General features: G+C 52.5%; 221 protein-coding genes, 2 tRNA genes, 4 pseudogenes and 1 riboswitch (2 of these 228 running past the window's edge). Of the genes and pseudogenes, 206 read left to right on the top strand and 21 right to left on the bottom strand.

Going from position 1 to position 230,686, the window contains the following annotated elements; translation table 11 throughout:
• From TPH_RS15145 to TPH_RS08655, 9 genes are all read right to left on the bottom strand, one after another.
• Positions 1 to 77, bottom strand: partial view of a hypothetical protein gene (locus TPH_RS15145; protein ID WP_015050826.1) — the 5' portion only. It extends 667 nt beyond the left edge of the window; only the first 77 of its 744 coding nucleotides appear in the window; its start codon is at positions 75 to 77; its stop codon lies off the left edge, out of view.
• Complete coding sequence (locus TPH_RS08685) at positions 71 to 469, bottom strand: hypothetical protein (protein WP_015050825.1); 399 nt, start codon at positions 467 to 469, stop codon at positions 71 to 73. The genes TPH_RS15145 and TPH_RS08685 overlap by 7 nt, the downstream gene beginning before the upstream one ends.
• Positions 462 to 869, bottom strand: a complete 408-nt coding sequence (locus TPH_RS08680; RefSeq protein ID WP_201764437.1) for a hypothetical protein — start codon at positions 867 to 869, stop codon at positions 462 to 464. Before TPH_RS08680 ends, TPH_RS08685 begins: the two co-directional genes overlap by 8 nt.
• A gap of 229 nt (positions 870 to 1,098) precedes the next feature.
• On the bottom strand, positions 1,099 to 1,227 hold the full coding sequence (locus TPH_RS14790; RefSeq protein ID WP_015050823.1) for a cyclic lactone autoinducer peptide: 129 nt from the start codon (positions 1,225 to 1,227) through the stop codon (positions 1,099 to 1,101).
• Positions 1,228 to 1,432: 205 nt separating this feature from the next.
• Complete coding sequence (locus TPH_RS08675; protein ID WP_148275875.1) at positions 1,433 to 2,143, bottom strand: LytR/AlgR family response regulator transcription factor; 711 nt, start codon at positions 2,141 to 2,143, stop codon at positions 1,433 to 1,435.
• The gene (locus TPH_RS08670) at positions 2,115 to 2,783 is read right to left on the bottom strand and encodes an accessory gene regulator ArgB-like protein (RefSeq protein ID WP_015050822.1); all 669 of its coding nucleotides are present in this window, start codon (positions 2,781 to 2,783) and stop codon (positions 2,115 to 2,117) included. Before TPH_RS08670 ends, TPH_RS08675 begins: the two co-directional genes overlap by 29 nt.
• A gap of 4 nt (positions 2,784 to 2,787) precedes the next feature.
• On the bottom strand, positions 2,788 to 3,642 hold the full coding sequence (locus TPH_RS08665; RefSeq protein ID WP_148275991.1) for a sensor histidine kinase: 855 nt from the start codon (positions 3,640 to 3,642) through the stop codon (positions 2,788 to 2,790).
• Entirely contained in the window at positions 3,626 to 4,132 is a 507-nt protein-coding gene (locus TPH_RS08660; protein WP_015050820.1) for a hypothetical protein, read from the bottom strand. Before TPH_RS08660 ends, TPH_RS08665 begins: the two co-directional genes overlap by 17 nt.
• A 234-nt stretch (positions 4,133 to 4,366) precedes the next feature.
• Positions 4,367 to 5,041, bottom strand: coding sequence for a rhomboid family intramembrane serine protease (locus TPH_RS08655; protein WP_015050819.1), 675 nt, complete (start codon positions 5,039 to 5,041; stop codon positions 4,367 to 4,369).
• A 347-nt stretch (positions 5,042 to 5,388) separates the two neighbouring features.
• Between TPH_RS08655 and mnmG the strand changes: the two genes are divergently transcribed.
• Positions 5,389 to 7,281 carry a tRNA uridine-5-carboxymethylaminomethyl(34) synthesis enzyme MnmG gene (gene mnmG / locus TPH_RS08650; RefSeq protein ID WP_015050818.1) on the top strand — a complete coding sequence of 631 codons (1,893 nt, stop codon included), beginning with the start codon at positions 5,389 to 5,391 and terminating at the stop codon, positions 7,279 to 7,281.
• Here mnmG and TPH_RS08645 read toward each other — a convergent pair.
• Positions 7,278 to 9,017, bottom strand: a complete 1,740-nt coding sequence (locus TPH_RS08645) for a vWA domain-containing protein (RefSeq protein ID WP_015050817.1) — start codon at positions 9,015 to 9,017, stop codon at positions 7,278 to 7,280. The genes mnmG and TPH_RS08645 overlap by 4 nt on opposite strands.
• A gap of 24 nt (positions 9,018 to 9,041) precedes the next feature.
• Positions 9,042 to 10,265, bottom strand: a complete 1,224-nt coding sequence (locus TPH_RS08640) for an ATP-binding protein (protein WP_015050816.1) — start codon at positions 10,263 to 10,265, stop codon at positions 9,042 to 9,044.
• Positions 10,266 to 10,477: 212 nt separating this feature from the next.
• Here TPH_RS08640 and TPH_RS08635 point away from each other — a divergent pair, with 212 nt between their 5' ends.
• The 46 genes from TPH_RS08635 to mltG all read left to right on the top strand — a co-directional run bounded on the left by TPH_RS08635 (position 10,478) and on the right by mltG (position 71,589).
• Positions 10,478 to 10,702 carry a helix-turn-helix domain-containing protein gene (locus tag TPH_RS08635; protein ID WP_015050815.1) on the top strand — a complete coding sequence of 75 codons (225 nt, stop codon included), beginning with the start codon at positions 10,478 to 10,480 and terminating at the stop codon, positions 10,700 to 10,702.
• Between the two features lie 86 nt (positions 10,703 to 10,788).
• The gene (locus TPH_RS15455; protein WP_155990775.1) at positions 10,789 to 10,932 is read left to right on the top strand and encodes a hypothetical protein; all 144 of its coding nucleotides are present in this window, start codon (positions 10,789 to 10,791) and stop codon (positions 10,930 to 10,932) included.
• A 94-nt stretch (positions 10,933 to 11,026) separates the two neighbouring features.
• Positions 11,027 to 11,356, top strand: a complete 330-nt coding sequence (gene trxA, locus TPH_RS08625) for a thioredoxin (RefSeq protein WP_015050814.1) — start codon at positions 11,027 to 11,029, stop codon at positions 11,354 to 11,356.
• Between the two features lie 67 nt (positions 11,357 to 11,423).
• A complete protein-coding gene (locus tag TPH_RS08620; RefSeq protein WP_015050813.1) occupies positions 11,424 to 12,758 on the top strand; it encodes a replication-associated recombination protein A in 1,335 nt (444 codons plus the stop codon).
• A 52-nt stretch (positions 12,759 to 12,810) separates the two neighbouring features.
• A complete protein-coding gene (locus tag TPH_RS08615; RefSeq protein WP_015050812.1) occupies positions 12,811 to 13,974 on the top strand; it encodes a cysteine desulfurase family protein in 1,164 nt (387 codons plus the stop codon).
• A 15-nt stretch (positions 13,975 to 13,989) separates the two neighbouring features.
• Entirely contained in the window at positions 13,990 to 15,072 is a 1,083-nt protein-coding gene (gene mnmA, locus TPH_RS08610; protein WP_015050811.1) for a tRNA 2-thiouridine(34) synthase MnmA, read from the top strand.
• 142 nt (positions 15,073 to 15,214) lie between these two features.
• Entirely contained in the window at positions 15,215 to 15,751 is a 537-nt protein-coding gene (locus TPH_RS08605; protein ID WP_028990934.1) for a PRC-barrel domain-containing protein, read from the top strand.
• 147 nt (positions 15,752 to 15,898) lie between these two features.
• Positions 15,899 to 16,087, top strand: coding sequence for a YtxH domain-containing protein (locus tag TPH_RS08595; RefSeq protein WP_015050808.1), 189 nt, complete (start codon positions 15,899 to 15,901; stop codon positions 16,085 to 16,087).
• 32 nt (positions 16,088 to 16,119) lie between these two features.
• Positions 16,120 to 17,145, top strand: a complete 1,026-nt coding sequence (locus TPH_RS08590; protein ID WP_015050807.1) for an AI-2E family transporter — start codon at positions 16,120 to 16,122, stop codon at positions 17,143 to 17,145.
• Between the two features lie 470 nt (positions 17,146 to 17,615).
• Positions 17,616 to 18,470, top strand: coding sequence for a Druantia anti-phage system protein DruA (locus TPH_RS08585; RefSeq protein ID WP_201764435.1), 855 nt, complete (start codon positions 17,616 to 17,618; stop codon positions 18,468 to 18,470).
• The gene (locus tag TPH_RS08580) at positions 18,454 to 19,848 is read left to right on the top strand and encodes a transposase family protein (protein ID WP_015050806.1); all 1,395 of its coding nucleotides are present in this window, start codon (positions 18,454 to 18,456) and stop codon (positions 19,846 to 19,848) included. The genes TPH_RS08585 and TPH_RS08580 overlap by 17 nt, the downstream gene beginning before the upstream one ends.
• Before the next feature lie 288 nt (positions 19,849 to 20,136).
• Positions 20,137 to 20,242: riboswitch (glycine riboswitch) on the top strand.
• 304 nt (positions 20,243 to 20,546) lie between these two features.
• Positions 20,547 to 21,644, top strand: coding sequence for a glycine cleavage system aminomethyltransferase GcvT (gcvT, locus tag TPH_RS08575; protein WP_015050805.1), 1,098 nt, complete (start codon positions 20,547 to 20,549; stop codon positions 21,642 to 21,644).
• A gap of 37 nt (positions 21,645 to 21,681) precedes the next feature.
• Positions 21,682 to 22,068, top strand: coding sequence for a glycine cleavage system protein GcvH (gene gcvH / locus TPH_RS08570; protein WP_015050804.1), 387 nt, complete (start codon positions 21,682 to 21,684; stop codon positions 22,066 to 22,068).
• A 24-nt stretch (positions 22,069 to 22,092) separates the two neighbouring features.
• Positions 22,093 to 23,412 carry an aminomethyl-transferring glycine dehydrogenase subunit GcvPA gene (gcvPA, locus tag TPH_RS08565; protein ID WP_015050803.1) on the top strand — a complete coding sequence of 440 codons (1,320 nt, stop codon included), beginning with the start codon at positions 22,093 to 22,095 and terminating at the stop codon, positions 23,410 to 23,412.
• Positions 23,409 to 24,860 (top strand): aminomethyl-transferring glycine dehydrogenase subunit GcvPB, encoded by a 1,452-nt coding sequence (gcvPB, locus tag TPH_RS08560; protein WP_015050802.1) that lies wholly within the window; start codon positions 23,409 to 23,411, stop codon positions 24,858 to 24,860. Before gcvPA ends, gcvPB begins: the two co-directional genes overlap by 4 nt.
• Positions 24,861 to 24,966: 106 nt before the next feature.
• The gene (lpdA, locus tag TPH_RS08555; protein ID WP_015050801.1) at positions 24,967 to 26,349 is read left to right on the top strand and encodes a dihydrolipoyl dehydrogenase; all 1,383 of its coding nucleotides are present in this window, start codon (positions 24,967 to 24,969) and stop codon (positions 26,347 to 26,349) included.
• Between the two features lie 23 nt (positions 26,350 to 26,372).
• Complete coding sequence (locus TPH_RS08550; protein ID WP_015050800.1) at positions 26,373 to 27,377, top strand: lipoate--protein ligase; 1,005 nt, start codon at positions 26,373 to 26,375, stop codon at positions 27,375 to 27,377.
• 216 nt (positions 27,378 to 27,593) lie between these two features.
• Positions 27,594 to 28,184 carry a TIGR01440 family protein gene (locus tag TPH_RS08545; RefSeq protein WP_015050799.1) on the top strand — a complete coding sequence of 197 codons (591 nt, stop codon included), beginning with the start codon at positions 27,594 to 27,596 and terminating at the stop codon, positions 28,182 to 28,184.
• Positions 28,185 to 28,211: 27 nt separating this feature from the next.
• Positions 28,212 to 28,865, top strand: coding sequence for an L-serine ammonia-lyase, iron-sulfur-dependent subunit beta (sdaAB, locus tag TPH_RS08540; RefSeq protein WP_028990936.1), 654 nt, complete (start codon positions 28,212 to 28,214; stop codon positions 28,863 to 28,865).
• 18 nt (positions 28,866 to 28,883) lie between these two features.
• Positions 28,884 to 29,798 (top strand): L-serine ammonia-lyase, iron-sulfur-dependent, subunit alpha, encoded by a 915-nt coding sequence (sdaAA, locus tag TPH_RS08535; protein ID WP_015050797.1) that lies wholly within the window; start codon positions 28,884 to 28,886, stop codon positions 29,796 to 29,798.
• A gap of 48 nt (positions 29,799 to 29,846) precedes the next feature.
• Complete coding sequence (locus tag TPH_RS08530) at positions 29,847 to 31,526, top strand: PucR family transcriptional regulator (protein WP_015050796.1); 1,680 nt, start codon at positions 29,847 to 29,849, stop codon at positions 31,524 to 31,526.
• Between the two features lie 186 nt (positions 31,527 to 31,712).
• The gene (locus tag TPH_RS08525) at positions 31,713 to 32,843 is read left to right on the top strand and encodes a DUF917 domain-containing protein (protein WP_015050795.1); all 1,131 of its coding nucleotides are present in this window, start codon (positions 31,713 to 31,715) and stop codon (positions 32,841 to 32,843) included.
• A 25-nt stretch (positions 32,844 to 32,868) separates the two neighbouring features.
• Entirely contained in the window at positions 32,869 to 34,545 is a 1,677-nt protein-coding gene (locus TPH_RS08520; RefSeq protein WP_028990937.1) for an ABC transporter substrate-binding protein, read from the top strand.
• A gap of 109 nt (positions 34,546 to 34,654) precedes the next feature.
• Positions 34,655 to 35,668: an ABC transporter permease gene (locus TPH_RS08515; protein WP_015050793.1), complete on the top strand. Its 1,014-nt coding sequence runs from the start codon at positions 34,655 to 34,657 to the stop codon at positions 35,666 to 35,668.
• 9 nt (positions 35,669 to 35,677) lie between these two features.
• Entirely contained in the window at positions 35,678 to 36,568 is an 891-nt protein-coding gene (locus TPH_RS08510) for an ABC transporter permease (RefSeq protein WP_015050792.1), read from the top strand.
• 6 nt (positions 36,569 to 36,574) lie between these two features.
• Entirely contained in the window at positions 36,575 to 37,540 is a 966-nt protein-coding gene (locus TPH_RS08505; protein WP_015050791.1) for an ABC transporter ATP-binding protein, read from the top strand.
• Positions 37,541 to 37,568: 28 nt separating this feature from the next.
• The gene (locus TPH_RS08500) at positions 37,569 to 38,543 is read left to right on the top strand and encodes an ABC transporter ATP-binding protein (protein WP_015050790.1); all 975 of its coding nucleotides are present in this window, start codon (positions 37,569 to 37,571) and stop codon (positions 38,541 to 38,543) included.
• A 37-nt stretch (positions 38,544 to 38,580) separates the two neighbouring features.
• Positions 38,581 to 39,099, top strand: coding sequence for a nitroreductase family protein (locus TPH_RS08495; RefSeq protein WP_015050789.1), 519 nt, complete (start codon positions 38,581 to 38,583; stop codon positions 39,097 to 39,099).
• On the top strand, positions 39,100 to 39,390 hold the full coding sequence (locus TPH_RS08490) for a DUF6092 family protein (RefSeq protein ID WP_015050788.1): 291 nt from the start codon (positions 39,100 to 39,102) through the stop codon (positions 39,388 to 39,390).
• A gap of 14 nt (positions 39,391 to 39,404) precedes the next feature.
• The gene (locus TPH_RS08485) at positions 39,405 to 40,451 is read left to right on the top strand and encodes a M29 family metallopeptidase (protein WP_201764434.1); all 1,047 of its coding nucleotides are present in this window, start codon (positions 39,405 to 39,407) and stop codon (positions 40,449 to 40,451) included.
• Between the two features lie 40 nt (positions 40,452 to 40,491).
• Positions 40,492 to 41,724 (top strand): M20 family metallo-hydrolase, encoded by a 1,233-nt coding sequence (locus tag TPH_RS08480; protein ID WP_037998982.1) that lies wholly within the window; start codon positions 40,492 to 40,494, stop codon positions 41,722 to 41,724.
• A gap of 471 nt (positions 41,725 to 42,195) precedes the next feature.
• Entirely contained in the window at positions 42,196 to 43,122 is a 927-nt protein-coding gene (locus TPH_RS08475) for a DUF4007 family protein (RefSeq protein ID WP_201764433.1), read from the top strand.
• 2 nt (positions 43,123 to 43,124) lie between these two features.
• A complete protein-coding gene (locus TPH_RS08470) occupies positions 43,125 to 46,529 on the top strand; it encodes a hypothetical protein (RefSeq protein WP_015050784.1) in 3,405 nt (1,134 codons plus the stop codon).
• Positions 46,519 to 47,340: a phosphoadenosine phosphosulfate reductase family protein gene (locus tag TPH_RS08465; RefSeq protein ID WP_015050783.1), complete on the top strand. Its 822-nt coding sequence runs from the start codon at positions 46,519 to 46,521 to the stop codon at positions 47,338 to 47,340. Before TPH_RS08470 ends, TPH_RS08465 begins: the two co-directional genes overlap by 11 nt.
• A gap of 9 nt (positions 47,341 to 47,349) precedes the next feature.
• Positions 47,350 to 51,858 carry a protein kinase domain-containing protein gene (locus TPH_RS08460; protein ID WP_015050782.1) on the top strand — a complete coding sequence of 1,503 codons (4,509 nt, stop codon included), beginning with the start codon at positions 47,350 to 47,352 and terminating at the stop codon, positions 51,856 to 51,858.
• Complete coding sequence (locus TPH_RS08455) at positions 51,855 to 53,471, top strand: hypothetical protein (protein ID WP_015050781.1); 1,617 nt, start codon at positions 51,855 to 51,857, stop codon at positions 53,469 to 53,471. The genes TPH_RS08460 and TPH_RS08455 overlap by 4 nt, the downstream gene beginning before the upstream one ends.
• Positions 53,472 to 53,487: 16 nt before the next feature.
• Positions 53,488 to 58,776, top strand: a complete 5,289-nt coding sequence (locus TPH_RS08450; protein ID WP_015050780.1) for an ATP-binding protein — start codon at positions 53,488 to 53,490, stop codon at positions 58,774 to 58,776.
• 15 nt (positions 58,777 to 58,791) lie between these two features.
• A complete protein-coding gene (locus TPH_RS08445) occupies positions 58,792 to 59,613 on the top strand; it encodes a DUF4007 family protein (RefSeq protein ID WP_015050779.1) in 822 nt (273 codons plus the stop codon).
• Positions 59,614 to 59,625: 12 nt separating this feature from the next.
• On the top strand, positions 59,626 to 63,951 hold the full coding sequence (locus TPH_RS08440) for a hypothetical protein (protein WP_015050778.1): 4,326 nt from the start codon (positions 59,626 to 59,628) through the stop codon (positions 63,949 to 63,951).
• 215 nt (positions 63,952 to 64,166) lie between these two features.
• Complete coding sequence (alaS, locus tag TPH_RS08435) at positions 64,167 to 66,803, top strand: alanine--tRNA ligase (protein WP_015050777.1); 2,637 nt, start codon at positions 64,167 to 64,169, stop codon at positions 66,801 to 66,803.
• A 113-nt stretch (positions 66,804 to 66,916) separates the two neighbouring features.
• Entirely contained in the window at positions 66,917 to 67,153 is a 237-nt protein-coding gene (locus tag TPH_RS08430) for an IreB family regulatory phosphoprotein (RefSeq protein ID WP_236608869.1), read from the top strand.
• Positions 67,154 to 68,104 (top strand): aldo/keto reductase, encoded by a 951-nt coding sequence (locus TPH_RS08425; protein ID WP_015050775.1) that lies wholly within the window; start codon positions 67,154 to 67,156, stop codon positions 68,102 to 68,104.
• Positions 68,105 to 68,115: 11 nt separating this feature from the next.
• The gene (gene ruvX / locus TPH_RS08420; RefSeq protein WP_015050774.1) at positions 68,116 to 68,544 is read left to right on the top strand and encodes a Holliday junction resolvase RuvX; all 429 of its coding nucleotides are present in this window, start codon (positions 68,116 to 68,118) and stop codon (positions 68,542 to 68,544) included.
• Positions 68,545 to 68,618: 74 nt separating this feature from the next.
• Positions 68,619 to 68,888: a DUF1292 domain-containing protein gene (locus TPH_RS08415; protein ID WP_015050773.1), complete on the top strand. Its 270-nt coding sequence runs from the start codon at positions 68,619 to 68,621 to the stop codon at positions 68,886 to 68,888.
• A gap of 87 nt (positions 68,889 to 68,975) precedes the next feature.
• Entirely contained in the window at positions 68,976 to 70,442 is a 1,467-nt protein-coding gene (locus TPH_RS08410; RefSeq protein ID WP_015050772.1) for a VanW family protein, read from the top strand.
• A gap of 88 nt (positions 70,443 to 70,530) precedes the next feature.
• Positions 70,531 to 71,589, top strand: a complete 1,059-nt coding sequence (gene mltG / locus TPH_RS08405) for an endolytic transglycosylase MltG (protein WP_015050771.1) — start codon at positions 70,531 to 70,533, stop codon at positions 71,587 to 71,589.
• 48 nt (positions 71,590 to 71,637) lie between these two features.
• Here the strand turns inward: mltG and TPH_RS15560 are convergent, their stop codons facing one another.
• Positions 71,638 to 71,805 (bottom strand): hypothetical protein, encoded by a 168-nt coding sequence (locus TPH_RS15560; RefSeq protein WP_015050770.1) that lies wholly within the window; start codon positions 71,803 to 71,805, stop codon positions 71,638 to 71,640.
• A gap of 173 nt (positions 71,806 to 71,978) precedes the next feature.
• Here TPH_RS15560 and TPH_RS08400 point away from each other — a divergent pair, with 173 nt between their 5' ends.
• The gene (locus tag TPH_RS08400) at positions 71,979 to 73,700 is read left to right on the top strand and encodes a peptidoglycan D,D-transpeptidase FtsI family protein (protein WP_049886109.1); all 1,722 of its coding nucleotides are present in this window, start codon (positions 71,979 to 71,981) and stop codon (positions 73,698 to 73,700) included.
• 38 nt (positions 73,701 to 73,738) lie between these two features.
• Here the strand turns inward: TPH_RS08400 and TPH_RS15450 are convergent, their stop codons facing one another.
• The 3 genes and pseudogenes from TPH_RS15450 to TPH_RS08390 all read right to left on the bottom strand — a co-directional run.
• On the bottom strand, positions 73,739 to 73,885 hold the full coding sequence (locus TPH_RS15450) for a hypothetical protein (RefSeq protein WP_015050768.1): 147 nt from the start codon (positions 73,883 to 73,885) through the stop codon (positions 73,739 to 73,741).
• A gap of 14 nt (positions 73,886 to 73,899) precedes the next feature.
• Positions 73,900 to 74,151: a DUF1540 domain-containing protein gene (locus TPH_RS08395; RefSeq protein ID WP_015050767.1), complete on the bottom strand. Its 252-nt coding sequence runs from the start codon at positions 74,149 to 74,151 to the stop codon at positions 73,900 to 73,902.
• 77 nt (positions 74,152 to 74,228) lie between these two features.
• A pseudogene (locus tag TPH_RS08390) lies at positions 74,229 to 74,591 on the bottom strand (sigma-70 family RNA polymerase sigma factor); the annotation flags it as partial.
• Between the two features lie 208 nt (positions 74,592 to 74,799).
• Between TPH_RS08390 and TPH_RS08385 the strand changes: the two are divergent.
• Positions 74,800 to 75,177: a hypothetical protein gene (locus TPH_RS08385; protein ID WP_015050765.1), complete on the top strand. Its 378-nt coding sequence runs from the start codon at positions 74,800 to 74,802 to the stop codon at positions 75,175 to 75,177.
• Between the two features lie 16 nt (positions 75,178 to 75,193).
• Here TPH_RS08385 and TPH_RS08380 read toward each other — a convergent pair whose 3' ends face one another.
• Entirely contained in the window at positions 75,194 to 76,165 is a 972-nt protein-coding gene (locus TPH_RS08380; RefSeq protein ID WP_015050764.1) for a DUF2225 domain-containing protein, read from the bottom strand.
• Between the two features lie 442 nt (positions 76,166 to 76,607).
• Between TPH_RS08380 and TPH_RS15445 the strand changes: the two genes are divergently transcribed.
• Together TPH_RS15445 and TPH_RS08375 are read left to right on the top strand one after the other, a co-directional pair.
• Complete coding sequence (locus TPH_RS15445; RefSeq protein WP_015050763.1) at positions 76,608 to 76,778, top strand: hypothetical protein; 171 nt, start codon at positions 76,608 to 76,610, stop codon at positions 76,776 to 76,778.
• Complete coding sequence (locus TPH_RS08375) at positions 76,751 to 78,304, top strand: recombinase family protein (protein WP_015050762.1); 1,554 nt, start codon at positions 76,751 to 76,753, stop codon at positions 78,302 to 78,304. Before TPH_RS15445 ends, TPH_RS08375 begins: the two co-directional genes overlap by 28 nt.
• Here TPH_RS08375 and TPH_RS15985 read toward each other — a convergent pair.
• Positions 78,300 to 78,644, bottom strand: a pseudogene (locus TPH_RS15985) (sigma-70 family RNA polymerase sigma factor); the annotation flags it as partial. The gene TPH_RS08375 and the pseudogene TPH_RS15985 sit on opposite strands and share 5 nt — an antisense overlap.
• A 668-nt stretch (positions 78,645 to 79,312) precedes the next feature.
• Here TPH_RS15985 and TPH_RS08365 point away from each other — a divergent pair.
• Both TPH_RS08365 and TPH_RS15685 read left to right on the top strand, forming a co-directional pair.
• Complete coding sequence (locus TPH_RS08365) at positions 79,313 to 80,269, top strand: copper amine oxidase N-terminal domain-containing protein (protein ID WP_049886108.1); 957 nt, start codon at positions 79,313 to 79,315, stop codon at positions 80,267 to 80,269.
• Complete coding sequence (locus TPH_RS15685) at positions 80,250 to 80,648, top strand: transglutaminase domain-containing protein (protein WP_201764550.1); 399 nt, start codon at positions 80,250 to 80,252, stop codon at positions 80,646 to 80,648. Before TPH_RS08365 ends, TPH_RS15685 begins: the two co-directional genes overlap by 20 nt.
• A gap of 113 nt (positions 80,649 to 80,761) precedes the next feature.
• On the opposite strand, the gene TPH_RS15980 is transcribed toward TPH_RS15685, so the two are convergent.
• A complete protein-coding gene (locus tag TPH_RS15980) occupies positions 80,762 to 81,667 on the bottom strand; it encodes a YfcE family phosphodiesterase (RefSeq protein WP_015050760.1) in 906 nt (301 codons plus the stop codon).
• A 334-nt stretch (positions 81,668 to 82,001) separates the two neighbouring features.
• Here TPH_RS15980 and TPH_RS08345 point away from each other — a divergent pair, with 334 nt between their 5' ends.
• A complete protein-coding gene (locus tag TPH_RS08345) occupies positions 82,002 to 82,496 on the top strand; it encodes a YqeG family HAD IIIA-type phosphatase (RefSeq protein WP_015050758.1) in 495 nt (164 codons plus the stop codon).
• Positions 82,497 to 82,589: 93 nt separating this feature from the next.
• Entirely contained in the window at positions 82,590 to 82,958 is a 369-nt protein-coding gene (locus tag TPH_RS08340) for a response regulator transcription factor (RefSeq protein ID WP_015050757.1), read from the top strand.
• A gap of 28 nt (positions 82,959 to 82,986) precedes the next feature.
• On the opposite strand, the gene TPH_RS15440 is transcribed toward TPH_RS08340, so the two are convergent.
• The gene (locus TPH_RS15440) at positions 82,987 to 83,139 is read right to left on the bottom strand and encodes a hypothetical protein (RefSeq protein WP_015050756.1); all 153 of its coding nucleotides are present in this window, start codon (positions 83,137 to 83,139) and stop codon (positions 82,987 to 82,989) included.
• A gap of 93 nt (positions 83,140 to 83,232) precedes the next feature.
• Here TPH_RS15440 and TPH_RS08335 point away from each other — a divergent pair, with 93 nt between their 5' ends.
• From TPH_RS08335 to TPH_RS08295, 9 genes are all read left to right on the top strand, one after another.
• Positions 83,233 to 84,138 (top strand): shikimate dehydrogenase, encoded by a 906-nt coding sequence (locus TPH_RS08335; protein WP_015050755.1) that lies wholly within the window; start codon positions 83,233 to 83,235, stop codon positions 84,136 to 84,138.
• A gap of 20 nt (positions 84,139 to 84,158) precedes the next feature.
• A complete protein-coding gene (aroC, locus tag TPH_RS08330; protein WP_015050754.1) occupies positions 84,159 to 85,337 on the top strand; it encodes a chorismate synthase in 1,179 nt (392 codons plus the stop codon).
• A gap of 45 nt (positions 85,338 to 85,382) precedes the next feature.
• Entirely contained in the window at positions 85,383 to 85,943 is a 561-nt protein-coding gene (locus tag TPH_RS08325) for a shikimate kinase (RefSeq protein WP_015050753.1), read from the top strand.
• Positions 85,924 to 87,006: a 3-dehydroquinate synthase gene (gene aroB / locus TPH_RS08320; protein WP_015050752.1), complete on the top strand. Its 1,083-nt coding sequence runs from the start codon at positions 85,924 to 85,926 to the stop codon at positions 87,004 to 87,006. Before TPH_RS08325 ends, aroB begins: the two co-directional genes overlap by 20 nt.
• A gap of 15 nt (positions 87,007 to 87,021) precedes the next feature.
• A complete protein-coding gene (locus tag TPH_RS08315) occupies positions 87,022 to 88,053 on the top strand; it encodes a type IV pilus twitching motility protein PilT (protein WP_015050751.1) in 1,032 nt (343 codons plus the stop codon).
• A 312-nt stretch (positions 88,054 to 88,365) separates the two neighbouring features.
• The gene (locus TPH_RS08310) at positions 88,366 to 90,027 is read left to right on the top strand and encodes a GspE/PulE family protein (protein WP_015050750.1); all 1,662 of its coding nucleotides are present in this window, start codon (positions 88,366 to 88,368) and stop codon (positions 90,025 to 90,027) included.
• Between the two features lie 2 nt (positions 90,028 to 90,029).
• Positions 90,030 to 91,133, top strand: coding sequence for a type IV pilus twitching motility protein PilT (locus tag TPH_RS08305; RefSeq protein WP_015050749.1), 1,104 nt, complete (start codon positions 90,030 to 90,032; stop codon positions 91,131 to 91,133).
• Between the two features lies 1 nt (position 91,134).
• The gene (locus tag TPH_RS08300) at positions 91,135 to 92,358 is read left to right on the top strand and encodes a type II secretion system F family protein (RefSeq protein ID WP_015050748.1); all 1,224 of its coding nucleotides are present in this window, start codon (positions 91,135 to 91,137) and stop codon (positions 92,356 to 92,358) included.
• Between the two features lie 358 nt (positions 92,359 to 92,716).
• Entirely contained in the window at positions 92,717 to 93,148 is a 432-nt protein-coding gene (locus TPH_RS08295; protein WP_015050747.1) for a type IV pilin protein, read from the top strand.
• Between the two features lie 72 nt (positions 93,149 to 93,220).
• On the opposite strand, the gene TPH_RS08290 is transcribed toward TPH_RS08295, so the two are convergent.
• Complete coding sequence (locus tag TPH_RS08290; protein WP_015050746.1) at positions 93,221 to 94,465, bottom strand: O-antigen ligase family protein; 1,245 nt, start codon at positions 94,463 to 94,465, stop codon at positions 93,221 to 93,223.
• A gap of 343 nt (positions 94,466 to 94,808) precedes the next feature.
• Between TPH_RS08290 and TPH_RS08285 the strand changes: the two genes are divergently transcribed.
• The 134 genes and pseudogenes from TPH_RS08285 to TPH_RS07620 all read left to right on the top strand — a co-directional run bounded on the left by TPH_RS08285 (position 94,809) and on the right by TPH_RS07620 (position 220,027).
• Positions 94,809 to 95,366 carry a prepilin-type N-terminal cleavage/methylation domain-containing protein gene (locus TPH_RS08285; RefSeq protein ID WP_015050745.1) on the top strand — a complete coding sequence of 186 codons (558 nt, stop codon included), beginning with the start codon at positions 94,809 to 94,811 and terminating at the stop codon, positions 95,364 to 95,366.
• Positions 95,367 to 95,373: 7 nt separating this feature from the next.
• Positions 95,374 to 95,877, top strand: coding sequence for a prepilin-type N-terminal cleavage/methylation domain-containing protein (locus TPH_RS08280; RefSeq protein ID WP_015050744.1), 504 nt, complete (start codon positions 95,374 to 95,376; stop codon positions 95,875 to 95,877).
• Between the two features lie 23 nt (positions 95,878 to 95,900).
• Positions 95,901 to 97,232, top strand: coding sequence for a pilus assembly PilX N-terminal domain-containing protein (locus TPH_RS08275; RefSeq protein WP_028990946.1), 1,332 nt, complete (start codon positions 95,901 to 95,903; stop codon positions 97,230 to 97,232).
• 136 nt (positions 97,233 to 97,368) lie between these two features.
• Positions 97,369 to 98,472 (top strand): type IV pilus assembly protein PilM, encoded by a 1,104-nt coding sequence (gene pilM / locus TPH_RS08270; RefSeq protein WP_015050742.1) that lies wholly within the window; start codon positions 97,369 to 97,371, stop codon positions 98,470 to 98,472.
• Positions 98,472 to 99,095: a PilN domain-containing protein gene (locus TPH_RS08265; RefSeq protein ID WP_015050741.1), complete on the top strand. Its 624-nt coding sequence runs from the start codon at positions 98,472 to 98,474 to the stop codon at positions 99,093 to 99,095. The genes pilM and TPH_RS08265 overlap by 1 nt, the downstream gene beginning before the upstream one ends.
• Before the next feature lie 5 nt (positions 99,096 to 99,100).
• The gene (locus TPH_RS08260) at positions 99,101 to 99,913 is read left to right on the top strand and encodes a type IV pilus inner membrane component PilO (RefSeq protein WP_015050740.1); all 813 of its coding nucleotides are present in this window, start codon (positions 99,101 to 99,103) and stop codon (positions 99,911 to 99,913) included.
• Positions 99,914 to 99,945: 32 nt separating this feature from the next.
• Positions 99,946 to 100,701, top strand: a complete 756-nt coding sequence (locus tag TPH_RS08255; protein ID WP_015050739.1) for a prepilin peptidase — start codon at positions 99,946 to 99,948, stop codon at positions 100,699 to 100,701.
• 7 nt (positions 100,702 to 100,708) lie between these two features.
• Positions 100,709 to 101,200 (top strand): GspH/FimT family pseudopilin, encoded by a 492-nt coding sequence (locus TPH_RS08250; RefSeq protein ID WP_015050738.1) that lies wholly within the window; start codon positions 100,709 to 100,711, stop codon positions 101,198 to 101,200.
• Positions 101,201 to 101,485: 285 nt separating this feature from the next.
• The gene (locus TPH_RS08245; protein WP_015050737.1) at positions 101,486 to 102,886 is read left to right on the top strand and encodes a TldD/PmbA family protein; all 1,401 of its coding nucleotides are present in this window, start codon (positions 101,486 to 101,488) and stop codon (positions 102,884 to 102,886) included.
• On the top strand, positions 102,883 to 104,238 hold the full coding sequence (locus TPH_RS08240; protein ID WP_015050736.1) for a TldD/PmbA family protein: 1,356 nt from the start codon (positions 102,883 to 102,885) through the stop codon (positions 104,236 to 104,238). The genes TPH_RS08245 and TPH_RS08240 overlap by 4 nt, the downstream gene beginning before the upstream one ends.
• A gap of 53 nt (positions 104,239 to 104,291) precedes the next feature.
• Positions 104,292 to 104,744, top strand: coding sequence for a type II 3-dehydroquinate dehydratase (gene aroQ, locus TPH_RS08235; protein ID WP_015050735.1), 453 nt, complete (start codon positions 104,292 to 104,294; stop codon positions 104,742 to 104,744).
• A complete protein-coding gene (locus TPH_RS08230) occupies positions 104,741 to 105,814 on the top strand; it encodes a M24 family metallopeptidase (protein ID WP_015050734.1) in 1,074 nt (357 codons plus the stop codon). The genes aroQ and TPH_RS08230 overlap by 4 nt, the downstream gene beginning before the upstream one ends.
• A gap of 86 nt (positions 105,815 to 105,900) precedes the next feature.
• Positions 105,901 to 106,458, top strand: coding sequence for an elongation factor P (gene efp, locus TPH_RS08225; protein ID WP_015050733.1), 558 nt, complete (start codon positions 105,901 to 105,903; stop codon positions 106,456 to 106,458).
• 31 nt (positions 106,459 to 106,489) lie between these two features.
• Entirely contained in the window at positions 106,490 to 106,960 is a 471-nt protein-coding gene (locus TPH_RS08220; protein WP_015050732.1) for a CD1247 N-terminal domain-containing protein, read from the top strand.
• Between the two features lie 127 nt (positions 106,961 to 107,087).
• Positions 107,088 to 108,080: a stage III sporulation protein AA gene (spoIIIAA, locus tag TPH_RS08215; protein ID WP_015050731.1), complete on the top strand. Its 993-nt coding sequence runs from the start codon at positions 107,088 to 107,090 to the stop codon at positions 108,078 to 108,080.
• A complete protein-coding gene (gene spoIIIAB / locus TPH_RS08210) occupies positions 108,037 to 108,609 on the top strand; it encodes a stage III sporulation protein SpoIIIAB (protein WP_015050730.1) in 573 nt (190 codons plus the stop codon). Before spoIIIAA ends, spoIIIAB begins: the two co-directional genes overlap by 44 nt.
• A gap of 19 nt (positions 108,610 to 108,628) precedes the next feature.
• Positions 108,629 to 108,826 carry a stage III sporulation protein AC gene (gene spoIIIAC, locus TPH_RS08205; protein WP_015050729.1) on the top strand — a complete coding sequence of 66 codons (198 nt, stop codon included), beginning with the start codon at positions 108,629 to 108,631 and terminating at the stop codon, positions 108,824 to 108,826.
• A 14-nt stretch (positions 108,827 to 108,840) separates the two neighbouring features.
• Positions 108,841 to 109,227: a stage III sporulation protein AD gene (gene spoIIIAD / locus TPH_RS08200; RefSeq protein ID WP_015050728.1), complete on the top strand. Its 387-nt coding sequence runs from the start codon at positions 108,841 to 108,843 to the stop codon at positions 109,225 to 109,227.
• 131 nt (positions 109,228 to 109,358) lie between these two features.
• Positions 109,359 to 110,573, top strand: a complete 1,215-nt coding sequence (gene spoIIIAE, locus TPH_RS08195; RefSeq protein WP_015050727.1) for a stage III sporulation protein AE — start codon at positions 109,359 to 109,361, stop codon at positions 110,571 to 110,573.
• An 18-nt stretch (positions 110,574 to 110,591) separates the two neighbouring features.
• The gene (locus TPH_RS08190) at positions 110,592 to 111,224 is read left to right on the top strand and encodes a stage III sporulation protein AF (protein ID WP_015050726.1); all 633 of its coding nucleotides are present in this window, start codon (positions 110,592 to 110,594) and stop codon (positions 111,222 to 111,224) included.
• Positions 111,225 to 111,229: 5 nt separating this feature from the next.
• The gene (locus TPH_RS08185) at positions 111,230 to 111,859 is read left to right on the top strand and encodes a hypothetical protein (RefSeq protein ID WP_148275883.1); all 630 of its coding nucleotides are present in this window, start codon (positions 111,230 to 111,232) and stop codon (positions 111,857 to 111,859) included.
• A gap of 6 nt (positions 111,860 to 111,865) precedes the next feature.
• Positions 111,866 to 112,393, top strand: a complete 528-nt coding sequence (locus tag TPH_RS08180) for a SpoIIIAH-like family protein (RefSeq protein ID WP_015050724.1) — start codon at positions 111,866 to 111,868, stop codon at positions 112,391 to 112,393.
• Positions 112,394 to 112,726: 333 nt separating this feature from the next.
• Positions 112,727 to 114,652 (top strand): acetyl-CoA carboxylase biotin carboxyl carrier protein, encoded by a 1,926-nt coding sequence (gene accB / locus TPH_RS08175; protein ID WP_015050723.1) that lies wholly within the window; start codon positions 112,727 to 112,729, stop codon positions 114,650 to 114,652.
• Positions 114,653 to 114,754: 102 nt separating this feature from the next.
• On the top strand, positions 114,755 to 116,101 hold the full coding sequence (gene accC / locus TPH_RS08170; RefSeq protein WP_015050722.1) for an acetyl-CoA carboxylase biotin carboxylase subunit: 1,347 nt from the start codon (positions 114,755 to 114,757) through the stop codon (positions 116,099 to 116,101).
• A gap of 95 nt (positions 116,102 to 116,196) precedes the next feature.
• Positions 116,197 to 116,589: an Asp23/Gls24 family envelope stress response protein gene (locus TPH_RS08165; protein ID WP_015050721.1), complete on the top strand. Its 393-nt coding sequence runs from the start codon at positions 116,197 to 116,199 to the stop codon at positions 116,587 to 116,589.
• A gap of 25 nt (positions 116,590 to 116,614) precedes the next feature.
• Positions 116,615 to 117,151: an alkaline shock response membrane anchor protein AmaP gene (gene amaP, locus TPH_RS08160; protein ID WP_015050720.1), complete on the top strand. Its 537-nt coding sequence runs from the start codon at positions 116,615 to 116,617 to the stop codon at positions 117,149 to 117,151.
• Positions 117,152 to 117,190: 39 nt separating this feature from the next.
• Positions 117,191 to 117,418, top strand: coding sequence for a DUF2273 domain-containing protein (locus tag TPH_RS08155; protein ID WP_015050719.1), 228 nt, complete (start codon positions 117,191 to 117,193; stop codon positions 117,416 to 117,418).
• A 51-nt stretch (positions 117,419 to 117,469) separates the two neighbouring features.
• Positions 117,470 to 117,886, top strand: a complete 417-nt coding sequence (gene nusB, locus TPH_RS08150; RefSeq protein WP_015050718.1) for a transcription antitermination factor NusB — start codon at positions 117,470 to 117,472, stop codon at positions 117,884 to 117,886.
• 297 nt (positions 117,887 to 118,183) lie between these two features.
• A complete protein-coding gene (locus tag TPH_RS08145) occupies positions 118,184 to 119,053 on the top strand; it encodes a bifunctional 5,10-methylenetetrahydrofolate dehydrogenase/5,10-methenyltetrahydrofolate cyclohydrolase (RefSeq protein WP_015050717.1) in 870 nt (289 codons plus the stop codon).
• Positions 119,054 to 119,144: 91 nt separating this feature from the next.
• Positions 119,145 to 120,002, top strand: a complete 858-nt coding sequence (locus TPH_RS08140) for a bifunctional 5,10-methylenetetrahydrofolate dehydrogenase/5,10-methenyltetrahydrofolate cyclohydrolase (RefSeq protein ID WP_028990951.1) — start codon at positions 119,145 to 119,147, stop codon at positions 120,000 to 120,002.
• The gene (gene xseA / locus TPH_RS08135; protein WP_015050715.1) at positions 120,002 to 121,249 is read left to right on the top strand and encodes an exodeoxyribonuclease VII large subunit; all 1,248 of its coding nucleotides are present in this window, start codon (positions 120,002 to 120,004) and stop codon (positions 121,247 to 121,249) included. The genes TPH_RS08140 and xseA overlap by 1 nt, the downstream gene beginning before the upstream one ends.
• Positions 121,216 to 121,494 (top strand): exodeoxyribonuclease VII small subunit, encoded by a 279-nt coding sequence (xseB, locus tag TPH_RS08130; RefSeq protein WP_015050714.1) that lies wholly within the window; start codon positions 121,216 to 121,218, stop codon positions 121,492 to 121,494. The genes xseA and xseB overlap by 34 nt, the downstream gene beginning before the upstream one ends.
• Entirely contained in the window at positions 121,491 to 122,378 is an 888-nt protein-coding gene (locus TPH_RS08125) for a polyprenyl synthetase family protein (RefSeq protein ID WP_015050713.1), read from the top strand. The genes xseB and TPH_RS08125 overlap by 4 nt, the downstream gene beginning before the upstream one ends.
• An 837-nt stretch (positions 122,379 to 123,215) precedes the next feature.
• Positions 123,216 to 123,806 carry a hypothetical protein gene (locus TPH_RS08120; protein WP_015050712.1) on the top strand — a complete coding sequence of 197 codons (591 nt, stop codon included), beginning with the start codon at positions 123,216 to 123,218 and terminating at the stop codon, positions 123,804 to 123,806.
• On the top strand, positions 123,799 to 125,658 hold the full coding sequence (gene dxs / locus TPH_RS08115) for a 1-deoxy-D-xylulose-5-phosphate synthase (RefSeq protein WP_428837356.1): 1,860 nt from the start codon (positions 123,799 to 123,801) through the stop codon (positions 125,656 to 125,658). Before TPH_RS08120 ends, dxs begins: the two co-directional genes overlap by 8 nt.
• 3 nt (positions 125,659 to 125,661) lie before the next feature.
• The gene (locus TPH_RS08110) at positions 125,662 to 126,513 is read left to right on the top strand and encodes a TlyA family RNA methyltransferase (protein ID WP_028990952.1); all 852 of its coding nucleotides are present in this window, start codon (positions 125,662 to 125,664) and stop codon (positions 126,511 to 126,513) included.
• A 13-nt stretch (positions 126,514 to 126,526) separates the two neighbouring features.
• Positions 126,527 to 127,378 carry an NAD(+)/NADH kinase gene (locus tag TPH_RS08105; RefSeq protein ID WP_015050709.1) on the top strand — a complete coding sequence of 284 codons (852 nt, stop codon included), beginning with the start codon at positions 126,527 to 126,529 and terminating at the stop codon, positions 127,376 to 127,378.
• 36 nt (positions 127,379 to 127,414) lie between these two features.
• Positions 127,415 to 127,867 carry an arginine repressor gene (gene argR / locus TPH_RS08100; protein ID WP_015050708.1) on the top strand — a complete coding sequence of 151 codons (453 nt, stop codon included), beginning with the start codon at positions 127,415 to 127,417 and terminating at the stop codon, positions 127,865 to 127,867.
• A gap of 8 nt (positions 127,868 to 127,875) precedes the next feature.
• A complete protein-coding gene (gene recN / locus TPH_RS08095; RefSeq protein WP_015050707.1) occupies positions 127,876 to 129,576 on the top strand; it encodes a DNA repair protein RecN in 1,701 nt (566 codons plus the stop codon).
• Between the two features lie 190 nt (positions 129,577 to 129,766).
• Positions 129,767 to 131,053, top strand: a complete 1,287-nt coding sequence (gene spoIVB / locus TPH_RS08090; protein ID WP_148275882.1) for a SpoIVB peptidase — start codon at positions 129,767 to 129,769, stop codon at positions 131,051 to 131,053.
• A gap of 168 nt (positions 131,054 to 131,221) precedes the next feature.
• Complete coding sequence (spo0A, locus tag TPH_RS08085) at positions 131,222 to 131,992, top strand: sporulation transcription factor Spo0A (protein WP_015050705.1); 771 nt, start codon at positions 131,222 to 131,224, stop codon at positions 131,990 to 131,992.
• Positions 131,993 to 132,069: 77 nt separating this feature from the next.
• A complete protein-coding gene (steA, locus tag TPH_RS08080; RefSeq protein WP_015050704.1) occupies positions 132,070 to 133,191 on the top strand; it encodes a putative cytokinetic ring protein SteA in 1,122 nt (373 codons plus the stop codon).
• A 14-nt stretch (positions 133,192 to 133,205) separates the two neighbouring features.
• Positions 133,206 to 134,087, top strand: a complete 882-nt coding sequence (locus TPH_RS08075) for a copper transporter (protein ID WP_158502677.1) — start codon at positions 133,206 to 133,208, stop codon at positions 134,085 to 134,087.
• A gap of 23 nt (positions 134,088 to 134,110) precedes the next feature.
• Positions 134,111 to 134,785 carry a glycosyltransferase family 2 protein gene (locus TPH_RS08070; RefSeq protein ID WP_236608867.1) on the top strand — a complete coding sequence of 225 codons (675 nt, stop codon included), beginning with the start codon at positions 134,111 to 134,113 and terminating at the stop codon, positions 134,783 to 134,785.
• Between the two features lie 3 nt (positions 134,786 to 134,788).
• Entirely contained in the window at positions 134,789 to 135,634 is an 846-nt protein-coding gene (locus TPH_RS08065) for a glycosyl transferase family protein (RefSeq protein WP_015050701.1), read from the top strand.
• Positions 135,621 to 136,796 (top strand): M20/M25/M40 family metallo-hydrolase, encoded by a 1,176-nt coding sequence (locus tag TPH_RS08060; RefSeq protein ID WP_201764432.1) that lies wholly within the window; start codon positions 135,621 to 135,623, stop codon positions 136,794 to 136,796. The genes TPH_RS08065 and TPH_RS08060 overlap by 14 nt, the downstream gene beginning before the upstream one ends.
• Positions 136,774 to 137,847 carry a DUF3866 family protein gene (locus tag TPH_RS08055; RefSeq protein WP_015050699.1) on the top strand — a complete coding sequence of 358 codons (1,074 nt, stop codon included), beginning with the start codon at positions 136,774 to 136,776 and terminating at the stop codon, positions 137,845 to 137,847. The genes TPH_RS08060 and TPH_RS08055 overlap by 23 nt, the downstream gene beginning before the upstream one ends.
• A gap of 78 nt (positions 137,848 to 137,925) precedes the next feature.
• On the top strand, positions 137,926 to 138,480 hold the full coding sequence (locus TPH_RS08050) for an NUDIX domain-containing protein (RefSeq protein ID WP_015050698.1): 555 nt from the start codon (positions 137,926 to 137,928) through the stop codon (positions 138,478 to 138,480).
• Positions 138,481 to 139,695: an endonuclease Q family protein gene (locus TPH_RS08045; protein WP_015050697.1), complete on the top strand. Its 1,215-nt coding sequence runs from the start codon at positions 138,481 to 138,483 to the stop codon at positions 139,693 to 139,695.
• On the top strand, positions 139,679 to 140,368 hold the full coding sequence (locus TPH_RS08040; RefSeq protein WP_015050696.1) for a hypothetical protein: 690 nt from the start codon (positions 139,679 to 139,681) through the stop codon (positions 140,366 to 140,368). Before TPH_RS08045 ends, TPH_RS08040 begins: the two co-directional genes overlap by 17 nt.
• Positions 140,369 to 140,442: 74 nt before the next feature.
• Positions 140,443 to 141,075 carry a stage II sporulation protein M gene (gene spoIIM / locus TPH_RS08035; protein WP_015050695.1) on the top strand — a complete coding sequence of 211 codons (633 nt, stop codon included), beginning with the start codon at positions 140,443 to 140,445 and terminating at the stop codon, positions 141,073 to 141,075.
• A gap of 174 nt (positions 141,076 to 141,249) precedes the next feature.
• Positions 141,250 to 141,534 (top strand): hypothetical protein, encoded by a 285-nt coding sequence (locus tag TPH_RS08030; RefSeq protein WP_015050694.1) that lies wholly within the window; start codon positions 141,250 to 141,252, stop codon positions 141,532 to 141,534.
• Between the two features lie 279 nt (positions 141,535 to 141,813).
• On the top strand, positions 141,814 to 142,710 hold the full coding sequence (xerD, locus tag TPH_RS08025; protein WP_236608774.1) for a site-specific tyrosine recombinase XerD: 897 nt from the start codon (positions 141,814 to 141,816) through the stop codon (positions 142,708 to 142,710).
• Entirely contained in the window at positions 142,685 to 143,884 is a 1,200-nt protein-coding gene (locus tag TPH_RS08020; RefSeq protein ID WP_015050692.1) for a phosphopentomutase, read from the top strand. Before xerD ends, TPH_RS08020 begins: the two co-directional genes overlap by 26 nt.
• A 1-nt stretch (position 143,885) precedes the next feature.
• On the top strand, positions 143,886 to 145,190 hold the full coding sequence (locus TPH_RS08015) for a thymidine phosphorylase (RefSeq protein ID WP_015050691.1): 1,305 nt from the start codon (positions 143,886 to 143,888) through the stop codon (positions 145,188 to 145,190).
• Between the two features lie 101 nt (positions 145,191 to 145,291).
• Positions 145,292 to 146,437, top strand: a complete 1,146-nt coding sequence (locus tag TPH_RS08010; RefSeq protein WP_015050690.1) for a D-alanyl-D-alanine carboxypeptidase family protein — start codon at positions 145,292 to 145,294, stop codon at positions 146,435 to 146,437.
• Positions 146,438 to 146,566: 129 nt separating this feature from the next.
• Entirely contained in the window at positions 146,567 to 146,920 is a 354-nt protein-coding gene (locus tag TPH_RS08005) for an STAS domain-containing protein (protein WP_015050689.1), read from the top strand.
• On the top strand, positions 146,917 to 147,357 hold the full coding sequence (gene spoIIAB, locus TPH_RS08000) for an anti-sigma F factor (protein ID WP_015050688.1): 441 nt from the start codon (positions 146,917 to 146,919) through the stop codon (positions 147,355 to 147,357). The genes TPH_RS08005 and spoIIAB overlap by 4 nt, the downstream gene beginning before the upstream one ends.
• 12 nt (positions 147,358 to 147,369) lie before the next feature.
• Entirely contained in the window at positions 147,370 to 148,134 is a 765-nt protein-coding gene (locus TPH_RS07995; protein ID WP_015050687.1) for a SigF/SigG family RNA polymerase sporulation sigma factor, read from the top strand.
• A 93-nt stretch (positions 148,135 to 148,227) separates the two neighbouring features.
• On the top strand, positions 148,228 to 148,422 hold the full coding sequence (locus tag TPH_RS07990; RefSeq protein ID WP_015050686.1) for a dodecin family protein: 195 nt from the start codon (positions 148,228 to 148,230) through the stop codon (positions 148,420 to 148,422).
• Positions 148,423 to 148,534: 112 nt separating this feature from the next.
• Positions 148,535 to 149,005 carry a stage V sporulation protein AC gene (gene spoVAC, locus TPH_RS07985; RefSeq protein WP_015050685.1) on the top strand — a complete coding sequence of 157 codons (471 nt, stop codon included), beginning with the start codon at positions 148,535 to 148,537 and terminating at the stop codon, positions 149,003 to 149,005.
• Positions 149,006 to 149,099: 94 nt separating this feature from the next.
• Positions 149,100 to 150,110: a stage V sporulation protein AD gene (spoVAD, locus tag TPH_RS07980; RefSeq protein ID WP_015050684.1), complete on the top strand. Its 1,011-nt coding sequence runs from the start codon at positions 149,100 to 149,102 to the stop codon at positions 150,108 to 150,110.
• An 11-nt stretch (positions 150,111 to 150,121) separates the two neighbouring features.
• The gene (gene spoVAE, locus TPH_RS07975; protein ID WP_015050683.1) at positions 150,122 to 150,478 is read left to right on the top strand and encodes a stage V sporulation protein AE; all 357 of its coding nucleotides are present in this window, start codon (positions 150,122 to 150,124) and stop codon (positions 150,476 to 150,478) included.
• 91 nt (positions 150,479 to 150,569) lie between these two features.
• Complete coding sequence (locus tag TPH_RS07970; protein WP_015050682.1) at positions 150,570 to 151,559, top strand: acyl-CoA dehydratase activase-related protein; 990 nt, start codon at positions 150,570 to 150,572, stop codon at positions 151,557 to 151,559.
• Complete coding sequence (locus TPH_RS07965) at positions 151,556 to 152,674, top strand: CoA enzyme activase (RefSeq protein ID WP_015050681.1); 1,119 nt, start codon at positions 151,556 to 151,558, stop codon at positions 152,672 to 152,674. Before TPH_RS07970 ends, TPH_RS07965 begins: the two co-directional genes overlap by 4 nt.
• Entirely contained in the window at positions 152,652 to 153,659 is a 1,008-nt protein-coding gene (locus tag TPH_RS07960; protein WP_015050680.1) for an acyl-CoA dehydratase activase, read from the top strand. Before TPH_RS07965 ends, TPH_RS07960 begins: the two co-directional genes overlap by 23 nt.
• A 577-nt stretch (positions 153,660 to 154,236) precedes the next feature.
• Positions 154,237 to 155,562: a diaminopimelate decarboxylase gene (gene lysA / locus TPH_RS07955; RefSeq protein ID WP_015050679.1), complete on the top strand. Its 1,326-nt coding sequence runs from the start codon at positions 154,237 to 154,239 to the stop codon at positions 155,560 to 155,562.
• Positions 155,563 to 155,628: 66 nt separating this feature from the next.
• Positions 155,629 to 156,279 carry a site-2 protease family protein gene (locus TPH_RS07950; protein ID WP_015050678.1) on the top strand — a complete coding sequence of 217 codons (651 nt, stop codon included), beginning with the start codon at positions 155,629 to 155,631 and terminating at the stop codon, positions 156,277 to 156,279.
• A 20-nt stretch (positions 156,280 to 156,299) separates the two neighbouring features.
• Positions 156,300 to 157,319, top strand: coding sequence for a tryptophan--tRNA ligase (gene trpS, locus TPH_RS07945; protein WP_148275881.1), 1,020 nt, complete (start codon positions 156,300 to 156,302; stop codon positions 157,317 to 157,319).
• Positions 157,288 to 157,998: a segregation and condensation protein A gene (locus TPH_RS07940; RefSeq protein ID WP_015050676.1), complete on the top strand. Its 711-nt coding sequence runs from the start codon at positions 157,288 to 157,290 to the stop codon at positions 157,996 to 157,998. The genes trpS and TPH_RS07940 overlap by 32 nt, the downstream gene beginning before the upstream one ends.
• A gap of 26 nt (positions 157,999 to 158,024) precedes the next feature.
• Positions 158,025 to 158,564, top strand: a complete 540-nt coding sequence (scpB, locus tag TPH_RS07935; protein WP_015050675.1) for an SMC-Scp complex subunit ScpB — start codon at positions 158,025 to 158,027, stop codon at positions 158,562 to 158,564.
• A gap of 101 nt (positions 158,565 to 158,665) precedes the next feature.
• Positions 158,666 to 159,361 (top strand): DUF2953 domain-containing protein, encoded by a 696-nt coding sequence (locus tag TPH_RS07930; protein ID WP_015050674.1) that lies wholly within the window; start codon positions 158,666 to 158,668, stop codon positions 159,359 to 159,361.
• Positions 159,348 to 159,725: a GerW family sporulation protein gene (gene ytfJ, locus TPH_RS07925; RefSeq protein WP_236608773.1), complete on the top strand. Its 378-nt coding sequence runs from the start codon at positions 159,348 to 159,350 to the stop codon at positions 159,723 to 159,725. Before TPH_RS07930 ends, ytfJ begins: the two co-directional genes overlap by 14 nt.
• Positions 159,726 to 160,066: 341 nt before the next feature.
• The gene (locus TPH_RS07920) at positions 160,067 to 161,245 is read left to right on the top strand and encodes a D-alanyl-D-alanine carboxypeptidase family protein (RefSeq protein WP_158502676.1); all 1,179 of its coding nucleotides are present in this window, start codon (positions 160,067 to 160,069) and stop codon (positions 161,243 to 161,245) included.
• A 92-nt stretch (positions 161,246 to 161,337) separates the two neighbouring features.
• Positions 161,338 to 161,934: a nucleoside recognition domain-containing protein gene (locus TPH_RS07915; protein WP_015050671.1), complete on the top strand. Its 597-nt coding sequence runs from the start codon at positions 161,338 to 161,340 to the stop codon at positions 161,932 to 161,934.
• Positions 161,935 to 162,471: a spore maturation protein gene (locus TPH_RS07910; protein WP_015050670.1), complete on the top strand. Its 537-nt coding sequence runs from the start codon at positions 161,935 to 161,937 to the stop codon at positions 162,469 to 162,471.
• A gap of 157 nt (positions 162,472 to 162,628) precedes the next feature.
• Positions 162,629 to 162,823 (top strand): annotated as a pseudogene (locus TPH_RS16530) (Gfo/Idh/MocA family oxidoreductase); the annotation flags it as partial.
• Between the two features lie 336 nt (positions 162,824 to 163,159).
• Positions 163,160 to 163,483 (top strand): annotated as a pseudogene (locus TPH_RS16525) (methyl-accepting chemotaxis protein); the annotation flags it as partial.
• Positions 163,484 to 164,251 carry a pseudouridine synthase gene (locus TPH_RS07900; RefSeq protein ID WP_330216590.1) on the top strand — a complete coding sequence of 256 codons (768 nt, stop codon included), beginning with the start codon at positions 163,484 to 163,486 and terminating at the stop codon, positions 164,249 to 164,251.
• Positions 164,252 to 164,331: 80 nt separating this feature from the next.
• Positions 164,332 to 165,279: an ABC transporter substrate-binding protein gene (locus tag TPH_RS07895; protein WP_015050667.1), complete on the top strand. Its 948-nt coding sequence runs from the start codon at positions 164,332 to 164,334 to the stop codon at positions 165,277 to 165,279.
• Positions 165,245 to 166,363, top strand: coding sequence for a FecCD family ABC transporter permease (locus TPH_RS07890; protein ID WP_201764431.1), 1,119 nt, complete (start codon positions 165,245 to 165,247; stop codon positions 166,361 to 166,363). Before TPH_RS07895 ends, TPH_RS07890 begins: the two co-directional genes overlap by 35 nt.
• An 83-nt stretch (positions 166,364 to 166,446) precedes the next feature.
• On the top strand, positions 166,447 to 167,742 hold the full coding sequence (locus tag TPH_RS07885; RefSeq protein ID WP_015050665.1) for a heme ABC transporter ATP-binding protein: 1,296 nt from the start codon (positions 166,447 to 166,449) through the stop codon (positions 167,740 to 167,742).
• The gene (locus tag TPH_RS07880) at positions 167,708 to 168,316 is read left to right on the top strand and encodes a cob(I)yrinic acid a,c-diamide adenosyltransferase (RefSeq protein WP_330216576.1); all 609 of its coding nucleotides are present in this window, start codon (positions 167,708 to 167,710) and stop codon (positions 168,314 to 168,316) included. Before TPH_RS07885 ends, TPH_RS07880 begins: the two co-directional genes overlap by 35 nt.
• 77 nt (positions 168,317 to 168,393) lie before the next feature.
• Positions 168,394 to 168,840: a hypothetical protein gene (locus TPH_RS07875; RefSeq protein ID WP_015050663.1), complete on the top strand. Its 447-nt coding sequence runs from the start codon at positions 168,394 to 168,396 to the stop codon at positions 168,838 to 168,840.
• Between the two features lie 182 nt (positions 168,841 to 169,022).
• The gene (locus TPH_RS07870) at positions 169,023 to 169,502 is read left to right on the top strand and encodes a hypothetical protein (RefSeq protein WP_015050662.1); all 480 of its coding nucleotides are present in this window, start codon (positions 169,023 to 169,025) and stop codon (positions 169,500 to 169,502) included.
• 15 nt (positions 169,503 to 169,517) lie between these two features.
• On the top strand, positions 169,518 to 169,934 hold the full coding sequence (locus TPH_RS07865) for a HutP family protein (RefSeq protein ID WP_015050661.1): 417 nt from the start codon (positions 169,518 to 169,520) through the stop codon (positions 169,932 to 169,934).
• A gap of 21 nt (positions 169,935 to 169,955) precedes the next feature.
• A complete protein-coding gene (gene aroH, locus TPH_RS07860; RefSeq protein ID WP_037999324.1) occupies positions 169,956 to 170,324 on the top strand; it encodes a chorismate mutase in 369 nt (122 codons plus the stop codon).
• Positions 170,325 to 170,413: 89 nt separating this feature from the next.
• Positions 170,414 to 170,590 carry a 4Fe-4S dicluster domain-containing protein gene (locus TPH_RS07855; protein ID WP_015050659.1) on the top strand — a complete coding sequence of 59 codons (177 nt, stop codon included), beginning with the start codon at positions 170,414 to 170,416 and terminating at the stop codon, positions 170,588 to 170,590.
• Positions 170,591 to 170,845: 255 nt separating this feature from the next.
• Complete coding sequence (aroF, locus tag TPH_RS07850) at positions 170,846 to 171,883, top strand: 3-deoxy-7-phosphoheptulonate synthase (RefSeq protein ID WP_015050658.1); 1,038 nt, start codon at positions 170,846 to 170,848, stop codon at positions 171,881 to 171,883.
• A gap of 14 nt (positions 171,884 to 171,897) precedes the next feature.
• Entirely contained in the window at positions 171,898 to 173,202 is a 1,305-nt protein-coding gene (gene aroA, locus TPH_RS07845; RefSeq protein WP_015050657.1) for a 3-phosphoshikimate 1-carboxyvinyltransferase, read from the top strand.
• 44 nt (positions 173,203 to 173,246) lie between these two features.
• Positions 173,247 to 173,921: a (d)CMP kinase gene (gene cmk / locus TPH_RS07840; protein ID WP_015050656.1), complete on the top strand. Its 675-nt coding sequence runs from the start codon at positions 173,247 to 173,249 to the stop codon at positions 173,919 to 173,921.
• A gap of 4 nt (positions 173,922 to 173,925) precedes the next feature.
• Entirely contained in the window at positions 173,926 to 174,576 is a 651-nt protein-coding gene (locus TPH_RS07835; RefSeq protein WP_015050655.1) for a lysophospholipid acyltransferase family protein, read from the top strand.
• The gene (locus tag TPH_RS07830; RefSeq protein WP_015050654.1) at positions 174,573 to 176,699 is read left to right on the top strand and encodes a bifunctional 4-hydroxy-3-methylbut-2-enyl diphosphate reductase/30S ribosomal protein S1; all 2,127 of its coding nucleotides are present in this window, start codon (positions 174,573 to 174,575) and stop codon (positions 176,697 to 176,699) included. The genes TPH_RS07835 and TPH_RS07830 overlap by 4 nt, the downstream gene beginning before the upstream one ends.
• 27 nt (positions 176,700 to 176,726) lie before the next feature.
• Positions 176,727 to 176,981, top strand: a complete 255-nt coding sequence (locus tag TPH_RS07825) for an FmdB family zinc ribbon protein (protein ID WP_015050653.1) — start codon at positions 176,727 to 176,729, stop codon at positions 176,979 to 176,981.
• 11 nt (positions 176,982 to 176,992) lie between these two features.
• On the top strand, positions 176,993 to 177,583 hold the full coding sequence (gene mobA / locus TPH_RS07820; RefSeq protein ID WP_015050652.1) for a molybdenum cofactor guanylyltransferase: 591 nt from the start codon (positions 176,993 to 176,995) through the stop codon (positions 177,581 to 177,583).
• A gap of 204 nt (positions 177,584 to 177,787) precedes the next feature.
• A complete protein-coding gene (locus TPH_RS07815; protein WP_236608772.1) occupies positions 177,788 to 178,510 on the top strand; it encodes a DUF1614 domain-containing protein in 723 nt (240 codons plus the stop codon).
• A complete protein-coding gene (gene spoIIP / locus TPH_RS07810) occupies positions 178,488 to 179,645 on the top strand; it encodes a stage II sporulation protein P (protein ID WP_015050650.1) in 1,158 nt (385 codons plus the stop codon). The genes TPH_RS07815 and spoIIP overlap by 23 nt, the downstream gene beginning before the upstream one ends.
• Positions 179,646 to 179,658: 13 nt before the next feature.
• The gene (locus TPH_RS07805; protein WP_015050649.1) at positions 179,659 to 180,546 is read left to right on the top strand and encodes a YIEGIA family protein; all 888 of its coding nucleotides are present in this window, start codon (positions 179,659 to 179,661) and stop codon (positions 180,544 to 180,546) included.
• A gap of 24 nt (positions 180,547 to 180,570) precedes the next feature.
• A complete protein-coding gene (locus TPH_RS07800; protein WP_015050648.1) occupies positions 180,571 to 180,750 on the top strand; it encodes a capping complex subunit for YIEGIA in 180 nt (59 codons plus the stop codon).
• A gap of 9 nt (positions 180,751 to 180,759) precedes the next feature.
• Positions 180,760 to 181,716 carry a DUF3189 family protein gene (locus TPH_RS07795; protein ID WP_158502675.1) on the top strand — a complete coding sequence of 319 codons (957 nt, stop codon included), beginning with the start codon at positions 180,760 to 180,762 and terminating at the stop codon, positions 181,714 to 181,716.
• 46 nt (positions 181,717 to 181,762) lie between these two features.
• Positions 181,763 to 183,091, top strand: a complete 1,329-nt coding sequence (locus TPH_RS07790; protein WP_015050646.1) for a DUF512 domain-containing protein — start codon at positions 181,763 to 181,765, stop codon at positions 183,089 to 183,091.
• A gap of 3 nt (positions 183,092 to 183,094) precedes the next feature.
• Entirely contained in the window at positions 183,095 to 184,414 is a 1,320-nt protein-coding gene (gene der, locus TPH_RS07785) for a ribosome biogenesis GTPase Der (RefSeq protein WP_015050645.1), read from the top strand.
• A gap of 16 nt (positions 184,415 to 184,430) precedes the next feature.
• Positions 184,431 to 185,009 (top strand): glycerol-3-phosphate 1-O-acyltransferase PlsY, encoded by a 579-nt coding sequence (gene plsY, locus TPH_RS07780; RefSeq protein ID WP_015050644.1) that lies wholly within the window; start codon positions 184,431 to 184,433, stop codon positions 185,007 to 185,009.
• Between the two features lie 38 nt (positions 185,010 to 185,047).
• Positions 185,048 to 186,079, top strand: coding sequence for an NAD(P)H-dependent glycerol-3-phosphate dehydrogenase (locus TPH_RS07775; RefSeq protein WP_015050643.1), 1,032 nt, complete (start codon positions 185,048 to 185,050; stop codon positions 186,077 to 186,079).
• 381 nt (positions 186,080 to 186,460) lie between these two features.
• Entirely contained in the window at positions 186,461 to 187,942 is a 1,482-nt protein-coding gene (spoIVA, locus tag TPH_RS07770) for a stage IV sporulation protein A (protein WP_028990961.1), read from the top strand.
• Between the two features lie 133 nt (positions 187,943 to 188,075).
• Positions 188,076 to 189,386: a homoserine dehydrogenase gene (locus TPH_RS07765; protein ID WP_015050641.1), complete on the top strand. Its 1,311-nt coding sequence runs from the start codon at positions 188,076 to 188,078 to the stop codon at positions 189,384 to 189,386.
• Entirely contained in the window at positions 189,383 to 190,447 is a 1,065-nt protein-coding gene (thrC, locus tag TPH_RS07760) for a threonine synthase (RefSeq protein ID WP_015050640.1), read from the top strand. Before TPH_RS07765 ends, thrC begins: the two co-directional genes overlap by 4 nt.
• 30 nt (positions 190,448 to 190,477) lie before the next feature.
• Positions 190,478 to 191,386 (top strand): homoserine kinase, encoded by a 909-nt coding sequence (thrB, locus tag TPH_RS07755; protein ID WP_015050639.1) that lies wholly within the window; start codon positions 190,478 to 190,480, stop codon positions 191,384 to 191,386.
• A gap of 32 nt (positions 191,387 to 191,418) precedes the next feature.
• The gene (locus tag TPH_RS07750) at positions 191,419 to 192,627 is read left to right on the top strand and encodes an aspartate kinase (protein WP_015050638.1); all 1,209 of its coding nucleotides are present in this window, start codon (positions 191,419 to 191,421) and stop codon (positions 192,625 to 192,627) included.
• 246 nt (positions 192,628 to 192,873) lie between these two features.
• A tRNA-Pro gene (locus TPH_RS07745) sits at positions 192,874 to 192,950 on the top strand.
• A 67-nt stretch (positions 192,951 to 193,017) separates the two neighbouring features.
• The gene (locus tag TPH_RS07740) at positions 193,018 to 194,148 is read left to right on the top strand and encodes a glycosyltransferase family 4 protein (RefSeq protein WP_049886103.1); all 1,131 of its coding nucleotides are present in this window, start codon (positions 193,018 to 193,020) and stop codon (positions 194,146 to 194,148) included.
• Positions 194,149 to 196,371 carry a hypothetical protein gene (locus TPH_RS07735; protein WP_015050636.1) on the top strand — a complete coding sequence of 741 codons (2,223 nt, stop codon included), beginning with the start codon at positions 194,149 to 194,151 and terminating at the stop codon, positions 196,369 to 196,371.
• A 222-nt stretch (positions 196,372 to 196,593) separates the two neighbouring features.
• Positions 196,594 to 196,980, top strand: coding sequence for an adenosylmethionine decarboxylase (speD, locus tag TPH_RS07730; protein ID WP_015050635.1), 387 nt, complete (start codon positions 196,594 to 196,596; stop codon positions 196,978 to 196,980).
• Positions 196,981 to 197,167: 187 nt separating this feature from the next.
• A complete protein-coding gene (locus tag TPH_RS07725; RefSeq protein ID WP_015050634.1) occupies positions 197,168 to 197,734 on the top strand; it encodes a 4Fe-4S dicluster domain-containing protein in 567 nt (188 codons plus the stop codon).
• Positions 197,735 to 198,613, top strand: coding sequence for a CoB--CoM heterodisulfide reductase iron-sulfur subunit B family protein (locus TPH_RS07720; protein WP_015050633.1), 879 nt, complete (start codon positions 197,735 to 197,737; stop codon positions 198,611 to 198,613).
• Between the two features lie 337 nt (positions 198,614 to 198,950).
• Positions 198,951 to 199,466: a polyprenyl synthetase family protein gene (locus tag TPH_RS15135; protein ID WP_148275879.1), complete on the top strand. Its 516-nt coding sequence runs from the start codon at positions 198,951 to 198,953 to the stop codon at positions 199,464 to 199,466.
• Between the two features lie 80 nt (positions 199,467 to 199,546).
• Positions 199,547 to 200,989 (top strand): menaquinone biosynthesis decarboxylase, encoded by a 1,443-nt coding sequence (locus TPH_RS07710; protein WP_015050631.1) that lies wholly within the window; start codon positions 199,547 to 199,549, stop codon positions 200,987 to 200,989.
• Between the two features lie 15 nt (positions 200,990 to 201,004).
• A complete protein-coding gene (locus tag TPH_RS07705) occupies positions 201,005 to 201,598 on the top strand; it encodes a UbiX family flavin prenyltransferase (protein ID WP_015050630.1) in 594 nt (197 codons plus the stop codon).
• A 240-nt stretch (positions 201,599 to 201,838) separates the two neighbouring features.
• The gene (locus TPH_RS07700; protein ID WP_028990963.1) at positions 201,839 to 202,807 is read left to right on the top strand and encodes a polyprenyl synthetase family protein; all 969 of its coding nucleotides are present in this window, start codon (positions 201,839 to 201,841) and stop codon (positions 202,805 to 202,807) included.
• 27 nt (positions 202,808 to 202,834) lie between these two features.
• Positions 202,835 to 203,602, top strand: coding sequence for a twin-arginine translocase subunit TatC (gene tatC, locus TPH_RS07695; RefSeq protein ID WP_015050628.1), 768 nt, complete (start codon positions 202,835 to 202,837; stop codon positions 203,600 to 203,602).
• A gap of 196 nt (positions 203,603 to 203,798) precedes the next feature.
• Positions 203,799 to 206,822, top strand: coding sequence for a formate dehydrogenase-N subunit alpha (fdnG, locus tag TPH_RS07685; protein ID WP_081578634.1), 3,024 nt, complete (start codon positions 203,799 to 203,801; stop codon positions 206,820 to 206,822).
• Complete coding sequence (locus tag TPH_RS07680; protein ID WP_015050625.1) at positions 206,823 to 207,623, top strand: 4Fe-4S dicluster domain-containing protein; 801 nt, start codon at positions 206,823 to 206,825, stop codon at positions 207,621 to 207,623.
• Positions 207,616 to 208,269 (top strand): formate dehydrogenase subunit gamma, encoded by a 654-nt coding sequence (locus tag TPH_RS07675; RefSeq protein ID WP_015050624.1) that lies wholly within the window; start codon positions 207,616 to 207,618, stop codon positions 208,267 to 208,269. The genes TPH_RS07680 and TPH_RS07675 overlap by 8 nt, the downstream gene beginning before the upstream one ends.
• Before the next feature lie 83 nt (positions 208,270 to 208,352).
• On the top strand, positions 208,353 to 209,171 hold the full coding sequence (locus TPH_RS07670; protein WP_015050623.1) for a formate dehydrogenase accessory protein FdhE: 819 nt from the start codon (positions 208,353 to 208,355) through the stop codon (positions 209,169 to 209,171).
• A gap of 217 nt (positions 209,172 to 209,388) precedes the next feature.
• Entirely contained in the window at positions 209,389 to 210,036 is a 648-nt protein-coding gene (locus TPH_RS07665) for a precorrin-2 dehydrogenase/sirohydrochlorin ferrochelatase family protein (RefSeq protein ID WP_015050621.1), read from the top strand.
• Positions 210,012 to 211,328, top strand: a complete 1,317-nt coding sequence (gene hemA / locus TPH_RS07660; RefSeq protein WP_015050620.1) for a glutamyl-tRNA reductase — start codon at positions 210,012 to 210,014, stop codon at positions 211,326 to 211,328. Before TPH_RS07665 ends, hemA begins: the two co-directional genes overlap by 25 nt.
• A complete protein-coding gene (gene hemC, locus TPH_RS07655) occupies positions 211,325 to 212,251 on the top strand; it encodes a hydroxymethylbilane synthase (RefSeq protein ID WP_015050619.1) in 927 nt (308 codons plus the stop codon). The genes hemA and hemC overlap by 4 nt, the downstream gene beginning before the upstream one ends.
• Complete coding sequence (gene cobA / locus TPH_RS07650) at positions 212,244 to 213,764, top strand: uroporphyrinogen-III C-methyltransferase (protein WP_015050618.1); 1,521 nt, start codon at positions 212,244 to 212,246, stop codon at positions 213,762 to 213,764. Before hemC ends, cobA begins: the two co-directional genes overlap by 8 nt.
• A complete protein-coding gene (locus tag TPH_RS07645) occupies positions 213,761 to 214,936 on the top strand; it encodes a radical SAM/SPASM domain-containing protein (protein WP_015050617.1) in 1,176 nt (391 codons plus the stop codon). Before cobA ends, TPH_RS07645 begins: the two co-directional genes overlap by 4 nt.
• 66 nt (positions 214,937 to 215,002) lie before the next feature.
• Complete coding sequence (hemB, locus tag TPH_RS07640; protein ID WP_015050616.1) at positions 215,003 to 215,980, top strand: porphobilinogen synthase; 978 nt, start codon at positions 215,003 to 215,005, stop codon at positions 215,978 to 215,980.
• Positions 215,981 to 215,984: 4 nt separating this feature from the next.
• On the top strand, positions 215,985 to 217,481 hold the full coding sequence (gene nirJ2 / locus TPH_RS15675; protein ID WP_015050615.1) for a putative heme d1 biosynthesis radical SAM protein NirJ2: 1,497 nt from the start codon (positions 215,985 to 215,987) through the stop codon (positions 217,479 to 217,481).
• Positions 217,435 to 217,902 (top strand): siroheme decarboxylase subunit beta, encoded by a 468-nt coding sequence (gene ahbB, locus TPH_RS07630; protein ID WP_015050614.1) that lies wholly within the window; start codon positions 217,435 to 217,437, stop codon positions 217,900 to 217,902. The genes nirJ2 and ahbB overlap by 47 nt, the downstream gene beginning before the upstream one ends.
• A gap of 37 nt (positions 217,903 to 217,939) precedes the next feature.
• A complete protein-coding gene (gene hemL, locus TPH_RS07625; protein WP_015050613.1) occupies positions 217,940 to 219,253 on the top strand; it encodes a glutamate-1-semialdehyde 2,1-aminomutase in 1,314 nt (437 codons plus the stop codon).
• The gene (locus TPH_RS07620; RefSeq protein WP_015050612.1) at positions 219,254 to 220,027 is read left to right on the top strand and encodes a CheR family methyltransferase; all 774 of its coding nucleotides are present in this window, start codon (positions 219,254 to 219,256) and stop codon (positions 220,025 to 220,027) included. It abuts the gene before it with no gap.
• Here TPH_RS07620 and TPH_RS15970 read toward each other — a convergent pair.
• Complete coding sequence (locus TPH_RS15970; RefSeq protein WP_330216575.1) at positions 220,009 to 220,320, bottom strand: 3D domain-containing protein; 312 nt, start codon at positions 220,318 to 220,320, stop codon at positions 220,009 to 220,011. The two genes, TPH_RS07620 and TPH_RS15970, sit on opposite strands and share 19 nt — an antisense overlap.
• A gap of 277 nt (positions 220,321 to 220,597) precedes the next feature.
• Here TPH_RS15970 and TPH_RS07615 point away from each other — a divergent pair, with 277 nt between their 5' ends.
• From TPH_RS07615 to acsB, 8 genes are all read left to right on the top strand, one after another.
• Positions 220,598 to 222,805 carry a cell division protein FtsA gene (locus TPH_RS07615; RefSeq protein ID WP_015050610.1) on the top strand — a complete coding sequence of 736 codons (2,208 nt, stop codon included), beginning with the start codon at positions 220,598 to 220,600 and terminating at the stop codon, positions 222,803 to 222,805.
• A gap of 65 nt (positions 222,806 to 222,870) precedes the next feature.
• Positions 222,871 to 222,958, top strand: a tRNA-Leu gene (locus TPH_RS07610).
• A 543-nt stretch (positions 222,959 to 223,501) separates the two neighbouring features.
• Complete coding sequence (locus tag TPH_RS07605; protein WP_015050609.1) at positions 223,502 to 224,104, top strand: hypothetical protein; 603 nt, start codon at positions 223,502 to 223,504, stop codon at positions 224,102 to 224,104.
• Positions 224,105 to 224,608: 504 nt separating this feature from the next.
• Positions 224,609 to 225,508, top strand: coding sequence for a DegV family protein (locus TPH_RS07600; RefSeq protein WP_015050608.1), 900 nt, complete (start codon positions 224,609 to 224,611; stop codon positions 225,506 to 225,508).
• A 15-nt stretch (positions 225,509 to 225,523) separates the two neighbouring features.
• Positions 225,524 to 227,200, top strand: coding sequence for an ABC1 kinase family protein (locus TPH_RS07595; RefSeq protein WP_015050607.1), 1,677 nt, complete (start codon positions 225,524 to 225,526; stop codon positions 227,198 to 227,200).
• A gap of 320 nt (positions 227,201 to 227,520) precedes the next feature.
• The gene (locus TPH_RS07590; protein ID WP_015050606.1) at positions 227,521 to 228,306 is read left to right on the top strand and encodes an ATP-binding protein; all 786 of its coding nucleotides are present in this window, start codon (positions 227,521 to 227,523) and stop codon (positions 228,304 to 228,306) included.
• A gap of 85 nt (positions 228,307 to 228,391) precedes the next feature.
• The gene (gene cooS / locus TPH_RS07585) at positions 228,392 to 230,428 is read left to right on the top strand and encodes an anaerobic carbon-monoxide dehydrogenase catalytic subunit (RefSeq protein ID WP_015050605.1); all 2,037 of its coding nucleotides are present in this window, start codon (positions 228,392 to 228,394) and stop codon (positions 230,426 to 230,428) included.
• 27 nt (positions 230,429 to 230,455) lie between these two features.
• Positions 230,456 to 230,686, top strand: partial view of an acetyl-CoA decarbonylase/synthase complex subunit alpha/beta gene (gene acsB, locus TPH_RS07580; protein ID WP_015050604.1) — the 5' end (the start) only. Its footprint extends 1,989 nt past the window's final position; only the first 231 of its 2,220 coding nucleotides appear in the window; the start codon lies at positions 230,456 to 230,458; its stop codon lies beyond the right edge, outside the window.

Here is a 230,686-nt window from a genome sequence, read left to right as displayed (position 1 = left end):
ATGATACCTTTCTCCGATGAACCCTCTGTTTGGTCTTGAACAGCTAGAGCAAGGTCTCGTTTCACTTGCTCTAACAATGCAGCTCCTTCCGTAGTACATAATTTTTCGTTAAGCATACGCGCTCACAGGACTTCAAGTGAAAATTTATTAAGGTCTTACGATTATCTAGAAATTTTTTTGTTATGGTACTTGTATTATCGCTGCTTTGCACTTTTTGAAAATCGGTGAACGGAGGTTGACTGCCAATAACATAGGTGCTGTAAAGACCAACTACTTGTAAGCCAGAAGCTCTAGCTTCTGACAAAACTTTATCAATTGCTACCCCCTGACGAAAAGAAACTTCTGCTACAATATCTTTCTCAGTTGTAATGGCAACAGCAACACCGGCAATTGCTGGTATTGCCAGCACAACCACAGCCAGTGTGACTGCGACAACCCGTTGCCAGGACTTCCTGAGGATCTTAATCATTTTCAATCCCTCCAAATTTTATTTTTCCTTTAAGATGGTAAAAAGTATCCAAGCACACTAAAACAAAAATTAAATAAAACAAAATATCTGTGGTGAGACACGGCCAACAGATGATGCGCTTTATTTGGACTGCCATCAGAAAAGACGCAACGGCGGCTGAAATGCCTGAAATGCCCAGGCTCACGTATTGAAATCCCCGCACTTTTTGAGAAAGGTAGTAACTGATGGCGATAACCAATGACCCACCTAATGCGAGAATTGCCAATGTAAGCTCGTTAACCGGTAAACCGAGGGTGGCAAAGCCACAGGATGAGCAAGTGGTTTTCCTTTTGAGCCAGATAACATAGAGCGAGAAAATGACGGTTACAGCTATTACAAAGGTCAATAGTTTTTTCATCATAATACCCCCAATACCCGGGCTATTTGCCAGCTACAGAAGCCACTCTTTAGAGAAGAATTACCTTTCCTCTTTTTGACCTTTCTTTACAAAGGTGGAGTAACAGGCTAAGATAAATATGCCTGCGCCTTTGCTCTGCAAAGGGAATGTATTCGCCCCTTCTGAATGATGGTCAACGATCTGCCGGTTCACCGGGGGCTGTTCATTGAATAACCCCTAAATAGAATATCGGTTATCCCTTTTCCGGCACTTTCGGCTGATACCAGTGAAACCAGCAAGTGGTGCTTGCTCCCGTTGCGGCTACGAGCAGGAACAAGGCTGATGCGAACCGCAGGAGATTTGTCTTGACTGTTTTGAACATGTTCTCACCTCCCGGAAAATTGGTATTGCAAAACACTTTAGACTTTGCTAACTGTTTTCCTGCCTGGTTTTCCCAAACGGAGCATATCGCTACACAACCGGATGATTTTGTTGCATGAACGGATTTTAAACAAAAATAACCGTTGAACTAATGGTTATGATCTGCAAAATAACTTGTCGCGGGTTTTTTTGTTTTAGTACTGGCACTACTCCATTCCAAGTCTCTTGAGCAAATCCTTCTCTCGCTCCCGGCTTAATAAAACCCTGTCACCTGAGTGCAGAATAATCACATATGTTTGACCTGAAGGAATAATTTCCCTGATCTTTTCTAAATTAACGAGATATCCCTTGTGGCACCGGAAGAAAAGCAGGGGATCGAGCTGCCGTTCCAGTTCGCCCAATCTGCCAGGTACAAGGTGTTCTCCTCTCTCTGTTTTAATGAGAATTTTGTGCCGGCGGCTTTCAATAAAAAGAATTTCTTCCGGGTGAATCACCAGTTTGTGCTTATCCGATTTGATTAAGATAACTTCTTTATGCTGGGTTTGGTTTTTACGAACTTTATCTCTCAAGCGCCGGATCGTCTTCCTGATCCTTTTTTCATCAAAGGGCTTTAATATGTAATCAAACGAATAGAGTTCAAATGCCTCCAGTGTGTAGTCGGGATAGGCAGTGGCGAAAACAAAGTACAGCCCCGGCCGCATTTCCGCCAGCTCCCTGGCTGCTTCCACTCCATTCATTCCCGGCATATCAATATCCAGAAACACCACATCAGGCCGGTAGATCTCCACCTGCCTGATGGTCTCCTTACCGTCCCCGGCGATGGAAACCACTTCGACCCCGGGCACCTCTTCGATGACCTTCTTTAAGTACGCTGCGGTTGCCGGGTCGTCATCGGCTATCAGGACCTTCAAGCCCACCACTGTCACCACCTTGATCCCTAAAACTCAACATGCCGTCAACCCACCTGATGAACCGGTATCCCCAGGGGGTGAGGGTAAAGGCCTGGCAGAGCATACCGGCAAGCACTGGCAGCCCATACTTCTGCTCGTCTTTGAGAATTGCCAGCAGAATCACCACGCCCGCGAAAATCTCTGTAACCATGAAAGACAGCTTCTTGCCTCTGACTTTTTCCTTTTCTGTCAGCGGCTTGTTTTCCGTTTCCCCGGGGGCGTACTTCCAGATGACCCCGGGAACCGCTATAAAAGTAATTATCGTTAACAAAATAAACCCTCGCCAGGCGATAACGTAATTCAGCCATTTTACCAGCCAGCCCATCAGTAAAAAGAAGACCGTCCCTCCGATCAGGCAGCGGTAATAGGCTTGGCAGTGCTCACCCCCGGATACCAGGCGCAGGATCCCTGCGGTTAAAACCAGGATCAGGGTCTCCCGGAATATCCCGAAGAGGGAGGCCAACGCCATGATCAGGGCAAACTCCAGCGCCGAACCCAGCAGCAGCTCCAGGCCGAAGGTCAACATTTTCTCTTTTTGCCTCTCGAGGCCCAACTCGCGGGCGATGTATCCTGCAGCCCTTTCCGCCAGTCTGTGGATGGTCGGCATGCTATCACCTCCTCTGTTGTTTAGGGAAAAGCACTGTGAACTTCGTCCCCCGGTCCTTGAAGCTGCTCACCAGGATTTTCCCTCTGTTTTTCTCGACCACTGATCTGACAGAAGTAAGGCCGAATCCTCTATCGCCGGACCTGGTGGAAAAGCCCGGCTCGAATATCTTGTCCCTGAGTTCCTTTTCAATAAAACCCGGATTGGCGGTCTGAAAGACAAAAAATTTGCCGGTCTCGAATATTCTCAGAGCAACCGTCCTTTTATCCGCATTTAAAGACTCGACGGCCTCGAAGGCATTATCCACCAGATTTCCGACTACCGTGTTCAAATCGGTGGCTTTAACCCGGAGCATGTTCAGGTTTGCATCAACTTCGATCGTGAAGGAGATGTTCTTTAATGAGGCGACGCCCATTTTTACCAGCAACAGAGCCGCCAGTTCCGGGATATTCACCCGCAGGATCTCCCCGGATATCCGCACATCATGATAAAGGTTCTCGATATAACTCTGCGCTTTCTCGATTTTGCCGGTCTTCAACAAAGCGTAAACGACCTGCAGGTGATTGACGAAATCATGCCTCTGGGCCCTTGTCACCCGGACGAGTTCCTGCAAATGCCCGATATAAAGCTCCTGAACCTTTACGATTTTCTCCTGTCTTTCCAGCAAAAACAGCTTCCTTAACATAACAAGCAAAACCGGAACCATGCTAAAAATAACAACATTGATGACGACCACCGCCAGTTCCGGAGAAACCACACGACCGCTTTCCACCAGGCGTTGGAAGTAAAAACCCAGAGTTACCAGGACTACGGCTGAAAGCAAAATTACAAAGATGGTAAATAAGTTATTCCTGTTTTTCATCACCCTTCAACCGCTCCAGATTCTTCAGCTCCCGAATATCGAAAAGCGCCAGGTTATAATGCCTTAAAATAAAAATCACAACTGTCAAAAAAGCGAACTCGGGAAGCGGGAACAACAGCCGCAGCAGGGGATCCTCAAGGGCCTGTCGGACGGCGATCCCGCTAACGGCGGAGATCAGCAAATTAAACACCGTTTCCGTCAGCGCCAACACGACCAGACTCAAAAGAGAGGCCAGTGCCGCATCCAGCAGATTCAGGCTGCAGCAGCAGGCCGTTAAGACGATCAGCACAGGCAGCTGGAGGAAAACATTGATTCCGGGGGGCAGTGGCAGGCCGCGGACCAGGAAGGATACCAGCGATTCAAGGGAAGCAATGACCAGGACGCTTTTCAGCTTTGGCTTGAATCCGAGCAAGGTCAAACCTAAAGAAATAAGGATGGCGGTTTCCGGAATAGACTGAAAAATTATCAGATATAAAGGCATCCTGTCCATCAGCAACGCCTCTTCCCTACCGGTAAGCCTTCTATCTAGTGGAGCCGAATTGGGACTAAATTGTGACTAATGGTTAATTTCGGCATTGTCTGGCATTTTCCTGTAGTGAAGAAACAATATTTACAACTTATATAAATTTTTACATTTGGACAAGGGAAATGATGGATATGAGAGATTAGGCCGCATGAGACGGGAAATGATTAACAGATTGTGGAGTTTTTATTATTGGGATCTTTAAACGTACCGGCGCGGCCGAGAGAAGAAGGGGAGTAGAACTGCCCCGCCGAGAAAGCCCCCCACATGAGCCCACCAGGCCGTTGTGTTGGCTGCCATTCCGGCTGTGCTGAGCCCGTTGAGAAGCTGAATGATGAACCATACGGGAAGAAAAACCAGGGCCGGTACCTGGATAACCGTGATGAAAAAGAACAGCGGGACGAGGGTTAGGATCCGAGAGCGGGGGAAGGACAGGAAGTAGGCTCCCAGGACACCGGCAATGGCTCCGCTGGCACCGATGATCGGCACCTGGGAACCGGGATTGGCAATAATGTGGGCGATGCTTCCGATGACCCCTGCGCTTAGGTAGAAGAAAAGATAGGGGATGTGCCCCATGCGGTCCTCGACATTATCGCCGAAGATCCAGAGATAAAGCATGTTCCCCAGAAGGTGCATCCAGCCGCCGTGGATGAACATGGCCGTTATAAAGGGAACGGCTGCTATAGCAAGAGGGGCACCTGTGGCTGCCTGCTCGACGGCCCGGGCCGGGACGACCCCGTAGGTGTAAAAAAAATAGTTCAGGTGCTGCATAGGAAGTCCCAGCTCTTTCAAAAAAACCAGAATGTTCAGAACTATCAGGACGACGTTCACATAAGGGAAGCTGCGGGAACGGGTACTGTCTCGCAGAGGGATCATGTTCTACCTCCTCAAAGGGATATTATTGCTCCGGTGATGCTCACTTAACGACTTCGAAGAATCTTATTAACATTTTACCAAACAATTCGGACAGAGAACCATGATATACATTTTTATGAAAATTTCTGACCGGTATTCCTCTCCTCGAGTTGTTTTTAAGAGAATCGCTGTTTATCTCAGCAAATGTTACCTGTGCCTTGGTGTTGATGCGGTCACAGGATAGGGAACGGCCTGCCACTTGTTTATGGGAAGCGGTACCGGAGTTTATGTTTTGTTATCTCTCGGTGTGATAAAATATGCCCGGAAAGGCTTTCTTTTAGTATGTGATTTTTGGTGGGGGATATTAGATGGCTGAAGAATACCGGGCCGGGGATTATGAGGTGATAGTGATCGGTGCCGGCCATGCCGGCTGTGAAGCTGCCCTGGCAGCCTCCAGGATGGGCTGCCGCACCCTTTTGCTGACCTTAAATCTCGATTATGTTGCCCTGATGCCCTGCAACCCTGCGGTGGGCGGGCCGGGGAAGGCCCATTTAGTGCGGGAGATCGATGCTCTGGGTGGGGAAATCGGCCTGAACACGGATAAGACATTTATCCAGATGCGTATGCTCAATACCGGCAAGGGGCCGGCGGTGCGGGCCTTGCGCGCCCAGGTAGACAAAAAGATGTACCAGCTGGAGATGCTGAAAACCCTCCAGAAGGAGCCGAACCTCGATCTGAAGCAGGGGATCGTGGAAAGGATAGTTGCCCGGGGCGGCCGGGTATCGGGTGTCGTCACCCAGACCGGTGCCAGGTTTACGGCGCGGGCGGTTATCCTGACGACCGGAACCTATCTGCGGGGGAGGATTATCATCGGAGATGTTGCTTATCCGGGGGGTCCCAACGGGCAGCTGGCACCGGGAAAGCTGGCCGAATCCTTATCCGATCTGGGCTTTGAGCTGATCCGCTTTAAAACGGGGACGCCCCCCAGGGTCGACCGCAAGAGTATCGATTTCTCAAAATTAATCGAACAACCCGGTGATGAAGAGCCGCTCTATTTCTCCTACTTATCCAAAAGGGTGAAACGGCGGCAGTTGTCCTGCTGGCTTACCCACAGCAATGAAAAAACCCATGAAATAGTCCGGGAAAACCTGCACAGGTCTCCCCTGTATTCCGGGATTATTGAAGGGATTGGGCCGCGCTACTGCCCTTCCTTTGAAGATAAGGTGGTGCGTTTTCCTGACCGGCGCAGCCACCAGATATTCCTGGAGCCGGAGGGGTGGACGACGGACGAGTATTACGTCCAGGGAATGAACACCAGCCTCCCTGAGGATGTGCAGCTAGCCGTCCTGCATTCCCTCCCCGGCCTGGAAAATGCCCGGATGGTGCGCACCGGATATGCCATCGAATATGATGCCGTGACCCCGGTGCAGCTCGAGCCCACCCTCCAGACCAGGGATGTTCAGGGCTTCTTTACGGCGGGGCAGATCAACGGGACCTCCGGTTACGAGGAGGCTGCTGCTCAGGGTATTCTCGCCGGCATCAATGCCGTTCTCTACATCCGGGAAGAGGAGCCTCTGATTTTGAAGCGCTCCCAGGCTTACATCGGTGTGCTGGTAGACGATCTGATCACCAAGGGGATCCGGGAACCCTACCGCATTTTGACTTCCCGGGCGGAGTACCGGCTGCTCTTGCGGCACGATAATGCCGACCTGCGTCTGACGGAAATCGGCCGACGCGTCGGTCTGGTCTCCGATGAGCGCTACCGGTTGTTTTCCCAAAAGGTTGAGATGCTGGAGAAGGAGCGATCCTGGCTGAAGGAAACGAGAGTCACCCCGACGGCCAGGGTGCAGGAGTTTCTTGCCGGCAAGGGGAGCGCCCCTTTAAAGGGAGGGGTTACCCTGGAGGAGCTTTTAAGGCGGCCTGAGATAACCATTGCCGATCTCATGATTTTGACGGGGAGGGATGACGATGTGCCGCCTGATGTAGCCGGGGAGATTGAGGTCGAGACGAAATTTGCCGGGTACCTGTCGAAGCAGGAGGCTCATGTTGCCCGGATGGAAAGGCTGGAGAGCAGACATCTCCCTGTCGATTTCGATTACGACGCCATGCGTGGTCTTTCCAGGGAAGGCCGGGAACGGTTGAAGCAGGTGAGGCCGCGGACCCTCGGCCAGGCGGCGCGCGTACCCGGAGTCACGCCAGCGGATGTATCGGTATTGTTGATTTACCTTGAGCAACACCGCCGCGCCCAGCTGGGAAGCTAACGGGAGTAGGGCTTCCTTTCTCTGTGGACGATCTCGATCAGAGTGGCATGCTCCTCCAGGCTGTCCAGGATGTAAACATTCCCTTCAGAGCGCTGCGCCAGTTCTTCAAGAAATTCCTGGTTGGAAGCAACTCCGATGCAGATCAGCTTGGCTCTTGTTCCTTTGAGCATCTCGGCGGCCTTGAGGGCGTCATCCCGGGCGTTGTTCGACCACTTGCCGCAGGTGGGGATGCCGTCCGTTATCAAAACCAGCAGCGGATTGCGCACGTGGCGATTTTTGATAATACTCAAGGCCGTCGTCAAGCCGTCGGCGAGCGGGGTCAGTCCCTGCGGCTGCATCGACTTCAGACCGGCTTTGAGGCGCGTATAGTTCCTGGTAAAGGGTACCGCCACCCTCGCCTGCCGCCCCTGGAAAAGGACGATGGCGATCTTGTCCCTCGTTGCCAGGAGCAGGTGCTCCGCCAGCCGCCTTACCGCCTTCATTTTAGGGCCGGCCATACTGGCGCTTCCGTCAATGAGCAGGCAAATATCAACGGGTTGAGTGATCTCTCGCTCGTGTACCTTGATGTCCTCTCTGGTAATGCGGAGATGGGGGCGCTGTTTAAGTATTTTATTCTTCGCTGCCTGTATCATTGTCTCCGGAACGGCAATACTCCCCAGCCAGGTATCTTTCATCAGTGAGGTTGTCTTGCTGATGTAGCTGTAATGCTTCTGCTTGCTCTTCAGGTGGGTGTTTCTTACAGAACGGTACCGCCCTTGGGGAACCGGGACAGTTCTGAGCATTCTGCGCAGCTGAGACTCCAGCTCATGTTGGTGCCGGATGACAAAGTCCAGGAGTTCCCTTCCCTCTCTGGTCAGGGTATCGGCGAACCAGCCCCTTTTGATTAGTCCCGCTTCGGCCATGCTGAGGATCAGTGTGCGCAAGTTCCCATTCCTGTTGCGAATTAAGGAGAGGGACTTCTTGCGCTTGAAAGGGCCCGAGAAGACCTGCAGGAAATCGATAACATCGTCGGGGCCGTTGAGAATGTCGGAGAGGGCCATGGCCAGGTTCCAGAGCCTGTGCTCTTCCGGATGCAGCCCCAGGAAGCTCCCCGGGAGTGGCTGCTGCCCCATTTTCTCCACGTGGACTATACCTTCGACCCTTCTTATTTCAATGCCCTGCCGGGCGATCTCCGTTTCCACAGCATCCACCAGACAGGGGATCAGGGCGCAGTCCTTTGGCGGCAGGCCGGTCAGCAAAATGTGAACATGGTTCCTTTTTTGTCCATTAGAATCGCTTTCCTGCTTTTGAGAATGCTCTTCCCCGCTTTTCAGGAGGTCCAGCAGGTTTCCCTTCCCGGTGCCGGTTTGTATGAACAACGACTCATACAGCAGGCGCAGGTGCGGCTCGATATTTCCGGGTCTTACCTGGAGCAAGAGCAGATAGGACCGCATCGTTGGGGCCAGGGCGGCGATCAGCGGTTTAATTTTAACAGGGGCGGGTTCGTGAAAAACATCGAGGTGGATCACCTGCCCCGGTGTTTCCAGCTGCGCCAGCGACTGGCCGGCGTCCCGGTTGATGCAAATGCGTATTTCACCGGGACGGAGCGGGTTGACATTGTGCACAAAGTGGCTGGCGACGGCCGATTCACCGATCCGGCACCCCTGTTTTTGCGCCAGAGTGGCCGCAATTTGACTGCCCAGGTCAAACAGTTGCTCTCTTGTCAGTTTTTCCAGCAAAGACCTTTGTGGAGACATGTGATCACTTCTAAATTTTCGTTATTAGAAGCGTTCCGATTCCTTTCTTATGATTCCGTTCTCCGGCAGGTCGCGCAAAAGGCGCGCTTTCTCCGGAGGAGAATCTTCGCTCATCTGCCGCTTATCTCCCTTTTTGTTGTGAAAAATAGGGGGCAGCTGGCGTCCCTGTGCGCTTCTTTTGCCGTTCTCCTTCTCCTTCTCATTGCCGACCATGCGGTTGTTGACGGTATTCATGATTTCCGTAAGTGTGGCCGGGCTGACCCGGTGGTAAAGGGCAAGGGGAAGTACCGCCATGATGTCGCTGATCATGACCTGGCTGCGCTTCCTCAAAGCGCAGTGCAACAGAGCGGCCTGCCGGATCGCTTCCAGCGCCCGGAGGCTTTCGATGTTGAAGTTGATGTAGAGGTTGGCCAGAAACGTCGTAAGGTAATCGGGCATCGTCAAATCGCTGTGCAGGGCTATGTTCTCCAGGTTTTTTCGCAGCTGTTCCAGCTGGCTGCGCTCCTGTTCGGAAAGCTCTCTGTCGTTCTTGGCTTCCTCCGTCGTCAGAATATCCACCACTTCCTCAGGGGTGGTTGGCCTGCCCATGGGGATGACCAGATCGAAGCGGTCGGACAGCTGCCGGCGGATCTCCGCCAAAGGCCCCGGCTCTTCATCGGGGTTTGATGCCGCCCAAACCGAAACCGCAACGGGAACCTCGACGACGGGAAGGCCCGTTTCCTCTATCTGGACGCGCCCTGGCTTGGTGCCCATGGCATCGAGGAGAACGTCCGTTATTTCCGGCGAGGTGTCTGCCAGGCGGTTTATTTCGTCGACGAAGACTATCCCCCTGTGCGCCTGAGGGATGATGCCGGGCAGGAGGGCCGCCTCCGGTCGGGAGGGATTGGTGAGCTTGGCCAGGTCGATAGTCCCGGCGACCGTACCGATCTTGGCGGAATGGGAGATTTCCAAAAAGGGAACGGGAATCTGTTCTGTGCCCAGGGCGGCGATCTCTTCCGGCGTCATGTTTTTGTGCTGCGGGCAGTGGGGTCGCTCTGGCTCGCAGTTGTAGAGACACCCCTTGATGCGGGTGATCTTCGGGAGGATCTGTGTAACCGAGCGCATGATAGTGGTCTTTCCCGTGCCGCGCAGCCCTTCTGCGTGAATGTGCAGGGGTCTTCCCTGCAGGGTGGAGACAAGGGACATTTCTACGGCCAGGAAGAGAGCATTGTTCCCTGTGTGACGGGTCAACTGGAGGTAGTTTTTCATTTCGCTTTTGTTTCTCCTTTCCCAAGTTCAGTTCAAGAACAAACATTTGGAGATTCGACATCTGGGGATGGTGTTCCTTCTGTCAGGCTTCAGGTGTTGAGGAGACGTCAGGAGTGCTTTTGTGTTTATTGTATAAGATCAATGCCATTCCCCAATATTATATAGTGAACTGCAGGTAAAGCAATATCAAAAGAAAGGGAGGCAAAAAAAATATGGCGGCAGCATTCGGATTAGGACCTCCCTGGGGGCTACAGCCGAGTCTGAAAGCGCTTGTTGAGGATGTAGGTATCGACTTTGATTCCTTTATTGCTGCTCTGGAAGAGGGCTTGACCGATGAAGAGATGGCCCGTCGGTTCGGCGTAACCGAAAATACCGTTGAGTATCTTAGGGAGCACTTCGAAAAGTATGGCCTTGATTCCGTTATGGGACAGGATTGACGGGTTGTGGCTGTTTCGGTTTTTATTTTCCCAGCCGGCACATAACCGGACTCATCCGGGGGCATATTAGAGATGAGGTGATGGTAGTGAGAAGTTTCCGTATTCCCCACCCGGATATGAGCCCTTTGGAGATCCCGCAACCGGAGCCGGCTCCTTTTCACCCGGGAAGTGAACGTCCGGAGATCACCCCTCCCGATTCCTCTCCGGAGAGCGAACAGTCGGAAAAATAGCTATTGGGTTCTTGCGGAAGTTTTGTCCACTTGACAGCAGTTCTGTTTTAATTATATCCTTTAGGAAAACCTGGCATAAAAGGAGAGCGGTATTGTGAGCGGAGACATCAGAACTTTGGCTGATGATAATTTTGCAGCAGAATTGCAGAAGGCAGAGCTGCCTGTTATAGTGGATTTTTGGGCAAGCTGGTGCGGCCCCTGCCAGATGTTGGCACCTGTGCTGGAGGAGCTGGCTGCTGATTATTCCGGCAGGGTGTTGGTAGGTAAGCTGAATGTCGATGAAAATCGCCGGACGGCAGAAGAATTCCGTGTTCTGAGCATTCCTACCCTCATTATGTTCCGCAACGGCAGGGAAGTTGCAAGGATTAGCGGATTTCGCCCCAAGGAGGAGCTGGCGCGGTTTATTGACCAGCACCTTGAATAAGGCTCGTTCTGCTCGAATGCCGTGCGGGTATTCCTTTTTCTGGGCTGAATAAAAGAGGGTGTCTCATGTGGATCTGTTCGACTGTGCCCAGAGGAAAGCGCTGGAAAGGGAGGGGCCTCTCGCTTTCAGGCTGCGGCCGCAGAGCCTTGAGGAGTTCGCCGGCCAGGAGCATCTGGTGGCTCCCGGCCGACTCCTTTATAATGCATTGCAGACGGACAAACCCTTTTCGGCGATCTTTTACGGCCCGCCGGGAACCGGAAAGACCACCCTGGCCGGGATCATTGCCAGGGCTACGCAGGGGTTTTTTATTCAGATCGACGCCACCAGCACCGGTGTCGGCGAGCTGCGCAAAGTGCTTCAGGAGGCCCGTGACCGTCTGAAGTACCACAATCAGAGGACGATCCTTTTTATCGATGAAATCCACCGCTTCAACAAGGCTCAACAGGATGTGCTTCTCCCGGCCGTTGAGCAGGGGGTTGTTATCTTAATCGGAGCCACCACGGAAAATCCCTATTTCACCGTTAATTCCCCTCTTCTTTCCCGGGTGCGTGTTCTCCCCTTTTATCCTTTAAAGGATGAGGATCTGCAGAAGATATTAAGGCGCGCCCTTTCCGACGGGGAGCGCGGCCTCGGTAAGCTGAAGATTGAGGTTGCCCCGGAGGCCGAGGAGCACTGGCTGCGTGTCGCCGGAGGGGATGCCCGGGTTCTCCTCAACGCCCTGGAGACTGCGGTGCATTTGAGCAAACCCGGAGCGGACGGTGTTTACAGGATCGGTGTTGAAGAAGCTGCGGCTGCTGTCCAGCAGCCACCCGTCCGCTACGACCGGGAGGGGGATATGCATTACGACGTTACTTCTGCTTTTATCAAGTCCATGCGGGGCTCTGACCCGGACGCTGCTCTGCACTGGCTGGCCCGGATGCTGAAAGCGGGGGAGGATCCCCGCTTCATCGCCAGGAGGATCGTTATCTGCGCTGCGGAGGATGTCGGCCTTGCCGATCCCCTTGCTCTGGTTGTGGCCGAAGCGGCGGCACGCGGGTTGGAACAGGTTGGGATGCCGGAGGGTAGGCTGCTGTTGGCGGAAGCGGTGCTCTACATAGCCTGTGCTCCCAAGAGCAACAGCGTCTACAGGGCGCTCGAGGAGGCTATGCAGGATATAGAAGATCGGGATACCGGAGATGTCCCCCCACACCTGCGGGATTCTCATTACAGCGGGGCTAAAAAGCTGGGCCACGGGAAGGGGTACCTCTATCCTCACAACTATCCCCGCCACTATGTCGACCAGCAGTATCTCCCTGACCCTCTGCAGGGGCGCGTTTATTACAGGCCCTCGGAAAATGGTCGGGAAAAACAGATCAGAGCCTGGTTATCCTCTTTGAAAGCCTCTCGTAATGAAGAATCATAATATAGTGAAGAATATATTTTAATGATTCTTCATGACTGGAGGTAGTTTGGTGATGGCAGTGAGACGAGAAGTTTACCTGGATCACGCAGCCACGACGCCGCTTCATCCTGAAGTACAGAAAGAGATGTGCCATATCCTGGAAAACACCTTCGGCAACCCCTCCAGCCTTCACTTCTACGGGAGAGCAGCGAAGCAGCAGTTGGAGCTGGCAAGGACAAGGGTTGCTGCTTTGATCGGAGCCCGGCCGGAAGAGATCATCTTCACCAGCGGGGGAACGGAGTCTGACAACCTGGCGGTTATCGGGGCGGCGTTTGCCGGCAGATCGAAAGGCAGGCATATCATTACCTCCGCCATCGAACACCACGCCGTGCTCGACACCTGTGTGATGCTGGCCCGAAACGGATTTGATGTTACCTACCTTCCTGTGGACAAGGATGGTTTTGTCGATCCTTTGGATGTTCGAAAGGCTATTCGCCGGGATACCGTCCTGATCACGATCATGCATGCCAATAACGAAATCGGTACAATCGAGCCCATTCCCGAGATCGGAAGAATAGCCCGGGAGCACGAAATAACTTTTCACACCGATGCCGTCCAAACGGTAGGTTACATACCTGTGCATGTTGATGCTCTAAATGTCGATCTGCTTTCACTTTCGGCGCACAAAATTTACGGGCCCAAGGGTGTAGGGGCCTTATATATTAGAAAGGGAACCAGGATTCAGCCGCTCCTGCACGGGGGCGGTCAGGAAAGGGAGTACAGGCCGGGGACGGAGAATCTGCCCGGAATTGTCGGCCTGGGAAAGGCGGCCGAGGTTGCGGCAAGGGATCTTCCCGGCGAGAGTGCCCGCTATAGGATGCTGTGCGACCGTTTGATACGGGGCATCAAAGAGCGGATTCCGGATGCCAAGTTAAACGGGCACCCAGAGCAGCGCTTGCCGCATAATGTAAACTTCAGCTTTTGCGGGACGAAAGGGGAGTGCCTGCTGGTGGGCCTCGACCAGCAGGGAATCGCCGTTTCGACCGGTTCCGCCTGCAGTTCCGGCGCTTCGCAGTTATCCCATGTACTCAAAGAGATCGGCCTGACGCCAGAACTCGGCGCGGGGACGATCAGAATGACCGTCGGCAGGTCGAATAAAGAAGAGGATATCGATTATGTCCTGGATGCCCTGGTAGAACTCGTTGAAAGGCAGCGTGCCTTTGATGAAAAGGTTTGAGACGGGGGTTTATCTGTGCAGGAGACAGTTTTCGTAGCCATGAGCGGCGGGGTGGACAGCTCGGTTACCGCCTATCTGCTGAAAGAGCAGGGATACCGCGTGATCGGCATCACCATGCAGGTCTGGCCCTCCGGTGTAACCGATCCGGATTACGGCGGGTGCTGTTCGCTCGCCGCAGTCGAGGACGCCCGCAGGGTTTGCGAAGTTATCGGAATTCCTCACTATGTATGGAACTTTCAGGATGTCTTTGAGCAAGGGGTGATCGATTACTTCTGTCGGGAATATCTGGGCGGTCGAACCCCCAACCCGTGTATTGCCTGCAACAGAGAGATCAAGTTTCACGTTCTTTTGAATCGCGTGCGCGCTCTAGGAGCGGATTTCCTGGCCACGGGGCATTACGTCCGGACGATGTATGATGAGCGGTTGGGACGCTGGCTTTTAAAAAAGGGGCGCGATGAAAAAAAGGACCAGAGCTATGTGTTATACATGCTGCGACAGGATCAGCTGCCGTATCTTAAGTTTCCCCTGGGAGATTATCTGAAGAGTGAGGTGCGCCAGCTGGCCTCCCGGGCCGGACTACCGGTTGCGGAAAAGCAAGAGAGCCAGGAGATATGTTTTATCCCGGATAATGATTACAGGAGCTTTTTGGAGCAGCGCCTGCCGCAGGCGGCGGTGCCGGGCCCGATTTATGACGTGCACGGAAACCTGGTCGGCAAGCACCAGGGGCTTGCTTTTTATACAATCGGCCAGAGACACGGTCTTGGTTTGGCCCTGGGGTACCCTGCCTATGTGGTGGAGATCGATCCCTCTCGCAATGCACTCGTAGTAGGGGAAAAGAGTCATCTGGAAGCAAATGGACTGGTTGCCGAAAAGGTGAACTTTATTCCTTTTGACACCCTGCAGGAGGAACGAACCGCCGAAGTAAAGATCCGTTATACTTCGGCACCTGCACCTGCCGTTATTCTACCGGGAAGAGCCCCTAATGAGGTGACTGTACGCTTTAGCGTTCCTCAAAGGGCTGTTACGCCGGGCCAGTCGGCGGTTTTCTACAAGGACGACCTGGTGCTGGGAGGGGGAATAATTTCCAGGAAATTGTAATTATTCTGCTGCGTGCCGGTAATTTTCTGCCGGTACGGGCGGCGTTATCGCTATCGATTCACCCGCTGGATGCGCCCGGCGGGTGAATTATTTCTCATAAGAGGGTAATAATAAAGATTACACAGGATTATTTCTCAGGGAGATGGGGTATGAATTGCGCAAGGGCCGGGATGTTATAGGTCTGCCGGTAATCAGCCTTGCTACGGGTAAAGAGTTGGGAGTTGTGGAAGACCTGATCTGGAGCCACGAGGAGCTTAAGATCACTCATCTGGTTGTTAACGCTAAGGGGGTTTTGAATCGAACCCGGTACATCCCGTTGGAGGAAGTTAAGGGCATTGGGGATGATGCCGTTACCGTAGACGGGGAGGAGATTCTTGAAAAGGGGGAATGCCAACCGGAAGGAAAGAGGGTTAATGAAATAGCCGGGGGGGTAGTGGTAACTGAGGGGGGGCGGAATCTGGGCACGCTGGAAGATGTGTTCTTCGATGGTCCGGGGAGGCTTTTGGGATATGAGGTTTCGACTGGGCTGGTCGGAGACCTCCTTTCCGGGAGGATGATAATGCCTCCGGAAATGGTTGTGACGTGGGGAAAAGAGGCCGTTATAGCCAGTTATACGGGTTTGGACGGGAGTGAAGAAGATCGTGCAGTGTCCGATTTGTCGGAGCAAACAAACAGGTAAGGTTGGAGCCGATCAGTACTTCTGCTGGTCGTGTTTTGTGGAGTTCAATACTCGCGGGCAGGGCGAGGTCTACGAAATCAGTGAAGACGGCAGTCTCCTGGCGCTCAATGATTATGCAGAAGACCTTGATAAGGCAGGGAGGTGAGGATGTTGACGAAAAGGAATTATTTTAGCGGACTGCTTACCGGAGGGATTGTGGGTGCCATCCTGGGGATCTTCTTTTCCTCTCGTAATGGTGCGCCCAGAAAAACGCTGATTTTTCCCCAGGTGGGAGAAAGGGCGAGAAGGGTCTTGCATGGGGTATCCCGGGGAATGCTGGAGATGATGCGCCGCTAGTAAATGGATTTTAAAGCTGGAGAGAACGGTTTATGCAGCGGCGTTTCCTGCGGATAACCGCCCTCTTATTGATAGGGCTGGGCGGTGTAGCATTTTTTTATTATATACGATCTTTATTAATTCCTTTTGTTATCGCCGCCTTGATCGCCTATGTCATCTACCCCCTGGTGAGAAGCCTGGAGATGAGGGGGATCAAACGGAGGACGGCAATCTTTACCGTCTATGCCGCAGGAGTGGTTCTTGTGGCCATCTTCTTCACCGTTTTTATCCCGGCGCTTCTTCAAGAGACCAGGTCCTTCAGCAGGATTCTTCCCGAATATACAAGGGCGTGGGAAGAAGCGCAGGCTCATCTCTACAGGCTCTCCGAGCGCGTTTACCTGCCTCCGGAGGGCCGGCAGGTTTTAAGAGAGATGACCGGCCAGATCCGGAGCGGGGTGTTAGAAAGCCTGCGGGGTTTTGCGCGGGCAGTCCTGGGAATCATTTCCTTCTTGCCCAGCCTGATTCTGGCCCCCTTCCTGGCTTATTATCTGATCAGGGATTTCGATCACATTAAGAAGAGATTTCTGGCTGCCCTTCCCCCCGGCTGCCGCAGTGACCTGCTTTCCCTGATCCGGGAAGGCGATCTGATCTTCAGTCAGTTCCTGCGGGGGCACCTTCTGATCTCAGCAATCGTCGGTTTGTTGACGGGAGTTGGAGCTGCCCTGATCGGCATGCCCTTTGCCGTTCTCATCGGTTTGTTTACCGCAGTTGCCGACCTTGTTCCCGTTTTTGGCCCTGTGCTGGCTGCCGTTCCGGTTGTTGGTCTGGCACTCTCCATCAGCCAATGGAAGGCGGTTCTGATGCTGGGCATTTTTCTTGCCGTTCAGCAGCTGGAAGGGAGCGTTCTGGCTCCCCGCTTGCTCGGAGACCGGGTGGGGCTGCATCCCTTGATGGTGGTGTTTGTTTTATTGGTTGGAGGCTACCTGGCGGGGCCCCTCGGACTGATCTTTGCCGTTCCTGCAGCCGGGCTCTTAAGGGTCGTTCTCAGCTACCTTTGGGAGAAGATGGTCCGAACTTGACATCCTCTGCATGCCTCTGCGGAAAAAAGGATGTCTTATTTGCAGAACGAAGCTGCTGCCTTTAGTGTACAAAGAGCTAGCCTGGTGACCAGAATACTTAAGTTGAGTGTATAATGTCATTGGGTAGGTATCTCTCCTTTCAGGTATTGGTTTTACACCACAACTATAATACCTTGGTGATACCCACCTTTTGCAATACCATTTTAACCGACTAAAGTGCTGTGAACGAAACTCTGGTTGTTCTGCATCAAAAGAGCCCAAAATGACAGTGCTGACGCATGAAAAAAAGATCCCACACCAATCCAACGATAGGGGGGAGGGGAGAGAAAATTTCGTTGCAAATGGGGGTGGACAGTGCACAGGGCGATATGTAATAATAGGGTGGGATAAAATAAGAGAGGACGGCGATACCTTTGCGCTCATGGAACCCACCCTTTTGGATTGGGGATCGTCTTTTTACAGCGGATGATTTGGCGCTGATCAAAGAAACTGTCCGGCAGTTCAAGCGCCTCAGTCGCCGGGAACTGTTCGCCACAATTTGCGAAAACCTGCCCTGGAAAGCACCGAACGGCAAACTGAAAATAGAGGCCTGCCGCCTGTTCCTGGAACAGCTCGAGGCTTCCGGTTTAATTGAACTGCCCCCCAAGAAAAATCCGCCCAAAAGAAATGTAAAGAAGGTTGCACCTTTACCCTGCATCTCCAGGGAAGGTCCGTTGAAACAGTATCTTCCGGTGACAGTTGATCCGGTCCCGCTAAAAGAACAACCCCTTTGGAACGCAACGATGGCGGCTTATCACCCGCTCGGTTACCGCCAGCCCTTTGGCGCCCACCAGCGGTATTGGATCCACAGCCGGGCTGAAGGGAGGGTCGAGATCCTGGGCGCCCTCTTATTTGCCGCAGCGGCCAGGAAGGTGGCCGTCCGGGAATCCTGGATTGGGTGGACGGCGGTGGAGTGCAAGCGATTCCGTTACCGCATCATCAACAACAGCCGTTTTTTAATTCTGCCGGGGGTGCAAATACCCCACCTGGCCAGCCATGCCCTGGCGCTGGTCGCCCGGCGCATCCGGGCGGACTGGCAAAAACGGTACGGGTATGCCCCGGTGCTTTTAGAGACCTTTGTCACCCCACCGCACCAGGGGACCTGCTACCGGGCGGCCAACTGGCAGTGCATCGGCGAAACAGCCGGCCTGGGCAGAGAACCCCGGAGGCAAAAAGGCAGTCCGGTAGTCAGGCTGATGTTCGTTTACCCCTTGGTCCGGGAATGGCGGGAGGAGCTTTGCGCACCAGCGCCGGTGGCGGGCAAGTGCGATGAGTTTGATGCGTAATCCGGAGGCAATCAATTCGGCCACCTTACCCAACCGCAAAAGCCCCTGGAAAACGGTGGAGGAAGAGCAAGAGGCCCGGCAGTCGGCCGTGGAGGCCCAGCTCAATGCCTGGCGGGCGATTTTACCCGGCCTTTTAGAAAAGTTCGGCCGCTTAAAGGATCCCCGCCGGCCCGGGAGCATCAGGCACAAACTTACCGTTCTCATGGTTTTTGGCTTATGTTTGTTTATCTTTCAGTATAATTCCCGGCGCGAGGCCAACCGGGAGCTCAGCTGTCCAGCTATCTTAGATGCGCTGCGGTCTGTCTTTCCCGATGTAGACAGCATTCCCCACCTGGACACCCTGGCCCGGCTCCTGGAAAGGATCCCGGCCGAGCAAATCGAAAACATTTTGGGGACCACCGTCCGCAAGCTCTTACGCAACAAGAAGTTACAGGCGCTTTTGGTCGAGAAGCGCTATGTGGTCGCCATCGACGGCACCCAGAAGTTCACCCGGACCGTTCCCTTCGCCCCGGAGGCGCTCCGCCGCAAGGGCGAAAACTATGTCTACCTCCTGGAGGCTGCTCTGGTGGGTCCGCAAGGGATCGTTATTCCCCTGCTGGCCGAATTCTGCGAAAATCGGGATCAGGATAAACAAGACTGCGAATTAAAGGCTTTTTATCGTCTGGCTCCGCGTCTCAAAGAACTGATGGGCAAACTCCCTCTTCTGATCGTGGCCGACGGTCTTTACGCAGGTGGCCCGGTGATGCAGATTTGCCGGAAGAACAACTGGGACTTCATGATCGTCCTGCCTTCAAACTGTCTTAAATCGGTCTGGGAGGACGCTTTAGGAATCCATCAACTGGAACCGGAGCAAACCCGGACCCATCAGTGGGGCAACCGGACTCAGAACTTCTGGTGGGCTAACGACATTGTCTACGTTTGGCGGGATGCCCAAAACCAGCATCATCGCCTGGTGATCCACGTGGTGGTTTGCAAAGAAACCTGGGAAGAAAACGGACTAACCTGTCAGACTACCTGGGCGTGGGTGTCGGGCACCCCAATTACCAAAAAAAACGTAATCGACCGCTGCAACCGGGCGGCCCGTCACCGGTGGGGTATTAAAGAGAACTTCCTGATTGAAAAACGCCGCGGATACAACTATGAACATCCCTTTTCATACGACTGGAACGCTTTGAAAGGGTGGCACGCCCTGATGCGTCTGGCCCACCTGATCAACATTCTTACCCTGCACACCGTGGCCTTATGGGAAACGGTGCAAACGTTGGGCATGCGCGGCACTCTGCGGTTTTTATGGCAGACATTCACGGGCAACTGGCTTGACCTCTCCAGGTTGAAGAGGCTCCGCGATAAACCGGCTCAACTTCGTCTGGTGATTTAATCACGCAAGTTATCTAACCAAACTAAGAAATCACTTCGGGCGAGGGTCACCTCGCCTAATCCTGCTTGGATCAATCCTGTCCGGGTAATCCTGTAAATACTCAGGCTACTGCCAAATTTACAGTAAAAAACATACCTTTGCCTAAGGACGATACCGCCGGGGGTCGAAAAAGGACTCAAAGAACTTTGTAAAATATTTCGTGCGTCAGCACTGCAAAATGACTCTTGACATTACCAGAACTGTATAATAATATTAAATTAGGTTATTGCAAAAAATAAATATTGGTGGATGAAGAATACGGGAGAAACGGGGCTATGCCCCGTACCGAAGATGCAAGCTAATATCTTCCCCGGGTATTAGCGAATCTTTCAGGTGCAAAGACCGTATTCTGACAACCTCTGGAAAGTTCTAGGAACGCCGAAGGGGCAAGCCCGACAAAGGGCGAAACTCTCAGGTACAAAACAGAGGGCAGGGGAGGTATACCTCCTTGCCCTCTGTTTACTTGTTGATGCCACTGAAAACGGATTCAGCTTTTTAGGTTAAACAGAGCAGCATGGGAGGATCCCTCTGCTCTGTTTTTAGTTTCAAGCTTGTAAAAGAGGCGCAAAATAAGAAGGGGGTGAGCGGTGGAGAGCATTCGGGTAACTGGTAACGTACCATAAAGAAACTGACGGCAATACAGGAATGGAGGGTAAGAAATGTCCTTAAAGAGAACACCGCTGTACCCGATGCACCAAAAACACGGCGGCAACATGATCGATTTTGGAGGCTGGGAGCTCCCGGTGGAGTACAAGGCTACGGGCATCATAGCCGAACATCACCAGGTGCGTCAAAAGGCCGGACTGTTCGACGTTTCCCACATGGGAGAGGTCGACATCCGGGGTGAAAAGGCCGAAGAATTTGTGCAGGAACTGATAACCAACGACATCAGCGCACTCAAAGAAAACCAGGTCTGCTACTCACCGATGTGCTATCCGGACGGCGGCTGCGTAGACGACCTCCTGATCTACAAATACGACCGCAACCACTACTTCCTGGTCATCAACGCCGCCAACACCGACAAAGACTTTGCCTGGATGCAGGAACACAAGCTCCCCGGGGTCACCCTGGAGAACGTCTCCGAAACTTATGCAGAACTTGCCCTGCAGGGTCCGCTGGCGGAAGAAGTCTTACAGAGCATCTGCGACACCGACCTCAAAGAAATCAACTACTACTGGTTCCGGCCTGCGGTCAAAGTAGCGGGGATAGAGTGTATCGTCTCGCGCACCGGCTACACCGGAGAAGACGGATTCGAACTCTACACCTCCCCTGACAAAGCCTGCGAACTGTGGGAAGCAATACTGGAAGCCGGCAAAGGGGAAGTACTCCCCATAGGATTGGGGGCGCGCGACACCTTACGCTTTGAAGCCAAAATGCCCCTATACGGCCACGAACTGAGCCGGGAGATCACCCCCCTGGAGGCTCGCCTGGACCGCTTTGTCAAACTCGACAAACCATCCTTTATCGGAAAAGAGGCACTGGCCAAACAAAAGGAAAAGGGCCCTGACCGGCTGCTGGTCGAACTGGAAATGACGGGGCGGGGCATTCCCCGTGCCGGTTACGAAATCCAAAAGAACGGCCAAAAAATCGGATGGGTGACCAGCGGCGGCTACGCCCCGACCTTAGGTAAAAACCTCGGCCTTGCCCTGGTAGAGAAAGAATACGCCGTACCCGGCGAAGAGATCGACATCATCATCCGCAACAAACCCGTAAAAGCGCGCACCGGCGAAGGCCTCTTTTACAAAAGAACAAAATAAACAACCGAAAAAACAAAAACAAAAGGAGCGATCGCCAATGGAAATCAAAGAAAACTACTATTACAGCGAAGACCACGAATGGGTGCGGGTAGAAGGTGACCTCGCCTACATCGGCATCACCGACTATGCCCAGCACCACCTTGGTGACATCGTATTCGTAGAACTGCCCGAAATCGACAGCGAATTTGCGGCGGGGGACACCATCGGCGTCATCGAATCCGTGAAAGCGGTAGCCGACATGCACACCCCTGTCTCCGGCACCATCACCGGTGTCAACGAAGCCTTAGAAGACGAACCGGAAACACTCAACAAAGACCCCTACGGTCAACACATCGCCGTCTTAAAAATGAGCAACCCGGATGAACTCAACAACCTCATGAACGCCGAACAGTACGCCGAATTTTGCGAAAAGGCAGAAGAATAAAGGCAAAGCGGAGGAGGAGCTCAGATGAACTACGTACCCAACCCCCCCTGGGTAGTCCGGCAGATGCTGGACGCCATAGGGGTAAAAGACATCGACGACCTGTTTGCGGACATCCCGGACGACCTAAAACTCGACAGAGAACTCAACCTGCCCGGGCCGCTGTCGGAGATGGAACTGCGCAGGGAACTGGCGGCCCTGGCTGCCAAAAACCTGAGCGCCGCCGACCGCCCCTGCTTTCTTGGAGCCGGGGCCTACGACCACTACATCCCGGCGGTAGTCGAACAAATGCTCCTGCGCTCCGAATTCTACACCGCCTACACACCCTACCAGCCGGAACTGAGTCAGGGAGTACTGCAGTCCATCTTCGAATACCAGACCATGATCTGCAACCTCACCGGCATGGACCTGGCCAACGCCTCCATGTACGACGGAGGGAGCGCCCTGGCCGAGGCCTGCGCCCTGGCCTGCGACGCCACGCGCCGCAAAAAAATCCTCATACCGGACACAATTAACCCGCGCTACCTGGACGTAGTTAAAACCTACGCCATGGGCGACAAAATGGAGATCATCACCGTACCCGGAAAAGACGGCGGTGCCGACCCTGACGCCATTGCCGCCCTCATCGACAAAAACACCGCCGCAGTAGCGATCCAGCACCCCAACTTCTACGGCAACCTGGAAACAGGACTACAAGAGATCGAAAAAGCCGTCCACCGTGCCAGGGGCCTCCTGATCATGGTCGTTGACCCCATATCCCTCGGCCTGCTGAAACCGCCCGGCTCCTGGGGTGCCGACATCGCCGTCGGCGAAGGGCAGCCCCTGGGCAACCCCTTAAGCTTCGGCGGCCCCTACCTGGGCTTCTTTGCGGCAACCGAGAAACTGATGCGCCGGGTTCCCGGGAGACTGGTAGGAGAAACCGTTGACCGGGAAGGCAACCGCGCCTTCGTCCTCACCCTCCAGGCCCGGGAACAGCACATCCGCAGAGAAAAGGCCGGCTCCAACATCTGCTCCAACGAGGCCCTCTGCGCCCTGGCCGCAACCATCTACCTCACCGTAGTGGGCAAAGAAGGCCTCAAAGAGATCGCCAGGCGCTGTCACCAACTGGCCTGCTACGCCAAACGACGACTGGAACAGGCCGGCCTCCAACTGAAATACCGGAAACCCTTCTTCAAAGAATTCGCAGTAGCCGTTCCCGATCCCCGGGCGGCCAACGCTGCCCTTCTCCAAGAAGGGATCATCGGCGGCTACGAACTCGACGGAGCGCTCCTGCTTGCCTTCACCGAAAAGCGCACCTGCGCCGAAATCGACAGGCTCGTATCAGTACTCGGGAGGGATGGCCGATGAAACTCATCTTTGAAAAGAGCGTCAAAGGAGCCCGGGCGTTCACACTGCCCGCAAGCGACCTGCCAGAAGAAAAACTGGCGGAAGAAATCCCTGAAGAACACCTGCGGGAAGAAGACCCGCTGCTTCCGGAAGTCAGCGAAGTGGAGGCCGTGCGCCACTTCACCGAACTTTCCCGGAGAAGCTACGGAGTCGACAGCGGCTTCTACCCCCTCGGCTCCTGCACCATGAAATACAACCCCAAGATCAACGAATGGGCGGCGCGCCTTCCCGGCTTCGCCGGCCTCCACCCCTACCAGCCGGAGGAGACCGTCCAGGGAGCCCTGGAACTGATGTACGAACTGGAACAGATGCTCTGCGAAATCACCGGCATGGACGCCTTCACCCTCCAGCCGGCGGCCGGAGCGCACGGGGAAATGACCGGAGCGATGATCATCAAAGCCTACCACAACAGCCGCGGGGACACCAAACGCACCAAAATGATCGTACCCGACTCCGCCCACGGCACCAACCCGGCCACCGCCAACATGCTGGGCTACAAAGTAATCGAAGTCAAATCGGATGAGCGCGGCCTGGTTGACGTCGACGACCTGCGCGCCCTGATGAGCGACGAAATCGCCGGCCTGATGCTGACCAATCCCAACACCCTCGGCCTTTTCGAAGAAAACATCCGGGAGATCGCCGCGGTCGTCCATGAAGCCGGCGGACTCCTCTACTACGACGGAGCCAACGCCAACGCCATCATCGGCATTGCCCGTCCGGGGGACATGGGATTCGACATCTGCCACCTCAACCTGCACAAAACCTTCGGCACCCCCCACGGCGGAGGTGGCCCCGGCTCCGGACCGATCGGCGTCAAAGACTTCCTGGCAAAATTCCTGCCGGTGCCTGTAATCGAAAAACGGGAGGGGAAATACCGGCTCAACTACGACAGGCCGGACACCATCGGCAAGATCCAGACATTCTACGGCAACTTCGGAGTAATGGTTAAAGCCTACACCTACATCAAGGCCCTCGGCAGCGCTGGGATGAAGGAAGTCAGCCGGAACGCCGTACTCAACGCCAACTACCTCCGCACCAAACTGGCGGGCAGCTACGACATACCCTACAACCGCCTCTGCAAACACGAATTCGTAGCCTCCGCCAGGAAGCAGAAAAAGGAGAACGGCGTCGCCGCTCTCGACGTAGCCAAAGGCCTGATCGACCGCGGCTTCCATCCGCCGACGATCTACTTCCCCCTGATCGTCGAAGAAGCCCTGATGATCGAACCGACCGAAACCGAAACCAAAGAGCGGCTGGATGCCTTCATCGAAGCCATGCTGGAAATCGACCGGGAAGCCCGGGAAAACCCGGAGCGGCTGCAAGAAGCGCCGCACAATGCGGTTATTCGCAGACCGGACGAAACAAAAGCAGCAAGACAACCCATTCTCAAGTGGAAACCTCAACAATAAATAACCCATGCCGCCGGCAGCCGGCCGCTGCCCCCCCTCTAAAACAGCCGGCTGCCGCCGGCGGCCTGTTTAAAAAGCACCCGGAGAGAAGAAGGAGGAACTAACGATGAAGGACCTGATAATAATCGGAGCGGGCCCGGGCGGTTACGTAGCGGCAATCCGGGCATGCCAGCTGGGAATGGACGTTGCCCTGATAGAAAAGGACGCCCTGGGCGGCACCTGCCTCAACCGGGGGTGCATTCCCACCAAAGCCTACTTCCAGAACGCCGCCGTACTGAAGACCCTGACCAGGCTCTCCGAATACAACGTGCGGGCGGAAAACATCGGCTTCGACATGAAAGGCGCCAGAGAAAGAAAGGACCGGATAGTGGCCAGGCTGACCTCCGGAATTAAAGACCTCCTCAAGGGATACGGCGTAGAGGTAATCCCAGGGGAAGCCGGCATTGCCGCACCCGGCCGTGTCCGGGTCGGGGGAGAAGAAATCACCGCCAGGAACATCCTCATCGCCACCGGCTCCGAGCCGGCGGTGCCCCCCATCCCCGGAGTCGACCTGCCGGGTGTCGTCACCAGCGACCAACTGCTGGAACTGGATACCGTGCCCGAGCGCCTGGTCGTCATCGGCGGTGGAGTCATCGGCATCGAATTCGCCTGCATCTTCAACGCCTTCGGCAGCCAGGTCACCGTCATCGAATACCTGCCCGACATCCTGGGTGCCCTGGATCGGGAGATCACCAGGAGAATGGGCGTCTACCTGAAAAAACAAAAGATCGCAGTGCACACCCAAACCGGAGTCGAAAGAATCGAGCGCCGGGGTGCCGGCCTCCGAGTAGTGGCCCGAGGCCAAAAGGGAACCATCAAATGCGCTGCCGACATCGTCCTGCTGGCAACAGGCCGCAAGCCCTACACCCGCGGCCTGGGGCTGGAGCAACTGGGCGTCACCTGTGACCAAGGCTTCATCGAAATCAATGAGAACTACGAAACCTCCGTACCCGGGATCTATGCCATCGGAGACGTCATCAAAGGGCCGATGCTGGCCCACGTGGCCTCCGAAGAGGGGATCGCCGCCGTGGAAAGAATGGCCGGCCTCGACCACAGAGTTGACTACGACGCAGTTCCCTCTTGCGTTTTCTCCTTCCCGGAGATCGCCTCGGTAGGCTTAAGCCAGGAAGAAGCCGAATCCCGAGGCATCGACATCAAAGTAGGAAAGTTCCCCTTTGCCGCCAACGGCAAAGCCCTGGCCATGGGCGAAACCGACGGTCTGGTCAAAGTGATCGCCGACGCCGACGAAATAATCATCGGCGTGCACATCATCGGCCCCCATGCCAGCGACCTCATCCAGGAGGCGGGAGTTGTGGTCAGAAACAAACTCAAGGCGGCGGATGTGAGCGGCACCATCCATCCCCATCCCACCCTCGGTGAAGCCTTCCTGGAAGCGGTACTGGACGTCCAGGGCAGATCCCTTCACTCCCTGCCGAAGAAAGGCCGCTGAACTCCTAAAGGAGGAGGGTATCCGTGATTCGCATCATCAACGAATCCGTCAACCCCTATTTCAACCTAGCTTTGGAAGAATATCTGATGAAAGAGTTTGACCCCGGAGAGGACCTCTTCATGCTCTGGCAGAACAGGCCAGCCGTAATTGTGGGCAGGAACCAGAACACCTGGGAGGAAATCAACCACCAGTTCGTGAAAGAAAATGAAATTGCAGTGGTCAGGAGGCTGACAGGGGGCGGGGCGGTCTACCACGATCTGGGCAATCTGAACTTCACCTTCATCGCCAGGAGGCAAAAGGCCGGCCAATACGACTTTGAGAGCTTTGCCAGACCGGTAGTCGCTGCCTTGAGGAACCTTGGCGTACCGGCGGAATTCTCGGGCAGGAACGACATCCTGGTGGCGGGGAAAAAGGTCTCCGGGAATGCCCAGTACCGCTACGGCAGCTCCGTCCTGCACCACGGCACCCTTCTTTTCGATACCGACATGCACAACCTGGTGCGCGCCCTCCACGTCGGCCGGGAAAAACTGGTGGCCAAAGGGGTTGCCTCGGTGAGGAGCAGAGTGACCAACATCAAAGAGCACCTGCCGCAGCCCCTGAACGTAGAAGACTTCCGAAATGCCCTGGTGAAAGCCCTTTTTCAGGCGGAGGGTGGGCAAAGTGTGGAGTACCGCCTCTCCGAGGGCGAACTCGCCCGGGTTGAGGAACTGGTGAGAACGAAGTACGGCACCTGGGAGTGGAACTATGGAGCCTCACCGGGATACGGTTTGCGGAAATCGGCTCGCTTCGACTGGGGCAAACTGGAGGTGCTGCTGGACGTCAAAGACGGCATGATTGCCGGCTGCAAGATCTACGGTGATTTTTTCGGCAGAGAGGACATCTCCGGCCTGGAGGAATACCTAACAGGTCTCCCCTACCGGGAGAGGGAGTTAAGGCAGGCTCTGGGGAAAATAGATCTTGCTTCTTATGTCAACGGATTGGGTGTTGAATCCCTGCTGAGGTGTTTATTGGACGAAAATGAGGGTTAGCTGATGCAGGCACCATTATCTATCGAACGTTCCTCTCTTGAGCAGTTGAGATGGAGACAGAGGTTAGGGTTTCAGAATTCCTGTTACTGCGAACGGATAAGCAGGTTAAGATAGAAGCAGATAGGAGTGGCCGTACGTTTTACCGGGAAACGGGGTCGATTGCCTCGTTCGCACCGATACTTCTGTTTGGCTCCATAAAATGGAGGGGGAGAAAAGATGGGTGAAAGTGGCACAGTAAGGAGCGGTAATCTCAACCTGCAGGAGGTCACCAAACAGGTGGAGGCGGCTTTGTGTGATTTATTGCAGTGTGCCAACCTGAAACCCGGTCAGATCCTGGTCGTGGGTGGGAGCACCAGTGAGGTTCTCGGCAGGCCCATCGGTTCGGCAACCAGTCTGGAGGTAGCCCATGCCATCCTCGACGGTATTTTGCCACAGGTGAAAGAGCGGCGGATCTTTTTGGCCGTTCAGTGCTGCGAACACTTAAACCGGGCCCTCGTAGTGGAGGAAGAATGTGCCGCTAGATACGGTCTGGAAATCGTATCCGTTTATCCTTATACTAAGGGCGGCGGCGGTCTTGCGGCAGCGGCGATGCAGAGGTTGGAGAATCCCGTGGTTGTAGAAAGCATCAAGGCTGATGCCGGAATGGATATCGGCGATGTTTTTATCGGGATGCATATCAAAAGCGTCGGGGTTGTGGTCAGGAGCAGGGTGAAAAGCATCGGTTTCGCCCATCTGAGCATGATCCGCACGAGGCCTAAGCTGATCGGCGGTGCCCGAGCCCGGTACTCTAAGGAAGAGTGCGAATAGGCTAAGGGGAGGATACAGAAATTGTCGGTGAGAAGTGTTTTTGAAATCATCGGCCCTGTGATGGTTGGGCCCTCCAGCTCCCATACCGCAGGTGCGGTGAGGATCGGAAACGTTGCCAGAGCGGTTTTGGGAGAGGAAATCCGGCGGGCGGAAATCACCCTCTACGGCTCCTTTGCAAAAACTTATAAGGGTCACGGAACCGATCGCGCCCTGGTTGCCGGCCTGCTCGGCATGTCCGGTGATGATCCCGGGATTAAAGATTCCCTGAACAGAGCCGCTGCACTGGGACTGGAGGTGCAAATCGGCCTGGCCCGAGGTGAGGAATTTCATCCTAACACGGCCGATATCGAATTAACCGGGGTGTCGGGCAAACGGATCTTTCTGCGGGGGAGTTCGGTTGGCGGGGGTAACATTTTGATAACCAGAATCAATCAATATGATCTATCCCTGACAGCTCACGAGCCAACTCTGATTGTGGAACATCTTGACAGGCCCGGCGTGGTCGGCCGTGTCGCCGGGATATTAGGGGACAACGGGATCAACATTGCAGAGATGAGGGTGACCAGGGGTAACCTGACAGAGGATAAAATAATGGTTCTGGAGACGGATAACCAGGTTTCTGATGAGATACTGGTAGCTATTGCCCGTTTACCAAACGTAACAGCTGTTATTAGAATCTAACCGGGAGTGTTGCTCGTGATGAGACGGAAAAACACCATCAGCGAACTGGTTGCAGTAGCAGAAACAAGAGGCTGCTCCCTCTGGCAGGTGATTTTGGAGAAGGAGGAGCGGTTGCAGGGGAGAGACCGGAAGGATATCTGGCGAACGATGGAGAAGTACTGGGCGGTTATGAAGGAATCTCTTGATGCCGGCCTCCAACCCGGTAACAGGTCGTTGAGCGGACTTGTGGGAGAAGAAGGCTTCCTCTTGACCCGTTACCTGGAGAAAGCCAAACCCTTATCGGGATCCGGTTCGGTTTTGGCCGCAGCCAGGGCTATGGGAGTGGCGGTAGTTAATGCTTCGCAGGGGAGAATCGTCGCCGCACCGACGGCGGGATCCTGCGGTATTCTGCCTGCGGTCCTGGCCACGGTGGCGGAGAGAACTGGGGCTTCGGAAGAGGCGGTGATCGGAGCCCTCTTCACCGCTGCGGGGGTGGGTATGGTCATCGATGAGCAGGCGAGTACTGCCGGTGCAAAGGGCGGTTGTCAGGCCGAGTGCGGTTCGGCCTCCTGCATGGCTGCAGTGGCGGCGGCGGAAATGGCCGGAGGTACGCCCCGTCAGGCGGTCAATGCCGGCGCACTGGCTCTCAAGAACTTCCTGGGACTGGTTTGCGATCCGGTTGCCGGTTTGGTGGAGGTTCCTTGTGTGAAAAGAAATGCCATTGGGGCGGCAGTCGCCCTGCTGGCGGCCGACATGGCCCTGGCGGGGATCGAGAGTAAAATCCCTCTTGATGAGGTAATCCAGGCCATGAAGGAGGTAGGGGATGCCCTGCCGGATTCTCTCAAAGAGACATCCCTGGCGGGCCTTGCTGCTACACCTACCGCCAGGGAGATCGAAAAGAGGATCGGGGCAGGTGATCGAGGAAATAATCATCCTGGTCTCTTGAAGGTCTAAAGGCGCCTGTGGGGTACCAGCAGGTATAGGAGGGAGCGTGGGGGTGGTTTGGCAGAGGGAATAACTGTTAAAGAAGCTCTTGATCTCATCGTCTTGAACGGTATTAAAGTTGGAAGAGTAATTGCCGGCTTCGGTGGTTTGGATAACATTATCACCAGCGTTAGTGTGATTGAAGTTCCCGACGCGACGCGTTGGTACCGAGGCAATGAGCTGCAGATCACCGCTTTTTATTCTATTAAGGATGACGTTAAAGCCCAGGTTCGGGTAATTGAAAGGATTGCCCAGTGTAACTGTTCGGCACTGGTTTTGTGCCATACAGGGATCTTTCTTAAAGAAGTCTCTCAGGAATTGATTGATGCGGCGAACTACTATAAGCTTCCCTTAATACTGGTGCCTGCCGAACTGGCTTATATTGATATCATTACCCCGGTGCTTGAGGCAATCATCGATAAGCAAAAAAGAGAAATTGAATACGCATTTAATGTGCAGAGGAAGATGAATCAGATTATCTTGCAAGGAAACAACATCCAGGTACTGGCCGGCAGCATAGCGAAGATACTCAAGTGTCCCTTACTGGTAATTGACGGCAACAATGCTGTTTTGGCAAGTGGCTGCTATAACAGTCAAGGGGATGTGCTGCTCAAAAAAGTACTGGGGGATCAGGAGTTATGCAAACTGTTGTTTGCTGCAGATGAGGCAATGAAAACCCTCCCTGGAACAGCTCGTTACAGCGTGGATATTCGAAAACTGACGTCGGCCGGAAAATATCTGGGTAAATTGGTGCTTTTTTTAGATCATGCTCTGTCTACCATGGAGAATGTGGCAGTGAATGAAGCATGTCAGGCGCTGAAGCTTGTACTGATGCAGGAAATGGCAAAAGAAGAAGAGAAGGAAAAAGCCAGGAGGGAATTTATTGATGAGCTGTTGTACGGCAGCACCCCCAAGAGGGAAGATTTGGTTTTATCACGTGCAGAGAATCTAAATATCAAAGTTCCGGCACCTCCGGTTGTAATGATTATCGAATTTGAAAGCTATGAGTCTTTATGTATAAAAGATAACAGGGATAAAGGGGCATGGGATAATGCGGTCAACTCCTTTCGGGATAAGAGCATCAATATCGTAAAAGCTGTTATGGTCGATGAGAAAAGTGACTGTATTGTTGTTCCCAGAGGGAATCACGTAATTGCTATCTTTTCAGTTGATAAAGAGCAGAGCGACTATGTTAAAAGTGTCAAAAAGATCGGCAGGCGAATAGAAGAAATATTGCGCAAGGATGGAATTGTTGATTTCGTTATTGCGTTCGGAAATCAGTATCCGCTGATAACGGATATCCACAAAAGTTATGTTGAGGCATTGAAAACAATCAATATCGCCAGAGTTGTGTTTAACCAGACGAGGTGTGTTCACGTCACCGACCTCGGCATTTATTATTACCTACCCGAACTGCTAACAGATAATGGTATCAATGAATATATAGATAGTGTGCTGAGCGTCATTGAGAAGTATGATCGTGAAAAAGAGGCTGACCTGTTGGAGACCTTTAAACTGCTTCTTTTCGAAGATAACGTTGTTAATATCGCCGATAAACTTTACGTTCACCGCAATACTTTGCTTAACAGAAAGAAAAAGATCCGACAGCTGCTGGGGGAAGATCCCTTTTCCCATCCGCTTAAACTCAATTACCAGCTGGTGATGCTGTTCGCTCAGCTCAGAAAAAACTGGACATAAATCATCTGCCAAAGAGCAAGTGCCCGAAAGGGCACTTTATTATTGTGCATTTGCACAGGCACCCCTGCTTTTTAATAGAAAGAAGCACATAGGATAAAAAAAGCAGAATTCAGAATTTTTTTAGCAATAATCGACATTAGTCGGTGTCGAAATGATTCTATCTTTTAGGGAAGGAGGATCTGGTTAATGCGGCGCATTTTAAAAACCAAACAAGATGCTGAGGATTTTGTAAGAGGCTGTACTTTTTATGGCACCGGTGGGGGTGGGCTTCCTGAAAGAGGATTAGAATCTCTGCTCAGCGAGATGGAGCAAGGCAAAGAGGTCGGATGGATTGATGTCAATGAGTTGCCTGATGATGCCTTAACTGTTTGTCCTTTTTTGATGGGCTCAATTGCCCCTCATACACCGGAAGTATTAGAGGAAATGAAGAGCTTTGGATTGACAACACCTCTGTACGATCACAAGAACACGCTTGCCAAGGCAATCATGGAGCTCTCTCTCTACACCGGGAAGAAAATCGATGCAGTTGTGCCTATCGAGTTGGGAGGAGCGAATACCCCCAGCGCGCTGGCTGCAGGGGTGGTTAACGGCATTCCAACTGTTGATGGGGATTACACCGGTCGTGCTATTCCAGAGATTCCGCAGACAACGCCGTATTTATTCGATAAGACCCTTTGGCCGATTTCCAGTGTGGACGCCTGGGGAAATGTGTCGATTATTAAGGATGTAATCAACTATGCCATGGCCGAACGAATTGGAAAGCTGATCAGTACTGCTGCCTACGGCCTGACCGGTGACGCCGGATTCCTGATGCCTGCCTGCGAGATGAAAAAGGTCGTTATCCCCGGTACGTTGACAGAATGTTATAACGTCGGCAAGCTGATCCGGGAAGCTCGCGAGCAAGGTGAGGATCCGGTTAGGGTAGTCGTCGACGATCTTAAGGGATGGATTCTGGTAAGAGGAAAAGTAACAGGCAAGGAATGGGAGGACAGAGTCGGTTATTACTGGGGAACGCATACGATTACCGGTGAGGGCGAGTATGCCGGCGACGTGGTAAAGATCTGGTTTAAGAATGAAAACCATATCTGCTGGAAAAATGATGAAGTCATTGTGACCAGCCCTGATATCATCATCGTAGTAAATGCCGATAACGGCGAACCGATAGCCAATCCGTCGCTTTCGATAGGGGATCATGTGGCGGTCATCGGTTTGCAGGCCCGCCCGGTCTTCCGGTCCGAGAAAGGGATCAACATCCTCGGCCCAAGAGCATTCGGTTTCGATTGCGACTATGTTCCTATCGAGAACCGCATGAAGTAGAGGGCATTAACGATAAGGGGGGTTTATGATGCCCAGATTAAAAAAATTAAAAAAAGCCGTTGCTTTGTTGCTGGTTGTCGGTCTGCTGGCAACGCTGGTGGGTTGCGGTGGCAGTAACCAAAATCAAGCGAAAGAGGTCAAACCTGAGGACAGCATTATCAGGATAACGGAGGATTGGCCGGTATTCATCGATCCCGGAGTAGGAAGCAAGTTCAGCGATTCGATTGCTCTGGTCAATACCTACGATACCCTGGTGTTTCCCAAACCGGATGGCACGGTTGTGCCGCATTTGGCCACCAAGTGGGACATCCTCGATAACGGTTTAACCTATAGGTTTTATTTGAGGGAGGGCGTTAAGTTCCACAACGGTGATGAACTAACTGCAGAAGACGTGGAGTTTAGCATGAAGCGCCTTCTGGATATCGGGGAAGGGTTTGCCTACCTGTTTACGAGGAATGTAGCGGAAGTCAAGGCCGTGGATAAGTATACGGTGGAATTCAAGTTAAGCCAGCCGTTCGGCCCCTTCCTGCAGTCCCTGGTGCGCCTCTATATCCTTAACAAGGATGAGGTGCTTGCCCATATACAAAAGAACGGTCAGTACGGAGAGATGGGCGATTACGGTAAGAACTGGCTTTTAACCAATGATGCCGGGAGCGGCCCCTATAAGGTTAAAGAAGTGAAAATGGAAGAGTACGTGCTCTGGGAGAAGTTCGACGATTACTGGGGTGGATGGGATGCCGATGCTCCCAAGTACTTTAAGCTCTCAGGGTCGGTGGAACCGATTACTGTAAGAACGGCAGTAGGTCGCCGGGAGCTGGAAATCACCGACGAACTGCAGCCATTAGAAAACTACAACATGATGGATAAGATTGAGGGAGTGGATGTGGCGACCTTCCTCAACGGACATAACCTCAACATGATGTTGAATACCAAGAAGGCACCGACCGACGACGTCCACTTTAGAAGGGCGCTGGCTTATTGCATTGACTACGACGCCATTATAACCAGCATCTATCCCGGTTCATCACTCAGCAAGGGTCCGGTGCCGGCCGTATTACCCGGGCATGACCCGACCATTCCTTCTTTTAAGAGGGATCTCGAGAAAGCAAAAGAAGAGTTGAAAAAATCGAAGTATTACGGAAAGCTCGACCAATATCCGGTATCTCTTAGCTGGTGCGCTGAAGCTCCCGAAGAAGAGAAATTAGCCTTGTTAATTCAGGCGAATGCTGCCGAATTGGGGATCAAGATCGAAATAACCAAGAAGCCGTTCGGTTCGATGATGGCAGATGCTCAAAAGATGGAAACGACGCCCAATGCCTCTCTGGTTTTTGTCGCACCGCACTATAATGAAGCAGGATCCATGCTGATGTCCAGATATCATTCCAGTTCCTGCGGTACCTGGGAGCAGATGGAATGGCTGCAAGATGAAAATATCGATAGATTAATCGAAGATGCTTTGGCGACAGTAGACATTAATGAGCGCTTTGAAAAATATGCGAAGGCGCAGAAGGCCATATTCGACCTCTGCCCGACCATCTGGCTCTTTGACCAGGCCGAGAAACGGGCCTACCAGAGCGCTTACATCTATTGGCCGACCGCAGAGAGGGCATTGAAGAAGGAAACAGGTTGTCTGCCAATGGGCTACGATCAGTACGTCCACGATATGAAGGTTTACCCCGAGAAACGGTTAGCTCTACTGTAAAATCCTGTTTTTAAGGAGGGGGCCACGAGGGATGGTCCCCTCCTCCATCCATTCAGTGAATCGTTTCTGCTATCAAGCCGCTGGTATTTCCTTAAAAAGGGTGAGGTAAATGGGGATCAATCTGCTCAAGCGTATCGGATTATCGATCTTTGTTTTATTCGGATTATCGATATTAATCTTTTTTATCAGCAGGGTTGTTCCGGGCGATCCGGCGCGACTGGCATTGGGCCCCCGGGCTCCGGAGTGGGCTGTTGAGAATCTGCGGCAGGAGATGCACCTTGATAAACCGTTATATGTCCAGTATGCTCTCTGGCTCAACGGGTTTGTCCATGGAGACTTGGGCAAGTCCCTGGTCACACGGCGTCCGGTGACTACTGACATCAAAGAATTTCTACCAGCGACTCTGGAAATTGTTATTCTGTCGGCAATAGTCCTGCTTGTTGGAGGAGTCTTTCTCGGAATCATATCGGCTAAATTTACCAATACGTGGTTGGACGGGTTGATACGCATTATTTCGTATTTAGGCATCGTATCTCCGGCTTTTGTCTGGGCGATTATTTTTGTATTGATCTTCGGCTACGCCCTGCCGATATTTCCGACCATGGAACGGCTAAGCCCGGGTGTAACGGCACCGCCGACGGTTACGGGAATGTATACAGTCGATAGTTTGCTGGCCGGGGATATGAGCACGTTCGTCGACGCCTTTAAGCATCTGGTGTTACCGGCCATTGCTCTGGCGATGGGCGGTATGGCACAGGCCGCGCGCATAACCCGCTCCAGCATGCTGGATAACATGGGGAAAGACTACATTGCGGCTGAGAAAGCCTACGGCATTCCGGAGGGCCTTGTCTTTGTGAAGTATTTACTAAAACCGTCTTTAATTCCAACTGTATCGGTGGCCTCGCTGGATATTGCTGCGCTGTTTGGGAATGCATTCCTGGTAGAGCTGATTTTCAACTATCCGGGCTTTTCTCGCTACGGCATAACTGCCATGTTGAACAAAGACCTGAATGCCATCGCCGGTGTCATTATGATCCTCGGTATTATTTTCGTTACGATCAATATCATCATCGATTTCATCGTTGCTTATCTCGACCCAAGAATCGGTCTGGCAGGGAGGTAATTATGGGTAATGATTGCTCAAAAGGCCTCAGATAATAGTGCGGTAAACAGGTATCTGGAGAATTTCAAAAAGGCCTGGTATAAATTTTCCCGCAATAAGATGTCGGTAGTAGGTCTTGTGATTGTGGTACTTATCATTTTAAGCGCAGTTTTTGCGCATTTTGTGGCACCTTACCCCCATCATGCAGGGGCATTTGTCAATTACGCGGAAGCGAATCTTGCTCCCTCATGGGATCATTTGCTTGGCACCGATGTCTTCGGTCGAGACATACTCAGCAGAATTATCTATGCCTTTCGTGGGGCATTGACTATGGGGATTGGGGTTTTGGTGGTAGTGGTTCCCATCGGAACGATTATTGGGCTCATCGCCGGATATATGAAGGGCACGCTGATAGAAACTGTTTTGATGAGAATCACCGATGTTTTTCTGGCCCTTCCACCGTTGATCCTGGCCCTGGCAGTGTGTGCGGTTATGCGCCCGACCCTCTTTAATTCCATGATGGCAGTTTGCATTTCCTGGTGGCCGTGGTATGCGCGTCTTGTCTATGGAATGGCTACTTCTCTGCGCAATGAGGTTTATGTCCGGGCAGCAGAATTGATAGGAGCGAGCAGATTCCACATTATCTTCAGGGAAATACTGCCGAACTGTCTCGCACCTATATTTACCAAAATGATGCTGGATATGGGATGGGTGATCTTGACTGGCGCCTCGTTGAGTTTCGTCGGTTTGGGAGAGCAGCCGCCGACTCCTGCTTTAGGAACGATGGTTTCCGACGGAGCAAAATATCTGCCAGATTACTGGTGGATTTCTATATTTCCGGCCATTGCTATTATGATTATCGTATTGGCATTCAACTTACTTGGTGATGGTGTAAAAGATATGTTATCAACCGAGGAGTGAAATCTTTTGGATGATTTGGTTAAGATACAGGACCTGTATGTATGGTTTAAGGTATACGGCGGATACATGAAGGTGCTGAACGGTGTCAATTTTTCTCTAGGAAAAGGAGAAAAAGTCAGCATTGTAGGGGAAACGGGCTGCGGCAAAACCACTACCATGAAGACGATCTTATGGATACTCTCCAGTCAGGCGTACATACCGAAGGGCGAGGTATTGTTTGAGGGAAAAGATGTTTTAAAAATGAAGGAGAGTGAAATCAAAAGGCTGCGGGGTAGGGGGGCGGCCATGATTTTTCAGGATCCAATGGCATCGCTGAACCCTGTATTCACTATTGGCGATCAGTTGGCAGCGGTAATATCTAATTCGGGAATTCGCGACCTTGACAAAGAGAAGATCAGGCAGCTGTCAATAAACGCCTTGAAAGAAGTCAAACTACCGGATCCGGACCGCATCCTGGGCAGTTACCCTTTTCAGATGAGCGGGGGTATGAGGCAGAGGATTTGTATCGCTATGGCTCTGGCAACTGAGAGAGCGCTGATCATAGCCGATGAACCTACCACCAATCTGGATGTGACGATCCAGGATCAGATTCTCGCCCTGTTAAGGGAGATGGTTGCAAAAAGGGGCAACTCTTTAATACTGATTACCCATTCAATGGGAATAGCCAGGGAGAATGCCGATCGCATTTACGTTATGTATGCGGGCAACATGGTGGAAGTCTCGGACAATGAAGAATTGTTTTCCAATCCGCTGCACCCCTACACCGAGATGCTGCTCAGCTGTGTTCCGAAGCTTTCCGGTGGGGGTATTGCCGAAGGCATACCCGGCAGGATTCCGGATTATTTGAACCCGCCGCCGGGATGTCGTTTTGAGCCGCGTTGCCCCTATGCGTTTAAGCGCTGCCGGGAGGAGAAACCGGATTTCTTCGATATGGGAAACGGACATAAGGTCGCCTGTTTTAAATACGATTAAATACAATTCAGAAGAAGAGGGTGCCGCTGTGTCTGAAAGTAGAGTAATACTGGAAGTCAAGGGTCTGAAAAAGTATTTCCCCGTCCATAGAGGGGATAAGACCCTGTTTGTTAAAGCAATAGACGGTATTGACTTTGAGGTACGCGAAGGGGAAACGGTTGGGTTGGTGGGTGAATCCGGATCGGGGAAAAGCACTACCGCCTACTGTGTAATCGGGATGTACAGTGTGACCGACGGGACCATTGTTTTTAAGGGTAAGGATATTAGTTGCGCTTCTGCCCAGAGGCCGCTGGAGCTGAAGCGAGATATGCAGATCGTTTTCCAGGATCCGGGGACATCGTTAAACCCGCAACACACTATTTACAAGATTCTCGAACTGCCGCTGAAGGTTCACGGCCTGGCGAAAGGGCATGAGCTGCACGATCGGATCGTCCAGCTGTTGGAGTCGGTGGAGCTTCCCGAAAGTTATCTCTATAAATACCCCCGCATGATCGGTGGGGGAGAAAGACAGATGGTGGCCATAGCCAGAGCACTGGCAACAAACCCTTCTTTTATGATTCTTGACGAGCCGACTTCATCACTCGATGTTTCTGTGCAGGCGAAAATAATCAACATGCTGTTGCGGTTGCAAAAGGAGTATAACCTTTCCTATCTGTTCATAACGCATGACTTAAGCCTGATGCGAAATGTGGCAACACGGGTGGTGATCATGTACCTGGGGAAGATAGCCGAGATGGCTCCTACGGAAATCTTCTTCCGGTCTCCGCAACACCCTTACACTCAAATGCTTCTGTCGTCAATACCTGTAGTCACCCAGCAGGAAGAGGATCTCAAACCGAAAAAGATCAAATCCCAGGGTGAAATACCCAGTCCTGTTAATGTTCCCCCGGGATGCAGTTTCAACACCCGCTGCCCGTTCGTAAAACCGGAATGTTATGAAAGGGATCCGGTTATGGTTCAGGTTGGGCCTGATCACTTTGTGCGCTGTAACCTTTTCACTTAATTTAACCCATTACACCTGTAAAGGAAGGATCGGATAGATGGATGTGCGGCGGGCCATTTTTGAGAGACGCAGTATCAGATCTTTTCATGACAGGCCGGTTGATAAGGAGCTGCTGATCAAACTGGTTGAGGCGGCGATCTGGGCACCGAGCGGGAGCAATATTCAACCATGGCATTTTATCGCCGTCAGCTGTGAGGAGCAGAAGGCCAGAGTCAAAGCTTTTGCGCCGGGATTGACCGTGCTTCCTCCGGCAATGCTGGTTATCTGTACCGACATGGATTTGTGTGAGCGGAAAGGCGGCCGCTTGGGACGGGATGTTTTAAGTTTAATGGATGCAGCCTTTGCTGCTGAGAACATTAACTTAATGGCAGTCGAACTCGGCCTGGGCACCTGTGTCATCAGATCCTTCAATCAAGCGGCCGTTCAGGAGGTTTTAAGGTTACCGCGGCATCTTGTTCCCCAGTTGATCATCTCTGTTGGTTATCCGAAGAAAATACCTGTTAGGCCCAGGCGAAGGGACGTTGCGGAGGTCTTGAGCTGGGAGGGGTATGGATAAATGGATAAGGCAATCGTCAGTAAAAATAAGTTGCTGGATCTTTTGTGTTTTATGGTAACGAGTGCCCGGGGGTGTTTGGACGAACCTCCGGGCTATGGGCCGCTGCGGCTTCTGGAAGCATACGCAATGCTGATCGATGCTTTGAATGAAGGTAACATCCCTGCCGTTTTTCTGGAGGAAAGGAAAAATATCGAAGGATATCTTATGCTGTGCATGTACGACGAAAAGAGCTTTCAAGAAGAACTCGACCGGACTGTAGCCCGTATTGCCAGAGCGCTCACCGAGAAATAATATTAGGAGGTATAATGATGCCGGATATTTATGATCTGGAACTGGCGCGAGCAGGACGTGTCATTATTGACGACCTATGCCGTGTCTGGGAGGGGGAATCAGTACTCATTACAATCGACTCCTGCACCGATTGCAAGCCGGCGGAGGAGACGGCAAAGGCCGCAGAAGCGGCGGGAGCCAGGGTGATAATGGCATGGCATTCCACTCCTATGGGATATGGAAAGGTCACCGACTCCATGCTGCCTGAGCCACTTAAAGAAGCCATTCCCGCTGCTGATGTCTGGATTGAATTCAATACCCAATGGCTTCTCTATTCGACCCCCTGGACGAAGGCCGTGTCCAACGGCAGAACCAGGTATCTTTTCTTAGGAGGCCTTGACAGGGAGCGTATCGTCCGCTGTATCGGCAGGATTAATATTAATAAGCAGGAGGCTTTTCAGAACAAAGTTGTTGAACTGACAAGAAAGGCGAAAAAAATGCGGATAACGACGCCGAAAGGAACGGATATTTCCTTTGAAAACAGCCCCGACCGCCCTGTTTTCAGCGAGCTGCGCGCCGATACTCCTGGGGCACACTTTTTGTTGGGGCAGATTGCCTGGGCTCCTGTAGAGGACAGTATTAACGGAAAAATAGTCTTTGACGGTTCCTTCTCGGGAGGGGGAGAAGCGGAACTGGGTATCCTGGCTCACCCCATTGAACTGATTATCAAACAAGGCCGGATCGTCGCCATTAACGGGGATGAAGAGGCCAGGAAGCTGGAGCGCTGGCTGGAGAAGCTGGATGATCCGAAGATGTTCAACCTTGCTCATGTTTGCTACGGGTTCAACCCGGGAGCTCAACTGACCGGGCTTTGTACCGAGGACGAGCGGGTATGGGGGGCAACGGAGTGGGGGATCGGTTTTCAAGGTGCTTATTTCAAGGGGACCCAGGGAGAGGCTGCTTCTCATGCCGACGGCGTCTGCCTGAATTCGTCGGTATGGCTGGACCAGGAGATGCTGCTGGATGAAGGGGTCGTGGTGCACCATGAACTGCTCCCGTTGGCCAGAGAATTGGGAAAATAACGGTATTGGGAGAAGTACCGTTTCGCAGGGAGAGTTGACCATGAATCTACAGGAAATAATGAGGACGGCGGAAAGTTTTCAAAGTGAAATAGTTAATTTCCTTCTGGAATTCTGTGCGATACCTGCAGTTAACCCCTCTTTCGGGGGGACAGGGGAGTTCAAAAGAGCGGTCTGGCTGGCGGATTATCTCAATAACCAGGGAATACCTGTGGAAATCAAAGAGGTGCCCGATGAAGCGGTCCCCGAGGGAAGGCGCCTCAATCTCATCGCGTACATTTCCGGCCGGGAAGCTTCAGCGCCAACCTTATGGTTGGTGGCGCACCTGGATACGGTTGCCCCCGGAGATAAAAGCAGCTGGGCAAGCGACCCTTTTACACCCGTTGTCAAGGGAGAGCGGATATACGGACGTGGTGTAGAAGACAACGGGCAGGCGGTTGCCTGTATCACCTTTGCAGTCAAAATGCTTAAACAGCTCGGCTTGGTGCCGGAAAGAAAGGTAGGGCTTCTGTTCGTCAGCGATGAGGAGGCCGGCAGTGATAAGGGATTAAAGCACCTGGTTCGGGAAGGCCTTTTCAAGCCCGGGGATGAAGCCCTGGTCCCGGATTCCGGCACCCCCGATGGAGGGTTTTTGGAAATAGCGGAAAAGTCGATCCTGTGGTGCAAGTTTAATGTCCAAGGGAAAGAGTGCCATGCTTCCAACCCACTGGCGGGAATCAATGCCGGGTGGATCGGCTCTTTACTGGCGGTTGATATGATCAAGTTCCTTCGAGGTAAATACTGTCACCGGGATGCTCTTTTTAATCCTCCTTTTTCGACTTTTGAACTCACCCAAAAGTTCGGTAATGTGGGAAGCCCGAATGTTATTCCCGGCGAGGACGTCTTTGTAGTGGATTTCAGGGTCTTGCCATCCATCGGCCTTGCCGAAATAATCGAGGATATCGAAAGACTTTTGAGTAAATATGAATACGAGTATGGTGTGAGGATCAAATACGAAACTCTCCAAAGGCTGGATGCGCCAAAACCCACACCGGTTGCTGCACCTATAGTCAAGAAGCTGTCCGGCATCTTAAAGGAGTTTGGGGTGTCTTCCAGGATAGGAGGAATCGGGGGTGGCACCTGTGCCGCCTTCCTGCGAGAGGCAGGTATCCCCGCCGTGGTGTGGTCTACTATTGAAGAAACTGCGCATCAACCGAACGAATATGTGGTCATAGATAACCTGGTTAAGGATACGGCGATCATGCTGGCGTTGATGATGGCACAGAATGGTGCATAAGCCCTCTCCAGGATGCCATCAGATAAAAGCGGGGAAATTTATGCCGGCCGGAAACGGCCGGATTTTTATGTCTTCGCCCAGCATGTCTGCTCGCTTGGCATGTCTGCTGAGTTGCTGGGTGGGAAACTCATGCCCTCTAGCGGCAGGAAATTGCGATAAAAATATCGAAATATGGAAATAGGGTTAGCTTTTGCCTGTAGACCACCAATCCTTGCCAGCGCAGCGACCTGACGGAGGTTGTTACTCGCCCTTGACGAAGGAGCAGCAAACGGCAGCCGAATCGAGACAGGATGTCGAGATAGGCGACTCTGCAACAGGGATGCCGTCATAGGAGCCGGTCGGCTACCTGATGCGATGAGTCTTAGGGCGAGTTAAACCGGAGTCCGGGAGCAAGCTCAAGGATAAACCGGAACGTATTTTTATAGCAGTTTCTTGGAAAAGAAGGGAACCAGGGGAATGCAAACGGGGACATTGAAGCAGGACGACTATATTGCTCAAGCGTGCATGGGAAGGCATGAAACATTCACCCCGCGGTATGGATGGTTGAAAAAAGGTTATGATGCTGTGCTCCAAAATGGTGATGTTTTCAAAGCACGCGACTCAATAGAGCGTCTTGGCGTTGGAAAAAATATGGTCAGTTCTATACGGTTCTGGTGTCAAGCATTCAAGCTCATTGAACCCGACTCTCATGGTTATATAAGGCCGACAAAGTTAGGCCACAGTCTTCTAGATGATGAAGGATGGGATCCTTACCTAGAGGATGTGGCATCTTTATGGTTGCTGCATTGGCAACTCTTTATACCGCCTTTCCAGGCAGTTAGTTGGCCGCTGGCCTTTAACAAATGCAACCTTTGGAGTTTTGATATAAAACAGCTTGCCGGTGTGATAAAAAGTGTTGCCCAAAAGTACCCGCGTTTTGCCTCACTATCGGAGAAATCTTTTGAAAGGGATGCTTCTTGCATAATCAGGATGTATAGCGATGTATCGTCAACGAAAGAGTATGAAATCGAATGCCCTTTTGCTCAGCTGGGGATCATTCGCAGAGCAGAAGAAAAAAACCATTATAGTTTTGATACTGCTGAAAAACCTAACCTGCCACCTTTGATATTTGCTGCTGCTTGTTTTTCGTACATTCACTCATATGCATCAGGAAAACAAAAAACCATGTCTTTGCAGCGGTTAACCTATGATTTTAATTCTCCTGGCGTAGTTTTCAAGGTGCCGGAGAGTGCGGTTGGTTCCTGTCTATATGCTGCCGGAAAGGAATTTGAGAGCTTTTCCCTGGTAGATACGATGGGCAGTATTCAACTTCACTATAGTGGTGCCCCCGAAGAGCTATACTGGGAAGCTCTGCAGAGGTATTACAACTCGAAAAGAACTATACTGGGAGCTAAATGAAAATGAAACTAGTAGACTTTATCACCGTAGACATGAACATCGTTCGCTCAATAAATATAGAAAGAGATTGTAAGGATACCGTTTTAATGGAAGATTACCAGGTAACTACGAAGACTCTCGAGATTCTTGACCGTTTTAGATGTGCTTTAGAAGGAGAGAGGGTTTCCGCCTGGTCTTTGACAGGGCCGTACGGGATGGGCAAATCGGCTTTCGCTAATTACCTTCTCGCTCTTACCGGTCCGACAAGCAGCAAAAGAGCGCAAATTGCTCTTGAGAAACTGAGATCTGCCAATTTTCAGCTGTATGAAAGGCTGTTAGATAGCATAAATAAAGCGGTTGGGAATGCAGGTTTTTTTCAGATTTTTGTAACAGCTGCTTACGAACCCGTGAACAACACCCTGGCTCGAGGGCTGGAGCAGGCGCTAATGGCTTTTGGAATATCTGATACTGCCGAACATCTTTCTAAATTGAAAGCGTTTCAAAGTGAGAGATTTATAGATTCTCATAAGCTTTTTACCGCCTTCATGGATATCCAACAATCTGTTAAAAGGCCCTTACTTATAGTGATAGACGAATTTGGCAAAAATTTGGATTATATGTCGCATTATCATGATCAAGGTGATATTTTCATCTTGCAGCAGTTAGCAGAAGCGGATTCGGTTTACATCTGGGTCTGCCTGCATCAGGCCTTTGACGAATATGTTTTTGGATTATCTACAGCTCAGAGGCAGGAATGGAGCAAGGTCCAGGGGCGTTTTGAGGATATCTCCTTCGTGGAACCGGCACCCCAGATGCTTTACTTGATGCGCAAGGCATTAAAACAAAATAATGACAAGATAGTCAAGGATCGCATAAAGCAATGGGCAAGAGAAGCGTCTCAGCTTATTAATAAAATTAATATACCCTATAAGAATAATTTTGATGAAGATACCATTGCAAGCCTGTATCCTCTTCATCCTTTAACTGCCGTTGCCTTGATTGAACTATGCCGTCGCTTTGCCCAAAATGATCGGACGCTCCTTTCATTCATGTGTAGCGGACAAACGAATGCGTTGCCTGCATACCTGGAAAAGACTGAATTCACCGCTCAGGAAAGATTGCCTGCTTTAGGACTTGACTATCTTTATGACTACTTTTTCAGTATTAGCACTACCGTTTATAGCAACCGCGCTGAATCCCAAAGGTGGATAGAGATTTATGACATAATTGAAAACGCCGGCTACCTTTCATTACAGGATCATGCCATTTTAAAAACCGTCGGAGTGCTTAACCTTTTGTCGGGAACCCTTGGCATCAAAGCTGATCTACATATTATCTATACTGTTATGAGATACTCACAAGGCACAGATAGAGATGCTGTTACGTTGTCGATTAAAAATTTGGTTAAAAGAGGCATTCTTCTGTACAGAGAATACGCTGGGGAGTACCGACTTTGGGAAGGCTCTGATTTTGATGTATACGGAGCGATTCGGGAAAAGAAGGCAAGGCTTTCTATTGGGTCGCTTGAGGCGCTTCTGCAGGAATATTTACCACTTTCTCCGGTTGTTGCTTCTCGCCATGCTTACAAAACTGGAACCGTCAGGCGCTTCGAACGGCGCTGGTTGGATGTGGAATCGCTGTCGGATGATCTAACTCCTCAAAATGGTTATGATGGGCTCTTTCTCTATTGTTTCGGAACCCTTAAAGAGCCGGCTGTTGTCCCGAAAACATGCCGGGATGGTCGGCCGCTTATAATGGCATATGTTTCTTCCAGGACGACTCTTCATGAGCTTGCTTTGGAAGTAATCGCTGCCCGCTTAGTGCTGGAGGAAAGCCATGAACTCGCTCACGATGGTGTGGCGAGAAAAGAGGTTAAGTTTCGCATCAAGGCTGCAGAGCAGCAGTTTCGCGAGCACCTAGCCAGGCTTTATCTCCCCGGCTCTGAGAATGTGCTCTGGTATTCAGAGGGAAAGCGGGTGGAGGTGCGGGACGCTAGAGAACTCTCTTCCAAGCTTTCTGACCTATGCGACCGATTTTATTGGAAATGCCCATATATAGGTAATGAGATGATCAGTTATGAAAAATTATCAAGCGCTGCTGCAAGGGCCCGGCGGGAACTTGTTGAGGCAATGGTAACAAGTGCCGAGGAAGAGCAGCTTGGATTAGAAGGGTATGGCCCTGAGGTAGCTGTATACAGATCTCTGCTTTTGGCAAAAGGGTTGCATGTTATGGATGAAGAGACAGGTTGTTGGCGTTGTTCTTTAGAAGGTAACGATCCCTCGTTGAAATATTTATGGGATAAGCTGGATGAATGTATAGCCGCTGCTGGTGACGAAGGGATAAGCGTTGCCGAAATTCTCGATATTCTGCACGAACCGCCCTTCGGTATGAGGCAGGGACCGGCTCCTATTTATATCTGCTTATATCTTATTGTCAAATCCGAGGAGATCGCCGTTTTTCAAGAAAATTCTTATCGGCCCTATATGACCGCTTCTGAAATGGCTCTGATGGTCAAACGCCCGGATTTATTTACTCTGAAGCGATTTGTTTCCAAAAACGTAGAGCGGGAAGTCTTTGATATTTATAGACACATCTTGAAGGATGCTCAGGTCGGGGGGAATCGCGGACTGCGCAATACTACAATGCTGGGTGTGGTCGGTCCCATAATAAAATTCATAAACAGCCTAACGGCGTATGCTAGAAACACCAGGCAAGTATCCCGTGAAGCCCAACAAGTCCGTTTGGCAATTCAAAGGTCAGTAGATCCGATGCAGCTCTTGTTCGAAGAATTGCCTAGGGCCGTTGGAATTGATTTTAAAGAAAAGTCCGAAAATAACAGCAATTGGCGGGATGAATTGCGAAGAAGACTGAGAGCAGCACTTTTGGAATTGGGCAAAGCATATCCGGCCCTTAATGAACGTGTTCAGAAAATGATGCTGAAAGTTTTTGGGGGCAAAAACTTACAAGATCTGTATGAAAACGAGCGAAAACGAGCCATGCAACTTGTTGACATCTGCGATGAGCCTGAACTTAAGGCTGTCCTCCAAGTCCTGGCGAGAGACTATCAAGATCCTGCCGAATGGGCAAGAGGTGTTGCTGGGATCGTAGTAAAAAAGCATATGGACTCCTGGAACGATGAGGATTTCATGCTATTTGCTGCAAAACTACGAGACTATGCCCACCGCATCTGTCAGCTGGAAACATTGGCTTCTCTTAATGGTTACTTTGTAAAAGAGAATACCAGGCTGATCAGCATTATGAGGCCTGGCGGTAAAATCAGAAGGGAGGTCATTAATATTGGGCAGAGCCAGGATCCAGAGCTTCGGAAGACATTGAGTGCCATTCTGGCACTTCCTGTAGAAAAGGCTAGGGTGATTCTCGCTGCTTTGGCAGAGAAAATTATTGAGAGTGATTCAAATGACAAATAACTGCATCCAGAATAAAGGTAAAAAGGAACGGCATATCCTTGCCCTATCGGGAGGCAAGGATAGCGCGGCATTAGCTGTCTATATGCGCGACAAATATCCGGATTTAGATATTGAATATGTTTTTACAGATAGTGGGTGTGAACTCCCGGAGACTTACGAGTATATAGAAAGAATTCGGGCTGTTCTGAATATTGAAATAACTGTTTTGAGATCCGAGCGAGATTTTGATTACTGGTTAAAGTATTATAAGGGTGTTTTACCATCACCACAGAATAGATGGTGTACCCGCCAACTTAAGCTTAAACCATACGAAGATTATATTGGTAATGATTGGACTTATAGTTATGTAGCTCTCAGGGCAGACGAAAATCGACTAGGGTATAGTAACAAAAAAGGAAACATTCAACCTAGATTTCCCTTTGTTGAGGACAGTATTACTTTGGAAGATGTACTAAACATATTACAAACTTCCGGTCTAGGATTACCAGATTATAGTAAATGGAGAAAGAGATCTGGATGCTATTTCTGCTTTTATCAAACTGATGCTGAATGGAGAGCCTTAAAAAAATATCATCCAGATAAATTTGAAAAGGCTTGTCAATATGAGGAAAACCACTCTGACGGTAGGATTTACACTTGGAGAGGAATTAAAGGGGGTAAACCTCTATTCCTTCGTGATATTGATGAGGATGTTTTAGAGGATGTTTTAAAAGAAAAACCTCAATATGAAAAGAATGCTGTTAAGAAACTATCCCAACTAATAGAAGAGATACCTCTTACCGGTTTAAATGCGTGTGATGTTTTTAAATGAGGTGAAAGAATGTTAGAGGTAGAAGATCTATTGAATCGATTAAGAGTTTACAAACGGGGGGCAGAGGTGAATCCGCATAAATATCTGTTCCTCTTAACTATCGCTGTTATTTTCGAAAAAAAACCTAATCACAAAAATAAGTTCACCTACGATGAAATAGAACCAATTTATTTATCTTACTTTGATATTTTTTTCCCAGATATGGAACAGTACAAAAAGAAATTAGAATATCCCTTTTATCATCTGCAAAGTGATGGCATTTGGCACCTACAAATTAAAGAAGGAAAAGAGTCAATATATAAAATATACGAAAATACCAGACTGACAAAAAAGAGATTAATAGAAACTGTGGATTATGGGTATCTAGATGAAAAGTTATATCAGCTGATGCTAATTGCACAGGAACGAACAAATTTTAAAGAAAAATTAATTGATTTAATTTGTAAAATGAGTAGCCATCAATACCACATTAGTTCAGCTAATACCACGGATGGCAAAGGAATAATAGTAAAAGAACAAAGTAGCTTATTTAAGCATGAGCAATCTGCAATTAGCATTATAAACAGCATAATTACTAACCAAAATATTGGTAAACTTCTAAATAATATCTGGATATATGACAACCAAACAAATAATTATTACGAATATGACATAGTTTTGGTCTCTCGTTCAGGTATATACGTTGTCGAGCTCAAACACTGGTCTGGTCATATCCGAATCGCCCCGTATAATTGGGAAATCAACGGTACCCATTACAGAACCGATCCACATAAAAACAACAGCTTCAAATGCAAAGTGTTGAAAGGGATTTACCAGCATCGCTTTAAGACTTACCCTGATCTATGGATAGAATCCGTTGTAGTCTTTACAAACCCCGAGAGCACTGTTGAAGGTGCTAACTCTCCAGGACTTGCTGCTGAACAAAACACACATAATCTTACCTTTGCTTCCATTTCCGACTTTATCTCTTATTTGAAGAGAAGGGAATCATTACAGGGTCACTTACTTGAAGACCAACAAATAGAAGCCATTATTAATTATATTCATAAACTTAATACTCCCAGACAAAGCATAAAGTATACCGTTCCCGGCTATGAAACCGTAGAATATATATCCCAGAGCCCCGAATGCATTGAACTTGTTGCAAGGCCGATTAACGCACCTGCAAGGGGTTTGCATCGTTTTCGCATCTTTCGTACACCCGCATACGCGAATGCTGAGGGGAAAGAACGTTTTCTTAGAAAGGCTTATAACACTTTAAATGCTGTTTCTCAAATTGGAGATCATCCCCACATCCTTAAAGTTTCTGTGATTAAAAACGAGGACGGGGATATCATCGAAATATCTGATTGGTCGAACACAGGGACGCTGCGGGATCTTATTCGTAGGCACAGAGGTCCTTTTCCTATCGATGAGGCGTTGGGGATATGCCGCAGCATAGCTCATGCTCTCAGTGAGGCGCACCGGCTTGATCTAATTCACCGCGCGGTAAAACCGGAAAACATTCTGATGATGAACGACATTCCTAAATTGATGAATTTTGATCTTGTATATCAAATTGAGGACAACCGTATTACTGTTATTCCAGATGTTTCAAAGCTAAAGGATGATGGTTACATTGCACCGGAGGTACTTGCAGGCGAAGACATTGATGAAGGCACTGACTACTTCAGCTTAGGAGTTATTGCTTATGAAATGCTGACAGGTGTTAAGCCTTTTGCCAGTGTGAGGGAGTTCGCGGCACAAGGTGGAGTTTTAAGTAAACAGTTGCTCCAGAAGCTAGCAGATTCTGGAGTTTCGGCTAGGACCATTGAGACTATCGAAGGTATGATAGTTGCCGACAGGGTAGGGCGCTTGAAAGACGCCGACAAGATTATTGCCGCATTCAGTTTAGATAAAGAAGAAGGCCTGAAAAGTGCTGAACCGGGAAACGTTAATCCTGAGTTGCAAAGCGGTGACCAGTATGATGTTTATGAAATCATTGAACGAATTGGTATAGGAGCAGAAGCACAGATTTACAAAGCGAGGACTCTTCGCGGTCAGCTTGTTGTGCTGAAGCTTTTTAACAAGGAAATTCCCCTGGAAAGGATTCTTAAGGAAGCTGAGATCTCCAGTGCGATCAATTCGGCTTATGTTATTCATTGTTACGACAGAATCGGGCATTGGAAGAACGATCGTTACTTTATCGTATTGGAGTACATTGAAGGGGAATCCCTGCGGAACAAAATCGACCGGCATGAAGGGCCGGATATTGAGACCTTCCGGACCGTTGCACTTTGCCTGATGGATGCTCTGGAGGATTTCCATGAACATAGAGATGAAGAAGGAAATCCTCAGCCACTGCTTCACAGTGACGTCAAGCCGGATAACATATTAATTACGAAGGACAGGAAAGCAGTTCTGATAGATTGTGGGATTGCCGGTGAGCCCAGGGTTGATGTTTTCCAGGGCACTGTGGGGTATGTACCGCCTGACAGCATAAGAGGGACGGATATGGAGTTCTCAGTAGGCGGTGACCTTTTTGCACTGGGAGTTACATTATGGGAGTGGCTTTTTGGTACAAAGCCTTATAATAATCCGGTAATCGGTGATAAACCGCAGATACCTGAGGCTCTAGAAGATGACATACAAAGATATATACCATGGCTGTTGAAGGCTGTAGCAACGCAAGCCAGCGAGCGATTTGCCACAATAAAAGAAATGAGAGAAGCATTCATTGAATGCAGTAAATTGCAGGAAGAAATAAAGCCGGAAGTTGAAAAAACTGAAGAAGTCGGAGCACAATTGCTGCCCGTGAGTATAAACCCCTTTGTCGCTTACCTTAATTCACTTTCTAATGCGTCCGCTTATAACGAAAATGCTACTGCAGAATCCCAATTCGGGAATACTTACTTTGAGAGAATATTTGTTAATAATCCGCTGATTGATTATATTTACGAACAACTGGTTTGCGAGCGTAACAATGTTATCCTTACCGGCAATGCTGGTGATGGCAAAACAACTACTGCTGGGGCGATCATCTGGAAGCTAACGGGGAAGTTTCAACAGCTGAAATCGAAAGAAAAAATCGACGAGCTTAACCTGATGATAGTTAAAGATATGAGCGAGTTACCAGAAGAGGAGCGCTCTCGGGTTTTGGCAGAGGCCCTGGAAAACAAGACGGACAGTTATCTCATCGTTTCTAATACCGGCACTTTGCTGGAAAGCTACAAGAAACTGAAAATAGAGGGAATGGTTATCGATGAAAGCGAGCTTCTAGAGGCTCTAGAAGCAGATGTTCCACAACATATACTCAACGGATGTTTTTTAGTGGTAAACATCGGTAGGATGGACAGTATAGATACTGCGTGCGATGTTTTTAGGCGCATGTTGGACCCCGGGAACTGGCTTCCGAATAAAACATGTCAATATAGAGATTATTGCCCTATCTACAGAAATGTGAAACTTCTCCAGGAAAATCTTGATGTGGTTTCCAAACGGATCATGCTTCTCTACAGGCGCCTATATGAATATAATGTCCGTCTTACCATGCGGCAGATGACCGGACATCTGGCATACGCCATTACTACCGGAATAGACTGCCCTCGGATTGCCGAAATGTCTTACACCGCTCTCCAGGATCTATTGTTAGGTTCTCTTTTCTTTAACAGGTTTTTTGGGGATGATGGCATTGATACAGTCCCTGAAGCTATGCAGCTGTTGCCGGTGCGGCGGATCCGGGAGGCGGAGTTTGGAGTTGTTCTTGACCCCTCATTTGAAAGAAAGGTCTGGGTAGAAGGGGGACCCCCTCTACCCCTCACGGGGGAAGCTAAAAATATATATCAAAAATTGGCAGATGAAGTTGCTAAAGATGGTCCTGCTGCGCGCCGACAGATGCGCCGTCTTGTCTATTTCTTTGCCAAACTTGATGAAATTGGGGAGAAGAAATATGTGTCCAACTTTCTGCGTTCACCGATGTTGATGAGATTTCTGGAATTTACGGCGGGAAATGAGATATCGCCGCTATTGGAACGGAGCTATCGCTACCGGATCCTCCAAGTATTGCAAGAATATTTTATAGGAGCGCGTCTGCCGGAGGAGAGTTGGCAGGAAAAGGATATTTACATAACTTTAAAACGGCGCGAAGGATCTTCTAAAACACAGCTGATACTGGCAGTTTTGCGAGCAGAAGATTTTGCGCTGGCTGTAAAACAAAGATACCAGATAGGGAAAGACCGCAGCGGAATATTTTGCCTGCGTTACCGGCAAGGTGATAGGCTCGCAGAAATGAACCTTGACTTGCCTTTCCTTGATTATGTGGCACGTAGATATGAAGGTGATGTAGTGGAAGAACTCTCTGCTAATTACACTGATCGTCTAGAGCGGTTTAAGGGGGACCTGATGAATATTTATCATACCGGCCAACGGCCGGAGCAAGATGAGGATCGGTATTTGAGATTGTTACGGATTGGCCCCGACCGTACGTTTCGGGTGATGAAGATTATTGTTTCTGACAGTTCGCTGGAGGTGTTCATGTGAGTTTACCGGTGCCTTTTCCTCACATCAAAGATGTTGCTGGTGATTACAATCCTGCTATCAGGTTATTTGGTAAGCGATTTTCCAATGAACAAACAATTGTGGAATACTTGGCCGAATTTCTGGCCGTTGTCTTTTCGGATAAACGGATCGGTAACGGCGAAACAATCGAGTCTCCTCTTCCTTCGCTTGAAGAACTTCGGAAATGGTACGACACCCCTGATGCTAAACTGTTCTATAAACCCCCTATAAAGCTGAACCTGAAACTTCTGGCATTTCTTGGCATTTCCCGGGTTGACTCCAGACACTATATTCACAAGAAACACTATGAAAACTTAATAAATGAGCTGGGAAAAAATATAAAAGTAAGCGGTTGCACTATTGAAGAGGTGAAGGATTGGATAGAGGATTTGTTGCGTGGTTTTCAGGGGGCAGGATTTAACAGGACCTGGTGTGCCCAGACTTTTTACCCTGTATCAGCCCATCTTCTTACGCAGGAAACAATATGGAATGAAACTGTTGCAAAAAAACAATCTGTTCTTAGTTGGCATGATACTATAAAAGATTTTAACAAATTTTACAGTACTAAAAAACGAGACTTCCTCTCAAGAGGTGGCGAACTACTATACTTGCAGCTGTGCAATGTTTTTGCAAACAGGCAAGCGGCAATAGAAGATATTGCAAAATCATTGGGGTTTTGTTCTGATGAATCCAACCTATCTAAGCTGCACCGGTCGCTGCAGGAAGGGCTGAAGGAGCTGAGCGGTCGGTACACGGCTGCTTTTGAGCGCCTGGTTGATTATCTAGAGCTGCTCGACAGAGAAACGCATGAACTGACCGACGAGAAGACTGAAGCTCTGGTTTGTGAGTGGTGTCCTGAGGAGAGTTGGCTAGAGGGTTATCTGTTTGCTGTAGAAATCAATCGACTTTTAGCGGCAGTATTAGACCCAGTGGAGCGCCTGGAGCTTTTGATGACTGGTTTTGCCCTTCATGTTCTGCGTAGTTTGTGCGCCCAGAGCTTGCGATATGCAAGAGGCTTTACCGGTGCAACGAATGATACTGCTCTTGGCTATGCCTGGATCTTTTCACCTCCGGCTTCATCTTCGCGACAATTGCGCCTGGCTTCTCAGCGGAATTTGCAGTTCATTCAGGGACTTATCCAAAAATCTCTTCGGTCTGATGCATTACAGAAGAATGCTGCCCGTGACCCTCGTAAAGAGAAGAGTAGGCTCTATAAAGAAGCAGACACTAAATATGGGCACAAGCTGTTTCTCTCTCTAGGAAAAAAGCTTGGAATGATCGTGCCTAAGAAAGGGCCTGGCGCTAGGTTTATTATGACCGATAAGATTTTGCGCTATCTGGTCTTGGTACTTTTGAGGCCGGGTGAACGGTGTACTTATGATGAATTTCTGAGGCGACTTTATTACCATTATGGGATTGCTATTGAAGGAAAGGAACTTATAGGAGCCTTAAACTGGAGTGGATTACCTGCCAACAGTTCTGTCCTGCCGGCGAAGGGTTCCTGGTTAGCCGAGATGCTCAGGGCAGGCGGTTTTTTGACCGAGCTTTCGGATGCGTGTTCTATAGTGCGCAACACTTTTAGTAAAAACAATTGATTGAGGGGTAAGCGTTATGAAGTATATGGCTGAATCGTTAGTTAAATATATCCTGGAGGAAACTGCTAAGAGTTCGGGTGTGCTCCGGTTCGTACTTCCTTCTTATCCATCGAGTCTCCTATTGAAAATCGGTTACGAACTAGGTGAAGAGTTCAACAGGTTAGTTGACCGCCGGGTTGCTTTTGAATACGGGATTGCTTACGGTTTGGGTAAGGAGTGGGAGAAGGGTACACCTGCTGACAGGTCAACCTTTGAAGCAATACGCCAAAAGAATTGGTATAATGAGCGAGATAATCTGACCAGCCTCCGCAATCGCGTAAAGGATCCTGACTATGATTGCCTTGTTATCCTTTTAGCGGGTTACGAACATATTGATGACCGGGCTAGTTTGCAAGATTTTTTCCACCTGGACCAGCAGGCTGTTTGGACACTGTGTCTGAGGAGATCATTTAAAGACTGGGTATACGCTTGCTTAAAAGATTATGTAAACCCAGACGGCAGTGAGCAGGATTTTGAACGTATTGCAGATTTGTTTAAAGTTCTTTTTGATTACGGCCTGACAGATCTTTTAGCCGTTAGCTGTTATCTGGAGGAGCAGGACTTTACAGGCATAATGAGCGGTATGGATGCCTATCGACATATTCTTAGTAACCTCTCATTCTTTAAATTGCCTTGTATGAGCGGATTAGGTGGAAGGTTTGCTTCACTACGGGGGTCATTGTCGAAATATGTTGTCCCTGCACAAGAGTTCTTCAATTATCATATGTTTCTCGATGCGACTGCCAGGGAAAAGGCCGTTAAAAAGATCGAAAATTTCAGGGCCAGTTTTGGGGATAATGAGCTAGAAAACGACATCGGCGGCGGTTTTACGTCGATGGACGAATTACTGGATGCTCTAAAAGACTACATTGAAAACAGGTCGGAGGCAGCCCGCGAGAGACTGTGGTCCGCCGACTTCATTTATATTTACAACAAGATCCTTAATTACAAAGAGAGGAGCAGACGAATTGAACGGGAGCACAAAGCGAGAAGGCTGACTGGTCTCCCTCCTGAAGTTTTCTTGCGGGCACTGTGGATTGCATTGGGTGATTTTAAAAGAGAAGAGAGAGCGCGCTCGGTACTTGCTGCCGAAAATTTAAACAGTATTACCTTAAAGAGCACCTTGTTCAAGCATGACTTTGATGCCGGTGATGACGGTGATGACAGGCAACTTGCAACAGCCTTTCTTAGGCAGATACTGGGAGGAATCGATGATTACTTAGAAGATCAACTGCGATTATATCTAGGAGACGAGCAGCATCCAATTGCTGTTGGCTTTGAGTCTCTTCTCTTCCCGAGTGAGGAAAAAAGCACTCTGGCGTATACAAAGACGACGACGGGTGAACCCTACCTAAAATTTGAGGTTGTAATTACAACCCGTACAGGTAAGCCCTACCGGCGTGAATTTATCTGGGTACTTCCCCAAAACCACCAATGCCGTCTTCTAGCGGATATGTTTGGATGGGCACTGGATGAATACAAAAGAAGCGGTAACGCTCTCCCCGTTTTTGCTGTGCCGTATATGCGAGAGATTTTTATGGCTCGGGATGAGGATGAGGTTAACCGTTTATTAAGTTCTGCTATTCGGAGCGGCAAGTGCACGATGGCCGACTTGCTTAGCGCCGCAGGAATTGACAGTTCGGACGAGGTTAAGTCCCTGGTGGGCGAACTGTCAATTTGTTATCAACTGTTTCTCAGAGAGTTTGAGACCTCGGGATTCTTTAACGCATTGAAGAAGAGATATAATTCCCTCCGAAAGGCTTACTGCGCTGCCTATGAAAAATATCTGCAAAAGAGCGGAAAAAGCGCTTTCGGCCCGCTTCTTATGAAATCCTTTACGATTGTATCTGGGAGCAGTCTCACACGAGCGAATTGGGAATGGGACGATTACCTAGAATGCGCAGTGGTCACACCTTTGCATCCGGCCCTCCTTGAAGTGATCCATCACCAGCACGCTTACCTGTGCGAAAGCTTTTGTTATTATGCCAGGAGGGGGGTAGAGGAGTCCGGGAACAGAACGTTAACTGAAAAGCGCTGGGACCGTGTCGTGGATCTATCCAGTATCAAGTGGCCGGTTTTTGGTACTCTTAAAAACTTGAGCTGGGAACTTGATACTAATGTCCGAAGTTATGGTTACATTCATTTGATAGGTGAATGTCAAGAACCCTCCTCTTCGATTACTTCCCAGTTACTCTTGGAATACGATGACACTGAAGACGAAGAGGTAACCGATGCTGAACTCTTCCGGGAAACTCAAGATTCCCGGCTTATTGAGGAGGTTTTGTTCAATTATCAGGATCTGCATCCTTACGCCAGCGACGGCATAAGTATCGCTGCGTATTGCGGGAGGGAGATTCAGCCGGTAATCGCCGGTATTGATGCTTATCTCGCCGCTCTTCTGAAAGAGCGAGAAGAAAGGCCATATGCTTTACAGTTGACTATTTTTTCTGATACCAGGGATGATTCGGCTGTCATGCAGTGGATCAATGCCTGGAAGGACCGGTGGCAGGAAGCGGAATTGGCGCCCGGCAACCGGCGTTATAACAACTGCAGAATTTCTGTTTCCTACCGGGTTGTTTCAAGGGAAGACGATTTTGAGCAATTTAAGAAGTTGTTAAGGAGCACGGACCTGGATGTAATTTTCTTTATAAACTTCATGGAATCAAGTGCAAGCCGCTTTGAGTTGCTTGGAGAAGAACATCATTCCGAAGATGGGTACCGCAAGTTCCCGGTATTAGAAAAGGTCTGCTGCCGGGTAACCGGCGGCGGAAAGGAAAAAAGGCGAGAAAGAGTGCTGAGTAATCAGCGCTTTAAACTGGGACCTTTACATGCAGAAGTTATGGCTCGTATACAAAAAGGCCACTGTGATCCGGCCCTGAGACATGCAATTATCAGCTTTAGCGATTTTCGACCGTGGACAGCTGTAATAGATGCCGCACATCAGAGCAGCGCTTGGGTTGTTTGTATAGATCCATTTGTGGATGAGCAGCTGCTTCGGCGGGTAGGGACGGATGGAGCCAGGACCCGGGAAATTATTGGCTTTGGCACCGGTGTAGGGCCACATGGAGAAAATAACTATACGGTTTCTACTGAGAGATTTGATATGGTAGACATTAAGAAGAGAATCAGCGACCAGATCTCTGCCCTGCTAGGGCCGTTAGAGCCTGATTTGTCTAATCGTATTGCCGAGAGTCTTGTTAAAGAGACGGAATATATTGCCGGTCTATCAGTAGTGAAGGCAACCGGTCCCTCCCAGTACGTGCGGGACTATATTGCTTATGCGATGGTCAGAAAGTTGCTTCCCAGGGACAAAGGAGCCTTTTGTGACGAGATCGTTTCCCTGGATGCTTTCCGGCACTGGTTTGACGAGGCTGCCGACCGTAAGCGCCCTGACCTTTTGAGGCTGCAGGCTCATATTGTAGATGGTTATTTCCAGATAAAGGCTCAGATCATCGAATGTAAGCTGGCTCAACAGTCAGAAGGATATCTGGAGGAAGCCCGCCAGCAGATAGAAAGCGGCTTGAATCATCTGGTAGCTTGTTTCCGCCCCCGTGCAAAAGATGATCCCCAAGGAATCAATGACCGGCCCGACCAACGCTATTGGTGGATGCAACTGCATCGCTTGATTGCCAGCAGGGGCGAGACGAAACAGCCTAGCTACAAGGAAACTCTCCTCGCTCTGGAACGTTTGAGTGAAGGGTATTTCTCTATCACGTGGCAGGCAACGGCGGTAGCCTTTTGGACCGATCAGAACAACGACAATATCAGCTCTATTCCTCAATGGAACTTCTGTTTAGAAGGGCAGGACCTGGTCATTTCCGTTGCTACGGCGGGCAAGGACTTTATTAAAAAGGTATGCCTTGATGATGAGGTTACTGCAGATCTTTTCTGTAGTGGTCTTTTCTGTAGTGGCTCAGAACTGATTTATACGTCTAACAAGTGCGATGAGAAACAAAATACCGCAGGAAATGGTAACGTCTTGCCTGGTGAGCAAGAAGCCTGGGAACGGCTAGAAGAATCCTTAATACCTCCTGCAGATGAAGGGAGGATGGTAACAGATGAACCGGAGGATGTTGCCGTTGAGAAGGAAACCGGGAAGGACAGTAGTTCAGTTGTTGTGCAACGTAAATACATTCCCAAGCGAATTCTTTTAGGAAGCGGTACTGCTGGCGGAAGGGATGTCTACTGGGAATTCGGGCATCCAGACCTACCAAACAGGCACATTCTTTTATTTGGGGCATCTGGCACGGGGAAAACCTACACCATTCAAGCTTTAATTTGTGAACTCGGCAAAGCAGGGCAAAATAGCTTGATTGTGGACTATACCAATGGATTTACTACCAGGCAATTAGAACCAATAGTACTTGAAAAGCTGAGTCCAAAGCAACACTTCGTTCGCAAAGAACCCCTGACTATCAATCCTTTTCGCAGGCAGCAGGACTTCCTCGACGATGTACAAATAGAAGAAAGTCCCGCAGCAACTGCTCAACGAGTTAGCGGGGTATTTGCCGAGGTTTATCAGTTAGGCGACCAACAGAAATCGGCACTTTACAATGCTATCCGGGATGGAGTAGCTCAAGAAGGGAGCAGTTTCAATCTTCACAGGTTGTTGGATAAGCTGAATGAAATTCGTAGTGCTGGTGGCCCAACCGCCAACTCCGCTGCGAGTGTGGTTAGTAAAATCCAGCCGTTTGTGGATATGAACCCATTTGGTGAAGAAGATATTGACAGCTGGGAAAGGTTGTTTACGGATCCAGTATCAAGGTGCCACATTATCCAGTTGGCCGGTTTCATGAAAGATACTGCTAGGTTGATAACGGAATTTTCTCTCATCGATCTCTACTGGTACTACCGCTCGAGGGGTAATAAGGATCATCCAAAGATCATAGTGCTCGATGAGATTCAGAATCTTGACCATCGTTTGGAGAGCCCACTGGGGCAATTTCTCACCGAAGGTCGTAAGTTTGGTATTTCTTTAATACTGGCTACTCAGACCCTGAGCAACCTTGATAGGGATCAGCGAGATAGGCTCTTTCAGGCAAGTCATAAACTTTTTTTTAAGCCTGCAGATACCGAGATCAGATCTTTTGCCCAGATTCTGGCAGATGTCACTAACGGGCGGCTCGACGAATGGGTTGAACGTCTATCTGCGTTGAAGCGAGGGGAATGTTACTCACTGGGTTTCGCCTACAATGAAGCGACCAGCAGGTTAGAAGTGAATAAATGGTTTAAGATTCGGATCAAACCCCTAGAGCAGAGGTTTTAAGGGGGCATTTCTGAAATGTTACCGGTGAATTTTCACAAAACATTTATTCCCGAAAGGCGTCTGATTGCTGCTCTCCTTGAATATGCTGCTTTGGGTAAACAGGGCAGTTATAAGGAAATCTCTTTAGACACCGGTATTCCCATGGGTGAGTCGAGTGGAAAAGTGCCGGCCGTTCTTGATTATGCTAGGGGTATGGGGTTGATAGAGCTGGCAAGTGATAGAACAAGTGGTATCAAAAAGCCGGTTCTTACATCCCTTGGTAAAATAATTTATTTGGAGGATAAATATCTAGGGGAGCCGATGGTGCAATGGCTGGTTCACATGAACTTGTGTCGTAGCGATATCGGGGCGAAAGCCTGGCACGAAATTTTTGCAAAAGGGCGCGGGATTCTCGGAAGCAGTTTTACCAAACCACAGTTGGAGGATTACCTGGTTAGCATATTTGGTCCCGGTAACAACAGAACGGGGCCGCTTGTATTAACTTACGTTGAAGAGGCAGCCCTTGGAAGAGCGCGGGTATTAGCAGTGGAAGGTGAAAAGGTAACCAGAAAGAAGGCTCCTGTTCTTGAGGTTTATGCCACCCCATATTCCGCATACATTATTTCCCTTTTGGATGCGTTTTTCCCCGGACGGGATCAGGTAACCTTCTCTGAATTTAACAGCAAGACTTTCTGGTTTGAAATTTGCCTTTGGGATAGGTCGGAGATTGAGTATGTTTTTTCGTTAATTGAGCGTAAAGGATTCATTTCAATAGACCGCCAAATACAGCCGTGGATCATCGAAAGGAAAGCCAGTGTGGATCAGGTATGGCCACATCTCTTTGACGATTGGGCATAGGGGGGGACGGGGATGAGGCTAGCAGATATTGTTTCTTTTAGAAAAGACTTGCTTTTTAATGGAGCGGTTCAGTTAAGCTGGTTCGAGAAGGACAGGGTATTGGCTGAGAGTGCTGCTGAACATTTTGTCTTTCATGGCCCGAATTACCATGGTGTTGTTGAGGAAGACCTCGCTAGCAGCAGCCATAAACTTCTTGATACAGCAAGTTTCACATTAGATATCCTGGAACGGATAAACGGTATAATTGTCGACGAACCGTTTGCTTTGGCTATTGCCGGGTATGGGACTGGAAAGTCCCATCTTGCGGTAACCCTCGCAATACTGTTAAATAGTCCGACTTCTCATGCTGCCAGAAAAATTCTTGATAACATAACCATGGTTGATGCTGCTATAGGCAAGCGTGTTCACGATATTATTGCGAAATCAAAGCAGCCATTTTTGGTGGTTTCCATAAATGGGATGCAGGACTTTGATCTGTGCGGCGAAATAATTCGGCAGGTACTCTTTGTATTGAATCAAAACGGTCTTGATACAACTGTTCTGGAAAATCTGCGCCCGCGTTTCAAATCGGCCATTAATTTCACCGAATCTTTTTTTGATCCATTGAGAGAAGATTATGAAGAGCGTTTTGGAAAGGGTTGTAATGTTCAAGAAATTATAGAAAACTTGAGAAGACAGGACGAAGAAACTTTTCGCAAGGTTAGTGATATCTATGAGCAAAAAATGGGTTCTCCTATTTACGCAGTCGGGCAGGAATCGCTGAACGATTTTATCAATATTACCAAAGAAAATTATTGTGGTCCAGGCAAACCTTTTGCTGGTATTCTCATTATTTTCGATGAGTTCGGCCGCTATCTGGAATTTGCTGTTCAGAAACCTCACATTGCAGGTCCAGGAGCACTTCAGCAACTCTTCGAGTGTGTTCAAACAAATAGCGATAGGGTTTTTTTGCTGTGTTTTATCCAGTATGAGTTGAAGGCATATATCTCTCGAATAGCACCGGAACTCCGTGATGACCTGAGCAGGTATGTGACCCGCTATGACGCTGTGCGCAAGGTAAGGCTGTCTACTAATTTAGAAACCCTAATAGCAAATTTGTTGGAAAAGAAAAATGTTAGTGAGCTTGAGCGTCAGTTAGCCGATGCGGATACATTGTCAGCCAATCTGCAATCGAGAATGATAAACTGGTTTCCTGATATTAAAAATCATGCTGTTTGGATGGATCCAGAAAAATTTAATCAAGTAATTTGTCGTGGCTGCTGGCCGCTCCATCCTTGTTCGACCTGGGTATTATATAAGCTTACAACGATAGGCAAGTCTCTCCAGCAGCGGTCGGCGCTTTCCCTTCTGGCCGATATTTATACTTTCTTTCAAGATATGCAGTTTGATACGGGTAGAACGATAAGACCGGTAGATCTCTGTAGTGAAGCGATGATCAGCGAATTTCTTGCTTCGGAACGGTATGGACAGCATGGAGCTGCAGCTCACTCCTACGAAAGCGTTATGCAGAAATACTATTATGAGCTTTCAGATATTGAAAAAATGGTGTTAAAGGGTGTGCTGGTATCGTCAAAAATTGGGATTAAAGTCGACTCAAAAGAAGATTATCTGGATGCCCTGGCCGAGTTCTGCGGTATTGAAAATAATGAGTTAACCAAAGCGGTACAATCACTTGAACGCGAATATGCAGTTCTCACATGGAATGAACTGCTTCGACAGTATGAGATTACCGGTGATGCTGCTCCCAGAAGAGAATTTGTTGCTCTTTTAAAAGAAAAGGTTTCGGATATCAATTCCCTAAGACGTGCCAATATCTTTAGCCAAAATTATAAAAAATGGTCGCAGTTTGAGATGTATCCAACCGATTTTGGTTCTGAAAATAATATCACTACAAGAGAGTGGAACTATAAAGTTTATTTTACCGATATTACGATGTTGGAAGGTCAGATTGATTACGCCATACGTACCTGGCGCGATGCAATGGGGGTCGACGAGGAGAAAGGTCAATTGATCTACTGTTATGTAGGCCCTGAAAGCAATATAGATACAATTAAAGTAATCGCTCAGAAAATGATGAAGACTAGCCTGGAAAAGAACAGTCTTGAATGGGAAGCGGGAGCGCCAATAGCAGTAATTTTCCTTTATGATAATGACGGGACTTTTGGACAAAAGATTGCCGAATACTGGGTTCTTGAGGAGGGTTTAAGTGATGTAGAATGTCAGAAATACGCGAATTTCATTATTGATAGGAAAAACGGCCTGTTTCAGGAGATTTCGAACCAGTTTACCGTATTGGAACGGGAAAGGCATATAGTTTTTGCTACCGAACGGCAAATTAGCGCAGCGCGACTTAAGCGTATGCTCGTACAGCTGTTTGAAGTTATCTATCCCAAACGGATTCCCTTCCCTTTTGATGGCTTTCATACTACAAGGGGGAATGCTGCTAAAGATTGTCAGGTGTTTACTAAGGAGCTCTTTCTAGGAAACCTTGACCGTGACTGGATATCTACCTGCAGTGAACAACAAAGGAACCGGGCATACCAGGTGTTAGATCGTTCTTGGGGCATTATCGACGACGATGGTTCTATAAGACTGAAGCCGTCAAATAAGGTAATACGAGAAATCATTGAGCTTTTAGAATCGAAAATAGGCGAAATGTCAGATTCTGAAACCCCTACGTCCATGAACATAGGTGATGCCATGCGGCTTCTGTGTGCTCCTCCTTTTGGTTGTAATATTGCTTCAGCCGGTATGATCCTCTCACTCTTTGTTGGCCGCCGTAAAAAAGAGGTCAATCTGCTCAAAAATGATCAAACAATCAGTTTTGAAAAATGGTTGTCTGAGGCCATGCCCGGCAATTTCTTCGATTTGTCGATTCTTGATCAAACGTACGTGATACGTGTTTCCAAAGAAAAGATATCTGAATGGGAAAACTTGCTAGATGAATGGAGTATTGAAAAGACGTTGAGCGGCAAAGTCGATTTTCGCAATAAAGCTTTGGAGTTAGATAAACGCGTTGCTGTGCCTCAACAACTTTATTATAAATATAAACATTTGTATGAACAGGCGAATGATGCAGTAAAGCAGTTGAATTGGTATAATAGCACGATTGAGCAAGCACTAAATAAAGTAGATAAAGGTGTTGAAAAGGATGAAGCCGGTTTATTATCCTGGGGTGCTGCGGACCTGGTTGATCTCTACGATAAAATGCAGTTAGAAGATGAAAAGTGGACCAAAGACCAGATGGAAGAGGTTAAAAAACACCTGGCGTATGCCCGTTTACAAACCCAACAGCGTTTTTGGAGATGGTTGTCACACAGGACTGTATCCAGTATTGAGCAGCTAGGGAAATTTAAACATGATATGCTTATAAAAATCGGAGAAAATTTATCAAAACTCGAGCTTTTTGAAGAAAAAAGGTTATTGGAAGCCCATGTAGAAAAAGTTGAGCAGCAAATAAATTTAATTACTGATATTAAGAGAACTGTATCTGATATTGAGGTCATGCTTAAGAATAATATTATCACGAGTACTACACCCTTCCAGGTATTGGTTGCATGGTTAGAACAAGTTAATAATTATGAAATACGTTTGGAAAAAGCAAAGAAATTGAAGGATATCAATCTGAACGATGTTGATGAAGCAGCAAAGAAGCTGGAAAATTTCCGAAAAGACTGCCAGAATCAGCTGCAGTTATACAAGGAAAGGGTTTTAAATGTTTTTAATATAACGGAAATAAAATCATTAAGTGATCTAGCATACTGGAGGAGTGAAATTGATTCTTTGATTCGAATCTATGAAGGACGGGAGAAGGATATTGAGGACTTGAAATTGGTGCAGAAACAACTAGAACTGGTTGAACTGCATTATCAGCGCTTGTCTAGAGAGGATCTTGATGAAGAAGAGTTTCAAGAGGCTTGTAAACGATATAAAGAGGAAAACGACAGTGAGTTTTTAGATGATGCTCCACCGCTGGATAACGAATTAATTTATGGTAGTTTTATCAAAGAGATAAGAGCTAAAAGAGAACGAGAGGCAGCGGAGTGGATGCAGCATAATATCCCCGATCCTAAGATGATTACTAGGATGGACGCCGAGACGTTAATACAATTGAGAGATCGCTTACAGAAAATGCCTCGGTTGCTTTCCACTGATCAGGTTAAAACCGTTCGCGATGCCCTTGCAACCTGTGAAAAGCGCCTTGATGAACTGAAAGTTGAGGGCTTACTGGCGAAGTTCCGGGAACTCTCCGAGGAAAATAAAAAAATGTTCTTAAGCAAGATCTCGGATTATATTAGCAAGTTTATAACGATGTTGCAAACTAATAGGGTTAATTGAATATTATTTACTTCGTCTCAGAGTACAGCAGAAATTCGTTCATGCACAATAGGTATCACGCGATCAGATTGCATAGAAGGAGCTGTGAAGCTCTCCCGGCCCTTCAAAGGCAAACGCCGTTAAGGTTTCAGGGGAGACTTGGCTTCATTGACAATAACTGAAACAATATACTATAATGAGCCTGAAAATCAGCAATAATTTAGGAGTGTTCTGTTTTGCCAACCGGTGCGGAATTAAGGGACAAATTTCTCAAATTTTTTAGCGGGCATGACCATCTGATTCTTCCGAGCGCTTCACTTGTGCTGAAGGATGACCCCAGCCTGCTTCTGGTGGTTGCCGGGATGGTTCCCTTCAAGCCCTACTTTCTGGGGAAGGCGCAGCCGCCGCATCCCCGGGTGACGACTTCTCAGAAGTGTCTGCGGACACAGGATCTGGAGGCTGTAGGGAGGACGGCGCGCCACCACACCTTCTTTGAAATGTTGGGGAACTTCTCCTTCGGAGACTATTTTAAAAAGGAGGCCATTGCCTGGGCCTGGGAATACCTTACCAGGGAAATGGGGCTGTCCCCTAAAGACCTGTGGATTACCGTTTATCGCGATGACCAGGAGGCGGCCGATATTTGGCACGATTCGATAGGTGTTCCCAGGGAGAGAATTGTCCCTTTAGGAAAGGAGACTAACTTCTGGGAGGCAGGCCCTGTAGGGCCCTGCGGCCCTTGCTCGGAGATCCTTATCGATCTGGGGCCGGAGCGCGGCTGCGGTTCCCCTGACTGCGGTGTGGACTGCGAATGCGACAGGTATCTGGAGTTGTGGAACCTCGTCTTTATGGAGTTTAATCGTGACGAGGAAGGGAACTTCACCGAACTGCCGCGCCAGAACATCGACACCGGTATGGGGCTGGAGCGGATTGCCTCAGTCGTTCAGGGGGTGCCAAATAACTTTGAGACCGACCTCCTCTTCCCCCTGATCAAGGAGGTGTCTGCCATTGCGGGAATCAGCTACAGAGCCGATCCGAAGAGCGATGTCGCTTTAAAAGTGATTGCCGACCACGCAAGGGCGGTGGCATTTTTAATCGGCGACGGGGTGCTTCCCTCCAATGAAGGAAGGGGATATGTGCTACGGCGCATTCTGCGCCGGGCAGTGCGCTACGGCAGGCTGGTGGGAATAACAGGAGCATTTTTCAGCCGGATTACGGGGAGGGTAATCTCCCTTTACGGGGATCACTACCGTGAGCTGGCCGAGCGCAGCGATTACATCCAGAAGATAGTTGCCCTGGAAGAGGAGCGCTTTGTGGGAACCCTGGAGCAGGGGCTCCAAATTCTCGAGGAGTACCTGGAAAAGTTCGAGAAGACAGGGGAGAAGAGTCTGCCCGGAGGGGTTGCCTTCCGGCTTTACGATACCTTTGGGTTTCCTTTGGAGCTGACCCAGGAGATCCTGGCGGAGCGGGGACTTTCTGTGGATATGGATGGGTTCCGGTCGTCTATGGAGAAGCAGCGCCAGAAGGCCCGTGCCGCCTGGCTGGAGACCGCACCAATCAACAGTTTTGGGGTCTGTACGGCGTACCGGTGCAGCAAAACCGACTTTCAGGGGTATGCCAGCCTGTCTACCAGCTCTCAGATTCAGGCTCTTTTAAGTAAGGGAGAGGAGAAGGGAGAGGCTTCCGAAGGGGAAGATGTGGAGATCGTACTCGAAAGGACTTCTTTTTATCCTGAAGGGGGCGGGCAGGTAGGTGACCGGGGGATCATCTCCGGCCCCGCAGGAGAGATTGCAGTCAGCGATACAAAAAGGACACCGGATGACGTCATCGTCCACTACGGGCGCGTCATCAGGGGGATAATCCGTAAGGACGACCTGGTGCTGGCTCAGGTTGATGAAAAGCTGAGGCTGGCAACCGCCCGTAACCATACGGCGACCCACCTCCTGCACAAGGCTTTAAGGGAGGTGCTGGGGGATCACGTTCAGCAGATGGGATCGCTGGTCGCCCCGGACCGGCTGCGCTTCGACTTTTCCCATTTTGCGCCCCTTTCTCCGGAGGAAATTGAGCGTGTTGAGGAACTTGTCAATGAGAAAATCCTGGATAATCTCATCGTCAATACCTTTGAGGCCAGGCGCGATGACCCCCGTGTTCGTGATGCCATAGCTCTTTTTGGGGAAAAGTACGGGGATGTCGTCAGGGTTGTGGAGATCGGCAACTTCAGCAAGGAGCTCTGCGGCGGCACCCATGTCCGCCGGACGAGCGAGCTGGCGCTTTTTAAGATTACTTCAGAAGGTGGTATCGGGACGGGGGTGAGGCGGATTGAAGCCCTCACCGGGGAAGCGCTTCTCCACTTCTGGAGAAAGCAGGATAAAACAGTTCGGGATATTTCCGAATTTCTCAAGGTGGATCCGGATAACATTACCGGTAAGATCGAGCAGCTGGTGCATCAGCTGCATGAAAAGGATAAAGAATTGGAGCAGTTGCGCGCAAGGATAATGCTCCGCGAAGCGGACGGACTTCTCGACAAGGTTGTCGAAGTGGACGGTGTTAAGCTGCTGGCTGCGCAGGTGCCCGCCAGCGATATGGAAAGCCTTCGTTCTCTGGGGGATATTTTAAAAGAGCGGCTGGGATCGGGTGTGGCCATCCTGGGCAGCCTGTTCGACAACAAGGTCGGTCTTGTCAGCTTTGTCACCGGCGATCTTGTCAAGAGCCGCGGCCTTCATGCCGGCAAGTTGATCAAGGAAGTCGCCCGTATCGTCGACGGAGGGGGCGGGGGCAGGCCAGAAATGGCCCAGGCGGGGGGGAAGAATACTGCCCGCCTGAATGAAGCCCTTTCCAAAGGCAGAGAAATTCTGCTCCGGCAGCTTCAGCATTAAAAAGGTTATTGGAAACGGAAGGATTGCGCCGGGTAGTGAATAATAATAATAAAAAAGACACCGACGCGACGGGGGTGACGACCGTAATGCCGGGTGACGAACTGGATAAAACAATGGCCTTTAAAGTCCGCGAAGAGGGGAGCGGTTCGGCGCGGGAAGCCTTGAAGGTAGTGTATTCCGCCTTAAAGGAAAAAGGCTACAATCCCATCGACCAGCTGGTCGGTTATCTTTTGTCAGGCGATCCGGCTTACATCACCAGCCACTGCAATGCCAGGAACATCATCCGAAAATTCGAGAGGGACGAACTCCTAGAGGAGCTCGTTAAGAGCTACCTTGAGAAAGGCGATTAAATGCTGTACTGCACACTTGGGAGCACAGGCCTTAAGGTATCGCGGCTTTGCTTTGGCCTTCTCACACTTGGGCCGCTGCAGGCGAACTTACCTCTTGCTGAAGGCGTATCGCTCCTTGAATATGCCGTTGAGCAGGGGGTTAATTTTTTTGATACCGCCGAGATCTACGAAACCTATCCTTACTTGAGACGGCTCCTGCGCAGCGCCGGCGGTAAAGAGCTGATTATTGCCACTAAGTCCTATGCGGTGACTGCAGAGGAGATGGCGGCCAGCCTGGAAAAAGCCCGCAAGGAGATCGACCGGGACTATATCGACGTTTTCCTCCTTCACGAGCAGGAATCGGCTCTTACTATCAGGGGGCACAGAGGGGCCCTGGATTATCTCTTGGAAGCGAAAGAGAAGGGGCTGGTGAGAGCCGTAGGCATCTCCACTCACAGGGTAGCTGCTGTCAGGGCGGCCCTTGAATTTCCGGAAATAGAGGTCATCCATCCCCTCTTCAATATCCGTGGTTTGGGGTTGCAGGATGGAACCCTGCGGGATATGGAGGAAGCCCTGATCAAAGCTGCGGCCGCCGGGAAAGGCATTTACTTGATGAAGGCCCTGGGGGGAGGCCACCTTTTGTCTCAAGCGGAGGAGGCCCTGAGGTTTGCTTTTGGCCGAACCTTTGCGGCATCTGTGGCCATCGGCATGAGAACCCTCCGGGAGATCGACGTCAACGTCCGGCTTGCCTCTGGCCTTCCCGTTCCGGATGACTTGAAGAATGCCGGCACGACCGAACGCCGGCTGCATATCGATCCCTGGTGTGAAGGGTGTGGAAAATGTGCTTCCTGCTGCCCGCAGGGAGCGTTGTTCTTGGGACCCGACGGAAAGATGCACGTTCATGATGATGAATGCCTTCTCTGCGGTTACTGCGCTGCTGCCTGCCCTTTTTTTTACATTAAAGTTTACTGAGAGGGTGTTTGATGAGAGTCTTAGGGATTGATATGGGGCAAAAAAGAATCGGTATCGCCATCAGCGACGAAATGGGGATAACGGCGCAGGCTCTGAAGACCCTCGAACGGATCGGGGCTGAGGCCGATCTGGAGGCGATCTGCAGCCTGGTGCGGGAGTATGGGGTGACGGAGATAGTCATCGGTTACCCGCGCAATCTCAACGGCACTCCGGGACGGCACGCGGAGGAATACGCCGCTTTTGGCAGGGAGCTGCAGAAGAAAAGCGGGGTTCCGGTGTGCTTCTGGGATGAACGGCTAACCACCGTGGCGGCAGAAAAAGCTTTGCTGGAGGGGAATATGGAGCGGCGCCGCAGGCGCCGGGTGATCGATCGGGTTGCGGCCTGCCTGCTCCTTGAATCCTACTTAAACTGGAGGAGAATTGAGGGGGTGGAAGGTTAGAAATAAGAGAATGGGTATTTTCGCAAGAGAGAGGAAATAATGAATTTAGCAACAATAATGGAGGTGCAAACAGCGTGGATTTTGATGAGAGGGAATTCGGCGAAGAGGATATCTTTGTGCTTACAGATGATGACGGACAGGAGCACGAATTCATCTTCCTGGAAAAGATAACCCTTGACGGTGGAGAGTATGCCGTTCTTCAGCCTGTGGGTGAGGATGAAGCCATCATCCTCAAGTACGATCGGGACGAAAATGGGGAGGAGATCCTCTGCGACATCGAGGATGATGAGGAGTGGGAGCGGGTCGCCGATGCCTATGAAGAGATGATTGGTAAGGACGCCTAAAAATGAGCAGTTCCTTGTAACACGCGGTTGTTTTTTCTCGTATAGCTGATAGAGGGAAGCTTGGAAGGAGCGAGGAGGAAGGCACCTTTGCCGAGAAGAATAAATTCCGGGGTGATCTGGGGAAGTGTTCTGATCCTTTTTCTGGTTCTGCTGGGTGGGGTATTATTTATCTTTTTCACCTGGCAGGGCAAAATCTTGCCCAGCGTTCGGATTGAATGGGTCAAGGTGGGAGGTTTAACGGAGAAGGAGGCCGAACGGCAGATCTCCCGGCTCGGCCGGGAATTCCTGGCAGCTCCTGTTCAGCTGTTGGTCGATAGCAAAAAATTTGAGATAACCAGAAGCCACCTCGGTTTTACGGTGGACACCGCTGCCAGCGTTCGACGCGCCTACCTTCTGGGCAGATCTGGTAACGTATGGGAGCGCTGCAGCCAGCTCTGGAAGGGCTTTCGGACGCAGGTGGTCATACCTCTGGAGATTAGGGTGGACCGCCGTCGGGCTGAAAAAGAATTGACAGCTCTGTTAGGTGAGATGATTTCTTCCCCAGAGGACGCGCGCCTCGTCATTAACGATCAGGATGAAGTAGTTGTTGTTCCCGGGAAGGCGGGGAAGGTCGTGGATGTCGAGGGCACCTTGGACGACCTCAGTCTTTTTAAGAAGCCTTTTACCCGTGAGCTGAACGTAAGACTTCAGGAAAAGCAGCCACGCCTCCGTACCGCCGATATTACGGCGATGGGGATTAACGGGCTGCTTTCATCTTATAGCACTTATTTTGACGTCAAGAATACCGACAGAACCTACAACATCCATGTGGCAGCCGATGCCTTAAATAACACCTTGATCAAACCCGGAGAGGTCTTTTCTTTTAATGAGGTTGTGGGGCCGCGCAGCAAGGAGAAGGGTTACAGGGAAGCGCTGGTTATCGTTGATGACCAGTATCAGCCCGGCCTCGGAGGAGGGGTCTGTCAGGTATCTTCGACGCTCTACAATACAGCCTTGCTGGCCGGTCTGGAGATAGTAGAGAGGAGCAACCATACCCTGCCGGTCGCCTACGTCCCTTTGGGGCGGGATGCAACCGTCGTTTACGGCGGCTGCGATCTCAAGTTCCGCAACAACACCACCAGTTATCTCTGCATTCGCACGTCTGTTCAGGGCGGCAGGTTGACTGTGAAAATATTCGGCAATAAGCGGGACCGGAAGATTGTCTCCCTGGAGACCGTCGTAGACAGGGTTATTGAACCACAGGTGATTAAGAAGGAGGACCCCGACCTTTACGAGGGTAAAAGCGTCGTTGAGAGGTCCGGCGTTAAAGGCTACGAGGTACGGCTTTACCGTACCATTAAAAGCTCCTCAGGCTACGAAAGAAAGCTGATCTCACGGGACCTGTACAGGCCGGTAAATGAAATAGTGAGAGTCGGCACAAAGCCCGTCTCAGAAGTCTTGCCTCCGCCTATCGAAGAAGAGGAGCAGCCGCCTGAACAACCGCGGCCAGAACAGCCGCCGCCCGAACCACCGCAGTCCGAGCAGCCCCAGCCTGAACCGGAGGCCTCTTTTTAAAGCCGTTTTTCTTCCATTAATTACATTGTTGCATTCGGCGGTGCTTGTTATAATTTTTAAAAAGGGAGAAGAGAGCTGGCAATTTTCTATGGAGAAGATTAGGGAGAAATGGAGTGCCGTTATTAATCCGCTTCTTCATCCTGTGCGGTTTGGTGCCGTCATCTTGATAATCGGGACTATCTGCATTGCGCTGCAGGTTGCCGCGGCTTATCTGATGTCTCCGGTCTGTGTATCCCCATCTCAGCAGCTGCTGAAGACAGTTACTATCAGGAACGGGGCTACGCTCAAAGAGATCGGGGATACTCTTTCTGAAAAAGGGCTGATAAAAAGCAGCGCCTTTTTTGTTTACTACGTTCGTATGACGGGAAAGGAAAAAAGCCTGCAGGCGGGGGTCTACAGAATCAGCAATGCCTGGTCGGTGCGGGAGATTGTTGATTGCCTCAGCAGAGGAAAGGTTGTCAGTTATCGCATAACAATTCCCGAGGGTTATACTGTGGCTCAGATAGGGGATTTGCTTGAAAGGGAAGGAATTGTCGAGCGGGCTCTCTTTGAGGAGGCTGCGGCTCGCGGTGATTTTTCTTTTCCCTTTTTGGACAAGTCCGCTCAAGGCGCCCGCCGCGTGGAAGGATACCTTTTTCCGGACACTTATGAAGTGAGGCCGGGGATGAGGGCGGAAGAAATCATCGGGATGATGCTGGAAAGATTCTCTTCTGTGTTCACCCCTGAGTTGCAGGAACGGGCGCGAGCGCTGGGACTCTCGCCTAGGGATGTGGTAACGCTGGCGTCGATTGTGGAGCGGGAGGCTAAACTGGATGAGGAGCGCCCCCTGATCGCCGCCGTTTTTTTGAACCGCCTGCGGCAGGGGATGCGGCTGGAGTCCTGCGCCACCGTTCAATACGTACTGAATAAACAGAAGGAAACCCTGACTTATGAAGACCTCCGCACACCCTCCCCCTACAACACCTATCTGCATGAAGGGCTGCCGCCGGGGCCGATTGCCAACCCTGGGCTGACTTCTTTGAAGGCGGTCTTGTACCCTGCCGAGGTTGATTATTTATATTTCGTCGCGCGCGGTGACGGCTCGCATCATTTCAGCACCACATACGGGGAGCACCAGATGGCGGCGAGGCGTTACCAGGGGAATTGATTGCAGGGGGCACCTTTAAAGGTGCCCCCTGCAAAGTTGGGAGGAAGCTTACCGGCGTACACTTGGCCTCAGCATGTCGGAAAGGCCCAGGGCAACGTGTGCCAGACCGAAGCTTAAGGCCGCTGTTCTCGTCCGCCCCTTCGGGAGCAGCATTCCTACGCCGGTGACCACAGCACCTAATCCGGCAACAATCCAGCTAGTGGTGGTTCCCTTCATTGAATTGAAGCACCTCCCATCAATAATTTTCTCCCGGCCGGTAAAAGATTATTTTACCGGCTTTTCACTTTCCTGATGCGAATGGCAACGGTCGAGAAATGAGGATAAGAGCATGTATAAATATACCGGCACTGCACCATGCTACCACACCTGGGGAAGTTTTTCTTCAGGGGGTGCCTTCATGGTGCGGCGAGAGCGCCGCCTGGCCTGTTTCTTCTTTTGTCCTGGCGGCCTTTCTCTTTTTAATGGGGAAGATCGCCTACTTGCAGTTGTACAAAGGCAGAGAACTGGCAGCCGCAGCGGTTCAGGAACGGACGATCAGGCTGCCTGTAGGTAATTTTTTGCGGGGAGCGGTTCTCGACCGGATGGGCAGGACACTGCTGGATAGCCGTATCTGCTATGGTGTGGCCGTCTTCCCCGCCCTTCTTACCCCTTCCGGACATTCAGAACCTGCCTTGGCCGGCGACCGGTCGGGCGCTGCAGCTGTGGTCTGCGGAGAACTTTTTTCAATATTGCCTCCAAAATACAGAACACCGGAGATGGTTAACATTTTTCAACGGGCATTGCAGCAAGGTGCGCCATTTTTTCTTCCGGGTACCGTCGAGCAGGAGGAGGCTGCTCCGATTTCCCGCAGTAATATTCCGGGGGTTTATGCCGTGCCTTTGGTTCAGCGCTACGGGCCTAATTCCCTGGCGCGGCATCTGGTCGGGACTGTAGGCGGTTCCGTTCTCAGTGGTGAGGTAGAGCACGGCCTTTCCGGTATTGAAGCGGCCTATGATGAGGAGCTGGCTCCTCCTGAGACGGTATTGAATCTGGTTGCCCTCGTCGATGGGAAGCTGAAGCCGATTCCGGGAAGAGATCTGTGCATAAGCGGAGAGAGAGGGTCTGCCGTCAAGGGAAAAGACGTTGTCCTGACCCTGGACCGCCGCGTCCAGGAGGTAGTAGAAAGGGTCATGGATGAAAGGGTTGTGAAGGGGGCGGTAGCAGTGGTTGACGTCCGGTCCGGTGAGATTCTGGCGGCGGCCAGCCGACCCGGCTACGACCAGAAAACACTGGTAGGAGACCAGTTTGACCGCTGCTTTTCCCTTCAACACCCCGGATCGGTCTTCAAGATAGTGGTCGCCGCTGCGGCGCTGGCAGAGGGGGTTGTGCGGCCTGAAGAGCTTTTTCATTGCAAGGGGGAATATTCCTTTGAACAAGGGGGAGGGATTTCCTGCTGGAAACAAGATGGCCACGGCAACCTCTCTTTTAGGGAGGCCTTTGCCTGTTCGTGCAATCCGGTTTTTGTCGAGGTGGCTCTGCGCCTGGGGCGCCAGAAGCTGGAATACTACTCCCGCCTCCTCGGCCTGGAGGAAAGAATAGCCGGCTATCCTCCCGGTGATTGGCGGGGAGGAGAGGTGCGGATCGGATCTTTCCCCGGTGATCTGGGTAATGCCGCCCTCGGGCAGGATGGAGTCAGAATAGCTCCGGTGAATCTGGCTGCGCTTGCCGCTACTGTGGCGCGGGGCGGGGTTTACATCCGCCCTTCCCTGGTTAAAGGGATTGGCGATTCTAAAGGCGGAGAATTCCAGGCCATCGAGGGACCACCTGCCCGTAGAGTGCTTCCACAAGCCGTAGCCGGGGAACTGCAAAGGATGATGGAGCTGGCCGTGAACTCCGGCACGGGTAGTGAAGCCAGTCTCCCGGGAATAGGATGTGCAGGAAAAACCGGTTCAGCAGAGACGGGCAAAGTGGATCGGCAGGGACGGCCCATCGTTGATGCCTGGTTTGTCGGTTATGCACCTGTGGATGTTCCCCAGGTGGCGGTGGCAGTCTTTGTTGAAGGAGGAGGTTCCGGCGGCAACTGTGCCGCCCGGATATTCAGGGAGATTATAGATGCCCTGCACAGGGTTTGAGAAAGGTAATGCCCTCGCTCAAACGGCGAGGGCACCTTTCAGCCTCTCTTCCTTTTTAAATTGTTTCTTTTCTTCCGCCGGCCTTCTCCAATTTGCCGGTCTTTGTCGGCGGCGATAACGGTGGCCGACCCCAGGTCTTCCGGAACGAACATGGGAGCATTCGAATCCTGTTTTTGCTCATCCAATATAGACTCCCCTTTTAAGACATTCTGCGGACCCCGTCAACCTTGGTGTACCCCTTTTTCGAAACGAAGGTCTTGCAGCAGGTTTCCATACAGCTGTCTGCCGGTGTAGGGTCGAGTGTTTTGGCCTGCCTGGCATCCACTTCATCGGGCTGGCTGGCGCCAAAGGAGTCTGAAGTTACCATAATCTCCCTGGCCTGACACCTGTTTCCCTCACCCCAATAGTGGCAGGTATCGACGAGGCAGTGGATGTGCTGCTTCTGCTCCATATAACCACTCCTTTATGTTTAGTTGTTCTATATTTTCCGCAGAATAATCATTATTATATTGCCAATTGCTGGATGGTTCAGCCGGTGTCATGGGATAATTCTTCGAGCAGCTTTTTAATTGCCTTCTTTTCGATACGGGAAACGTAACTTCGGGAAATGCCGAACATGCGGGCAATTTCCCGCTGGGTCTTTTTCACCCCTCCGGCAAGGCCGTAGCGCAGTTCCAAAACCTTGCGCTCCCTTTTGGTTAATTTTTTTACTTTATCGTAAAGGCGTTGGGACTCGAAAAACCTTTCAACCAGATCTGAAACTGACTCCGGCTCCGTACCCAGAACATCGATTAGGGTGATTTCGTTACCCTCTTTATCCGTTCCGATGGGGTCGTAGAGGAAGACTTCACTTTTATTCTTTTTTGATGCTCTTAGAAACATTAAAATTTCAAATCTCAAGACAAGATCGGGCGGCATTTATTTCCGCTTTATTCGGACGGCACCGCGGGAAGGATAATAGCTGAAAACGGCATTTGGAGCAGTAGTCTCCTCAGAACCTTAACAGGGGGTCTTGTCTCCCGGGCTGAAAAGGGAGAACGGTTGGTCTCTTGTGAAGAAAAGGTTTGATGTTCCGAAAACAGAAAGAGGGGGATGCCCAATGCAGCTGGAGCAGGGTGAAAGGAGTATTTTGGCATACTTTCCCACATCAAGCAAAGCCCGGCAGGCCGGAAGGGAACTGCAGAGGGCCGGGTTTACCGAAATGCAGATCGACCGGATTTCTCGCTTCGGTTTTAACGCCGATGCCAGCTTTGACAACCCTATTAACAACGCCGATACCCTGAGCGGGCTGACGCAGTTTTCGGCAGACGGTGAATCCCGAAACACCCTTCTCGCTGCCGAACCTTCGGCGAGCGGTATAGGAAATAGGGATTACGGGGTGGCCGGAGGTCGGGCCTTTCTGTTAACACTGGTTACTACCGAGGACCGGGTAGAAGAAGCGGTTCAGATCATCAAAAAAAATGATGGGATGGTTTAGAGCCCGGGCAAGTTCTTTAACCAGGCGATTCCTCGGCCATCCTGGCCCTTAGATCTAAGATGCGCTGGCGAGTCTGTTTCTTCAACCAGGGTGCTGTGTCTTTATCCTGAATCAGCTGCTGGAAATAATCATAGGCTTCCTTGAGGTGCCCCAGTTGTAAGGACAGTTCACCGATCAGGTAGGTGATCTGCTCCAGTTGGGGCTTCTGTAAATGAGATGAAGAGCTGAATGCTTGTTTGTAACAGGTGAGAGCATTTTGCCGCATTTCAACGGCGAGGTTATTTTCCCCGGTGTCTTCATAAAGCCAGGCCAGGTGTAAATAGGCTTTAGCCAGCTTTTCCGGTGTTCCGTTAACAGTTTGAATGCACTTCAGAGCGAGCTTATATTTTTCGATCGCCGTCTCTAATTCCGACGAGTTGTCCTGGCGAAACGTTCTCCTTTCAGAGGAGAGTTTTGTTTTCTCGATCGCAGAAAGGTCTTCAAAATCCTCGCTGAAGTTTGCATAGAAACACCCGGGACAAAGAATAACGTTGTAAAGAAGGGGGTTGATCCCTTCATAATGCATTCTTAAATCCGTATCGAGATTCTTCGACTTGAGTTTGGTGGTTCTGACCTTCTGAGCCGTAAATTCCGTTGCGCACACAGGGCAGCGAAAGTGTTTATCGTACAACAGCTGATGGGCGCCGGTGCCTGCCTGCCCATTTTTTTCATCAGTGGCCTCTTCCTCTGCGGCAAGTTGCCGTATCTTTCTTATGATATTGTCCGGGAGCTGATGTTTCCCGGGGTCGAAAATAATGAATTCGCAACCCTTCTCCCCGGAGCAGATGATTCCTTCTGCTTTAAATATGCTCCTTGCCCCCATTTCCCGTAAGGAATGGGGTGTTCTTACTTTAACGGTTCCCTTTAAAACGACACAGTATTTATTTTCCGCAACGGTTATCAAAGTGTTCGGTGGAACGGCAATAACCCGGGCTTCTTCGACAAGCACGATTCCAGCACTCCCTAGCTAAAAGTAAAACTACCCCGACAGCCAGTGGCCCCGCCTGATTGAGCCGGCACCCGGCAGGTTTTGTCTCCATATACGTAACAGTGGGAGAGCAGTTTGAGGGTTCTATTATAGTATTTGCTTGAAAAAAGCATATCAGATACGTTATATTAGCGCAACCCCCGATTTTATTTAATAATCCACTGCTTTATGTTTAGCTTGATCCCTGCCTGTTCCCAGGGTTGAAGGTGTACACGGGAGTTGTTCGCCGTTTTAGTTTTTCATAAACACATAAGCCAGGTGCCATCAGGGGTTCTTCACCGAGCGGCTTTGAATGCGGCGAGAGGCCGGCTAACGCAGGAGGTGTTTCTTCTGTTTTTTCTATTTGTCATAGGACAATCCAAGAAAAACGTAAAATGCACAGAGAGAAAAGGAGGAGAGGCCCTTGAAGAAGATGCCGCTTGGAAAACCCTTAGAGGTGAACGGCCGACCTCAAGTGCGGCTTGTTTTTACCGGCGGTGATGGCCTGAAAATCGCCTTCCGGTTGCTGGCGAAAAAGGTGCTTGCAGAGAGGGAACGAAGAGAAAGATGCGTGCGGCAATCTATGCCAGAGTGAGCACCGAAGAGCAGGCAGTGCACGGTTTCAGCCTGGCGGAACAGGTGTCTGCCTGCAAAAAAAAGGCTGTGGAGTTAGGAGCAGAGGAGATACTGGAATTTGCCGATGAAGGAATTTCGGGAGCCACCCTCAACAGGCCCGGCCTGGAAGCCCTCCGGGAGGCAGTTCGTGAGGGCAAAATAGATTGTCTGATACTGCGGGACCCGGACCGCCTTTCACGAAGATTGGCTCATCAACTATTGCTTACCGAAGAATTTGAAAAAGCGGGTGTTAAACTGGAGTTTCTCGACTTTGAGTGGAAAGATACCCCTGAGGGTCGGTTGTTTTATTCGATTAAGGGAGCCATTGCGGAATATGAGCGGGAGAAGATCCGGGAGCGGATGACCAGGGGGAAGCTCCAGAAGGCGAGGCAGGGGGGGATACCGGTAAATTTTGACGTCTACGGCTACCACTATGACCCTGCTACCGGGAGAGTTTCCATAAATGAAGAAGAGGCGGCAACCGTTTCCTGCATTTTTAACTGGTTCACTACAGAGGATATCGGGATTGCCGGCGTGGCGAACCGCCTCAACGAAATGGGGATCCCTACCAAGAGGGGTGCCGGATGCTGGCACCGGCAGGTGGTGAAGCAAATCCTGGTTAATCCCGTTTACAAAGGGGAGTGGAAGTACGGGAAAGTGGACTGGCATACCCGTACTCCACGACCGGCTGAAGAAGTGATCACCATCCCCGTCCCGGCCATTGTTGACTACCGGACGTGGAGCGGGGCACAGGAGAAACTTCAGAGGATCCGGCGGCTCTGGTCAAAAAAAGGCAGGCATCAATATCTCCTTTCGGGACTGCTTGTCTGTGCCGACTGCAGCAACACGATGGGGGGCTCCTTCATTAAGTGGTGGGGGACGGGCAGGCGCAGATACACCTGCCGCCGGGCGGGATGCGTCTCCCGGAGTTTTGGCTGCCGCCCTCTCAAAGCAATACCGGCCGACGTTTTGGAGAATGCAGTTTGGGAGCAGATAAAAGGATTTCTCTGCGATGCGGGTGCAATAGCCCGGGAAGCAGCAGCGTGTATGTCGAAGAAAAGCACAACCGAGCGGGAGTATGAAAACATCAAGGGGCGCTTGAAAGCAATTGAAAAGGGAAAGGAAAAAATAGTGGACGCTTTGGCGTCCGGTCTGTTGGAGCTGGACGAAAGAACTAAAAACAAACTGGCCGATCTCAAAAGCCGCTGGGAGAGGCTGGAAAACAGAAAAAAGGAGCTGGAGCGTCATTTGCTGGCAGCCGGAGATGGCGCTGCGGCGCTTGAAGAGCTGCAGCGCCTGGCGCTTCGATTGCTCGAAAGAATCGATGATCTAAGTTTTGAGGAGAAAAGAGCGCTGATCAGGGCAGTGGTTTCTCAGATTATCGTTGCCGGAAGGCCGCAACCCGGTAAGGCAGAGCAGAGCATGGGTGGGGTGATCGTTACGGTTATGCTGAAAACCGGGGAAATGCCAAGGCAAGTTTCCGGTTATTACCGCCCGTTCTCGTAATCAATATTTCATTTTCAATGCAGCGGGCTGCATAGGTTGCCAGTTTAGTGCCCTTTTCGGAGTTGAATGTATTGATGGCTTTGATCAATCCGATTGTACCGATGGAAATAAGGTCGTCTGGATCCTCTCCCGTGGAATCAAATTTTTTTATAATATGGGCGACGAGCCTCAAGTTATGCTCGATCAGGATGTTTCGTGCCTCCTCATCTCCCTCCTTCATGCGCTGCAGGAAAAACGCCTCGTCCTCTTCAGACAGAGGTTGCGGGAAGGTGTTGTTGCTGATATAGCCTGCGAAGAAAACGAGCCCCTGGAGAAAATATAAAGCTGTTGCCAAGAACAGCTCCAAGGTCACAATGATCCCCTCCGGATGTTTGTCACATTTCAATATATGGTTTCCCGGGAAGAATTGTGCCTGTCTTTTTTCCTGCCCGAAAAAAGTGGCACTGAAAGAAAGCACTGCTGAGGGCAAAGACTGGATCTGTTCCGCCCACAAGCCAAATGTATCACATAAGAAGGCCTTCCGGCAAGGCCTGGTGTGCTGGAGGATGTGGGCGGTTTTGTGGCCACAGTTGGCGGTGGGGTAGGTGCTTGATGCGGTATGGGCCCCAAAGTAGGAAATGAGATGGCATTTTGAGTTAAGACAGTAGACCACCATGCCGCCAGGGCGGCACCAACAGAGGAACGAAAAAAGGGTTTATCCTTGTCGGCGCAGCGACCTGACGGAGGTTGTTACTCGCCCTTGACGAAGGAGCAGCAAACGGCAGCCGAATCGAGACAGGATGTCGAGATAGGCGACTCTGCGGCAGGGATGCCGTCATAGGAGCCGGTCGGCTGTTTATCTATCGACAAGTCTTAGGGCGAGTTAAACCGGAGTCCGGGAGCAAGCGTAAAGGATGAACACATATTTTCAGGGCAGGAAATTGTTATCGGGGAGCGAATATATATGAAAAACCGCGAATCGGTCAGAACCCTTTCTATTCTGGCTTTTTAAGGAAGGGGGTAGCGAGGATGAGCCTAACACACAAAAGTAGAGTAAAAAGAAGACACGTCGTTTTGCTTGTTGCAATACTAATGCTTTTTATTTGTGCCTTGCCCGCTTCGGCCGGTGATGGAAATACTGCGGTTTTTACAGTTGGCAAAAATACGTATGTTTTGAACGGCAATACCGTTGTAATGGATGCAGCGCCATACATTAAGGATGGTAGAACCTTCTTGCCGTTGCGGTTTGCGGCAAAAGCGGTAGGAACAGCTGATGAGAACATTATTTATGACCCCGCCTTAAAAACAGTAACAATTATTAAGGGCGACCGTGTCGTTCAGCTCACCGTTGGCAATAAAGCGCTTTTATTAAATGGAACAGTTGTGATGATGGATGTTGCTCCGGAAGTAGTCAATGGCCGCATCATGCTGCCGATAAGTTGGCTGGCGCAGGCTCTAAGCGTGAGCATAGAATGGGACCCGGTATCACGAACTGTTACGGTTAAAGATGTTAATGAAACAGATGTTAATGAAACAAATGGAGCATACAAGTCAATTGTAAAAGAGTACAGATGGCGCGATAAACAGGGTAATGAGTGGACGTGGCAAATACACATTCCGGAAGATATGTACATGTATTATAGAAGCCAACTCAGAATCCATGAACGCATCTTAAAAGAATACCTGGAGCGGCTCAATGAACTAAAATACCAACTGGAAGAGCTCAAGCGATACATGGATTTCTGGTATCAACAGTGCAGGATCTTGCCGGGTGATTCTTATTACCAAGCCTGGCGGAAATACCAGACTTATATGAATGCGTACTATGAAGCTCAGCGCAAGCTACTCCAGATTCAGTCGGAATACGTAAAGTTGCAGCAGCTATTTCAAAGAGCGGAGTACCGGCAGATGCTTGACGGGTATGTACCTTACGTGACGGAAGAGAAAAATTACGAGCTGGTGAGAGATAGCCGAAGCAATTGCTGAAAAGGCTCCTGGGACTCCCAGAGAGAGGATAGAGTTTGCAGCGGCTTTTGTACAGGAAGCAATACCTTATATAAGCGAAAAAGGGGAGTATCCTAAGTACCCTGTTGAGACGCTGGTGGAGGGTGGGGACTGTGAAGACAAGTCCATCCTGCTCGCAGCGATTCTCAGAGCTATGGGTTACAGAACGGCGCTCTTGGTCTTCAGCGGCAACCCCGGCCACATAGCAGTAGGGGTGGAGTGCCCGGACTGCTGGGGGAGCTATTACTACAAGGATGGGGTTAAGTACTTCTACCTTGAGACCACTGACTTCGGATGGTCGCTCGGCGAGATTCCGCTGGAATATCTGGGAAAAAGTGCGCTGGTTTACGCTGTTTCATAACTTTTCAATAGTGCGACAACCAGAGTGGCAACTCTAAAGTCCGGGACTCAGTCCATGCGAGCACCATTGTCGACGCAGATTTCTACTATGGAGACGGATAAAAAATGGTTAAATCACCAATAAATAGTTATTTTCACGGTTTCCTTTTCTTTTACCTTCCGCAGTAATTTGGGGTCATCGACCAGTTTTCCGATGACCGTCACCGGACTGTAGGGGCGGATCTCATCTCCTTTTGATACCGGTGTCGGGCCAAAGAAGAAGCAGACTGCTGGTCCTGGCGGCCAGTAGCCGATATCTCCCAGCTCAACTGTTTCCCGCCCGTCTTCCAGCTCTGCGTCTACCGGAATCTGGAAATAAATTTCCTCTCCCCAGAGGTTGGCCTGGCCTTCAATAGGAAGGGCGTCCCAGATTTTCTCAGCTGTTTCGGTGTCGTTCAGGAGCCCTCTAAGTTTGAGGTCAGAAGCGGTTACGGTAATCTTCTTTTTGGTAAACGTCCGTTCGACCAGTGTTTTCTGGTTTGTTAACTCGACGATTTTCACCTTAACCTCCCTCGGGCGGATCTCCAAGAGGGCATAGCTGGGTGGATGTCCCTTTTTGTCTTCTGTCTTGAGGTGACCGAGGTTGACCATTAGCACGTAATCCTTTTCTTCGACTGCAGGGATGTGGGTGTGTCCATAGGCTACTATATCGATTTCTTGTTTTGCGGCCAGTTCTTTGGGGTCCGGATCTTCGGGTAGGTCGTTGGAGTGGGGTTCGGGTGAATGCGTGAAAAGTATTTTCCAGCCTTCGATGGTCGATATTATCCGGTTGGGAATGGACGGATCCCTATACTGAACGGCGTAGACTCCAGGGATTATCATCGCCTCTGTTTCCGGCACTTCCTGAAAGACCTGGCAGTCTTCCCATTCATCTCCCAGGTGCACGATCTTGTCGACATTATGCACCTCGACCAGTTGTCGGGTAGCTTCTCTCAGGTTTTCCAATTCACCGTGGGTGTCGCTGACCAAACCGATACGCATAACTTCCTCCCCTTTCTGGCAGATTGTGGGCACAGACGGCTTCATTTGTTTTTATATCACGGGTTGGAGAAATCCACAAGAGTAGAGGAAGCTAGCGGGTGATCATTAAGTGGGTATTCGACGCCGACCCTGTTCATGACGAATCTGTGGGTTGGTCCTCTAGCCGAAGCAACAGGGTTATATCTGTGGATGGTCTGTTTTGCTACTTGATATCAAGGCACCCCTGGTTTATTATTGCTTTTAAGGTAAAATGTATACTGAGCCACCTGAAAGGTTAGGTGGGAATAATAAAGGGTAACCATACGGACTTTCCGTCAGCCCGGGGGGTAAAAAAATGCAGCTGCTTCAACCCAAAAAAATGTATAAATCGATCTTCGACATCCCCCTCTCCGAACTGTATGCTTCCGGCATTCGCGGCATTATTTTGGATCTTGACAATACTCTTACCGAATGGAATAATCCCCGGCTCTCCGAGGAGACCGCAGAATGGCTAGTTCGAGCCGCCCGAACCGGCTTGAAACTGTGTTTCGTTTCCAACAATTCCGATTACCGGGTCCGGGAGGTGGCGGAACGGGCCGGCGTTCCCTTTATCGCCCGCGCCCGCAAACCGCGGCGTCGCAGTTTCCGCCGGGCGATGGAACTGATGGGGACGAAGCCGGAGACCACCGCGGTGATCGGGGATCAGCTTTTTACCGACATGCTGGGAGGCAACAGGCTGGGCCTGTTTACGATTCTGGTAACTCCTATCAGCAACGAGGAATTTATCGGAACACGATTTATGCGGTTTTTGGAGAAACTTATTTTAAAAAAAAGAGTCGACGCGTTCTGACAATATTTCCAGTAAGATTTTGCTAAAATATTGCAGGGATTTTTCTGGTATATACCTCCAAAATAAACAATATTACTACAGGAGAGTTATATTATGGTGGATGTCCTTGTTGTTGATGATTATTCAGCATTACGATCTATCGTCGTCGACTATTTAAATGTTTTTTCTCCATTTCGGGTAATAGGGGAAGCAGAGAACGGGTTGGAGGCCCTGCAGCTGATGGAAGCTGAGCGTCCCCGACTGGTGTTGATGGATGTCCGTATGCCTGTCATGGATGGCATTACTGCGACGAGGCTGATCAAAGAGAGGTGGCCGGAAACGGTGGTGATCACCTATTCGGGTGATCAGGATGAAATGATTCGGGAAAAGGCAAAAGAGGCCGGGTCGGATTTGCATCTGACCAAGCCGCTGGATTTTAATAAGCTCATTGAGAGGATGCAGGAGTGTCTATCGCTGGTGTGAAATCAAAGTGATAAGGGGCGATAATACCTTATCGCCCCCGCTTTGTGAGAGCCAGCAGATAGACTTCTTCCGTGCGGTTACCTCCTTTGAGTTGATTGATTTCCTTTTCTGCTTCCTGTAATTTTTGCAACGCCTCTTGAGAAATACTGGCTATTTCGAGGTCATTTAGGTGGTGTGACATCGTAGCCCTCCTTTTACGTTTATAACTTATTATGAACTGGAAAAAGAACAGTTATGTATTTTTTAACCTGGATTTCGCGGGGGAACTGATCTAATGGGAATAGCGATCGGTGGGCAGACAAAGGTATTCGCTCTTTACGGCGATCCTGTCGGCCATTCTTTGTCACCTGTAATGCAGAACAGGGCGTTTGCGGCCTGCGGACTGGATTGCTGTTACGTCCCTTTGCGCGTGAAAAGGGATGGGCTGGCTACTGCCGTTGCGGCGATACGTGCACTCGGCCTCGGTGGGGTCAACATAACTATACCCCATAAGGAGAGCGTTCTAAAGTACCTGGATGAGGTCGACCGGGAGGCGGAGTTGATAGGAGCGGTCAACGCCGTTGTTCGTAGGGAGAATCGCCTTTGCGGGTATAACACCGATGCTGCCGGTTTTCTCCGCTCGCTGCGGGAAGAAGCGGGTTTCGAGGCTACCGGTAAAAAGGCCGTTGTCCTGGGGGCGGGCGGCGCGGCCCGGGCGGTGGCTTTTGCGCTCGCCATCGGCGGTGCTGTTTCTCTTTCCGTTATTAACAGGGATCCCGGAAGAGCGCGGACGCTGGCCGCAGATCTCGAGAGAAAGACCGGATGCTGCACGGCGGCGGGATCCTTTCATGATGGCCTTTTAGAAGAGGCACTTAAGGGCGCCGACCTGGTCGTCAATGCCACACCGGTAGGCATGTTTCCTGACTGCCATTCTTCTCCCATACCTGCCGAAAAGCTTCCCCCCGGGATCCTTGTTTGTGATCTGGTGTACAACCCCATCCGGACGAAGCTGCTTGCTGATGCAGCCGCAGCAGGCTGCCGTGTCTTGAACGGGGTGGGAATGCTGGTTGCCCAGGGCGCCTTGGCGTTTGAGCTGTGGACGGGAATAGAGGCTCCTGTCGCCGCCATGAGGGAGGCGGTTGAGGAGTGTCTTTTATCTTATAAGGGCGGCAAGGGCGGAGGTATTGAAGCAGGAAATTAAAAAAGAAATGGGGCAGTGTGATGTTGCGTTTATTGACGGCGGGCGAGTCACATGGGCCGGTACTGACGGCCATAGTCGAGGGTTTTCCGGCCGGGGTGGTTGTCGATAAAGAGGCAATCGACGCTCAGCTTCGAAGAAGGCAGTCCACGTACGGCCGAGGTGGGCGCATGAAGATTGAGAGGGACTGTGTCGAGATCCTCTCGGGAGTGCGCAAGGGCATAACCCTGGGGAGCCCGATCACCCTGCAAATAAGGAATCGGGATTGGGAAAACTGGATCGAGGTGATGTCTCCCGATCCAGAGCAGATTGTCGAGGAGAAGGAGACGGCGAAGGCTGTTACCAGACCGCGACCGGGGCATGCCGATCTGGCGGGTGGTATGAAGTACCGGCAGCAGGATCTGCGCAATGTGCTGGAAAGGGCAAGTGCCCGGGAAACGGCGGTCCGGGTTGCCGCCGGGACGCTGGGGAGGCTGCTGCTGGATTCCCTGGGGTGCTGGATTTTCAGCCATGTCGTTCAGATCGGGAGTGCTGCTGCTCCCGCATATGGTCCGGATGTGGATTACACGGATCTGGCCGAGGCTGCGGCCCGGTCCCCGGTGGGTTGTGCCGACGGCAGAGCAGCAGCTGCTATGATGGCGGAGATCGATGCCGCCAGGGAAAGAGAGGACACCCTGGGTGGGGTGTTTGAGGTCGTCTGCATCGGTCTCCCCCCGGGAATCGGCAGTTACGTCCACTGGGACCGCCGCCTCGATGCCAGGCTGGCAGCGGCAGTGATGGGTATTCCTTCGGTGAAGGGGGTGGAGATCGGGCTCGGTTTTCGCGGAGCCGGAATTGAGGGTTCCGGCTACCATGACCCGATCTACTACGCAGACGGCAGAGGGTTCTTCCGGAAGACCAACAATGCCGGAGGGCTTGAAGGTGGGGTCACCAACGGGGAGCCGTTGGTGCTGAGGGCGGCAGTCAAGCCCATCCCTACTTTGGGTAAACCTCTGGCGAGCGTGGATATCGGAACGAAAAGGGAGACCGCTGCTGCGGTGGAAAGAAGCGACGTCTGCATTGTCCCCGCGGCGGCCGTGGTGGCTGAGGCGATGGTGGCATGGGTCCTGGCGGATGCCGTTATAGAAAAGTTTGGTGGCGATACCCTGGAGGAGATCAGGAGAGGCTGGAAGGAGTACCTTGCTTACCTGGAGAGTATTTAATAAGTTGTTACAGACCGCTTGCGGAGTGGATGTGGAAATTAGGAGATGGCCAGGGAGAACGTTGTGCTGACAGGTTTTATGGGAACGGGCAAAACCGCCGTCGGAAGAAGGCTGGCCTCCCGGTTAAAAATGGCATTTCTGGACACGGACGACATGGTCGAGGAGGCAACCGGCCTTACCATACCGGAGATCTTCCGAAAGTTTGGGGAAGAGCGGTTCCGCCTGGAAGAGCGCCGCGCCGTCGCCTGGGCGGCGGCCGCGCGAAAGTGCGTCATCGCTACCGGCGGTGGTGTTGTGCTGAACCCGGAGAACGTCAAGAGACTGCGGGAGAACGGTTACATCGTCCTGCTCGAGGCCAGGCCGGAGGTGATTGCCGGGAGAGTGGGCGGAGCGGGAGGGCGCCCCCTTTTGAACGGAAAGGGCGATCTGGTGAAGCGAATAGCCGCACTTTTGGATGCAAGGGCCCCCTATTACCGAGACTGCGATCTGCGCATCGACACATCAGATATTACAGCTGATGAGACTGTCACCAGAATAATCCGGTTTCTGCAGGAACAGGGATGGGTTTGCGAAGGGAGTTGTGGTTGTGGATTCTCTGCGGGTTGAACTCGGGGAACGCAGTTATTCTATCGTCATTGGATCCGGTATCCTCGACAGCCTTGGCGAGGCCGTGGGGCAACTCGGTTGCGGGCCGCGCCTCTTTTTGGTTACCGATGAAATTGTCGGCTCGCTGTACGGGGAGAGGGTGAAAAACTCCCTGAAAAAAGCCGGTTTCGAGGTTTTATACCGGGAATTACCTGCTGGTGAGCAGTATAAATCTCTGCAGTCTGCCGAGATCCTTTATACCGCTGCCCTCGATGGTGGGCTGGAACGGGGAGGCGCCGTTGTGGCCCTCGGGGGAGGGGTGATCGGCGATCTGGCGGGATTTGTGGCCGCCACCTATATGCGCGGCGTTTCTTACATACAGGTGCCGACTACCCTGCTGGCCCAGGTAGACAGTTCTGTCGGAGGGAAGGTCGCCGTTAACCATCCGCTGGGAAAAAACACCATCGGCTGCTTTTATCAACCGCGGCTCACTTTTACTGATGTTCAGGTGCTGCGTACCCTGGAACCGCGGGAGGTGCGCTCCGGCCTGGCCGAGGTGATCAAGTACGGTGTTATCCGGGATGCGGCGTTTTTCCGCTACCTGGAGGAGAACCTGGAGGAAGTAATGGCGCTGCAGGAGGAGGCCCTGATCAGGGTTGTCAAAAGATCGTGCGCCGTCAAAGCGGAAATCGTGCAGATGGATGAGCGGGAAAAGGGGCCGCGGGCGATCCTCAACTTCGGCCATACAATAGGACACGCCCTGGAAGCCCTGACCGGTTACCGTGTGTACAGGCACGGTGAGGCGATCGCCGTGGGGATGGCGGTTGCCTCGGCGATAGCTGCAGCCAGAGGTCTGCTGAAAGAGGCGGAAAGGGAGCGGCTCGTATGCCTTCTCCGACGCGCCGGCCTTCCCGTTTCCTCTCCTTTTAAAGCAGAGGATGTGGTCAGAATTCTGCCCCGGGACAAAAAGGCGCACCGCGGCCGGCCGCGCTTCGTGCTCCCTCTCACTCTGGGTCGGGTGGAGGTCTTCGACGATGTCAGCGACGACGAAGTGGTGGCGGCGCTGGAAGAATGCCGCTCTTAAACGGGGAGGGAACTGATGGAACGCCTGGAGGCGAAGGAAATCCTTTTAACCGCAGTTGGGAAAGGGGCAACCGACCTCTACCTAGCCGCCGGAGCTCCTCCTGTGCTCCGTGTCGACAGTCGCCTGGTAAAAATGGATGCCCCCCTTTTGAGCGCCGGGGACACCGAGCGTTTTGCCCGTTTTCTGCTGTCAGATGAGCAGTGGGAGCGCTTTGCCGGGGCAGGGGAGATCGTTGCCGCTTCCTCAATTCCGGGTGTCGGGCGGTTCCGGGCCGCTGTTTACCGCCAACAGGGGGTCTGTGCCCTCTCCCTGCGGCCGATTCCCGACGCAGTCCCATCTATCGAGGAGCTCGGGCTGCCGGAGGCCGTTAAAAATCTGGCGCTCTGTTCTCAGGGGCTGATCCTGGTGACAGGCCCTACCAGAAGCGGGAAAACGACGACCCTGGCGGCGATGGTCGATCTGATCAACAGGGGGCGCAGCTGCCTGGTGATCACTCTGGAAAACCCTATCGAGTACCTTCACCGCCATCAGATGAGCATCGTCAGCCAGCGGGAGGTCGGTGAGGATACCCCTTCTTTTTACTGCGGTTTGCGTAGCGCCCTCGCACAGGGAGCCGACGTCATCATTGCCGGGGAACTGCCCGACGGGGAGGCCGTCCGGGCGGCCATCTCGGCGGCCGAAAGGGGGCACCTGATCATCGCCGGTTTCCCTGCCCTCGATGCCACCCAAACTGTGGAGCGTCTGATCGGAAATTTTCCACCTGATTGCAGACAGCAGATGATGGTCCGGCTGGCGGCTGTGCTGCAGGGTGTGGTTTCCCAGCGGCTGTTCCCGCGGGCCAGTGGAACGGGCCTGGTGCCGGCTGTGGAGGTTCTGATCGCTACCCCGGCGGTGAGAAGCCTGATCCGGGATGGAGCTCTCCGGCAGCTGCCGTCCACGATCGAGGCAGGGGGACGGTACGGCATGCAGACGCTTGCCGCCTCTCTGAAGAGGCTTTGTGAAGAGGGGATCGTCCCCTGTTCTGAAGCCCTTCCCCAGGGCAGGTGATTATTTTTATCTAGCAAGGTAATTTTGACCGTTACCCCGTACGTATTTTGGCTGGTCCCCCGCAGAGTCCCGATAGCCGGGATCGGTTGTTTTCCGCCGCCTCATCCTTATCTACCAAAGTTTCGCCCATCCAAGAAGGGTCGGAAGCGATCTTTTTTAAAAATGCAGGAAAAAAGAAAGATCTGTCGAAGAAAATGGATGATCATCCGGCTTCAGTCTGCGAAGCCGATTTTTGGCTTAACGGCTAACAGCCCGATGCAATGTGTTTTACAGTGTCGTCTTTACCCTAGACTACCGAAGTGAGGTAATTCTGTGGCCGGGAGAAAAAAACTGGGAGAGAAACTCATTGAAAAAGGCCTGATTACAGAGGAACAGCTGAATCAGGCTTTGTTGATTCAGTCCCGTACAGGTCAGCTGCTGGGCCAGATTCTGGTCGAAATGAACCTGCTCGATGAGGAGGAACTGAAGAAGGTCCTCGGTGTCGAAGAGCTTGACCTCAAGGAAGAGATCGATACTGCACTGCTGGAAATCGTGCCGGAAGAGGTGATCCGCAAGTATAGAGTTTTCCCTATCCGGAAAGAAGGGGAGCGCCTTTATCTGGCGATGGCCGATCCCCAAAATGTGGTTGTCCTGGATGACCTGAGGCTGCTCACCGGCCACATTATTGAACCCTTAAAGGCAGATGAAAAGGAGATAAGCTCTCTTATAGAAAGGCATTTTGGGATTCCGGAAGTCGAGAAGGCGATGCAGGAGTATGCCGGGCAGGACGCTGCCGATGAGGAGGCAGAGGACGTCGAGGAAGCACTGATCGACGACGCACCTCTGATCAGGCTGGTCAATTCTCTGATCATGAGGGCCGTCGAGAATGAGGCCAGCGATATTCATATCGAACCGTTCAAATCGGAGATCAGGGTGCGCTACCGGATCGACGGAGTCATGCATACCGTAATGAATCTCCCCCGGAAGATGATTTATTCCGTGGTTTCCCGCATTAAGATCATGGCCAACATGGACATCTCCGAAAGGCGCATGCCTCAGGACGGGCGCATTTCCCTCAAGCTGCCGGAGCGCAACCTGGACTTAAGGATTTCCACCATGCCGACCGTCTACGGCGAAAAGGTTGTTATCAGGATTCTCGATAAAGACAGCATAAAAAACTACACCCTGGAGGGATTGGGTTTTTCCGATTACAACCTGCGGCGTTTCTCCCGCTTTCTGTCCAGCTCTTACGGAATGGTGCTTGTGACAGGCCCGACGGGGAGTGGGAAGACCACCACCCTGTACACGGCATTGGCGGGGCTTGATTCCGAGGAGAAGAACATCGTTACCGTTGAAGACCCTGTGGAATACCTGCTGGACGGCGTCAATCAGGCTCAGGTCAACACCAGGATCGGGGCAACCTTTGCCACTTACCTGAGGGCGATCTTGCGGCAGGACCCTGATATCATCCTGATCGGAGAGATACGCGACCTGGAAACCGCCGAGATCGCTGTCCGCAGCGCCAATACAGGGCACCTCGTGCTCTCGACGATGCATACCAATGATGCTCCGGGGGCGATCATCCGGTTGCTGGACATGGGAGTGGAACCTTTCATGGTGGCCTCTTCGGTGCTGGGTGTGGTAGCCCAGCGCCTGGTGCGCTGCATTTGTGAGAATTGCAGGCAGCCGTATACTCCGGGTGAGGCCGAAATGGCCTTTGCCGGGTTGGAGCCGGGTACCCCCCTCTATGCCGGGGTGGGTTGTGAAAAATGCAATAATACGGGGTACCGCGGTCGGATTGCCGTCGTGGAGGTTCTGCCCGTTACGCCCGCCTTGCAGAAGCTCATTCTGCGGAGAGCTTCTGCCGAAGAGCTGCGGCAGCTGGCTCTACAGGAGGGGATGGTCTCTTTGAAGGATGACGGTATCGCCAAGGTGCTCCAGGGCATAACCACTATTAAAGAGGTTATGCGCGTTGCCTACAGGGAGGATGAGTGATGATGGCAGACATTAACGCCATTCTCACCCAGGCTGCTAAGCTCGGTGCTTCCGATGTCCACATAACGGTCGGCAGGCCTCCGGTCTTCAGGATCAACGGCGCCCTTTTCCCCCTTGATGACCCGCAGCTGAGAGGCCGGCTGGACGTAATCAAACCGGAGGAGATCGGAATCTTTTCACCGGAGGATACAGATCTCCTGGCGCGGGAAATGATGAGGGAGGACCAGTACGAGCGATATGCGAAAAAAGGGGAACTGGACTTCTCCTATTCGCTCCCCGGGGTTACCCGAGTGAGGGCGAACGTCTTCAAACAGAGGAACAGCACCACCCTGGTGATGCGCCTGCTGAGCACGACGATCCCCTCTTTTGAGGAGCTGGGGCTCCCTCCGGTGGTTGCCTACCTGTCCAGAAGGCCGCACGGCCTCATTTTGGTGACGGGCCCCACCGGCAGCGGTAAATCCACAACCCTGGCGGCGATGATCGATTTAATTAACAAGGAGAAGAGGCTGCACATCATCACTCTGGAAGACCCCATCGAGTACCTCCACAGGCACAAGCTGGGCATCGTCAACCAGCGGGAAATCGGCGAGGACACCCAATCCTTTGCCACGGCTCTGCGGGCGGCCTTGCGTGAGGACCCTGACGTCATCCTGGTGGGCGAGATGCGCGACCTGGAGACCATAGCCACAGCCATTACCGCTGCCGAAACCGGCCACCTTGTTCTGGCAACCCTGCATACCTCCAGTGCCGCCGAAACCATCGACAGGATCATCGACGTCTTTCCCTCTGCCCAGCAGCAGCAGGTGAAGGTGCAGCTGGCCAATACCATCGAGGGAGTAATTTCGCAGCAGCTGATACCCCGAAAAGACGTTCCGGGCCGGGCGCTGGCCCTGGAGATCCTGGTGGCCACCCCCGCCATCAGAAATCTGATCCGTGAAGGGAAGACCTACCAGATACCTTCGCAGATCCAGACGGGGGGGAAGTACGGTATGCAGACGCTGGACATGTCCCTGCGGGTGCTTTATCGGAAGGGAATGATCGGCAAAGAAGAGGTTTTAAGCAGGGCGCTTGAGCCTGAGAGCATCCTGGGAAAAGGAGAGGAATGAGATGCCGCAGCTTTTTGCCTACAGGGCGCGAAATCTCGCCGGCCGGCTGGTCACCGGGAGGGTAGAGGCGGAGAACACGGGTACGGCCGTTGCTCTGCTGCGTGAAAAAAATCTCTTTGTGGTCAGCATCGAGCCGGTGCGTACCATCGGCCTCGATTGGCGCGAACTTTTCGCCGTTAAGATAGGAGTCAGGGATCTGGCCGTTTTTTGCCGGCAGTTTGCCACCATGGTCGGTGCGGGCATTCCCCTTTTGAAGTGCCTGGATGTACTGGCCAAGCAGGCACAAAACAGGCAGCTGCAGAGGATTCTCAGGGAGGTTATAACGGACGTCGAAAAAGGGAAGGGTTTGAGCGATGCCTTTAATCAACACCGCCGGCAGCTGCCGGAGATCTTGATCAACATGCTGGTTGCCGGCGAGGTAAGCGGGAGACTGGAGCAAACCCTGCTCCGGCTGGCCGTGCACTTTGAAAAAGAGCACGAAATCAGGGAGAAGGTCAAGTCCGCCATGACCTACCCCCTCTTCGTGGCTGGCATTGCCGTTGCTGCCGTCGTTGCTCTGTTGATCCTCATCGTACCGGTGTTTGTCGATATTTTCAACGAGATGGGAGCGGAGCTGCCCCTTCCCACGAGGATGGTCATCGGGGCGAGCACGCTGCTGACGCAGTACTGGTATCTCTGGCTGCTGCTCTTGGCCGCACTCTTTCTCGGGCTGAGGTACGCTCTGGCCACGAAAAAGGGGAAGGCCTACCTTGACCGGCTGCTTCTTCGAATGCCAGTTGTGGGGCCTCTCGTCAGCAAGACCGTCGTCGCCAGATTCGCCCGCACCTTTGCCGCCCTCCTGCAAAGCGGCGTTCCCATGCTGCAGTCGCTGGAAACGGTGGAACGGATCGCCGGCAACACAGTTGCTGCTGCGGAACTGGCAGCCGCCCGGGCGGGTGTCAAGGAGGGGGAGAGAATGGCCGGAGCGCTGCTTAAGAGCAAGGTATTCCCTCCCATGGCCGTCAATATGATCGCCGTTGGGGAAGAGGCGGGCACCCTGGACGACCTGCTGGAGAAGCTGTCCGACTTCTACGAGCGGGAGACCGCGGAGACGGTGGAGCGGCTTTCCAGCATCGTCGAGCCTTTGTTGATAGCCCTCGTCGGGATTCTGGTGGGGTTTATCGCAATCTCCATTTATCTGCCCATGTTCGGCCTCTCCGGGGCGATTCAGGGGGGCGCCATGTAAAACACCTCCCGGCCTGCTTCTTGCCCGTGCTGCTCTCTGCGGTTGCAGAGGGATGAAACAGGCAGAGGCGGGTCGGGGCTGCTCCGGAACCGGCTTCCTCAAGCTTTGGACGTCTATTGTTTGAGATATTTATTAAGTTATTAAGATCGAAACTGAATTGTCAGAAGTTTTGGTTGTGAAGTCGCATTTTGTTCTGAGAAATAACCGTTTATAATATACTGATGAAATATGGTTGCACCGGTAACTTTTTGTCAGAATTGAGGATGTTTCGTAGGGGGTGGGCCTAAGGTAAACCGTTGAATGATGGTTAGATTACTCTTTTATTGCTTGAGACTTGGAAAGAAAGGGGAGAGGAGAAGTGCTGAAAAGGTATTTCAGCAAATATTTCGGCAATGATAAGGGTTTTACGATGATCGAAATGATGGTCGTGCTGATCATCATTGCGGTGCTGATCGCAGGAGGCATCAGGTTTTATCTGGGGTACGTGGAGAGGGCCAAGGTGACCAAGGCAAAGAGTGAGATCACGACTATGCAGGCGGCACTGGACAGTTATTACGCTGAGAAGGGTGAGTATCCGGATGACGAAAATGATAGAGAGCTTGTTAAAGCGGGGCTTGCAACGGATAGGATAAGTATAAGTACAGAGGGTAACGACAGTATACAGTATATATATGAGGGAGGCGGTAATAGTTACAAAATTATAACAACAGCAACATTCAGAGCGGGCAAACTTGTAGGAGAAGGGCAAGATGGTAAATCAACAGAGCCCGATTTTGGTTCCGGTGAATAATTGCTATTATGATTAGTTTTCTAGAAGGATGTATTGAGTAATGAAGTACTCTGTGCATCCTTCTTATTATGCTTATCTTCCCGCCGCCAACCCCAAGACGATCCAGAACAGCGGCATGACCATGACGACGTCGATGTTGAACAGCCCCTGCACCAGGTAGACGGAGATCATCACCAGCAGCAGGAATCCCGTCCGGTTTCGGGGGCGGCGGAAGAAAAAGCTCAGAAAGGCCAGATAGGACAGCAGCGCAAAGGTCCCCATCGTCACCGCAATCTCCAGGAAGACGTTATGGGCTTTATCCACCAGGGCGTGGTTCGGGGTGATTATTTTGGCGTAGATGAGGTGGTCGGGGCCGATCCCGAACGCCCAGTAGTGCAGGAACAGCCTGGATACCCTCTCCCAGATGAAGATGCGGTAAGAACCGGCATCTGCCTCGAGCATGGCCGCTTTTCCCATCTCGCCGGGTACGGTCAGGATCCTGGATAACAGCAGGCCGTCCCGGGCCGGCAGGAGCAGGACGGTCACTGCCAGCAAGACAAAACTCAATCTTATAACCGCAGACCGTTTGTCTTGCTCTCTTAAAGCAAAATAAACGATGACGAGGAATCCGGCCAGCGATGCCAGCCAGGCTCCCCTGCAGAGGCTGACCAGGAGACCGGCGTAAATGAGTCCTGAGCAGAACAGCCAGGACGGCTTTTGGTGCTGCAGAAAGAAAAACAGCGCCGCCGGGAGGACAAATGCCGTGTAAGTGCCTAAAAAGTTCGGATTGGCAAGGGTTCCGTAGGGGTAGGTTGCTTCCCTTCCCGGTTCGTGGGGAACGAGGTTGATCCCGAAGTACTGCAGCAAGGCCAGAAAGGAAACGGCGGCGGCGCAGAAAATCATCCACTTTAACAGTTCGGTGGTTTTTTGATTGTTCTGCAGGGCCAGGATAAACAGGATGAAACAGCAGAAATAGGTGCTGAAACCGGTAAACCTGAAGGGGCTGCCGATCCATGCCGTCATGGGGACGGCTGCCAGGAACGAGGATGTCATGGCGCAGGTTAAAAAAAGCAGCAGCGGGAGCAGTACCGGATGGTTGAGCGGTTTTTTGTCTTTGATCAGGACGGCGAGGGCGACCAGGCTTAAACAGACCAGAACAACATACCTGGGGGCATAAAAGTACCCCGGTGGGGCCACACCGGCAGGAGAAATGATGTAAAACGGATGGGGAATTACCAGCAGGGGATAAACGGACAGCATCAACCAGAGCAGAATGTATCTGATATCGCAATTAATTTTTGTCCGCTGCCTCGTTCCGAGAGCCTTCAAAAATTTCACTTTATTATCACCTGAATGTATCCCGCAGCTATATGGCAGCGGGGGTGTTCTGCGGCCGGAGCTGCCGGGTAGCAAGTTCGACACATCCCCATCCTTTTCCTGCCTAAATGGCTGGAGTCCCCTTAGTGATAGGGGAAAAATACTATTACTTTGTCATCCCTGGCAGGAAAATTGCTGTATTTTGTTGAAATATTTCCAACATTGATCGGTATTATGCTGAACTGCGCTGTCGGATCAGGAGTGATCCCGGTTTGATTTTCTTTCAGAAAAGCGGTCAGAGCGGAATGAGTTGACCGTAAGGATCGAGATTTTGTCAGTGCTTTTTGAGTGGCGGTGTCCGATAATGTACTTAGATAACAGGAACGGTATTACCTTAATCGAAGTCGTTATAGCCGTTTCTCTCTTGGGCATTATAATTGTGCCATTCTTGAACTTTTTCCTTACGGGGAGCGCCTTAACCTCACTAGCCCGCAATGATGTTGCTGCTGTCAACAGCGCGCAGGAGATCATGGAGGAAATAAAAAGTCTTCCTGCCAGTTATCTGGGCACAGCGCAAGGGGGCTCTGACGATACAATCGTTCTAGAACCGAAGATAACGGATGATCTTGAGGGGTTTTTGGTGGCTTTGACCGGGGGGTCCGGCGCTGGCCAGGTACGGGAGATTACTCATTATGACACTTCTAACCGTCAAGCTACTGTATCGCCTGCATGGGATCAAACTCCTATCGAAAACCAGACTACATACCTGATACTGAGGAAAATCGACAGCAAATTTCCCTTTGAAATTGCCGTCGAGGACACGGAATTTGAAGACCTGAAAAAAATAACTGTAACTGTGTCTTACCAGGACGGGGAAAACCGGCGGGAAGTATCCCTGACCACGGATAAATTTAAGAGGTGAGAGCGTGATGGAAGAGAAGGGATTCACCCTTGTGGAGGCCATCATTGCTCTTACTGTTTTTTCATTTATAGTTTTTACCGTTGCTTTGCTTTACGCCAACGCGAACAGATCTTACGCTCGAAACAGCCAGCTGGTGGATGTGCAGGAAAACCTCCGGATTAGCCTCAATAAAATAGCCCGTGACCTGCGAGAAGCTACTGGAGAGCTGAATGTATCTAGAAAAGTTGACGGGGCTTGGAAAGTTGTCGAGGAAGGTGAAGAAGGGACCCAAATTAGCTACAAGGATTCCGAGGATAATCTTGTCGCGTACAGATTCGATGAGAAGGATAATGAGGTGGAAGTCAAAAGAGGACAGAATGATACATTTCATCCCATAGCAAGCCAGATAAAGAACCTGGAATTCAGTTTTGATGAGGAAGAGCGTATTGTCACGATAAAAATTCAGGGAGAAAAAGGGATAAGCGGCACTGTTGAGATGACCACAAGATTGTATTTGAGGGCTTATCAATGATCTCGATAGGGGGAAATCTCGGGGTGATTTCCGGACAGCGAGGCCAGGCGTTAGTAATAGTTTTGCTTCTGACGACGGCTGTTTTCATCATCGGCGGGGCGGGCCTTGCGCTAAGTTCTACCGCACGGAAAAACGCCGTGCAGGAGGTTCATCAGAAAAAGGCTTATTACATTGCCGAAGCTGGCGTAGAAAGGGCTCTGGCGAAAGTCAAGAGTGATCCTGCCTGGGTAAGAGGACTTTCGATTAAAGATGATTTTGATGAAGATGATTCAAAGGAAGTATTGTTCAGCAACGTCAGTTATCCTGTTGGCAGCACAAATGAAGGGCGCATTGAAGAAGTAAGGGTTATTAAGACAAGTGAAAACTTTTTATCGAATGAAGTTACAGTCAGGGTTCGGTCCATCGGGAGATATCAACAAAGCAGGTCTTCGTTGATTGTAGATGCTCTGATCAAATATGCATACCCGGAGAAGTTGTTTAGAGGTGTATGGGCTGAAGAGATTTCAGGATTACCTCAAGGTCATGGAGTTGATTTTGATGTTGATATTTATACAAGTGATTATGACCTAGATATTCCGGCAGGATCAACACTGATTGGAGATATTTTTTGCAGAGGTAAAGTTAATCTCGAAAATGGGAACAAGAGTCAGGACAAAAAAGATGAGAAAGGAAACAGTAAATTTACCAGTGTTATAGGTAATATTTATGCATTGGAGGATGTCTATATTGGTGACTTTTCCCAGTTGACTGGTAACATCTATATTGCTAACGATAAAAATGTAACCTGGGGGAAGGATGTAGAATTCTCTGGGGATGTTATCAAAATGAATCCGGATGATTTGGCTGCGTTGATACCCGATGATTCTGTTTTTCCCGACCTTCTCAGCGATGAGAATTTAGAGTGGTACAGGAAGAATGCCGATTTTTATGAAATACCTGATGATTTGAACTTTGAAGAGGGGATTTATTTTATTGATGGTGATTTGTCGCTAGCGGGTATTTATTCAGGAAGAGCAACCATCGTAGTGAATGGAAAGGTGACCATCGGAAAACAAGATAAGAATAAATATTTGGAAAAAAGTCAAGATGATGATTGCTTAACAATTTTGGCGATCAATGAAATCGAAATTAAGTCTCATCCAAACCCCAATAAAGAGGCTTATATCCAGGCCTTTCTCTATTCAAAGGAAAAGGCTACGATAAAAAACAAAACTAAGTTGATCGGTGCAATTACTGCTCCTTTTATCGATTCCTCAGGCTGTACAATAGAAATCGAGTATGATGAAATTGCCATTGATTATTATTATTCGAACGAGGCTACGAGTTTTTTGAAAATTACTAGGTGGATAAGTTGATTGTGGTTTTCGGTAGAGGTTAGAGGCCGGACCTTAGTTTATTGTGGCTGAGGGGTGTTCTAAATTCGAGCGATCGAGTTCGCACCGACAGGATGGTAATTTTAAAAGTGAGGGTGCTAAAAGGCGGTATTTATATATGAAAGATTACTTTCAAAAGTATTTGCCCAAAAAGACGAACTTTATCGGGATCGATGTGGGCACCAATAGCATTAAGGCTGCCGAGGTGCAAATATATGACGGGGTTCCCCTAGTGACCTCTCTAATGTTCATCCCTTCCCCGAAAGGGGTTTGGTCGGACGAGGTAGATGAGGAGAAGCTTGTTGAGTCTCTGCGGGAGCTGAGAAATCTCAGTCTGAATGAGGTGATAACCTGCATCGGTGGGGAAAAAGTGATCAGCCGCATTTTGCGTTTCCCTCGAATGAGCGATAAAGAACTGGAGGCGGCCATTAGATTCGAGGTGGAAAAGTTTGTTCCTACTCCTCTCGAACAATTGATTATCCGCTATGTGCGATTGGGAGAGGCTGCAGAGGGGCAGGAGCCGATCGTGAATGTGCTGCTGTTTGTCGTGCCGGCGGCTACCGTTTACCAGTACTACGGCATCTTTTCCCGTGCCGGCTTGACGGTGACCGCCGTTGATGCGCAGGTTTTTGCTCTCTGGCGCCTTTTCGGGAGGGAAGTTGAGGGCACCGTCGCCATCGCCGATATCGGGATGAGCACGTCATATCTGGTTATCGTCCGGGACGGGGAGATCCGTTTTGCCCGCCTTTTGCCTGTCGGGGGGAATATCCTGACCAAGTCCGTCATGGTTGCTTTCGGGGTGGAGTTTGCCGAAGCCGAACGGATGAAGGAAGAGGCCGGGGTGATGCCTGTCAATAGCGGCGGTACACCGTCTGAGGGATGGGAGCAGTTTGCCGACCTGGAAACAGCAGTAGCCGTGACGAATGACCGCTTTCCGGAGGGGATGCGGCTCGATTATGTTTTGAGGGACGGCCTGGCCGAAATCACCAGGGAGCTGCAGAGGTCCCTGGAGTTTTATGTTGCTCAAGAAAGGGTGGGGGTGGAGAGGCTTTTGTTGAGCGGGGGCACCGGTAAGCTCCGGGGAGTGACGGATTACTTGTCCGGTGCCCTGCAGATCCCAGTAGAGCTGGGCATCCCGGACATCGAGATGGCGGAGGGGGTCGCCTTCGATCCGTCCTTTTCCGTGGCCATCGGTCTTGCTCTGAGGGAGGTCTATGCTTGATGCCGCAGGATTCTTATAAGGTGAATCTCCTTCCCCCCGGCCTCCAGCGGGAAGGGATCGTCGATGTCCACCGTCTGGTCAGGCTGATTGCCTTAACTCTTTCGCTCGCCTTTCTGTTGGGGGGGTACGGGTACTTTTTGTTCAGCTTTTGGGGCGCCAAGAACGAGCTTGCGGCCGTCAGGCAGGAGTTGACCGCCCTGCGACCGGTGCTCTCCCGGGTTGAAGACGTTCGGGAGAAAAGAATAGCCGCCGAGGCGGCTTATCAGGAGTACAGTACTCTCCTGGATAGACATCAAAACTGGGCGGGCCTTCTATCGGATTTATTCCACGATCTCAACAATATCGCGCCGGTGGATCTCTGGCTGCTGGAGCTGGAAATATACCCGGACCCTGAAGCTTCAGGCGAGGAGTCGGAGAAAAAGGAAGGCCGGGGAAAACCCGATCAGTTCGCCCGGGCGAACAGCATCAGTATAAAAGGCTCCTCCCGAACGGTTTCTTCTGTGGGGGTTTTCATAAAGAACCTCAACCGGCTTCCTTACCTCCAGAATGTTGCACTGAAGAAGATCGCGGCGCTGGATGATGCTTTTAATTTTGAGATTACCGCCGGTCTCAAGGAGCGGTGAGTTATATGGAGATGGGGTTCAACCGGAAGGATCAGAGGATTCTCCTGGCAATGCTGGCAGCAGTGGGGGTGTTTTGCCTGTTTTATTTCTTGATCAGCCCCCAGATCAAGGCGTACGCCGAGGTAAGAAAGGAGCTGGCCGAAGAGCGCGCAAAACTGGAGAAGGCGCGAAGTGATGTGGCGTCTTACAAGGACGAGATTGTCAGGTATGAGCGCGCCTCGGAGAAGCTGCGGCAAGTAGAACCATATTTCCGGCAAGAGATGAGGGACGGCACCAATATCGTCGTTCTCGGGTTGCAATCAGCAGCCGATAATGTGGAGATAACGGGAATTGAGCCGGGGGAGATCGTCGCTAAAAAGCACACTCTGGAGATTCCTTTGAAGATAACGGCCAGGGGGGACTATCAGAATGTTCTTGCCTTTTTCAGCGCCCTCGGGAATTTACCTAATCTGAGTGAAGTCAGAAGCTTGAAGCTAACGGCGCTTGATAATCAACCGGGGGCCGTAGAGGCCGCTGTTGCCCTGCTGATCTTTTCTGCCAAAGACCCTGAGGGACAGGCGTATCTGGAAGAGATCAGGCGGTGGTCGCTGGGCCGGTATAACCTCTTTGCGCCTGCAGGAGCAGTTGCTCCCACACCTGAGCTGTCCGGGCACCTGAGGTTGCCGAAGCCGGTAGCCTCTTCCAACCCCTCTTCCAATCCTTCGCCACCGCCGGAGCCCGGCCAGAATGGTGATACCGGAGAGAGCATCTCTGGGTCCGGTGCCGCCGATCGGAATCCCGGGGGATTGCCCGAAGCAGGGGACTTCTTCAAGAAGTAACGGAAGAAAAAGCAACAGACGGAGTGATTGAATTGTCTTTTCCTCTGGCGGTCGTGTTTTTAATCGGCCTTTGTGTCGGGAGCTTTCTCAATGCGGTTATCTATCGCCTGCCGCGCCGGGAGTCTTTTATCACAGGCCGCTCCCGCTGCCCTCTCTGCGGCCATACTCTGGCCTGGTACGATCTGCTGCCCCTGCTCAGCTTTTTGATCCTGCTGGGAAGATGCCGCTACTGCCGGGCGGTTATTTCTCCGCGCTACCCTCTTATTGAACTGCTCACCGGTGCGTTATTCGCCCTGCTTTACCTCAGTTTCGGCCTGACGGCTGCCTTTGTGAAATATGCATTTTTTGCTGCCTTCCTGATAGTCGTCAGCATGATCGACCTCGAACACTATATCGTCCCGGACCGCCTTGTGACGGCCGGTCTTGCCGGTGGGATTCTGCTGGGTGTTTTAAGCAGGGATAGAGGGCTTTTTTCCGCTCTTCTCGGCGCCGGCGTAGCCGCAGGCTTTCTCTTGCTGGTTGCCTTGCTCAGCAAAGGGGGCATGGGGGGAGGAGATATCAAGCTGGCCTTCGTTACGGGGCTGTTTCTGGGGTGGCCGTTAGGCCCATTAGGCATTTTTCTCGGTTCCTGCCTGGCGGGCATCACCGGCGTATTCCTTTTGGCTCTGCGCCTGAAAGGCAGGAAGGACCCCATTCCCTTTGGGCCGTTTATTGCCATGGGCTCCCTTCTCTCTTTGTTGTGGGGGGACGAACTGCTGGCCTGGTATTTCCGCCATCTTAACTGGTGAGAAGTCTATGCGGGGTCAGCATCCTAACGGGAACGGATTTACCCTTTTGGAAGTAGCTGTTACCTTGGTTATCGCAGGCGTGCTGTTTGCTTGTGGGGCTGTGGAATTGCGGATGCTTCGCACCGATTTTAATCTGCAGTTTGCGGCCGACCGCCTGGCCGCGGATATACGCAGCGTTCAGCAGCGCGCTTTAGGCGAAAAAACCCCCGATTACTATATCGATTTTTACACCCACATCGATACCTACAGGGTAAAGAAGTGGGATACGCCCTTTTCCCGGGTAATCACCGAGGTGAGGCTGCCGCAGGGAGTGGACCTCTACAGCACCAATTTCCAGGACAACAGGTTGGTGATCAACGCTAAAGGCCTCCCTCCTCGCGGCGGCACCATCACCTTGAAAAGCAGGGAGACGGGAAGGTTGAAATACGTGATAGTGGCCTCCATCACCGGGAGGGTGCGGGTCAGCGATCGCCCCCCTGAGAGTTGGGAGGAATCATGAGGGCAGAGCATGCGTTAGCTGTTGGTTCATCCCTTCTTATTTGCTTGAGGGCTCCAGAATTATGATAACGGCGGCCGGGCAGAAGAAGGGGGCAGAAATGGAGCATCCGTACCATGAGCGGGTGCCCGGCAGCTTATGCTAAGCTACTGGCTACTGCTGTGACAGCAGGGGCAATCACTGTATAGGCGCCTTGAAAAAAGTAGACAATAGGAAACAACAGGAGTATCATGGAAGGGACTTCAGAAATATACTTCAGAAATATATCCCAATGATGGGGGAGCAGGGATGATAGCGAAAAAGGATCTGGAAGAGGTTTTGCAGGCCGCCCTCGGGGGCGGGGATTTCGCCGAGATTTTCCTGGAGAGAAGAACTCAGACCAGAGTGAGTTGTGAGGACAGGAAGATCGAGCGGGTGATCTCAGGGCGTGAAGAGGGGGCCGGTATCAGGATCGTGAAGGGTGACAGCACGGCCTACGGCTACACGACCGATCTCAGCAAAGAGGGATTGCTGAAGCTGGCGGAGCTGGTGGCCAGGGGGAGGAGGAGCAGTACTCCCGCCCTTATGTTGCCGGACAAGGAAAAAGCTCCAACCTCTTCAACCATCAAGGAGCGTCCCGACCGGGTAGGGATCGAGAGGAAGGTAGCGCTGGTCAGGGAGGCGGAGGAAGCGGCGCGCTCCGTCGACGAAAAGCTGGTCCGCCAGGTCACCGTGGGTTATGCCGATGTCCTTCAGCAGGTGACCATTGCCAACAGCGAAGGGGTTTTCGTCGAGGATGAGCGGGTGCGCTGCCGGCTGGTGGTGAATGTGGTGGCCTCCGACGGGCAGGTAATTCAGACCGGCTATGAGTCCGCCGGAGGCACCAGGGGGCTGGAGCTCTTCGAGGAAGGGAAGCCTGCAGCCCTTGGAAGGAGGGCGGCGGAGAGGGCGCTGTTGATGCTTAAGGCGCGCCGTGCCCCTGCCGGGCGGATGCCGGTGGTGATTTCCGGAGAGGCAGGGGGAACCATGATCCACGAGGCCTGCGGTCACGGGCTGGAGGCCGATCTGGTTCAGAAGAATCTTTCCGTTTATGCCGGAAAGAAGGGGGAACAGGTGGCCTCGGAGCTGGTAACGGTGATCGATGACGGCACCCTTCCCGGAAAGTACGGGGCGTTCCGCTTTGATGACGAGGGGAACCCATCTCAGCGCACCGTCTTGATCGAGAAGGGAATCCTGCGCGGCTACATGTACGACCGGATGACTGCCGCCAGAGACGGGGCAGAGCCGACCGGGAACGGGAGAAGAGAGTCCTTCCGGCACCGCCCGATCCCGCGCATGTCGACGACTTACCTGGCCCCGGGGAAGGACAGTCCCGAGGAGATCATCAGGGATACGAAAAACGGCCTGTTCGTCCGCAAAATGGGGGGAGGTCAGGTCAACACCACCACCGGTGACTTCGTCTTCGAAGTGCTGGAAGGCTACCTGATCGAAGACGGTAAGGTGACCGTGCCCGTCAGGGGGGCTACCCTTACGGGAAACGGCCCGGAGGTGCTGAGGATCATCGACCGCGTGGGGAACGACCTCGGCTTCTCTTTGGGCACCTGCGGGAAAGACGGACAAGGGGTGCCGGTTTCCGACGCCCAGCCCACCATCCGGATTCCGGAGCTGGTCGTAGGGGGAATTCTGGAAGAAGAGGGTGATCTCCGGTGACGGCCGTCAAGAGCCTCGATGGTCGCGAGCTGGTCGCTTTTGTTATGGAATATGCCGGGTGCCGGCATGTGGATCTGGCGGAGGCCTACTTCAGCCGTGAAGAGGAGCTGAGTATTGAGGTAAGAAACGGTGAGGTGGAGAACCTGAAGATTGCCCGGGATGAAGGCCTGGGCATCAGGGTGATCCATCGGAAGCGCCAGGGCTTCGCCTTTACCTCCGACTTGAGCCGGGAGGCGGTCCAAAACGCCCTGGATGCCGCCCTGGCCAATGCCCGGGCAGCCGACGAGGATCCCTGTTATGTCCTGCCTGAACCGGCGGCGGCCTACCCGGATCTGGAACTGGACGACCCCCGCCTGCGGGAGGTTACTCTGGAAGAGAAGATCGAGATGGTGCGCCAGATGGAGGACAGCGGGCGCTCCTTTGACCACCGGGTACGGCTGACCGAGCAGGCCAGCTACGAGGAGGTGCGCTACCAGACCGCCATCGCCAATTCAAAGGGAGTCCTCGTTTCTTCCGGCGGGTCCTACTGCGGCTGTTATGTCGCCTTTGTGGCCGGTGAAGGCGGTGACCAGCAGACGGGATTTGCCCTGAGCTTCAAGCGCCGGATAGCAGAGCTGGATCCCGCTGCCCTGGGGCGGGAGGCTGCAGACAAAGCTGTGCGGATGCTCGGGGCGCGCCGAAAGCCCACGAAGCGCCTCTCCGTGGTGCTGGATCCCTTTGTTGTCGCCAGTTTCTTGGGAATGCTCTCCTCTGCCCTGACGGCAGAAGCCGTTCAGCGGGGGAGATCCCTTTTCGCAGGTAAAATGGGCGAACAGGTGGCAGCAAAGGGAGTCACCGTCATTGACGACGGTGCCCTCCAGGACGGGATCCTGAGCGCTCCCTGTGACGGGGAGGGTGTGCCCACCCGGCGCACGCTGCTCCTGGATGATGGGGTGCTGTGCAGCTTCCTGCACAACTCCTATACGGCGGCCAAAGAGGGAGTATCCTCTACCGGGAATGCCGTGCGCGGATCGTTCCAGTCCCCGCCGCAGCTCGGAAGCACGAACTTTTATCTGGAGCCGGGATACCCCTCTCCGGTGCAGATCATCAGGGAAATGGATGAGGGCTTATACGTCACCGAGGTGATGGGGATGCACACCGCCAACCCCATTTCCGGTGATTTTTCTCTAGGTGTGGCAGGAATTTGGATCGAGCACGGCGAATTAACTACACCGGTACGGGGTATGGTAATTGCTGGCAATATCCTGGAGCTGCTGTCCAGGATTGATGCTGTGGGCAGTGACCTCCGCTTCTTCGGGGGCAAGGGCGCTCCCACCGTTCGGGTTGGCGGTTTGACCGTCAGCGGCCAGTAAGGGGAAACAAAGGCCGCACGGCGGGATAAAATGGTCTATGGGGTGAGCTGCTGGTGGGGCGTGTTCTGGTGCTGCACGGACCTAACCTCAATTTGCTGGGGGAAAGGGAAGAGGGGATTTACGGAAAAACAACCCTGGAAGAGATCGACCGCCGGCTCGTGGAGCAGGGAAAAGATGCTGGGGTGGAGGTGGTCACCCGGCAGTCCAATCATGAGGGGGAGATCATCGATGAGATTCACGCTGCTCGAGGGAGGTTCGACGCCATCATAATCAACCCGGGGGCGTTGACCCACTACAGTTATGCTTTACACGACGCCGTCAGGGCGGTGGACATTCCGGTGATTGAGGTGCATTTGAGCAACATTTATGCCCGAGAGCGCTGGCGCCGCCGGTCGGTGGTGGCAGCGGCCGCTCGCGGCCAGATAGCGGGGTTTGGGCCACTCAGTTACTCCCTTGCCCTGCAGGCGGCATGTGAGCTTATTCGTGAGGAAGGCGGAAACAGATGAGGGATATCCACGGCGGGCGCCTGAAGAGGCTGCGCAGCCTCCTGGAAGAGCAGGAGCTGGAGGCCCTGCTTGTGGCCAAACCGGAAAACACCCGCTATCTCAGCGGGTTTACCGGTGAGGCGCTGCTGCTGGTGACCGGAGAAGTGGGCTATCTTTTTTCCGACGGGAGGTACGAAGAGCAGGCCAGACTGGAGGCGCCCGGGTGGGAGTTCGTCAGGTTTAAGAGGTCGTTCACCGAGGTTCTCAGGGATCTCTGCCGGGAGTTAGGGCTCCGGGAGCTGGGTTTCGAGAAGGATTACCTCACCTATCAGCAGTGGGAGCAGCTGAAGGACGGTTTTTCTGGGGTGCTACGCCCTGTGGCCGGCCTCATCGAGGGGCTGCGCCTGATTAAAGACGATTACGAGGTGGGCCTGATTCGAGAGGCCGGGATGATCACCGCCGCTGCTTTCCGCTATGTGCTGGGGGAGATGTACGAGGGGCAGGAGGAGCAGGAGATCGCCGGTATTCTAGAGCTGTATATGAGGCAGCAGGGAGGGGGACCGCCTGCCTTTGAGATCATCGTAGCCTCCGGAGAAAGGGGTGCCCTACCTCATGGAACGGCATCGGGGAAGAAGGTAAGGCGTGGCGAATTCATTACCCTCGATTTCGGCGCCCGCTTTCAGGGGTATGCCGCCGATCTCACCAGAACGGTCGCGATGAGGAGCTTGTCCACTAAGCAGCGTGAGGTCTATGAACTTGTCAGGGAGGCCCAGGAGCGGGCTCTGAAGGTGATTCGGGCAGGAGTAACGGCGGCCGCGGTCGACGCCGCAGCCCGCAGTTTTCTAGAAGAAGCGGGATACGGAGGGTATTTCAACCATTCCCTGGGACATGGGGTGGGCCTAGCCGTTCACGAGGAGCCGCGCCTGGCTCCCGGGCAGGATCAGGAGCTGAAGCCGGGAATGGTGGTTACCGTGGAACCTGGAATTTACATTTCAGGCTGGGGGGGTGTGCGGATTGAGGATACCGTTCTCGTAAAGCAAAACGGTTGCGAAATCCTCACCCCAGTTACGAAGGACCTGATCGTCATTTGATTCTTGAGGGTAACATACTGAAAAAAAACTTATAGAAAGGAGTAGGCTCCGGCCGAAGTGGTTAATGGCCGGTTTGTTTAACGAAGATGGTTTCAACGAACGATTTGCGAACTGGCTTAACAATAGAGGTTGACGGCGAAATTTACAGTGTAGTGGATTTCCAGCACGTCAAGCCGGGGAAGGGATCCGCCTTCGTGCGCACCAAGCTCAAGAATATCCGTACCGGTGGGGTTATCGAGCGCACCTTCAGGGCAGGGGAGAAGCTCCCGCGGGCGCACCTGGAAAGGAAGGAGATGCAGTATCTTTACCGGGAAGGGGATTCCTTCGTCTTCATGGACAACGAAACTTACGACCAGGTCAGCCTCACCGTGGAACAGATGGGGGACAGCGTCAAATACCTGAAGGAGAACATGAACATCTGGCTGCTCACCCATAACGGCGCTTTGATAGGGATCGAACTGCCTAACTCCGTTGAGCTAAAGGTCGTCTCCGCCGAGCCCGGTGTCCGCGGTGACACTGCAACAGGCGCCACCAAGGCGGCGACCCTGGAAACAGGTCTGGTGATACAGGTACCCCTTTTTGTAGAAGAGGGGGATGTGGTGAGGGTTGATACGCGGACAGGAGAATACCTGGAGAGGGCCTAAATCTTAAAGGAAAAATTAACAGGAGGTTGAGATGGTGGACGATTTACGGGAAAAGATAGCTTACCTGCAGGGGCTGGCGGAGGGGCTGAAGCTGGAGGAAGGCAGCGATGAGGCGAAGATAATCAAACAGATAATCGACGTACTGGCCGACTTAACCGATGAAGTGGAAGAACTGCAGGTCGCTGTAGAGGATCTGGAGGATTATTTGGATGAAGAGCTTTTCGTGGAAGAAGAGGAAGATGAGGAAGAGTGTGAAGGGGACGAGTTTGAGGATGAAGATGATGACGTTTATGATAACGCCGACGACATCGATTACGTGGAGGTAGAATGCCCGCAGTGCCATGATATCATCTGCTTTGAGTCCGATATCGTGGATGACGAGGATGTTATTGAGGTGACCTGCCCGAACTGCAATAAGGTTGTTTATGTCAATGACGGTTCTATGCCTCTTCCGAAAGGATGGAAGAAAAAAGAGGAGGACAGAGAACAAGAAGATCTGTAAGGTTACCGCTAACGGTTAACAGCACTGCCTGAACAAGGCGGTGTTTTTTTATTTCATAATCATGGCAGCGGAAAAATATATATCAATATATACCGGCAATATATACCGGCGACAAGGAGGGAGGAGGATGGCCAGACTGGCTGCAGCCCGCCTCTGGGAAGTTTTGCTTTACCTGGCGCCGTCGATCAGGGGGATCCTGGAACGCCTGCCCCCTTCCGTAGCCGAGGGGATTGAGGAGATCCGGCTGCGCCTGGAACGGCCTCTCGCCATCCGCTACAACCAGCAGGAGTACTTTTTGGATGCGCAGGGGAGGATTACGCGAGAGCCTTCTGCAGCCTATCATGTTGCTGCAGAGGATATATCCAGAACAGTTCAGTCGATCAGCCAGGGGTCCTTATATGCCTTTGAGGAAGAGTTCCGGCAGGGATTTCTAACTCTACCCGGCGGGCACAGGGTAGGCCTGGCGGGCAAGGCCGTCCTGGAGAGGGGGGATATCAAGACCCTCAGGGATATCGGCAGCCTGAATTTCCGGATCGCCCGTGCCGTACCCGGCAGCGCCCGCCCGCTGCTACCCTACGTCCTTGATTTCCGAAACAAGCGTCCATATCACACCCTGTTGGTCTCTCCACCCTGCGCCGGAAAAACCACCCTCCTGCGGGATATCATCCGTTCCTTGAGCTATGGTATACCGGAACTGCATTTTCCGGCCCTGTCGGTAGGAGTCGTTGATGAGAGATGCGAGCTGGCCGCCTGTTATCAGGGGGTGCCGCAGCACGATCTGGGACCGCGCGTGGATGTCCTCGACCGCTGCCCCAAGGCCGCCGGGATGATCATCCTTTTGCGCTCCATGGCACCTCAGGTGATTGCCACCGATGAGATTGGCCGGTGTGAAGACATCAATGCCATTTGGGAGATGCTTTACACCGGGGTCAGCATTCTGGCGACGGTTCATGCCAGTTCCTGGGAGGAACTGGAGCGGCGACCTTATCTCCAGGACGTGGTGAATAAAAGGGTTTTCCAGCGCTATGTCTTTTTAAGCAGAAGGAAGGGGCCTGGCACCGTTGAAGGGGTCTGGGATGCCCAACGCAACTGCCTTTTCGGTGAGCAGCGGGAGAGGTGAGCGGGAGGTGTTCTGGAGTCTGCTCGGTGCGGTTATGATTATAGGTTCGGCCGGGTTGGCCGGGATGTTAAGGGCCTCCTACTTTTCTCGCCGCCCTCAAGAACTGCGCCTTCTTCAGGAAGTGCTGCAGATGCTGGATACGGAGATCATGTATGCAGCTACACCTCTTCCCGATGCCCTGCTCAAGATCGGACGGACAGGGGAAGGGGTGATCGCGAGAATTTTCACCTTTGCGGGAGAAGCGCTGGTGCAGGAGCGGGGAATTACACCTGCCGAGGCCTGGGAGAGGGCTCTCCGGCAGAACTGGCAGCTGACGGCACTAAGCAAAGAGGATCAAGCCATTCTCTCCGCTTTCGGGGAAAGGCTGGGGATTTCGGACAGAGAGGAACAGCACAAGAATATCGCCCTGACCTCGCTGCACCTGCGCCGGGAGGAGGAAAAGTCCCAAAGGGAACGGGAAAAGAACGAGCGCCTGTGGCGTTACGGAGGGTTTTTACTGGGGATCAGCATTGTGCTGTTGCTGTTGTAAGGGGGACAGGGAAGGTGCCATGAACGTCGATCTGATTTTCAAGATAGCCGGGCTGGGGATCCTTATCTCTGTGCTCAACATCATTTTGAAGCAGGCGGAAAAGGAGGAGCAGGCCCAGATGCTGACTCTTGCCGGTGTTGTTGTGGTGCTGATTATGGTAGTCCAGCTGATCAACGACCTGTTCAACATGGTTCGCTCGGTATTTCACCTCTTTTAGGAGAGGTTTGCGGCATGGAGATCCTGTACGTTGTCGGCTTTGCCCTTGTCGTTGCCGTTTTTGCGGTGCTCCTGCGGGAGGAGCGCCCGGAAATGGCTCTGCTGCTGGTCCTCGGCTTCGGCGTCCTGATTTTTATCCTGGTGCTGGGGAAAATGGGGGCGGTTATCGGCCTCTTTCGGGATCTGTCGCGCCTTGCCAGGGTTGATGAACTCTACCTCACCACACTGTTGAAGATCTTGGGGATCGCTTATATTGCCGAATTCGGTGCCCAGATCTGCCGCGATGCGGGGGAGGGTACCATCGCCAGTAAAATCGAAATGGTGGGCAAGATTTTGATCTTGGTATTGGCGCTTCCGATCTTCGCTGCCATCATGGAAGTGATCGTCCGGCTGCTACCATAGAACGCTCCTTAACCGTTCCCTGACGGGTGTCGGTAGGCGGCCATTGTATAGTGCGTATTGGCCGTTTGCCAGCGGCTGAAACGGCCGGTTAAAGACGGCCGAACGCATCCGCTTTGAAGGGGGGAGAGCTGTTGCAAAGGCGCCGCCTGCAGTTTCTCTCAGCAGACATTATATTCCTTATATTGCTCGTGTTTTTCCTCTGGCCGTACCCTGAAGCCGCCGCTGCCCCTGCAGAGGATGCCGGTTCCGGTCTTTCTCAACAGTATCTTTCCGAGCAGTTGGAAAAGCTACCCCTTGACGATCTGGAGGTTTTCTTAAAGAGGGTTGATGGAGACATCCAGGAGCAGTTGTCCGGTTTCAGCCTGATCGAAATGCTGGAGGGAATCCGTCAAGGGGAGATCGACTTCGACCTGAAGGGGCTCTTCAAGGAATTGATAAAATTCTTTTTCCGGGAATTCCTCACCCACGCCGTTTTGTTGGGCAAGCTGATTGTCCTGGGGGCCGTTCTTGCCCTCCTCGCGCACCTGCAGTGCGCCTTTGAGCAAAATACGGTGGCCAGGCTGGCACACAGCGTCGGTTTGCTGTCCCTTTTTACGGTGGCCCTCAGTTCTTTTACCCTGGCCCTCTCAGCCGGGCGGGAGGCCATCGGCAGCATGGTCGGTTTTATGCAGTCGTTGATTCCTGTTGTCATGACCCTTCTGGCAGCGGTCGGCAATTTAACTTCGGTTGCCCTCATGCACCCTGTCATTTTTCTTTCCTTAAACGTCTTGGGTACGTTGACGCAGAACATCGTCTTTCCTCTGATTTTCTGCTCTGCCGTCCTCGGAATTGTGAGCCAGCTTTCAGAGCGCTTTCAGGTGTCCCGTTTGGCGGGGCTTTTTAGGGATGGAAGCGTCCTCTTGCTAGGGCTCTTTTTGACGATTTTTACCGGCATCCTGGCGGTTCAGGGGGTGGCCGGAGCTGTTGCGGACGGAGTAGGACTGCGCACGGCCAAGTACCTGACCGGAGCCTTTGTTCCTGTTGTCGGGGGTATTCTCTCGGATGCCGTAGAGGCCGTCGTGGGCTGTTCCCTGTTTATCAAGAATGCCGTCGGTATCCTCGGGGTGCTGGCTATTTTCTTCCTGTGCACCATTCCTGTGGTCAAAATTCTGGCTGCGGCAATGGTGTACAGGCTGGCGGGGGCCATATTGCAGCCCATCGGGGCCAGGGAATTGTCCGACAGCCTGCACCTTTTGGGGAACCATCTGTTTCTCGTCTTCGCGGTGGTGGCTGCGGTGGGGGTCATGTTTTTCATGGCCTTAGGCATTATCGTGGGGTTGGGCAATCTTGTGGTGATGCTGCGGTGAGCCGTTGGGGGGTTGTTCTTGGAAACCATCTATCAGCTGGTTAGAAATATCGTTTTTCTGGTGCTCCTGGCTGCCTTTCTAGAGATGCTTCTACCGCTAAAAGAGACGCGGCGGTTCGTCGAAGTGATTTTTGGGCTCTTTGTGGTGGTTGCCGTTCTTAACCCCGTCGTTGCCCTCTTCGATCAGAAGCGCTTCTTAACTCAAGAGGTCTACCAGGAGGTGGGAGCGGAAGAGCTGGAGGCGATTCTTTCCCGGGGGAAGGAACTGCAGAGAGCCGCCGCAGTTGAGGCGCGTGCCGTGTACGGAAAGCGCCTGGAAGACCAGATCAGGACGATGGCGTGCTTGGTGCCCGGCGTCGGCGCGGCCGTAGTGAAAGTGGAACAGGAGGCTTGGGATCCCTCTCTGCAGTCGGTTGGAGGGGTGGAAAGGGTGTTCATTACCCTAAGGCCGGAAGAGGATGATAATCAGTCGATTCCACCCGTGGAAAGAGTGTACGTTTCTTCGGAGGCCGACGAACCGGACCCGGGAAACAGGAATCCGGAAGGGCGGCAGGGGCGCGAGGAAGCGCGGCTTCGGGTTCAAGAGACGATTGCTTCTTTTTTCGGGCTGCGCAAGGAGCAGGTGATTGTCATCTGGGAGAATGAGAGGTGAGGGTATTGTCTGAGAAAAACCTGTTAGCCTGGTGGGATACGGCCAAAAACAGAAAGGAGTGGTATTTACTGCGTTCTCCGCAGATGCTGCGGCTTCTTATTGTCCTGATCGGGGGCATATTCATTCTGGTTTGTGCCGGGAACCTGGTTTCCCCGTCTGAAACCGTATCCGGAGAGGGTGCAGGGGGGGAAACGGAGGTGGCCGCTCCGGAGGGGACGGCCGGCCTGGCGGCTGCGGAAAGGGATTTGGAGCGCAGGCTGGAGGCAATACTGAGTTCTGTTGCCGGATCAGGTGCGGTGCAGGTAACCGTCACTATGGCCGCGGGGCCTGAGCATATCTATGCAAAAAATTTGTCCAAACAAAACAGAACGACCGAGGAAAGGGATCAGGCTGGTGGCAACCGCATTACCACTGAAGTCAATGAGGACGGGAACCTGGTTTTGGTGCAGTCGGTTTCCGGAGGGAAGGAAGAGCCGGTTTTGATCAGGACGACGCGCCCGGAAATTGCCGGGGTGCTCGTTCTGGCGGAAGGAGCCGACAATCCCGCACTGCGTGAAGAATTGTCCCGGGCGGTGGAGACGGTGTTGGCCATTCCTCCGCATAAGGTAACGGTATTACCTAAAGAAGGCAGGTAATGTCTGATGTTCTTCATCTGGGATAAAAAAGCAGTTGTTCTTGTGGGTCTGGGGCTGGCCATTCTGATTGGCGGCTGGTGGCTGACCAGGGGTGGCTTTTTTCTTCGGGAGAAGAACAGGCCGGTCGAGGTGGATTTGCACGTTAAAAAGGATGTTCCCAAACCTTCCGGCGGCGATTTGGAAAAGGCGGAGTTCTTTGTGGACTGCCGTTTGGCCAGGGACCGTATCCGCAGCCAGCGAATCGAGGTGCTAAAAGAGATTGCCGCCAACCCCACATCCGACAGCGAGAACCGCAGCAGGGCACAGCAGGAATTGATGAGTATTATGGACCAGGCGGTCAAGGAGACAGAGCTGGAACAGATGGTGGTGGCAGAGGGGTTTAAGGATGCCGTCGTGATGATTCAGGAAAAATCGGCAACGGTGATCGTCCAGGGGCGCTCCTTAACGAGTGCCGATAAGGAAAAGATCAGGGATATCGTTGCCAGAGTGGTTTCTATTGAGCCTGGAAATGTGCTGGTGATGGCGAAGCTGTGAAGGATGAGGATATTGTATACTTACCCGGAAATGCTTGAAAATCCTGAGACTCAAGGATATAATCATCTAGAATAGAATTGCAACAGATCTAATCACCAGAGCCGGTTATTGCAACCGATTTCTTTTTTACTCGGCATTGTTTATATAAGCGTCGAAATACCCCAACGCCGGTTCAAAGCCGCTGAGATGCTGAAAGCTGGTAAGGGGTTGTCGGCTGTTTCGAAAATTTGATGTTTTCGACGGTTTGAAAGCAATTGTTGCTGGAGATATTATTTTCATGGTTTGGTATGAGACGGCCGGCCTGCTTATTTTTCAGGGTGAGGAGGTTGAGCGGTGGAGGGACCAAAAATCACAGACACCACGCTGAGAGATGCCCACCAGAGCCTCTGGGCGACCAGAATGCGTACCGAAGATATGGTGCCGGTTCTGGAAAAGCTCGATGAGGTCGGTTATTTTTCTTTGGAGATGTGGGGTGGGGCAACTTTCGATGTCTGCATCCGCTATCTCAATGAGGACCCCTGGGACAGGATCAGGATCATCAAAAAGCACGTCAAGAAAACCCCTCTGCAGATGCTGCTGCGCGGTCAGAACCTGGTCGGATATGCCAATTATCCCGACGATGTGGTGGAGGCCTTCGTTGATAAGGCTGCCGAAGTGGGAATAGACATCTTCCGCGTCTTCGATGCCCTGAATGACGTGCGCAACCTGGAGGTGCCGATGCGGGCGGTCAAAAAGACAGGTAAACACCTTCAGGCGTGTGTCGTTTACACCCTTAGCCCTGTGCACACCAACGAGCACTACCTGGAGACGGCCCTCCGCCTGCAGGACTTAGGAGCCGATTCCATCTGCATTAAGGACATGGCCGGGATGATTGCCCCTTATGTGGCCTATGAGCTGGTTTCCTTGCTCAAGGAGAAGCTCGATGTTCCCATTCAGCTGCACACCCATTATATCGGAGGAATGGCCATCGGAGCCTGCTTGAAGGCAGTAGAAGCGGGAGTAGATGTTTTTGATGCCTGTTCGGGGCCTTTGGCTTTTGGTTCCTCGCAGCCTCCGGTAGAGACCCTGGTTCGGGCGCTGCAGGGCACTCCCTGGGATACCGGCCTTGACCTGCATCTGCTCTTTGAGATCTCGAACTATTGGGAGGAGCTGCGGCGCAAGCGAGGCTTTGAGCGTGGGGTTACCAGGATTTCCGACATGAAGGTTTTCGACCATCAGGTTCCTGGTGGAATGATCAGCAATCTGGTGAGCCAGCTGGAGGAGCAGAAGGCCCTGCACCGCATCGGCGAGGTGTTGGAGGAGATACCGAGGGTGCGGGCTGACCTGGGCTATCCTCCATTAGTGACGCCTACCAGCCAGATCGTCGGTATCCAGGCTGTGTTCAATGTTTTGACCGGTGAACGCTACAAGATGGTGCCTCAGCAGGTGAAGGATTACGTGCGGGGCTTTTACGGAAAGCCGCCCGGGAAGATCGATGAAGAGGTGCGGCGACTGATCATCGGGGATGAACAGCCCATCACCTGCCGCCCCGCCGATCTGCTGGAGCGCAATTTCGATAAATTAAAAGAGGAAATCAAGGATCTGGCGAAATCCGAGGAGGACTATCTCACCTACGCCCTGTTCCCTGCCGTTGCCAGGAAATTTTTCGAATACCGGGAGAAGGTCAGGAAGGGTGAAGTGCAGCCCGCACCTGTGGACGAACCTGCCGTTAAGCCGGCTTCCGGCGAGCCTGCAGTCAAACAGACGGCGGCTGGAGGCAAGCAGCAGGCTTCGCGAACGCCGCGGGAGGACGGAAAGATGATGATCGAAGACATCAAAGACTTTATTAAATTGATTAATGAAACAGATATCAACGAGCTCGAGGTGGAGACGCCGGGGATGAGGTTGAATATCAGAAAGGGGATTACCGGCAGCTCTACCGGCAATTCGAGTCGCGCCCCCATTTACGAAGAAGCTGGCAGGGCAGATGCGCCCGAAGCGGCTGAGCCTGCCCCAACCCAAGAGCGCCGCGATAATCTGGTTGAGGTGGTAGCCCCTATGGTGGGTACCTTCTACAGGGCGCCGGCTCCCGGTGCACCCCCCTTCGTGGATGTGGGCAGCAAGGTGAAGAAGGGAGATACCCTCTGTATCATCGAAGCTATGAAACTGATGAATGAGATCGAGGCGGAGTGTGACGGGGAGATTGTGGAGATCTTGGTTGAGAACGCCCAACCTGTGGAGTACGGTCAGGTTCTCTTCCTCATCGCCAGCGAGGGATAAGAAGTGCATCTTGTCCCAAGGCAAAGACCCGCTGGTGCGGGAAACAACCGGCGCTTGAAAACTGTAGCGCCGGGTTTCATTTTATCCTGAGGGGGTATTCTCGTGTTTAAGAAAATACTCGTAGCCAACCGGGGTGAAATCGCCGTCCGGATCATCAGGGCCTGCCGGGAGATGGGGATCAAAACCGTTGCCGTCTACTCCGAAGCCGACCGGGATTCCCTGCATGTCAGTCTGGCCGACGAAACGGTCTGCATTGGGGGCCCTCAGCCTGCCCAGAGCTATCTCAACATACCCAACATCATCAGCGCTGCAGAGGGGCGCGGGGCGGATGCCATTCATCCCGGCTACGGTTTCCTGGCGGAAAATCCATATTTTGCCGAAGTTTGCGAAGGGCGGGGGATCAAATTTATCGGCCCTCCTGCGTCGGCCATTACTGAGATGGGGGCCAAGGCGCGCGCCCGCCAGCTTATGGTGGAGGCGGGAGTTCCGGTAGTTCCGGGGTCATCCGGCCTTCTCGACGAGAACCTCGACATCTCGGCGGTAGCCGCCGAGATCGGCTACCCCGTAATGATCAAGGCCTCCGCCGGAGGTGGGGGGAGAGGGATGCGCATCGCCCGCAACCAGGAGGAGCTGGAAACGGCCTTAATTACTGCCCGCCAGGAAGCGGAGGCGGCCTTCGGGGACGGCAGCCTTTATTTGGAGAAGCTTATCGAGAGGCCGCGCCATATAGAGATCCAGATTCTGGCGGACGAGTACGGCCATGTGGTTCACCTCGGGGAGAGGGACTGCTCTATCCAGAGGAGAAATCAGAAGCTCGTAGAGGAAACCCCGAGTCCTGCCATCACTCCGGAGCTGAGAGAGAAGATGGGGGAGGCGGCGGTACGCGCCGCCCGGGCTGTCAAGTACACCGGTGCCGGAACGGTGGAGTTTTTATTGGATAGGGATGGGAATTACTATTTTATCGAGATGAATACCCGCATCCAGGTGGAACATCCCGTTACCGAATGGGTCACCGGGATCGATCTGGTTGTGGAAACCATCAGGCTGGCCGCAGGCGAGGAACTGGGCTACGAGCAGGAGGATGTCGAATTCCGGGGGGCTGCCCTGGAGTGTCGCATCAATGCCGAAGACCCGGAAAAAGATTTTCGCCCCTGCCCGGGCACCATCACCGAGTATCTCCCTCCAGGGGGGCCGGGGGTGCGCGTCGACAGCGGCATCTATCCCGGCTATCGGATACCGCCCTATTATGACTCTCTGCTCGCCAAGCTCATCACCTGGGGGCGAAATCGTCAGGAGGCGATCCGGAGGATGGAGCGTTCTCTCTCAGAATTCCGGATCGCAGGGGTGAAAACGACCATTGACTTTTTGCGGCGCATCATGGAAAACGAAAATTTCCGGCGCGGAGAAGTGGACACGCTATTTGTACCGATGCTTTTGGGCGAGAAATGAGATGTTTGCTTTCCATTTCCTTTTGCTGCTGGTATAATGGATTTAGAATTGGGCATAATTAGCAAGAATCTTTGAGAAAAGGGGTTGAGTTCAGGATGGAAGCTGACAGGTTTGAGGAGGCGGAACGCACTTCTTTAGGGGCAATCCGTATCGCCAACGAAGTGGTGGCGGTAATTGCCGGGCTTGCTGCCACAGAGGTTGAAGGCCTGGCGGGCATGAGCGGCGGGATTGCGGGCGGAATCGCCGAGATGCTCGGCAGGAAAAACCTGTCTCGTGGCGTCAAGGTTGAAGTTGGTGAGCGGGAGGCCGCAGTTGACCTCTATGTGATAGTTGAATTCGGCGTGCAGATCCCTGAGGTTGCGCTGAGGGTTCAGGAGAACGTAAAACAGGCGATAGAAAGCATGACCGGCCTAAAAGTGATTGAAGTCAACGTTCATGTGCAGGGAGTATCTTTTCCCGAAGCCCAGGAAGAGCAGCGGGTTAAATAGGGCGACGGAAGGGGCTTACAGATAGATGGGCATATCATACCGTTTTTTCGTTGCCGTCTTTGCCCTGTTCATTTTGCTCCTGGGAGGATGTGCCTTTGCGGTAGCCCTGGGATGGTCGCTGCCATTAACCCATCTGGAAGATTGGCTGGCGCTTCCGGGCAATCGTTGGGCGGTGGCCGCCGTCAGTGCCTTTCTTGTTCTGATGGCCCTCTGGATCCTCATGGCTGCCCTGCGCCGCCCGCGTGAACACGAGGTGATCATCCGGGAATCGCTGTTGGGCAGAATCGAGATTGCAGCAACCGCCCTGGAAAGCCTGATTCGCAGGGCCGCCCGGCAGGTGCGAGATGTACGAGAGGTCAAGCCGATCCTGCGCTCTGACCGCGAAGGCCTGGTGGTTCTCCTGCACATGAATATCAACCCCGATGCCAATCTGCCGGATATTTCCCAGGAGGTACAGGAAAGAGTGCAGGAATACCTGGAAAAGAAGGCAGGGGTTCAGGTATCTCAGGTGCAGGTGCTGATCCGGAGCGTTGCGGCTGAACAACGCCCTCGTGTGGAGTAGCCTGCGCTCCTCCAGGGAAGAGGAAGAAGGTGTTGCCAGATGTGGGACGGTAGAAGTTTTTCAGAGATCTTGCAGGAACTGCTCACGAACCACCGGGGTAAAGTGCTGGGACTGGCCCTCGGCCTGGCAGTCGGGCTGCTGATCATAACGTTCGGATTTTGGAGATCGGTTTTTATCGTCATCTGCGTTCTCATCGGCTACTTCTTAGGAAAGCGCTTTGACGAAGAGGGAAATTTGAGAGATTGGTGGGATCGCTTTTTCCGCTGACGAACTCCACCATCCGGGCAAGAAGGCGAGGAAACAAGGAGGTTCTCTATTTTGAGCAGGAGACGGGCCAGAGAACTCGCTCTGCAGGTTTTGTTTCAGGTCGACGTAGTCAGGGCGAACCCAGAAAGGGCACTGGAATATCTGCTTGCCGAGCATCAGGTCAGCGACGAAACCGCCGCCTTTGCGCGATCGCTGGTGAAGGGAACGCTGGCGAAGATACGGGAAATAGATGATTATATCAAGCGCTACTCCATTGAGTGGGATCTTCCGCGCATGGCCAACGTCGATCGCAACATACTGCGGCTCGGACTCTTTGAAATGCTCTACTACGGGAAAACCCCGCTCAATGTGGCCATTGATGAGGCCGTTGAGCTGGCCAAGACTTTCAGCGAGGAGAACTCCTGCCGATTCATCAACGGAATCCTTGGGCGCATCGCCAGAGAAGTTCCCCGGAATCCCGGCGATTAACCTTAAAGCCGGGGTTTTTTCTTTCTTGAAAACGGAAGAAACTTTCTATTGGGTGGCAGGAATTTGCATCACCGGAAACGAATATTATAAACGAATATTATACTTGTGACAGCCCTCTGACCGCTATGTTTCTTGTTTAAGGATGGCTACAACTACCATCTTTGCGCAACGGGAGCAAAATTTTCCCGGTTGCCTGCGCGTTATTGAAGCGAGAGGATGTGCAAGGGGGGGGTGAGTTAGGAGGGTATTTGATTTTTAACAACCTGTTTTCATAACAAATTTGAAGGAGGATGAAAGATGCCGGCAGAACTTTTAAAAGGTAAGCCTCTTGCAGACAAGATCAAGGCGGAAGTGGCGAAAGAGGTAGAGGAATTAAAGGCCAAAGGCGTTGCTCCGAGTCTGGTGGCTGTTCAGGTAGGGGAAAATGAAGCATCCCGGGTTTATACAAATGCTCAGAGAAAGAACGCCGAGCAGTGCGGAATCAAGTATGAGCTGCAGGAGTTGCCTGCCGATACCACCCAGGAGCAGCTGCTCAAACATATCGCCGGGCTCAATGCCGACCCCAATGTGACGGGCATTATCCTGCAGATGCCGTTGCCGCAGCATATCGATGCTAAGGTCTGTCAGTGGAGCATTGCTTACGAGAAAGATGTTGAGGGTGTAACACCGACGAATATGGGTCTGGTCACCTTCGGTAAACCCAGGCTTGTGCCCTGCACTGCCATGGGGGCTTTTGAATTGATTAAGTCCACCGGTGTCGATCTCTATGGGAAGGAAGTCGTGGTTGTCGGGCACAGCGATATCGTCGGTAAACCGGCTGCTTTGCTTTTGTTGAACAGCTTTGGAACCACAACCATTTGCCATATTGCTACAGGACAGAGAGGAATGACCGAATCACATGTAAGGCGGGCCGAAATTTTGGTTGTTGCTGTTGGAGTACCACACCTGATCAAGGGAGAGTGGATTAAGGAAGGGGCCATCGTTATCGACATCGGAATCAACCCCACCAAGGATGGCAAGATTCTGGGCGATGTGGAAACTGAGGCGGCAGCCGAAAGGGCAGCCTGGATCACTCCGGTTCCCGGTGGTGCCGGAACGGCAACAACGGCAATTTTGATGCGCAACACAGTGGAAGCAGCTAAGTGGCAGATGGAGAAAAGGTCCTGAGTTGAAAATGATATGAGCGGAGAACTGGATTATGTGGGAGGTCCAGTTCTCCTTTCCTTGTCCAAAGTCTAATAATGAAGGGGGCATTGAGATGACAGCAGTGCGTATCGCAGGGAAGGAAATGGCAGCGCAAGTCAGGGAACAGCTTTCCCGGGAGGTCGAAGAGCTGAAAAGTAAAGGCGTCACCCCCAGTATGGCCCTGATCCTGGTAGGGGATGCCGAGGATTCCGCCCTCTACGTGCGTTCCAAGGCAAAGGCCTGTGAGGGCGTTGGGGCATTTGCCGAGACCCATCACCTTGGGGCGGATACTACCCTGGAGCAGCTCCTCGATCTCATCGACAGGCTCAACAAAGATGATAAAGTGCACGGGATTCTGGTGCAGTTGCCGCTGCCGGAACACCTCCATGAGTACGAAAAACGGGTAATGGATGCCATTCTTCCGGAAAAGGATATAGATGCCTTCCACCCCGTCAACATCGGCAACATGGTGATCGGGGACGACTGTTACCTGGGAGTTACCGCCAATGCCTGTGTCAAAATCCTGGAGAACATCGGAGTGGACTTTAAGGGCAAACATGCCGTTGTCGTCGGCTGGTCGATTGAGATCGGAAAGCCCGTCACCATGATGCTCTTTGAGAAGGGATGCGCGGTGACCCTGGTGCACCCGGATGAGGACTTCGTTCCCTATACCAAACAGGCCGATATTATCATTACGGAGGTCGGGAGGCCGCGCGCCATTACCGGTGAGATGATCAAACCGGGCGCCATTGTTATCGATACCGGGGCCAACTGGGTTGAGGGGAAATCGGTGGGTGATGTGGATTACGACAGTGCCGCCGAAGTCGCCAGCTATATCACACCGGTCCCCGGCGGTGTAGGCCCGATGCGGATCATCATGCTGATCTATAACCTCGTGGAGGCGGCTAAACGCAAAGCCGGAGTTCGTTAGTGCTGAAGCGCCGGATCTATCGTGTGGGAGAGGTTACGGGATATTTACGCGATTTGCTTGAGGCCGACCCTCTGTTAAACGACCTGTGGGTGCGGGGGGAGATCTCCAATTTCAAGCGCCATCCGTCGGGACACCTCTACTTTACTTTGAAGGATAGTGATGGCAGCTTGCGCTGCATGATGTTCAGAGCGCGCAGCAGCCGCCTTCAATTTCTGCCGGCCGATGGAATGGGAGTTCTGGCGCGGGGTTATATCAGCATCTACGAACGGGATGGGCTCTGTCAGTTCTATGTAGAGGAGCTCTCTCCTGACGGACAAGGGGCGCTCTATCTAGCCTTCTGCAACCTGAAGGAGCGCCTTCAGAGGGAGGGGCTCTTTGCGCCGGAGCATAAGAAACCTCTCCCCTATCTCCCCCGGAAAATCGGCGTCGTTACTTCACCTGCTGGAGCTGCCTGGCGTGACCTGATTACGATCATCAGGCGGCGCTTTCCGGGAATGCCCGTTGTGCTGGCGCCTGCTGCAGTGCAGGGAGAACAGGCGCCGGGGGAGATCTGCGAGGCACTGGCTGCTCTCAATAAACGCTGTGATATCGATGTGATCATCGTGGGACGAGGGGGAGGTTCCTTAGAGGAGTTATGGGCCTTCAACACCGAAGAGGTGGCGCGCGCCATTTTTCGCTCTCGAATACCGGTTGTCAGCGCAGTCGGTCATGAGACCGACTACACTATTGCCGATCTGGTTGCCGATCTCCGCGCCCCTACTCCTTCTGCAGCCGCCGAAATGGTTGTTCCCTGCCGGGTGGAACTGGAAGAGAAGATCCGCCGCCTCAAGGAAAGGTTGGAAAAGGCGATCAGCGTTAATTTGAGTGTGCGGTGGGAAAGAACCCGGGCGTATTCCGAAAAAAATCTGGGCGGCTACCTAAAGAGGATCATCCGGTTGCACAAACAGGACATCAGGATCCTCAGGCTGCGTTTGGGGAGTGGGATGCGGGCGCTTTTGGATCGGTCCGCCGGAGAGACCAGAGCGCTGGCCGGGAAGCTCAATGCTTTAAACCCGCTGGCGGTGCTGGAGCGAGGGTTCAGTCTGTGCCTGAACCCGCAGACAGGCGGGATTGTTCGGGACAGCGCTGCCGTTGAAATCGGCGATACGGTGACGGTCATTCTCAGGAAAGGGAGTTTAAGCTGCCGGGTTCAGGGAAAGAAGGAGGATCCCGAGTGGAAGAACAGGAAAACCGGGAAGAGTCATTAACAGAAGAATCACTAACATTCGAAGCTGCTCTGGAGAAGCTGGGCGCTGTCGTTGCCGATCTGGAAAGGGGTGACCTTACTCTGGAAGAGGCCCTGGCCTCTTTTCAGAAGGGGGTGGGCCTGCTGCGGTATCTTGTGCAGAAGCTGGATGCCTTTGAGGAACAGGTTGAAGTGCTGCTTAAGGACTTTGAATCTAATGCACCTGCCTGGCTCGGCAACCATGATTCCGGAGGGGGTTCCCGGTGAACTGGCAGCAGGAACTCACCACCAGGGCGGACCTTATCAACAGCAGTCTGCAGTCCCTTCTGCCTCCTGCCAGCTGTTATCCTCCTGTTATTCATGAGGCCATGCGCTACAGTTCTTTTGCGGGGGGCAAACGCCTGCGCGGGGTACTCACCCTGGCGACTGCGGGGATGCTGGGGTTGGAGGAAGAGCGAGTGCTGCCGGCGGCAGCTGCCATCGAGATGATCCATACTTATTCTCTGATCCACGACGATCTCCCGGCGATGGATGATGATGATTACCGGCGTGGCAGGCCGACCTGCCATCGGGTTTTCGGAGAGGCCATCGCCATCCTGGCCGGAGATGCTCTCCTGACTCTGGCCTTTGAAACGCTCTCCCGCCTCGCCGAAGGTGGGTTTGCTTCCTCTGTAGTGCTTCAGGTCATCCAGGAGGTAGCTTCCGGTGCTGGATCCCGGGGGCTCGTCGGCGGCCAGGTGGTTGACCTGGAATCAGAAGGGAAGGATATAGAGGCCTCTGTTCTCGAGTACATTCACCGCCATAAGACAGGTGCCCTCTTCCGGGCGGCGATAAGGAGCGGCGCTATTTTGGCAGGTGCAGGGGATAAGGAGCTGACAGCGCTTACCGGGTATGCCGAGGCCTTCGGACTGGCCTTCCAGATCACCGACGACATTTTGGACCTTGCCGGGAGTGAGGAGAAGCTGGGGAAGAAGACCGGACGCGATCTGGCCAGAGGAAAGGTTACCTATCCCGGGCTGTTCGGGATGAAAAAGGCGCGGGAAATGGCGGCATGCCAGGTGGAAAAGTGTCTGATGAGCCTGGCCGTTTTTGGTCCGGAAGCAGAATTCCTCAGGGAAGCAGCGCTTTATCTCCTTTCTCGCCAAACTTGAGCCCTTTGCCGGCGTTCATCATGGCTTTCGGCCCGTTCCGCCTTTTAACAAGTTCAACTGCTTCTGCTGTTATTTGTTTAGTGTATCTATTTGTGTTATAATAACGCGCATAAAGCCGGTAAAGCCCGGCTGTACGTGAGGAAACAGCAGGTGGTGCAGTATTCTAGTCGCTGAGACCTGCTTCAAAGGCGGGCCTAAAAATCCGTCAAGGGCACATCGATGAAGTTCCTGGTGCTGGCTTTCAACGCCCAGTTGGGGGCTTGTGCTGGGAGTTAAGGAGAAAGGGCGATCTACAATGGCATGTAGGCGTTGACCCTTTCTCCGCGGAGGCTCAAGTTCGTGGGATAAAACCTACGGCTTTGAGTTAAACCTGCATGCGGTGCCAGATGAGCGCTGTGTGCAGTGTAGCCTGCCTTGAGTGGTGCTGGTGGATGCCGTAAAAAGGCTTTTTGACCGCAAGGGCCCTGCGGAAAAAGCCTGTGCTGAAACCTTCACTGCAAAAGAGGCTAGAAGCCGGTCGAAGCGTTGAGGAAAACTCCTAGACTGTCTGCCCTGCCGGCAGCATCTGTCGGGGATTAAAGTGTGGACTAAGTGGTAATCTAGCCCTGTTACCGGCAACGGAACAGAACGGGCTTAAAGGGGAACCACCAGAACGGCGACGTTCTGGCGCCTCGTTGGGAAAACCTGCTAGACCTAAGCCACAATATTTACCCGGCAGGTGACCACCTGCAGATATTGTTTTATGTTATTTAAGGGTTGGAGGATGAGGTGATAACCTTACCCCAACCTCTTTATATAATTTTCCCGGTTGCATTTATGCATTGATGGAGGAGATGAATGTCAGATCAAGGCAAATGGCTGCGCCGCGCTCTCAGCAACGCACTTCTAACCTTTGTGCTTAGCATCCTCTTCAGCTATCTGTCAGATCTCTTACTGGGCAGGATCACAGCTCTTTTGTTAGGGTTCGTCATATTATTGATTGTTATACTTATCGGTGTTCTATTTGACATTATCGGTTTTGCTGCTGCGGCGGCGGACGTCGGCCACATGAATGCCAGGGCGGCCAATAAGGTATGGGGTGCGCGGCAGGCAGTTAAATTGATCAAGAACGCCGATCAAGTGGCGATCTTCTGTAATGACGTCATGGGTGATATCTGCGCCACGGTCGGCGGTGCCGTCGGGGTAGCCATCGTATTCCGGTTGCTTGCCGGTCATCCCGGTCTCGATACGACCTTGTTGATGACGTTGATGACAGGCCTGGTCGCTGCATTGACTGTGGGAGGTAAAGCGATAGGTAAAGGTTTTGCGCTTAATGAGGCTACTGAGGTCATGTTCCGAATCGGTCAGATAGCTGCTTGGATAGAAAAAATAACAGGATACGAGTTCTTCTGTCCGGTGAAGAAAAAGGTGAAGAATTGTGATTCTTGAAAAGATTAACGCCCCTTCTGATCTGCGCGGTCTGACCTTGCCCGAACTGGAGAAACTGGCGGAGGAGATCAGGTCTTTTTTATTGAAGGTGGTCTCGCGAACCGGCGGACATCTTGCCCCGAACCTGGGAGTCGTAGAGTTGGCCATTGCCCTTCATTATGTCTTTGAATCCCCACGTGATAAGATCATCTGGGATGTGGGGCATCAGTGCTATGTACATAAGATCCTCACCGGCCGCAGGGACAAAATGGAAACGCTGCGGCAGTACAAGGGATTGAGCGGTTTCCCGCGATGCTCCGAAAGTGACCATGACTGCTTTGAAACCGGGCACAGCAGCACCTCCATTTCCGCAGCCTTGGGCTTTGCCATCGCCCGCGATCTCAAGGGGGAACAACACTCCGTCCTGGCGGTGATCGGGGATGGGGCGCTGACTGGAGGGATGGCTTTTGAAGCCCTAAATCACGCCGGGCAGTTAGGTACCCGTTTAATTGTCGTCTTAAATGACAATGAGATGTCTATCAGCAGAAATGTCGGAGCTCTGGCAAACTACCTCAGCAGACTGCGCACCGATCCTCTCTACTACCGCAGCAAGGAAGAGATTAGGGACGTGCTCCGCCGCATCCCCAATATCGGTCCGCGTGTTTTCAAAGCTGTAGAGCGCTTTAAAGACAGCTTTAAATACCTGCTCGTTAACGGAATTCTCTTTGAGGAGCTCGGGTTTACGTACCTGGGGCCGATAGACGGGCATAATATCGGGCTCTTGATACAGGTTATGGAGCGAGCCAAGGGGTTGCCGGGCCCCGTTCTGCTACATGTCTCTACTGTCAAAGGAATGGGTTACCCCCCTGCTGAAAAATATCCCAACAGGTTTCACGGAATCGGTGCCTTTGATTTAGCAACTGGTGAGCCTCACCCTCCTGGACCTGCTCCGAGTTTCACTGAGGTTTTCGGTGCCACAGTTGTTCGACTGGCGGAGCGCCATCCCTACCTGGTGGCAATCTCTGCCGCTATGACCGATGGTACGGGGTTGCGTGATTTTGCAGAACGATACCCGGACCGCTTTTTTGACGTGGGGATTGCCGAAGAGCATGCCGTCACCCTGGCCGCCGGCCTGGCCAAGGCCGGATGCCTTCCTGTAGTTGCCATTTACTCGACGTTTTTACAGCGGGCCTACGATCAGATTGTGCACGATGTTGCCCGGCAAAAGCTGCACGTGGTATTTGCGCTCGATCGCGGCGGAATTGTGGGTGATGACGGGGAAACCCATCAGGGGATCTTCGACCTTTCTTATTTGCGGCATATACCGGGAATGACCGTGATGGTTCCTAAGGATCAGAGTGAACTGGTGGCGATGCTCAAAAGTGCCATCGACTATCCGGGGCCTGTGGCCATCCGTTATCCTCGAGGGGCTGGCCCCTTGATCGAGGTGGAGATGGACCCCACGGCCCTGCCTCTCGGCAGGGGAGAGGTGCTTCGGAGAGGCCGGGACGTGGTAATATTTGCCGTTGGGCCTCTTGTTTACCATGCTCTGGAAGCGGCAGCAATGCTGGCAGATGAAGGGAAGGATGTTGCCGTCGTCAACTGCCGTTTCGTCAAACCGCTTGATGAGGATCTGATTCTGGACTGGGCGCTGAAGACGGAAAAGGTCTTGACGCTGGAGGAAAATGTTCTGGCGGGGGGATTTGGTAGCGCAGTGCTGGAGCTGCTGGCGGCTCGCAATTATCGCGGTGAAGCAGCCTGCCTCGGTGTGCCCAACTGCTTTCTAGAACACGGGGATCCCCGCATCCTGCGGGAGGCTTTGGGGCTTGACCCTGCGGGGATTGCCAGATTTATCAGGTCGAAGGGTTGGTAAGGAGTGGGAGGCAGGAAGAAGCGACTTGATCAGCTTCTCGTTGAAAAGAATTATTTCTCCAGCCGTGAGCAGGCTCGGCGGGCGATTATGGAAGGTGTCGTTTTCTACCGGGGGCAGCGTATTGAAAAACCAGGCACGTTCGTGGACCCTGAGGGTGAGATCGAAGTTAAAAGAGATCCCTGCCCCTTCGTCAGCAGGGGTGGGCTCAAACTGGATGCAGCGCTGGATGAATTCGGAATAGATATCGGCGGCCGGGTAGTCCTGGATGCCGGGGCCTCTACGGGGGGATTTACCCAATGCCTTCTCAGGCGGGGAGCTATGCGGGTTTTTGCCGTTGATGTCGGCTACGGCCAGCTTGCCTGGGAGCTGCGCCGCGACCCTCGGGTCGTCGTCCTGGAGAGGACCAATTTGCGCTATCTTACCCCGGAAAAGCTGGGGACAAAGGTAGACCTTGTTACTCTGGATCTTTCCTTTATTTCTCTAGAAAAGGTTTTCCCCGCCGTCAGAGAGCTGCTGAGAGATGAGGGAGAGGTTGTCGCCCTTGTGAAGCCCCAATTCGAAGCCGGCCGGGCTCTCGTAGGTAAGGGGGGAATTGTCAGGGCACCGGAAACTCATTGTAGGGTTTTGGAAAAGGTCATCGCCGATGCCAGGGGAAGCGGTTTTCTCATGAAAGGTGTTACTCATTCACCGCTGCTGGGAGCGGAAGGCAACCTGGAATTTTTCTTATGGCTGGTGGCCGGAGAAGAGAAACATTCCGAACAAGGGTTAGTGGAACGGGAACTATCGGAAATGGTTCGCACCGTTGTTCTGAGAGCACACGATCTGCTGTTGAACAAGGGTGGCGGTGCCAGGTAGCTGGGAGGAAAAGATGAAACGGATAGGTTTGGTTGTTAATTATCGAAAGGCACGAGGCGGAAGATTTCTCGATATTTTAAAAGGATGGTTCGAACAGCGGGGGATCAGTGTTGTTCTGCCCCGCTATATCGAAACCGGTGAGCCGAGTTACGGTTGTCCTCTTCTTGAGTTCACCGAAGACGTGGATATTATCATGTCTCTCGGCGGGGACGGGACACTTTTGGGAGTGGCACGCCAGGTGGCCGAGAAGGGGACTCCGATCCTGGGTGTCAACCTCGGCCAGTTGGGCTTCCTCACCGACCTGGAAATGCCCGACCTCTATCCTTCCCTGGAAAAACTTTTGAAGGGTGATTATAAAATAGAGCCGCGCATGATGCTGGCCGCCGAGGTGCTGCGGGAAGGTTCTAGGGTGGCCAACTTTGTCGCCTTGAATGATGTCGTTATCAACAAGGGTCCGATATCCCGCATCATCAGGCTGGAGACCTATGTTGGAAACGATTACCTGGCTACCTACCGGGCGGATGGAATTATCATTGCTTCTCCGACCGGTTCTACCGCTTATTCCCTTTCGGCTGGAGGTCCTATCGTCAATCCGGAGCTGGAAGTGATGATCGTAACCCCCATTTGCCCGCATTCCCTTTATGCCCGTCCGTTCATCCTTTCCCACAATCAGGAGATCAGGGTAGTTCTGAAGTCCGATTCCCCCGAGAATATGGTGACGATTGACGGGCAGATCGGTTACCCTTTGCAGAAAAACGATTGTGTGATTATCCGGAAGGCTGCTGTTTATACCAATTTGGTGAAGGTCAAAGGAAGGTCGTTTTCCGAAGTTTTGCGACTGAAGATGCGGGAGGGAAACCGCTAGTTAGAGATTTTTAATTTAAGGAGGACAGGAACTCCTTTGAAACTGCGACGGCAGCAGATGATTCTGGAAATCATAGAGGAAAAACCAGTTGCGACACAGGAGGAGCTGGCCGAAGAGCTGCTGGCAAGGGGAATTAAAACCACTCAGGCCACCATCTCCCGGGACATCAAAGAGCTGCAGCTGGTCAAGGTTCCGGTTGGGCCTAATGTTTACCGCTACGCCCGGCCGCACAAGCTGGAGCCACCGCGCAGTAATGAGCGCCTTCGCCGGCTTTTCAGGGAAAACGTAGTCAAAGTTGATTTCAGTGAAAACCTGGTGCTCATCAGAACCCTCCCTGGTGCTGCTCAGGGGGTTGCCTCAGCCCTCGACCATGCCGGCTGGAAGGAGATCATCGGAACGGTGGCCGGTGATGACACAATTCTCGTTATCGTCAAGCCGCGGGATGTGGTGGTTCAAGTGGTGGAACGCCTGGAATCACTATTGAGGTGAGGTCGAAGGTGCTAGTCCAGCTCGTCATCAGAGACTTTGCCCTGATCGATTATGTGGAGCTTCATCCCGGACCGGGGTTAAATGTTTTAACTGGGGAAACCGGTGCCGGCAAGTCAATTATCGTTGATGCCATGAATCTGCTGGTGGGTGGCCGGGCATCTACGGAACTGGTGCGCACAGGCGCAGAAAAGGCCTGTGTTGAAGGGCTTTTTGATTGTACAGATTACCTGCACGTCGCCGAAAAGCTGGTCGAACTCGGGGTTCCCGTCAGTGAGGACGGAACCCTGTTGCTTTCTCGGGAAGTGGTGCGGGAGGGGAGAAGCCTTTGCAGGATAAACGGGAGGATAGTCCCCCTGGCAATGTACCGCTCGCTGGGGGAACTGCTGGTGGATCTGCACGGGCAACATGAGCATCAGTCTCTCTTGCGCGTAGGCCAGCACGGTGAGTTGCTCGACCGTTACTGCGGGCGTGAAGTTCTGCAGCAGCGTTCACTCGTTGCCGATCTGTACCGGCGCCTTGTAATGGTGAAGGAGGAATACGAACAGCAACAGGCTCATGAGGCAGAAGTAACGCGCCACCTGGAATATCTGCGGTTCGCTGTGGCGGAAATCGACCGCCTTAAGCCGCGCCCCGGCGAGGAAGAGGAGCTGCAGCAGGAGAGGGAGCGCTTCCGCTGCGGTGAAAAACTGGCCGGTCTGGTCAAGGAAGCTCTGGAGGAACTGGCAGGCGGCGGCAGAACTGCTCCTGCCTACGATCTTCTGAGCAGCGCCGCCCAGAAGCTGCAGGAGATAGGGAAGCTTGACGGTTCCATGGAGGAGCTTTGTTATGAGTTGAATGATATCGTTTACAGGCTGGAGGATGTCGTTGAAAGGCTGAGGTCCTACCAGGACAGACTGGAATTTGACCCTCAGCGCGCCCAGGAGGTGGAGGACCGGCTTTTTGCCCTGCGGGGACTGATGCGCAAGTACGGGAATTCCCTCGCTGAGGTTTGCGCCTTTCGGGAACAGGCCGCGGCCGAGATCGAGGGAATGGAGGGGGCAGCCGGACGGAAGGAGGCCCTGGCAGACGAATACCGGCGTTTGACAAAGGAGTATGATGCCGAGGCTAAAAAACTGTCCTCATTAAGGCGTGCCGGTGCGAAGCGTTTTGTTGCCGCCGTTCTCAGGGAATTGGAAGGTTTGGGCATGGAGAATGCCCGCCTGGAAATCGGCTGGAAGGTGTTAAGCGACCCCGGGCCTAAAGGATATGATGAGGTCGAGTTTCTGTTCAGCGCCAACCCGGGCGAGCCCTTGAAGCCTCTGGCTAAAATAGCCTCAGGAGGCGAAATGTCGCGCGTTATGCTGGCACTAAAGGTGATTCTGGCGGAAAATGACCGTATACCTACTCTGATTTTCGATGAAATCGATGCCGGGATCGGAGGGTTGACGCTGCAGGCGGTGGGCGAGCGCCTGGTTGCTGTGGCCGGGGGGAAGCAGGTGTTGTGTGTCACCCATGCACCGCAGATCGCGGGGAGGGGGCAGAGGCATTTTCGCGTTGAAAAGACCTTTTCGGGGGAGAGGACGTGTGTTTCCGTTCGCCTGCTTCAAGAGGAGGAGAGGATCGACGAGCTGGTGAGAATGCTCGGTAATTCCGGCAAGAAGGAAATTGCCCGGAAGCACGCCCGGGAGATTCTGAATAGCAATTTGTCTGTGAATAAAACAGGAAGGTAGAGGTTAATTTAATCCTAAGAGGATACGGCTCGGAGGAACAGCCCAACAAAAGACTGAGGAGTGAGGCAACATCAAAGCCAGCGATCGCCTGAGAATTCCCGGTCTTTTTTTCTTTGTGCTAGTTGCAGTGACCGGATATCTCTTCCTGTTTCAGATAAGAGCTGTGATACCCCCTCTCATACGTATTAATGTGGGAGAGAAAGTTGAGCTGGGAACCCTTTTCCCGGATTATCTTGCCAAAAGGATTTTCGCTCTTATAGACGATGGAGAGGGAAACCTGATCTGGGAGGAAGAGGGGTTTTTGCTCGGCAGTACCCAGGCCGCAATGGAAAAAGCACCTATTGCTGCGGCACCAGGCCTTTTCAAGCTTGAACTGCGTCTTTTTGGGTTCGTTCCTCTAAAAAAAGTTATCCTTCAGGTAATCACACCGGTAAAGGTGATGGCCGGAGGGCAGTCGATTGGCGTCATCTTGAACTCCACCGGGGTACTGGTTGTAGGGTATTCGAATATCCCTGGAGTGCTGGGTACCGGATCCTGTCCGGCACGAGAGGCGGGAATTATGCCCGGCGATCTCATTATTAAAGTCGAAAACGCAACGGTTCACAGCGATGTTCAGATGAGTTTTTTGATCGACGAACTGGCCCGGAAACGGGAACAGATCCGGCTGCAGGTAAAACGCGGGGGGCACCTTCGGGAGTACTGGGTGAAACCGGAATTCTGTCGGGACACGCGGCGCTACCGGATCGGGCTTCTCGTCCGTGACGGTGCTGCCGGAGTAGGGACACTTACTTTTTATGAAGCCCAAACGAAGAAGTTCGGTGCCCTCGGACATGAGATTACGGATTCCGAGAGCGGAAGAGCCCTGGATCTCAGCGATGGGAAGATCGTCATGGCATCGGTGCAGGGAATTCAAAAAGGGGAAAGGAGCCGCATTGGGGAGAAAATAGGGGTCTTTTTTAATGAGAGCGGTGTTTCGGGAAGTATCACCAAAAACACAAAATACGGCATCTTCGGCACGCTTCATCGAGACTTAACGAATCCTTTTTTCTCCCATCCTCTGCCTGTCGCCATGAGCAGTCAGGTGCATGAGGGCACTGCTACCATGCTTACGGTGTTGAGCGGTGAAACCATCGAGGCGTTTCAAATTTACATAAAGACTGTCTTCCCCAGACCGCGCCCCGACGGCAAGTCGTTTATTATTGAAATAACCGATCCCGATCTGCTGCGCCGGACTGGAGGGATTATTCGGGGAATGAGCGGCAGCCCCATCATACAGAACGGGAAGCTGGTTGGAGCGGTTACCCATGTTTTCGTCAATGACCCCAAGCGCGGCTACGGGGTGCTGGCCGAGCTGATGCTGGAAGAAGTGGGGTTGATCCCGGCGACGAAGAACAGCGCGCCAAACAGCTTGCTGCTGAATAAAGATGCAAAACCGTTTTTAAAGCCCGCCTACTACCCCCGTTGTTCTCCGCTTTGAGCTCGACTGAAGTAAAATGGCCTCAATAATCCACAGCGTAAATCCACGGCTCCACGTTTAGCCATCTTTTTCCATAATTCGAAGCAGGATATTGGTACTCATCCGTCGAATCTACAAATGAGAAAATATAGAAAATAAGGTAACCATGTTATTAGGGGGCGAAACTGCATGGCAAGTAAGGTAAAAATCATGATTGTCGATGATAATCGGGAATTTTGTGAGATTTTAAAGGAATATTTCGATGGAGTTGAGGATTGTGAGGTTTGCGGCGTTGCTTATGACGGAGTGCAGGCTTTGGAGATGCTGCAGCAGGAAATGCCGGATGTTATGATTCTCGATCTGATCATGCCTCATCTCGACGGAATTGGAGTTCTTGAAAAGCTTGCCATGGATTATGATGACAATCGCCCGAAAGTGATCATCCTCACCGCTTTCGGGCAGGAGGCCATGACCAAGCGAGCGGTGGAGTTGGGAGCGAACTATTACATCTTAAAGCCGTTTGATCTGGAGGTGCTTGCCAATCGGGTGCGGCAGTTGGCGAACAACCAAATAGAGCCGGTCCGCAATTCCTCCCAGCCGCGGGTGCGCAACCTGGATGTTGAAGTGACGAACCTGATTCACCAGATGGGGGTTCCCGCCCATGTGCGCGGGTATCAGTATATAAGAGATGCCATCATTATGGTCGTCGAGGAGACAAGTTTGCTGGGAGCCGTCACAAAAGAGCTCTATCCGGCGATAGCGGAGAAATACAACACGACACCGAGTCGGGTCGAAAGGGCGATTCGCCACGCCATTGAATTGGCCTGGGATCGCGGCAATGTGGAGCTGATGAATAAGTTCTTTGGCTATACGATCGACGTGGAGCGCGGAAAACCAACCAACTCGGAGTTTATTGCCATGGTAGCCGACCGCCTGCGGGTGGGAGCCAAGGTCAGTTGAGGCTTCCAGCTTGCACCTGATCGGCGTTTGGTTTAAAATCGAAGACGAGGAAAAACGGTTTACGGCGGTGTGGTACGATGGTTATTAAAGGAATTGCCAAGGTTGATAAGAGGACAAAAAACCTCATCAAGCGCTTGCGCACCCATGAAATTGCAGTTATCGACCATGCCGACCTTGATGAGCTGGCAGCTGAGAGTATCGTTAACTGCCGCCCGAAAGCGGTAATAAATGCCAGTCGATCAATTACAGGCAGATATCCGAATGCGGGTCCTCTGACTCTACTCAAGGCAGGGGTCCCGCTTCTTGATGCGGCGGGTTCCGCGGTTATTGAAGAGATCCATGACGGGGATGAAGTGGTCATTAGGGGGGAAGAAGTCTTTTGCGGTGGCAGGTTAATCGCAAGGGGTAGATGGCTTTCAGAACTTGAGGTAAGGGCCAAAATGGAGGCCACGAAAAAGAATATCAAGCAAGAACTAGCCAAATTCGTGGAAAACACCCTTGATTATGCCCGCAGAGAGCAGGGGCTGATTTTAGGGGATTATCCCGTACCCCGCCTGCGCACAAAGCTCCAGAATCGGCATGCCCTCGTCGTGGTGAGAGGCCAGGGTTATCATGAAGATATTATCACCATTAAATCCTACATCGATGAGGTCAAGCCGGTGCTGATCGGTGTGGACGGAGGTGCCGATGCCCTTTTGGAACTCGGCTACCGACCCGACCTCATCGTTGGTGACATGGATAGTGTTTCCGACGAAGCACTGCTGTCAGGTGCCGAGATTGTCGTGCATGCCTATCCCGACGGCAGGGCGCCGGGGCTGGCCAGGATCGAAAAGTTGGGATTGCCGGCTGTGCTCTTCCCGGCTCCCGGCACCAGTGAGGACATCGCCCTGCTGCTGGCCTATGAAAAAGGGGCGGAGCTGATTGTGGCTGTTGGCACCCACTCCAACATGATTGACTTTTTAGAGAAGGGTCGCTCCGGCATGGCCAGTACTTTTTTGGTAAGGCTGAAGGTCGGCTCGATACTGGTGGACGCCAAAGGGGTCAGCAAACTCTATCGGCAGAGGCTGCAACCGCGGCACTTAGCGCAGATTTTTCTGGCGGCGATGCTCCCGCTGTTCGTGGTCGTTATGGTATCGCCAGCAACGAGGGGTTTTCTCAAGCTCCTGATTATGCAGATCAAGCTGCTGTTGCGGATTTGATGAGGGAAGGAGACTTGAACTTGATTTTTGACATCAGGCATCATATTGCTTCCCTGGTCGCTATCTTTCTTGCCCTTGGTATAGGAATCGTAATCGGGACTTCGATGATCGGCAGCGAAGCCATAACCAAACAACAGGAAAAGATAATCAACAGCATCGAGCGAGAGTTTACCGTATTGAGGGAGGAAAACAAGAAAAACGCCGAAGCATTGATCCAGGCTCAGGAAGTGATGGCAAACCAGAAAAAGTTCAATGAAGCGGTTCTTCCTGTCTTGGTGCGCGGTAAATTGCAAGATCGGAGGATCGCCATAGTTGACCTCAACTATCGTAAAGAACATGACAGTCTGGTGAGTGTGCTGCGTTCCGCAGGGGCCGATGTCCGGTCAATAACGGTCGTTAATTTGATGCTCCTGAGAGATCAGCAGTTAAACAGGCAGGTTGCTGCTTTCCTGGGAAGAAGCGAGGAGGTGGCGCCCGACAGGTACCTGCCCGACTTTGCGCGGCTTCTCGCAGCAGCCGTCCTCAGCGGCGGGAATGAGGATTTCGTGCGTTTTCTCGACGAGAGTGAAATTATTAAAGTTTCCGGGGTGTACGGCCCCCCGCTGCAAGAGGTGATCCTCATCGGGGGAAGCAATGATAAGGAGCAGGATTACGCCAAAGTATTTGATTTGAATATGATTGAGGTCTGGAAGGATGCGGGTATTAATGTTTATGGGGTTGAGGATAGCAATGCTCTGATTTCTTACATGCGCTATTATCAAAGCGCCCGGATATCGACTGTGGATAATATCGATACCGTCTTCGGTCAGGTTGCCCTGGTCCAGGCCATGAGCGGCTATCCCGGACAGTACGGGATCAAGGAAACTGCCGATGCTTTCCTCCCTCCGCTGGAATAAGGATGTGACATTTCTTGATTTCCGTGTTAATTCCTGCCTATAATGAAGAAGAGTCTATCGGGAGGACGGTTAGAGCGGTAATTAAAGCACCTGGGGTGCGGCAGGTGCTGGTGGTTGATGACGGGTCCCAAGATGATACCGCTTCCCGGGCCGCCGATGCCGGTGCCGAAGTGCTGCGTCTTCCCTATAACGTTGGAAAGGGAGGTGCCCTTAACAAGGGGGTGCCCTACCTGAGTCAGCCTGTTGTCGCCCTGCTCGATGGAGACCTGGGCGAAAGCGCCAGGGAATTGGAGGTTTTGGCCCGGCCGGTCCTGGAGGGGGAGGCGGATCTGACCATTGCTACCTTCCCTCCGGTTAAAAACCCAGGCGGCTTTGGGCTGGTGAAGGGGTTGGCAGGTGGTGGTATCAGGTTATTGACGGGCCTGCGTCTGACGGCACCGCTGTCAGGCCAGCGGGTAATGCGGCGGGAGGTGCTTCAAGCCGTCGTTCCCTTTGCCTCTGGTTACGGGGTTGAGGTGGCGATGACGGTGCGGGCGGCGCTTCGCGGCTTCCGCATTCTGGAGGTTCCTACAATGATGACACACCGTCACACCGGGAGAGATTGGGCGGGGTTTTGCCATCGCGGAAGGCAGTTTTGGCATGTTTTCTTGGTGCTGGCGGGTATCTTTATGAGTAAGGTGTTGCGGAAAGAGGTGTGATTTTTGGAACTTCTCATCGGGGGTGGATTGGGTTGGCTTCTAACCCTGCTGTTGCTCCCCTTTTTTTTGAGGTTCTTGCAGGAGAACGGATCTGCCTGCCTTAACTACCGCGGCCATCTCATTCCTGTGGGAACGGGTCTGGTTTTTGTTTTCGTTTATCTGCTTGAGGCCTTTCTTCTCTTCCGCTGGCATGCAACCCCGAAGGTTGCCTTCTTCCTGCTGGGGATGATTTTTTTTGCCTTTCTCGGGTTCATCGACGACCTGCTGGGGTCTCGCGGCAGTAAAGGGCTGAGAGGGCATTTCGGAGCCCTCTTCCGCGGGCGGCTGACAACAGGAACCCTGAAGGCCCTCGGTGGTGGTGTGGCTGCTCTGCTGGTTGCTGCCGGCAGTCTGGCCGGACGGCCGCTGTGGGAAAATATAACCGCTGCCGTATTGATAGCCCTGACGGCGAACACCATCAACCTTCTGGATTTGCGCCCGGGGAGGGCGGTCAAGGTTTCTCTGTTGTGGTTTTTAATTCTCCTGGTAGGTTTCAGGGGGGATAGCGATTTGCTTTTGCTTGCCCCTCTGGCAGGTGGTCTGTGCGCCTATGCTCCCTGCGACCTGCGGGGGAAGGCGATGCTCGGGGATACCGGTTCCAATCTGATCGGTGCAGGACTGGGGATGGTCACGGCCTGGGTGTTGCCGTTTTCCACCCAGCTGCTGGTTGTCGCCATCTTGATCCTGCTGCACCTGTTTACCGAGAAGTATTCCCTCACAGAGATTGTTGAGAGGAATCGCTTCCTGCGCTTCCTGGACCGCCTGGGAAGAAGGGGTGAAGAGGCAAAAGGAGGTAATGATGATGTGTGATTCTGCGAATATCAATGAAGAGAGGCTGGCGCAGGAATTTATTAGAATTGCGGAGATCCCTTCACCCTCGTACAGGGAACGGGATCTCGCAGATTATCTGAAAGGGCGGCTGCAGAAGCTGGGCCTTGATGTCGAAGAGGATGATGCGGCGGAAAAGATCGGCGGCAATTGTGGGAATTTGCTGGCACGCCTGCCAGGGGAGGAGCGGTATCCGGCCCTTCTTTTTTGTTCCCATCTGGATACGGTAACTCCTGCAGAAGGGGTTAAAGTAATCCTCGAGAACGGCGTTTTTCGCAGCCGCGGGGATACCGTTCTGGGAGGGGACGATAAGGCGGGGATCGCTGCGCTCCTGGAGTTTTTGGATATGCTGAGGGAGAGTTCTCACCCCCACGGCACTCTGGAAATACTCTTTACAGTTGGAGAGGAACAAGGCCTCCTGGGAAGCAGGAACTTTGACTGCAGCCGATTGAAGGCGCGGTTCGGCTACGTTTTGGACTCCAGCGGCAAGCCGGGAGCGATCGTCACGGCCGCCCCGGCACAGAACGTCTTCCATGTAACCGTGAGGGGAAAAGCCGCCCATGCAGGTTTCGAGCCGGAAAAAGGTGTAAATGCCATTAAAATCGCCAGTGAGGTAATCGCCCGCTTGCAGCTGGGAAGGATCGACGCGGAAACGACGGTCAATATCGGGGTTATTAAGGGGGGCAAGGCCACCAATATCGTCCCTGATGCCGTTTTCATCCAGGGGGAGGCCAGAAGCCTGGATCGAAAAAAGCTGGAGGCTTTAACGGCGGAAATCGTGGCCGAATTCGAAAGCGTATCGAAGTTCCCTGGGGCCAGAGGTGAGGTGCGCGTCACCAGGGAGTATCCGGAATACCGGTTAGCTCCGGAGCAGCCGGTGGTGCAGTTCGCTTCCCAAGCCATTTCCCGGGCCGGTCTTGAAGTGCGGCTGGAAACGAGCGGGGGAGGGAGTGACGCCAACATCTTCAACGCCATCCCCGGACTTGCGGTGGCCAATCTGGCCGTGGGAATGCAACAGGCACACACCACCGAAGAGTACCTGGAGCTGGAGGATTTGGTCGCCGTTGTGCGCATCCTCTGGGAGATGCTCAAGTTGAGCACCGAAGGGGAGGGGTCGGCCTTTGATTTTCTGGAAAAAGGGTAGGATAAGCCGGGTTTTGCGCTCAGAACGGGACATTCAGGAGCTGTTGGTGGAGTGTGAGGGAGTGCCCTGCCGGGCCTGGAATTACCCTCTGCTGACCGGGGAAGCGAGGGTCGGGGATGAAGTCTATTTGAATACCACCGCCGTGCAGTTGGGGCTGGGGAGCGGCGGATATCATTTTGTTATCGCCAATTTGAACCGCCTCCCTCACTTCCCGGAGGAGCCCGGCCACATCATGAAGCTGCGCTACACCCCTTGCCAGCTTAAGGTGTTGAGCGTCGAGGAGGAAGCCAGTCCGCATCATGGGCGGATCAGGGATTTTTCATCCTTAAATGGGACTCCGGTGATCGTCGGAACACTCCACAGCATGCTCGCCCCTGCTGTTGCCGGCTGCCTGTCAGAAGCGAAGAAAGGGATCCGAATTGCCTACGTCATGACCGACGGGGCCGCCCTTCCGCTGGCCCTCAGCAGTACGGTGCGCATCCTAAAAAGAAAGGGGATGTTGGCAGGTACCGTCACCGCCGGCCACGCCTTTGGAGGGGACCTGGAGAGTGTGAATATCTATTCCGGCTTGATAGCGGCATATACGGTTTTCCAAGCGGATGTGATTGTCGTTACCATGGGGCCGGGAATTGTAGGGACGGGGACGAATTGGGGGACGACGGCGCTGGAACAGGGGGAGATTGTTAATGCCGTCAGCGTTCTCGGAGGGCAACCGGTGGTTATCCCCAGGATCAGCTTTGCCGACCCCCGCCCGCGGCACCGAGGGGTAAGCCATCACACCCTGACCGCGCTGGGAAAAGTCGCCCTCAGGCAGGCTGTCGTTGTTCTTCCCGAGATGCCAGCCCCTCAGTACGAGCTGGTCGAGGAGCAGCTGGCGTTGGAAGGCATCCTTTCCCGGCACCGGGTGATCACGGTTGACGGCAGCCCCGCCCTCAAGCTTTTAGAACAGGAAGGCATTACCGTACGCAGCATGGGAAGAACCCCTGCGGAGGACCCTGCCTTTTTTCTCGCCGCAGGAGCTGCAGGCCGGTTTGCAGCTGGAAATCTTTAAAGCCTTCGACGGTCGGCTATTGAGCCACTTAAGAAAGAGTCCACAAAGAATTTTGCTAAGAGAAGGGAGAAGAAATTCATGAATAAAGACCCTGAAGCCAGGCTCAAAGAGAGGCACCTTTCTAGTGAACGGGTTTATGATGGGAGCTTCATCAAAGTCCGGGTGGATACTGTGTGGCTGCCGGATGGGGAAAGGGCGAAGAGAGAGGTGGTCGAACACCCCGGTGCCGTAGCCATCCTCCCTCTGACCGAGCGGAAAGAGGTCGTAATGGTGCGGCAGTACAGACATGCTACCGGTGAAGTGCTGCTGGAACTTCCCGCCGGAAAGAGGGAAGGGGATGAAGAACCGCTGGCCTGTGCCAGAAGGGAACTGGAGGAGGAAACAGGGCTTACTGCTTCTCAGTGGCGGGTTCTCTTTTCTTTTTACACATCCCCCGGTTTCTGCGATGAACTGATCTATCTGGTGCTCGCCAAAGGGCTGTCCCAGGGGGAGGCCCATCCGGATAGTGGAGAATTCATTGATACCGTCACAGTTCCGGTGGACGAGGCCAAGAGAATGGTTTTTTCCGGAGAGATCAAGGACGCCAAGACCGCCATTGGGATTCTTGCTCTCGAGGCAATGGGGGAGGTATAGGTGCTCGCCGGGTTTTTTGCGGATCTCCACATCCACATCGGCCGCACAAAAGAGGGGTTTCCCGTCAAGGTGACTGCGGCGCGCTCTCAGACGCTCCGTCTGGTACTGGAGGAGGCGGTATCGAGAAAAGGGCTTGACTTCGTCGGGATTGTCGATGCTGCCTGTCCCAGGGTCTGCCGGGAGCTTGAAGAGATGGTAGCGGAGGGCGAATTGAGAGAGCTGCCGGGAGGTGGTCTGCGCTGGCGAGAGAGCCTCACGGTAATCCCGGGGGCTGAGGTGGAGGTAACAGAAGAGGGCGGTTGTTCGGCCCACTGGCTGGGATACTTCCCGGGTCTCAAAGAGCTGCGCTCTTTCTCTGAATTTTTGGCTGAGCGTGTTGCCAACCCGGAATTGAGCACCCAGTGCTGCCGGTTGCCGGCGCGGCTCTTGCTGCCCGAAGTGCTGGCACGCTCCGGCATCTTCATGCCGGCCCATGCTTTTACACCTCATAAAGGGGTTTACGGTCAGTGCACGGCGAGGTTGGAACCTCTGCTGGGGAAGAGGTGCTTTCAGAAGATCTCCGCCCTGGAGCTGGGTTTGAGTGCCGATACCGCTCTGGCCGATCGCCTGGAAGAACTGGGGGGTATCTCCTATTTGAGTAATTCCGATGCCCATTCCCTGAAAAACCTGGGACGGGAGTATAATCTTCTGCTGTTGGAAGAACCCGACTGGAGTGAACTGAACAAGGCCCTGCAGGGGAGGGAAGGGAGACGAATCGCTGCCAACTACGGTCTCGATCCCAGGTTGGGCAAGTACCACCGGACCTTTTGCCTTTCCTGCGGGAGGATAGCCGGGGAGCCCTATCCTGTCATTGCCTGTAGTGCCTGCGGAAGCTCCCATGTGGTCAAGGGAGTGCTCGACCGCATCTGGGAGATTCAGGACAGGGAAACCCCTCTTCATCCACCGATGCGCCCCCCTTATTATCACCAGGTTCCTCTGCTCTTTCTGCCTGGTGTGGGACCGAAGACGGTTTCCAGGCTCCTGGAGCGGTTCGGAACAGAGATCGATGTGCTGCACAGGGTGGCTTTTAAGGAGCTTGTGGACGCGGTAGGGGAAAGAACGGCCACGCTCATCCAGCAGGCACGCCTGGGAAAGCTGGCTATTGCAGCCGGTGGAGGTGGAATTTACGGGAGGGTTTCGTTGGTGAGGAGTGAGAAGGGTGAGGGAAGGTTATAGAAGGCTCCTGACCGTAACCGCCGATGCCAGCGGCGCCTACATGGCAGCCCTGGCCGGTCAGGTGGTCGTTATCGTGGATGTTATCGATATGAGCACAACGCTGGAGGTTGCTCTTCAAAACGGGGCCGCCCTGGTGCTGGGTGCGAGCCCTGTTCCCTCAAGGGCACCGGTGCCGGTCAACCCTGCTGCCGTGGGGAGGTATGCGGCGGATGCCGCCGCTAAACTGGGGGCAGAGGTCGTCGTTATAGCCGAGCCGCGGGTCGGCAAGGTAGAGGAGCGCCAGGAGAGAAGCTCGGGTCTGCTCAAGGGGCTGCGCAGCGCAGGAATCCGGGAGGCCGGCATTTACCCCAACCTCGGGGCGGAGACGGGGAAATTGGTGGATTTTCGAAATAAGGTTGTGGTTGCCGTTACCGATTGCGGTGGAGCGGCGTTCGATGCCGCTTTTAATGCCGGTGCTCCGGTAATAACGGGAACGGTGGCGCGCACACCGGGATGTACAGGGTGGGAGAACGCCCGCTCTGCTGTGGAGAGAGCGCTGCGGCTGGCCGAAAAAGAGGGAAGGGGGATTGCTATTGTTGCCTCCAGCGGCAAATCGGCGGAGGATGTGCTGGCCACCCACTACCTGGCGGAGCGTCTCAGAGAGAGCGGTTTTTGCTGCCATGTAATCGGTTGATGCTTCCCGGCATAAACTTCTCTGTAGGAAGATTTTTTATTTTTCTTCCAAGAATCTGCCGGGAGAGGTAAACCATGCCTTTTTCCACTCAATGCTTCACTGTCTGCAACCGCAAGGATGTCCTGGTCTCCGCAGCACTGGCGGTGGGTATCTTCTTGTCCGGGCTTGTTTGGGGAGCTTTGACGCTGCACAACCTGAACACGCTTTTGCAGGAGGATCTGAGCAGGTATCTGGCAGCCTTTTTGCAGGGAGTGGAGGCCGATTCCGGCAGTGGTCTGGCGGACATAAAGGCCTGGTTTGAGATCGTTAAAATGCAGACCGCGGTTTTAGGCCTGCTTTGGTTTTTGGGATTAACGGTACTGGGCACCCCTTTAATTCTTCTCGTTATCGGTGGGCGCGGCTTTATTCTCGGCTTTACGGTTGGCTTCCTGGTTCAGGATAGAGCCGGTCAGGGATTGCTCCTGGCCCTGATCACGGTGCTCCCGCAAAATCTCTTTTACGTGCCGGCTTTCCTCGGAGGTGGCATCCTCTCTGTTTATTATTCCCTCATGCTGCTCCGTGGTTCGCGGGGGACCCCCGTTTCCCTGCGGTTGGGCGTCTATTCCCTTCTCTTTTTATTTTTCATGCTCTTCGTTTTAGCCGGTGCCTGGATCGAGGCCTGTATAGCTCCCGGCTTTTTGCGCCTTTTGCTCTCTCTGTACCGGTAGCTGTTAGATGTTATCCCTCCTTATCGAAGTTTTCACTACGGCCCCTCACCATCAGCTTTTCCAACCGCGCGGGTTCTGACTATAACGGACAGCCCTGGTTCTACCAGAAGGCATGAGGTGCATAAGATGTTGGAAAAGGGTTTGATTTTTCTTTTACTGAGGAAAGGAGGGAGGATGGTGCTTCTTGTTACGATTACCAACTGGAAACACAAGCTGGGGGTGCTTTTCAGGCTTTTTCTCTTTCTCTTATTGATCGGACTGGTTGTTCCACAGTTTCTCAGCCTCATTGCCGGCGAGCTGGTGGAGCTGAAGGGGCGTTCAGAAATAACCAAACCACCTGCGATGCGCGTGGAGAAAGAAAAGGCGGAAGCAGAGCCGTCCTCAGAGCTGACGATTTTAGAGAGGCTGCGCCAGTTATACTACGGTAATGAGGGGAAGGAGAGTACGCAGGACAGGTAGTGAAGGGCCTGTTATTTTTTTGCCCTTTTAAGCCGGTGGTGTCGTCAGTTCCCGGTTTTAAATTTACTAAGTGACGGACAATTTCCGGAAGCTACCGGCATTACCCGGCAGTCATAAAAGTGGGAGATTGTCTCTTTTCTTTTAGAGGAAGGAGGAATTGCCCGGCAAGAAGTGGTATAATTATCTTTGGAAACCAGATCCAATCAGACCGGTGAAGAGTCGCTTTGCGAAGTTTCGGTTTCTTGACAAAAGGATGATAACGACAGGGGTTGGTCCGCCTTGAAAGAGCGGATGATGGGTGTTTTGTGCGACTTTTTAAGCTTTCTCCAGGTTGAGAGGGGTCTTTCCCGGAATACGGTACAGTCTTACCGCTATGATCTGGAGCATTTTATATCTTTTTTGTCCGGACAAGGCTGCAGACCGGAACAGGCCACACAGACTGCGATTTTGAGCTTTATGAATTACCTCCAGATGCAAAACCGGAGCGCACGGACGCGATCCCGGAAGCTAGCGGCTATCCGCACCTTTTATCGCTATCTGCTACAGGAGGGGCGGATCGGCTTGGATCCTACCGAGAACCTGACTTCGCCCAAGCTGGAGAGGGTTTTGCCCCGGGTGTTGAGTGTTGGAGAGGTGGAACTCCTTCTTTCCCAGCCTGATACCAGAACCGTGATCGGGCTGCGGGACAAGGCTATGCTGGAACTGCTTTATGCCACAGGGATGCGGGTTTCGGAAATGCTCAGCCTCAATACGGAGCACCTGAATCTCGATCTGGGGTTTGTCCGCTGCCTCGGAAAGGGTTCGAGGGAGCGGATTATCCCAGTCGGTGAAGTGGCATTGCGCTATTCCAGGGAATACCTTTCCCGGGGGCGGTTAAAGCTAAGAAAAAACAATTGGGAAAGGGCGCTTTTCTTAAACAGGCACGGTAGCCGCCTGAGCAGACAGGGCTTCTGGAAAATACTTAAGGGCTACGCCCGCAGGGCCGGGATTACTAAAGAGATTACACCGCATGTCCTGCGGCACTCCTTTGCCACCCACCTACTAGAAAACGGGGCGGATTTGCGGGTGGTTCAGGAAATACTAGGGCATGCCGATGTTACTACAACGCAGATCTACACGCATTTGAGCCAGGGAAAGTTGAGGGATGTTTATGAGAAAGCCCACCCGCGGTCTTAGGAAAGCCCGGGTGCTGATTTTGGTGCTCGACGGTTTAGGGGTCGGCGAGCTTCCCGATGCTGCTGACTTCGGGGACTCCGGCTCCTGTACGCTGGGGAACCTGGCAGAGGCTGTTGGAGGTCTGAGACTCCCCCATCTCGGGAAGATGGGCCTTGCCAACATTATCCCGGTACGGGGTGTCCCTGTAGCAGACAGGCCGACTGCCGCTTACGGAAAGATGACCATGAAGGCCGCCGGGAAGGACACGACCAGCGGCCATTGGGAAATGATGGGTGTGATTCTCCACCGGCCCTTTCCTACCTATCCGCACGGATTTCCTCCTGAGGTTATCAAACCCTTTGAGGAGAAGATTGGGAGAAAGGTGATCGGGAATAAACCCGCTTCAGGCACGGAGATCATCCAGGAACTGGGGCCCTTGCACATGGAAACCGGCTGCCCTATCGTCTATACTTCCGCCGACAGCGTCTTCCAGGTGGCAGCCCATGAGGAGGTCATTCCTGTTGCCGAGCTCCACCGGATCTGTTCGATAGCGCGGGGTATCCTTTCAGGGCGCCATGCGGTTGGGCGGGTGATCGCCCGCCCCTTTGCGGGAAAACCGGGAGGCTTCTGGCGCACTCCCCGGCGCCGTGATTTCTCACTGGCACCTCCGCGTCCTACTCTCTTCGATTCACTTGCTGCCGCCGGCTATCAGGTGGTGGCCGTGGGCAAGGTAAACGACATTTTCGCCGGGAAGGGGGTAACCGATGTCGTTGCCGCTGCGGGGAACGAAGAAATATTTAAGAGAGCCCTTGATTCCCTGCAGCAGCTCAACTGCGGTCTGGTTTTTGCCACCCTTGTGGACTTCGACACCCTTTACGGGCACCGCAATGATGCCAGGGGCTTTGCCCGTGCTCTGGAGGAATTCGACTGCTGGCTGTCATCTGCAGACGGCTTGTTGAAGGAAGAGGATCTTTTGGTCATAACAGCAGATCACGGCTGCGACCCGACGACGGAAAGCACCGACCACTCGCGGGAGTTCGTTCCCCTCCTTATAGCAGGCCCGCGGGTTAATCCCGTTTTTCTGGGAACCCGGGAGACCATGGCCGATCTCGGGGCAACCCTGGCCGAGTTTTTCCGGGTGGAGAGGGGAGAAGGCACCCCCATTGCCGGGCTGTTCCGGGAAGGAGAAGAATAATATGCGTGTGCTCGATTTGATCGTTAAAAAAAGGGATGGACAGGCTTTAAAACTGGAGGAAATTGACTTCCTGGTGCAGGAATACGTAAAGGGCTCGATCCCCGATTACCAGATGTCCGCCTTTTTGATGGCTGCCTATCTGCGGGGGCTCAACTTTGAGGAGACAAAGGCATTGACCTGGGCGATGATCCGCTCCGGGGAGGTACTTAACCTGGCGGACATCCCTGGTGTGAAAGTCGATAAGCACAGTACAGGAGGGGTCGGGGACAAGACGACCCTAGTATTGGTGCCTCTGGTGGCGGCAGCGGGAGCAAAGGTCATGAAAATGTCCGGGCGCTCCCTCGGCCATACAGGGGGAACCGTCGATAAACTGGAGGCAATTCCCGGTTTCCGTGTAAGTTTCACTCCGGAAGAAATGAAAGGGGTTGTGCTCCGCACCGGAGCCGTGCTGGCCGGACAGACAGAGGGAATTGTGCCAGCCGATAAAAAGATCTATGCGCTCCGTGATGTTACCGGAACTGTAGACTGCCTTCCCTTAATCGCCAGCAGTGTGATGTCGAAGAAGATCGCCGGTGGGGCAGACCGGGTCGTCCTCGATGTTAAAGTAGGGCCCGGTGGCTTCCTGTCCGATTTGCAGCAAGCCCGCCGCCTCGCTGAATTAATGGCCGAACTCGGCAAGGAGTTCCGCATGAAGACGGTGGTTCTACTCACCAGTATGGTACAGCCGCTGGGACGGGCGGTGGGAAATGCGCTGGAGGTGGAGGAGGCCGTAATGACTCTGCAGGGAAAGGGGCCGCAAGATCTGACGGAGCTATGTCTGGCGCTGGGTGGAGAAATGCTGGCTGCGGCCGAAGTTGTGGCGACACCTATGGATGGGCGCAGGAAGCTGGAGTCTCTACTAAAGAGCGGTGCGGGGCTGGCCAAGTTCCGTGAACTCATAGCGGCCCAGGGCGGTTCTCAGGAGGTTGTCGACGATCCCTCTTTGTTGCCTCGGGCGCGCCGATTGATAGAGGTCAAGGCCTCTGAAAGCGGTTTTATTCGTGAAGTCAACGCCCGGGAAATCGGAGTGGCCGTCCTCCTGCTGGGTGGCGGACGCCTGCACAAGGATGATACCATCGACCCGGCTGTAGGTGTTGTTATGGAGAAAAAAGTGGGGGATTATGTCCATGCCGGGGAACCCCTGGCAGTCCTCCACGTTGACGATGAAAGCAATCTACCGGAGGTGCAGGAAAGGGTAGCCCAATCCTTTCTCATAGGAGAGGAGAAACCATCCCTGCCGCCCCTGATCTATGAACTGATCTCCTGATCAAGAACTCCCCTTTTTCTCTTTCCATGCTGTTCCAGGAGTAGCCAGGTCAGAATTGCAGATAATAAAGCGGAGAGAGATCAAAAGGGGAGGTAATTGCCATGCTTTGCCGGAAGGTAATGCCTGTTTTGCTGGCAGTTTTTCTGCTGCAGTTGGTTCCTGAGGATCCCGCCTGGGGCAGTGTCACTCCGAAAACGGCGGCACCCTCTGCCGTCCTGATGGATGCCCATTCAGGAAAGATCTTATATCAGAAGGAGCCGCACCGGCGGATGGCTCCGGCAAGCGTGACCAAAGTGGCGACAATGCTGGTAGCCATGGATGCCCTGGCCGCAGGAAAGGTGAACTGGGACGACCGGGTGGTCACCAGTGAAGCCGCCTGGGAGATGGGGGGTTCAGAAATCTGGCTGGAGCCCGGTGAGGAAATGTCTTTTCGGGAGATGATGGTTGCCATAGCCGTAGGCTCTGCCAATGATGCCTGTGTAGCAGTTGCCGAGCACATCGCCGGCAGTGAAGAGGCTTTCGTTGCTCTGATGAACCAGAAGGTGAAGGAGCTGGGATTAAAGAACACCCGTTTTGTCAATTGCCACGGCCTTCCTGCAAAGGGGCACTATACCAGCGCCTATGACATGGCAGTGCTCTGCAGAGAGGCCTTGAAGTACCCCGAATTGCTCCAGCTGACAAGCATCAAACACTATTACAAGCTGCGCGGTGGAAAAACCAAGCTCGACAACACCAATAAGCTGCTTTGGTGGTACGATGGAACCGACGGCTTTAAGACCGGCTGGACGACGGAGGCCAATTACTGCCTGGCTTCTACGGTGAAGCGAAACGGACTGCGCCTTATCTGCTGCGTTTTTGGAATTCCCGAACCCGGCGGGCACTTCGAGGAATCGGTTAAGCTGTACAACTGGGGTTTTGCCAATTATACCTTTCGAGAAGTCGTCAAGTCCGGCCAGGTGGTGGATAAGGTGCGGGTAGGCAAAGGAGCTGTTGAAGATGTAGGGGCCGCGGCACAGCAGAGCGCCGGTTTCTGTGTCCGGAAAGGGAAAGAGAGAGAAGCCAGGCTTAAAATAATTCTTCCTGATTACATTTCCGCACCTGTTGCTAAGGGCACTCTCTTAGGTGAACTGCAGGTTGTGAGCGAGGGAAGAGTGGTAGACAGGGTACCATTGATAGCACAGAACGATGTCCCCAGAGGAAGCTTCTGGAACCAGCTCAAAAAGACCTTTCGCTCCCTTGCCGGATAATTAATCCTGGTGAATTTCGAATTCCCCACCCAAGAGAGGGGGGAATTCTTTTTATGCCAGATTTTAGCAGGAATTTCTTCTCATAATGCAGAATTTACATCCGGAAAAAAACAAAAGGAGGTTGCACCCTTGAGCCTGGAGATGAAGAAATTGGGGGAAACTCTTGTGGTGCGTGTCTTTGGCGAGTTTGATCTTCGATCCGCAGACTTCTGCAGGCAGGAAATTGACCGGATGCTCAAGGCTGAAGGAGCGCAAAGCATTCTTTTCGATCTGGGAGGGGTCTCTTTTATCGATAGTTCTGGATTGGGTGTGATTCTGGGCAGGTATCGTAAGGCCAAGGAGAATGGATGGGGTATGGCTATATCCAACGTACCCCCCGCCATTGTCAAGGTCTTAGAACTTGCGGGTATCACCCGTCTCCTCCCCGTGTATTCCGATAATTCCCAGGCCCTGAAGGATCTGGCCAGGAGGGTGAAGCAATGAAGCTGCATAACCGCATGAAAATAGAATTGATGAGCCTTCCTGAGAATGTCGGCCTGGCCCGGATTGCCGTAGCCGCTTTCGCTTCCGAATGCAACTTGGATGTCGGCGAGCTGGAAGAGATTAAGGTTGCGGTCTCGGAGGCGGTTTCCAATGCCATCATCCATGGCTATCAAAAGGATGCCAACGGTGTGGTCACCCTCACCGCCACCCTTCAGGACAACGTTCTGGAAATTATTGTAGAGGACAAAGGAAGAGGAATAGCCGACCTGGAGCAGGCGCTTGAGCCGGGTTCTGCAGATGACCCGGAAAGGATGGGGCTGGGCTTTGTTTTCATGAAATCCTTCATGGACGAGGTCAATGTAGAATCTGAACCGGGCAGGGGGACGAGAGTTAGGATGATAAAAAAAATACCGAAGAACCCTCAGGCCGAAAACTGAGAGGAGTCGGTGATGGGTTCGCTGCAGGATATGAGTTTGCCTAGATTTCCCCTGCTTCCCGAAAAGGAGACGCTGCAGCTGATTAAGAAGGCACATCAGGGAGACTGTCAGGCCAGGGAGAAGCTGATCAACTGCAATTATCGCTTGGTGTTTAATATTGTCAAGCGGTTCACTGGGCGCGGCTATGATGAGGATGATCTCTTCCAGATCGGTGTCATCGGATTGATCAAGGCGATTGACAACTTTGATCCTTCCTATGGGGTTAAGTTTTCCACCTATGCGATCCCGATGATTATCGGTGAGATCCGCCGTTTTCTGCGGGATGACCATCCGGTGAAAGTTGCCCGGGCCTTGAGAGAGAAGGCCGTTGATGTCAAAAACACCCGGGAGAAGTTGATGCGGAAACTGGATCGCGAACCCACGGTAGGTGAGCTGGCTGATGCCTTAAAGATGACCAAAGACGAAGTCCTTCTTGCCCTGGAAGCTGTTCAGCTTCCTGTTTCTCTTTTCGAAACTATAGGAAATGAGGGGGAGGAGTCCCCCCGCATGATCGATTGCCTGCAGGAAAAAGCCGACGAAGAGACGAGATGGCTGGAAAGGATCGACCTGCGTGATGCTCTCGTCCGTTTGCCGGAGCGTGAGCGACAGATAATTTTGCTGCGTTACTTTCAGGATAAAACCCAGACAGAGGTGGGCTCTCTACTCGGGCTGTCACAGGTCCAGGTGTCCCGTTTGGAGCGGCGGGCGGTTGCCAAACTGCGTGAATACCTCTGTTGAGATTTTTTCTTGGTAGAAGCAGCGATCAATGAACCGGTATATTTCCTGGGCGGCCGGAAATAATAGAAGTAAAAAGCAGGGAGGTTGAGATCTTTGTACGTCAAGGTTATGGAGCTCGTAGGGGAGTCGGATACCAGCTGGAAGGATGCCGTACGGAATGCGGTGCGCCAGGCATCCCAAACAGCCGCCAATATTACGGGTGTTGAGGTTATAAATTTAACCGCCGGTGTTCGGGAAGGAGATCTTTACGAGTACAAGGCCAATGTGAAAGTTGCATATACGGAATGAGCAATCGTCAGTGCTCATTAAGCTCTTATTAGGGTACTGAGAGTTTTTCTGGTGGGGTCCGAAATAAGGGAGTGCCTGCGGGTGCTCCCGGTAAATTTTGGGGGAACAACGAATGAGCAAGGGTAATATTGAACAAAGGGAAGAAAAGGAAGGGCAGATTGCAGAATACCGCCTGATGATCGATCAGATTAAACCGGCACCCGATGTCTTCAAGAACTGCCTGCGGGCCTTCCTGGTCGGCGGGAGCATCTGTCTGGTCGGGCAGCTTTTTCTGACCCTCTATGCAGGCGCAGGATTAGGAGAGCGAGAGGCTGCGGCTGCAACGGCGGGCACTATGGTTTTCCTGGGAGCGTTGTTGACCGGGCTGGGCGTTTATGACATCATCGGGAAGTACGGTGGGGCGGGTTCGATCATCCCCATCACTGGATTTGCCAATTCCATTGTTGCTCCGGCGATGGAGTTCAAAAGGGAGGGCTTTGTCTTCGGGGTAGGCGCGAGGATTTTTAATATTGCCGGACCGGTGCTGGTTTACGGGTTTATCGTTTCCTCCCTGATCGGGATAATCACCTTTTTAGCCGGTTAAAAAACTATTAAGGTGCCCGGCTGTATGATGAATTTTATTCAGGGGCGTCCGCTTGTTATTTGCTTAAAACTGCGATTACGGATTGGGTGAAGGGATGAGCAACAGGGTCGGCAAGCAATCGTTCTGCTTCTCCAACCTGCCCGCCATTGTCTCGGGAGCCACCATTGCAGGCCCCGAAGAGGGGAAGGGGCCCCTGGCTGCAAGCTTCGACTGGATTCTTGATGAGCCGCTTTTCGGGGAAAAGACGTGGGAGATGGCGGAGCGGAAAATGCTAGAGGAAAGCGCCAAACTGGCACTCCGAAAGGTCAACCTCCAGCCCCAGGATGTCGAATTTTTCCTGGCGGGGGATTTGTTGAATCAGATCATCAGCGCCAATTACGCCGCCCGGGGACTGGAGATCCCTTTCATTGGACTTTTCGGAGCCTGCTCCACTTTTGTTGAAGCCCTCCTGTTGGGAGCGATGCTCGTGGACGGGGGTTTTGCCAGACGTGTTCTTCTGGCTTCATCAAGCCACCACATGACGGCAGAAAGGCAGTTTCGTTTCCCCATCGAGCAGGGGGTTCAGAGACCGCTCTACTCCCAGTGGACGGTTACTGTAAGTGGTGCCTTGCTCCTCGACGCCGAAGGGAACGGTCCCCGCGTGGTGCAGGGGACGATGGGGAAGGTGGTGGATCTGGGGGTGTCAGACATAAACAATATGGGTGCGGCTATGGCTCCCGCTGCCGCGGACACGATCCTAACTCACTTTCAGGATACCGGCACCAACCCTGACTCCTATGATCTGATAATAACCGGGGACCTGGGAGAGATAGGATCTGCCTCTCTTCTGAAGCTGCTTCGGATGCGGGGTTATGACCTTGAAGGGAAGCTGCAGGACTGCGGCCTGCTTATTTACGACCGGGAAAAACAGGACGTCCATGCCGGGGGGAGCGGTTGTGGCTGCGCAGCTGGAGTTTTCACCGCCTGGTTCTTGAACAAAATGCGGGAGGGGCTCTATCATAAGATTCTTTTCCTGGCAACGGGGGCTTTGATGAGCCCTACCAGCTCCCAACAAGGGGAGACGATTCCGGCTGTTGCCCATGCTGCCGTTATTTCTGCGGGATGAGGTGGGTGCTGATGCAGTTTCTTTTGGCTTTTGTTGTCGGCGGTATTATTTGTGTTATCGGGCAGTTGTGGATGGATTTGACCAGACCTTCCGTAACTCCTGCCCATATCCTGGTGGGGTATGTCATTGCCGGTGCGCTGTTGAGCGCCTTTGGACTCTACCAGCCGTTGGTTGACCTGGCCGGGGCGGGGGCCACGATACCCCTATCGGGGTTTGGACACAGCCTCGCCCAGGGGGCAATTCTGGGGGTGCAGAATAAGGGCCTGCTGGGGGCCTTCGCCGGGGGTATTGAGGCAACTGCTGTCGGCATTGCAGCTGCTGTTGTTTTTGGATACGCCGCTGCGGTTTTATTCAATCCCCGCAGCTAAAAGATCATAGTATTATTGTAAACAGGGCCGGCTCAGCGAGGTAATCAACCGGACCTGTTAATCTATTGTGTGGATAAGAGGTTAGAGGTCAATGAAGAAGGTCGGCATACCGCGTGCATTGCTCTATTATTACTTTTACCCGCTCTGGCGGGAGTTTTTTACCGGACTGGGAGTGCAGGTTGTAGTATCTCCGGAAACCAATAAACGAATTATGGATGCCGGAGTTAAGGTGACCCTGAGTGAGGTTTGCCTTCCGGTTAAAATTTTTTTTGGGCATGTCATTGCTCTGGCGGACGATGTGGATTACCTTTTTGTGCCGCGCATCATCAAGGTAGAACCGAGGGCCTATATCTGCCCGAAGTTTATGGGTTTGCCCGATATGCTGAGGGCACGAATTCCCGATCTGCCGCATCTCCTCGAGACAGCGGTCGATATGCGGAAGGAGGAAACCGATCCGTTTCGGTGCTGGGAAAACTGCTTCCAGGAAGTGGGAAGATTAATTACCCGGGATAAGCGCCTGGTGGAAGAGGCAACCCGGAGGGCTTTCCGGGCGCAGCAGAACTTCCAGCGGCAGCTGGCTGCCGGACTTTTGCTTCCGCAGGCTCTTGAAGAGGGAAATACTGGTGAAGTTGAGGTGGCGGTGGTTTCCGAGCAGTCTGCGTTGCGGATCGGTCTTCTGGGACATCCCTACAATCTCTATGATCGCTACATCAGCATGAACCTTATCGGAAAGCTGCAGGACCTCGGGGTATCGCCGGTGACACCGGAATCCCTTTCCGTGCAAGATATCGAGAATAAGGTAGGGAGCCTGCCTAAGAGGCTCTTTTGGACGCTCGGCAAGAGAATGGTGGGGGCCGCCCTCAACTTTTTTGCGGATACGCGGCTGGACGGCCTGATCTATCTTTCCTCTTTCGGATGCGGGCCGGAATCTCTGGTCGAGGAGTTGGTGGCGAGGTGGGCGAAGCAACAGGGGGGTCTCCCTCTGATGTTGCTGACCATTGACGAGCATACCGGAGAGGCGGGGATGAACACCCGGTTGGAGGCATTTACGGAAATGATTAAGCGAAGGAGGATAAAATGAAACTGACCTATCCCCATATGGGGAATCTTTACATTGTTGTCAGGGCACTGTTGACAAGCCTCGGGCTTGATCTGGTGCTTCCCCCTCCGACTTCTAGGCGCACAGCGGAGCTGGGTGTGCGGTATTCACCTGAATTTGCCTGCTTTCCTTTTAAGTTGAATCTAGGGAATTACCTGGAGGCGGAGGAGCTAGGGGCCGACACCATTCTGATGGCGGGAGGGGTTGGCCCCTGTCGGTTTGGCTATTATGCTCAGGTGCAACGGGAGATTCTCCGCGACCTGGGCGTGGATATGGAGATGGTGGTGTTAGAGCCGCCCGATGTGGGCTACCGGGAGCTGACCGACAAGGTCCGCTACCTCGTAGGGGACTGTTCCTGGTGGCGGGTTGTTAAGTCAATTAGATTTGCCTGGCAAAAGGCCCTGGCCCTGGATAACGTCGAGCGAGAGCTCTTATATTTAAGGCCGCGGGTCTTGGAGCCGAACTCTTTGGAGAAAAGATACCGGACGGCGGTCGAAGAGATCGACGCTGCTCCCGACAGCAGAGCAATATCAAGAGCGGTACAGGAATTTTTCAAAACATCCCGGCGGATGCCGCAGAGGCAGGGGCGTTTTTTGCGGGTTGGGTTGGTGGGGGAAATCTTCACCGTTCTCGAGCCGTTTGCCAACTACGATTTAGAACGACGGCTGGGCCGTCTCGGTGTCCAGGTCGAGCGGAGCATCTGGTTGAGTGCCTGGATCAACGATCACCTCTTCGGAGGCCTCCTGCGGGTGAAGGGCGGCTTGAAGCATGCAGACCGCCTGGCTTCCCCTTACCTGAATTCTTTTGTGGGTGGTCACGGCAGGGAAACGGTGGGTGGTGCAGTGGCTTGTGCCCTCCAGGACTGCGACGGGGTGATTCAGGTGGCGCCTTTGACATGTATGCCGGAAATAGTCGCCCACTCGGTACTCCCCTCGGTTTCGCGGGATTATGGGATTCCCACGTTAACCCTTTACCTTGACGAACAGTCGGGGGAAGCGGGCATTCAAACACGGTTGGAGGCCTTTGTCGATTTAATGGCTGCCCGGAGGAGGAAAGGGAAGGGAGGAATGCTCGATGGATCTTTTTCTGGGTATTGATGTGGGGTCGGTGAGCACGAATCTGGTCCTCATCGACGACCGTGGAGACCTCTACTTGAATCCCCTTTATCTGCGCACCCAGGGGCAGCCGGTTGCCGCCATTAAAAAGGGATTGAGAATGCTCCAGGAAATTCTTGCTCCGCAGGACCGGATTTGCGGTGTCGGGACCACAGGCAGCGCCCGTTCACTGGCAGGGGTTCTGGTCGGGGCCGATATCGTCAAGAATGAGATTACGGCGCATGCAGTGTCAGCCCTGCGGGAAGTACCCGATGTACGAACGATACTGGAGATCGGAGGCCAGGATTCAAAGATCATTATCTTGCGGGATGGTGTTGTCGTAGATTTTGCTATGAATACTGTTTGCGCTGCCGGAACCGGATCCTTCCTCGACCAGCAGGCATTCCGCTTGAATCTCTCCATCGAAGAGTTCGGTAGAATTGCTTTAGAGGCGGACAACCCGGTCCGAATCGCCGGCAGATGCACCGTTTTTGCAGAGTCGGACATGATCCACAAACAGCAGATGGGGCACAGCCTCCCCAACATTGTTGCCGGCCTCTGTGAAGCCCTCGTGCGCAACTATTTAAACAACGTCGGCAAAGGAAAGGAGATTCATTCCCCGGTTGTTTTCCAGGGCGGTGTTGCCGCCAGCGCCGGGATCAGAGTTGCCTTTCAAAAGGCCCTGAACATGGATATTTTGGTTCCCAAGCATTTCAACGTGATGGGAGCGTATGGGGCAGCCCTGTTGAGCCGGGATTGGATTACGGAAAGGGGGGCGGAAACCCGCTTCCGGGGCTTTGAGGTGGTATCCTGTGATTTCCGGCCGCGCAGCTTTATCTGCAAGGGTTGTCCCAATGCCTGTGAGGTTGTTGAAATCAGGCAGGACGGTGCCGTACTCGCCAGGTGGGGTGACCGCTGTGGTCGCTGGGGTGTTGCGGATGAAAAGGTGGAGGACGCAGCGTTAAGCTGCAGCCACCCTTTGAGATGAGCCGCCGCTTTATCGATTGCGGGATATGTCACGTCTGTGTTCTTCGTTCCAGGCGGTGATGTCTGTATGCGGAGCAAATAATTGATGAATGGGGCTTTGGTATAGCCGGCATCAACCACCACTACGTCCGCAAAGTGCTTATAGACCTTATAGAGCCAGTGCGGCGCGCTTTGTTGATTACTGCCGCAAACGAGCTTTTTGATCGCGGCCGGTTCCATCCCAATCGAGCTGTGACGGATGGTATCCGCAGAGGGCGGGTCTTTTCTTTCATCTTTTGCCCATTTTTGTCCAGCCTTCAGGCAGGAAAACTTTATGTATGTATCGAAGAATATCTTTAAGCTATCGTTTCGACATCGGTGGTGCACCTCCTGGAGATGTAAGGGGTAATGTTTATTTCCAGGAGGTTTTTGCTATTTGTGGGGCATTTTCCTGCCTGCTTTTTTAAGTTTTGCCTAACGCTGCCTTTCTTGCGCTACAAGGGATTCAGGGGTCAGGTGCGAGCTTCTGGCAGGAATGACCATTCGTTGACACTTAGAACGCAGGCGTGTTAGAATAACCTATATTGTTCGGATTGGAGATGTCTTCAAAGGTGAGACTGCAGGGCACGATGAGGATCAACGACAAAGGGCACCTGGAAATCGGAGGATGCGATGTGGTTGATCTGGCGGCCTCCTTGGGAACGCCCCTTTATATTCTGGATGAGGCCTTGTTGCGGCAGAACTGCCGGCGTTATTACCAGGCTTTCACAGGTCAGAATGAGAACGACCTGGTTCTTTATGCTTCGAAGGCTTTTCTGGTCCTGGCGATGGCGCGTATAATTCAGGATGAGGGGTTGGGACTGGATGTTGTTTCCGGGGGAGAGCTGGCAATTGCTCTGACGGCAGGATTTCCCGCAGAGAAGATCTTCCTCCACGGCAACAACAAATCGGCCGCCGAGATCAGATACGCCCTTCGGTGCGGGGTTGGCCGCATTGTTGTAGATAACTACTATGAACTGGAACTGGTTGAGCGGATCTGCGGGGAGATGGCCTTAAAAGCGGCCATCCTGCTGCGTATTGCCCCCGGTATTGAGGCTCACAGCCATTCCTACATCTCCACCGGCCAGGTTGATTCTAAATTCGGCTTTACCATGGAGAACGGGGATGCCCTGAGAGCTGTGAAAAAGGCACTGGCATCGCCTCATTTTGAGTTAAAAGGGGTTCACTGCCACATCGGCTCCCAAATACTAGAGCTGGAGGCGTTTCGCCTGGCAGGCAGGGTAATGATGGATTTCCTTGCGGAGGCCAGGCAGCGCACAGGCTGGACGGCAGAGGAACTGGATTTAGGTGGCGGACTCGGCGTGTATTACAGCGAGGGGGATGACCCCCCTACTATCGAAGAGTATGCCCGGGCCGTAAAAGAAAGTGTAGCCGACAAGTGCCGGGAACACGCCTTCCCCCGCCCTAGGATTATTGTGGAGCCGGGCAGGTCCATCGTCAGCCCTGCCGGCACGACTGTTTACACTATCGGCAGTATGAAGGATATTCCGGGGATCAGGAAATACGTTGCAGTAGACGGGGGGATGACCGACAACCCGCGGCCAGCCCTCTACCAGGCTAAGTATGAAGGGATTATTGCCAACAAAGCCGCAGAAGAGGCAGCGGAGGTAGTCTCCATAACCGGAAGATGCTGTGAATCCGGTGACATGCTCATCTGGGATCTGCCCGTGCCGCGGGTGGAGGCCGGCGATCTGCTGGCGATCTTTTCGACCGGTGCTTACAATTACTCGATGTCCAGCAATTACAACGCCCTTCTCCGACCGGCTGTGGTTCTGGTGCTTGACGGCAAGGCAGACGTTATTGTGGAGAGGGAGACCTGGGGAGATCTGATCCGCAATCATCGCCTGCCGGAACGCCTGCTTTAGTGAATGGTGTGGTTTGTAGTTAACGAAAATGGGCGACTTTTCTATAAGTGGGACAAGGGGGTTAGTATGTTGGATCTGAGTCTGACCCGCTTGGTGCTCTGGTTGCCGGCGGTGGTCATTGCCCTAACCTTTCATGAGTATGCCCATGCCAGGGTTGCCGACAGCCTGGGAGACCCGACCGCGCGCTACCAGGGGCGGTTGAGCTTGAACCCCCTTGTCCACATTGATCCACTGGGGTTTCTTCTTCTACTGGTTATGGGGTTCGGTTGGGCAAAACCCGTTCCCGTCAATCCACTAAACCTGCGTGGAAACATGAGAAAGGGAATGATGCTGGTGTCGGCAGCGGGACCGCTGATGAATCTCCTTGTGGCTTTTACCGCAGCCCTGATCCTTGCCCTTGCTCTGCCGAGTGCGGGGATCGCCGGTTCCGGTGCTCTATTGGTACAGGTTATGCGAGCAATCGTAATTATCAATGTTTATCTTGCCGTTTTTAACCTGATCCCGGTGCCTCCCCTTGATGGGGCGAAGGTGCTGGCGGGTCTCCTACCCTCGGGTGATTTCATCTATCAGCTAGAAAGATATGGGCCGGTGATATTGCTGATCCTGATCTTTACGGATATTGTCGGTGTTATCCTGTTGCCCCTGGCAAATATCATGATCAGCCTTCTGAGCCAGATAGCGCAGATTATTGCAGCGCCGTTTGCCTTTTTCTTCTAGTTTATTTGTGAGAAGAGGGGATGGATGTGAAGCAAGGTACTATTTTGAGCGGGATGAGGCCAACCGGACGCCTCCACTTGGGGCATTTAAGCGTCCTGGAAAACTGGCGGGAGCTCATGGAGAAGTATAACTGCTATTTTATGGTCGCCAACTGGCACGCACTTACCACGGCTTTCGATTACCCGAAGGTGACTGTGGAGTACACAAGGGAGTTGGTCCTGGACTGGCTGATGGTTGGCCTGGATCCTCTTAAGAGCACTATTTTCGTCCAGTCTGAGGTTAAAGAGCACGCTGAGCTGCATCTGCTCTTGTCTTTGATAACTCCGCTGTCCTGGCTGGAGCGCTGCCCGACTTATAAAGACCAGGTGCAGCATTTTCGGGAACAGGGAAGGGATATCACAACTTACGGTTTTTTGGGTTATCCATCTTTGATGGCCGCCGATATCCTTCTTTATAAGGCGGATGTGGTGCCTGTAGGAGAGGATCAGCTGCCTCACCTGGAGTTTTGCCGGGAAGTCGTCCGCAGGTTCCACCATCTCTATAAGAGGGAGGTCTTCCCCGAGCCGCAGGCTTATCTTCCTGAACTGCCCCTCGTTCCGGGGCTAGATGGCCGCAAGATGAGTAAGAGCTATGGCAACGAAATACCGCTGGCATCCAACCCCGAAGAAATAACGGCCAAGGTGCGGATGATGGTAACGGATCCGGAGCGGATTCATGCCACCGATCCCGGACATCCCGATGTTTGCACCGTCTACGCCTTCCACCGCCTTTTCAGTAAACCGGTTGTGGAAGATCTAGAAAAAAGCTGTAAAAAGGGTGAGATCGGGTGCGTGCCCTGTAAGAAGAGGCTGACCTCCACCCTGATCGAATTCCTTACCCCTTACTGGGAGCGGCGCCGAGAACTGGAGCGCGACCCGGATTATGTTTGGGACGTTTTGAAAGAGGGAGGCAGACGGGCGCGTCTGAAAGCTTGCCAGACTATGGAAGAAGTGCGGGCGGCGATGGGAATTGAAATACCAGGTCAAACTGGAAGTATATAATGGGCCCCTGGATCTTCTTCTAAGACTTTTGGAAAAAGAGGAAATACCGGCAAGAGATGTCTCTGTTTCTTCCATAATTGAGCAGTTTTTTGAGCATTTCAGAGGAACGGGTTCTAATGATATTGAGGAAGGCGGCCGCTTTCTGGTACTGGCGGCTGCTCTTTTGTCTTTAAAGGCGCGCCTCCTGCTGCCGCGGCCGAGAAGGCAGGAAGAGGAGAGAGGATATTGTAATGAGGAGGATGACCAGGAAGGTCTAGCAGAGACGAGCTTACAAGACTACCTTTTAATTGTGAAAGCGGCTGCGATCCTGGACGAGCGCGCCAGGGAATGGCGCCGCAGCTACCCCCGTTCTTTAAATATCGTCAGGGAGCAAAGAGGTGTCCAGGAGGATGTATCCCTACTCGTCAGGGCCTTTCAGAGGGTTCTGGCCGAACGGCCGTCACCGCCCGCTGCCTATGTGGTCGAGAATTCAGCCTGTGATCTCGAAGAAGCGATTGAAAATGTCAAAAAAATGGCGCAAGAAAGGCCGGAAGGCCTTCTTTTCAGGGAACTCTTCACCGATAAATCCGGTAAAGAAGAGGTTATTGCCGTTTTCCTCGCCGTTCTCGAGCTCGTTTTTCAAGGGGAGATCAAGGTCTGGCAGGACCGGGAGACGGGCGAAATACATCTTTTGGCGTGATGGTCATTTGAGAAAGGGGGAGCGAAATGCCGCTGATCTTTCCGCAGGAAGGAATGGCGGTGCTGGAGGCCCTGCTTTTTGTAGCATCGCGACCGCTTTCGGCAAACACGCTCAGCCGGCTGACGGGTTTGGACGAGGCGGATGTGGAACAGCTTCTCACCAGCCTAGAGGAGGTTTATAACAGGCCGGGGCGAGGCATTATGCTGGCAAGGGTTGCCGGTGGTTACCAGCTGGTTACCCGCCCGCAATACTCCTCATATGTCGAAAAGCTCTTGCAGGAAAAAGAGAAAACCCCTCCGCTTTCGCGTGCTGCCCTGGAGACTTTAAGCATTATTGCTTATTACCAGCCTGTTACAAGGGCTCAGATCGAAGCGATCCGGGGCGTACGGGTGGATCATATTTTGGCCGTCCTGATGGAGCGGGGACTGATCCAGGAGGTCGGGAGGGGAAGCGGTCACGGTCGGCCGATTCTCTACGGTTCCACCCCGGCATTTCTGGAATATTTTGGGCTTAAAGACCTCTCGGAACTGCCGCCCCTTGACGAACTGGAGCAAAGAGAAGAATAAATATTTTCCTTAAAAAGAATAGTTTTTTCGACAGGCGCAAACCTTAATATTTGATGGCGAAGATGGCATTTCAGGCAAAAGATAGCCGGGGGTGATGGGGTTTGCGCCAGGCTGATTTCTTTTTTCTTTTCTGTTTGGCTGCCTTTACCGTGGGCTTTCTTCTCCTGGTGATGCCGGTGGAGGTTCACTTCTACTACCGGTGGAAGGCAGAGGGGCATTTTCTTTTTCTGAAGTTCGGGATTTTTCAGGGTAGACTGGCCGTCGGCACCAAGTTGTTAGGTGAGCGGAGCGAAAAAAGCTTCCGGCTGGTCAACACCTTGGGTATTAAGGCGCAGGGAAGAGCGGCAAGCGACGAGCGTACCCGTTTCTCATTTACCCGGTGGGGAGGGTTAAAGTTTCCTTATTCTCGGGAATTAATCAGGAATGCTGAAAGATTGGCGAAGAACAGTCGCTGCAGGCGACTGGTGTGGGAAACGGATCTTGGCTTTCAGGATTACGCTCTTACCGGTGTGGCTACCGGGGTGATCTGGGCTGCAAAAGGAATTGCTCTGGGAGGCTTATCCCGTTTCTTAAAGATTGATTCCGAAGGTTTGCGGGTCGATGTCACTCCTCACTTTGGTTCCCCTCGCCTGGAAACCAGACTGGACTGTATATTGATGACGCGATTGGGTTATATTATAAACACATTTAGTTATTTTTTGATCTGGTGGATAAAGATCACATGGAGAAGAGGGGTGAGCAGGAGTGGCGAACCATCCGATCGAAACTCTCATGAGAACCGCCATGGAGAGCATTAAAGATATGGTTGACGTCAATACCATCGTGGGGGATCCGGTAGAAACTCCGGATGGAAGCGTCATCATGCCGGTTTCCCGGGTTTCCTGCGGCTTTGCAGCCGGTGGAGCGGACTACCAGCCGGATGGTGGAAGGAAGGATGAAGGAGCTTTACCGTTTGGAGGGGGAAGCGGAGGGGGTGTTTCCGTAAGGCCGGTCGGTTTTCTCGTGGTTGGTCAGAACCAGGTCAGACTTCTTCCCGTTGACGGAAACCCTATCGCCGAACGCCTGATCGATCTGGCGCCGAGTTTGTTGGAAAGGCTGCAGGTCATGATGCAACAGAAACAAGAGAAAGAGGAAAAGCCGGCAGAGCCCTCTACCGGATAATATGCACTCAGTAGGCCACCATGCCGCCAGCGGCGGCACCAACAGAGCATGAAAATACCCGGCAGGGTATGCGGTCTATTTTCATGACAGATCAATTCGACACCTGCTCAGATTCGGGACGGCAGGAGCAGGCAAGGGGGGTTCTCTTGCCTGCTCCGAAAATTTTTGCAGTCTTTGCTTTCGTCGCGGTAAGAAAGCCTTCCGGCGGTTGTTGCTTCGCAAGTAAAAGCCGGCTGCGCCTGATTTTCACCTGCAGTATAGTACCGCCCTTGTTTCTTAAAATAGCAGGAATCCCGGGCATCTTGAGAGAATTGCTTCTAAAAAAGAAAAGAAGGGTCAAGATGCGTTCCAGGATCTACAAAACTCTATCCGTGCTGTTCGCAACCTTTTTCTTGATAACCGCTCTTAACATCTCTCTGCCAGAAAGAGGAGAGGCAGCCGCCGGCATGTTGCCCGAATTGCCCGACATTCAGGCTAAAGCCGCCATCTTAATGGATGAAGGCTCCGGCCGCATCCTCTACGCAAAAAACGCCCACCTGCAGCTGCCGCCGGCCAGCCTGACCAAAATCATGACCGCCATTCTTGTAATAGAGAACGGTGACCTCGATCAGAAGGTATCTGTCAGCAGGTATGCCGCGGAAACAGGGGAGAGTTCCATCTGGCTCGAAGAGGGTGAGGTTCTGACCAGAAGGGAACTTCTCTATGCCCTGATGCTCGTTTCGGCCAATGATGCGGCGGTGGCCCTGGCGGAAAGCGTTGCCGGCAGTGAAGGCGCTTTTGTCGATAAGATGAACAGCCGCGCCAGGGAATTGCAGCTGAGCACCACCCATTTTGTCAACCCCCACGGCCTGCACGATCAGGACCACTATTCGAGCGCTTATGATCTGGCGGTCATTACCAGGGAGGGGATGCAGTATCCCATCTTCCGGGATGTCATCGCTACCGAAGAAAAGTACCTGCCCTGGCCGGGACACCCCTGGCAGAGGGCGCTTATCAACAAAAACAGGCTGCTTTCCAGGTATCAGGGAGCAACCGGGGTAAAGACCGGCTATACCCGGCAGGCGGGTAACTGCTTGGTAGGGACGGCGCAGCGGGGGGATTTGAGGCTGATATCGGTTGTTCTAAATTCCCCGCAGGTCTATGAAGATACGGAGAAATTACTCGATTACGGATTTCAAAGCTATGAGGCTGTAATCTTGCAAAAAAAGGAGCGCGCCGTTACCCGGGTGCCGGTGCGTAAAGGGGAGAAGCGGTTTGTTGAGGTGGCGCCGCAACAGGATGTGGTCGTGGCGGTGAAGTCGGAGGAGAAGAAACATCTCTCCTATCGGATTGAACTGGCATCCAATGTAGAAGCACCTGTTAAGAAAGGTGCGGTATTAGGGGCGGGGAAAATCCTGCTGAGAGGGAGGGAGATCGGAAGGGTTGAGCTTCTTGCCCGGGAAAGCGTGTCTTTAAAGCCTCCCTTATGGCAGGTCATATGCAGCTGGCTGTGGTCACTTTTTCTCAAAATCATAGGTTAAGATAGGGTAGAAACTTTTCGGCCGGACAGGTCTATTTATAATCCCTCCTTGCATAGAGGTGAAAAAGGTAGCAACTGGAGGAGGGAGAAGAAATGCTCAACCTGATCTGGCTTTGTTTGATTCTGGCTGGGGTTGTTGTAGCGGCCGGAAACGGCAGGATCGACATCATCACAGAAACATTTTTCAGCGCCGCCGACGAGGGGGTCAAGGTCTGCCTGGATCTAATCGGGTTGATGACTCTCTGGCTGGGGATGCTGGAGGTCGCCCGGCAGGCCGGTTTGATCAGGATTTTGGCGCGCCTTGTGCGCCCGCTGGCTGTTAGGTTGTTTCCAGAGGTGCCCCCTGAACACCCCGCTCTAGGGGCGATCATTATGAATATCAGCGCCAATATTCTGGGATTGGGAAATGCTGCCACACCTTTCGGCCTCAAAGCCATGGAGGAATTGCAGAAGCTCAATCCCCGTCCGGATACGGCTTCCGATGCAATGTGTACATTCCTGGCTGCCAACACCTCTTGCATCACCCTGGTGCCCGCCACCATCATCGGTGTCCGCATCGCTGCAGGTTCCGTTAATCCCACCGAGATTGTCGGCCCTACTATCTTTGCTACCGGGTTTTCCATGGCCTTCGTCCTGCTCCTCGACTCCCTATGGCGCAATTTCATCAAAACGAGGCGGCGGGTGTTTTAAATGATGCAGTTATTGGAGGCCGTATCCCGCTGGGCAATTCCCTTTCTTTTATGTCTGTTTCTTGTGCTGGGATGGGTGCGCCGTGTTCCTGTCTATGAAGCATTTATCAAGGGAGCGGCAGAAGGCTTTCAAACCGCCGTCAGAATCATCCCTTACCTGGTGGCCATGTTTGTTGCTATAAAGGTTTTTCGCGAGTCCGGCGCCATGGATCTCTTTGCCCGGATCGGGGCGCCTTTTCTCGGACTGCTTGGGATTCCCCCCGATATTCTCACTCTGGCCTTGATGAGACCGCTTTCCGGAAGCAGCGCTCTGGGAATCGCCACCGAAATCATCAGAACATATGGTCCCGATTCCTTTGCCGGCAGACTGGCCTCTGTAATGCAGGGGACTACGGATACCACTTTTTTTGTTTTGACGGTCTATTTTGGCTCGGTCGGCGTCAGGCGTTACAGGCATGCTGTGGCCCTGGGGTTGCTTGCCGACTTGACCGGACTTATTGCCTCCCTTTTTATCTGTCACCTGCTTTTTAACCCCTAAAGAACTTAACTCAAGAACGATTTACTCATGGTTTCTTTTTCAAGCCGTCCAAGCCAACGGGGCGGCTATCAAGAGCGCGGTAATAAAAGCGGGAAATGGCAGGAAAGAAGTGAATAATGTCGAAATATTTCTGTAATTCCGAGGGGGGGCGGAAAAAATGAATATCGGTATCGTTGGGGCAGGAAAAGGTGGCAAGGCGATCCTGGCGGCCACCTATGGGTTGCCTGGGGTAACCGTTGTGGGGATTGCTGATATTGATGACAATGCCCAAGGGATCAAGCTGGCACGTGAATTGGGGATTAAAACTTTCAGGGATTGTCTGGATTTATTAAAGCTGCCGGATCTGGAAATTGTGATTGAAGCCACAGGCGTTCCCCAGGTGCAGGAATTATTATACGAGAACAAGCAGCCGGAAACCAAGATCATAGACGCATCCGCAGCGCGCTTGATGATGATAATGGTGGAAGCCAAGGAGGAGATGATCAATGAACTGCATCGTCGGGCACAGCAACTGGCTGCTATGACTGATGAAATGAACAAAAGTGTCAAGCAAATTGCGGCAAGTGCCCAGGAGCTGGCCGGAGGTGCCGAAAATCTGGCTTCTCAGGGGAAAAAGCTGGGGAGTATCGCCGATAAAGCGAAAAACTATGTAACGGATACGGATGAGGTGCTCAATTTCATTAAAAAGGTGGCCACCCAGACTAAGCTTCTGGGGCTGAATGCGGCTATTGAGGCTGCGCGAGCCGGTGAGCACGGGCGAGGCTTCGCCGTTGTTGCAGATGAGGTGAGGAAGCTCGCCGAGGACAGTGCCGTCTCGGCGGAGCAAATAGGGGTTATTCTAAAGAATATTGAAAAATCCGTCGGGGAAATAATAGATGGAATCAGTGAAACTGCCGGAGTTAGTGCCGGGCAGGCCGCGGCTACGGAACAGGTTGCAGCAACCATAACCCAGTTGGGTAGGCTGGCTGGGGAGCTGGAGGAGGTGGCCCTTAGGCTGGCCAGTATGTCTTAAATTGCTGAGGATCAAGGTGGTGAAAGGAAGATCGCGGGCGAACGGCTGCAGAAGGTTCTGGCAAAAGCTGGAGTAGGAGCGCGGCGTTTTTGTGAAGAGCTCATCCGGGAAGGCAGGGTTACTGTTGACGGAAAAAAAGCCGAACTGGGAATGAAGGTCGATCCGGGAGTGAACAGGATTTGCGTAGACGGCCGCGAAGTAATTCTTCCCCGGGAAAACACCTCTGTGCTTCTCTATAAGCCAAAAGGGTACGTATCTACGGTCAGGGACCCCCAGGGCAGGCCGAAGGTAACAGATCTCGTACAGCTGCCTGGGGTTCGCCTTTTTCCGGTGGGAAGACTGGACTACATGACAAGCGGGCTGATAATCTTAACGAATGATGGCGAGCTGGCTGAGCTTATGACGCACCCGAGGTACGGGATCTGGAAAACCTATCACGCCCTTGTGGCCGGAAAACCCACTTCGGCGGCACTGCAGCAGATGCGCCGGGGGGTGCCTCTTCCTGAGGGAAGGTCAGCCCCGGCGAAGGTGCGTTTGCTGGCGGTACTTTCCGGTGGCAGGTCGCTGCTGGAAATCAGCATTCGAGAAGGCAAAAAGAGACAGGTACGAAAAATGTGCAGTTATGTTGGGCATCCGGTCATCGAGTTGAAGCGCACCAGAATCGCCTTTCTTGGTCTTCATGGGTTGCGTCCCGGCGAATACAGATTCCTCTCCAGAATTGAGGTGGAAAGACTGAAGAAACTGGCTAAAAGGAAGCAGGAATCTTAACTGCAGAAGAGAAATTATTATCCATCGTGAATATCTGAGATTAGTGCCAGTTATTGTTGCAAAATTCGGAGGGTACAGCCATGTCTTTGAAAAGGTTCTCCATCCTGATGGCGGCGGTTTTTGCCGTGGGGTGTATGCTTGTTTTGTTTGGCGGCTGCCGGGAGAAGGGGAGCTCTGGAGAAGGGGATGCCGCTGCACCGGCAGGTAAAATCGTTGTACGCGATGACTCGGGTTATGAACTAATACTGGATAAGCCGCCGCAGCGCATTATCTCTCTGGCCCCCAGCAATACAGAGATCCTGTTCGCTCTGGGAGCAGGGGAGCGGGTGGTCGGTGTGACCACTTACTGTGATTACCCGGAGGAAGCCAAAGAAAAAGCCCGGATTGGGGATCTGCAGGGGAATTCTGAAGAGATCGTGGCTCTGCACCCCGATCTGGTCGTTGCCAAATGGACTCTCAACAAAAATATGGTGGATAAGTTGCGAAAATTGAACATCCCCGTTCTCTGTGTGGAGCCGGAAAGCATTGAAGGTGTTTACAGGGCTATAGAAATGATAGCACTGGTAACCGGAACCGAAGAAGTCGGTGAGAAAATCATCGCCGACATGAAGAAAGAGATCGCCGAGGTGCAGGAAAAGATCGCCGGGATTCCTGAAGAGCAGCGGGTGAGGGTCTTTATCGAAGTAGGCACCGATCCCCTCTTTACCGCAGGCAACAAAACCTTTGTGGATGAATTGGTGCGCCTGGCGGGGGGGATCAATGTGGCCTCCGAAATTGAAGGGTACCAGATGTACAGCTCAGAGTCTGTTATTGAAAAGAACCCCGATGTCATCCTGGCTCCTGACAGTTACTATGTTGATGTCGAGCAGGTGATTAACAAGCGTCCCGGGTGGGAGCAGATTAAGGCCGTTCGTGAAGGGAGGGTGATTACGAAAATTGACCCTAACCTGATCAACAGACCCGGTCCTAGGTCGGCACAGGCTGTAAAACTTATTGCGGAAGCGTTTTACCCGGATTTATTTGAGTGAAAAACTTAAGGTGATGAACATGGCTTCCTGCGCCTGGAGACACCGCAAGATTTATGCAATGTTGACCCTTCTGCTGCTGCTTTTCATCTCCGTTATTTGCAGCGTGGCCATTGGCAGTGCATCGATATCCTTTGTGGACACCGGCAGGGTCTTGCTGACGCACATCCCCGGTCTGTCTTCTTTAATTAAAGTGAAGACGGATACCGCTCTGGATGTGATTGTTCTTCAACTGCGGCTGCCTAGAGTGATACTGGCTGTTTTTATCGGAGCAGCCCTAGCCGTTGCCGGAGCCGTTCTGCAAGGGCTCTTGCGCAACCCTCTTGCAGAACCCTATACCCTTGGGGTTTCTTCGGGGGCGGCGGTAGGGGCGGCTCTTGTTTTTGTTATCCTCAGGGGAGAAGGAACGGTCTTCGGCGCAGCGAGTCTGCCCTTTTCGGCTTTTATCGGCGCCTTGTTGACGGTGATGATCGTTTACAAGTTGGCCTTGATGAACGGCTATCTGGCGGTAGAAACTCTGATTCTGGCCGGAGTCGTGATGAATTCCTTTATGTCGGCCGTGCTCTCGTATTTGCTTACTATGGCTGGGGAAAATCTTCACCAGGTTGTCTACTGGCTGATGGGAAGCCTGGCCCTGAGGAGCAGTGAATATTTTATTTACACCTTGCCTTTCCTTGCTGTCGGCATCCTTCTGGTGTGCTTTTTCGGCCGGGACTTAAATATTTTGACCTTTGGTGATGAGACGGCCGGTCAACTGGGGATATCCGTTGAAAGGACAAAAAGGTTCCTCCTGACGCTGGCAACTCTGCTGACGGGCATTGCCGTTTCCCTGGGAGGTACGATCGGTTTTGTGGGGTTGATCGTGCCTCACCTGGTCAGGCTCGTCGTCGGACCAGATCACCGCATCTTGTTGCCTTTTGCGGCTTTAGGAGGAGCGCTCTTCCTGATCTGGGCCGATACAGTAGCGCGCACCATCGTGGCTCCAGTTGAACTTCCGGTAGGTGTAGTCACCGCCTTTTTGGGAGCGCCCTTTTTCGCCTATCTCTTGCGAAGTCGCAAAAGCGGGGGAAGCTGTTTCGGCGCCTGATTGCTTCTCTTTGTTTCGCTTCCGTTCTGGTTCAGTTCTCATCGAGGGGCTGGTAAATTGCCTTTTCTAAGGAGTAGGGCGAGATGGACATGATTTTTAGGATTCACGGTGTGGAATTTCGTTACGGAGCGCGACAGGCCCTCCGGGGGGTAAGCTTGGATGTTCCTCCGGGGAGTTTTCTCGGAATCATCGGTCCGAATGCCGCCGGCAAATCCACTCTGCTGAAAACGATAGCGGCCACCCTCAGGCCGACGCGCGGGGTTGTCTATTATTGCGGTGAAAGGCTGGACAAAATATCCCGGCGTGACTATGCGAGAGATGTTTCCGTTGTTCCCCAGGAAATGGAAGCCCATTTCCCCTTTTCGGTTTTAGAGGTAGTACTCATGGGGAGGCATCCCTATCTGGGGAGGTTTTCCGGGGAAAGTGAAGAGGACCTGAGGATAGCTCGGCGGGCGATGGAAGCGGCCAATTGCTGGCATCTTAGGGACCGCAGCATTCTGGAGTTAAGCGGTGGGGAGAGGCAGAGGGTGGTTCTTGCCCGCGCCCTGGCACAGAATCCACAGGTAATACTGCTGGATGAGCCGGTGGCCCATCTTGACCTCAACGCTCAGCTGGAAGTGCTGAACCTGTTGAAGGAGATGAATGATAAGCTAGGGGTCACCGTAATCGGGGTCTTCCATGACCTGAACCTGGCTGCTCAGTACAGTGATCGGCTGATTGTCCTGCGGGAGGGTGAGGTTTATGCTGCTGGAACTCCGGATCAGGTGCTGACGCCGGAAATCATCAAAGAAGTTTATGGCGCCGATGTGCTGGTGATCAGGCACCCGCTAACCGGTGCTCCCCAGGTAGTGCTCCTTCCTGCCGCAGGTGATAATCCGGAGGCGGATTACCCTCATGTTCACCTGATCTGCGGGGGAGGGATTGGGAGCAACCTGATGGGTCGCCTGACGAGGATGGGGTGCCGGGTTTCGGCAGGGGTATTAAATATCAAAGATACAGATTGGGAAGTGGGTCGGGCTCTCGGGCTGCAGATTGTAGAGGAGAAGCCCTTTTCTCCGATAACTCTTGAGAGCTATGACTCCAATTTAAAGGTGGCAGAGGGGGCGGATCTCATCTTTCTCCTGGAAATCCCTTTTGGGAGAGGGAACATCCTCAATTTAAAGGTTTTAGAGCCCTTGCTGGCGTCAGGGAAGAAGTGCTTTTTGATTAATCCCGGGCAATTACCGGAAAGGGACTATACAGGTGGAACCGCTATGCAGATAGTGGAGGTATTGCGTGAACAAGGCCTGCTCTTTTTGCCCGATCAACAAGCGGTTTTACGGATAGTCCAAAACTATCGAAAGGGTGATCACGGTGCCGAGAAGACCGCGCTTGGATAGGGGGCTTGTTCAAGTGTATACGGGAGAGAGCAAGGGGAAGACAACAGCGGCTCTCGGACAGGCCCTACGTGCCATTGGGCACGGTTTTCAGGTTTGTTTCATTCAATTTTTAAAAGGAAGTGCCTATTCGGGAGAGCTGTTTGCTGCCCAGCGGCTTTACCCCAATCTTGTCGTGCGCCAGTACGGAATTTCCTGCCCTCGCAGCGCTCAAATCAGACAGGGGGAAGATAAGTGTCGGGGCTGCGGGGAATGCTTTCCGAGCAAGGCAGATAATGAAGAAGAATACAATGAACTGGCGCGCCTTGCTTACCGGGCCGCGGAAGAAGCAATTTGTTCGGGAGAGTTCGATATCGTCATTTTGGATGAGATCAATCAAGCCGTCTACTTGAATTACATCAGCGTGGAGGAGGTGCTTGCTCTTCTGAACAAGAAGCCCGATTTCGTGGAGGTGATTCTCACCGGGCGCAATGCTCATCCACAGGTGATCGCCAGAGCAGATCTGGTGACGGAGATGACCTTGCGTAAGCACCCCTTTCAAAAGGGTATCTCCAGCCGACGGGGTATTGAATATTAGTGACGGGAGGATTTTTAATGCCCGCTGACGAATTGAGGCGAAAAAGTACACGATTTGGGGAGGCTGAATAGACTTTTATGAGTAATGGCAATGAAAAAAAGCTGCGGTTGAGGGTTCGCTTCGATTACCGGGGGGAAGGGAAGCAGGGGCGGCTCTTCTCGCGAGGGAGAGAAGGGGAGGATGTAGCCGAGGAAATCAGAGAACAGAGGGCAATTCTGCTCCGCAACATTCCCGTGCAAGGTGTTCGGATTGAGGAGATCGACACCAACGGAGAGATTTACGTGCTCTATGATGAAGCTAGCGGGCGGGAAGTGGCCTACGCACCTGTGGAATTCACTATGGAGGCCGACACGATCGAAGATGTAATACCGTTCCTCCTGCGGGATGAGTTTCGTAAAGTAGAGGTCATTTCCCCTGATGAGGTCAGCCTGGACAGGCATGAGGTTGAGAGGATTATCTATAAAATCAACGAGGAGTTGCGCAATTACCGCCTTTACCTGGAAAGGCGCCTGAATTCTAAGTAAAATCTGCGTTGCTCGGTAGGCGCACGTCTGTCGGTCAGGGCGCTGTCGGAAATAGCAGTCAGATGCCCCTGCTGCCGATCCTTTGGGTGCTCGAGAAAGATGGCAGTCCCTGCATAAAAACCTCCGTATCTGCGTAAAAGATGGTTAATAAACAGTTTTCCCAGAACGGAGGTTAGTTTAAAGTGGGGAAAAGCATCTTTGACCGCCTGGAGTATTGGGAACAAAAGCTCAAGGTTATTCTGGCGCTTTTTTTCTCTTTCCTGATTGTCCTGCAGATTTTGTTGACGCAGGAACCGGTTCGTTTCTATTTGAGCTTTGCCGAAAGGCTGGAAGGTGTTCCCTGGCCCGGGAGGGAATCAGCGGCGGCTTTTTCGCTGCCAACCGCTACGGGAGAGGTGAAAATAAGGGTGTGCAGCTATTTTTCCCTCCCCCGAGCGGTTGTGCTTGTAAACGGCAGAGAGGTTGCCGATTTTCAGGATGGGGAAGTATCACTTAAGGTGTGCTCAGGAGATGAGATCGTGATTGACGGCAGCACTTATGACTGTCAGCTGGTATTTCAGATAACTGCCGTTTCGATGGGGGTACTCTGGCCTCCTGTGGATTACCGAGTGACAACCGATGCTTCCCGGGTCAGTTTGGGAAGGGTGTGGATTGAGCGTTAAAGGGGTGATCATAGAGTGAGCGGCTACGGAAGCAGGCAGGTTGCCGCCGTTGCTCTGAAAATGGCTCTTACCCAAAGCAGGGAAGAAGAGAATGAGCTTAAAACCCGTTTTTTCGAGCAGGGTATTAAGACGGCAGCCGTCGATTGTGGTGGTGAATTCATCAGCTCGGTCAAGAAGTTCATCGAGCGGGCGGTCGTCGCCTCCAAAAGGGAAAGTGTGATCAGAGAAACCCATAGCGAAGAAGGGGCCGTTGCCGGTGCTGCCAGAGAGGCTATCAACCAGATCAGCATGAAGGCTGTGGGGTTTAATGTGGGAGGAAAGATCGGTATTGCCCGCTATCAAGACCATGTCAGCGTAGCGGTGTTTTTTGGGATTGGCCTTTTGCATCTGGATGAGGTGGCTGTGGGTCTGGGGCACCGGGCCATATCTTAGGCGATCTTCTGGGTGATTTTGATGGAAAAGTACTGGGTGCGCGGTATCCGGGGAGCAGTCACGGTTGCCGAGAATACCCCGGAGGCCATCATTACTGCAACGAGGCAGCTGCTCGAAAAAATAGCTCGTGAGAATCTGTTGGAGCCGGAGCGGATTATCAGTATCATTTTTTCTGTTACACCTGATTTGAATGCCGCTTTTCCTGCCGAAGGTGCCCGCGCCCTTGGTTGGACAAAGGTGCCTTTGTTCTGTACGACGGAAATCGCGGTCCCCGGCTCTCTGCCCAGGTGTGTGAGGGTTCTCGTACATGCCTATCTGACCTGCGCCCAGGAGGATGTAAAGCACGTTTATCTAGGAGATGCTGTTGCCCTCAGGCCGGACTTGTTTTGAAAAAAAGCGGTTGACAATTCTTTTTGGGCGTTGTTATTATGAAAATGGTTTTCATTAATCTTTCATAAAGAGGGAGGGGAGAAAAGCCAATGCCGCCGAAAGTAGACCTTGACAAGTGTACGGGTTGCGGCACCTGCGCCGATGTTTGCCCGAGTGAAGTTTTTGAAATTGAGGATGACAAGTCTAAGGTGGCTCGTCCGGATGACTGCACTGAGTGTGAAACATGTGTAGAGGAGTGCCCGGAAGAGGCAATCACCCTTGAATAGCAGTTATTAAGTGGGGTGTTATCAAAAAAAGTTGGCTCACAGCGGGGTTCTTTTTAAGCTGTGAGCATTTTATTGCTCTCATTTCCCGGTTATGTTAAAATAACCTGAAGAAGGCGCAGAAGAGATGCAGTTTACTGGTCGGCAACCGAATAAGCGGGTCAGAGCAGGAAAGAGAATGGAGAGCTTTCGGGGGATACTCCCGCGGGGAGTATTTTTCTGTTTTTGCTCCTTTTTCTTAGCGAGGGGGTTGGGCGATTGATCGTAGTAATGAGTCCCCAGGCAACGGAGAAGGAAGTGGAAGCCGTACGGTCGAAACTGCTCAAGAAAGGTTTAACCGTACGTCTTTTTCGCGGTAACAGGGGTTTTATTATTGAAGCGTTCGGCGACGGCCCTCAGATTTTGGATATGGCCCTCGAGATTATGCCTGGTGTAGAAAAGGTGATCTCCCCCCTCCCTCCTTTCAAGCTCGTAAGCCGGGAATTTAAACGGGAAGACACCCTGATCAGGATGGGGGATCAGGTTATTGGAGGTAAGGAGATTCATCTGATTGCCGGGCCCTGTGCTGTTGAGGATAAGGTTCAGTTTCTGGAGATTGCCCATGCAGTAAAAGAGGCGGGAGCTACGTTTTTAAGGGGTGGTGTTTACAAACCCCGCACCTCTCCCTATTCTTTTCAGGGCCTTGCTGAAGAAGGGCTGGCAATTCTACATGAGGCCCGTGCTCAAACCGGCCTTCTGATCGTTACAGAGGTGATGGATCCTCGTCTTGTGCCGTTGGTAGCCTCTTGCGCCGATATTCTGCAGATCGGAGCCCGCAATATGCAGAACTTTCCTCTGCTGCGGGAGGTTGCAAGTGTTGACAAGCCGATTCTGCTCAAGCGCGGCCCGGCAGCGGAGATTGAGGAATGGTTAATGGCTGCGGAATATCTCCTGTTGGGAGGGAACAGCAAGGTTATCTTGTGTGAACGTGGAGTTAAAACCTTTGAGAGGTTCACCAGAAATACCCTTGATTTGAGCGCTGTTCCTGTTCTCCAACGCCTTTCTCATCTCCCGGTGTTTGTCGATCCCAGCCACGGTACGGGAAAATGGTGGCTTGTTCCTCCGATGTCCAAAGCCGCCGTGGCGGCGGGTGCGGATGGATTGTTGCTGGAAGTTCACCCATCCCCTTGCGATGCTCTTTCAGACGGACAGCAGTCCCTGACACCGGAGAATTTCCGGGCTCTCGTCGGGGAAGTCAAAAAAGTTGCCGAAGCGGTGGACAGGTGCCTGCCCAACTGCCTCGCAGCCGGTTTATAAGGAGGTGCCCGCAGATGAATCTCAGGGTTTTGCCATGCCGGGGGCTTACAGGTACCTGCAAGGTTCCCGGGGATAAGTCTATTTCTCATCGTGCTGCCATAATCGGGGCGCTGGCCGAGGGGACTACCGAGATCGACAATTATCTTTTTGGCGCCGATTGTTTGAGCACTCTGCGCTGCCTGGAGTCTTTGGGAGTGCAGGTTACCTGCACAGAGAATGGGGTCCGCGTCAAGGGATGCGGGCTCAAGGGGTTGAAGGAACCGGAGGACATTCTGGATGCCGGCAACTCAGGAACCACCATGCGGCTGCTGCTTGGTGCCCTCTCCGGCCAGGACTTTTTTGCGGTATTAACGGGGGATCGTTCTTTGCGTGGTCGTCCGATGGGCCGCGTTGTCAAGCCTCTGGTCATGATGGGGGCGGAAATTCATGGGCGCGCCGGTGATACCAGGGCACCTCTGGCCGTTAAAGGGTGCTCCTCCTTAAAGCCGATCGCTTACAATCTTCCTGTAGCTAGCGCCCAGGTGAAATCGGCAATTCTCTTGGCGGGTTTGAACGCGCCTGGAACGACCTGCGTGATCCAACCTCAGAAAAGCAGGGATCATACCGAAAGAATGCTGAAGTCGTTCGGTGCTCTAATCGAAGTCGATGGACTTGCTGTGCGCCTGCAGGGGGGTCAGCCCCTACAGGGCAGACGGATCCGGGTGCCCGGGGACATTTCGGCAGCGGCGTTTGTGATCGTGGCGGCCAGCATTTTGCCTGATTGTGAGGTCGTGATCGAAGATGTGGGAATCAATCCAACCCGCATTGGGATTCTCGAGGTGATGGAGAGGATGGGGGCTCAGATCGAAGTCACCAACCGGCGGGACTGGAATGGAGAGCCGGTAGCCGACCTCAGGGTCCGGTCTCACGGCCTTTGCGGAACTATTATTGAGGGCGCTCTTCTGCCGCGGGTGATCGATGAGATTCCCGTTCTGGCCGTTGCAGCAGCGGCGGCAGAGGGCAAAACCGAGATCAGGAATGCCGAAGAGCTGCGTTTTAAAGAGACCGACCGGTTGCAGGCCATTGCCCGCGAACTGGGGAAAATGGGAGCATGCCTGGAGGAAAGACCTGACGGTTTGGTGATAGAAGGTAAAGGAGCTCTAAAAGGTGCCCGGGTGCATTCCTGGGGGGACCACAGGATTGCCATGGCTTTAGCGGTGGCGGGGCTGTTAGCTGGAGGGGAAACAACGATAGAGGACTGTGACTGTGTCGATGTTTCTTTTCCCGGTTTTGCCACACTCTTGAGATCGCTGGGTGCGGTGGTAGAAACGGAAAGCTAGTCACGCGGATCATCTTGTGTTAGAATGAGACGGGAGTGAAAGAAGTGCCTCCTGGTTTTAATATTGCCATCGACGGGCCTGCCGGTTCCGGAAAGAGCACTGTTGCCAGAAAACTGGCGCAAAAACTGGGGTTACTGTATGTGGATACGGGTGCCATGTATCGGGCCGTAACATATCTCGTGCTTAAATCCGGGATTGACCCGGCCGACGAGTCGGCCGTCACCGCCTTCACTCAAGGACTTCGATTTTCCCTTGTCCGTTTCCTGCCGAAGGGTGTGGTCGATCTCTGGTGCAATGGGGAGGAAGTTACGCCTTACCTGCGGGAGCCCGAAGTTTCTCGAAGGGTGGCTGAGATCGCAGCCCTTCGCGGAGTGCGCGAACACCTTGTTCGCTGTCAGCGCCTTTTTGCCCGCAAGGGAGGGGTGGTGATGGAAGGACGGGATATCGGTACCGTCGTTTTGCCCGATAGTGAATATAAGTTCTTTCTGACCGCCGCCCCTGACGTCAGGCTGGCGCGCCGGGAAAAAGAACTGCTCGCCGACGGCCGGCATTTTACAAAAGAGGAATTACGGCGGGAAATGAATTATCGTGACGAAATGGATCTCAAGAGAGAAATTGCTCCTTTGAAGCCGGCATCTGATGCTGTGGTAATCGATTGTACCAGCCTGACGGTGGAAGAGGTGGTCGCCAAAATGCTGAGGATTTGTCGAGGGGTATAGCTTTATGTTTTATCGACTCTGTCGCGGTCTTTTCCGCATCTTGTTTACTTTCCTTTGCCGGTGGGAGATCGAAGGATTGCAGAACGTACCGGAGAAAGGCCCTGTTCTTATCATTGCCAATCACATCAGCAACTGGGACCCGATAGTCGTAGGAAGTGCCTTGAAGCGTCAAGTGCACTTTATGGCCAAGCAAGAACTTTTTAAGATACCGGTTCTTTCTTTAATCATTAAGGCACTCGGAGCTTTCCCCGTTGACCGCCAACGGGTCGATCGGGCTGCCATCAGGAGGGCTCTGGAGCTGTTGGAAAACGGCAAGGTTGTTTGCATTTTTCCGGAAGGGACGCGCAGTAAGTCGGGTGAACTCCTTGCGCCGAACTCAGGTGCCGCCTACCTTGCCTTGAAGAGCGGAGCCCCTGTCTGCCCGGTGGCTCTTCTGGGAACCGATCACATCTTCAGCCGGGGTTGTTTCAGGAAATTTCGGGTTAGAATTGGCCCCCTTCTGGATCTGAGGGGGCAAGACAGGCGGGACTACCAGCAGGTTGCCTTTTTGATGATGGAAAAGATTCGAGAATTATTTAGTTCTTCGGCTCAAATTAGCAGGAATCTTTTCTCGCCTGCCGAAAACACTATAAAAGAGAAGAAAGGGATAGGATGAGCGAAGGGAAAATTATTCGTGCCAAAAGCGCTGGCTTTTGCTTTGGGGTGAGAAGAGCTCTCGATCTCGTCGAAAAGGCGCTGCTTGATGGTTGCCAGATATGTTCCTTCGGCCCCCTTATCCATAATCCTCAGGTCGTGGATTCCCTACGGAAAAAAGGGGTTGAAATCATTGACGACCTGGGCAAGGCGGCGGGAAGGCCGGTTATCATCAGGTCGCACGGAGCCGCCCCCGAGGTCTTTCAACAGGCGCAGGAACAAGGGATTGAGATCATTGACGCAACCTGTCCCTTCGTTCGAAGAATTCAGAACCAAGCAGCAGAGCTGGTCCGTGAAGGTTATCTGGTGGTGATTGTGGGGCAGGTCGATCACCCTGAGGTTCGAGGGATCCTCGGTTGGGCAGGGGCAGGGGCGATCGTGGTACAGGGGATGGAGGATTTAAACTCCCTTAAAGTTACTGCTAAGGTCGGTCTACTTGCCCAGACCACCCAGAACCGCTCTCATTATTTTGCTGTTGCCAGGTCTTTGTTGGGAAAGACTCAGGAGTTGCGAGTATTCGACACGATCTGCCACGCCAGCCAGGCTCGTCAAGAGGAGGCAGCAGCGATTGCACAACGGGCAGATGTGATGATCGTCATAGGTGGTAGAGACAGCGCCAATACCAATCAGCTGGCCGAAATCTGCCGCAGGTTTACCAGAACCTATCATATAGAAAGTGTTGCGGATTTAAAGGCGAATGTGGATATGGAGTTGGTGCGGGGCGCGCACCTGATCGGGGTAACTGCTGGGGCCTCGACCCCAGATTGGATAATTGAGGAGGTTATTGAAAGTATGGCGATGTTTGACGAAGAGATGGAAAAAGCACAAGGGGGCGAGGTAGAGGCTGTCAGCGATACCACCCCGCAAAGCGCAACCGAGGAAAATCCCCCTACCGGCCAGGAACAACATGAGCCGGGGCAGGAGGAGATGATGAACCTGGATTTGGGAACTCCCCGCCAGATCCAACAAGGGGACATCATCAGCGGTTCGGTTGTGCAGGTGCGCGATGATGAGGTTCTGCTGGACATCGGAGGCAAATCGGAGGGAGTTATCCCCCGCCAGGAGTTGTCGTTGAAAAACACCGGCAATCCAATAGAGGAGATCAAAGTGGGGGATGTCCTTGATGTCTACGTCTTGCGCGTGGATAATGACGAAGGGCAACTCCTTCTCTCCAAGAAGCGGGCGGATCGCATTAAAGCTCTGGATTTTCTCGAAAAGGCGCTGGCTGAGAAAACAGAGCTGGCGGGAGAAGTTGTCCGTGTGGTAAAGGGTGGGCTCCTCGTTGATGTCCTCGGAATTCGGGGATTTGTACCGGCATCCCTCATCGAGCGCGGTTATGTCGGAGACCTGGAAAAGTACCTTGGTAAGACCCTGCGGTTGCGGGTTATCGAGTTTGATCGCAATAAAGCAAAGGTTGTGCTTTCCCAAAAAGCGATATTACAGGAAGAGCATCTGGAGGCCCAGAGAAGACTTTGGGAAACCATCGAGCCAGACCAGATAAGAAAGGGTACGGTCCGGCACTTAACCAATTTTGGTGCCTTTGTGGATCTCGGAGGGGTTGACGGCTTGCTGCATATATCCGAGCTTTCCTGGGGGCGCGTTAAACATCCTTCGGATGTCGTTCAGGAAGGGGACGAGATTGAGGTTTATGTGCTTTCCGTGGACAAGGAGAGAAAAAGGATTTCCCTCAGCCTCAAACAGGTACAGGGCAACCCGTGGGATACGGTGGATGAACGCTACCAGGTAGGGGAGATCGTTACCGGCACGGTCGTTCGCCTGGTCTCTTTTGGGGCTTTCGTGGAACTCGAGCCCGGTGTGGAGGGTTTAGTCCACATTTCCCGCATGGCGGACTATCATGTTGAAAAACCGGAGGATATCGTTGCCGTCGGTGAACAGATACAGGTAAAGATACTGGACATTAACAAGCAGGACCAGAGGATCAGTTTGAGCATTAAAGATGCCCGTTCTGATAAAAACGAACCGAGGGGGAACACGCAAGAAGAAGAGAAGTCTCAGCCGGCCAGTGCGGGAGTCGGTGTTAATTTGGGGGAGGTTTTCGGGGACCTGCTCACCAGAGCCGATTAATTTTTAGCCAGACTGGAGGGGGTAATAATGCCGGTCTACAGTTTCGCCTGTAAAAAGTGCGGTGAGGAGTTTACGAAGTTGGTCAGCATCAAGGAAAGGGAGCAAGTTGCCTGTCCTCACTGCGGAGAAAGAGAGCTGAAGCAGCTGTTCGGCAGGTTTAATTATGTGAAGATTACCCAAAAATATAACCCCGGCTGTAATGTTGCCAGCAACTGTGTTCAGGCCAAGAAGTACGGCTGTGGGAAGTACGCGCCTAACCCGGTGCCGATGCCTCATTCTTAAGAGGGAGTGGCATGAGGGCTTCAGGGGTAATTCTGGCCGGAGGAAAGTGCTCGCGCTTCCGCAGCAATAAGGCGCTGGCGGAGATCGCTTCCCAAAGGCTGATCGACAGAATCGTCTCCGAGTTCAAAGCTGTTTTTTCGAAAATAATTCTTGTAACAAATACCCCTGACGAATATAGAAGCCTGGATGTCGACCTGATTTCCGACATTATTCCGGGGAGGGGCCCGTTAAGCGGGATTCATGCAGGACTTGTGTCATCTCCTTTCGATCTTAATTTTGTTGTTGCCTGCGATATGCCGTTTATCAAGAGGGAATTGATCGCCTATCTGGTCCGGCGGGCAGAGCCTGGCGATGATGTGATCGTTCCTGTGGTGGAAGGTTACCCTGAGCCCCTGACTGCTGTTTACAGAAAATCCTGCCTGGGACCCATAGAGAACTGCCTTGCGGCAGGAAAATATCAGGTGAAGTCATTCTACCCTCTGGTTAATGTTAAATATATCCCCGAAGAGGATTTGCTGGCGTACGGAGGCAAGAGGAACTTTTTTAATATCAACACCAGGGATGACTACAGATTGGCAATGGAAATGGAGCAGAGATCGTAAGCTTAAAAGCCTCGTACCCAAAGCCCGATAGCATCAATCGGGCTTTTTTTATTTCCTCAAGTGGTTGATCTTAACAGGTATTGTTTCAGTTATCAGGTGACATTTTAGAAAAGAAGGAAGGATTGCAGGCTGGTTGACATGATATACCAGATTCTGAAAAACCGGTTTTAGAAAAAGCCTCAAAAGGAGAGTGCAGATAGTTTGTTGCGCATACCGTTTGGAACGATTATCTTGCTTATTATCTCCCTGCTTATTTATTTTGGTGTGGCCCAACGGGTGCTGGATAAATTGAGGCTGTCGGACAGGGCAGCTCTGGGCGCGATTGCCGCCATTATCGTAGGCAGCTTTATCAATATCCCCCTGCCGGGTTGGGCGCGGCTGGAAGCTTCGCTCAACATAGGGGGAGGGGTAGTTCCCATCGTCCTGGCAGGCTATTTGATGACGGACACTACAAACCTGGAAAGGGCGCGGGCTTTGGCAGGAGTGGTTGCTACTGCGGTTGCCATTTATTTAGCGGGCTTATTCCTTAAAGCCGAACCGGAAACGATGTTCATGGATCCCCTTTATCTTTACCCTCTTGTCGGGGGGGTAGTTGCCTATCTGGTAGGCAGATCGCGCCGGAGCGCTTTTATCGCAGCTACAATGGGAATACTTCTCTTCGATTTGATAACCTATTTGCGGATGCTCATCTCACGCATCCCCGGTGCCGTGGTAATTGGGGGAGGGGGAGCTTTTGACGCCATCGTCATTGCCGGTCTGCTGGCCGTTCTACTGGCAGAGTTCATCGGGGAAACCAGGGAGCGCCTGCAGGGAGGTCCTGTGGAAAGGGGAAGGGCGCAGGCTCTGCTCAAGCATTTAAAACCTCTGCCCGTTAAAAATAAAAAGGATGGAGGGGGTGAATCGGGTGATCCGGAGAAGGAGAATTAGCTTTTCTATTGCTACTTTTGGGTTGTTTTTGCTCATCACTTGCTGTGCGGTTGCCCTGGCTGATGAGGCCTCTGCGGCCACGACAGCCGAGACCGAGCGGAGGGATGGCGGATATTACACCATTGTCGATGAGCGCAACCAAAAAATTCACTGCACCGCGATCATTCTCAGCAAAGGGGATGAATTCATCACCGCGGACAATCTGCGCTACCGGATCACCGAAGTCAAAGGGAACATTGCTCGGGCGCAGCTGATCGGAAGGGAAAAAGATGAGAAAGCGGCGGCCGGCTTTTGGGGGTTCCTCTGGCTGCAGTTGATGACGGCTCAGAAAAGTAATGGTGTTGGTATTTACCACACCCACAGCGATGAGTCCTATGTTCCCACTGATGGAACCGACAGCATTTACGCCAATGGCGGAATCTTAAAAGTGGGTGAAGCCTTTGCGAAGAAATTGCGCCACCTGGGGTTTGAGGTTTATCACAGTAAGCGCCCTCATGACCCTCATGACATCAATTCTTACTATCGCTCCCGGCGTACAGCAGTGGAGCTGCTCCAGAAAAGGCCTCAGGCGCTCTTTGATGTTCACCGGGATGCCACACCACCGGAGGTTTATGCCGCCAGTGTCAAAGGACAAGAGGTTACCCAAGTAAAATTTGTGCTAGGAAGAACTAATCCCAATTTGAGTGCCAATCTCGATTTTGCCAAAAGAATAAAAAGGGTTTTAGACCGGACCCATCCCGGCTTGGTCAAAGGCATCCTGCTCGTCGCCAGCGACTTCAATCAGGATCTGGCGCCTAATTCTCTGTTAATCGAAGTGGGTTCTCATACCAACAGTCGGGATGCAGCGGAGAGGGGTGTTGCCTTCTTCGCCGAGGCGCTTCCTGAGGTTTTAGGGGTAGAGCCCCGGCAACCGGGCGCTCCTGCTCCTCCCGTCCCGGAGAACAAGGGTTCCTGGAAGGCGCTTTTCTGGGCGCTGTTCCTCGTAGCTGGTGCCGTTGGCGGTTACCTGTACATTAACACCGGAAGTCTGGAGAAATCCTGGTACCAGATCCGCGACTTCATCTCTCGCCTGAAAGTAGGGGAATCCTTGAGCCGGGTCCGTGATGTTTTCTTCCGGATCAAATCAAAACAATGACGGTGGAAGAAGAATGCCGTACCAGTGGAGCATCGTCGCAGGATTAGCTGCCGGCGTCCTGGCCAGGATATTCATGCTGCGTGTAGATTACAGGCAGTATCCTACCTATCCCCATGATGTAATAACTCACCTCGCCCTCGGTTTTATCGCAGCCTTAATAGGTGCGGTCCTGATCCCGGCTTTGTTGTCGAAGGAGTATACCGCCGTCACCTTTCTTGCTTTGGCAGCCGAACAGTTTCGCAATGTCCGGAATATGGAGAGGGAGACCCTGACGAAGCTCGACGAAACGGAGCTCGTCCCGAGAGGGGTTGATTATATCGAGGGGATCGCCAGAACATTTGAGGCCCGCAATTACCTGACGATTATCACTTCTGTCATTGTCAGTGGTTTTTTCATCTGGTTGGGATGGTATGCAGCGATGGCAGCTACGGTTGTGATTATTCTGGTCACTCAAGTGTTGAAAACAGGTCAACTTGTCGGCGACATTGCCGAGGTCGTTCCGGGCAAACTCCACTTTCAAGGCCCTCTTCTGATGGTGGACGATATCTTTATTATGAATATTGGTCTGAGCGCAACGAGAGAAAAGATTCTGGCGGAGGGGATGGGTGTGATTATTAAGCCCAAAGATGACAACGGGAGGGCGGTACTGCATAACATCGGGCAGCGGCAGGCGATCCTGCATACGGCCGCAGCTCTGCTGGGCACGAAAAGAGAGATCGATGAGCTGGATTTCACCCCTCTGGCGCGCAAAGACATCGACACGGGAGCTGTAGGGGTATTTATACTTCCTTTAGAAAAGGATTTCGAATGCTTGAGGAATATAATCGAGCGCACGCCCGTGCTCGAGAGCGCTTCGCGGAAGCCTCTGGCCAGCAGGGCGGGACGGATTGCTTCCGATTGAGGTGATGTAGCGCTGAGAACCGCATTGATAAAAACGATCCTGGCCGTCATAACGACGGAACCCGCGATAGTGGCCGGAGGAGCTCCCATTTTCGTGGCGCGCACTCCTGAAGAGCAGGAAAAGCTGGCACTTTATTTGAGCAAGGTATTGGGTGGGATGGTCCATGACCTGGGAAATGGGGTGTCGATCGTTGTCAGCCACTAGATGCCGGGTATGGCCAGAATAGTCTATCACTGCTACGGTGGTTCCCACTCGTCGGTAACAGCAGCGGGAATCCATCTCGGCATCCTTCCCAGGGAGAGGACTGCACGGGCGGACGAACTCCTGCAGGTACCCCATTTTGACAGAAGGGAATCGATAACTCACGGTCATTTCCGTTTTATCGGCCGTGACCGCAGTGGAAATGAAATATTTGTGCTGGGTAAACGGAGGGCGGGGCGGGATCTATCCGTCCATTTGTACAGAGTGGCGAAAATATTCGGCTGCGAAAACAGAATTTGTCTGGTAGACACGACAAAACCGATCAATCTCCTGATGATTGTGGGGGGATTTCTTTCCCGCGGTTTGAGGGCCGCCTCCCTGGGGCGTCCCCTGGTCCTGTTGGGCACGCGCCTTGCCTATTCATATCTTTTGCGGCTCGTCGAAAAGGTTCAGGAAGACATTAGAGAAGGCCAAGCGACAGCGGTCAATGGCGAGGAAGTATCTTTGCCGCAGCGCCGCGCTCTTTTCTACATATGCCCTGAAAAAGACCCGCTTGCCGTTTTGACTGCAATGCTTCACCTGCAGCCCGGGCTACCAGAGGATGTTCTGTTGGACAGATTCTTTTTATTAAAGAGCCAATTTACCGGTAAATTGGGAGAGGTGTACTTTGTTGGTAAAACCGCCGGTTATGATGTCTACTTGCTGGGGGCCGGAAGGGAGCCGCAGATCCTTTCCCGCATAATGCGAGAAATGCGTTTTCTTATTGCGATACCCCAGAACTACCTGATGATTGCTGAGAGCAGCGGAACACCGGTATTTTTGAGGCTCACCTGCCGGCTGTTCTTGCTGCCCGGGATGTTCAGAATGCTGCGCCTCTTAACAAGGGCAATTCTGTCGCTTTCTCTTGATTATTGCCTGCGGGAAAGCTTGAGAATCAAGCTCGCCATAAAAGAGGGGATTCTTGACTAACAACCTCCCCTTTATGATAATGGTATTAAAACGGAGCTAACAGCAGATGGAGCGCTACGATCGAACAGGCATACCGATAAGCGGCATAATTGCTGGTACCCCTGCGGCATCCTGGGGCATCAAAAAAGGGGATTATCTTCTTTCTGTTAACGGGGTTCGTCCCCGCGATTTAATCGCCTACCGCTATCTTATTGCAGGGGAAAAACTCAGATTGAGCTTTAGAAAGAGCAACGGCACTGTGACGAAGATCACGGTAGCCAAGGAATATGATTCCGATCTGGGGCTCGTTTTTGAAAACGACTGCTTTGATGGCATCAAGCGCTGTCGCAACAGGTGTATCTTTTGTTTTATCGACCAGCTCCCACCGGGACTGCGGGAAACGCTTTATGTTAAAGATGATGACTACAGGCTTTCTTTCTTGCACGGAAACTTCATCACTCTTACTAATTTGAGAGACCAAGATCTCACCCGGATCCTTCGGTTTAAGCTGAGCCCCCTGTACCTGTCCGTCCATACGACAAATCCCCATCTGAGGGGAATGATGCTCGGTCTAAAAAGAAAGGCTCCTGTTCTGGATAAGATCGCCACTCTTGCAGCCGCAGGCGTCAACATGCACATTCAGATCGTTCTCTGCCCCGGCTGGAACGACGGCAAGGAGCTGGAGCGGACTATCGGGGATCTGGCAGCCTTTCAACCGCAGGTGCGCTCGATTGGAATAGTACCGGTCGGCCTGACGAAGTTTCGCGGACAGCTGCCTTCTCTGCGTTCGCCGATAGGGGTGGAATGCCGGAGGCTGATCGCCGATTGCTACTCCTATCAGACTGCGTTTCGGAAAAGAACGGGGAGATCTTTCGTCTACCTGGCAGATGAATTTTATCTGAAGGCGAGGCTTCCCTTTCCTCCGTACTCTCATTACGATGATTTCCCCCAACTGGAAAACGGGATAGGCATGGCGCGCCTTTTAAGGGAGGAGTTCCGGCGACTTCTTCCATCGCTCCCGAAAAAATTAGCTGCTTCCCGCCGCTTCTTGATTGCCACCTCCCGTGCAGGGGCTGAAGTAATAAGGCCGCTGGTGGATCGCCTAAACCTGATTCAAAGGATGGATCTTAGGATTATCGCTATTCCGAATACATTTTTTGGGCCTCATATCAATGTTACCGGTTTGCTGACCGGCAGGGACCTTCTTTGGGGCCTGCGGAATGCAGCGGGAGAAGATGTTCTGGTGCCGTGTAGCGTGCTGCGCCAGGGCACTTCCTTATTCCTGGACGGTATGTCTGTTTCTGACGTCGAGCGAGAAACCGGCTGCTCTCTCCACTTCGTTGAGCCTCAGGCTGCCGCTCTGGTTAATTTTCTCTGCGGAAAAAAGGTGGGATGAGAGGTGGGCAAACCTATCGTTGCTCTGGTAGGGAGACCCAATGTGGGAAAATCTACGCTGTTTAATCGGCTGACCGGAAGGCGGACGGCTATCGTGGACGATCAGCCAGGGGTTACCCGGGATCGCCTCTATGGTGATGTGGAGTGGGACAACAGGAAGTTTACTCTTATCGATACCGGCGGCCTTTTCCTGGAAGACCCGGAATTCCGACGAGATGTTGAGAAACAGGTCGGGAAGGCGCTGGCCGAAGCCGATGTGGTGGTTTTTATGGTTGATGCCAGGGTCGGACCTCTCGTGGAAGATGAGAGAATTGCTCAGGAACTCCTCAAAGCCAAAAGCAGAACAATTGTTGCCGTCAATAAGGTGGACAACTTCCGGGAGCAAGACTTCTACGAGTTCTACCGGTTAGGGTTGGGGGAACCCGTTCCCATTTCCGGATTGCACGGCCTGAATATCGATGAACTCTTGGACAGAATTGTTGAGCTGCTCCCGGAGGGCCGGGAAGAGGAGAAAGAGGAAGGGGTGCGGGTGGCCATCGTCGGCCGTCCTAATGTTGGAAAATCCACCCTGGTCAACGCCCTGCTCCGTGACGAACGGATGATTGTTAGTGATATTGCAGGGACCACCCGTGATGCCATCGATACCAGTTTTGAAAGAGACGGCCGCCGCTACATTCTGATCGATACTGCCGGCATCATGAAGCGCAGCCGTCTTAAAAGAGGGATTGAATACTATGGTGTTGTGCGCGCCCTGCGCTCCGTCGACCGTGCCGATGTGGTTCTCCTCGTCCTCGACACTGGCGCTGGTGTGGTAGAGCAGGATAAGAAAATCGCCGGATATGTTGAAGAAAGCGGAAAAGGGGTTATAATAGTAATCAATAAATGGGATTTACACGCAAATATGAATGTTTTCCGGCGGGATTTTGAGGCTTATGTGCGTGCAGAGTTGGATTTTATCGATTATGCGCCAGTGCATTTTGTTTCCGCTCAGACTGGCCAGGGTGTGGATAAAATAATGGAGAAAGTGGATGCCGTTCAAAAGGAGCGGAGCAGGTGGATCACTACGGGCAACCTGAACTCCTGGCTGCAGGAAGCGGTTTATCTGAACCCTCCTCCGGGATCTGGGAAGCATGGATTGAAGTTTTATTATGCAACTCAAGTCGGCTCCAGGCCTCCTGTTATCGCTTTTTTTGTCAACAATCCGGAGCTGGTTCGTTCATCCTACAAGAGGTACCTGGAAAGACAGCTGCGGCAGGCATACGGATTTGAAGGGACACCGGTACGGTTGGTCTTTCGAGCGAGGAAACGTTCTTCTGAAAAATGAACAGGGGTGAGAAAAATTGCAGGTTTTGCTACTGCTAGGAAGTTATTTGATCGGATCCATACCCTGCGGTTACCTGGTCGGGAGAAAATACCGGGTTGATATCCGCCGCTATGGAAGCGGCAACATCGGTGCCACCAATGCTTTCCGGGTTTTGGGCCCCCGGGTAGGACTGCTGGTACTTCTCTGCGATGCTGCCAAGGGTTTTTTCCCCGTACTGATAATAAACCACTTCTTCGGCCCCGCCTGGGCGGTGATGGCCGGATTAGCCACCATGGCGGGGCACAACTGGTCGCTATTTCTCGGATTTCGCGGTGGGCGTGGCGTTGCGACCGGCGCAGGTGTCGTGCTGGCCCTCATGCCCGGCGTGGTTGCCGTCGCTCTAGTCATCTGGCTGGCGGTTGTCCTGATCACCGGTTATGTTTCCCTGGCATCAATCTTTGCCGCTCTCTTTGTACCGCTGATCGCTTTTTTCTTCAAAGTGCCTCCTCTCTATTATCTTTTTGCCATTCCTGCGCCGCTGATCGTCGTCTACAGGCACCTTCCCAATATCCGGCGCCTGCAAAAAGGAACTGAGCCCAGAATTCGTTTTCGATAGAGAATACGGGTCACGAAGTTGACGGGGGAGAGGAAGCTGTGCAGGAGGTTATAGCCGTATTAGGGGCCGGGAGCTGGGGAACGGCGCTGGCTGTACATCTGGCTTCCAATCACTATCGGGTAAGATTGTGGGCGCGCAATCCGGATTTCGCACGAGAGATTGCAGCCAAGAGGGAGAATGCAAAATACCTACCAGGGGTGACTCTGCCTTCCTCCATTGAAGTGATGTCAGAACTGCCCCTGCTTCTGGAGGAAGCAAAGATAATTGTCTTTGCTGTTCCTTCTCAGAGCATCAGAGAGGTTATTAAGAAAACAAAACCGTTATTAAAGGGCGATTGTTTTCTCGTGAATACGGCCAAAGGCTTAGAAAACAGCACCTGTTTGCGGCTTTCTCAGGTTTTTATCGAAGAGCTGCCGCAATACAAAAACAGGCTGGTGGTGCTTTCCGGGCCCAGCCATGCAGAGGAGGTAGGGCGCGGTATTCCTACGGCGGTAGTCGCTGCAAGTCATTCCCGGGAGGCTGCCGAGTACCTGCAGGACGTTTTTATGTCTCCAACCCTGCGCGTTTACACCAGCCTCGATCTCGTCGGAGTGGAGTTGGGGGGAGCATTGAAAAATATTATCGCGCTGGGAGCGGGGATCGCTGAGGGCCTTGGATATGGGGATAATACGAAGGCCGCCCTGATTACCCGCGGTCTGACGGAAATTGCCCGGCTGGGAGTGAAGCTGGGGGCAAATCCCCTGACATTCCTGGGGCTTACGGGGATGGGGGACCTCGTCGTTACGGCAATGAGCAGGCACAGCAGAAATCGCCGGGCCGGCCTTTTGATCGGGCAGGGCTACTCCCTGCAGGAGGCGCTGGAAAGGGTGGGGATGGTTGTGGAAGGTGTGCATACCACCGCTGTAGCCCGAAGAATTGCTCTCAGTTACCAGATCGAAATGCCCATTACCGAAAAAACGTACCAGGTGCTTTTTGAAGGGCTCCCGCCGGATGCGGCCGTTTCCCATCTCATGACTAGATCGAAACGCCATGAGGTTGAAGAGACATTCTTTCAAAGAATAGGGTACTGAATTCCATTCCACTTTAGTCGGAGGCGGAAAAAAGCGGTCAACAGCCGCTTTTTTTAATTCGCCGGGCACCTTCTCAGATCCACTGGGTTGAAGGGAATCGACGATACCTAACTGCCACCGGCAGGAAGACAATCTGCAAGGCAGGGGTCGGGGAAAGCCAGTCAGATGAGCAACCAGATCGGACGGAGAAGGCAAGCTGGATCTTCGATAACGATATCTTACTCGATTATCCTTTCTGGTAATACCAGTTAACGCCTGGCATATAATTATAGCAACAGGAAGGAACTGCTATTTTCGGACGTATTTAAAAAATGGCAGTTAAAAGGCATGAAAAAGTGGCGTTTTGCATAAAAAAGAATAGGGAGGGGGTTGCCCATGGAGATGGAGAACGTCAATATCTTCCGGGATATTGTCGAGAGAACCGGTGGGGATATTTACCTTGGTGTGGTCGGGCCCGTGAGAACCGGTAAATCAACTTTTATTAAGCGTTTCATGGAATTGCTGGTGCTACCCAACATAGCGAATCCCGCGGATAAGGAGAGGGCTACAGACGAGCTGCCGCAAAGCGGTGCCGGCAGGATGGTGATGACAGTTGAGCCGAAGTTCATTCCCCAAGAAGCGGTGGATATTGTAATCCGGGACGGCCTCAAAATGAAGGTTAGGATGGTTGATTGTGTCGGTTACACAGTCGACGGCGCCCTGGGATATGTCGAAGAGGAAGGCAGCCCGCGAATGGTGAAAACGCCTTGGTTTGAGCAGGCGATTCCTTTTCAGGAAGCAGCAGAAATGGGGACGCGAAAGGTAATTACCGATCATTCTACGATCGGGATAGTAGTCACAACCGACGGTTCGATTACAGATATTCCCCGGGAGAATTACCTGGAAGCTGAGGAGCGGGTGATCGGGGAGCTCAAGGAACTGGGAAAACCTTTTGTGGTGATTCTCAATTCCGTTTATCCGGAAGCCCCGGAAACGCAGGAACTGGTGCACGAACTGGAAGAGAAGTACGACCTCCCAGTGCTGGCCATGAACTGCAGCGAGATGTCCACCGATGATCTCCTCAATATTCTCCAGGAGTCGCTGTATGAATTTCCTGTCCAAGAAGTTAACGTTAAACTGCCGCTCTGGCTTGAAGAACTCGACCAGAACTACTGGCTGCGCACCGAATTCGAACAAACGATCCAGGATGCCGTCAGCAGTGTCAGCAGGCTCCGGGATATCGATCTGGCAGTTGAGAAGATCAGGGAAAATGAGCATGTCAGCACAGCCGTGCTCCAGGAGATGAATCTGGGAACAGGGGTTGCCGACATCGAGGTTCGAGTGGAAGAGGGACTGTTTTACAGGGTTCTTGAGGAGGTCAGCGGTCTATCGGTTGCTGGGGATCAGGATATTCTCCGCTTGATGCGAGATCTCGCCAAAGCCAGAAATGAAATGGAAAAAATCGCCCCGGCTCTGGAAGAGGTGCGTGAGCTCGGCTACGGGGTTGTTGCTCCCAGTTTAGATGAGATGATTCTGGAAGAACCTGAACTGATCCGCCAAGGTAACCGCTTTGGAGTTAAGCTCAAGGCGAGCGCTCCCTCTCTTCACATTATCAGGGCGGACATCACGACGGAAATCACCCCGATTATAGGGACTGAGAAGCAGTGTGAGGAGCTAGTGCGTTATCTGCTCGAAGAGTTCGAGGATGATCCTCAAAAGATCTGGCAGCGGGACATTTTTGGTAAATCATTACATGAATTAGTGCGGGAGGGGATTCAGAATAAACTGCACAGGATGCCGGAAAACGCTCAGGCGAAGCTGCAGGAGACTGTGCAGCGGATTGTCAACGAAGGAAGTGGTGGCTTGATCTGCATCATTATTTAAAGTTAGTTCGTACTTTTCAGAACAACGGTCATTTGACCGTTTTTTATTTTTGATCCAGGCAGGACTTGGGCAGTATCGCATCGAAAAAACGGTTATTGTGTTCTACCCTCAAATCGATCGGAGAGATGATGCTATGAACAACGCTATCGGTGTCGGATTGCTAGGCCTAGGTACCGTTGGATCGGGAGTTGTCAAGCTGCTGGAGGAAAACGCGCCCCGCATTTTTCAATTGATCGGGAGGAGAGTGGAGATAAAAAGAATCCTCGAGCGCAATCCCGAAAAGGCGCGGCTTTTGGGGATTCCTCCGGAGGTGCTGACGAATCGCTTCGAAGACATCCTGGAGGATGACGACATTCAGGTTGTCATTGAGCTTCTTGGTGGGATTGAGCCGGCGAGAACCTGGATGCTTGATGCGCTCCGCCGCGGGAAGCACGTGGTAACCGCCAATAAGGATGTTGTTGCCGATTACGGAAAAGAGTTGTTTGAGGCGGCTGCTGCCGGGAATGCGGACTTCTATTTTGAAGCCAGTGTCGGCGGAGGCATTCCGATAATTCATGCCTTGAAAGAAAACCTCTCAGCAAATAAAATTGAAGAAGTGATCGGAATTGTCAACGGCACCACGAACTACATCCTTACCCGGATGGCTGAAGAGAGCGTAGATTTCCAGTCGGTGCTGCGCTCGGCACAGGAAGCCGGTTATGCCGAGTCCGATCCCACCGCCGATATTGAAGGCCATGATGCTGCCCGGAAGATAGCCATACTAGCGTCCATCGCTTTCAACACCCGGGTTACCACTAAGGATGTTTTTGTCGAAGGGATTACAAAAATTGCCCCGGAGGATATCAACTATGCCAGGGAGTTAGGCTATGTTATCAAGCTGCTGGCCATCGCCAGAGATAACAATGAGGATATCGAGGTGCGGGTGCACCCTGCCTTTCTCCCCCAAGAACACCCGCTTGCCTCAGTAAATGGCGTCTTTAATGCTATTTTTGTGCGGGGCAATGCTGTTGGTGAAACCATGTTTTACGGGCAGGGCGCCGGGCAGATGCCGACTGCCAGCGCCGTCTTCGGGGACGTTATGGAAATTGTTCGCAACTTGGAAAGCGGCAGCACCGGCAGGTTTGCCTGTACCTGTTTTCTGGACAGGAAGATATGCCCTATTGGGCAGATTCACAGCAAGTACTACCTGCGCCTGATCGTCAAGGATAAACCCGGGGTGCTGGCCAGTATTGCCGGTGTTCTCGGTAACCATCAGGTAAGCATTGCTTCTGTGATCCAGAAAAGGACTCTGGCGGTAGAAGGGGAGATGCGGGCAGAGATCGTCCTCATCACCCACGAGGTTTTGGAACAGGATATTCAGGATGCACTTACGGTATTAAAGGGTCTTTCAATAATCAGTTCTGTTGAGAATGTTATCAGGGTTGAAGGAGGGAGTAAGATATGAGCTGGAAGGGTGTTATCGAGGCATACCGCTCCTTCCTTCCCGTTACTGAAAATACCCCTGTGGTAACCCTTTATGAAGGGAATACGGCTCTGCTTCCGGCGCCGCGTCTATCGGAAAGATTGCAGGTACATCTCTATCTTAAATTTGAAGGCCAGAACCCTACCGGTTCCTTTAAGGACCGGGGGATGACCATGGCCGTAAGCAAGGCCGTAGAGAGTGGCAGCAAAGCTGTTATGTGTGCCTCAACAGGGAATACATCGGCTTCGGCAGCAGCTTTTGCCGCCCGTGCCGGGATCAAGTGCGTAGTCCTCGTACCCAACGGGTACATCGCGCTCGGCAAACTTGCTCAGGCTTTGATTCACGGGGCGGAGGTAATCGCCATTGAAGGCAATTTCGATACTGCCCTCCGATTGGTGCGGAAGGTTACAGGGGAGCATCCCCTGACGCTGGTTAATTCCCTCAACCCCCACCGGATTGAGGGGCAAAAGACCGCTGCTTTCGAGATCTGCGACCAACTCGGGTTCGCACCTGATTACCTGGCCCTGCCAGTGGGAAACGCCGGGAATATTACAGCATACTGGAAGGGTTTCCGGGAGTATGCCTCCGCCGGACGTGTCTCGGGCACTCCGAAGATGCTCGGTTTTCAGGCAGCGGGTGCGGCTCCTATTGTCAGAGGAGAAGTTGTAACCGAACCCCAGACGGTGGCAACCGCCATTCGTATCGGAAACCCGGCAAGCTGGCAGAAGGCGCTGGAGGCCTTGAAGGAATCGCAGGGGCGCATAGAAACGGTCACCGATGAAGAGATAATCAGCGCCTACCAGCTTGTCGCCCGCACAGAAGGGCTTTTTGTTGAGCCAGCTTCTGCCGCTGCTCTGGCGGGGGTCATCAAGCTGGCAGGGGAGGGCTTTTTCCCGCCGGGGAGCCATGTGGTCTGCATTATGACCGGCCACGGCTTAAAGGATCCGGATACGACGCTGAAGACCTGTTCTCTGAAGCCTGCGGTTGTTCCCCCTGATAAGAACCGAGTTTTAGATGTGTTGGAGAAGCTCCAGGTCCTTTAATGAAGTTTAATGATTGACAGGTGAGATCGTGTGGTAGTGAAAAGGATTGCAGTTAGGGTTCCCGCAACAACGGCCAATCTAGGGCCCGGTTTTGATGCCCTGGGAATGTCCTTGAAGCTGTACAACAGGATAGAACTGGAAGAGATAGAAAAAGAGCAGCTTTTGGTAGAAGTGGAGGGAGAGGGAGCAGCACTGCTCCCCAGAGACGACAGCAATCTGGCAGTGAGGGCAATTGCCAGCCTCTTCCGGCGGATTGGTTATCGTCCGGCCGGATTGAGGCTGCGTCTGTATAACGAAATACCCCTTGCTAGTGGTTTGGGCAGCAGCGCAGCAGCTATTGCCGGCGGGCTGGTCGCAGCGAACGCCCTTGCCGGCAACCCCTTATCCAGGCAGGAGATATTGGACCAGGCAGTGGCACTGGAAGGGCACCCGGACAATGTTGCTGCCGCCCTCCTGGGGGGGGTTGTGATAGTAGTACAAGACGGTACTTTTTACTCCTGTACCCGCCTTCAGGTGCCGCGGAATGTTAAGATTACCGCTGTAGTGCCCGATTTCCGGTTGTCAACAAAGGCAGCCCGGGAAGTCCTGCCTGAGTTCGTTCCATTGAAGGATGCCGTATACAACTTGGGGAGGGCCGCCCTGCTGGTGGCGGCCCTCCGGGAAGGAAACTGGGATCTGCTCGGCGTGGCCATGCAGGATCGTCTGCATCAACCCTACCGCTGCCGGTTGGTGCCCGGTTTAAACGATATTTTTGCCATCGCCCGGAAGGAGGGCGCTTACGGTGCGGCCTTAAGCGGTGCAGGGCCGACGGTGATCGCCTTTTCCCCGCCGGAGTGCGAGGTGGGGGAAGCTATCCGCGGAGCCTTCCTGGCGCGAGGTATCGAAGCCCGGGTACTGAATCTGGAACCCGAGTTAGAGGGAACTCATCTAATATGTTAAGGAACTAATTCTGGTTGGGGGAGGCCTGTCTATTGCGGACTATAGTACAGAAATACGGAGGCACTTCGGTAGCCAACACGAAGTTAATTAAAAATGTTGCCCGTCGCGTCATCCGGGCGAAAGAAGCGGGGAATCGGGTAGTGGTGGTGGTTTCCGCAATGGGCCATACTACCGATGAGTTGCTGAGCCTGGCCCGGGAAATAACCCCCTGCCCTCCGGAGCGAGAAATCGCCATGCTTCTGGCAACGGGAGAACAGGTATCCATTGCTTTACTGGCCATGGCAATTGACGCAGCTGGTTATCCCGTTGTTTCCCTGACGGGCTTTCAGGCGGGAATTGAAACTGATTCTGCCTATACCAAGGCCCGAATTCTCTCTATACGTTCGGATCGCCTGCAAAAAGAACTGAATGACCGCAAGATAGTTATCGTCGCCGGATTCCAGGGGATAAACGAAGCGGGGGAGATAACCACTCTCGGGCGGGGTGGGTCGGATGCCACTGCTGTAGCCCTGGCAGCAGCGTTGAAGGCGGATCAGTGTGAGATATATACAGATGTTGACGGGGTTTATACAGCAGATCCCCGTATTGTCCCCAAGGCTCATAAACTGGAGTTTATATCTTATGATGAGATGCTGGAACTGGCCAGTCTGGGTGCCCTCGTCCTGCAGCCGCGGGCGGTTGAGTTTGCCAAAAAGTATGCGGTGCCCCTCGTAATCAGGTCCAGCTTCAACGATTGTGAAGGTACATTAGTTGGGGAGGTAAAATCAGTGGAAAACGGTCGTCTTGTGAGTGGTATTGCTCATGATTTAAATGTTGCCAAAATCGGCATTTTCGACGTTCCCGATCGGCCAGGAATCGCCAGGCATATCTTTCAGGCGCTGGCCGATGAATATATCAATGTTGATATGATCATCCAGGGATGGGTCCGCAATGACCATAACGATATCGTTTTTACGGTGGCGCGGGACGACCTGGCGCGCGTGATTCCGGTTGTAGAAAGGGTCGTCAAGGAGATCGGGGCTTCGGGGTTTGTTTATAATGACCGCGTTGCCAAGGTCTCTATAGTCGGGGCAGGGATGGTTACCAACCCTGGGGTCGCCGCAGCCATGTTTAAGGCCCTTGCCAGGGAAGGGATCAATATCGAGATGATCAGTACCTCAGAGATCAAGGTATCCTGTGTGATTCAAGAGGATCAGGCAATCAAGGCCGTAGGAGCGCTCCATGCCGAATTCTTTGGTTAAAAAAGAGCCAATTGCGATGACCGGAAGAAAAGATGAATAGGGCGTTTTAGCAATGGCAAAAGCATTTTACCCCGGCACGAGCCGGGTTTAAAGCGGCGGCTATTATACCACAACAACGTCTCTTTGAGTGGCAAGAAGTAGATGGACTAGGCGATCTGGAGCGCCTGGCATTGGTAACCCGTCATCTAAAAAATCTATAACCTTGACAGAGATATAGGGAAGCATCTAAAATAAGAGGTAGCTGATCAGGGTGTAGCTCAGGTTGGTAGAGCGCTAGCTTGGGGTGCTAGAGGTCGCGGGTTCAAGTCCCGCCACTCTGACCATGCAAATATATGGAGCGGAGATACTGTGGTATCTCCGCTCTTCGATTTTTGGGGGATGTGCGCGCGGATGGCCGTGAGGGTCTTACATGTGGTGCGCCCTGTGAAAGGCGGTATGAGAAAACACCTGGAGATGCTTTTTCGTGGTCTCGATCCGGAAAGGTATTTCCTCTATCTGGCATCTTCTGAAAGCGAGCTGTTCTCCGAGCTGCGTCCCTTTATTAAGGGTGAGTTTTTCCTGCCGATTAGTGAGACTTGGGACCCCTTCCGAAACTGGCACGTCATCTATAGCCTGAGCCGGTTAATCGGTGCCTATGATATTGATCTGGTGCATACCCATGGGATCCTGGCAGGGATTATTGGGGCTACGGCAGCCTTGTTAGCCGGCTGTAGAAGAGTTGTGGCAACTGCTCACAATTTCCCGAAACCCGGCACCCCTTTTTTTTGGGCCTATCGTGTTTTTCTGGCGCTTCTTGCAAGAATGCAGCAGTCACACCTGATTACGGTTTCTAATGCGCTCAAAAAGGAAATAGAGAGGTTAGGGTGGTTTCCAGAAGACAGGATCTCCGTTGTCTGCAACGGTCTGGATGTGGGCTATTTTCCAGTCGGTGTTGCTCGCACGGCTTTGCGGGAGCAGCTGGGGATTAACGGCAATTGGCCCGTTATCGGCACAGTTGCCCGCCTGGAACCGCAGAAGGGGGTCAGGATTTTACTGGAGGCACTAAAATATATTGACAAAGAATACGGCCCGGTTTATTTATTAATAGTGGGAGACGGACCGGAACGGGGATCTTTGCAGCGTTTCGCCGTTGAACTGAACCTGGCAGAGAGGGTGATTTTCACCGGTTACCGAAGCGATGTCAGGGAGCTGTTGTCGTTGTTGGATGTGGTAGCGGTACCTTCTCTTTCTGAGGGGTTTTCGATATTCTGCCTGGAAGCTCTGGCCGCTGGGCGACCGGTGGTTGCCAGTTCCGTCGGCGGGCTGCGAGATCTGATTCAGCATGAAAGGACGGGATTCCTGGTGCCCCCGGGGGACGCCAAGGCCATGGGAGCGGTGATTGTTTCCCTGCTCAGCGAACGGGTTGCTGCCAGCAATCTCGGCCGAAGGGGGAGAGACTTCGTCGCCAGGCGTTTTACCGGTGAACAAATGATCGCCGGAACGGCGGAGGTTTATGAAATAGTCCTCAAGGGTAGGCAATAAATGGGGAAGGCCGAAATGTTCGATCGCACCTTAAAAGAACTGCTTTTTTTCTTTATTATGACATTGACTATAGTGCTTAACCCGGATTTTGCCTGGTCTGATCAGAGCGACAGCCAGCGCCGGGTTATCTTTGTTGTTTGTGATTATTTGCTGCCCGAAGAAATTCAACTCGCTGATCTCCCCAACCTTCGTGAATTCTTTGAAAAGGGGGGCGTTGCTCTTCTCAACACGAATACTGCAGGTGCTCGCAACAGACAGAACGCAGCTGCTACCATCAGTTCGGGGAACACCGCTCTGTGTACTCCTGCCGAACCCCTGGCTTTCGGTGCCGGTGAATCTTATAGGAACGAAGATCCTTTCTTGATCTTTCAGGCGAGAACGGGGATTACTCCGCGTCCGGAAAATGTTGTTGTTCTTGACCTTCCGTATATCCAGTGGGCCAATATTAAGGATGAAATAACGGCAGAGCCCGGAACTCTGGGCGATTCTTTACACGAGGCCGGACTTAAGACGGCAGTTGTCGGCAATGCAGACGTTCCCGGCAAGTCGATGCCGCAGCGGGCGGCGGCCGTAATCGCCATGGACAGACGGGGTATCATTGACGCTGGAGATGTATCGGAGGAGATCTTACTGGAGGACCCGCGTGATCCATTGGGCTATCGTCTCGATTATGATGCCGTAAAAAAGAGAATTATCAGCCTCATGCAGCACCACCATTTTATCGTGATCGAACTGGGGGATCTTGTTCGCCTGGAGCAGACCAGCCAATACCTCAGTCCTGCCGTCTACCACCAGGAAAGGGAGAAAATTCTGCGAGAATATGATGCCTTCATTGGATGGCTGATGAAGGAGGTTGATTTGAATAGCAGCCAGGTATATATCACCTCGACAACTCCCAACGCCCAGGCCGTCAGTCAAAAAAGGCTCTTTGGATTTATTGCCGTCCGTGGGGAGGGAACGGCAACCGGCCTTTTAACCACCCCCACGACCAGGAGGCCCGGTATCGTTACCTTATGCGATATTGCACCAAGTATTGCTTCCTATTTGGGCGCATCCCTTGATTCCTCCTCTATTGGTCGCCCCTGGCGTGTAGAGCCCGTGTCCGATAATACGGCCGAGATGCTGGAAATAGAAAAAAGGACGGTTTTTGCTTCTCTTCTCCGTCCTTCCCTGGTTAGGGGCTATGTTGTTCTTCATTTGCTGGTGCTGGCCGGCCTGCTCTTTTTTATGTTGTTCGATCCCCGAAAGGTGGTGCACCTTACTCCTTTCCTGCTCGGGTTGATTGCCGCACCGTTGGCCCTCCTCTTGGTCGGCTTTTTCCCCATTACTAATATCTGGCTCTATCTCTGCCTCTTCCTGCTGCTCGATGTTCTTCTCGCAGTGCTCAGCATCTGCCTGGCGGGAAACAAGGATTTTGATCCCCTGATTATTCTCTGCCTGGCTACGGTGGGCGTGCTGCTTTTGGACACGGTAACAGGAGGGGAGCTGCAGAGATACTCTGTATTGAGCTATGATCCCATGGCCGGTGCGCGGTATTACGGGATTGGAAACGAGTACATGGGGATTCTCCTCGGAGCCACTATCATCGGACACGCCCTTCTTCTTCAGCGTTTGCGGGATTATCCGTTGTGGCCCCGGGTTCTGGTAGGTCTTTTCTTTTTGCTGGTGTTGCTGGTGCTGGGTTTGCCACAGTGGGGCAGCAATTTCGGCGGTTCGCTGGCAGCCGCAATTGCCTTCAGCTATACCTATTTTAGGCTGTTGGGCATTCGCTTACGCCTGCGCGAAGTGTGTATTGGCTTTTTACTTGCGGGATTATTTGGAGGAGGAGTGCTCTTGGTTGACTTTCTGAGGCCACCTGAGGGGCGCTCTCATTTCGGACAGTTTATCTTTTCGCTGCATGCCGATGGTGCGGAGGCCTTCAGGAGCATGGTTATTAGAAAATTGAGCATGAACTACAAGCTGATCAGGTACACCATCTGGACACGCGTTCTCCTCGGGACATTGCTTACCCTGGGGATTCTGTTCTACAGGCCGGTAGGGATTTTCAGGAGATTGCTGACGGAAAATCCGGCGGTTGCTGCGGGTCTGAGTGGAGGGTTGATAGCCGCATTTGCCGCCCTTGTTTTCAATGATTCGGGAATTGTTGCTGCAGCGACGGCGATGATCTGCCCTGCTGCAACATTATTCTACATTGTTATCAGAGAACAGGAGGCATCTTTATAAAATGTCCCCGCTGACCTTTTTCTCTGATATCTGCCAAGGGTCTAGTAAAGAAGGAATTTAACAAGAAGGCTATTGGTAAATAAATAAAAATTCGTTGACAAAACGTTATGAGGTGCTAAAATTTAAGAGGATTGTAATCAGAGGATGGAGAAATGTGGTTTTATTTTTAGTCTTTAATTTTCAACTACGGCAATAGTTTATCAAAGGAGGTTGAGACTATTAATGACAAATGTCAACTCTTTGGGGCGTCACATTTTAGCTGAATTTTATGGTTGCGCTTGGGAGACCCTGAACAGTACAGAAAAAGTCAAGCAGTTTATGGTCGATGCAGCACTGGCAGCAGGAGCCGAGATCAGGGAAAGCGTCTTCCATAAATTCAGCCCTCAAGGGGTCAGTGGCGTTGTTGTTATTTCTGAGTCCCATCTGGCGATCCATACCTGGCCTGAGTTAGGGTATGCAGCAGTAGATGTCTTCACCTGTGGAGAAAAAGTGGATCCCTGGGATGCCTGCAGGTACCTTGCCGAAAAATTCCAGGCAGAGCACATTACAGCTACGGAGATGAGAAGAGGGATTCTCGAAGCAGGCCAGAAGGCGGTTGTCAATCAGTAGGAGGGATATTTATTTTTAATAGCCCAGAAAAAGTTAAAGATTAGATAATAGGCCTTACAGGAAAGAGCATGTAAGGCTTATTATTTTTCGTAAAGATAATTTTTCTTTCAGTTATAAGGAGGAATTATTCAATAAAAGGCGAATACAGTTGTAGGTAAGATTATATGCTTTTTTAGAGGGGGTCGCGATGGGCGAGATCAATTTGTCTCAGGTGCTGGATGAGAACAGGTCGTTTGTGGACAGAGTAATTGCAGAGAGCGGCCAGGATATTCGACAGTGCTACCAGTGTGCTAAATGTTCCGGTGGATGCCCTGGCAGCTATGCTATGGATTACCTGCCCAGCCAGATTATCAGGATGTTGATGTTGGGGATGAGGGAGGAGGTCCTCAAATCCAGGACAATCTGGGTGTGCATGGGATGCAACACCTGTACAACTCGCTGCATCAGAAATATTGAAGTAGCACGGGTTATGGATACTCTTCGTCAGGAGGCTATCAAAGCGGGGTATGTTGAGGAAGGCAAGTATGTTATGAGCTTTAATGATTCCTTCCTGTATACAATTCGCACTTTTGGTCGCCTCTTTGAACCTGGTATGGCCATGATGAACAACATACGGACGGGCAACTTCATGAAGGACATGCAATTCGGTCTTCCCTTGATGCTTAAGGGTAAGGCCAAGCCCTTCCCCCACCGGATAAAGGGCCGCCGAGAGATCAAGAACATTTTCGAAAAGACCAAGCGGGAGGGGAAATAAATGCCGAAATATGCCTTGTATCCGGGTTGTTCGCTGGAAACCAGCGGTATTGAATACGGGATTTCCAGTTATGCAGTTGCCGAGGTCTTGGGTATCGAATTTATCGAGGTCCCGGACTGGAATTGCTGTGGAGCTTCTTCTGCTCATATGACGGATCACCTTTTGTCTCTTGCCCTTCCAGCACGCGTTCTAGCCCTTGCAGAAGCATTACCGGTATCGGAAATGGTCGCTCCTTGCGCTGCCTGCCACGCAAGGTTTGCCGCCGTAGAATACGAACTCGGCCGTGATGAAAACCTCAAGCAGAAGGTTAATTCCCTGCTGGAAAAGCCTTATAACGGTAAGATAAGATTAAAGAGCTATCTCGATGTTTTTGCGAACCCGGAAACCCTAGAGGAGATAAAAAAGCGGGTTAAGAAGAGCCTGAACGGTTTGAAGGTTGCCTGTTATTATGGATGTCTGTTTGTTAAGCCGCCCAAGTTGATGAACTATGCCGACGACCCGGAAAACCCCCAGGCTATGGACGATATTATGCGGGCGATTGGTGCTGAGCCGGTACCCTGGCCCTATAAAACGGAGTGCTGTGGTGCATCCCTCGGCGTTACGAATGAAGATGTTTGTACTAAGCTTTGTAATGATATTCTTAAATTTGCCAGGGATTCAGGAGCAGATTGCGTTGTTACTGCCTGCCCGCTCTGCCAGCAGAACCTGGATATGCGCCAGGTAACCGTCGAGAAAAAGTACGGAATCAGCTACAGGATGCCGATACCGTTCTTCACTCAATTGATAGGACTGGCTTTGGGGTTGAGCCCGAAAGCCCTGGGATTCCCGAAGTTGTTTGTGGACCCCGCAGTAATGCTCAAAAAAGTAGGAGTGGCATAAAGCTATCGTGAAAAGCGAAAATATGCGACCTGCGAATGTGAATATAGCGATCATGGGGGGTTCTTGCCAGAAGAAGAACCCCTTATTGTTAAGTAATTTGTACTGGAAAATCTCACAGCATTCAGCATACTGGAGCCCCGTTTGGGACAATTTGGTAAACGTAATTGCCGAGCTAGAAGGGTCTTTGCGTTTAAAAGAGTTTCCTCTGCTCAAGAAATTCTTACCAGCTGTGGAGGTTGATCATTTGGTTCCTCCTGCGCTTGTTCTGTTCAGTTCTCGTCTTTTCCGGGAAAAGAACAGAGCTGAACTCCCTGCTTTATTCATGGCAATTATACAGATGGGAACATTATTTCATAACCAGGCGGGGGAAAAGGGAGGGCAGGAGCAGCAGTTGTTGATCCTCACAGGTGATTACCTTCTCAGCAGTCTTTTTCATCTGCTCTGTGAGAAGCAGTGTCTGTTTTTATTGGAGAGGTTTGCCGATTTGATCACCGTAATGAGCGAGGGGTATGCCTGCCGGGAGGAGGGTAAGCACCAACAGCTCCAGCGGAAAGAAGGAGAATTTGTAGCGTGGCTGCGCAAGCAGTACGGCGCCTTTTATGGCGAGTGCTGTGCATTAGGATGCCTCTTTGCCGGCGGCACCCCAGAAGAGCAATCGCTGATGCGGAGGTTCGGCATCCTCTTGGGAATTGCTCACGGTGCTTATCTTGCTGGTTGCAAGTCGTCATCCTGGGCGGTCGGGGTTTTAGAGGAAGCGCTTTCTGTTTTGCTTGGGCTTCCAGCAACGGCTGAGCGCAATGAGCTGGTGTCATTCTCTAGGGGGATTGTTCAGTGCCCTACTCCTATTGTCTAATAATGCAATCTCATTGGGGAATGCAAGACGCTACCTAGCCTGAATAACTAGACCATGAACTGTTAACGGAGGGATTTGGGGTGTACCGGGACTTGAGGGATTTTATCTCAGCGCTGGAACGAAAAAACTTGCTGCGGAGAATTAAGGTAGAGGTCGATCCGGTTTTAGAAATAACGGAGATAACCGATCGCGTAAGCAAGGCAGGAGGCCCGGCCCTCCTTTTTGAAAATGTCAAGGGCTCTTCGTATCCGGTTTTGATTAACACTTTCGGCAGCTTCGAGAGGATGGCTCTTGCCCTCGGCGTTGAGAACTTAGATGAAATTGGAGAAAGAATTTCAGAGCTGCTGTCAATTCAGGAGCTTCCTGGAGGAATCTGGGATAAGCTGAAGGTATTGCCGCGCCTGGCGGAGATCGCCTCCTGGGCTCCGAAACTGGTTAAAAAGGCGCCTTGCCAGGAGGTTGTCCATTATGAAGATGCCACCCTGGACATCTTCCCCATTTTAAAGTGCTGGCCGGGGGATGGCGGTCGCTACATCACTCTCCCCTTGGTTTTTTCTAAAGACCCGGAAACAGGGGCTCGCAATCTTGGTATGTACCGCCTCCAGGTTTTTGACGGAAGGACAACAGGGATGCACTGGCATATTCATAAAAACGGGGCGGAAAACTACCGGAAGCACCAGCAGATGGGCAAGCGCATGGATGTAGCCGTGGCGATCGGGGGCGACCCGGCCACCATCTACGCTGCGACGGCGCCCCTCCCCCGCGGGATTGATGAGATGCTTTTTGCTGGCTTTCTCCGCAGACAGGCGGTAGAGATGGTCAAGTGCCTGACGGTCGACCTAGAGGTGCCAGCAGAGGCGGAGATTGTTCTGGAAGGCTATGTGGATCTTGCCGAAAAGCGGCTGGAGGGCCCCTTTGGAGACCATACAGGTTATTATTCTCTCCCGGATATGTACCCGGTATTTCACATTACCTGCATTACTCACAGAAAGGATGCCATTTATCCAGCCACTGTGGTCGGCAAGCCTCCGATGGAGGATTGTTTCTTGGGAAAGGCAACTGAAAGGATCTTTCTGCCTCTGTTGAAGCTGCAGCTTCCGGAGATCGTTGACATTAATCTGCCTCTAGAGGGGGTTTTTCATAACTGCGCCATCGTTTCGATTAAGAAGAGCTATCCTGGGCAGGCCAAGAAGGTAATGAGTGCCATTTGGGGGATGGGGCAGATGATGTTTACGAAAGTGATCATTGTCGTTGATGCTCATGTCAACGTCCATGATATGTCGGAAGTCTGGTGGAGGGTCTTCAATAACATCGACCCGAAAAGAGACTTCCTCTTTGTGGAAGGCCCCCTCGAAACCCTTGACCACGCTTCCCCACTCCCTGCTTACGGTTCAAAAGTGGGGATCGACGCCACGAAAAAAGGCCCTGAAGAGGGGCATCCGAGGGAGTGGCCGGAAGAGATCACCATGTCGGATGAAATTAAGCAGCTGGTCACCGCTAGGTGGCAGGAATATGGGCTGTAAGGGGAGGAATTGATCGTGGCTCCCTGGGTTATCGCCATTACCGGAGCATCGGGTGCTATTTACGCATTCAAAACGATCCGGGCGCTGCTGGCGGCCGGTGAAAAAGTGTGCTTGATTATCTCAGAACCTGGGGCGCGGGTGCTCAGGGAGGAGTTGGGATGGTCATTAAAAGGAGGGGTAGAGGAGTTCGCCCTTGAGATCAAGGAAAAATTGGGATGCCCGGAGGAAGATGATTCCCTCCTTTGCTTTGATTGTAATGATATCGGATGCTGTCTTGCCAGCGGATCCTTTCTCACAAAGGGAATGCTGATCGTGCCCTGCAGTATGGCTACGTTGGCCGGGATTGCTGCGGGAACGTCTCGCAATCTGATCGAACGGGCGGCCGACGTCACCATCAAAGAAAGGAGACCTCTGGTTCTTGTCCCTAGAGAAACCCCCCTCAATTCCATTCATTTGAAAAATATGCTGGCACTTGCGGAGATCGGTGTTCACATTGTTCCTCCCATGCCTGCATTTTATTTTGGCCCCCGGAGTATAGACGATCTGGTGGATTATTTTGTTTCCAGGGTTTTGAATCTTGTGGGGGTAAAAATTGATCCCTCAATATGAAATAATATCCGGCACTGTTCCAGAGGGGCGAAAGAGGGATTTCGATCATCTTGCAGAAAAGTCTTTATTGCGGTGACGAACCAAGAGGATATTCACGCCTCGGTGTCAAGGGACGCTAATAGAACGCCAAGTAGATGGGTGGGAGCTTTTTTGGGCGAATTCCGGGGTACCTTCTGCGTTGTCGAGGCATAGATGAGATGCGGTATGGTTGTAAAGAACGATTCTTGTTCGGGTGGTAGTATGAGCTTTCAGGATATCCTCAAGGATATTCATGAAGACTTAGCATATGTTGAGGAAGAATTACAACAATATGCAACATTTTCCAAGACGGTACTGGGTGAATCCTCCCGCCGGCTGGTACTTGCCGGCGGGAAGCGCCTGCGGCCGGCCTTTGTGTTGTTGTCGGGGAAGTTTTTTAATTATGATTTAGAGCGGGTAGGGCAGCTGGCTGTAGCCATCGAGCTGATTCATATGGCTACGCTTGTTCATGATGACGTGATCGACGGGGCTTCCTTACGCCGGGGGCTGCCCACGGTTCGTGCGGAATGGGGAGATCCACTTGCCTTGTATACGGGTGATTATCTATTTGCGCGGGCGCTGGCGATCATCAGCCGCTACGGCAATGAGCAAATCAGCCGCTTGTTGGCAGCCATCGGCCTGCGAATGTGCGAAGGGGAGATCGAACAGATAGCAACTGCCGGCAGGATTGATTTGAGGGTTGTCGAATACCTGCGGCGCATCAAACGGAAGACAGCACTCCTTTTTTCCGCTTGCTGTTGGATTGGAGGGATTGCCTGCGGAGCAACTGCAGAGGAGGCCGGGCACTTAAAAAAATACGGTTATTATCTGGGAATGGCGTTTCAAATAACGGACGATCTGCTCGATTTTGTCAGTAGCGAACAGAGATGTGGGAAGCCGGTGACCAGCGATCTCAAGCAGGGAATCGTTACCCTGCCGGTGATCTATGCCTTGAGGGATAGGCGATCTGGGGCAAAACTTAAAGAAATCCTAATGAAGGAAGACAAGCAGAATTCCGATTGGGAAGAGGCCTTTAATCTCATCAGGTTATCGGGTGCTTTAGGAACTTCCTGGCGGTTGTGTGACCGATATTTGCAGAAGGCGAGGAAGGAGCTTTTTTACCTGCCGGACTTGCTTCCACGCCGGGTTATGGAGGCAATCACCGATTTCATAGGTTTGCGGGAATATTGAAATCATTTTTCGAGGGGGGAGATTGTCATGACAGGAAATGGAGCACCTGAAAAAGAAGAAACCATGTCGTTGGTACAGCATCTTGAAGAATTCAGAAGGGTAATAATCATTTCCCTTCTTGCCATAGGTATCGCTAGCATCGGCTCCTTCTTTTTTATCGAGCAGATACTCAAAATAATCACCAGGCCCTTGGATGCTCAGGGTATCAAGCTCGTTTATACAGCCATTACCGAGGGTATCTTTGTCAAATTCAAGATAGCCCTTATTGCAGGGACGATTTTCGCTGCACCTGTTGTTCTCTGGCAAGGCTGGCGTTTTGTTGTACCTGCCCTTTACCCTCATGAGAAGAGGTATCTTTGCCGTCTCCTTCCGGCTTCGATTATTCTCTTTGTCGCCGGTGTGGTGTTTGCTTATTTCGCAGTTTTCCCTGTAGCCATCTATGTATTGATCAATCTTGCCAGCGAATTCGATCCGATGCTCACCATCAGCAGATACCTTTCTTTCACTATGACATTTCTGATCCCCTTTGGGTTGATTTTTGAGCTCCCCCTTGTTGTCTACTTTCTTACTAAGATCGGGGTGGTTACCCCAGAATGGCTGATACGCAACCGGAAGTATGCCGTTGTGGTTACCTTTATTCTCGCAGCCATGCTGACGCCGGGGCCGGATCCCCTCTCTCAACTCATTATGGCGGCACCGATATTGATTCTCTATGAAGTAGGAATTATAGTGGCCAAAACGGTGGCCAGAAAAAAGGAGGCCAAGTTTAAGGAACTGGCAGGTGAAGAAAGTTGATGATAGATTTCATTTAATGATAAGCAGGAATTTCTCTGAGAATGGAGAAATAAAGATGGATATAAGCTGTTGTTTTGGAGGTATTTAATAATTTTAGTTTTATTTGTAATGAATTTAGGGGGTGAGATATGAGTTTGCGATCCTTAACACCGCTAACAACCGAATATATCTGAAGGATTAAGGAGTGAGGAACACGGTGAAAGTAACGAGGCGCGAGTTTTTCAAGATTTCTGGCGCCGCGGTAGCCACCCTGCCGGTCCTCGGTTTTGACCTCACGCCCGCTATGGCTCAAATAGGTGATTACAGGATCAAAAATGTCCAACCGGTTCCTACCATTTGTCCCTATTGCGGGTGCGGCTGTGGGCTGGTAGTCTACGCAGCCGATGGAAAGGTGATCAGCACCGAAGGGGATCCCGATCATCCCATCAACCAGGGTGCAACTTGTGCCAAGGGGGCGTCTGTCTTTCAGCTGCATGATAACCCACGGCGAATGACCAAACCTCTCTACAGGGCACCCTACAGCGATCACTGGGAGGAAAAGGATTGGGATTGGGTCCTCAATGAAATCGCACAAAGAATAAAAAAGACAAGGGACGAGACCTTTATCACCACCGAAAAGGTCAAAACCAGGGATGAAACCGGGGCCGAGAGAGAGATAGAAATAACGGTCAACAGGACGGATGCGATTGCCACACTGGGTGGTGCCGCACTGGATAATGAGGAATGTTATCTTTATTCAAAGCTGGCGCGCATTCTCGGCATCGTCTATGTGGAACACTGCGCCCGCTTGTGACACGGCTCGACGGTGGCAGGTCTGTCACCAACGTTTGGTAGAGGCGTAATGACAAACCACTGGGTTGACATGCGTAATACAGACTGCGCTTTGATAATCGGAAGCAATGCTGCGGAAAACCACCCCATGTCGTTTAAGTGGCTGACAGAAGCCAGAGAAAAAAGAGGGGCCAAAATTATCCACGTCGATCCGCGTTTTACCAGGACATCAGCTCGTGCAGATATCTACGTTCCAATGCGATCAGGTACCGATATCGCTTTTATCGGCGGGATTATTAATTACATTCTGGAGAACAATCTGTACTTCCACGATTATGTTGTAAACTACACCAACGCTCCCTTTATCATCGATGACGGTTTCGACTGTTACGACAATGGGGTTTTCCAGGGGCTCTTCACGGGTTATGATCCGGAGAAGCGTAAATACGACCAGTCAACCTGGAAATATAAAACTGATGCTGCAGGAAAACCCTTAAAAGACTTAACCCTTCAAAGTCCACGCTGTGTTTTCCAGTTGCTGAAGAAGCATTTCGAGCGCTACGACGTCGATACTGTTTGCAGCATTACCGGTACCCCTAAAGACCTGTTCTTAAAGGTAGCGGAAACCTACGCTGCGACGGGTACCCGTGATAAGAGCGGGACCATTCTCTATGCTATGGGGACGACCCAGCACACGGTAGGTTCCGAAAATGTGAGGGCCTATGCCATCCTCCAGCTGTTGTTGGGGAACATCGGCGTTCCGGGCGGCGGTGTCAACGCCATGCGCGGGGAGTCCAACGTGCAGGGCGCCTGCGATATGGGGCTGCTCAACCATGTCCTGACCGGTTATATGGGTGCTCCGACGAACGACCCTGCTTACGCCGACCTGGCCGGATACTTAGCAAAGGAAACCCCCAAGGCAGGCTTCAAGGTGAACACGCCCAAATGGCTGAAGAGCATGCTCAAGGCCTGGTACGGGGATGCGGCAACACCGGAGAATGATTTTTGTTATGATTATCTGCCTAAGCGGCGGGCGGGTCGCGACCATAGTCATATCGGCATCTTTGAGGCCATGTATGATGGGGAAATCAAAGGTCTTCTCATTTTTGGATCGAACCCCTTTGTCAGCGGCCCTGATGCTGCTAAGGAAACGAAGGCTCTCGAGAAGCTGGATTGGATGGTAGCGGCGGATCTCTTCGAGACGGAGACAGCCTCTTTCTGGAAGAGGGAAGCCGGAGCGGATCCCTCAAAGATCAAGACCGAGGTGTTCTTCCTGCCTGCTGCGGCGTCCTATGAGAAGTCCGGGACGATCACCAACAGCGGGCGCTGGATTCAGTTCCGCTGGAAAGCCGTTGATCCCGTTGGAGAAGCCATCAGCGACCTGGAGATCTTCCGGGAAATCGGCCATAAGATTAAAGAGGTCTACCAGGGCAGTACCGACCCCAAGGATAAGCCGATCCTGGATATGACCTGGGACTATCCCGAAGAGGAAGCCGCCCTGCTGGACGCGGTCCAGAGGGAGATCAACGGCTATGACCTCAAAACAGGTAAACTGATGCCCAAGTTTGCCGATCTCAGGGATGACGGAACCACCTCCTGCGGTGTCTGGATCTACTGCGGAATGTACACCGAAGAGGGCAACAAGACTCAGCTGCGCAGCACCGAGGACCCATCCGGGATGGGCGTTTATCCAAAATGGTCCTATGCCTGGCCGGCCAACAGGCGGATCGTTTACAACAGGTGTTCTGCAGATCCTTCGGGTAAGCCCTGGTCTGAAGACAAGAAGATCGTCTGGTGGGATGGCGGCAGCTGGAAAGGCATCGATGTTCCCGACTTTATCGTCAAGTATGGGCCCGGTGACGCCGAGGATAAGGCCTTCATCATGAAGGATGACGGCGTGGGCGGTTTGTTTGCCAAGATGGCCGACGGGCCTTTCCCGGAGCACTACGAGCCCTGGGAGAGCCCGGTAAAGCATCCTTTCTCTCCGGTGCAGTTCAACCCAGTCGCTATAATTTGGGATACACCCATGAATCCTCAGGGTAAGGCCGACAGATACCCGATTATCGGGACCACTTACAGGGTAGTCGAGCACTGGCAGGCGGGTATCATGACCAGGAACACTCCCTGGCTAGCCGAGCTCATGCCTGAGGCGTTTGTCGAGATCAGCAAGGAGCTGGCGGCGGAGAAGGGTATTGCCAACGGTGATGTTGTAACTGTGGAATCCGCCCGCGCTAAGGTCAAAGCTGTCGCCTGCGTAACCGGCCGCTTCAAACCCTTCAAGATCAACGGTAAGTGGTATCATGAGATCGGGCTTGTCTGGCATTACGGTTTCCAGGGTATCGCCAAGGGTGACCCGGCCAATCGCCTGACGCCCCATATCGGTTGTGCCAACTCCCAAACTCCGGAGTATAAGGCCTTTCTGTGCGATATCTACAAGGGGGTGAAGTAATTGGCGAAGACCAAGGGTTATCTCGTCGATACCACCAAGTGTATTGCCTGTCGGGGCTGTGTGGTGGCCTGCAAGCAGTGGAATCAGCTGCCTGCTGAGCAGACCAGATTTACAGGGTCCTACCAGACTGTGCCCGACCTGACGGGAAACACGTTCACCATAATCAGTTTCCATGAGTATGAAGAAGACGGCCGGATACGGTGGTATTTCGCCAAGCGCCAGTGCATGCATTGCCTGGAACCGGTCTGTATGAAAGTCTGCCCTCAGAAGGCCATCTCGATTACCGATACCGGTGCAGTTGTCAGGGATAACGATAAGTGTGTCGGCTGCCAGTACTGTGCCGCAGCCTGTCCCTTCCACATACCGCGCTATAATCCGACAACCGATAAAGAAACCAAATGCTCTCTCTGCGCCGAACGGACGGCAGAAGGGGACTTGCCTGCCTGTGTTAAGGCCTGTATCACCGGGGCGCTCGAGTACGGGAACCGCGATGAGCTGCTGGCGAAGGCCAAGGAACGGGTCAATAACCTCATCGGAGATTATCCCAATGCCAACGTTTACGGTGAAACTCAGGCAGGGGGCACCAACATCCTGTATGTGCTGGCCGATGTTCCAGGCAAGTACGGATTTGAGGAGGACCCGAAGGTCTCTACTGCCATCACTGCCTGGCAGAATGTTATCAAGCCTTACTTCCCGTGGTTGATCGCCCTCACCGCGGCGGGTTCGATTTTCAGCTTCTTCTCGACCCGGCTGCTGAAGGTCGGGAAAGAGGCTCACGAGGGGGAGAGTCTCCATGGCTGAAGAAAAGAGAATTCTCAAGTGTAGTACCGGGGCTCGTATGGTTCACTGGTCGCATACCATTTGTTGGTTCATTCTACTGCTGACCGGTTTGGTGATGTTCAGCGGCTGGTTTGACTGGTTGAAGCCGGTTTTCGGAGGAACAAACGGAGCCAATCTCATTCACCGCATCTTTGCGCTTGTCTTTGTCGCAGTACCCTTGATCGGCTTGGTTCTGAAGCCGCGCAGCTTCATCGGCTGGATGAAAGAGGCGGCCAAGTGGGGGAAGGATGAAATCAAGTTTATGATGATGTTTCCCCTTGACTTCATCGGTATCAAGGTACATATGCCTCCTCAGGACAGGATCAATGCCGGTCAAAAATTTAATTCCTTCTTCTTTCCGATTATCGGCTTCTTCATCGCCTTGAGCGGTTTTGTAATGTGGTTTGCCGAAAGCTTCCCGCTCTGGATGGTTCGCCTGGCCTATCCCGTTCATGACATCTGCTGGATCCTCGGAACGGCGCAGTTATGTTTCCACGCCTATTTAGGTTCTCTGCACCCGGGTTCCGGGGAAGCCTTTTGGGCGATGTTTGGCGACGGGAAGGTCAGGGCGAGCTGGGCAAAGCATCATCATACCAAATGGTATGAGCAGGTTTGTGGGAAAGAGTAATATGCAGCCGTTTTAAAAAGAGAGGGGGTGTTCTGTATACCCCCTCTTTTTGCTATTTTGATGATAATAGGAGGAGAGCGAACTTGCCGGAAAAGATAGATGTTCTGGAAAAGTCTTACCAGCTGTTTTCATCATTGAATGCGCTCCAGCAAAAATTTCTATCAAAAATAGAACAGCTGGTACCCGTTATAACTGGGGACGTATGGAAACGCGCTCAGGAGAACGGGGAGGTGTTGTTGAATTATATCGCTCCGGAGATCGATGCGGATCTCTACGCCAGCTTGGCAACGGAGATCTGTCATTTGCTCGCCCGGGAGAGGGGGGGAAAGAAGGAGGAGCTGGAACGAGTATCTGACTTCTTTAACAGAGAATCCGGTCATTTGTGCCAGGATCTGCTGCAGGAGGGGAAGTTGTCGGCCCGACTGTCAGCAGCTTTTTCTCCGACAGAACAGGAGTTGGCTTACTTTGTGGCCCGCCAGTCGTTGCGACCTTTTTTAAAAAAGTTTGTTGCCCAACTCCCCCCTGAGGTGGGGGGTGCCGGATGGCAGCGCAGGTACTGTCCTGTCTGCGGGGAACGGCCCAACCTTTCCTATTTGCGGCGGGAGGACGGAAGGAGGATTCTCATCTGCCCCCTATGCGGACAGGAGTGGCTTTATCGCTATTTGGCCTGCACCTGGTGCGGAAATGAGGATCATGGGAGCATCAGTTATTTTGAGGTCAAAGAGGTTCCCGGCTACGAGGTCTATGTCTGCAAGAAGTGCCGGGGTTACCTGAAGACCTTTAATGAAAGGAAGGGGAGTGGTCACGAAGACTGGTTGCTCGAGGATGTCAAAACCTTACCCCTTGATCTGATCGCCCGCAGGGATGGGTATAGCAATTTTCAGAAGTTAGTGTTAAATTAATAAAGAACTATTAAATGTCTTATCGAGGATACGGAGAGTCAGATGATAAGTCCTTTTCGGCCGACAGCACTGTTGCGGGACGATCGTCGGTTGTCGGCCGAAGAGAGTCAAGCAAACAAGCGTACCGACCTTCCCATTATAGCTTGGGTTCAGTTGAAAGCCGAAGAGGCGCGGGTATGAAACGGACATCCTGATTGGCTAAAAGGTGTGATCAGCTTTGGAGCAGCTCAATTTATACCCGGTTGCCATTAAGGTGCAGGGCAGGCGCTGTCTGGTGGTGGGAGGGGGTAATGTTGCCGAAAGAAAGGTCGCCGGTCTCCAAGAGTGCGGGGCAGAGGTCGTTCTGGTCAGCCCGGAACTGACACCGGAACTGGAACGTCTTGTAGCGAGCGGCAGGGTTATCCATCTTAACCGGGAATTTGAAGAAGGGGATCTGGAAGGGGTGCACCTTGCTATCTGTGCCACCGATAACAAGGCGCTCAACCGGGAAATCGCCCGGCTTTGCGAGAACCGGCGTATCCCCGTGAATGTGGTGGACAACCCTGAGCTGAGCACCTTTTTCGTTCCTTCTGTGATCAGAAGAGGCCCTTTATGTATCGGCATAACCACTGGAGGGAACAGCCCTTTGCTGGCCAGGCGGCTGCGTGAAGAACTTGAGGAACACATAGGCCCGGAGTTCGGCGAACTGACCCTGTTTTTGGGGAAGCTGCGCCAGATCATTCAGGAGCGGTTTTCCGATCCCGAAAAGCGACGAAAAATCTGGGAAAAGGTCTTACCACCCGGATTTTTCGCCCATTTTCAAAAGGAAAAGATGAATTCGTGGAGAAAGCAGGTGGAAGAGTGTATCTCATCGCCTTGGGAATAAATCATCGAACAGCTCCGGTAGAGCTCCGGGAGAGGCTGGCCTTTAGCAGGAGCGAAATGCAGTCCGTTGCCACAGAGCTGAGGCGATTGCCTTCCCTGAGCGGATTCGTTGTGCTTTCTACCTGCAATCGCACGGAGATCTATGCGACCGTTTCTCAGGTAGATGCCGGTTTACTAGAGTTAAAGAATTATCTTTGCCATAAGGCGCGGCTTTCCGAAGATGAGTCCGGGCGCTATTTCCAAACCTGGACCTGTTATGAGGTGGTCAGGCACCTCTTTCGAGTGACAGTAGGTCTTGATTCAATGGTCCTGGGGGAAACCGAGATCCAGGGGCAGGTTATTGAGGCTTATGAACAGGCCTGTGCCTTGAAAACCGGCAACAAGGTTCTCAACACCCTCTTTCAGGAGGCCATTAGGCTGGGCAAGCGCATCCGCACCATTACCGGGATCGACCAGCACCCGGTTTCGGTCAGCTACGCTGCGGTAGAGCTGGCGCGTTCGACCTTCAAAGACCTCAGTGATTGCACCGTTTTAATCGTCGGGGCAGGGGAAATGGGGGAACTGGCTTTAAAACACCTGGTTGCCCGTGGCGTCAAAACGGTTCTGGTTTCCAACCGCTCATACGGACGGGCCTGCGATCTGGCCCGGGAGTATGGAGGAGAGGCTATTCGCTATGACCTTTTTTTATCACAGTTGCACAGAGCCGATATTGTGATCAGCTGTACGGCGGCCAGTCACTTTGTAATCCATGCCGATAAGGTGCGCCAGGCGCTCAGGGAGAAACGGGACAGACCCTTGTTCATTATTGACATTGCTGTGCCCCGGGACGTTGAGCCGGAAGTCAAAGAGATTCCCAATGTAGTCGTCTATAATATCGACGACCTGCGGCAGGTGGTTCTGGAAGGGATGGAGGAGCGCAAGAAAGCGGCACTTGTGGCCGAAGAGATGGTGGATGATGCCGTTGATGAATTCCTGCAGTGGCTCAGCACCCTATCCGTGATTCCCACCATCAGGGCGCTCAAAAAGAAAGGGAACGAGATCATGGAAGAGGAGTTGAAGAGGTGTTTCCACCGGCTGGGGAAAATCGATTCCCGCACGGCTAACGTAATCCGGAGCATGGCTCATTCCATTGTCAATAAACTGCTCCACAGTCCGACTGTGCGTTTGAAGGAGTATGCCTGCAAGAGCGACGGGCATCTTTATAGCAAGGTACTGGAGAATCTCTTCGATCTGCCGCATGGAGAAGAGAGTGAGCTGGTAGTGGCCATCACAGAAAGTCGTGAGGGAAAATGAAGCGGAGATTGCGGGCGGGTACGCGCGGAAGCAAGCTGGCGCGGCGGCAGACAGCCTGGGTCATAGCCCGGATTCGAGAAAAATACCCTGAGCTGGAGATCGAAGAGGTAATTATCTCTACGAAGGGGGATCGCGACCGCAGTCCCTTTTCTCAATTGGTGCGAGGCGGAGATATAGGGCTCTTTACCAAGGAACTGGAAAAGGCCCTGCTGAAGGGAGAAATCGATCTGGCCGTCCACAGCCTCAAAGACCTCCCGGTGGTGTTGCCGCAGGGCCTCATTTTAGGAGCGGTGCCGGAACGGGCGGTCCCTTTTGATGCTGTGGTAACCAGGGAGGGGGTTCGGTTGGCGGATCTTCCTCCGGGGTCCCGGCTGGGGACGAGCAGCTTGCGGCGCTCAGCTCAGATTCGCTACCATTACCCTGATTTAAGCTTTGTGGACCTCAGAGGTAATCTCGATACCCGCATCCGAAAGCTGCAAAGAGGGGAAGTGGATGCCGTCATCCTTGCTGCTGCCGGTCTGATGCGCCTTGGATACAAAGAAAACGATTATGCATTGCTGCCCCCCGATCTCTGCCTTCCGGCTCCAGGGCAGGGAGCCCTGGCGGTAGAGATCAGGAGTGATGATCACCTGCTGAGGGATATCTGCTGCGATGTGCTGGATGATTATCGGTCACGACAGGCGGTAACGGCAGAACGGGCGCTGCTGCAGGAACTGGGGGGAGGATGTCGGCTTCCTCTGGGGGCGTACGCCTGCATTGAGGGGGACGATCTTCTGCTGCGGGGTGCAGTTGCCTCCCCTGACGGCAGCAGGCTTCTCCAAGGGCAAGCCGCAGGAGCTGCCGGCAGGCCTTTGGAGGTTGGAAGGTCCCTTGCGAAAATCTTAATCGAAAAAGGTGCGAAGGAGATATTGGCCGGTGAATGAAGGAAAAGGAGTTGTTTACCTGGTAGGAGCGGGGCCGGGAGACCCTTCTCTGTTAACCCTGAAGGGGTTGTGGTGTCTGGAGCGGGCAGATGTTGTGATTTATGACCGTCTGCTCTGTGAGTATTTGCTGGCTTTCTGCCGCCCCGATGCCGAGATCATTTATGTGGGGAAGAGGACGGATTGCCATACCGTACCCCAAGAGGGGATCAACCTCCTCCTGGCGGAGAAGGCAGAGGAGGGTAAAACCATCTGCCGCCTCAAAGGGGGGGACCCCTTTGTTTTCGGCCGGGGGGGTGAAGAGGCGGCTTTCCTGGCCGAAAGGGGCATACCCTTTGAGATCGTGCCCGGAGTGAGCTCGGCGGTGGCCGTCCCTGCCTATGCCGGAATTCCGGTTACTCACCGTGATTGGGCTTCGGCCCTGGCGGTTGTTACAGGGCACAGGCGTCAAGGAGGGGTTTTCCTGCCGGTAAGGGATACGGGAAATGCAACTACGGTGTTTCTCATGGGATTCGAGAACCTGCCGGCGATAGTGAGCGGCTTATTGAATGAGGGGTGGAGCGGGAAGACCCCGGCCGCACTTATACAGTGGGGTACCCGGGCCGACCAGCAGACCGTCACAGGTGTCCTCTCAGATATTGAGAAACGGGCTCAGGAGGCGGGAATCACCTCACCGGCAGTTCTGGTGGTGGGGAGTGTGGTCAGGATGAGAGAAATGTTGGGGTGGAGTGAGCGGCGCCCCCTTTTTGGGAAGAGGATTTTGATCACCCGCCCCCGCCATCAGGCTTTGAGGATGGCCCAGGAAATCATCATGCTCGGTGGAGAGCCCTTGTGCCTCCCGACGATAGAGCTGGTTCCGGCCGATGAGGGTTTACCGGAACGGATTCGGGAACAACTGCCGGACTACGAGTGGGTAATCTTCACGAGTGCCAATGGAGTGGTGTTCTTCCTGGAGTGCCTGAAAAAACAGCAGATCGACCTGCGTTCTCTGAAGGGGAAGCTGGCCGCCATTGGCCCGGCAACGGCCAGGGCTCTGGAAGAGCGCGGCCTCCGGGTAGCCCTGCAGCCGCGAGAATACCGGGCAGAGGCGCTTCTTGAAGAGCTGAAAAAGCACATCTCCGTCGGGTGCAGAGTGCTCATACCCCGGGCGGCGATGGCCAGGGAGGTCCTGCCGGAAGGTCTGCGGGAATGCGGTGCTGCCGTTGATGTCCTGCCTGTTTACCGGACGGTACCGGCGGGGGAAAGGGAACGAAGATGGGTGGAAGAGCAGCTGTTAACAGGCCGGGTACACTACCTGACGTTCACAAGTTCATCTACAGTCCGGAATTTTGTTAATCTCTTTCAGCCTGATGAACTTGCTCTCATCGGCAAACATACCAGGATTGCCTGTGTCGGCCCGGTAACCGCCGCAACCGCTCATCAAGCGGGGCTGCGGGTGGATGTGGTTTCCCGTGAGTACACAACTGCCGGATTGCTGGATGCCATCCTGGCGGATGCAGGAGGCGTGTCGAAATGATCGGTTTTACTAAACTACTCACCAACAAAGCTACTGTTGCCGCCGCCATGCGGGCCGCCGAGTGCGGGGCGGTGCCTCCGCATCTCCTTCAGTTTTCTACGGTTAGCCGTCCTGTTGTGGTGTGGAATATCACCAGCCGCTGCAACCTGCGGTGCCGGCACTGTTACCTGGAGGCGGGGGATGGGGCGAAGAGGGATGAGCTGACTGCTGCCGAGGGGTACGAACTCATTCGAGAACTGGCGGATATGAAAATCCCCGTGCTCCTCTTTTCCGGTGGGGAGCCGCTGCTGCGCCCCGATCTCTGGGAACTTGCGGAGTTTGCCGCTAATCAGGGGATAAGGATCGTCCTGTCAACCAACGGGACCCTGATCACCCCTGCGATCGCCGCAAGAATTAGAGACTGCGGTTTCTCTTATGTTGGGGTCAGCATCGACGGCGGACGGCAGGTGCACGATGATTTTCGCTGTTTGCCGGGAGCCTTTGAGAAAGCCCTGGAGGGGCTGCGCAATGCCCGGGAAGCGGGGCTTAATACGGGGATCCGCTTCACGGTCAACAGAGATAACTATCGAGAACTTCCACTAGTTATGGACCTAATAAAAAGGGAAGGAATACCGCGCTTTTGCCTTTACCACCTTGTTTATGCAGGGAGAGGCAGGGAGCTGGCGAACCGTGACCTCACCGTTGAGGAGAAGAGGGAACTGGTCGAATACCTGATCGGACAGGTAGAATCCTTGCAAAAGGAAGGGGTTCCTACAGAGATCCTGACCACCGATCACCATGCCGATGGTGTTTTCCTCTACCGCTGGGTGAAGGAAAACATCCCCGAACGGGAGCAGGATGTGCGGAGGCTCCTGGAAATGCACGGTGGGTGTTCTGCAGGTGTGAAGATGGTCAATATCGACCCGGCCGGTAATGTTTATCCGTGCCAGTTCTGGCGTTCCGGTTCCCTGGGGAAGTATCCCGAGCGGTCCTTCCGGGAGATCTGGTACGACGAAAGCAACGCCCTTTTGAAAGCGCTTCGGGAGAAGGACAAGCACCTGAAAGGAAGGTGCGGGCTTTGCAATTACAAAACCCTCTGCGGCGGCTGCCGCATCAGGGCGGAGGCGGTATCCGGGGACATCTGGGCGGAGGACCCTATATGCTACCTGACAGAGCAGGAGATCAGCAGTTGACGGAATAAGGCTGAGATGCGAAGTCTGGTATTAAATGGTGATTGCAGCAAAAAGGAGGCGGCTGTTGTGTATTATCCTCAAATCAGGCTGCGACGCAGGCGGCTCAGCCCTGCTGTGCGGAAAATGCTTAAGGAGACAAGGCTGGCTGTTGAGGAACTGATCTACCCCCTCTTTGTGCGATCAGGCACCGGTATCCGGGAACCGGTGGAGTCTATGCCGGGGGTCTTCCGGCTCTCGCCTGATTTGCTCCTGGAAGAGGTGGCGGCGGCCAGAGAAGAGGGGATCTTAGCGATCCTGCTTTTCGGAATACCCGACACCAAGGATGAGGCGGCGAGCGGCGCTTATGATGAGCAGGGGGTAGTCCAGGATGCGGTACGCCGGTTGAAGGCGCATTTTCCCGAGCTGATTGTAATCACCGATGTTTGCCTTTGCGAATACACGAGCCACGGGCACTGCGGGGTCGTCAGAGGGAAGGAGATTGTCAATGACGAGACCCTCCCCTTACTGGCCCAGACGGCCCTTTCCCATGCGCGCGCCGGCGCCGATTTCGTGGCCCCGTCGGATATGATGGACGGCAGGGTCAAGGCAATCCGGGAAAAGCTCGACTTTAACGGCTTCACAAATACCGGGATTATTTCCTATGCCGCAAAATTTGCCTCGGCCTTCTACGGCCCCTTCAGGGAGGCGGCGGGATCCGCCCCTTCCTTTGGCGACCGTCGTTCCTATCAGATGAACCCTGCCAACAGGAGAGAAGCGCTGGAGGAGGTATTGCAGGATCTGGCGGAAGGTGCCGACATGGTGATGGTAAAACCGGCCCTCGCCTATCTGGACATCATCAGAGAGGTCCGGGAACGGGTGCTCTGCCCCCTGGTTGCCTATAACGTCAGCGGGGAGTATGCCCTTGTCAAGGCTGCTGCCGCCCGGGGCTGGATCGATGAGAAACAGATAGTTCTGGAAATGCTTACCGGGATCAAGAGGGCGGGAGCGGATCTCATTATCACCTACTACGCCAGGGATGTTGCCCGCTGGCTGCGGGAAGGGTGAGAGAATGCTTGTTTCCTGGAACACTACCAATGCCTGCAATTTACGATGCCCCCACTGCTACAGGGATGCCGGGCAAAAAGCACCGCAGGAGTTGACAACTGCAGAGGGTTGTGAACTTATCGAGGAGGTGTGGCGTTCCGGCTTCCGGATCATGGTCTTTAGTGGAGGAGAGCCCCTTCTGCGCCCCGATCTCTTCGATTTGATCGACCGGGCGCGCTCACGCGGGCTGCGCCCCGTTCTGGGCACTAACGGAACCCTGATTACCAGAGAGGTCGCCCGGGATCTGAAAAAAGCAGGAGCGGCAGCAGTGGGGATCAGCATTGACAGCATCGATAGGGAGAAGCACGACCGTTTCCGGGGTGTTGACGGGGCCTGGGAGGCAACGATGGAGGGGATAGAAAACTGCCGGGCGGAAGGGCTGCCCTTCCAAATCCATTCCACAGTCTTTCCCTGGAATTATGGGGAGATAACAGATGTAACCTCCCTTGCCCTGCAAGTCGGAGCGCACGGCCACCACGTCTTCTTTTTTGTCCCTACAGGAAGGGGGAGGGGGAATGAGGAGTCCGTTGCTGCGGAACAGGTTGAAGACCTCCTTGAGCGTCTGCTTTCCCTTCAGGAAAGGTTGCCGCTGGAGATCAAGCCCACATGTGCCCCTCAATTTCTCCGCATTGCCCGGCAGAAAGGGATCAAGACGAGATTCAAGCGCGGCTGCCTGGCAGGGATATCCTACTGCATCATTGCGCCGGAGGGAGATGTCTACCCCTGCCCCTACCTGGATCTAAGTGTGGGCAATGTCCGGGAAACACCGTTTTCCCGGATCTGGGAGAACAACCCCGTTCTGTTGCGGTTGCGTACCAGGAAATACGAAGGCTATTGCGGTATCTGCAGGTACCGCGGCATCTGCGGGGGGTGCCGGGCAAGGGCTTATGCCGGCCCGGAAGCCGACTATATGGCTGAGGATCGCGGTTGCCTCTATCTGTTGCAGGAGGAAAGTAAAGTATCTCCTCTCGGTACAAAGCTCCTCCTCCGGCTCCAGGAAGGATTCCCTCTGGAAAAGGAACCGTATGCCGTCCTGGCCCGGGAACTGGGTGTTACCGAAAAAGAGGTATTGTTCGCTTTGCGCTGGCTGAAAGCCCGAGGGGCCATCAGACGCCTGGGGGCAATCTTCGATTCCCGGGGGCTTGGTTACCGGAGCACCCTCTGTGCCGCCAGCGTGCCTGAGGATCAACTGGAAAAAGCGGTCGCCATCATTAATTCCTATCCCGGTGTCACCCACAACTACCTGCGGGAGCACCGGTATAACCTCTGGTTTACCGTTACCGCTTCCTCTGAAAGGGCGCTGGAGGACGTAGTGGAGGAGATTTGCAAACGTACTGGTATTCAAGAGATATACAGCTTTCCTTCCCGTAAGGTTTATAAAATCGGAGTCAAGTTTCCCGAGGAGGAATTAGCCCGTGTTTTCAGCTCGCGAACAGGCTGTGTTGCGCCTTTTACGGTCTGATCTTCCGCTAAGCAGCCGGCCCTTCAGGATCATCGCCAGGAAGGCCGGTCTTGAGGAGGATGAGGTAATATCCATTATTAAATCCCTGGAAGGGAAAGGGGCAATCAGAAGGCTGGGGGCGGTGCTTGGCCATCGTGCCCTGGGGTATACTGCCAATGCTCTCGTGCTCTGGGCGGTTCCGGAGGAGCAGGTTGAGGAAATGGGGAGGTTAATGGCCTCCTTCCCTGAAATAACTCATTGCTATCACCGCCAGGTTCCCCCCGGCTGGTCTTATAATCTCTTTACGATGATCCATGCCCCGAACCGGGATTTATGTATGGAAAAAATACGACGCATTGCCCGGAAAATCGGAATCGACGATTATCAGGTGCTTTTCAGCACCCATGAGTTTAAGAAGACCGGTATACCTTGCGAATTATAAGCAGGCTTTGTTAATTCCTAAGATTCTGGAGGGAAATATGCAAATGAAGAATATCACCCGCTCGCGGCATCTTTTCGCAGAGGCCTGCCGGTTGCTGCCCGGCGGGGTCAACAGCCCGGTCCGGGCTTTTCAGGCAGTAGGGGGAGATCCCCTTTTCATCGCCGGAGGCCAAGGTTCGAAGATATTCGATGTGGATGGGAACGAATACATCGATTATGTCGGTTCCTGGGGTCCCTTGATCCTCGGGCATGCCCATCCTGAGATAGTTGATGCCTTGCGACAGGTGCTGGAAAAGGGGACGAGCTACGGCGCTCCTACCGAAAGGGAAGTTGAGCTCGCTTTTCTGATTGTGGAAGCCCTTCCCTCAATGGAAATGGTGCGTCTGGTCAACTCCGGAACCGAGGCCACAATGAGCGCTGTGCGCCTGGCGCGCGCTTTCACCGGAAGGAAGAAGATCGTCAAATTTGCCGGTTGTTATCACGGCCACGCCGATGGTTTTCTCGTTCAGGCGGGTTCTGGTGCCCTGACCATGGGAGTTCCTTCGAGCCCCGGGGTTCCGGAAGAGATCGGGGGCCTCACCATTGTGCTGCCCTATAATGATGGGGAGGCTGTGGAGAGAGCCTTTGAAGATCAGGGGGAGGAAATCGCCGCCGTTATTGTCGAGCCGGTAGCTGGAAACATGGGAGTTGTTCCGCCTGCACCCGGTTTTCTGCAAAAACTGCGGGAGCTGACCGCAAAGGCCGGAAGCCTTCTGATCTTTGACGAGGTGATCACGGGCTTTCGTCTCAGCTATGGGGGTGCTCAGGAATATTACGGGATTACCCCTGATCTCACCTGTCTGGGCAAAATAATCGGTGGTGGCTTACCGGTCGGAGCTTATGGCGGCAGGAAAGAAATTATGGAGCTGGTGGCACCGGCGGGACCGGTGTACCAGGCAGGGACTCTGTCCGGCAACCCCCTGGCAGTTCAGGCGGGGATAACCACACTCCGGTATCTTCGCTCGCATAAGGAAAGCATCTATCCGGAGTTAACAAAGAAAGCGGAAATACTTCAAGATGGGCTCCTTAAAGCTGCTGAAGATGCAGGTTTGCGGCTGCAGGTCAACCGTGCCGGTTCTTTGTTGTCCTTGTTTTTCACAGAGTTCCCGGTGACAGATCTGGAAACTGCCGGGAGGGCGGACCAGGGGCTTTTTAAGGGCTTTTTCGGATTGATGCTGCAGGAGGGAATTTACCTCCCGCCATCGCAGTTTGAATCCCTGTTCTTGTCCGTTGCCCATACGGATGACGACTTAAAGCGGACCATTGATGCGGCGCGGTTATCTTTTAAAAAGCTCGGTGAGGGCAGGGCTTGAATGGAGTTTGAGGAATTCATCAAAAGGATTGGAGATTTTACAGGAATTGATTTGACGAAATACAAACGCCCCCAGATGCAGCGCCGGATCACTTCCTTGATGTCAATGGAGGGATACCCCGGATATCGAGAGTATCTCAGGGATTTAAAACGGGACTCCGTTCTCCTGGAGAGATTTTTAAACCATTTGACCATCAATGTCAGTGAATTTTACCGGAATCCCTCTCAATGGGACGTGCTTGTGGAGCGGATCCTTCCGGAGATCATCAGGGTAAATCCGAGGCCTGTGTTCTGGAGTGCAGGGTGCGCTACGGGTGAAGAGCCCTATACCCTGGCAATGGTGATGCGAGAATATTTTCCCGGCGTTAGACCGCGGATTCTGGCAACTGATATCGATGATCGCGTTCTTAGCAGGGCAAAAGAGGGTCTTTACAGAAGGAGGGTTCTCCTTAATGTTCCTCCGACCCAGCTGAAAAAGTTTTTTAATTACATTAAAGAGGATCATTACCAGATCAGCGATGACATAAAAAAAATGGTTGAATTTCGGCATCATGACCTTTTCCGGGATGTTTATCCCGCCTTCTGTGATCTTATTCTCTGCCGCAATGTGATGATTTATTTTACTGAAGAGGCGAAAAGTGTTCTTTACAGGATGTTGCGTGACGCCCTGCGTCCGGGAGGTGTTCTCTTTACCGGGAGTACAGAGCAGATATTTCAGGCCTCCAGGCTCGGCCTGGAGGCCGTTGCCTCCTTTTTTTACAAAAGGGTTTCGTGAATCTCAGATTCTTTTTGAAGAATATAAGCCTTCATCTCTTTGATACCGAACAGGAGAGCCTGTTGATGGTCTTCCATAAAGATATCAATTCTGTTTCCTTTGATAACCCCCCCTGTGTCTTCAGCAATAAAAATGCCTAGACCTTCCAGATAGACCTCGCTGCCCAGGGGTATTACATCTGGATCAACGGCGATTGTTCGATTTGCCCTGGCCCGAACGCCGCTACAGGTTATCCCGTCGCTTTTTCCGCAGCAGATAGGGCAAGGACAATAAGCGGTGACGGTGACCGTCAAAGCTCGTTGCAGTTCGTGATGGTGCTCATTTTGAAGCCAAACAAAGGCTTCCTCATGGTGTGGTTCTGAAGGCAGCGCCAGAGCACTTGCTGCCGCCGGGAAAGCTCAGGCAATCAAGAGCGCGCTCAGGATGAGCAGATGTTTGATTTTCATTGCGTTCACCCTCCCCATAAAAACAACTTGATATCATTTATAAGGTGTGCAGGAGGCAATCTCTTTATTAAGATGATAATTGGTCAAAATACCATTATATTCCTTCATTAAGAAGGTGATCTAATTGGCTGATTCCCGATTGATATTTGCCCTGGACATCGGAACACGGACGGTGAAGGGGCTGGTAATGGAAACCGGTCCCGAACCCCAGATACTCGCCGTGGCCAAGAAGGAACACCGGGAAAGGACGATGTTGGACGGCCAGATCCAGGATGTTGAAAAGGTAGCCGGAGTGGTGGCAGAGGTAAAGCAGGAACTAGAGCAGATGCTCCAGATGCCACTGCGGAAGGTTGCCGTTGCTGCTGCCGGGCGGGCGCTGATCACCGTCCGCAAAAAGGCCGAACAGGATCTTTCCCCCTGGGATGAGATCAACGAGGATCAGGTTGCTTGTTTGGAGCTGGATGCCGTCCGACAGGCGCAGCAGTCACTATCAGAGGCCGGGCCGGCCAGGGACCGGTATTACTGCGTCGGATACAGCATCTATTCCTACTATCTGGATGGTAAAAAGATCGGCAACCCGGTCGGGCAGAGAGGAAGCTCTCTTGGCCTTGAGCTTATTGCAACGTTTTTGCCCTGCGTTGTTGTGGACTCCTTGCTGGCGGTTCTGGAACGCAACAATCTGGAAATGGAGCTTTTGACGCTGGAGCCGATAGCAGCTTTGGAGTATGCCATTCCCTCGACCATGCGGGGGTTGAATCTGGCCCTGGTGGATATCGGCGCGGGGACATCCGATATCGCCATCACGGCAGGGGGTACGGTGACCGCCTATGCCATGGTTCCGCTGGCGGGTGATGAAGTGACCGAAAAATTGTGCAGCCTCTACCTTTTAGATTTTCTAACCGGGGAAAAGGTTAAAAGGAAGTTGACCGCGAAAAAGACCCTGTCTTTTCGGGACGTTCTCGGCCTGAAGCGGCGGGTTGACGGGGCGGAGATAGTTGCCTCCCTGAAAGATGCGGTTCATGAAATCGCCCGGCGGATCGGAGAAAGCATCGTCGAGCTCAACGGAGGCCCACCCCAGGCCGTGATCTGTATCGGCGGAGGCAGCATGACGCCGGGGATTACGGGAGAGCTGGCGGAATATTTGGGCCTTTCAGGGGAACGGGTAGCGGTGCGCAGTGCCGATAAGGTGCGGGAAGTTAAGGGGTTGAGCCGGGATATTTCCGGCCCCGATGGGGTGACACTTTTGGGGATAGCTTTTATGGCTATGCGTCCCAAGGCTCTCGGACTCTGTCAGATTCAGGTCAACGATAGGGCCGTCAAGCTGTTTCGGGGAGCCGGCACCACCATTGGGGAGGCCTTGCTCGCCGCCGATATTAAATTTTCCGATCTTTGCGGGCAGCCAGGGAGACCCCTTACTGTAGAAGTCAATGGGGAATTGCGGATGATTAAGGGGGAAACGGGCAGGCCGGCTCCGATCTATCTCAACGGGGAACCCGCCCGAATCGATACCGTACTGCCTCCCAACTCGATAATCAAAGTGGGAAAACCCGAACCGGGAAGGGATGCAGAGGCTCTGATAGCGGATCTCCTTCCCCAGCAGGAAGCTCCGGTGAAACGGATAACTTGTAATAACAAAGAGTATAGTCTTCAATATTTGATCTATATGAACGGCCAAGTGGTTGCTCCCTCCACCCCACTTCTGGATCGCTCACGGGTAACCTGGCGCCCTGTCAGGACGGTTCGGGATGCCCTGCTTGCTGCGGGTTTTTCAGAAGAGCAGATTGCCCTGAGGCCGGTACGGATTACAATCAACGGCAAGCCGGAGGAACTCCGGAGGGGGGCTGTTTCCGTTCGTATCAACGGTAACAGTGCCGATTTACAAGACCCGATCGCTGATGGAGATGTCCTTGATTTTGAACCGGCTTCCGTATTAAGGGTAAGAGATCTGCTGACCCAAAAAAGGATCCCTCACCAGGGAACGGGGATCAAGGTTTTTGTTAATGGCGAAGGCATTATTTTGCGAGGAGGCGAAATGAGGATCCTCAAGAACGGCCGAGAGGTTAATGAAGATGAGGTTGTGGAAGACGGCGATGAATTCTGTTTGGAAGAGGGCGGATACACTCCCATCCTGGCCGATGTCTTTAAATATATATCTTTTGACCAGCACCCAAAGCGGGCGTCATCTAAACTGGTAACACTGATCAACGGGAAAGAAGCCCAATTTACAACCCCGCTGAAACAGGGAGATAAAGTGAGAATCTACTGGAAGGACGGGGAAGCAGCAGTTTCGGATTCAAAAAATAAAATCGGTGCTGTTACCCGATTGAAGTAACAAAAACAACAGATGATGGTCTTGACAGCAGGAAATAAACGTGTTATCTTGTTTACTGAAATTGAGCGGCTGTGGCGGAATTGGCAGACGCGCTAGACTCAGGCTCTAGTGGTCATTGCGACCGTGGAGGTTCAAGTCCTCTCAGCCGCACCAGAAATGAGAAGGCTTCCGGGGTTTTAAGCGGAAGCCTTTTATCACCTATCAGTAGCGCAGTTAACTGCAATTGAAGGGAAAACTTAACCGGAAAAAGCGCACTGTCTGCCGGTAAGCGATATGGTAGTGTCTTAATTTTTTTGCCTTGTATCTTTTGCAGGGCTTTTTCTTTGTTCACAGGCCATCAACATTCCTGCCAGGCTTCCTGTAAGCCGGGTTAAGTGGCTGTAATAAAGGTCAAGGGTCATAGTAATAGAGGAATAGCCTAACCTTCCTGCCCTACCTTTGGGTTAGCAGCTTCTTTCCAAATATCAACAGTCGATTTTTCCCCTCTTAGCAGTGTCTTTTTCCCAAATGCAACACGGCAGGAAGAAATCTTACTGTTCAAAATAATTTCGACAAAAGATATCTTAAAATCGACCCTTGTTTTTCCTTATCCCCTTTGATATGCTAATGATGGCAACTGATACCAGTTTGCAAAGAGCAACACCCAGATGATGAGAGAAACCAAGAGGGATATCATAAGAAAGGAGTTCTGGAGCCTTGAAGAAAGCAGATTGGCTGAAAGTTGTCTTGTGTTCAGCTATTGTTTCGGTCGTTGTTTCGGTGCTGGTTTTCCTGGCAATTTTTCCTGCGGTGCGGCAGCTGCCTGGGGAACCCAAGGAGGAACCCAAGGAGGAAAAAGGGACGCTGGATCTGTACGTGCGCGCGGAACCGGCCAAAAACGGGGTAAAAATTGTGTTGCACTTTCCCGACATTAAGAAGAAAAACATCACGCCCACCACCGGGAAGGGAATTGTAAAAGAGGGCTATTTCAAGGAAGAAGAGAACGGAATGATCGGAGTCTATTTTCCTGGCACCCAGGGGAAAAGGTTTGCCTCGATTGCTCCGGGGGATTTCGCAAGATACCGGGGATGCCCTTTTATCTTTGTCCAAAACACGCTCTTTCGGGAAAAAGATATTGCAGCTGCATCCGGTCTTATCGAGGAAATGGTGGTCATTCGAAATGAACCTCTGGATGTGCCGGGAACTCTGTTGATCGTCATACCCAAGAATAATATATACTTTATGCCCGATAGCTATCCCTATAACGACGAAACACGCAAAACAATACTCCTTAAAAAAGTCGGCAGCCCACCGGAGTAAATTTTACTGGGTGTCTTTAGCGGAATATAATTCACCAATTCGTTTATATGGGGAGCAGGAGGATTGAGCCCGGTGCTGCAGGGATTTCCCCATGGCAGCTGCCGGGCTTTTTTCCGGGTCCGCCGGTAAGGTACAGCGATTCCGCATGTAATTTGATGGCACCGGCACTCCTCTATCCGGCCTGCGGAGGCCGCTATGACACCTCCGCATCCCCTGCGGCATGGGAGGTGCCGGTTTGTTGCTGCACCGCACTGCGGGCATTTTACCGGCTGAGCCCGCGCCGCACCGAGGGCAGGTAGCGCCCAGGGAGGGGAAGCTGCAGGCAGATCTGAGCCCCCATCAGAGCCGGCGGCTGGAATGATCTGTTTTCTCTGATTGTGGTTTTGGGGATTTGATACTGATCAGCAATTACCGGACAATGAAACCGGGGCTATGCATGTAAAATTCTGTTTATAATGCTATAATAAACTTTAAAACAGGACTAATAATCTTAAGAGGTGGGTCATGAAAAAGATCGGATTTGTTACTGACAGTACGGCATACCTCCCCCCTGCTTTCAAGGAACAACATCAGATCGAAGTGGTTTCTCTGACCATTAATTTTGAAGAAGAGAGTTATCCCGAAGTGGACTTATTCGATGATTTTGACGGATTTTATAAAAGGCTTCGTCAGGCCTCCACTCTCCCGACCACCTCCCAGCCGTCAATAGGCGATTTTCTGAATGTCTATCAAAAGCTGGGGGAAAAGGTGGAAAGCATTATTTCAGTCCACATCACCGAAGGGATCAGCGGAACGATAAAATCGGCGCGCTCTGCTGCGGCAATGCTGCCGGAACTGGATATAACGGTTGTTGACTCCAATGCCACTGCAGTTGCCATCTACATGATACTCAAAGCGGCGGTGCGGGCAGCAGATGCGGGGTTGGAAAAAGATAAAGTTCTGGAAATCATCAACTACATCGTTGATAACCAGAAGCTCTACTTTTTGCCGGAAACCCTGGAATACCTGCGGCGGGGAGGGAGGATCGGAGGCGCTGCGGCTCTTATCGGAACACTGCTACAGATCAGGCCTATCCTCTTTTTTAATAAAGAGAGGAACTGCATTATTGATGTATATGAAAAAGTGCGGACGAGGGAGAAGGGGTTACAGAGGATCCTTGAGGAGTTGGAAAGGGATTACCGTACATGCCCCGATCTGGAGGTTGCTGTTGTTCATGTGGGGGCGGAAAATTTGGGGCAAGATTTAATGCGCCGGGTCCAAAATCTTCTGCCCGATTGTCGCCCGGATTACTGCCCGGTGGGGCCTGTCATCGGTGCGCATATCGGTCCCGGTACGGTAGGCTTATACTTCTACCCTGTGAAGCGGCAGCATAAAAGTTTGTTACAGGAATCTGTGGGCAGGTGAAGGGAGCATCCCCAAATGATTAGAAGCAGGGGACTGTTGTATCACTACCGACACTGGCACCGCTACCAGGAAATATTAAGCGTCCTGATCAGAAATGGATTTAGCTTTGTTGTTGAAAGGCTTGATCTCCCCGGTTTGCCGCTGCATCGCCGTTTAAAAAAAGCCGTTGCCCCCGGGAAAGATGAACTTGCCAACCTGCCGCAGCGGGTAGCAAGGGTGTTAGGCGAATTGGGGCCGACATTTATCAAGCTCGGCCAGTTGCTCAGTACAAGAGCCGATCTCCTGCCTGCGGAGTACCTACAAGAACTGTCCAAGCTCCAGGATCATGTACCGCCTCTCTCCTCGGAAGAGGTGGAGAAACTTATTGTGGAGGAATTCGGGCGCCCGATTAACGAAATATTCGCCGGGTTTGAACCCCAAGCACTGGCGTCGGCATCTATCGGCCAGGTCCACCGGGCAACACTGCCGGACGGACAGGCCGTTGTCGTTAAAATTCGTCGTCCCGGGGTTGCCCGGATGATCCGTGTTGATTTGGAGATTCTTGAAGATATTGCTAAAATTGTGGAGCACCGTACCCGAGTGGGAAGAATTTATAATATCGCCGGAATGGTGGCGGAATTTCGAAACACCCTTTTGGAGGAGTTGGACTTTACCCTGGAAGGGCGCAATGCCGAAATCTTAAAAAAGAATATGCAAGAGGACCCGCATGTCTATATACCCAAAGTTTTCTGGGATTACACAACAGAGCGGGTGCTGGTGCTTGAGTATGTAAAGGGGCGCAAGATAACCAACCGGAAGGAACTGCTTGATGCAGGTTTTGATCCTCGATTCATCGCCCAAACCCTGGTCGATTCCATCATTAAGCAAATATATATTGACGGCTTCTTTCACAGCGATCCTCATCCCGGAAACCTCGCCATACTTCCGGGGAATAAAATAGTTTTTCTCGATTTCGGGCAGGTTGGTCACCTCGATGAGGAGCTGCGCGAAAAAGCCGCCGACTTAGTGCTGGCCCTCGCCCGCCATGATATCGACGGGGTTCTAAGAGGAATCTTAAGGATCGGGATGGCCAACAAGCAACCGGATCTGTCAGGATTGCGACGTGATATAAGCAGGCTGGAACGAAAGTATTACGGTATGCCTTTAAGTGAGATCCAGGTCGGTGTATCTATTCAAGAACTTATGGAAGTCGCCTGGCGACATCAGATTCAGGCGCCGTCCGACTTCGTGATGGCGGTTAAGGCGCTGGTTACTCTGGAGGGTACGATAAGGGAACTGGCGCCCGACATCAGCCTGGTAGAAATAGCCGAACCATTCGCCAGACGCGTCATTTTGCACCGTTATGATCCCCGTCGGCTTCTCCATATAATCAGGCAAAATCTTGCTCAAACCGCTAGCGGTTTTGCTCATCTTCCTGCTTTGGCAGAAGAGGTTATCGAAAAGATGAGGAGCGGTCGATTTGTCATTTCTGTAGAAAACCGGGAGTTGCCCTTTGCGGTTAATCAACTGAGAAGGGGGATACACCAGCTGGCGCTGAGCATGATTCTTTCGAGCCTCCTCATTGCTGGCGCCATTCTGGTAAGCAGTAACCCTTCATCTTTTTTTGTTCGCTTCCACCTCTCCGAGATCATCTTCGGGGCGGCCCTTCTAACTTCGCTGTTGTTGATGATAACCATTTTATTAAGAAATTAATGTTCAGGTTGGAGAATATTTTTAGCCTAAGAAGGAAATTTTCATCCTTTAGCGAATATACATTTTAAAGTCCTACGGCCTTCTTTTTGTGCGCGCGTTCATTTCGCTTATAAGTGCTGAGCAAAAGTGATTTGCTTTTTGAGCATTTAAAGGAGGATTTTAAGAGGCTGTGTAGAACACAAATAATGGCGTTTTTAGTGGGTATCAATGACCAAAACAACTGATTCGTGATCCCAGGGGGCAATCAAAAGGGGGCCACTCAAAAGACAGTAGCAAAATGTCCGGTTGCACTGCTGTTTATTTAGAAAGGGAGTGTTGTCGTGAAGATAGCCGTTACAGGCAAGGGAGGAGTCGGAAAAACCACCCTTGCCGCCGGACTGGCGAAGCACTTTGCCCGCTGTGGTTATCAGGTATACGCAGTTGACGCCGATCCCGATATCAGCCTGGGAACCACTCTGGGAGTACCTGAAGAGCAACTTGCCGCTCAGCCACCGCTGATAGAAATGAAAGAATTGATAAAGGAGCGGACGGGAGCGGGAGGAGCATTCTATATCCTCAATCCTCAAGTTGATGACGTTCTTGACAAATATTCCATCGACCTCAGCAATATCAAACTGCTCCGCATGGGCGGTTACAAACAGGCAGGGACTGCCTGTTACTGCCCTGAGAACTCCTTCCTTAATGCTGTTGTGAATTCTCTCCTTCTCGGCAATCATGATGTGGTTATCCTCGATTTCGGCGCAGGTATTGAACACCTAACCCGCGGCACTGCTCGGGGAGTAGACCTGATGCTGATTGTCACCGAGCCGACAAGGGTCAGCGTGGAGACAGCGCGGGTGATCCAAAAGCTGGCAAGAGAAATAGGCGTTCCCAAAATACGAATAGTAGGCAACAAGGTCCGCAACAGCCGGGAGAAAGAATTTTTAATGTCTTCTTTTGATAAAGATGAATTATTGGGTGTGATGCAATACAATGATGAGCTCTGGGAGAAGTCGATGCTCGACGAGCCCAGAGAGATGGAGGAAATACTTATTAATTCAGTCAGTAATATCTTTAACCTGATTAGAGGGGGTGATGTTGAAGCGGGTACAGCTGCAAAGAGTTGAGGAGCCTTGTGGAGGTCGCAAGGAAATTCGGGTTCCTGGTTGATTTGAGGTTTGTTTTGACCTTAATTAAAAGGGGGTTAAATGTATGCCGAGATTTAGGGATACCTCTTTACAGAATTCCAAACCGTCGGTGGACCGGAAGAACAGAATTAAAGAACCGAAGAACATAATGCGCACGGTGGATCCAGCGGCGTTGGAAATTTTGGAGTATACCAAGGAAAACAACATCATCACGGCGTTTGACCGCTGGTCTGCCCAACAACCGCAGTGTGCTTTTGGCTATCAGGGTATTTGCTGCCGCATCTGCTTTGCCGGTCCCTGCCGGATAAAGGGCGTGGAAGGGCCCGGCAGCATGGGTATTTGCGGCGCCAGAGACTATACTATCGTGGCTCGTAATGCCATCAGAATGATGGCCGGCGGTTGCTCCGCGCACTCCGACCACGGACGAGAGCTCGTCGAAGTCCTTTATCATTTGGCTGAAGGGCATGCCCCTGATTACGAAGTCAGGGATCCCGATAAGCTGCGCCGCGTTGCCAAGAAAATCGGCCTGGAAATCGAAGGCAAATCCGATCTGGATCTTGCTAAAGAAGTTGCAGAAGTTGCCTTTGAGGACTATGGGCGCCATACTTCTGAGGGCTGTAAATTCTTGAAAGCCAACATTTGTGAAAAGCGAATTAAAAAGTATGAAGAAACTGACACGATGCCCAGGGCTATTGATCGTGAAGTTGTTGAGGTTATGCACCGTACGCATGTGGGTGTCGATGCCGATCCCGTTAACTTGATTTTTGGCGGAATTAAGTGTTCTCTCGCTGACGTAACAGGAGAGCATATTTCCACGGATATTTCGGATATTCTCTTCGGTACGCCTAAGCCTGTCATGAGTGAGGCCAACCTGGGCGTCATCGATCCGGATAAGGTGAACATCATCGTTCACGGCCACAACCCTGTACTGAGCCAGATGGTTGTAGATACCGCGAGGGAGCTCGAGGAAGAGGCTAAGGCTGCTGGTGCCAAGGGAATCGGAATTTCTGGTATTTGCTGCACCGGAAACGAGGTCCTGATGCGCAATGGGGTCCCCATCGCTACCAGTTACATGGCCCAGGAGCTGGCCATAGCAACAGGTGCCATCGATGTCATGGTCGTTGACGTGCAGTGTATCATGCCCGGACTGCGCAATGTTTGTGAGTGCTTTAATACCAAGCTGGTAACGACGATGTCGATATCTAAGATTCCTGGTTCCTACCACTTTTCTTTTGAAGACTCTAAGGCCAAGAAGAGTGCAGAGGCCATTATCAGATTGGCCATAGAAGCATATAAAGACCGCAAGAATACTGGGCGGCCTGTAAGGATTCCGCAGTTTAAAAACAAGTTAATGGCTGGTTTCAGCCTGGAAGCGTTATTAGATCTCTTTGCAGCTATTAACCCGGACAATCCCATCAAGGTTCTCACGGATGCCATTATTAATGGGGAAATTGCCGGTGTTTGTGCACTGGCCGGGTGCAACAACCTGGAGGCAGTATACGAGAAGAATCATACCGAGATTGTTAAAGAGCTGGCCAAAAACAATGTCTTCATGGTCGGTACCGGATGTGTGATGCAGGCTGCTGCCAAGCATGGTCTGTTGAACTATGAAGCGGTTGAGAAATATGCAGGACCTGGTCTGAAGAGGTTTATCGACAGGCTTTACGAGGCTAATAAGGATAAGCTTTCAGATAAATTACCGTTGGCCTTCCATATGGGTTCCTGTGTGGACAACAGCCGTATCCTCGATCTCTGGACAGAAATGGCAAATGCGCTTAATGTGGATGTTCCTAAAGTCCCGTTTGTGGCTACTGCTCCAGAGGGAATGAGTGAGAAAGCTGTTGCAATCGGTACCTGGGTGGTTGCTAGCGGCATTCCCTGCCATGTTGGTGCTATGCCTCCCTTGGAAGGCAGCAATTTGGTGTGGAGTGTTGTCACCTGTATAGCCCACGATGTCTTCGGCGGCTACTTCATCCTGGAAACTGATCCTCAAGAGGCAGCGAAGAAACTGCTGGCAGCGCTCGAGTACCGGGCCTGGAAGCTCAAGGTTCATATGAAGGCTGCTGAAGAGTATGGAACCGAACTTTGCCAGGCATTTTAAGGAGCCTAGAGGAAAGGGGGAAAAAGCATGTCCACAGCGTGGCGCGTCGAAAGAGAAAGATTTGAAGAGATCTACGAAGGTTCTATAGAGCCGGGAAAAGAACCTAAAAAACTGTTCCGACAGGCATATGAGGGGACCATTGTTGCCCTCAGTTACGCCGAGATCCTGCTCAACAAGGCGATCAAGGATTATGGAGAAGATCACCCTGTAGGCTATGGCGGAGAAACAGCATACTTTATTCCGGCCATCAGAGCTTTG

Origin of the sequence: Thermacetogenium phaeum DSM 12270 (assembly GCF_000305935.1) — a bacterium.
Classification (GTDB): domain Bacteria; phylum Bacillota; class DSM-12270; order Thermacetogeniales; family Thermacetogeniaceae; genus Thermacetogenium; species Thermacetogenium phaeum.
This window is presented reverse-complemented; position numbering and strand designations above follow the sequence as displayed.

Bases quoted from the DNA above. Each gene is read 5' to 3' on its own strand.
- pilM (WP_015050742.1), top strand. From the start codon at position 97,369: ATGAAAGATTACTTTCAAAAGTATTTGCCCAAAAAGACGAACTTTATC.
- spoIIM (WP_015050695.1), top strand. From the start codon at position 140,443: ATGCCTTTTTCCACTCAATGCTTCACTGTCTGCAACCGCAAGGATGTC.
- scpB (WP_015050675.1), top strand. From the start codon at position 158,025: ATGCCGCTGATCTTTCCGCAGGAAGGAATGGCGGTGCTGGAGGCCCTG.
- TPH_RS08440 (WP_015050778.1), top strand. From the start codon at position 59,626: ATGAGGCTAGCAGATATTGTTTCTTTTAGAAAAGACTTGCTTTTTAAT.
- TPH_RS08250 (WP_015050738.1), top strand. From the start codon at position 100,709: ATGCGGGGTCAGCATCCTAACGGGAACGGATTTACCCTTTTGGAAGTA.
- TPH_RS07970 (WP_015050682.1), top strand. From the start codon at position 150,570: ATGAAGAAGGTCGGCATACCGCGTGCATTGCTCTATTATTACTTTTAC.
- TPH_RS08060 (WP_201764432.1), top strand. From the start codon at position 135,621: ATGATGATGTGTGATTCTGCGAATATCAATGAAGAGAGGCTGGCGCAG.
- ruvX (WP_015050774.1), top strand. From the start codon at position 68,116: ATGAGAGTCTTAGGGATTGATATGGGGCAAAAAAGAATCGGTATCGCC.
- spoIIIAD (WP_015050728.1), top strand. From the start codon at position 108,841: ATGGAGATCCTGTACGTTGTCGGCTTTGCCCTTGTCGTTGCCGTTTTT.
- thrC (WP_015050640.1), top strand. From the start codon at position 189,383: ATGAGCTGGAAGGGTGTTATCGAGGCATACCGCTCCTTCCTTCCCGTT.
- TPH_RS08485 (WP_201764434.1), top strand. From the start codon at position 39,405: ATGATGCCGGATATTTATGATCTGGAACTGGCGCGAGCAGGACGTGTC.
- TPH_RS08580 (WP_015050806.1), top strand. From the start codon at position 18,454: ATGAGTTTGATGCGTAATCCGGAGGCAATCAATTCGGCCACCTTACCC.
- TPH_RS08655 (WP_015050819.1), bottom strand. From the start codon at position 5,041: ATGATCCCTCTGCGAGACAGTACCCGTTCCCGCAGCTTCCCTTATGTG.
- TPH_RS08165 (WP_015050721.1), top strand. From the start codon at position 116,197: ATGGAAGCTGACAGGTTTGAGGAGGCGGAACGCACTTCTTTAGGGGCA.
- TPH_RS07920 (WP_158502676.1), top strand. From the start codon at position 160,067: ATGCGTTCCAGGATCTACAAAACTCTATCCGTGCTGTTCGCAACCTTT.
- TPH_RS14790 (WP_015050823.1), bottom strand. From the start codon at position 1,227: ATGTTCAAAACAGTCAAGACAAATCTCCTGCGGTTCGCATCAGCCTTG.
- TPH_RS08120 (WP_015050712.1), top strand. From the start codon at position 123,216: ATGTCAGATCAAGGCAAATGGCTGCGCCGCGCTCTCAGCAACGCACTT.
- TPH_RS08470 (WP_015050784.1), top strand. From the start codon at position 43,125: ATGAAACTAGTAGACTTTATCACCGTAGACATGAACATCGTTCGCTCA.
- TPH_RS07765 (WP_015050641.1), top strand. From the start codon at position 188,076: ATGAACAACGCTATCGGTGTCGGATTGCTAGGCCTAGGTACCGTTGGA.
- TPH_RS15980 (WP_015050760.1), bottom strand. From the start codon at position 81,667: ATGCGTATCGGTTTGGTCAGCGACACCCACGGTGAATTGGAAAACCTG.
- TPH_RS08635 (WP_015050815.1), top strand. From the start codon at position 10,478: ATGGCGGCAGCATTCGGATTAGGACCTCCCTGGGGGCTACAGCCGAGT.
- TPH_RS07915 (WP_015050671.1), top strand. From the start codon at position 161,338: ATGCTCAACCTGATCTGGCTTTGTTTGATTCTGGCTGGGGTTGTTGTA.
- TPH_RS08425 (WP_015050775.1), top strand. From the start codon at position 67,154: ATGCTGTACTGCACACTTGGGAGCACAGGCCTTAAGGTATCGCGGCTT.
- nirJ2 (WP_015050615.1), top strand. From the start codon at position 215,985: ATGCTTGTTTCCTGGAACACTACCAATGCCTGCAATTTACGATGCCCC.
- spoIVA (WP_028990961.1), top strand. From the start codon at position 186,461: ATGGAGAACGTCAATATCTTCCGGGATATTGTCGAGAGAACCGGTGGG.
- lysA (WP_015050679.1), top strand. From the start codon at position 154,237: ATGTCTTCAAAGGTGAGACTGCAGGGCACGATGAGGATCAACGACAAA.
- TPH_RS07960 (WP_015050680.1), top strand. From the start codon at position 152,652: ATGGATCTTTTTCTGGGTATTGATGTGGGGTCGGTGAGCACGAATCTG.
- TPH_RS08340 (WP_015050757.1), top strand. From the start codon at position 82,590: ATGGTGGATGTCCTTGTTGTTGATGATTATTCAGCATTACGATCTATC.
- TPH_RS07620 (WP_015050612.1), top strand. From the start codon at position 219,254: ATGGAGTTTGAGGAATTCATCAAAAGGATTGGAGATTTTACAGGAATT.
- TPH_RS07595 (WP_015050607.1), top strand. From the start codon at position 225,524: ATGATTAGAAGCAGGGGACTGTTGTATCACTACCGACACTGGCACCGC.
- TPH_RS08660 (WP_015050820.1), bottom strand. From the start codon at position 4,132: ATGGACAGGATGCCTTTATATCTGATAATTTTTCAGTCTATTCCGGAA.
- TPH_RS08140 (WP_028990951.1), top strand. From the start codon at position 119,145: ATGACAGCAGTGCGTATCGCAGGGAAGGAAATGGCAGCGCAAGTCAGG.
- hemC (WP_015050619.1), top strand. From the start codon at position 211,325: ATGAAGCGGAGATTGCGGGCGGGTACGCGCGGAAGCAAGCTGGCGCGG.
- TPH_RS07885 (WP_015050665.1), top strand. From the start codon at position 166,447: ATGGACATGATTTTTAGGATTCACGGTGTGGAATTTCGTTACGGAGCG.
- TPH_RS08280 (WP_015050744.1), top strand. From the start codon at position 95,374: ATGGAAGAGAAGGGATTCACCCTTGTGGAGGCCATCATTGCTCTTACT.
- spoIIIAC (WP_015050729.1), top strand. From the start codon at position 108,629: ATGAACGTCGATCTGATTTTCAAGATAGCCGGGCTGGGGATCCTTATC.
- TPH_RS08640 (WP_015050816.1), bottom strand. From the start codon at position 10,265: ATGAAAAACTACCTCCAGTTGACCCGTCACACAGGGAACAATGCTCTC.
- TPH_RS07675 (WP_015050624.1), top strand. From the start codon at position 207,616: ATGGCTGAAGAAAAGAGAATTCTCAAGTGTAGTACCGGGGCTCGTATG.
- TPH_RS07875 (WP_015050663.1), top strand. From the start codon at position 168,394: ATGAGTAATGGCAATGAAAAAAAGCTGCGGTTGAGGGTTCGCTTCGAT.
- TPH_RS08460 (WP_015050782.1), top strand. From the start codon at position 47,350: ATGTTAGAGGTAGAAGATCTATTGAATCGATTAAGAGTTTACAAACGG.
- TPH_RS08385 (WP_015050765.1), top strand. From the start codon at position 74,800: ATGCAGCTGGAGCAGGGTGAAAGGAGTATTTTGGCATACTTTCCCACA.
- mobA (WP_015050652.1), top strand. From the start codon at position 176,993: ATGAGGGCTTCAGGGGTAATTCTGGCCGGAGGAAAGTGCTCGCGCTTC.
- TPH_RS08450 (WP_015050780.1), top strand. From the start codon at position 53,488: ATGAAGTATATGGCTGAATCGTTAGTTAAATATATCCTGGAGGAAACT.
- lpdA (WP_015050801.1), top strand. From the start codon at position 24,967: ATGAAGGACCTGATAATAATCGGAGCGGGCCCGGGCGGTTACGTAGCG.
- TPH_RS08520 (WP_028990937.1), top strand. From the start codon at position 32,869: ATGATGCCCAGATTAAAAAAATTAAAAAAAGCCGTTGCTTTGTTGCTG.
- mnmG (WP_015050818.1), top strand. From the start codon at position 5,389: ATGGCTGAAGAATACCGGGCCGGGGATTATGAGGTGATAGTGATCGGT.
- sdaAA (WP_015050797.1), top strand. From the start codon at position 28,884: ATGAGACGGAAAAACACCATCAGCGAACTGGTTGCAGTAGCAGAAACA.
- TPH_RS08245 (WP_015050737.1), top strand. From the start codon at position 101,486: ATGATAGCGAAAAAGGATCTGGAAGAGGTTTTGCAGGCCGCCCTCGGG.
- TPH_RS08010 (WP_015050690.1), top strand. From the start codon at position 145,292: ATGCTTTGCCGGAAGGTAATGCCTGTTTTGCTGGCAGTTTTTCTGCTG.
- TPH_RS08285 (WP_015050745.1), top strand. From the start codon at position 94,809: ATGTACTTAGATAACAGGAACGGTATTACCTTAATCGAAGTCGTTATA.
- TPH_RS07835 (WP_015050655.1), top strand. From the start codon at position 173,926: ATGTTTTATCGACTCTGTCGCGGTCTTTTCCGCATCTTGTTTACTTTC.
- TPH_RS07645 (WP_015050617.1), top strand. From the start codon at position 213,761: ATGATCGGTTTTACTAAACTACTCACCAACAAAGCTACTGTTGCCGCC.
- TPH_RS07895 (WP_015050667.1), top strand. From the start codon at position 164,332: ATGTCTTTGAAAAGGTTCTCCATCCTGATGGCGGCGGTTTTTGCCGTG.
- TPH_RS08015 (WP_015050691.1), top strand. From the start codon at position 143,886: ATGCGTGTGCTCGATTTGATCGTTAAAAAAAGGGATGGACAGGCTTTA.
- TPH_RS15440 (WP_015050756.1), bottom strand. From the start codon at position 83,139: ATGTCACACCACCTAAATGACCTCGAAATAGCCAGTATTTCTCAAGAG.
- trpS (WP_148275881.1), top strand. From the start codon at position 156,300: ATGGATGTGAAGCAAGGTACTATTTTGAGCGGGATGAGGCCAACCGGA.
- TPH_RS08300 (WP_015050748.1), top strand. From the start codon at position 91,135: ATGCCGCAGCTTTTTGCCTACAGGGCGCGAAATCTCGCCGGCCGGCTG.
- TPH_RS07910 (WP_015050670.1), top strand. From the start codon at position 161,935: ATGATGCAGTTATTGGAGGCCGTATCCCGCTGGGCAATTCCCTTTCTT.
- TPH_RS08315 (WP_015050751.1), top strand. From the start codon at position 87,022: ATGGAACGCCTGGAGGCGAAGGAAATCCTTTTAACCGCAGTTGGGAAA.
- TPH_RS08145 (WP_015050717.1), top strand. From the start codon at position 118,184: ATGCCGGCAGAACTTTTAAAAGGTAAGCCTCTTGCAGACAAGATCAAG.
- TPH_RS07740 (WP_049886103.1), top strand. From the start codon at position 193,018: ATGGCCGTGAGGGTCTTACATGTGGTGCGCCCTGTGAAAGGCGGTATG.
- TPH_RS08480 (WP_037998982.1), top strand. From the start codon at position 40,492: ATGAATCTACAGGAAATAATGAGGACGGCGGAAAGTTTTCAAAGTGAA.
- TPH_RS08680 (WP_201764437.1), bottom strand. From the start codon at position 869: ATGATGAAAAAACTATTGACCTTTGTAATAGCTGTAACCGTCATTTTC.
- steA (WP_015050704.1), top strand. From the start codon at position 132,070: ATGGTTATTAAAGGAATTGCCAAGGTTGATAAGAGGACAAAAAACCTC.
- spoVAC (WP_015050685.1), top strand. From the start codon at position 148,535: ATGAGCAAGGGTAATATTGAACAAAGGGAAGAAAAGGAAGGGCAGATT.
- TPH_RS08685 (WP_015050825.1), bottom strand. From the start codon at position 469: ATGATTAAGATCCTCAGGAAGTCCTGGCAACGGGTTGTCGCAGTCACA.
- TPH_RS08430 (WP_236608869.1), top strand. From the start codon at position 66,917: ATGGCCTTTAAAGTCCGCGAAGAGGGGAGCGGTTCGGCGCGGGAAGCC.
- gcvT (WP_015050805.1), top strand. From the start codon at position 20,547: ATGTCCTTAAAGAGAACACCGCTGTACCCGATGCACCAAAAACACGGC.
- TPH_RS08515 (WP_015050793.1), top strand. From the start codon at position 34,655: ATGGGGATCAATCTGCTCAAGCGTATCGGATTATCGATCTTTGTTTTA.
- TPH_RS07950 (WP_015050678.1), top strand. From the start codon at position 155,629: ATGTTGGATCTGAGTCTGACCCGCTTGGTGCTCTGGTTGCCGGCGGTG.
- TPH_RS07855 (WP_015050659.1), top strand. From the start codon at position 170,414: ATGCCGCCGAAAGTAGACCTTGACAAGTGTACGGGTTGCGGCACCTGC.
- TPH_RS15560 (WP_015050770.1), bottom strand. From the start codon at position 71,805: ATGAAGGGAACCACCACTAGCTGGATTGTTGCCGGATTAGGTGCTGTG.
- TPH_RS08365 (WP_049886108.1), top strand. From the start codon at position 79,313: ATGAGCCTAACACACAAAAGTAGAGTAAAAAGAAGACACGTCGTTTTG.
- TPH_RS08050 (WP_015050698.1), top strand. From the start codon at position 137,926: ATGAATAAAGACCCTGAAGCCAGGCTCAAAGAGAGGCACCTTTCTAGT.
- TPH_RS08155 (WP_015050719.1), top strand. From the start codon at position 117,191: ATGTGGGACGGTAGAAGTTTTTCAGAGATCTTGCAGGAACTGCTCACG.
- TPH_RS08265 (WP_015050741.1), top strand. From the start codon at position 98,472: ATGCCGCAGGATTCTTATAAGGTGAATCTCCTTCCCCCCGGCCTCCAG.
- TPH_RS07735 (WP_015050636.1), top strand. From the start codon at position 194,149: ATGGGGAAGGCCGAAATGTTCGATCGCACCTTAAAAGAACTGCTTTTT.
- speD (WP_015050635.1), top strand. From the start codon at position 196,594: ATGACAAATGTCAACTCTTTGGGGCGTCACATTTTAGCTGAATTTTAT.
- TPH_RS08595 (WP_015050808.1), top strand. From the start codon at position 15,899: ATGTTGACGAAAAGGAATTATTTTAGCGGACTGCTTACCGGAGGGATT.
- TPH_RS07795 (WP_158502675.1), top strand. From the start codon at position 180,760: ATGGCCAGAATAGTCTATCACTGCTACGGTGGTTCCCACTCGTCGGTA.
- TPH_RS08510 (WP_015050792.1), top strand. From the start codon at position 35,678: ATGATTGCTCAAAAGGCCTCAGATAATAGTGCGGTAAACAGGTATCTG.
- TPH_RS08590 (WP_015050807.1), top strand. From the start codon at position 16,120: ATGCAGCGGCGTTTCCTGCGGATAACCGCCCTCTTATTGATAGGGCTG.
- TPH_RS08260 (WP_015050740.1), top strand. From the start codon at position 99,101: ATGGAGATGGGGTTCAACCGGAAGGATCAGAGGATTCTCCTGGCAATG.
- spoIIIAA (WP_015050731.1), top strand. From the start codon at position 107,088: ATGGCCAGACTGGCTGCAGCCCGCCTCTGGGAAGTTTTGCTTTACCTG.
- TPH_RS08220 (WP_015050732.1), top strand. From the start codon at position 106,490: ATGGTGGACGATTTACGGGAAAAGATAGCTTACCTGCAGGGGCTGGCG.
- TPH_RS08030 (WP_015050694.1), top strand. From the start codon at position 141,250: ATGGTGCTTCTTGTTACGATTACCAACTGGAAACACAAGCTGGGGGTG.
- TPH_RS08020 (WP_015050692.1), top strand. From the start codon at position 142,685: ATGAGAAAGCCCACCCGCGGTCTTAGGAAAGCCCGGGTGCTGATTTTG.
- TPH_RS08615 (WP_015050812.1), top strand. From the start codon at position 12,811: ATGGCAGTGAGACGAGAAGTTTACCTGGATCACGCAGCCACGACGCCG.
- TPH_RS08605 (WP_028990934.1), top strand. From the start codon at position 15,215: ATGGGGTATGAATTGCGCAAGGGCCGGGATGTTATAGGTCTGCCGGTA.
- TPH_RS08105 (WP_015050709.1), top strand. From the start codon at position 126,527: ATGAAACGGATAGGTTTGGTTGTTAATTATCGAAAGGCACGAGGCGGA.
- spo0A (WP_015050705.1), top strand. From the start codon at position 131,222: ATGGCAAGTAAGGTAAAAATCATGATTGTCGATGATAATCGGGAATTT.
- TPH_RS08180 (WP_015050724.1), top strand. From the start codon at position 111,866: ATGTTCTTCATCTGGGATAAAAAAGCAGTTGTTCTTGTGGGTCTGGGG.
- TPH_RS08305 (WP_015050749.1), top strand. From the start codon at position 90,030: ATGGCAGACATTAACGCCATTCTCACCCAGGCTGCTAAGCTCGGTGCT.
- tatC (WP_015050628.1), top strand. From the start codon at position 202,835: ATGACAGGAAATGGAGCACCTGAAAAAGAAGAAACCATGTCGTTGGTA.
- spoVAD (WP_015050684.1), top strand. From the start codon at position 149,100: ATGAGCAACAGGGTCGGCAAGCAATCGTTCTGCTTCTCCAACCTGCCC.
- gcvPA (WP_015050803.1), top strand. From the start codon at position 22,093: ATGAACTACGTACCCAACCCCCCCTGGGTAGTCCGGCAGATGCTGGAC.
- TPH_RS07600 (WP_015050608.1), top strand. From the start codon at position 224,609: ATGAAAAAGATCGGATTTGTTACTGACAGTACGGCATACCTCCCCCCT.
- hemL (WP_015050613.1), top strand. From the start codon at position 217,940: ATGCAAATGAAGAATATCACCCGCTCGCGGCATCTTTTCGCAGAGGCC.
- aroC (WP_015050754.1), top strand. From the start codon at position 84,159: ATGTTGCGTTTATTGACGGCGGGCGAGTCACATGGGCCGGTACTGACG.
- TPH_RS08525 (WP_015050795.1), top strand. From the start codon at position 31,713: ATGCGGCGCATTTTAAAAACCAAACAAGATGCTGAGGATTTTGTAAGA.
- TPH_RS08335 (WP_015050755.1), top strand. From the start codon at position 83,233: ATGGGAATAGCGATCGGTGGGCAGACAAAGGTATTCGCTCTTTACGGC.
- TPH_RS15135 (WP_148275879.1), top strand. From the start codon at position 198,951: ATGGGAACATTATTTCATAACCAGGCGGGGGAAAAGGGAGGGCAGGAG.
- TPH_RS08445 (WP_015050779.1), top strand. From the start codon at position 58,792: ATGTTACCGGTGAATTTTCACAAAACATTTATTCCCGAAAGGCGTCTG.
- spoVAE (WP_015050683.1), top strand. From the start codon at position 150,122: ATGCAGTTTCTTTTGGCTTTTGTTGTCGGCGGTATTATTTGTGTTATC.
- TPH_RS07825 (WP_015050653.1), top strand. From the start codon at position 176,727: ATGCCGGTCTACAGTTTCGCCTGTAAAAAGTGCGGTGAGGAGTTTACG.
- gcvPB (WP_015050802.1), top strand. From the start codon at position 23,409: ATGAAACTCATCTTTGAAAAGAGCGTCAAAGGAGCCCGGGCGTTCACA.
- TPH_RS08325 (WP_015050753.1), top strand. From the start codon at position 85,383: ATGGCCAGGGAGAACGTTGTGCTGACAGGTTTTATGGGAACGGGCAAA.
- TPH_RS08665 (WP_148275991.1), bottom strand. From the start codon at position 3,642: ATGAAAAACAGGAATAACTTATTTACCATCTTTGTAATTTTGCTTTCA.
- cooS (WP_015050605.1), top strand. From the start codon at position 228,392: ATGCCGAGATTTAGGGATACCTCTTTACAGAATTCCAAACCGTCGGTG.
- TPH_RS07790 (WP_015050646.1), top strand. From the start codon at position 181,763: ATGGAGCGCTACGATCGAACAGGCATACCGATAAGCGGCATAATTGCT.
- TPH_RS08490 (WP_015050788.1), top strand. From the start codon at position 39,100: ATGGATAAGGCAATCGTCAGTAAAAATAAGTTGCTGGATCTTTTGTGT.
- TPH_RS08375 (WP_015050762.1), top strand. From the start codon at position 76,751: ATGCGTGCGGCAATCTATGCCAGAGTGAGCACCGAAGAGCAGGCAGTG.
- TPH_RS08395 (WP_015050767.1), bottom strand. From the start codon at position 74,151: ATGGAGCAGAAGCAGCACATCCACTGCCTCGTCGATACCTGCCACTAT.
- TPH_RS07725 (WP_015050634.1), top strand. From the start codon at position 197,168: ATGGGCGAGATCAATTTGTCTCAGGTGCTGGATGAGAACAGGTCGTTT.
- TPH_RS08465 (WP_015050783.1), top strand. From the start codon at position 46,519: ATGACAAATAACTGCATCCAGAATAAAGGTAAAAAGGAACGGCATATC.
- TPH_RS07995 (WP_015050687.1), top strand. From the start codon at position 147,370: ATGGGTTCGCTGCAGGATATGAGTTTGCCTAGATTTCCCCTGCTTCCC.
- efp (WP_015050733.1), top strand. From the start codon at position 105,901: ATGGTTTCAACGAACGATTTGCGAACTGGCTTAACAATAGAGGTTGAC.
- spoIIIAB (WP_015050730.1), top strand. From the start codon at position 108,037: ATGCCCAACGCAACTGCCTTTTCGGTGAGCAGCGGGAGAGGTGAGCGG.
- TPH_RS08345 (WP_015050758.1), top strand. From the start codon at position 82,002: ATGCAGCTGCTTCAACCCAAAAAAATGTATAAATCGATCTTCGACATC.
- TPH_RS08645 (WP_015050817.1), bottom strand. From the start codon at position 9,017: ATGTCTCCACAAAGGTCTTTGCTGGAAAAACTGACAAGAGAGCAACTG.
- TPH_RS08545 (WP_015050799.1), top strand. From the start codon at position 27,594: ATGGGTGAAAGTGGCACAGTAAGGAGCGGTAATCTCAACCTGCAGGAG.
- TPH_RS08230 (WP_015050734.1), top strand. From the start codon at position 104,741: ATGAGGGATATCCACGGCGGGCGCCTGAAGAGGCTGCGCAGCCTCCTG.
- amaP (WP_015050720.1), top strand. From the start codon at position 116,615: ATGGGCATATCATACCGTTTTTTCGTTGCCGTCTTTGCCCTGTTCATT.
- TPH_RS07805 (WP_015050649.1), top strand. From the start codon at position 179,659: ATGCCGTACCAGTGGAGCATCGTCGCAGGATTAGCTGCCGGCGTCCTG.
- TPH_RS08495 (WP_015050789.1), top strand. From the start codon at position 38,581: ATGGATGTGCGGCGGGCCATTTTTGAGAGACGCAGTATCAGATCTTTT.
- aroH (WP_037999324.1), top strand. From the start codon at position 169,956: ATGGAAAAGTACTGGGTGCGCGGTATCCGGGGAGCAGTCACGGTTGCC.
- spoIIAB (WP_015050688.1), top strand. From the start codon at position 146,917: ATGAAGCTGCATAACCGCATGAAAATAGAATTGATGAGCCTTCCTGAG.
- gcvH (WP_015050804.1), top strand. From the start codon at position 21,682: ATGGAAATCAAAGAAAACTACTATTACAGCGAAGACCACGAATGGGTG.
- TPH_RS07830 (WP_015050654.1), top strand. From the start codon at position 174,573: ATGAGCGAAGGGAAAATTATTCGTGCCAAAAGCGCTGGCTTTTGCTTT.
- TPH_RS07965 (WP_015050681.1), top strand. From the start codon at position 151,556: ATGAAACTGACCTATCCCCATATGGGGAATCTTTACATTGTTGTCAGG.
- TPH_RS07720 (WP_015050633.1), top strand. From the start codon at position 197,735: ATGCCGAAATATGCCTTGTATCCGGGTTGTTCGCTGGAAACCAGCGGT.
- TPH_RS08670 (WP_015050822.1), bottom strand. From the start codon at position 2,783: ATGCCGACCATCCACAGACTGGCGGAAAGGGCTGCAGGATACATCGCC.
- ytfJ (WP_236608773.1), top strand. From the start codon at position 159,348: ATGGAGAGCATTAAAGATATGGTTGACGTCAATACCATCGTGGGGGAT.
- aroA (WP_015050657.1), top strand. From the start codon at position 171,898: ATGAATCTCAGGGTTTTGCCATGCCGGGGGCTTACAGGTACCTGCAAG.
- mltG (WP_015050771.1), top strand. From the start codon at position 70,531: ATGGAGAAGATTAGGGAGAAATGGAGTGCCGTTATTAATCCGCTTCTT.
- TPH_RS07700 (WP_028990963.1), top strand. From the start codon at position 201,839: ATGAGCTTTCAGGATATCCTCAAGGATATTCATGAAGACTTAGCATAT.